Origin of the sequence: Nocardia yamanashiensis (assembly GCF_021183565.1) — a bacterium.
GTDB classification, from domain to species: Bacteria; Actinomycetota; Actinomycetes; order Mycobacteriales; family Mycobacteriaceae; genus Nocardia; species Nocardia yamanashiensis.
In genome coordinates, this window is sequence record NZ_CP089226.1 from 1,483,478 (window position 1) to 1,708,553 (window position 225,076).

General features: G+C 67.4%; 227 protein-coding genes, 5 tRNA genes, 1 pseudogene and 1 riboswitch (1 of these 234 only partly in view). Of the genes and pseudogenes, 131 read left to right on the forward strand and 102 right to left on the reverse strand.

The window, feature by feature from the left end:
• Positions 1–127, forward strand: the 3' end of a protein-coding gene (locus LTV02_RS07050) for a hypothetical protein (RefSeq protein WP_233039131.1). 635 nt of this gene lie to the left of the window's left edge; the window shows 127 of its 762 coding nt (coding positions 636–762); its start codon lies beyond the left edge, outside the window; it ends in the stop codon at positions 125–127.
• Positions 128–140: 13 nt separating this feature from the next.
• Here LTV02_RS07050 and LTV02_RS07055 read toward each other — a convergent pair whose 3' ends face one another.
• Both LTV02_RS07055 and LTV02_RS07060 read right to left on the reverse strand, forming a co-directional pair.
• The gene (locus tag LTV02_RS07055) at positions 141–689 is read right to left on the reverse strand and encodes a YdeI/OmpD-associated family protein (RefSeq protein ID WP_233039132.1); all 549 of its coding nucleotides are present in this window, start codon (positions 687–689) and stop codon (positions 141–143) included.
• Positions 690–727: 38 nt separating this feature from the next.
• Complete coding sequence (locus LTV02_RS07060; RefSeq protein ID WP_233039133.1) at positions 728–1,270, reverse strand: YaeQ family protein; 543 nt, start codon at positions 1,268–1,270, stop codon at positions 728–730.
• Positions 1,271–1,380: 110 nt separating this feature from the next.
• Between LTV02_RS07060 and LTV02_RS07065 the strand changes: the two genes are divergently transcribed.
• A complete protein-coding gene (locus tag LTV02_RS07065) occupies positions 1,381–2,313 on the forward strand; it encodes an endonuclease/exonuclease/phosphatase family protein (RefSeq protein ID WP_233039134.1) in 933 nt (310 codons plus the stop codon).
• Positions 2,314–2,315: 2 nt separating this feature from the next.
• On the opposite strand, the gene LTV02_RS07070 is transcribed toward LTV02_RS07065, so the two are convergent.
• The 3 genes from LTV02_RS07070 to LTV02_RS07080 all read right to left on the reverse strand — a co-directional run bounded on the left by LTV02_RS07070 (position 2,316) and on the right by LTV02_RS07080 (position 4,937).
• Positions 2,316–3,326, reverse strand: a complete 1,011-nt coding sequence (locus tag LTV02_RS07070) for an FAD-dependent oxidoreductase (protein WP_233039135.1) — start codon at positions 3,324–3,326, stop codon at positions 2,316–2,318.
• Between the two features lie 188 nt (positions 3,327–3,514).
• A complete protein-coding gene (locus LTV02_RS07075) occupies positions 3,515–3,913 on the reverse strand; it encodes a hypothetical protein (RefSeq protein ID WP_233039136.1) in 399 nt (132 codons plus the stop codon).
• A 196-nt stretch (positions 3,914–4,109) separates the two neighbouring features.
• Positions 4,110–4,937 carry a TIGR02452 family protein gene (locus LTV02_RS07080; protein ID WP_233039137.1) on the reverse strand — a complete coding sequence of 276 codons (828 nt, stop codon included), beginning with the start codon at positions 4,935–4,937 and terminating at the stop codon, positions 4,110–4,112.
• A 106-nt stretch (positions 4,938–5,043) separates the two neighbouring features.
• Between LTV02_RS07080 and LTV02_RS07085 the strand changes: the two genes are divergently transcribed.
• From LTV02_RS07085 to LTV02_RS07105, 5 genes are all read left to right on the forward strand, one after another.
• Entirely contained in the window at positions 5,044–5,406 is a 363-nt protein-coding gene (locus LTV02_RS07085) for an ACT domain-containing protein (RefSeq protein ID WP_233039139.1), read from the forward strand.
• Positions 5,407–5,637: 231 nt separating this feature from the next.
• Positions 5,638–6,015: a BlaI/MecI/CopY family transcriptional regulator gene (locus LTV02_RS07090; RefSeq protein WP_067713198.1), complete on the forward strand. Its 378-nt coding sequence runs from the start codon at positions 5,638–5,640 to the stop codon at positions 6,013–6,015.
• 231 nt (positions 6,016–6,246) lie between these two features.
• The gene (lpqS, locus tag LTV02_RS07095) at positions 6,247–6,711 is read left to right on the forward strand and encodes a putative copper homeostasis (lipo)protein LpqS (RefSeq protein ID WP_233039140.1); all 465 of its coding nucleotides are present in this window, start codon (positions 6,247–6,249) and stop codon (positions 6,709–6,711) included.
• 100 nt (positions 6,712–6,811) lie between these two features.
• A complete protein-coding gene (locus tag LTV02_RS07100; protein ID WP_233039141.1) occupies positions 6,812–7,936 on the forward strand; it encodes a PLP-dependent cysteine synthase family protein in 1,125 nt (374 codons plus the stop codon).
• Positions 7,933–9,306, forward strand: a complete 1,374-nt coding sequence (locus LTV02_RS07105; protein WP_233039142.1) for an MFS transporter — start codon at positions 7,933–7,935, stop codon at positions 9,304–9,306. Before LTV02_RS07100 ends, LTV02_RS07105 begins: the two co-directional genes overlap by 4 nt.
• A gap of 100 nt (positions 9,307–9,406) precedes the next feature.
• Here LTV02_RS07105 and LTV02_RS07110 read toward each other — a convergent pair whose 3' ends face one another.
• Complete coding sequence (locus LTV02_RS07110) at positions 9,407–10,408, reverse strand: M56 family metallopeptidase (RefSeq protein ID WP_233039144.1); 1,002 nt, start codon at positions 10,406–10,408, stop codon at positions 9,407–9,409.
• Between the two features lie 127 nt (positions 10,409–10,535).
• Complete coding sequence (locus LTV02_RS07115; protein ID WP_233039151.1) at positions 10,536–11,501, reverse strand: helix-turn-helix transcriptional regulator; 966 nt, start codon at positions 11,499–11,501, stop codon at positions 10,536–10,538.
• A gap of 61 nt (positions 11,502–11,562) precedes the next feature.
• Here LTV02_RS07115 and LTV02_RS07120 point away from each other — a divergent pair, with 61 nt between their 5' ends.
• Complete coding sequence (locus LTV02_RS07120) at positions 11,563–13,824, forward strand: ATP-binding cassette domain-containing protein (protein WP_233039154.1); 2,262 nt, start codon at positions 11,563–11,565, stop codon at positions 13,822–13,824.
• Here the strand turns inward: LTV02_RS07120 and LTV02_RS07125 are convergent.
• Complete coding sequence (locus LTV02_RS07125) at positions 13,821–14,483, reverse strand: molybdopterin-dependent oxidoreductase (RefSeq protein WP_233039156.1); 663 nt, start codon at positions 14,481–14,483, stop codon at positions 13,821–13,823. The genes LTV02_RS07120 and LTV02_RS07125 overlap by 4 nt on opposite strands.
• 90 nt (positions 14,484–14,573) lie before the next feature.
• Between LTV02_RS07125 and LTV02_RS07130 the strand changes: the two genes are divergently transcribed.
• Together LTV02_RS07130 and LTV02_RS07135 are read left to right on the forward strand one after the other, a co-directional pair.
• Positions 14,574–14,999, forward strand: coding sequence for a GNAT family N-acetyltransferase (locus tag LTV02_RS07130; RefSeq protein ID WP_233039158.1), 426 nt, complete (start codon positions 14,574–14,576; stop codon positions 14,997–14,999).
• A 113-nt stretch (positions 15,000–15,112) separates the two neighbouring features.
• Positions 15,113–16,963 carry a hypothetical protein gene (locus LTV02_RS07135; RefSeq protein WP_233039160.1) on the forward strand — a complete coding sequence of 617 codons (1,851 nt, stop codon included), beginning with the start codon at positions 15,113–15,115 and terminating at the stop codon, positions 16,961–16,963.
• A 15-nt stretch (positions 16,964–16,978) separates the two neighbouring features.
• On the opposite strand, the gene LTV02_RS07140 is transcribed toward LTV02_RS07135, so the two are convergent.
• Genes LTV02_RS07140 through LTV02_RS07150 form a run of 3 tightly spaced genes read right to left on the reverse strand, consistent with a single transcriptional unit; the run spans position 16,979 to position 19,605 of the window.
• Positions 16,979–18,508: a carboxylesterase/lipase family protein gene (locus LTV02_RS07140; RefSeq protein ID WP_332909562.1), complete on the reverse strand. Its 1,530-nt coding sequence runs from the start codon at positions 18,506–18,508 to the stop codon at positions 16,979–16,981.
• A 13-nt stretch (positions 18,509–18,521) separates the two neighbouring features.
• Positions 18,522–18,725, reverse strand: coding sequence for a DUF397 domain-containing protein (locus tag LTV02_RS07145; protein ID WP_233039165.1), 204 nt, complete (start codon positions 18,723–18,725; stop codon positions 18,522–18,524).
• Positions 18,715–19,605, reverse strand: a complete 891-nt coding sequence (locus LTV02_RS07150; protein ID WP_233039167.1) for a helix-turn-helix domain-containing protein — start codon at positions 19,603–19,605, stop codon at positions 18,715–18,717. The genes LTV02_RS07145 and LTV02_RS07150 overlap by 11 nt, the downstream gene beginning before the upstream one ends.
• Before the next feature lie 162 nt (positions 19,606–19,767).
• Between LTV02_RS07150 and LTV02_RS07155 the strand changes: the two genes are divergently transcribed.
• Both LTV02_RS07155 and LTV02_RS07160 read left to right on the forward strand, forming a co-directional pair.
• Positions 19,768–20,013 (forward strand): hypothetical protein, encoded by a 246-nt coding sequence (locus LTV02_RS07155; protein WP_233039169.1) that lies wholly within the window; start codon positions 19,768–19,770, stop codon positions 20,011–20,013.
• A 22-nt stretch (positions 20,014–20,035) separates the two neighbouring features.
• Entirely contained in the window at positions 20,036–20,221 is a 186-nt protein-coding gene (locus tag LTV02_RS07160) for a hypothetical protein (protein ID WP_233039171.1), read from the forward strand.
• 40 nt (positions 20,222–20,261) lie between these two features.
• On the opposite strand, the gene LTV02_RS07165 is transcribed toward LTV02_RS07160, so the two are convergent.
• The 5 genes and pseudogenes from LTV02_RS07165 to LTV02_RS07180 form a co-directional block, all read right to left on the reverse strand.
• Entirely contained in the window at positions 20,262–20,660 is a 399-nt protein-coding gene (locus LTV02_RS07165; RefSeq protein WP_233039177.1) for a hypothetical protein, read from the reverse strand.
• 18 nt (positions 20,661–20,678) lie between these two features.
• Positions 20,679–20,921: pseudogene (locus LTV02_RS39580) on the reverse strand (class I SAM-dependent methyltransferase); the annotation flags it as partial.
• A 142-nt stretch (positions 20,922–21,063) separates the two neighbouring features.
• On the reverse strand, positions 21,064–21,492 hold the full coding sequence (locus LTV02_RS07170) for a DUF6892 domain-containing protein (protein WP_233039178.1): 429 nt from the start codon (positions 21,490–21,492) through the stop codon (positions 21,064–21,066).
• A 172-nt stretch (positions 21,493–21,664) separates the two neighbouring features.
• Entirely contained in the window at positions 21,665–22,087 is a 423-nt protein-coding gene (locus tag LTV02_RS07175; RefSeq protein ID WP_233039179.1) for a hypothetical protein, read from the reverse strand.
• A gap of 254 nt (positions 22,088–22,341) precedes the next feature.
• Complete coding sequence (locus LTV02_RS07180; RefSeq protein ID WP_233039181.1) at positions 22,342–22,803, reverse strand: Imm1 family immunity protein; 462 nt, start codon at positions 22,801–22,803, stop codon at positions 22,342–22,344.
• A 398-nt stretch (positions 22,804–23,201) separates the two neighbouring features.
• Between LTV02_RS07180 and LTV02_RS07185 the strand changes: the two genes are divergently transcribed.
• The 4 genes from LTV02_RS07185 (at position 23,202) to LTV02_RS07200 (ending at position 25,955) form a co-directional block, all read left to right on the forward strand.
• Positions 23,202–23,732 (forward strand): DinB family protein, encoded by a 531-nt coding sequence (locus tag LTV02_RS07185; protein WP_233039182.1) that lies wholly within the window; start codon positions 23,202–23,204, stop codon positions 23,730–23,732.
• 887 nt (positions 23,733–24,619) lie between these two features.
• The gene (locus LTV02_RS07190) at positions 24,620–25,021 is read left to right on the forward strand and encodes a hypothetical protein (RefSeq protein ID WP_233039183.1); all 402 of its coding nucleotides are present in this window, start codon (positions 24,620–24,622) and stop codon (positions 25,019–25,021) included.
• A gap of 151 nt (positions 25,022–25,172) precedes the next feature.
• Positions 25,173–25,244: transfer RNA gene (locus LTV02_RS07195), tRNA-OTHER, on the forward strand.
• A 183-nt stretch (positions 25,245–25,427) separates the two neighbouring features.
• Entirely contained in the window at positions 25,428–25,955 is a 528-nt protein-coding gene (locus LTV02_RS07200) for a 2'-5' RNA ligase family protein (protein WP_233039184.1), read from the forward strand.
• Between the two features lie 100 nt (positions 25,956–26,055).
• Here LTV02_RS07200 and LTV02_RS07205 read toward each other — a convergent pair whose 3' ends face one another.
• The gene (locus tag LTV02_RS07205; RefSeq protein ID WP_233039186.1) at positions 26,056–26,574 is read right to left on the reverse strand and encodes a hypothetical protein; all 519 of its coding nucleotides are present in this window, start codon (positions 26,572–26,574) and stop codon (positions 26,056–26,058) included.
• Between the two features lie 159 nt (positions 26,575–26,733).
• Between LTV02_RS07205 and LTV02_RS07210 the strand changes: the two genes are divergently transcribed.
• A complete protein-coding gene (locus tag LTV02_RS07210; protein ID WP_233039188.1) occupies positions 26,734–27,339 on the forward strand; it encodes a dihydrofolate reductase family protein in 606 nt (201 codons plus the stop codon).
• A 67-nt stretch (positions 27,340–27,406) separates the two neighbouring features.
• On the opposite strand, the gene LTV02_RS07215 is transcribed toward LTV02_RS07210, so the two are convergent.
• On the reverse strand, positions 27,407–28,096 hold the full coding sequence (locus tag LTV02_RS07215; RefSeq protein WP_233039189.1) for a YczE/YyaS/YitT family protein: 690 nt from the start codon (positions 28,094–28,096) through the stop codon (positions 27,407–27,409).
• A gap of 56 nt (positions 28,097–28,152) precedes the next feature.
• Entirely contained in the window at positions 28,153–29,919 is a 1,767-nt protein-coding gene (locus tag LTV02_RS07220; protein WP_233039190.1) for an adenine deaminase C-terminal domain-containing protein, read from the reverse strand.
• Between the two features lie 163 nt (positions 29,920–30,082).
• On the opposite strand from LTV02_RS07220, the gene LTV02_RS07225 reads away from it, so the two are divergent.
• From LTV02_RS07225 to LTV02_RS07235, 3 genes are all read left to right on the forward strand, one after another.
• Complete coding sequence (locus LTV02_RS07225) at positions 30,083–30,991, forward strand: LysR family transcriptional regulator (RefSeq protein WP_067713140.1); 909 nt, start codon at positions 30,083–30,085, stop codon at positions 30,989–30,991.
• A 30-nt stretch (positions 30,992–31,021) separates the two neighbouring features.
• Complete coding sequence (aat, locus tag LTV02_RS07230) at positions 31,022–31,759, forward strand: leucyl/phenylalanyl-tRNA--protein transferase (protein WP_233039191.1); 738 nt, start codon at positions 31,022–31,024, stop codon at positions 31,757–31,759.
• Between the two features lie 690 nt (positions 31,760–32,449).
• Positions 32,450–33,787, forward strand: coding sequence for an FAD-binding oxidoreductase (locus LTV02_RS07235; protein WP_269821612.1), 1,338 nt, complete (start codon positions 32,450–32,452; stop codon positions 33,785–33,787).
• Between the two features lie 61 nt (positions 33,788–33,848).
• On the opposite strand, the gene LTV02_RS07240 is transcribed toward LTV02_RS07235, so the two are convergent.
• Positions 33,849–34,124: a DUF7336 domain-containing protein gene (locus LTV02_RS07240; RefSeq protein WP_233039192.1), complete on the reverse strand. Its 276-nt coding sequence runs from the start codon at positions 34,122–34,124 to the stop codon at positions 33,849–33,851.
• A gap of 281 nt (positions 34,125–34,405) precedes the next feature.
• Here LTV02_RS07240 and LTV02_RS39585 point away from each other — a divergent pair, with 281 nt between their 5' ends.
• Complete coding sequence (locus LTV02_RS39585) at positions 34,406–34,642, forward strand: mycothiol transferase (protein ID WP_408639341.1); 237 nt, start codon at positions 34,406–34,408, stop codon at positions 34,640–34,642.
• A gap of 7 nt (positions 34,643–34,649) precedes the next feature.
• Here LTV02_RS39585 and LTV02_RS07250 read toward each other — a convergent pair whose 3' ends face one another.
• Together LTV02_RS07250 and LTV02_RS07255 are read right to left on the reverse strand one after the other, a co-directional pair.
• Positions 34,650–34,991 carry a DUF5713 family protein gene (locus LTV02_RS07250; protein ID WP_233039193.1) on the reverse strand — a complete coding sequence of 114 codons (342 nt, stop codon included), beginning with the start codon at positions 34,989–34,991 and terminating at the stop codon, positions 34,650–34,652.
• Between the two features lie 44 nt (positions 34,992–35,035).
• Positions 35,036–35,533, reverse strand: coding sequence for a hypothetical protein (locus tag LTV02_RS07255; RefSeq protein WP_233039194.1), 498 nt, complete (start codon positions 35,531–35,533; stop codon positions 35,036–35,038).
• An 89-nt stretch (positions 35,534–35,622) separates the two neighbouring features.
• On the opposite strand from LTV02_RS07255, the gene LTV02_RS07260 reads away from it, so the two are divergent.
• Positions 35,623–35,985 carry a hypothetical protein gene (locus LTV02_RS07260; protein ID WP_233039195.1) on the forward strand — a complete coding sequence of 121 codons (363 nt, stop codon included), beginning with the start codon at positions 35,623–35,625 and terminating at the stop codon, positions 35,983–35,985.
• A gap of 19 nt (positions 35,986–36,004) precedes the next feature.
• Here the strand turns inward: LTV02_RS07260 and LTV02_RS07265 are convergent, their stop codons facing one another.
• Positions 36,005–36,418, reverse strand: a complete 414-nt coding sequence (locus LTV02_RS07265) for a hypothetical protein (protein WP_233039196.1) — start codon at positions 36,416–36,418, stop codon at positions 36,005–36,007.
• Between the two features lie 144 nt (positions 36,419–36,562).
• Between LTV02_RS07265 and LTV02_RS07270 the strand changes: the two genes are divergently transcribed.
• Positions 36,563–36,931: a VOC family protein gene (locus tag LTV02_RS07270; protein ID WP_233039197.1), complete on the forward strand. Its 369-nt coding sequence runs from the start codon at positions 36,563–36,565 to the stop codon at positions 36,929–36,931.
• Between the two features lie 98 nt (positions 36,932–37,029).
• Complete coding sequence (locus tag LTV02_RS07275) at positions 37,030–37,875, forward strand: class I SAM-dependent methyltransferase (RefSeq protein ID WP_233039199.1); 846 nt, start codon at positions 37,030–37,032, stop codon at positions 37,873–37,875.
• A gap of 9 nt (positions 37,876–37,884) precedes the next feature.
• On the opposite strand, the gene LTV02_RS07280 is transcribed toward LTV02_RS07275, so the two are convergent.
• Genes LTV02_RS07280 through LTV02_RS07290 form a run of 3 tightly spaced genes read right to left on the reverse strand, consistent with a single transcriptional unit; the run spans position 37,885 to position 40,960 of the window.
• Positions 37,885–39,432 carry an alpha/beta hydrolase gene (locus LTV02_RS07280; protein WP_233039200.1) on the reverse strand — a complete coding sequence of 516 codons (1,548 nt, stop codon included), beginning with the start codon at positions 39,430–39,432 and terminating at the stop codon, positions 37,885–37,887.
• A 10-nt stretch (positions 39,433–39,442) separates the two neighbouring features.
• The gene (locus LTV02_RS07285; RefSeq protein WP_233039202.1) at positions 39,443–40,012 is read right to left on the reverse strand and encodes a class F sortase; all 570 of its coding nucleotides are present in this window, start codon (positions 40,010–40,012) and stop codon (positions 39,443–39,445) included.
• A 57-nt stretch (positions 40,013–40,069) separates the two neighbouring features.
• A complete protein-coding gene (locus LTV02_RS07290) occupies positions 40,070–40,960 on the reverse strand; it encodes a hypothetical protein (RefSeq protein ID WP_233039203.1) in 891 nt (296 codons plus the stop codon).
• A 240-nt stretch (positions 40,961–41,200) separates the two neighbouring features.
• Here LTV02_RS07290 and LTV02_RS07295 point away from each other — a divergent pair, with 240 nt between their 5' ends.
• Together LTV02_RS07295 and LTV02_RS07300 are read left to right on the forward strand one after the other, a co-directional pair.
• On the forward strand, positions 41,201–42,298 hold the full coding sequence (locus LTV02_RS07295; RefSeq protein WP_233039205.1) for a helix-turn-helix domain-containing protein: 1,098 nt from the start codon (positions 41,201–41,203) through the stop codon (positions 42,296–42,298).
• 116 nt (positions 42,299–42,414) lie between these two features.
• Positions 42,415–42,939 carry a hypothetical protein gene (locus LTV02_RS07300; protein ID WP_233039207.1) on the forward strand — a complete coding sequence of 175 codons (525 nt, stop codon included), beginning with the start codon at positions 42,415–42,417 and terminating at the stop codon, positions 42,937–42,939.
• A 6-nt stretch (positions 42,940–42,945) separates the two neighbouring features.
• Here LTV02_RS07300 and LTV02_RS07305 read toward each other — a convergent pair whose 3' ends face one another.
• The 8 genes from LTV02_RS07305 to LTV02_RS07340 all read right to left on the reverse strand — a co-directional run bounded on the left by LTV02_RS07305 (position 42,946) and on the right by LTV02_RS07340 (position 58,539).
• Positions 42,946–43,293 carry a hypothetical protein gene (locus tag LTV02_RS07305; RefSeq protein WP_233039208.1) on the reverse strand — a complete coding sequence of 116 codons (348 nt, stop codon included), beginning with the start codon at positions 43,291–43,293 and terminating at the stop codon, positions 42,946–42,948.
• A 225-nt stretch (positions 43,294–43,518) separates the two neighbouring features.
• The gene (locus LTV02_RS07310) at positions 43,519–45,714 is read right to left on the reverse strand and encodes a thiamine pyrophosphate-dependent enzyme (protein WP_233039209.1); all 2,196 of its coding nucleotides are present in this window, start codon (positions 45,712–45,714) and stop codon (positions 43,519–43,521) included.
• Positions 45,715–45,924: 210 nt separating this feature from the next.
• Entirely contained in the window at positions 45,925–46,776 is an 852-nt protein-coding gene (locus LTV02_RS07315; RefSeq protein ID WP_233039210.1) for an alpha/beta fold hydrolase, read from the reverse strand.
• Positions 46,773–47,942 (reverse strand): FAD-dependent oxidoreductase, encoded by a 1,170-nt coding sequence (locus LTV02_RS07320; RefSeq protein ID WP_233039211.1) that lies wholly within the window; start codon positions 47,940–47,942, stop codon positions 46,773–46,775. Before LTV02_RS07320 ends, LTV02_RS07315 begins: the two co-directional genes overlap by 4 nt.
• The gene (locus LTV02_RS07325; protein WP_233039212.1) at positions 47,939–48,814 is read right to left on the reverse strand and encodes an SDR family NAD(P)-dependent oxidoreductase; all 876 of its coding nucleotides are present in this window, start codon (positions 48,812–48,814) and stop codon (positions 47,939–47,941) included. The genes LTV02_RS07320 and LTV02_RS07325 overlap by 4 nt, the downstream gene beginning before the upstream one ends.
• Positions 48,787–50,172 carry a phthiocerol/phthiodiolone dimycocerosyl transferase family protein gene (locus LTV02_RS07330; RefSeq protein WP_233039213.1) on the reverse strand — a complete coding sequence of 462 codons (1,386 nt, stop codon included), beginning with the start codon at positions 50,170–50,172 and terminating at the stop codon, positions 48,787–48,789. The genes LTV02_RS07325 and LTV02_RS07330 overlap by 28 nt, the downstream gene beginning before the upstream one ends.
• A complete protein-coding gene (locus LTV02_RS07335) occupies positions 50,172–57,446 on the reverse strand; it encodes an amino acid adenylation domain-containing protein (protein ID WP_233039215.1) in 7,275 nt (2,424 codons plus the stop codon). Before LTV02_RS07335 ends, LTV02_RS07330 begins: the two co-directional genes overlap by 1 nt.
• Positions 57,447–57,846: 400 nt before the next feature.
• A complete protein-coding gene (locus LTV02_RS07340; protein ID WP_233039216.1) occupies positions 57,847–58,539 on the reverse strand; it encodes an alpha/beta hydrolase in 693 nt (230 codons plus the stop codon).
• A 70-nt stretch (positions 58,540–58,609) separates the two neighbouring features.
• Here LTV02_RS07340 and LTV02_RS07345 point away from each other — a divergent pair, with 70 nt between their 5' ends.
• A complete protein-coding gene (locus tag LTV02_RS07345; protein WP_233039218.1) occupies positions 58,610–59,503 on the forward strand; it encodes a helix-turn-helix transcriptional regulator in 894 nt (297 codons plus the stop codon).
• On the opposite strand, the gene LTV02_RS07350 is transcribed toward LTV02_RS07345, so the two are convergent.
• From LTV02_RS07350 to LTV02_RS07360, 3 genes are read right to left on the reverse strand one after another with little or no spacing between them, the layout of a single operon-like run.
• Positions 59,493–60,053, reverse strand: coding sequence for a 3'-5' exonuclease (locus LTV02_RS07350; protein WP_233039220.1), 561 nt, complete (start codon positions 60,051–60,053; stop codon positions 59,493–59,495). The two genes, LTV02_RS07345 and LTV02_RS07350, sit on opposite strands and share 11 nt — an antisense overlap.
• A 46-nt stretch (positions 60,054–60,099) precedes the next feature.
• Positions 60,100–60,879: an META domain-containing protein gene (locus LTV02_RS07355; RefSeq protein WP_233039221.1), complete on the reverse strand. Its 780-nt coding sequence runs from the start codon at positions 60,877–60,879 to the stop codon at positions 60,100–60,102.
• 17 nt (positions 60,880–60,896) lie between these two features.
• A complete protein-coding gene (locus tag LTV02_RS07360) occupies positions 60,897–62,300 on the reverse strand; it encodes a lipase family protein (protein ID WP_233039223.1) in 1,404 nt (467 codons plus the stop codon).
• A gap of 176 nt (positions 62,301–62,476) precedes the next feature.
• On the opposite strand from LTV02_RS07360, the gene LTV02_RS07365 reads away from it, so the two are divergent.
• Positions 62,477–63,112, forward strand: coding sequence for a TetR/AcrR family transcriptional regulator (locus tag LTV02_RS07365; RefSeq protein WP_233039224.1), 636 nt, complete (start codon positions 62,477–62,479; stop codon positions 63,110–63,112).
• Here LTV02_RS07365 and LTV02_RS07370 read toward each other — a convergent pair.
• A complete protein-coding gene (locus LTV02_RS07370) occupies positions 63,092–64,273 on the reverse strand; it encodes an acyl-CoA dehydrogenase family protein (RefSeq protein ID WP_233039226.1) in 1,182 nt (393 codons plus the stop codon). The genes LTV02_RS07365 and LTV02_RS07370 overlap by 21 nt on opposite strands.
• Positions 64,274–64,450: 177 nt before the next feature.
• Between LTV02_RS07370 and LTV02_RS07375 the strand changes: the two genes are divergently transcribed.
• From LTV02_RS07375 to LTV02_RS07390, 4 genes are all read left to right on the forward strand, one after another.
• Positions 64,451–64,536: transfer RNA gene (locus LTV02_RS07375), tRNA-Ser, on the forward strand.
• A gap of 509 nt (positions 64,537–65,045) precedes the next feature.
• Positions 65,046–65,122: transfer RNA gene (locus LTV02_RS07380), tRNA-Met, on the forward strand.
• Between the two features lie 45 nt (positions 65,123–65,167).
• Positions 65,168–65,240, forward strand: a tRNA-Ile gene (locus LTV02_RS07385).
• Positions 65,241–65,265: 25 nt separating this feature from the next.
• A tRNA-Asn gene (locus LTV02_RS07390) sits at positions 65,266–65,338 on the forward strand.
• Between the two features lie 27 nt (positions 65,339–65,365).
• On the opposite strand, the gene LTV02_RS07395 is transcribed toward LTV02_RS07390, so the two are convergent.
• Both LTV02_RS07395 and LTV02_RS07400 read right to left on the reverse strand, forming a co-directional pair.
• The gene (locus LTV02_RS07395) at positions 65,366–65,911 is read right to left on the reverse strand and encodes a dihydrofolate reductase family protein (protein WP_233039234.1); all 546 of its coding nucleotides are present in this window, start codon (positions 65,909–65,911) and stop codon (positions 65,366–65,368) included.
• A gap of 235 nt (positions 65,912–66,146) precedes the next feature.
• Positions 66,147–67,046, reverse strand: a complete 900-nt coding sequence (locus LTV02_RS07400; protein ID WP_233039236.1) for an MFS transporter — start codon at positions 67,044–67,046, stop codon at positions 66,147–66,149.
• Between the two features lie 403 nt (positions 67,047–67,449).
• Between LTV02_RS07400 and secG the strand changes: the two genes are divergently transcribed.
• On the forward strand, positions 67,450–67,683 hold the full coding sequence (gene secG / locus LTV02_RS07405; protein ID WP_067713072.1) for a preprotein translocase subunit SecG: 234 nt from the start codon (positions 67,450–67,452) through the stop codon (positions 67,681–67,683).
• 87 nt (positions 67,684–67,770) lie between these two features.
• Positions 67,771–68,409 carry a LysE family translocator gene (locus LTV02_RS07410; protein WP_233039238.1) on the forward strand — a complete coding sequence of 213 codons (639 nt, stop codon included), beginning with the start codon at positions 67,771–67,773 and terminating at the stop codon, positions 68,407–68,409.
• A 33-nt stretch (positions 68,410–68,442) separates the two neighbouring features.
• Here the strand turns inward: LTV02_RS07410 and LTV02_RS07415 are convergent, their stop codons facing one another.
• The gene (locus LTV02_RS07415; protein ID WP_233039241.1) at positions 68,443–68,733 is read right to left on the reverse strand and encodes a hypothetical protein; all 291 of its coding nucleotides are present in this window, start codon (positions 68,731–68,733) and stop codon (positions 68,443–68,445) included.
• Positions 68,734–69,219: 486 nt separating this feature from the next.
• Here LTV02_RS07415 and LTV02_RS07420 point away from each other — a divergent pair, with 486 nt between their 5' ends.
• Positions 69,220–69,906 carry a DUF1361 domain-containing protein gene (locus LTV02_RS07420; RefSeq protein WP_233039242.1) on the forward strand — a complete coding sequence of 229 codons (687 nt, stop codon included), beginning with the start codon at positions 69,220–69,222 and terminating at the stop codon, positions 69,904–69,906.
• Position 69,907: 1 nt separating this feature from the next.
• On the opposite strand, the gene fadD8 is transcribed toward LTV02_RS07420, so the two are convergent.
• The 3 genes from fadD8 to LTV02_RS07435 are packed head-to-tail and all read right to left on the reverse strand — an operon-like array spanning position 69,908 to position 73,631.
• Positions 69,908–71,512 (reverse strand): fatty-acid--CoA ligase FadD8, encoded by a 1,605-nt coding sequence (gene fadD8, locus LTV02_RS07425; RefSeq protein ID WP_233039243.1) that lies wholly within the window; start codon positions 71,510–71,512, stop codon positions 69,908–69,910.
• A gap of 31 nt (positions 71,513–71,543) precedes the next feature.
• Complete coding sequence (locus tag LTV02_RS07430) at positions 71,544–72,737, reverse strand: thiolase C-terminal domain-containing protein (protein WP_067713059.1); 1,194 nt, start codon at positions 72,735–72,737, stop codon at positions 71,544–71,546.
• Positions 72,738–72,782: 45 nt separating this feature from the next.
• Positions 72,783–73,631 carry an SDR family NAD(P)-dependent oxidoreductase gene (locus LTV02_RS07435; RefSeq protein WP_233039244.1) on the reverse strand — a complete coding sequence of 283 codons (849 nt, stop codon included), beginning with the start codon at positions 73,629–73,631 and terminating at the stop codon, positions 72,783–72,785.
• Between the two features lie 54 nt (positions 73,632–73,685).
• Here LTV02_RS07435 and LTV02_RS07440 point away from each other — a divergent pair, with 54 nt between their 5' ends.
• Positions 73,686–74,669 (forward strand): alpha/beta fold hydrolase, encoded by a 984-nt coding sequence (locus LTV02_RS07440; protein WP_233039247.1) that lies wholly within the window; start codon positions 73,686–73,688, stop codon positions 74,667–74,669.
• 6 nt (positions 74,670–74,675) lie between these two features.
• Here the strand turns inward: LTV02_RS07440 and LTV02_RS07445 are convergent, their stop codons facing one another.
• Positions 74,676–75,323, reverse strand: a complete 648-nt coding sequence (locus LTV02_RS07445) for a winged helix-turn-helix transcriptional regulator (protein ID WP_233039250.1) — start codon at positions 75,321–75,323, stop codon at positions 74,676–74,678.
• Positions 75,324–75,388: 65 nt separating this feature from the next.
• On the opposite strand from LTV02_RS07445, the gene LTV02_RS07450 reads away from it, so the two are divergent.
• The 3 genes from LTV02_RS07450 to LTV02_RS07460 all read left to right on the forward strand — a co-directional run bounded on the left by LTV02_RS07450 (position 75,389) and on the right by LTV02_RS07460 (position 78,173).
• Entirely contained in the window at positions 75,389–75,838 is a 450-nt protein-coding gene (locus tag LTV02_RS07450) for a PaaI family thioesterase (RefSeq protein WP_233039252.1), read from the forward strand.
• 152 nt (positions 75,839–75,990) lie between these two features.
• Positions 75,991–76,758 carry a 2-phosphosulfolactate phosphatase gene (locus LTV02_RS07455; RefSeq protein ID WP_233039254.1) on the forward strand — a complete coding sequence of 256 codons (768 nt, stop codon included), beginning with the start codon at positions 75,991–75,993 and terminating at the stop codon, positions 76,756–76,758.
• 59 nt (positions 76,759–76,817) lie between these two features.
• Entirely contained in the window at positions 76,818–78,173 is a 1,356-nt protein-coding gene (locus LTV02_RS07460) for an NAD(P)/FAD-dependent oxidoreductase (RefSeq protein ID WP_233039256.1), read from the forward strand.
• Between the two features lies 1 nt (position 78,174).
• Here LTV02_RS07460 and LTV02_RS07465 read toward each other — a convergent pair whose 3' ends face one another.
• The 7 genes from LTV02_RS07465 to LTV02_RS07495 form a co-directional block, all read right to left on the reverse strand.
• On the reverse strand, positions 78,175–78,657 hold the full coding sequence (locus tag LTV02_RS07465; protein ID WP_233039257.1) for a nitroreductase family deazaflavin-dependent oxidoreductase: 483 nt from the start codon (positions 78,655–78,657) through the stop codon (positions 78,175–78,177).
• 36 nt (positions 78,658–78,693) lie between these two features.
• Entirely contained in the window at positions 78,694–79,338 is a 645-nt protein-coding gene (locus LTV02_RS07470) for a hypothetical protein (RefSeq protein WP_233039259.1), read from the reverse strand.
• Between the two features lie 45 nt (positions 79,339–79,383).
• The gene (locus LTV02_RS07475; protein WP_233039261.1) at positions 79,384–80,526 is read right to left on the reverse strand and encodes an FG-GAP repeat domain-containing protein; all 1,143 of its coding nucleotides are present in this window, start codon (positions 80,524–80,526) and stop codon (positions 79,384–79,386) included.
• A 145-nt stretch (positions 80,527–80,671) separates the two neighbouring features.
• Positions 80,672–81,466 (reverse strand): hypothetical protein, encoded by a 795-nt coding sequence (locus tag LTV02_RS07480; RefSeq protein WP_233039263.1) that lies wholly within the window; start codon positions 81,464–81,466, stop codon positions 80,672–80,674.
• Positions 81,467–81,585: 119 nt separating this feature from the next.
• On the reverse strand, positions 81,586–81,918 hold the full coding sequence (locus tag LTV02_RS07485; RefSeq protein ID WP_233039264.1) for an STAS domain-containing protein: 333 nt from the start codon (positions 81,916–81,918) through the stop codon (positions 81,586–81,588).
• A 187-nt stretch (positions 81,919–82,105) separates the two neighbouring features.
• A complete protein-coding gene (locus LTV02_RS07490) occupies positions 82,106–83,059 on the reverse strand; it encodes a helix-turn-helix transcriptional regulator (protein WP_233039265.1) in 954 nt (317 codons plus the stop codon).
• 37 nt (positions 83,060–83,096) lie between these two features.
• Positions 83,097–84,056: an AraC family transcriptional regulator gene (locus LTV02_RS07495; RefSeq protein ID WP_233039266.1), complete on the reverse strand. Its 960-nt coding sequence runs from the start codon at positions 84,054–84,056 to the stop codon at positions 83,097–83,099.
• 113 nt (positions 84,057–84,169) lie between these two features.
• Here LTV02_RS07495 and LTV02_RS07500 point away from each other — a divergent pair, with 113 nt between their 5' ends.
• Positions 84,170–84,907 carry an ATP-binding protein gene (locus LTV02_RS07500; protein WP_233039267.1) on the forward strand — a complete coding sequence of 246 codons (738 nt, stop codon included), beginning with the start codon at positions 84,170–84,172 and terminating at the stop codon, positions 84,905–84,907.
• A 32-nt stretch (positions 84,908–84,939) separates the two neighbouring features.
• On the opposite strand, the gene pgl is transcribed toward LTV02_RS07500, so the two are convergent.
• The 5 genes from pgl to tkt are packed head-to-tail and all read right to left on the reverse strand — an operon-like array spanning position 84,940 to position 91,420.
• Complete coding sequence (gene pgl, locus LTV02_RS07505) at positions 84,940–85,674, reverse strand: 6-phosphogluconolactonase (protein ID WP_233039268.1); 735 nt, start codon at positions 85,672–85,674, stop codon at positions 84,940–84,942.
• The gene (opcA, locus tag LTV02_RS07510) at positions 85,667–86,575 is read right to left on the reverse strand and encodes a glucose-6-phosphate dehydrogenase assembly protein OpcA (RefSeq protein WP_174567194.1); all 909 of its coding nucleotides are present in this window, start codon (positions 86,573–86,575) and stop codon (positions 85,667–85,669) included. Before opcA ends, pgl begins: the two co-directional genes overlap by 8 nt.
• Positions 86,572–88,137, reverse strand: a complete 1,566-nt coding sequence (zwf, locus tag LTV02_RS07515) for a glucose-6-phosphate dehydrogenase (RefSeq protein ID WP_332909563.1) — start codon at positions 88,135–88,137, stop codon at positions 86,572–86,574. Before zwf ends, opcA begins: the two co-directional genes overlap by 4 nt.
• Before the next feature lie 2 nt (positions 88,138–88,139).
• Complete coding sequence (gene tal, locus LTV02_RS07520) at positions 88,140–89,273, reverse strand: transaldolase (protein ID WP_233039272.1); 1,134 nt, start codon at positions 89,271–89,273, stop codon at positions 88,140–88,142.
• 5 nt (positions 89,274–89,278) lie between these two features.
• Positions 89,279–91,420, reverse strand: coding sequence for a transketolase (gene tkt, locus LTV02_RS07525; protein ID WP_233039274.1), 2,142 nt, complete (start codon positions 91,418–91,420; stop codon positions 89,279–89,281).
• A 450-nt stretch (positions 91,421–91,870) separates the two neighbouring features.
• Here tkt and LTV02_RS07530 point away from each other — a divergent pair, with 450 nt between their 5' ends.
• Positions 91,871–92,863, forward strand: a complete 993-nt coding sequence (locus tag LTV02_RS07530) for a heme o synthase (RefSeq protein ID WP_408639342.1) — start codon at positions 91,871–91,873, stop codon at positions 92,861–92,863.
• 79 nt (positions 92,864–92,942) lie between these two features.
• On the opposite strand, the gene LTV02_RS07535 is transcribed toward LTV02_RS07530, so the two are convergent.
• Both LTV02_RS07535 and LTV02_RS07540 read right to left on the reverse strand, forming a co-directional pair.
• Complete coding sequence (locus LTV02_RS07535) at positions 92,943–94,697, reverse strand: hypothetical protein (protein ID WP_233039282.1); 1,755 nt, start codon at positions 94,695–94,697, stop codon at positions 92,943–92,945.
• 270 nt (positions 94,698–94,967) lie between these two features.
• Positions 94,968–96,443, reverse strand: coding sequence for an FAD-dependent monooxygenase (locus tag LTV02_RS07540; protein ID WP_233039284.1), 1,476 nt, complete (start codon positions 96,441–96,443; stop codon positions 94,968–94,970).
• Positions 96,444–96,528: 85 nt separating this feature from the next.
• Between LTV02_RS07540 and LTV02_RS07545 the strand changes: the two genes are divergently transcribed.
• On the forward strand, positions 96,529–97,134 hold the full coding sequence (locus LTV02_RS07545; RefSeq protein WP_233039286.1) for a TetR/AcrR family transcriptional regulator: 606 nt from the start codon (positions 96,529–96,531) through the stop codon (positions 97,132–97,134).
• Positions 97,135–97,192: 58 nt separating this feature from the next.
• On the opposite strand, the gene LTV02_RS07550 is transcribed toward LTV02_RS07545, so the two are convergent.
• Complete coding sequence (locus tag LTV02_RS07550; protein ID WP_233039288.1) at positions 97,193–98,158, reverse strand: quinone oxidoreductase family protein; 966 nt, start codon at positions 98,156–98,158, stop codon at positions 97,193–97,195.
• A 79-nt stretch (positions 98,159–98,237) separates the two neighbouring features.
• Here LTV02_RS07550 and LTV02_RS07555 point away from each other — a divergent pair, with 79 nt between their 5' ends.
• Positions 98,238–98,588: a hypothetical protein gene (locus LTV02_RS07555; RefSeq protein WP_233039289.1), complete on the forward strand. Its 351-nt coding sequence runs from the start codon at positions 98,238–98,240 to the stop codon at positions 98,586–98,588.
• 43 nt (positions 98,589–98,631) lie between these two features.
• Positions 98,632–99,342 carry a GntR family transcriptional regulator gene (locus LTV02_RS07560; protein ID WP_233039291.1) on the forward strand — a complete coding sequence of 237 codons (711 nt, stop codon included), beginning with the start codon at positions 98,632–98,634 and terminating at the stop codon, positions 99,340–99,342.
• Positions 99,343–99,402: 60 nt separating this feature from the next.
• Here LTV02_RS07560 and LTV02_RS07565 read toward each other — a convergent pair whose 3' ends face one another.
• Both LTV02_RS07565 and LTV02_RS07570 read right to left on the reverse strand, forming a co-directional pair.
• Complete coding sequence (locus LTV02_RS07565) at positions 99,403–99,852, reverse strand: PTS sugar transporter subunit IIA (protein ID WP_067712998.1); 450 nt, start codon at positions 99,850–99,852, stop codon at positions 99,403–99,405.
• Between the two features lie 5 nt (positions 99,853–99,857).
• Positions 99,858–100,088, reverse strand: coding sequence for a glucose PTS transporter subunit EIIB (locus LTV02_RS07570; protein ID WP_067712995.1), 231 nt, complete (start codon positions 100,086–100,088; stop codon positions 99,858–99,860).
• A 111-nt stretch (positions 100,089–100,199) separates the two neighbouring features.
• On the opposite strand from LTV02_RS07570, the gene LTV02_RS07575 reads away from it, so the two are divergent.
• From LTV02_RS07575 to nagB, 5 genes are read left to right on the forward strand one after another with little or no spacing between them, the layout of a single operon-like run.
• On the forward strand, positions 100,200–101,423 hold the full coding sequence (locus LTV02_RS07575) for a PTS transporter subunit EIIC (RefSeq protein ID WP_233039296.1): 1,224 nt from the start codon (positions 100,200–100,202) through the stop codon (positions 101,421–101,423).
• A complete protein-coding gene (locus LTV02_RS07580; RefSeq protein ID WP_233039297.1) occupies positions 101,420–101,683 on the forward strand; it encodes an HPr family phosphocarrier protein in 264 nt (87 codons plus the stop codon). The genes LTV02_RS07575 and LTV02_RS07580 overlap by 4 nt, the downstream gene beginning before the upstream one ends.
• Positions 101,673–103,328: a phosphoenolpyruvate--protein phosphotransferase gene (gene ptsP / locus LTV02_RS07585; protein ID WP_233039299.1), complete on the forward strand. Its 1,656-nt coding sequence runs from the start codon at positions 101,673–101,675 to the stop codon at positions 103,326–103,328. The genes LTV02_RS07580 and ptsP overlap by 11 nt, the downstream gene beginning before the upstream one ends.
• Before the next feature lie 2 nt (positions 103,329–103,330).
• Positions 103,331–104,491: an N-acetylglucosamine-6-phosphate deacetylase gene (locus LTV02_RS07590; RefSeq protein ID WP_408639392.1), complete on the forward strand. Its 1,161-nt coding sequence runs from the start codon at positions 103,331–103,333 to the stop codon at positions 104,489–104,491.
• On the forward strand, positions 104,479–105,261 hold the full coding sequence (nagB, locus tag LTV02_RS07595; RefSeq protein WP_233039308.1) for a glucosamine-6-phosphate deaminase: 783 nt from the start codon (positions 104,479–104,481) through the stop codon (positions 105,259–105,261). Before LTV02_RS07590 ends, nagB begins: the two co-directional genes overlap by 13 nt.
• Here nagB and LTV02_RS07600 read toward each other — a convergent pair.
• Positions 105,255–106,130 (reverse strand): AraC family transcriptional regulator, encoded by an 876-nt coding sequence (locus tag LTV02_RS07600; protein ID WP_233039309.1) that lies wholly within the window; start codon positions 106,128–106,130, stop codon positions 105,255–105,257. The two genes, nagB and LTV02_RS07600, sit on opposite strands and share 7 nt — an antisense overlap.
• 34 nt (positions 106,131–106,164) lie before the next feature.
• On the opposite strand from LTV02_RS07600, the gene LTV02_RS07605 reads away from it, so the two are divergent.
• Positions 106,165–106,530, forward strand: coding sequence for a DUF4345 family protein (locus LTV02_RS07605; protein ID WP_233039310.1), 366 nt, complete (start codon positions 106,165–106,167; stop codon positions 106,528–106,530).
• 38 nt (positions 106,531–106,568) lie between these two features.
• The gene (locus LTV02_RS07610; RefSeq protein WP_233039311.1) at positions 106,569–107,003 is read left to right on the forward strand and encodes a DUF1851 domain-containing protein; all 435 of its coding nucleotides are present in this window, start codon (positions 106,569–106,571) and stop codon (positions 107,001–107,003) included.
• Between the two features lie 35 nt (positions 107,004–107,038).
• Here the strand turns inward: LTV02_RS07610 and LTV02_RS07615 are convergent, their stop codons facing one another.
• Positions 107,039–108,055: a helix-turn-helix domain-containing protein gene (locus LTV02_RS07615; protein ID WP_233039312.1), complete on the reverse strand. Its 1,017-nt coding sequence runs from the start codon at positions 108,053–108,055 to the stop codon at positions 107,039–107,041.
• 205 nt (positions 108,056–108,260) lie between these two features.
• Here LTV02_RS07615 and LTV02_RS07620 point away from each other — a divergent pair, with 205 nt between their 5' ends.
• Together LTV02_RS07620 and LTV02_RS07625 are read left to right on the forward strand one after the other, a co-directional pair.
• Positions 108,261–108,578: a hypothetical protein gene (locus tag LTV02_RS07620; protein WP_233039313.1), complete on the forward strand. Its 318-nt coding sequence runs from the start codon at positions 108,261–108,263 to the stop codon at positions 108,576–108,578.
• A gap of 8 nt (positions 108,579–108,586) precedes the next feature.
• Positions 108,587–109,462: a class I SAM-dependent methyltransferase gene (locus tag LTV02_RS07625; RefSeq protein ID WP_233039314.1), complete on the forward strand. Its 876-nt coding sequence runs from the start codon at positions 108,587–108,589 to the stop codon at positions 109,460–109,462.
• A gap of 56 nt (positions 109,463–109,518) precedes the next feature.
• On the opposite strand, the gene LTV02_RS07630 is transcribed toward LTV02_RS07625, so the two are convergent.
• From LTV02_RS07630 to mptB, 4 genes are read right to left on the reverse strand one after another with little or no spacing between them, the layout of a single operon-like run.
• Positions 109,519–110,517: a COX15/CtaA family protein gene (locus tag LTV02_RS07630; RefSeq protein ID WP_408639343.1), complete on the reverse strand. Its 999-nt coding sequence runs from the start codon at positions 110,515–110,517 to the stop codon at positions 109,519–109,521.
• Between the two features lie 40 nt (positions 110,518–110,557).
• Entirely contained in the window at positions 110,558–111,340 is a 783-nt protein-coding gene (locus LTV02_RS07635; protein ID WP_067712970.1) for an ABC transporter permease, read from the reverse strand.
• Positions 111,337–112,269: an ABC transporter ATP-binding protein gene (locus tag LTV02_RS07640; protein ID WP_067712967.1), complete on the reverse strand. Its 933-nt coding sequence runs from the start codon at positions 112,267–112,269 to the stop codon at positions 111,337–111,339. The genes LTV02_RS07635 and LTV02_RS07640 overlap by 4 nt, the downstream gene beginning before the upstream one ends.
• Complete coding sequence (gene mptB / locus LTV02_RS07645; RefSeq protein WP_233039315.1) at positions 112,266–113,948, reverse strand: polyprenol phosphomannose-dependent alpha 1,6 mannosyltransferase MptB; 1,683 nt, start codon at positions 113,946–113,948, stop codon at positions 112,266–112,268. The genes LTV02_RS07640 and mptB overlap by 4 nt, the downstream gene beginning before the upstream one ends.
• 249 nt (positions 113,949–114,197) lie before the next feature.
• On the opposite strand from mptB, the gene LTV02_RS07650 reads away from it, so the two are divergent.
• The 7 genes from LTV02_RS07650 (at position 114,198) to LTV02_RS07680 (ending at position 120,434) form a co-directional block, all read left to right on the forward strand.
• Entirely contained in the window at positions 114,198–116,270 is a 2,073-nt protein-coding gene (locus LTV02_RS07650) for an MMPL family transporter (RefSeq protein WP_233041521.1), read from the forward strand.
• 97 nt (positions 116,271–116,367) lie between these two features.
• Positions 116,368–116,637, forward strand: a complete 270-nt coding sequence (locus tag LTV02_RS07655) for a metal-sensitive transcriptional regulator (RefSeq protein WP_233039316.1) — start codon at positions 116,368–116,370, stop codon at positions 116,635–116,637.
• Positions 116,638–116,660: 23 nt separating this feature from the next.
• On the forward strand, positions 116,661–117,056 hold the full coding sequence (locus tag LTV02_RS07660; RefSeq protein ID WP_233039317.1) for a DUF302 domain-containing protein: 396 nt from the start codon (positions 116,661–116,663) through the stop codon (positions 117,054–117,056).
• 125 nt (positions 117,057–117,181) lie between these two features.
• Positions 117,182–117,775 (forward strand): TetR/AcrR family transcriptional regulator, encoded by a 594-nt coding sequence (locus LTV02_RS07665; RefSeq protein ID WP_233039318.1) that lies wholly within the window; start codon positions 117,182–117,184, stop codon positions 117,773–117,775.
• Positions 117,776–117,816: 41 nt separating this feature from the next.
• A complete protein-coding gene (locus LTV02_RS07670) occupies positions 117,817–118,836 on the forward strand; it encodes a zinc-dependent alcohol dehydrogenase (protein ID WP_233039319.1) in 1,020 nt (339 codons plus the stop codon).
• A gap of 80 nt (positions 118,837–118,916) precedes the next feature.
• Complete coding sequence (locus LTV02_RS07675; RefSeq protein WP_233039320.1) at positions 118,917–119,798, forward strand: alpha/beta fold hydrolase; 882 nt, start codon at positions 118,917–118,919, stop codon at positions 119,796–119,798.
• A 66-nt stretch (positions 119,799–119,864) separates the two neighbouring features.
• A complete protein-coding gene (locus LTV02_RS07680) occupies positions 119,865–120,434 on the forward strand; it encodes a peptide deformylase (RefSeq protein ID WP_233039321.1) in 570 nt (189 codons plus the stop codon).
• Positions 120,435–120,459: 25 nt separating this feature from the next.
• Here LTV02_RS07680 and LTV02_RS07685 read toward each other — a convergent pair whose 3' ends face one another.
• Positions 120,460–121,302: an NAD(P)H-binding protein gene (locus LTV02_RS07685; protein ID WP_233039322.1), complete on the reverse strand. Its 843-nt coding sequence runs from the start codon at positions 121,300–121,302 to the stop codon at positions 120,460–120,462.
• Positions 121,303–121,422: 120 nt separating this feature from the next.
• On the opposite strand from LTV02_RS07685, the gene LTV02_RS07690 reads away from it, so the two are divergent.
• The 7 genes from LTV02_RS07690 to LTV02_RS07720 are packed head-to-tail and all read left to right on the forward strand — an operon-like array spanning position 121,423 to position 127,846.
• Positions 121,423–122,277 (forward strand): helix-turn-helix transcriptional regulator, encoded by an 855-nt coding sequence (locus LTV02_RS07690; protein ID WP_084534993.1) that lies wholly within the window; start codon positions 121,423–121,425, stop codon positions 122,275–122,277.
• The gene (gene sufB / locus LTV02_RS07695; RefSeq protein WP_067712943.1) at positions 122,274–123,710 is read left to right on the forward strand and encodes a Fe-S cluster assembly protein SufB; all 1,437 of its coding nucleotides are present in this window, start codon (positions 122,274–122,276) and stop codon (positions 123,708–123,710) included. Before LTV02_RS07690 ends, sufB begins: the two co-directional genes overlap by 4 nt.
• Positions 123,710–124,888: a Fe-S cluster assembly protein SufD gene (gene sufD, locus LTV02_RS07700; RefSeq protein WP_067712940.1), complete on the forward strand. Its 1,179-nt coding sequence runs from the start codon at positions 123,710–123,712 to the stop codon at positions 124,886–124,888. Before sufB ends, sufD begins: the two co-directional genes overlap by 1 nt.
• A 37-nt stretch (positions 124,889–124,925) precedes the next feature.
• Entirely contained in the window at positions 124,926–125,699 is a 774-nt protein-coding gene (gene sufC, locus LTV02_RS07705; protein ID WP_067712937.1) for a Fe-S cluster assembly ATPase SufC, read from the forward strand.
• Between the two features lie 2 nt (positions 125,700–125,701).
• Positions 125,702–126,955 carry a cysteine desulfurase gene (locus LTV02_RS07710; protein ID WP_233039323.1) on the forward strand — a complete coding sequence of 418 codons (1,254 nt, stop codon included), beginning with the start codon at positions 125,702–125,704 and terminating at the stop codon, positions 126,953–126,955.
• A 3-nt stretch (positions 126,956–126,958) separates the two neighbouring features.
• The gene (gene sufU, locus LTV02_RS07715) at positions 126,959–127,432 is read left to right on the forward strand and encodes a Fe-S cluster assembly sulfur transfer protein SufU (RefSeq protein WP_067712931.1); all 474 of its coding nucleotides are present in this window, start codon (positions 126,959–126,961) and stop codon (positions 127,430–127,432) included.
• Between the two features lie 3 nt (positions 127,433–127,435).
• A complete protein-coding gene (locus LTV02_RS07720; RefSeq protein WP_233039324.1) occupies positions 127,436–127,846 on the forward strand; it encodes a metal-sulfur cluster assembly factor in 411 nt (136 codons plus the stop codon).
• A 33-nt stretch (positions 127,847–127,879) separates the two neighbouring features.
• Here the strand turns inward: LTV02_RS07720 and sigJ are convergent, their stop codons facing one another.
• Positions 127,880–128,809, reverse strand: coding sequence for an RNA polymerase sigma factor SigJ (gene sigJ / locus LTV02_RS07725; protein WP_233039325.1), 930 nt, complete (start codon positions 128,807–128,809; stop codon positions 127,880–127,882).
• 168 nt (positions 128,810–128,977) lie between these two features.
• On the opposite strand from sigJ, the gene LTV02_RS07730 reads away from it, so the two are divergent.
• Positions 128,978–130,420: an MFS transporter gene (locus LTV02_RS07730; protein ID WP_233039326.1), complete on the forward strand. Its 1,443-nt coding sequence runs from the start codon at positions 128,978–128,980 to the stop codon at positions 130,418–130,420.
• A gap of 304 nt (positions 130,421–130,724) precedes the next feature.
• Here the strand turns inward: LTV02_RS07730 and LTV02_RS07735 are convergent, their stop codons facing one another.
• Entirely contained in the window at positions 130,725–131,525 is an 801-nt protein-coding gene (locus tag LTV02_RS07735) for an SDR family NAD(P)-dependent oxidoreductase (RefSeq protein ID WP_233039327.1), read from the reverse strand.
• Positions 131,526–131,708: 183 nt separating this feature from the next.
• On the opposite strand from LTV02_RS07735, the gene LTV02_RS07740 reads away from it, so the two are divergent.
• From LTV02_RS07740 to LTV02_RS07760, 5 genes are all read left to right on the forward strand, one after another.
• Positions 131,709–132,683 carry a nitronate monooxygenase gene (locus LTV02_RS07740; protein WP_233039328.1) on the forward strand — a complete coding sequence of 325 codons (975 nt, stop codon included), beginning with the start codon at positions 131,709–131,711 and terminating at the stop codon, positions 132,681–132,683.
• Positions 132,684–132,725: 42 nt separating this feature from the next.
• Positions 132,726–133,160, forward strand: coding sequence for a DUF7691 family protein (locus tag LTV02_RS07745; RefSeq protein WP_233039329.1), 435 nt, complete (start codon positions 132,726–132,728; stop codon positions 133,158–133,160).
• A 63-nt stretch (positions 133,161–133,223) separates the two neighbouring features.
• Entirely contained in the window at positions 133,224–133,883 is a 660-nt protein-coding gene (lexA, locus tag LTV02_RS07750) for a transcriptional repressor LexA (RefSeq protein WP_067712911.1), read from the forward strand.
• A gap of 149 nt (positions 133,884–134,032) precedes the next feature.
• A complete protein-coding gene (locus tag LTV02_RS07755; RefSeq protein WP_067712908.1) occupies positions 134,033–134,485 on the forward strand; it encodes a DUF4189 domain-containing protein in 453 nt (150 codons plus the stop codon).
• 127 nt (positions 134,486–134,612) lie between these two features.
• Complete coding sequence (locus LTV02_RS07760; RefSeq protein WP_233039330.1) at positions 134,613–135,236, forward strand: hypothetical protein; 624 nt, start codon at positions 134,613–134,615, stop codon at positions 135,234–135,236.
• 21 nt (positions 135,237–135,257) lie between these two features.
• On the opposite strand, the gene LTV02_RS07765 is transcribed toward LTV02_RS07760, so the two are convergent.
• Both LTV02_RS07765 and ku read right to left on the reverse strand, forming a co-directional pair.
• Positions 135,258–135,836 carry a GNAT family N-acetyltransferase gene (locus LTV02_RS07765; RefSeq protein WP_233039331.1) on the reverse strand — a complete coding sequence of 193 codons (579 nt, stop codon included), beginning with the start codon at positions 135,834–135,836 and terminating at the stop codon, positions 135,258–135,260.
• A 48-nt stretch (positions 135,837–135,884) separates the two neighbouring features.
• Positions 135,885–136,796 carry a non-homologous end joining protein Ku gene (gene ku, locus LTV02_RS07770; protein WP_233039332.1) on the reverse strand — a complete coding sequence of 304 codons (912 nt, stop codon included), beginning with the start codon at positions 136,794–136,796 and terminating at the stop codon, positions 135,885–135,887.
• A gap of 186 nt (positions 136,797–136,982) precedes the next feature.
• Here ku and LTV02_RS07775 point away from each other — a divergent pair, with 186 nt between their 5' ends.
• From LTV02_RS07775 to LTV02_RS07795, 5 genes are read left to right on the forward strand one after another with little or no spacing between them, the layout of a single operon-like run.
• Positions 136,983–137,837 (forward strand): ABC transporter permease, encoded by an 855-nt coding sequence (locus LTV02_RS07775; protein WP_233039333.1) that lies wholly within the window; start codon positions 136,983–136,985, stop codon positions 137,835–137,837.
• On the forward strand, positions 137,838–138,566 hold the full coding sequence (locus LTV02_RS07780; protein WP_067712894.1) for an ABC transporter ATP-binding protein: 729 nt from the start codon (positions 137,838–137,840) through the stop codon (positions 138,564–138,566).
• Positions 138,563–140,155 (forward strand): FAD-dependent oxidoreductase, encoded by a 1,593-nt coding sequence (locus LTV02_RS07785; RefSeq protein ID WP_233039334.1) that lies wholly within the window; start codon positions 138,563–138,565, stop codon positions 140,153–140,155. The genes LTV02_RS07780 and LTV02_RS07785 overlap by 4 nt, the downstream gene beginning before the upstream one ends.
• On the forward strand, positions 140,155–140,496 hold the full coding sequence (locus LTV02_RS07790; RefSeq protein ID WP_233039335.1) for a 4Fe-4S dicluster domain-containing protein: 342 nt from the start codon (positions 140,155–140,157) through the stop codon (positions 140,494–140,496). Before LTV02_RS07785 ends, LTV02_RS07790 begins: the two co-directional genes overlap by 1 nt.
• A 19-nt stretch (positions 140,497–140,515) precedes the next feature.
• Positions 140,516–141,517, forward strand: a complete 1,002-nt coding sequence (locus LTV02_RS07795) for an ABC transporter substrate-binding protein (protein ID WP_233039336.1) — start codon at positions 140,516–140,518, stop codon at positions 141,515–141,517.
• Positions 141,518–141,525: 8 nt separating this feature from the next.
• Here LTV02_RS07795 and LTV02_RS07800 read toward each other — a convergent pair whose 3' ends face one another.
• A complete protein-coding gene (locus LTV02_RS07800; RefSeq protein ID WP_233039337.1) occupies positions 141,526–142,431 on the reverse strand; it encodes an aromatic prenyltransferase in 906 nt (301 codons plus the stop codon).
• 227 nt (positions 142,432–142,658) lie between these two features.
• On the opposite strand from LTV02_RS07800, the gene LTV02_RS07805 reads away from it, so the two are divergent.
• The 3 genes from LTV02_RS07805 to LTV02_RS07815 are packed head-to-tail and all read left to right on the forward strand — an operon-like array spanning position 142,659 to position 145,953.
• A complete protein-coding gene (locus tag LTV02_RS07805) occupies positions 142,659–143,138 on the forward strand; it encodes a helix-turn-helix transcriptional regulator (RefSeq protein WP_408639344.1) in 480 nt (159 codons plus the stop codon).
• Positions 143,139–143,143: 5 nt separating this feature from the next.
• The gene (locus LTV02_RS07810) at positions 143,144–143,554 is read left to right on the forward strand and encodes a VOC family protein (protein WP_233039339.1); all 411 of its coding nucleotides are present in this window, start codon (positions 143,144–143,146) and stop codon (positions 143,552–143,554) included.
• 17 nt (positions 143,555–143,571) lie between these two features.
• Positions 143,572–145,953, forward strand: a complete 2,382-nt coding sequence (locus LTV02_RS07815) for an ATP-binding cassette domain-containing protein (protein WP_233039340.1) — start codon at positions 143,572–143,574, stop codon at positions 145,951–145,953.
• 334 nt (positions 145,954–146,287) lie between these two features.
• Here the strand turns inward: LTV02_RS07815 and LTV02_RS07820 are convergent, their stop codons facing one another.
• Entirely contained in the window at positions 146,288–147,553 is a 1,266-nt protein-coding gene (locus LTV02_RS07820; RefSeq protein ID WP_233039341.1) for a caspase, EACC1-associated type, read from the reverse strand.
• A gap of 108 nt (positions 147,554–147,661) precedes the next feature.
• Here LTV02_RS07820 and LTV02_RS07825 point away from each other — a divergent pair, with 108 nt between their 5' ends.
• From LTV02_RS07825 to LTV02_RS07835, 3 genes are read left to right on the forward strand one after another with little or no spacing between them, the layout of a single operon-like run.
• Complete coding sequence (locus LTV02_RS07825) at positions 147,662–150,013, forward strand: ATP-binding protein (RefSeq protein ID WP_233039342.1); 2,352 nt, start codon at positions 147,662–147,664, stop codon at positions 150,011–150,013.
• A gap of 18 nt (positions 150,014–150,031) precedes the next feature.
• A complete protein-coding gene (locus LTV02_RS07830) occupies positions 150,032–150,457 on the forward strand; it encodes a hypothetical protein (protein ID WP_233039343.1) in 426 nt (141 codons plus the stop codon).
• Positions 150,454–152,991 carry an Hsp70 family protein gene (locus LTV02_RS07835; RefSeq protein ID WP_233039344.1) on the forward strand — a complete coding sequence of 846 codons (2,538 nt, stop codon included), beginning with the start codon at positions 150,454–150,456 and terminating at the stop codon, positions 152,989–152,991. Before LTV02_RS07830 ends, LTV02_RS07835 begins: the two co-directional genes overlap by 4 nt.
• 383 nt (positions 152,992–153,374) lie before the next feature.
• Here the strand turns inward: LTV02_RS07835 and LTV02_RS07840 are convergent, their stop codons facing one another.
• Together LTV02_RS07840 and LTV02_RS07845 are read right to left on the reverse strand one after the other, a co-directional pair.
• Complete coding sequence (locus LTV02_RS07840; RefSeq protein ID WP_233039345.1) at positions 153,375–153,743, reverse strand: effector-associated constant component EACC1; 369 nt, start codon at positions 153,741–153,743, stop codon at positions 153,375–153,377.
• Positions 153,744–153,964: 221 nt separating this feature from the next.
• Positions 153,965–155,473 carry a PucR family transcriptional regulator gene (locus LTV02_RS07845; protein WP_067712876.1) on the reverse strand — a complete coding sequence of 503 codons (1,509 nt, stop codon included), beginning with the start codon at positions 155,471–155,473 and terminating at the stop codon, positions 153,965–153,967.
• A gap of 161 nt (positions 155,474–155,634) precedes the next feature.
• Between LTV02_RS07845 and uraD (LTV02_RS07850) the strand changes: the two genes are divergently transcribed.
• From uraD (LTV02_RS07850) to LTV02_RS07890, 9 genes are all read left to right on the forward strand, one after another.
• A complete protein-coding gene (gene uraD / locus LTV02_RS07850; protein WP_233039346.1) occupies positions 155,635–156,171 on the forward strand; it encodes a 2-oxo-4-hydroxy-4-carboxy-5-ureidoimidazoline decarboxylase in 537 nt (178 codons plus the stop codon).
• A complete protein-coding gene (uraH, locus tag LTV02_RS07855) occupies positions 156,168–156,467 on the forward strand; it encodes a hydroxyisourate hydrolase (protein WP_233039347.1) in 300 nt (99 codons plus the stop codon). Before uraD (LTV02_RS07850) ends, uraH begins: the two co-directional genes overlap by 4 nt.
• Positions 156,468–156,470: 3 nt before the next feature.
• Positions 156,471–157,343, forward strand: coding sequence for a factor-independent urate hydroxylase (gene pucL / locus LTV02_RS07860; protein ID WP_233039348.1), 873 nt, complete (start codon positions 156,471–156,473; stop codon positions 157,341–157,343).
• A gap of 17 nt (positions 157,344–157,360) precedes the next feature.
• The gene (locus LTV02_RS07865; protein WP_067713568.1) at positions 157,361–158,233 is read left to right on the forward strand and encodes an FAD binding domain-containing protein; all 873 of its coding nucleotides are present in this window, start codon (positions 157,361–157,363) and stop codon (positions 158,231–158,233) included.
• Complete coding sequence (locus LTV02_RS07870; RefSeq protein ID WP_067712866.1) at positions 158,233–158,706, forward strand: (2Fe-2S)-binding protein; 474 nt, start codon at positions 158,233–158,235, stop codon at positions 158,704–158,706. Before LTV02_RS07865 ends, LTV02_RS07870 begins: the two co-directional genes overlap by 1 nt.
• Positions 158,703–160,055, forward strand: a complete 1,353-nt coding sequence (locus LTV02_RS07875) for an 8-oxoguanine deaminase (RefSeq protein WP_067712863.1) — start codon at positions 158,703–158,705, stop codon at positions 160,053–160,055. Before LTV02_RS07870 ends, LTV02_RS07875 begins: the two co-directional genes overlap by 4 nt.
• Complete coding sequence (locus LTV02_RS07880; protein WP_233039349.1) at positions 160,052–162,385, forward strand: xanthine dehydrogenase family protein molybdopterin-binding subunit; 2,334 nt, start codon at positions 160,052–160,054, stop codon at positions 162,383–162,385. Before LTV02_RS07875 ends, LTV02_RS07880 begins: the two co-directional genes overlap by 4 nt.
• Before the next feature lie 128 nt (positions 162,386–162,513).
• On the forward strand, positions 162,514–163,959 hold the full coding sequence (locus LTV02_RS07885; protein ID WP_233039350.1) for an NCS2 family permease: 1,446 nt from the start codon (positions 162,514–162,516) through the stop codon (positions 163,957–163,959).
• A gap of 2 nt (positions 163,960–163,961) precedes the next feature.
• Positions 163,962–165,068 carry an XdhC family protein gene (locus LTV02_RS07890; protein ID WP_233039351.1) on the forward strand — a complete coding sequence of 369 codons (1,107 nt, stop codon included), beginning with the start codon at positions 163,962–163,964 and terminating at the stop codon, positions 165,066–165,068.
• Here LTV02_RS07890 and LTV02_RS07895 read toward each other — a convergent pair.
• The gene (locus LTV02_RS07895; RefSeq protein WP_233039352.1) at positions 165,057–166,301 is read right to left on the reverse strand and encodes an MFS transporter; all 1,245 of its coding nucleotides are present in this window, start codon (positions 166,299–166,301) and stop codon (positions 165,057–165,059) included. The two genes, LTV02_RS07890 and LTV02_RS07895, sit on opposite strands and share 12 nt — an antisense overlap.
• Positions 166,302–166,551: 250 nt before the next feature.
• Between LTV02_RS07895 and LTV02_RS07900 the strand changes: the two genes are divergently transcribed.
• A complete protein-coding gene (locus LTV02_RS07900; protein WP_233039353.1) occupies positions 166,552–167,307 on the forward strand; it encodes a class I SAM-dependent methyltransferase in 756 nt (251 codons plus the stop codon).
• Between the two features lie 2 nt (positions 167,308–167,309).
• Here the strand turns inward: LTV02_RS07900 and LTV02_RS07905 are convergent, their stop codons facing one another.
• Entirely contained in the window at positions 167,310–168,119 is an 810-nt protein-coding gene (locus LTV02_RS07905) for a MerR family transcriptional regulator (protein WP_233039354.1), read from the reverse strand.
• A gap of 83 nt (positions 168,120–168,202) precedes the next feature.
• Positions 168,203–169,021, reverse strand: a complete 819-nt coding sequence (locus LTV02_RS07910; protein ID WP_233039355.1) for a hypothetical protein — start codon at positions 169,019–169,021, stop codon at positions 168,203–168,205.
• 276 nt (positions 169,022–169,297) lie between these two features.
• On the opposite strand from LTV02_RS07910, the gene LTV02_RS07915 reads away from it, so the two are divergent.
• Positions 169,298–169,681, forward strand: a complete 384-nt coding sequence (locus LTV02_RS07915; RefSeq protein WP_233039356.1) for a PLD nuclease N-terminal domain-containing protein — start codon at positions 169,298–169,300, stop codon at positions 169,679–169,681.
• A 4-nt stretch (positions 169,682–169,685) separates the two neighbouring features.
• On the opposite strand, the gene LTV02_RS07920 is transcribed toward LTV02_RS07915, so the two are convergent.
• Positions 169,686–170,411: an IclR family transcriptional regulator gene (locus LTV02_RS07920; protein ID WP_233039357.1), complete on the reverse strand. Its 726-nt coding sequence runs from the start codon at positions 170,409–170,411 to the stop codon at positions 169,686–169,688.
• A gap of 118 nt (positions 170,412–170,529) precedes the next feature.
• Between LTV02_RS07920 and LTV02_RS07925 the strand changes: the two genes are divergently transcribed.
• From LTV02_RS07925 to alc, 5 genes are all read left to right on the forward strand, one after another.
• Positions 170,530–170,772 (forward strand): thiamine-binding protein, encoded by a 243-nt coding sequence (locus LTV02_RS07925; protein WP_233039358.1) that lies wholly within the window; start codon positions 170,530–170,532, stop codon positions 170,770–170,772.
• On the forward strand, positions 170,762–171,154 hold the full coding sequence (locus LTV02_RS07930; RefSeq protein ID WP_233039359.1) for a helix-turn-helix domain-containing protein: 393 nt from the start codon (positions 170,762–170,764) through the stop codon (positions 171,152–171,154). The genes LTV02_RS07925 and LTV02_RS07930 overlap by 11 nt, the downstream gene beginning before the upstream one ends.
• 187 nt (positions 171,155–171,341) lie before the next feature.
• Entirely contained in the window at positions 171,342–171,839 is a 498-nt protein-coding gene (gene uraD, locus LTV02_RS07935; protein WP_233039360.1) for a 2-oxo-4-hydroxy-4-carboxy-5-ureidoimidazoline decarboxylase, read from the forward strand.
• A complete protein-coding gene (locus LTV02_RS07940; protein WP_233039361.1) occupies positions 171,836–172,042 on the forward strand; it encodes a hydroxyisourate hydrolase in 207 nt (68 codons plus the stop codon). The genes uraD (LTV02_RS07935) and LTV02_RS07940 overlap by 4 nt, the downstream gene beginning before the upstream one ends.
• Before the next feature lie 8 nt (positions 172,043–172,050).
• Positions 172,051–173,073, forward strand: a complete 1,023-nt coding sequence (gene alc / locus LTV02_RS07945; protein ID WP_233039362.1) for an allantoicase — start codon at positions 172,051–172,053, stop codon at positions 173,071–173,073.
• Between the two features lie 30 nt (positions 173,074–173,103).
• Here the strand turns inward: alc and LTV02_RS07950 are convergent, their stop codons facing one another.
• Positions 173,104–174,219 (reverse strand): lycopene cyclase family protein, encoded by a 1,116-nt coding sequence (locus tag LTV02_RS07950; protein WP_233039363.1) that lies wholly within the window; start codon positions 174,217–174,219, stop codon positions 173,104–173,106.
• A gap of 92 nt (positions 174,220–174,311) precedes the next feature.
• Here LTV02_RS07950 and LTV02_RS07955 point away from each other — a divergent pair, with 92 nt between their 5' ends.
• Entirely contained in the window at positions 174,312–175,292 is a 981-nt protein-coding gene (locus LTV02_RS07955) for a hypothetical protein (protein ID WP_233039364.1), read from the forward strand.
• A 7-nt stretch (positions 175,293–175,299) separates the two neighbouring features.
• Here LTV02_RS07955 and LTV02_RS07960 read toward each other — a convergent pair whose 3' ends face one another.
• Complete coding sequence (locus tag LTV02_RS07960) at positions 175,300–176,667, reverse strand: DUF2252 domain-containing protein (RefSeq protein ID WP_233039365.1); 1,368 nt, start codon at positions 176,665–176,667, stop codon at positions 175,300–175,302.
• Positions 176,668–176,773: 106 nt separating this feature from the next.
• A riboswitch (M-box (ykoK) riboswitch) is annotated at positions 176,774–176,945 on the forward strand.
• A 297-nt stretch (positions 176,946–177,242) separates the two neighbouring features.
• Here LTV02_RS07960 and LTV02_RS07965 point away from each other — a divergent pair.
• Both LTV02_RS07965 and LTV02_RS07970 read left to right on the forward strand, forming a co-directional pair.
• On the forward strand, positions 177,243–177,425 hold the full coding sequence (locus tag LTV02_RS07965; RefSeq protein ID WP_233041935.1) for a hypothetical protein: 183 nt from the start codon (positions 177,243–177,245) through the stop codon (positions 177,423–177,425).
• A 24-nt stretch (positions 177,426–177,449) separates the two neighbouring features.
• Positions 177,450–178,655, forward strand: a complete 1,206-nt coding sequence (locus LTV02_RS07970) for an FAD-dependent monooxygenase (RefSeq protein ID WP_233039366.1) — start codon at positions 177,450–177,452, stop codon at positions 178,653–178,655.
• 71 nt (positions 178,656–178,726) lie between these two features.
• On the opposite strand, the gene LTV02_RS07975 is transcribed toward LTV02_RS07970, so the two are convergent.
• The 4 genes from LTV02_RS07975 to LTV02_RS07990 all read right to left on the reverse strand — a co-directional run bounded on the left by LTV02_RS07975 (position 178,727) and on the right by LTV02_RS07990 (position 182,715).
• Positions 178,727–179,491 carry an SDR family oxidoreductase gene (locus LTV02_RS07975; RefSeq protein ID WP_233039367.1) on the reverse strand — a complete coding sequence of 255 codons (765 nt, stop codon included), beginning with the start codon at positions 179,489–179,491 and terminating at the stop codon, positions 178,727–178,729.
• Between the two features lie 564 nt (positions 179,492–180,055).
• The gene (locus LTV02_RS07980; RefSeq protein WP_233039368.1) at positions 180,056–180,412 is read right to left on the reverse strand and encodes an acyl carrier protein; all 357 of its coding nucleotides are present in this window, start codon (positions 180,410–180,412) and stop codon (positions 180,056–180,058) included.
• Between the two features lie 572 nt (positions 180,413–180,984).
• Complete coding sequence (locus LTV02_RS07985; protein ID WP_233039369.1) at positions 180,985–181,836, reverse strand: SMI1/KNR4 family protein; 852 nt, start codon at positions 181,834–181,836, stop codon at positions 180,985–180,987.
• Positions 181,837–182,010: 174 nt separating this feature from the next.
• Entirely contained in the window at positions 182,011–182,715 is a 705-nt protein-coding gene (locus tag LTV02_RS07990) for a TetR/AcrR family transcriptional regulator (RefSeq protein ID WP_233039370.1), read from the reverse strand.
• 160 nt (positions 182,716–182,875) lie between these two features.
• Here LTV02_RS07990 and LTV02_RS07995 point away from each other — a divergent pair, with 160 nt between their 5' ends.
• From LTV02_RS07995 to LTV02_RS08020, 6 genes are all read left to right on the forward strand, one after another.
• The gene (locus LTV02_RS07995; RefSeq protein ID WP_233039371.1) at positions 182,876–184,300 is read left to right on the forward strand and encodes a DUF1254 domain-containing protein; all 1,425 of its coding nucleotides are present in this window, start codon (positions 182,876–182,878) and stop codon (positions 184,298–184,300) included.
• A 226-nt stretch (positions 184,301–184,526) separates the two neighbouring features.
• Complete coding sequence (locus LTV02_RS08000) at positions 184,527–185,204, forward strand: response regulator (RefSeq protein ID WP_233039372.1); 678 nt, start codon at positions 184,527–184,529, stop codon at positions 185,202–185,204.
• Between the two features lie 89 nt (positions 185,205–185,293).
• On the forward strand, positions 185,294–185,800 hold the full coding sequence (locus LTV02_RS08005; protein WP_233039373.1) for a hypothetical protein: 507 nt from the start codon (positions 185,294–185,296) through the stop codon (positions 185,798–185,800).
• A gap of 30 nt (positions 185,801–185,830) precedes the next feature.
• Positions 185,831–187,006, forward strand: coding sequence for a sensor histidine kinase (locus LTV02_RS08010; RefSeq protein WP_233039374.1), 1,176 nt, complete (start codon positions 185,831–185,833; stop codon positions 187,004–187,006).
• Between the two features lie 318 nt (positions 187,007–187,324).
• A complete protein-coding gene (locus LTV02_RS08015; RefSeq protein WP_233039375.1) occupies positions 187,325–188,506 on the forward strand; it encodes a hypothetical protein in 1,182 nt (393 codons plus the stop codon).
• Positions 188,503–190,497: a tetratricopeptide repeat protein gene (locus tag LTV02_RS08020; protein ID WP_233039376.1), complete on the forward strand. Its 1,995-nt coding sequence runs from the start codon at positions 188,503–188,505 to the stop codon at positions 190,495–190,497. Before LTV02_RS08015 ends, LTV02_RS08020 begins: the two co-directional genes overlap by 4 nt.
• Positions 190,498–190,500: 3 nt before the next feature.
• Here LTV02_RS08020 and LTV02_RS08025 read toward each other — a convergent pair whose 3' ends face one another.
• The 3 genes from LTV02_RS08025 to LTV02_RS08035 form a co-directional block, all read right to left on the reverse strand.
• On the reverse strand, positions 190,501–191,811 hold the full coding sequence (locus tag LTV02_RS08025) for a bifunctional o-acetylhomoserine/o-acetylserine sulfhydrylase (RefSeq protein WP_233039377.1): 1,311 nt from the start codon (positions 191,809–191,811) through the stop codon (positions 190,501–190,503).
• A 29-nt stretch (positions 191,812–191,840) separates the two neighbouring features.
• Positions 191,841–192,356, reverse strand: coding sequence for an OsmC family protein (locus LTV02_RS08030; protein ID WP_233039378.1), 516 nt, complete (start codon positions 192,354–192,356; stop codon positions 191,841–191,843).
• Between the two features lie 108 nt (positions 192,357–192,464).
• Positions 192,465–192,944 carry a winged helix-turn-helix transcriptional regulator gene (locus tag LTV02_RS08035; protein ID WP_233039379.1) on the reverse strand — a complete coding sequence of 160 codons (480 nt, stop codon included), beginning with the start codon at positions 192,942–192,944 and terminating at the stop codon, positions 192,465–192,467.
• A gap of 77 nt (positions 192,945–193,021) precedes the next feature.
• Here LTV02_RS08035 and LTV02_RS08040 point away from each other — a divergent pair, with 77 nt between their 5' ends.
• Positions 193,022–193,450 carry a tautomerase family protein gene (locus LTV02_RS08040; protein WP_233039380.1) on the forward strand — a complete coding sequence of 143 codons (429 nt, stop codon included), beginning with the start codon at positions 193,022–193,024 and terminating at the stop codon, positions 193,448–193,450.
• A gap of 107 nt (positions 193,451–193,557) precedes the next feature.
• Here the strand turns inward: LTV02_RS08040 and LTV02_RS08045 are convergent, their stop codons facing one another.
• Both LTV02_RS08045 and LTV02_RS08050 read right to left on the reverse strand, forming a co-directional pair.
• Positions 193,558–194,040 (reverse strand): nitroreductase family protein, encoded by a 483-nt coding sequence (locus LTV02_RS08045; RefSeq protein ID WP_332909594.1) that lies wholly within the window; start codon positions 194,038–194,040, stop codon positions 193,558–193,560.
• Between the two features lie 12 nt (positions 194,041–194,052).
• The gene (locus tag LTV02_RS08050) at positions 194,053–194,205 is read right to left on the reverse strand and encodes a nitroreductase family protein (RefSeq protein ID WP_233039381.1); all 153 of its coding nucleotides are present in this window, start codon (positions 194,203–194,205) and stop codon (positions 194,053–194,055) included.
• 153 nt (positions 194,206–194,358) lie between these two features.
• On the opposite strand from LTV02_RS08050, the gene LTV02_RS08055 reads away from it, so the two are divergent.
• On the forward strand, positions 194,359–194,811 hold the full coding sequence (locus tag LTV02_RS08055; protein ID WP_233039382.1) for a MarR family winged helix-turn-helix transcriptional regulator: 453 nt from the start codon (positions 194,359–194,361) through the stop codon (positions 194,809–194,811).
• A gap of 13 nt (positions 194,812–194,824) precedes the next feature.
• Here the strand turns inward: LTV02_RS08055 and LTV02_RS08060 are convergent, their stop codons facing one another.
• On the reverse strand, positions 194,825–195,925 hold the full coding sequence (locus LTV02_RS08060; protein ID WP_233039383.1) for a carboxylate-amine ligase: 1,101 nt from the start codon (positions 195,923–195,925) through the stop codon (positions 194,825–194,827).
• A gap of 117 nt (positions 195,926–196,042) precedes the next feature.
• On the opposite strand from LTV02_RS08060, the gene LTV02_RS08065 reads away from it, so the two are divergent.
• Positions 196,043–196,564, forward strand: a complete 522-nt coding sequence (locus LTV02_RS08065; protein WP_233039384.1) for a hypothetical protein — start codon at positions 196,043–196,045, stop codon at positions 196,562–196,564.
• 23 nt (positions 196,565–196,587) lie between these two features.
• Here the strand turns inward: LTV02_RS08065 and LTV02_RS08070 are convergent, their stop codons facing one another.
• On the reverse strand, positions 196,588–197,592 hold the full coding sequence (locus LTV02_RS08070) for a LacI family DNA-binding transcriptional regulator (RefSeq protein ID WP_233039385.1): 1,005 nt from the start codon (positions 197,590–197,592) through the stop codon (positions 196,588–196,590).
• A 156-nt stretch (positions 197,593–197,748) separates the two neighbouring features.
• Here LTV02_RS08070 and LTV02_RS08075 point away from each other — a divergent pair, with 156 nt between their 5' ends.
• The 7 genes from LTV02_RS08075 (at position 197,749) to LTV02_RS08105 (ending at position 204,362) form a co-directional block, all read left to right on the forward strand.
• Complete coding sequence (locus LTV02_RS08075; RefSeq protein ID WP_233039386.1) at positions 197,749–198,771, forward strand: sugar ABC transporter substrate-binding protein; 1,023 nt, start codon at positions 197,749–197,751, stop codon at positions 198,769–198,771.
• The gene (locus LTV02_RS08080; RefSeq protein ID WP_233039387.1) at positions 198,768–199,745 is read left to right on the forward strand and encodes an ABC transporter permease; all 978 of its coding nucleotides are present in this window, start codon (positions 198,768–198,770) and stop codon (positions 199,743–199,745) included. The genes LTV02_RS08075 and LTV02_RS08080 overlap by 4 nt, the downstream gene beginning before the upstream one ends.
• A gap of 8 nt (positions 199,746–199,753) precedes the next feature.
• Entirely contained in the window at positions 199,754–200,521 is a 768-nt protein-coding gene (locus LTV02_RS08085; protein WP_233039388.1) for an ATP-binding cassette domain-containing protein, read from the forward strand.
• On the forward strand, positions 200,518–201,459 hold the full coding sequence (locus LTV02_RS08090) for a ribokinase (protein WP_233039389.1): 942 nt from the start codon (positions 200,518–200,520) through the stop codon (positions 201,457–201,459). Before LTV02_RS08085 ends, LTV02_RS08090 begins: the two co-directional genes overlap by 4 nt.
• A 29-nt stretch (positions 201,460–201,488) precedes the next feature.
• Complete coding sequence (gene rbsD, locus LTV02_RS08095) at positions 201,489–201,878, forward strand: D-ribose pyranase (RefSeq protein ID WP_233039390.1); 390 nt, start codon at positions 201,489–201,491, stop codon at positions 201,876–201,878.
• A gap of 106 nt (positions 201,879–201,984) precedes the next feature.
• Positions 201,985–203,178 (forward strand): xylose isomerase, encoded by a 1,194-nt coding sequence (xylA, locus tag LTV02_RS08100; protein ID WP_233039391.1) that lies wholly within the window; start codon positions 201,985–201,987, stop codon positions 203,176–203,178.
• Positions 203,175–204,362 carry an ROK family protein gene (locus tag LTV02_RS08105; RefSeq protein ID WP_233039392.1) on the forward strand — a complete coding sequence of 396 codons (1,188 nt, stop codon included), beginning with the start codon at positions 203,175–203,177 and terminating at the stop codon, positions 204,360–204,362. Before xylA ends, LTV02_RS08105 begins: the two co-directional genes overlap by 4 nt.
• A gap of 26 nt (positions 204,363–204,388) precedes the next feature.
• On the opposite strand, the gene LTV02_RS08110 is transcribed toward LTV02_RS08105, so the two are convergent.
• Complete coding sequence (locus LTV02_RS08110; RefSeq protein WP_233039393.1) at positions 204,389–205,846, reverse strand: cytosine permease; 1,458 nt, start codon at positions 205,844–205,846, stop codon at positions 204,389–204,391.
• Between the two features lie 107 nt (positions 205,847–205,953).
• Between LTV02_RS08110 and LTV02_RS08115 the strand changes: the two genes are divergently transcribed.
• Positions 205,954–207,507 (forward strand): helix-turn-helix domain-containing protein, encoded by a 1,554-nt coding sequence (locus LTV02_RS08115; RefSeq protein ID WP_233039394.1) that lies wholly within the window; start codon positions 205,954–205,956, stop codon positions 207,505–207,507.
• A 47-nt stretch (positions 207,508–207,554) separates the two neighbouring features.
• Here the strand turns inward: LTV02_RS08115 and LTV02_RS08120 are convergent, their stop codons facing one another.
• The 3 genes from LTV02_RS08120 to LTV02_RS08130 are packed head-to-tail and all read right to left on the reverse strand — an operon-like array spanning position 207,555 to position 210,171.
• Positions 207,555–208,424, reverse strand: coding sequence for a polysaccharide deacetylase family protein (locus LTV02_RS08120; protein WP_233039395.1), 870 nt, complete (start codon positions 208,422–208,424; stop codon positions 207,555–207,557).
• Positions 208,421–209,542 carry an NADH:flavin oxidoreductase gene (locus LTV02_RS08125; protein WP_233039396.1) on the reverse strand — a complete coding sequence of 374 codons (1,122 nt, stop codon included), beginning with the start codon at positions 209,540–209,542 and terminating at the stop codon, positions 208,421–208,423. Before LTV02_RS08125 ends, LTV02_RS08120 begins: the two co-directional genes overlap by 4 nt.
• Entirely contained in the window at positions 209,542–210,171 is a 630-nt protein-coding gene (locus LTV02_RS08130; protein ID WP_233039397.1) for a DUF1989 domain-containing protein, read from the reverse strand. Before LTV02_RS08130 ends, LTV02_RS08125 begins: the two co-directional genes overlap by 1 nt.
• Before the next feature lie 120 nt (positions 210,172–210,291).
• On the opposite strand from LTV02_RS08130, the gene LTV02_RS08135 reads away from it, so the two are divergent.
• A complete protein-coding gene (locus tag LTV02_RS08135; protein WP_408639345.1) occupies positions 210,292–211,626 on the forward strand; it encodes an amidase family protein in 1,335 nt (444 codons plus the stop codon).
• 276 nt (positions 211,627–211,902) lie between these two features.
• On the opposite strand, the gene LTV02_RS08145 is transcribed toward LTV02_RS08135, so the two are convergent.
• Positions 211,903–212,337: a nuclear transport factor 2 family protein gene (locus LTV02_RS08145; RefSeq protein ID WP_233039398.1), complete on the reverse strand. Its 435-nt coding sequence runs from the start codon at positions 212,335–212,337 to the stop codon at positions 211,903–211,905.
• Between the two features lie 99 nt (positions 212,338–212,436).
• Here LTV02_RS08145 and LTV02_RS08150 point away from each other — a divergent pair, with 99 nt between their 5' ends.
• From LTV02_RS08150 to LTV02_RS08180, 7 genes are all read left to right on the forward strand, one after another.
• Positions 212,437–212,961, forward strand: coding sequence for an SMI1/KNR4 family protein (locus LTV02_RS08150; protein WP_233039399.1), 525 nt, complete (start codon positions 212,437–212,439; stop codon positions 212,959–212,961).
• 488 nt (positions 212,962–213,449) lie between these two features.
• Positions 213,450–214,541 (forward strand): dimethylsulfone monooxygenase SfnG, encoded by a 1,092-nt coding sequence (gene sfnG, locus LTV02_RS08155; protein ID WP_233039400.1) that lies wholly within the window; start codon positions 213,450–213,452, stop codon positions 214,539–214,541.
• Positions 214,538–215,761 carry an acyl-CoA dehydrogenase family protein gene (locus LTV02_RS08160; protein WP_233039401.1) on the forward strand — a complete coding sequence of 408 codons (1,224 nt, stop codon included), beginning with the start codon at positions 214,538–214,540 and terminating at the stop codon, positions 215,759–215,761. The genes sfnG and LTV02_RS08160 overlap by 4 nt, the downstream gene beginning before the upstream one ends.
• On the forward strand, positions 215,758–217,242 hold the full coding sequence (locus tag LTV02_RS08165; protein WP_233039402.1) for an LLM class flavin-dependent oxidoreductase: 1,485 nt from the start codon (positions 215,758–215,760) through the stop codon (positions 217,240–217,242). The genes LTV02_RS08160 and LTV02_RS08165 overlap by 4 nt, the downstream gene beginning before the upstream one ends.
• Positions 217,239–218,615, forward strand: a complete 1,377-nt coding sequence (locus LTV02_RS08170; protein ID WP_233039403.1) for a styrene monooxygenase/indole monooxygenase family protein — start codon at positions 217,239–217,241, stop codon at positions 218,613–218,615. The genes LTV02_RS08165 and LTV02_RS08170 overlap by 4 nt, the downstream gene beginning before the upstream one ends.
• 57 nt (positions 218,616–218,672) lie before the next feature.
• On the forward strand, positions 218,673–219,881 hold the full coding sequence (locus tag LTV02_RS08175; RefSeq protein WP_233039404.1) for an SfnB family sulfur acquisition oxidoreductase: 1,209 nt from the start codon (positions 218,673–218,675) through the stop codon (positions 219,879–219,881).
• 219 nt (positions 219,882–220,100) lie between these two features.
• Positions 220,101–220,376: a GlsB/YeaQ/YmgE family stress response membrane protein gene (locus LTV02_RS08180; RefSeq protein ID WP_067712655.1), complete on the forward strand. Its 276-nt coding sequence runs from the start codon at positions 220,101–220,103 to the stop codon at positions 220,374–220,376.
• Between the two features lie 291 nt (positions 220,377–220,667).
• On the opposite strand, the gene LTV02_RS08185 is transcribed toward LTV02_RS08180, so the two are convergent.
• The 3 genes from LTV02_RS08185 to LTV02_RS08195 all read right to left on the reverse strand — a co-directional run bounded on the left by LTV02_RS08185 (position 220,668) and on the right by LTV02_RS08195 (position 222,401).
• Entirely contained in the window at positions 220,668–221,579 is a 912-nt protein-coding gene (locus tag LTV02_RS08185; protein ID WP_233039405.1) for a bile acid:sodium symporter family protein, read from the reverse strand.
• Positions 221,580–221,660: 81 nt separating this feature from the next.
• The gene (locus LTV02_RS08190) at positions 221,661–221,912 is read right to left on the reverse strand and encodes an acyl carrier protein (RefSeq protein WP_233039406.1); all 252 of its coding nucleotides are present in this window, start codon (positions 221,910–221,912) and stop codon (positions 221,661–221,663) included.
• Between the two features lie 81 nt (positions 221,913–221,993).
• Positions 221,994–222,401 (reverse strand): DUF1801 domain-containing protein, encoded by a 408-nt coding sequence (locus LTV02_RS08195; protein ID WP_233039407.1) that lies wholly within the window; start codon positions 222,399–222,401, stop codon positions 221,994–221,996.
• A 48-nt stretch (positions 222,402–222,449) separates the two neighbouring features.
• On the opposite strand from LTV02_RS08195, the gene LTV02_RS08200 reads away from it, so the two are divergent.
• From LTV02_RS08200 to LTV02_RS08210, 3 genes are all read left to right on the forward strand, one after another.
• Positions 222,450–222,842 carry a DUF1761 domain-containing protein gene (locus LTV02_RS08200; RefSeq protein WP_233039408.1) on the forward strand — a complete coding sequence of 131 codons (393 nt, stop codon included), beginning with the start codon at positions 222,450–222,452 and terminating at the stop codon, positions 222,840–222,842.
• Positions 222,843–223,037: 195 nt separating this feature from the next.
• Positions 223,038–223,778, forward strand: a complete 741-nt coding sequence (locus tag LTV02_RS08205; RefSeq protein WP_233039409.1) for a hypothetical protein — start codon at positions 223,038–223,040, stop codon at positions 223,776–223,778.
• Positions 223,775–224,950, forward strand: a complete 1,176-nt coding sequence (locus LTV02_RS08210; RefSeq protein ID WP_332909565.1) for an endolytic transglycosylase MltG — start codon at positions 223,775–223,777, stop codon at positions 224,948–224,950. The genes LTV02_RS08205 and LTV02_RS08210 overlap by 4 nt, the downstream gene beginning before the upstream one ends.
• Positions 224,951–225,076 lie beyond the last annotated feature (126 nt).

The following is a 225,076-nucleotide window of genomic DNA, read 5'->3' on the forward strand; positions in this document are numbered from 1 at the left end:
CAGCGAGATCCGGGACATCGCGCTGCGCTCGGGTGCGGCATCCTTCGACCTGCCGTCCGGGTTCCGTCCGACACCCGGCTTCTTCGCCGAGGACGAACTGGAACTGTGGTGGCTAGGCGAGTCGTGAACGGCCGTACGGTTCAGGACGTTTCGAGCGCCGCGAGCGCCTTGGCCAGCCGATTCGAGCGCGTTTTGTCGGTACGCGCGCGCAGCAGCTCCAGCACGATCGCGTACTGCCCGGTGCGGTCCAGCGCCTCGAACGCCGCTCGCGCCCGCGGCTGCCTCGATAGCGCCTCTTCCAGGTCCGGCGGCACCGTGAACGTCCGCTGCGACGGATAGGCCGCCGCCCATCGCCCATCGGCTCGGGCAGCCGCCACTTCCGCCAGTCCCGGCGCGCGCATCCGCCCGGCCGCCGTCAATTCGGCGACCTTGTCCACATTCACCTGCGACCAGTGGCTGCGCGGGCGTCGCGGCACGTACTTCTGTAGATAGAACCGTTCGTCGAAGCCCTTGCGCTGGCCCGAGATCCAGCCCCAGCACAGACCGACGTCGACGGCCTCGTCCTCGGTGAGCGACGGAATCCCCGAGCCTTTCTTGGCCATCAAAATCCAGACGCCTTCGGCCAGGCCATGATTGGACGCCAACCAGCTGTCGAAGGCCGCCGCATCGGCGAAAGGCACCGGTTCCATGCCTAGAGCATCGCAGACCCCACCGACAAGCCGGCGAATCAGGCCAGCCGGTGTTCCTCCACGGCCGCGCTCACTCCGGTCCCGTTGACATCGAGGAACAGGAGCCGTTCGGTGATCGACAAGGTGACGGTATTACGGCGGTCGATGGCCGCCACCGCGGTGTCGATGAACTCGCGGTCGAAGCTGTACACCGGAATCGACTCCGCGCGATGGATCTTCTTCCCGGTCAAGGCCGCCACCACCTTCACCGGATCCCGATGCGTGTACACCGCCACCCGATCCGCCAGCTTGCTGCCCCGATGCACCCGATCCGAATCCGGCGCGCCCACTTCGATCCAGCCGGTGACCCGCCCGGTGAGATCCCGCACCAGCACGGCGGGTTCATCGGTCGAGGACACCCCGCCGTCGCTGAAGGTGATCCCTTCCTCGTATTCGAGGCAGTACGCCAGCAGCCGGGTGAGCATGAACTCGGCCGTCTCGGAGGGATGCCGCGCGACCCGCAGTTCCAGCTCCTCGTACACGCCGCGATCGACATCGGCGAGGTGGACGGTGAAGTGGTGCAGGGTTGCGGAGAGGGCCATAAGAGCAGGAGCCTAGAGCAACCGCTCGGGCCGCCCGCACCCGGAACATCCACAAGATCTTCACGATTCCGGCGTGAATTCGCCCCGCCGGCCCCGCTACCGTGAGGCCGATGCGATGGAAGACGATGCGGTGGAAGCCGATTGCGGCCTGGTCGGCGGTCGTGCCCGGCACGGTCTGGGCCGTGATCAGGATCGCCGGCCTGGACTCCTGGTACCCGATGGTCCAGCTGATCGCCTTCACCCCGTACGTGACCGTCCTCGCCCTGCTGCCGCTCGCGCTCACCCTGTTGCTGCGGCAGCGAATCGCCGCGGTGGTCGGTCTCGCCGCCGTGATCGCCCTGGCCGCATGCGTGCTCCCGCGCTGGTTCGCCGACAGCGACCCGATCAATGGCGCGAAAGGCGCGGACCTGCGCGTCCTGTCCGCGAACGTCCTCGAGGGCACCGCCGATCCCGTGCAGCTGGCCGCCCTGGCCGCCGACGTGGATATCGTTGCGGTGCAGGAGCTCACCCCCGCCTTCGCGACCGCCTTCGCCGAGCATTTCCCGTACGCGGTGAGCTATCCCGCGGCGGGCGTCGGCGGTTCCGGCATCTTCTCCCGCCTCCCGATCCGCGACGCCGGCCTGCGCCACAACCCGTGGGGCTTCACCCAGGCCATCGCCGAACTACCGTCCGGCGTCCTGATCGAATCCGCCCACCCCGCCGCCCCGTGGGGCCGCGAAGCCGTCGAACCCTGGCGTGAGAGCTATCGCCGCCAGCCCGCCGCCACCCCGGACGGCGCACCGCGCATCCTCCTCGGCGATTTCAACGCCACCCTCGACCACTCCACCCTCCGCACCCTGCTCGACTCCGGTTACCGCGACGCCGCCAGCGTGCTCGGCAGGGGCTTCACCGGCACCTGGGGCCCCTACGACGGCGACCCGATCCCGGCGGTCACCCTCGATCACGTTCTGGCCGACCGCCGCATCGGCATCCGCGACCTGCGCGTCCTGGACCTGCCCACCTCCGACCATCGCCCGGTCCTGGTTACCCTCGTCCTCCCGTAGGCCTACCCCGCACTGCGGCGCATGGCCGCCCTCGCCTGCGCGCGATCCGCCAGGATCCGTTGCCGCCGTTCGGCCATCGCGGCGGCGGGGGAGGAGCCGGTGGTCACCGCCTGGAAGACGGCATGGGCGTCCTCCAGAGCATCCCGCGCGCCCACCCCTGCCGCGGGCGTGATCGCATGATCGGCATCCCCGATCAGCAGCACCGAATCATTCGGCGCGGCAGCATCTTCCAAGGGCACATTGCGCGCATTGCTGACATGGACCGCATCGGTCGCCCCCAAGAACGTCTCCAGCAGTGCCCGATTCGCCGGCGTAGCCGCGAGAATGTCCTCGGCCCATTCGTCTATCGGCCGCAACCCGAGATCATCACCCCCGGTGAGCGCCGGCCGGGGCAGCCGCACGAACCACAGCGCGGCCGGATCGCCGGGCCGCCAGATATGCCCCAATGTGCTCACCGGCGGTCCGGGCGCGGGCATTTCGGCGAAGAAGTGCAGCGTGGCGGGCGCGGTCGGCAGCTCCACCGGCACCGTTGTCATGCCGTACAGCACGACGTCGCCCGCGTATTCGGTGACGCGCTCGGGTTCGATGCGGGCCCGTACGGTCGAATCGATGCCGTCCGCCCCGACGAGCAGATCGTCACCGTATCCATCGACATCGGCAATGCCCGTCCCGTACTCGGCCTTCACGCCGGAGTCCGCGACGAAATCGCCCAGCATGCCGATGAGATTGCGCCGCAGCCAGAATCGATGCCCTCGCCCGGTGGTGGTACCGCGCCGCCCGAGTCCGTTCGCATACGACAACCCACCCGTGACCGGATACGACGCCGCGTCGATCGCCTCCTGCGCGACCCCGAGCTCGGTCAGCGCGTGATGCCCGCGATCGTCGATGAACAGGAACGCCCCGCCACCGGAACCATTCGATTGCCGCTCGTACAACGTCACCGGAAGGCCGCGCCGCGCCAGCCCTCCCGCGAGCGCGGATCCGGCAATGCCTCCGCCGATTACAGTCACCATGCCTCGAACCTCCTGGCTCCACACCGAGTACGGGTCAGCGAGCTGCCCGGCGCCCCGGGCGAAATCACGGCTCCCTTCAATAATGCGGAGCCGAAGCGGAATTCGGGGCCAGGTCGGGTTTCGCAGGCGTGGTCCGCCTGTTCCGCGCGGATGTCGAGCCCTCCGCGCGGGCGGGGGAGTGGGGTGAATCAGGAAGAGAGCGTGCTCGATCCGGTGCCCAGCACGCTGGAACCGTTGCTCGATCCGCTGGATCCGGTGGTGGTCGTGGTGGTGAGCGTCCACGTTCCGCAGCCGGCGGTGTAGAACGCGACGTCGGTGGCCTTCACCTCGACGGTGACCTTGCCGTTCACGGCCCCGCCGGTCTGGAGGATGGCACTCGCGTCCTCGGTGATGGCCGACAAACGTGCCCACACGCATACGCTGGCGGCCGTCGTGGTCGTGTAGGTGCCGGGCTTGATATCGACGCCGACCTTGAAGGTGGCGTCGTGATCCATCACCCCGCTGAGGGACGCCGAAGCAGTACCGGCGGTGCCGAGCACACCGGCGGCCACGAGCGCGATGCCATTGAGCCACAGGGATTTACGCATGATGTAGAACCTTCACAGCCATTTGAAACGTAAGTGTTTCACGGCAGGGTAGCGGCAGCGGCCGCGCGGCGGTGGTGTTTTCGCTGGACGTACCCATCGGCATTTGCGGATATTGCGATCTATGCATGAAAATCGCGCGTGTTCAACCGTCGGAAAGGAAAGACCGCCCGGACGAGCCGGGCGAAATGATCGTGGATCAATGGAAAGCCGCAGCGCCGAATCGGGATTCGAAGGCCGCTCGATTGGCGGAGATGGGGGAGCGATCCCACACCGCGAAAGTGACGTGGTCGAACGCCGCTCCGTTGGTGCGCAACCCCTGGTCGAATGCCGCGGCGACTTCGGCGGGATCATTACGGAACACGCCGCATCCCCAGGCTCCGAGCACGAGCGTCCGGACCTCATGACGCGCGGCCACCGCGAGCACCCTGGTGGCGCGCTCGATCAGGATCTCGGCCACGGGTACCGGCACGCCGTCGTTGCGCAGCGCCAGCTGTCCGGCGTTCGGCGCCGGCGAGGTGAGGAACGACAGCGGGAACGGCTGGGCGGCAAGCTCGCTCCGTTCGTCCCGGATGACCGGCACATCGGGGGAGTAGATCACGCGATGGCTGTAGCGCAGATCGCTCGAGGCGCGATGCGCGGCATAGTAATCGGGCGCTTCGAGCAGTGATCGATACAGCAGCGCACTGCGGCACAGGTCCTCTTCCTGGGCGCGCGCACCGCCGAGGTATCCGCCGCCGGGATTACGCGCGGAAGCGAAATTGAGCACCGCGATGGCGGTCCGTCCGTCGCGGTGCAGTCGGCGCGCCGCTTCGATGCTGCCTTCGGCGGTCACTTCCATGGTCCCGGTGAAAGCTCCGGTGCGGCCGCCGCTTACGTCGTCCTCGGGCGCGTAGGACACGGTTCCGGCGCGGGCCGCGGCCAGCTGCGCGCCGATCTCGACGAGCAGTCCCGCGGAGGTCCGATAGCTGCCCGCGTCGGCGATCCGCTCGTTCTCACTGGCGATTTGTTTTGGGCTCGTAGTCATTCCGCAGACCCTACGGCGCTCGCTCTCGACCGTCACGCGAATTTTAGTCGCGAGGACCAATTCCCGGCTGCCGGGTCGAATCCCCACCCGCGCCTACGATGACCGCATGGGCACCAGTCAGCGTTTGCGCATCGTCCCGTCGCAGTTCGCGGTCGAGCATCTGCCGAACTCCACCTTTCCCGAAGACGACGAATGGATCGCGCTGGTGCGAGCGCCCGAGGGGCTCACCGTGATTCGCGAGGCCCCGGCCTGGGCCGAGGGCGAGATCTGGAAGGGGTTCTACGGCGACGGCTCGCACGGCCTGGAGCAGCCGGGCATGCTGGCCGCGCTGGTCGGACCGCTGGCGGAGTCCGGCATTCCGGTCTTCGTCGCCTCGACCTATCACGCGGACCTGGTGCTGGTGCCCGGCCATCGGTTGCCCGAGGCGTCGGACGCGCTGCGCGACGCGGGCCATCGAATCGCTGATTGACCCGGATCGGCCCGCGGTGCGCCTCGATTCGCCGCTCCGGTTGCGGCCGCCGCGTCTCCGGGGCACGATAGTACTGTCTACGTACGTAGAGCGTATATGAGGGAACGTTCCGTGTCGTAGACGGCGGCTTGAGCCTGTCCAGACGTCCCCCTACGATCGGGTACCACTACGCACCGGAACGTGGCCCGGGAGCGGATGACGGCCGGGCCGTGAGGTGAGGAGACGTGGAACATGGCTGCTGCACGAGGCTTCGGTGACCTGGAAACGGTCGTCATCGAGCGCATCTGGGACCGAGCCGAGAAGACGACGGTGCGCGAGGTCTTCGACGAACTCGCCGCCGAACGCGATATCGCCTATACGACGGTGATGTCGACGATGGACAATCTGCATCGCAAGGGCTGGCTCGAGCGCGAGCGGGTCGGCAAGGCGTACGCCTACTGGCCGACGCTGACGCGCGAGGAGTACAGCGCCCGCCTGATGCGTGAGGCGCTGGGGAGCGGCGGTCGTTCCGAACTGGTCCTCGCGCATTTCCTGGAGCAGATGAGCGCCGAGGAATCCGAGGGCCTGCGCGCCGCCCTGCGCCGCATCTCCCGCTCCAAGCGCGGCTAGCGCTCGCTCCCCGTATACCCGCACCGGCGCGCCGGTGCGGGTAATTCGCTGTCCGGCTGCCGGTGTGCGACACGCGGACGAGATGTGGTCTGCGACACCCGGTCCGAACCCCCGCAAGTACGTACCCGGATAGTAGATTGTGTCGGGACGGTGTCGGTGGCATGGCAACGCTGTGTACTCCGCCCGCGAAAGCGACGCACGGTCGGGCGGATTCGAGGCGGGAGGTGCGAGATGGCGGCAGGCCGGGGCGCGCCGCGCCGGCACACCGTCCTGGTCTCGGGCCTGCTGATCGCCCTGCTGGTGGTGGCGGCGATCGCGGACTGTGTGCTGTTGCGCGGGGAAAGCCATCCGCACACCGCGATTCGGGTCGCGCCCAGCGTGCCGGCGGCGAGTCCGACCCCGCCCGCGGTCGTGCACGGCCACCCCGCGACCGTGCACGCGATCACCGTGGTGAAAGGTCTCTCCGGTGCTGCCGAGGACTGCGGTCCGCACCTGTGGCACTGCCTGAAGTCCGCCCTGCCCACCGAATCGACGGCTCAGATCGCCGTGCTCTCGCCGTGGGTGCTGCTCGCCTTCCTGCTCCCGGTCCTCGCCGCGGCCGCCGCGGCGGCCACCGAACGCGGCCCGCCCGGACCGTGGTCTGCCGTCGTCAGCGGCCGAATGCTGCTGACGCGCTTGTGTATCGCCCGACGCTGATCGGTCAGCGCCAGGCCGCCGCGGTATGCGCCGGCCGGTGTCCACTGCCCGCGCACGTCCGGCCGCCCGCGTGGCGGTTTCGATACAGGAAGCGACAGTCATGGACAAAGTTGTGCTCGACGAACTCACCTCGCTGCCCGGCGGCCCGGTGGTCGCCGCCCCCGGCGCGGCCCGCCGCCTCGGCGCGCTGGTCGGCAATACCCCGGTGCTGTGGGTCGGGGAACCCCTGGCCCCGGCCGGTCGCGGTTTCTGGGCCAAGCTCGAGGGCTTCAATCCCGGCGGTATGAAGGACCGGCCCGCCCTGCACATGGTGCGCCGCGCCGAGGAACGCGGTGACCTGGCGCCCGGCGCGCGCATCGTGGAATCCACCAGCGGCACTCTGGGTTTGGGTTTGGCGCTGGCCGGGCTGGTGCACCACCATCCGGTGACGGTGGTGACCGATCCCGGTCTGGAACCCATCGTGGCCCGTATGCTCGCCGCGTACGGCGCGCGGGTCGATCTGGTCGCCGAACCGCATCCGGAGGGCGGCTGGCAGCAGGCGCGCCGCGACCGGGTGGCCGAACTGCTGGCCGCCGAACCCGATGCCTGGTGCCCCGACCAGTACAGCAATCCCGACAATGTGGATGGCTACGAATCCCTTGCGCTGGAACTGATCTCGCAGCTCGGCGGCGTGGACGTGCTGGTGTGCGCGGTCGGCACCGGCGGGCATTCGGCGGGTGTGGCGCGGGTGCTGCGTGAGTTCGAGCCGGGCTTGCGGCTCATCGGCGTGGACACCGTGGCCTCCACGATCTTCGGTCAGCAGGCGGGTACGCGGCTGATGCGCGGCCTGGGCTCGAGCATCTATCCGCGCAATGTCGACTACGGCGCCTTCGCCGAGGTGCATTGGGTGGCGCCGGCCGAAGCGGTGTGGGCGTGCCGGGCGCTGGCCGCCAACTATCACGCCAGCGGCGGCTGGAGCGTCGGCGCGGTGGCGTTGGTGGCGGGCTGGGCGGCGCGCACGTTCGCGCCCGGCACCCGGATCGCGGCCGTGTTTCCCGATGGGCCGCACCGCTATTTCGACACGGTGTACAACGACGCGTACTGCGCCGAGCACGGTCTGCTCACCACCGCCGCGCCGGACGCGCCGGACACCATCGATCATCCGGGCGAGCGTCAGGTGACCCGGTGGACCCGCTGCGCCACGGTGCTCGATCCGAGCGGAGCGGCCGCGGAGCGCGCCTCGTGAGCGTGTGGGCGCGGTTCCGGGGCTTCGACACCGCCGCGCGCCTGCTCATGATCAACCAGTTCGGCATCAACCTGGGCTTCTACATGTTGATGCCGTATCTGGCCGGATATCTGGCGGGCCCACTGGGTTTGGCGGCGTGGGCGGTCGGGCTGGTGCTGGGGGTGCGGAATTTCTCGCAGCAGGGCATGTTCCTGCTCGGCGGCACGCTCGCGGACCGGCTCGGCTACAAGCCGCTGATCGTGGCCGGATGTCTGTTGCGCACCGGCGGTTTCGCGCTGCTGATCTTCGCCGAGTCCCTGCCCGGATTGCTGATCGCGTCGGCGGCAACGGGTTTCGCCGGCGCCCTGTTCAATCCGGCGGTCCGCGCCTATCTCGCGGCGGAAGCGGGTGAGCGCCGGGTGGAGGCGTTCGCGGTGTTCAACGTCTTCTATCAGGCGGGCATTCTCGCCGGTCCGCTGGTCGGGCTCGCCTTGCTGGCGGTGGATTTCCGGATCGCGGCGGGCGCGGCGGCGGTGGTGTTCGCGGTGCTCACGGTGGCGCAGCTGGGTGCGCTGCCCGCGCGTCGCGCCGCCGCGCCGGACCGTCCGGCCTCGGTGCTCGAGGATTGGCGCACGGTGGTGACCAATCGGCGGTTCATGGCGTTCGCGCTGGCCATGATCGGCTCGTATGTGCTGTCGTTCCAGGTGTATCTGGCGCTGCCCTTGCAGGCGGAATACATCGCGGGTGCCCGCGCGCAGACGCTCACCTCGGCCATTTTCGTCATCTCGGGCGTGGTCGCGGTGGCCGGGCAGTTGCGGATCACCGGGTGGTTGCGCGAGCGCTGGGGGACCGGGCGCAGTCTGGTCGCGGGCATGAGCGTACTGGCCGCCGCGTTCGTGCCGCTCGCGATCATGCCGGGTCCCACGGTTTTCGGGCCGCCGGTGGCGATCGGCGCGCTGCTGCTCGCGGCGGCGCTGCTGGCGGTGGGTACGGCGGCGGTGTTCCCGTTCGAGATGGACACCGTGGTGTCGCTGTCGGGAAATCGGCTGGTGGCAACGCATTACGGCTTCTACAACACGGTGGTCGGGGTCGGGATCCTGGTCGGCAATCTCGCCACCGGCGCTGTGGTCGGCGCGGCCCGCTCGGCCGGTGTGGAGTGGGCGGTGTGGGCGGGGCTCACCGCCATCGGCGTGCTCGCGGCCATTGCGCTGTACCGGCTGGATAAGCGGGGCCTGCCCGTTACGGCCGTTCCCGAGGGCTTCGATCCGGTGACGGACCGGCTTCCCGTGGTGGTGGCCGCCGGGCCCGGGCGGCATCGCCGGATCGACCCGGATCCGCCGACATTGCCGTTGGGGCGGCTGGTCGACTATCCGACCCGCCCGAGGCGTTGAGCGGCGGGAAATGGCGTTGAGCCGCGGGAGATGAGGAACCGGGTCCGGCTACGGCCGGACCCGGTCTCGTTCCGAACTCGTTGTCCGCGTTCCGGATTCCTCAGTCGCCCGGCAGTGGTTCGCAGATGGCCAGCCCGACCGCGATCGACAGGATCGACGCCAGGGGAATGAGCGTGGCCGCGGCCAGTGCGGCGGCCAGCGTGACCCGGGCACGCGTCCGGTGCAGCACCGCCGGCGGCGCGACGAGCCGCTCCAGGCGCGAGGCCAGCGCCGAGGGGGTGGTCCCGAACGCGGCGGTGGTATCGCCGCGGTCGGCGCTGGCCGCGTCCATGTCGGGATTGGCCGCGTCGGAGAAGGTCACGAGCGCGGCGACGACGGTGGGCCCGCCGTGGATGCGGGCCGCGGCGTCATCGGCGATCATCTCCAGCAGCCGCGCCACCTCGGTCGCCCCGGTGGTGAACAATCGCAGCCGTGGCGCGACCCCGGCCAGTCCCCGGGTGAGCGCCAGGATCAAATGGTGACGCCCGGTCAGATGCGCGCGTTCGTGCGCCAGCACCGCGTCGAGATGATCGTCGTCGAGGGCGGTGAGCGCGCCCCGGCTCACCACCACCGTGTGTGGTTTCCCCGCAACGTAATACGCGGCCGGCTCGTCGACTTCGAGCACGACCGCGTCGAGTTCGGGATGATGCCGTCCCGCCATCCGCGCCAGCCGGGCGTGCGCGTGCGTGGATCGCCGCGCGCGCACCAGCGCGTGCGCCAGCCGCACCGCCGTCACCACGGCGGCGATGGCGGCCGCGGTGGACAACAGCAGCAGGCTCCACTGGATCGGCCACCCGTAGCCGCCGACCGCGGCATCGTGCAGATGCATCAGGCAGCTGTCCATGAACCGTTGCGGCACCGAGGAGAGCTGATGGGTGAACAGGTCGATGAGCAGGATCGCGAACGCCCCCACCCACGCCAGCACCGTCGATCCGATCGCGCTCAACCAGGCCGCGACGGCGAATCGGGGAGCCGCCCCGCTCTGCCCGACCTGCAGCAGCAACCAGGGCGCGAGCACCGCGACCACGAATCCGTACAGGGCCAGACAGGCTGCCACGCTCACCGGCCCACCCCCCGTTCCCGGAGTTCACCAGCGCAGTCGTTTCCCACGATCGCCGGTACGTCCGGTCGCATCGATGCTCCTCCCGTTGGCAGTGCCCGGAGTTTACGGACCTTTCCTGAGTGGACCCTTACCGACTTGGCAAACCCGCTCGAAGAAACCGTTCGCCCAGCTCGCGGGCACGGGTGCGGAATTGGGGCGGCTCGTCGATGTGGAAGTCGGCGTGCAGGAACGCGATATTGAGCACCAGCCATTCGAAGGAATCGACGTGGGTGAGGATCCGGCAGCGGTCGCCCGCGAGGGGTTCGATCTCGCAGTCCTGGAACTTGAGGCGGTCGGCGACGAGCGCGGCGGGCGCGGCCACGGTGAGCACGGCGCGATGGCGGGGCGCGGTGAGTTCGGCGCGCAGATAGTCGGCGGCGGATCGGTCCGGGAGCTGCCGGGGCGTGAAAGGTGCTGCCGTGGTTTCGATTTCGCTGATCCGATCCAGTCGGAAGGTGCGCCAGTCCGCACGGTCGACGTCCCAGGCCAGCAGATACCAGCGCAGGTGCAGATGCACCTGGCGATAGGGCTCGACGCGGCGACGGGAGGTGTCGCCCGCGGCGGCGGTGTAGTCGAAGGTGACCAGTTCATGGTGCGCGGCGGCCAGGGCGAGGGTGGCGAGGGCCTCGGGATCCACCAGCGGCGTGGGTTCGGGGGCGGCCTCGAGGGTCTCGCGCAGCGCGGAAACCCTGGGGCGCAGACGTTTCGGCAGGAACTGGTCGAGTTTGCCGAAGGCCCGGTCGGCCGCCACGCCGATATCGCTGCGCTGGTCGCCGGTGGTGGCGCCGAGCACGGTCAGCGCGACCAGGGTCGCCACGGCTTCGTCGTCGTCGAGCACCAGCGGCGGCAGCGTGCGTCCGGCCACGAGCTGATAGAAGCCGCTGGGTCCGGGGCGGGTGGTGACCGGGTACCCGTAGTCGCGCAGCCGCTCCACATCGCGCCGGATCGTGCGCGGGCTGACCGCCAGCCGGGCCGCCAGCTCCTCGCCGGTCCAGCGGCGGCCGGTCTGCAACTGGGTGAGCAGGTCGAGCATGCGTCGGGTGACGTCGGGCATGCCTCCAGAATGGCCGAAATCGCGGTCAAAATGTGGCCGCAATCGGCTCTAGCGTCGAAGTATGAGCACTGCACGCAAGCCATCCGCCCCGCCTGAGCGGGCCATACGCATTCGAGCGGCGCGCACCAACAATCTGCGCGGGATCGATATCGAGGTGCCGCGCAATCGCCTCGTCGTATTCGTCGGGGTGTCCGGTTCGGGGAAATCGTCGCTGGTTTTCGACACCATCGCCGCCGAGGCCGGGTATCAGGTGAACGAGACCTATCCGCCGTTCGTCCGCAATCGGCTGCCGCGCTGGAGCCGGCCGGAAGTGGACACCATCGAGGGACTGTCGCCGGTGGTGGTGATCGATCAGAAGCGGCTGGGCGGCAACGCGCGCTCGACGGTCGGCACCATCACCGACACCTACAGCTATCTGCGATTGCTGTTCTCCCGGGTGAGCGAGCCGTATGTCGGTGAGTCCAGCCACTTCTCGTTCAACGATCCGGCGGGCATGTGCCCGACATGTTCGGGGCTGGGGGAGACCGTGGCCACCGATGTGGATCGGATCCTGGATCTGGATCGCTCGCTCGCGGACGGGGGAATCCTGTTGCCGGGCTTCGGGAACGGGCAGTACTGGTATCGCCAATACGCCGATATCGGCAGCTTCGACGCCCACACACCGCTGCGGGACTGGACCGCGGATGAGCGGCGGGCGCTGCTGTTCGGCGGGGAGGCCGCGGCCCGGCTGGGTACGCGCCCGCCACAGGATTACGAGGGCGTGGTGGAGCGCTTCGAACGCATCTACCTGCACACCTCCGATCAGATGTCCGAGCGCAAACAAGCTGTGCTGCACCGATTCACCCGCGCGCAACCGTGCCCGGACTGCGGCGGGGAACGGTTGAACGCGGCCGCTCGCACCGCCCGGGTGGCCGGTCACACCATCACCGAACTGACCCGGATGGAGATCGACGACCTCGCGGTGATCATCGAGCAGGTGCGCGAGCCGGCGGTCGCGCCCGTGGTTTCGGCGCTGCGAGAGCGGCTTTCGGCATTGACCGGCATCGGGCTGGGATATCTGTCGCTGGCCCGGCCCACCGCGACGCTGTCGGGCGGCGAATCGCAGCGCATCAAGACGGTGCGGCATCTGGGCAGCAGCCTCACCGAAATGCTGTACGTGTTCGACGAACCCACCGTCGGGCTGCATCCGCACGACGTGCGCGCCATGACGGCATTGCTGCATCGGTTGCGGGACAAGGGCAATACCGTGCTGGTGGTCGAACACGACCCGGATGTCATGCGCATCGCCGACCGGATCGTGGAACTCGGGCCCGGCGCCGGTGCGGCCGGGGGAGAGGTGGTGTTCGAGGGCGGATTCGAGGACCTGGTCCGCGCGGACACCCTGACCGGGCGCGCCTTGCGGCGGCGGCGTCGCGAGCACAGCCCGCGCCCGGCGCGCGGCAAGATCCGGGTCGCCAACGCCACCCGCAACAATCTCGGCGGCATCGGCGTCGATATCCCCGCCGGGGTGCTCACCGCCGTCACCGGGGTGGCCGGTGCGGGCAAATCCAGCCTGATGGCCGAACTCGTCGCCCAGCATCCGGCGACCATCGTCGATCAGCGGCCGGTCACCACCAACCGCCGCTCCACCCCGCTCACCTACACCGGGATCGCCCCGGCCGTGCGCAAACTGTTCGCCAAGCGAAACGGCGTGCGGGCCACCTTGTTCAGCGCCAACTCCGAGGGCGGCTGCCCGGCCTGCCACGGGCTGGGCGTCATCTACACCGATCTGGCGTTCATGGAGGGCCAGGAACTGGTGTGCGAGACCTGCGGCGGCAGCCGGTTCACCGACGAGGCGTTGAGCTACACCGTCGACGGGCTGACCATCGCCGATATCGACGATCTCACCATCGACGAAGCGGCCCAGCGGCTTCCGGATCCCGCGATCGCGCGCGCGTTGCGGCACGTCGCGCAGGTCGGTCTCGGCTATCTGCGCCTGGGGCAGTCGCTCACCACCCTCTCCGGCGGCGAATGCCAGCGGCTCAAGATCGCCCGCGAGCTCACCGAGACCACCGCGCCGACGCTCTACATCCTCGACGAACCGACCACGGGCCTGCACCTTTCGGATATCGACACGCTGCTCGAGGTGCTGGGCACGCTGGTGGCGCACGAGCACACGGTGATCGTCGTCGAGCACAATCCCGATGTCATCCGCCGCGCCGACTGGATCATCGACCTGGGTCCCGGGCCGGGGCGGCACGGCGGACGCATCCTGTTCGAAGGCACGCCGCAGGAGCTGGCGGCCCGGACCGAATCGAAAACCGGTCGCGCCCTGCGTGATTAGCCGCGACTGCCCAGGGCGCTGAGCCGGCGGATCGGCGCGATCAGCGCCCGGTAGACCGGCCGCACCACTCGTCCGGGCAGGAGGCGGTGGCGTTCCTCCCGCCACACCCGCGCCCGCCGGTGCCCCGCGATCGGCGACCATCGATCCGGATCCGGCGGTGCGGCGGTGAGAAATTCGATGCGGCACAGATGCTTGGTGCTGATGAACCCGTACTGGCTCGGGCTCACCAGCCGCAGCGGCGCCCCGTGATCGCTGTCGAGGGGCGCCCCGTCGAGCCGATCGGCGATCAGCACATCCGCGCCCAGCGCGTCCTCGAGCAGGACGACCGAGCGATATCCGTCCAGTCCCTGGAACACCACGTGACTGATCGGCGCGCCCGCCGCCACCAGCGGCTCGACCTGGGCGCGGTACAGCTCCCCGAACCCGTGCCCCTCCCACTTCAGTCCGACGGCCGACCAGCCTGCCACGCAATGGAAGTCGGCCGCCTGCTCCCGGCGCGGCAGCTGCGCCAGCTCGGCCATCGACAGCCGGAGAGGCTCCGTCAGCGCGCCGCCGATCTCGATCGCCGGATCCTCCGGCACGGGCGGCGGCGGATGGTGCAGATGCGTCCCGAACCGCGGAAACCCTTCGGCGGCACGCTGTCCCGGTGGAAGTGTCATCACAACCCCCTCGTCTCGCAGTGAACCTTCGATATAGAGCATACCTTCTAAATCGGGGCGTGCGCCGATCACCCGACTACCCTCGAGCCGGTGACCATCTCCGCGAGATACGAAATCGACACCGCCCCCGACCGTCTCGATGTGGACCTCGTGCACCACTGGCTCTCCACCGACGCCTACTGGGCACTGGGCCGCGAACGCGACATCGTCGAACGGGCCATCCGCGGCTCCCTGAACTTCGGCGCCTACGACACCGACGGCGCCCAGGTCGCCTACGGCCGCGTCGTCACCGACCTGACCACCTTCGCCTGGCTCTGCGACGTCTACGTCGACCCCGCCCACCGCGGCGCCGGCCTGGGCTCGCATCTGACCACCGCCATCCGGGACCACCTGGCGCCGTACAAGCTCAAACGCATCGTGCTGGCCACCCTCGACGCCCACGGCCTCTACGCCAAACTCGGCTTCGAACCGGTCGCCAACCCCGAAATGTGGATGGTGCTCAGCGCCCAGGGCTGAGATGCCTGGCATCCGCCCCGCGGGTTGGGCGGATTCGGCATGTCGGACGCATACCTTCCGGTCCTGTGGGCACGCGGTCAGTGAGACGTTGGGTTACAGAGAAAGTTCTGCCGATGAGTCCTGACATCACGATGCTCGCCGACGGTTCCGAAGGCGGCGGCGCCGCACTGGATCAGGTTGCGATACTTACCGGTTCGGCCCTGGTGATCGCGGCGGCGGTCGGCACCCTCGGCTACCTGCACCGCACCCGCCGGATCAGCTGGCTGGGCACCGCCGCCGACCGCCTCGGCGGCTGGGCCAACCGCCCCGGCTGGGTGGCGCTGCCGCTGGCGGTCTTCATCACCACCATTCTCACCGCCATGTTCGGCTTCATCTGGGACGTGAGCCTGCACATCGGACGCGGCCGCGACGAGGGCCCGCTGGCCAACCCCGCCCACTACTTCATCATGATCGGGCTGTTCTTCCTGTTCGTGGCGGGCATGCTGGCCATCCTGCTGCCCCTGGACGAGAAGCCCGGCCCGGCCGCCATCCGTATCACCCGCAATTGGTACGCCCCCGTCGGCGGCGTCCTCATGGCGGCGTGCGGGCTGTACGCGCTCACCGGCTTCCCCCTGGACGACATCTGGCATCGCCTGTTCGGTCAGGACGTAACCCTCTGGGGCCCAACCCATCTCATGCTGATCGGCGGCGCGGGCCTGTCCCTGGTCGCGGTGCTGCTGCTGGAATTCGAAGGCCGCCTGGACCGCCCCGACCCGGCCCGCACCGATGGCCGCTGGCTGTGGCTGGCCCGCAGCTTCGCCTTCGGCGGCCTGCTGATCGGCCTGTCGGTGTTCCAGGTCGAATTCGATTTCGGCGTCCCGCAATTCCGCCTGCTCTTTCACCCCTTGCTCATGACGATCGCCGGCACCATCGCCCTGGTCGCCGCCCGCTACACCCTCGGCCGCGGCGGCGCCCTCATCGCCACGGTCTTCGCCCTGCTGGTGCGCTGGATCATCGCCGTCCTGGTCGGCCCGATCCTGGGCGCCCCGCACAATGTGTTCCCGCTCTACCTCGGCATCGCGGTCGTCGTCGAACTGATGGGCCTGCTGCCGGTGCTGCGCACACCGCTCTGGTGGGGCGCGCTCACCGGGCTAGCCGCCGCCACGGTCGGCCTCTGGCTCGAAAACCTCTGGGTGACAGCGATGTTCGCCGATCCCTGGCCGACCTCGATATGGCCGGAAGCGCTGATCCTGGCCATCCCCGCGGGCGTAGCCGGCGGCCTGGTCGGCGTCCTGCTCGCCACCGTCCTGCGCGGTGACGCCCTGCCACGCCCCGCCCTGCGCCGCGGCCTCGTCCTGGCCGCCGTCCTGATCGCCGCCGCCTGCGTCGCCGACGGCCTGCACGTCACCGTCCCCGAAAACACCACGGCCACCGTGCGATTGACCGACGCCCCGCCCGTCGGCGACACCCGCATGGTTACCGCCGATATCGCCATCACCCCCGCCGACACCGTCTCCGCCGACCCCGAATGGCTCAAAATCCTCAGCTGGCAAGGCGGCACCGGCTCGGCCAGCCCCAGCCGCGGCCTCGTCATCGACCAACTCACCCGAACCGCCCCCGGCCACTACCGCACCACCACCCCCGTCCCCGCCGCCGGCACCTGGAAAACCGTCCTGCGCCTGCACGACGGCCGCACCCTCACCTCCCTGCCCCTCTACCTGCCCGACGACCCCGCCATCGACGCCCACGCCGTCCCCGCCCTCACCGACTTCACCCGCCCCTTCGTCTCGGAAGTGACAGTCCTGCAACGAGAACGCACCTTCGACCGCCCCGCCTGGCTCTACACCACCGCCTGCCTCATAGTCCTGGCCTGCTCCCTGATCCTCATCGCAGCCCTCTCCTGGGGCGCCGCCCGCCTCTCCCGAGCCCACCGGGCGCACCCACCCGTCACCGCGCAACCGCGACAGCAATCCGCCGAGGCGTGAACACCGGCGGCCCGATCAGCCCGGTCGCAGATCCAGCGTGCCGAATCGGTGCCCGGACCAGATCCGCCGCGAGGCCTCCTCGGGATAGGCCCGCGTGATCGATTCGGCGTCGTACACGCGAGTGGTCCGCGCCCGCCGGTCGAAACGCGGCCAGCCCGGCCGCGCGTCGGCGGCGAAACGCACCCAGTCACCGCGCATCCGGCGAGCGACTTCGCCGATCTCCGCGGCGGCATCCGGATACGCCCGCGGATGGGCGCGCACCTCATCCGGTCCGAGCGTGCCGAACACGAGCAGGAAATCCAGGCAATGCGAGGAACCCTGTGCGGCATTGAAACCCCAGGCCAGCTCGTACATCCACACCGGCCCACCACCGGCATGCGCGGCCTCGGCCAGATGCAGGGCGGGCATGCGAAACAGCCAGTCGGAGTGGAGAATCTCGAACCGTTCACTCACCGTGGCTGCCGGATAGGCGTCGCGATAGACCGCCCGGCCATCGCTGCCGGGGGACAGGTGATCGAATGCCGCCGCCACCCGAGCCTCGGTGAGTTCTCCCGCAGGCCGAGACATGTACAGCCGGGACTCATCCCGGGTATGCCCGATGAGCACGTCGACCCCGCGCGCCGCGCCCTCCGCTATTCCACGCCACGGCGCACACGGCAACACCTCACCATCGACCACCGGTGAGAACGGGGTGGGCGTCAACGCCATCGGCCCCCACTCCCGGAGCCGCGCCGGCATCCCGGCCAGCACCGCACCGCTCGCCTCGATCAACGCCCGCGGCGTGAGCTCCGCCAACTCCGCAACCGTGGCCCGCACGCCGAGCCGCCCCGCAATCGCATCCGACACCGCCCCCGCAAGCCGCGGCGAGAAACACGTACCCGCCATACTCTGGATGATCGCCCGCCGAAACAACCCGGCCGCCAATGGCATAACCAGCAGCGCGGCAATACACGCACCCCCGGCGGACTGCCCGAAAACCGTGACGTTCCCCGGATCCCCACCGAACCCGGCGATGTTCTCTCGCACCCACCGCAAGGCCGCGACCTGATCGAGTATCCCGCGATTATCCGGAACCCCGGCGATCCTGCCGAACCCATCCATCCCGACCCGATAGTTCATGCTCACCACAACCACCCCCGCCGCCGCGAGCCCCGCACCATCGCAATGCGGATTCCCCGAATCGTTCTCCAGATACGTCCCACCCTGAATCCACACCATCACCGGCATATTCACCGCACCGAGATCAGGCGACCACACATTCAACGTCAGGCAATCCCCAGACCCGTCCCCGACACAACCGGACACCGAGTCCATCACCGACCCCCGATTACCCGCCTGCGGAACCCGCGGCCCGAACGCCACCGCATCCCGAACCCCCTCCCACCCGACGACGGAAACCGGCGGCATGAACCGCCGCACCCCCACCGGCGGTTCGGCATACGGGATACCCCGAAACACCGCAACACCACGCTCGAACCTGCCCCGCACAATCCCTGCTGCAGTGCGGACCTCGCACCGGGTGTCACTCGAAAAGCTCTGCTCCACAGGCTTATCGAGCCTATCCGGGAAGCCGCCCGCGTTTCACCTCCGCAGTGAAGGCATCCCACTCGCTCGCGGCGAAGATCAGCGCCGGGCCGGTCGGATTCTTCGAATCGCGTACGCCTACCGCTTCGCCGGAGAGGAAGGCGACCTCCACGCATTCGCCGCCCGCGGAGCTGTGGCTGGATTTGAACCAATCGGCGTCGTACAGGTCAGCGTTCACTGTCGTGCCTCCTTGCAATCTCTCTGATCAGGTCGCGGCTCGGCCGTACATCCAGGCTGGCCTGTTGTAGCCGCTGGTACGCCACGCGGAATGTCTCGACGTCCGTTCGCTTTTCGAGGTAGGCGCTTCCCGCATAGCCCTCGCAGTACACCTGGCTCGGTTCTACCACCTGATTACCGGGCGCGTCACGTGCGAAATCCATGATGGTGAAGGGTGGTACAGCGGTACCGAGGGGGAGTCCGGCGTGGAACGGCATGATCCGCACCTCGACATTGTCGCGGGTCGACATGTCCGCGAGGTGGCGGCATTGGGCTGCCATCACGCGAGCGCTGCCCACAACTGTGCGAAGGACGTTCTCGTGCAGGACGATAACGAGCTCCGTCGGCTGGCGAGTTCGCATCAGAATGTGTTGCCGCTGCACGCGGCTCTGTACACGCCGTTCGATTTCGGGCTCGGTGTCATTGCTGAAGTAGAGACGATCCAACGATCGGGCGTAGTCGCGGGTCTGCAGGAGTCCGTGCACGATAAGAGGCTGGAATACGGCCAAATTCGTTGCGCTGGGTTCCAAGCCGACATACAGGTTGGCCCACGCGGGGATCAGATCGCTGTAGGCGTGCCACCACGACTTGGCAGGTACCTGCTCCGCGAGCCCACGCGCGACCGCTACGGCCTCGGAACCGACCCCGTAGACCTCGCACAGTGCCAAAACATCGGTCACCCTGACTTTTTCGGTCTCACCCCGCTCGAGGCGGCTCAAGGTCGGCCGACTCCACTGCACGAGCGCAGCGGCCTGTTCCAGATTCATCCCCGTGGCGTTCCGGGCGTCCCGTAGCAGCTTGCCGAGCTGCCGTCTCGGAAAAGTGGTATCGCTGTCCGCCACTGCCCCGTCCCCCATCGCCTGCCCTCTCATCAGGTCGAATAGTTTTTCTCACTCCGAGAGAAGCGTAGGACCCACATGAGAAGCAACCTGCGGATTTTCACCAATTCTCCCAGGTCGACACGCCCGCACCCTCGTCCGCCTCTTGCCCTTCATCGTTTCCGCATGACCAACTCCAGGCTCGACCAAGCCCAAATCGCAGTCCTCGATTCCCTCGCCCCCGGCGGTCTGCTCGCCATCCCCGCCCTCGCCCGATCCTCCCGGCTGACCCTGTGGCGCACCCGCAGCGCGGTCTCGAAACTCTCCGCCCGCGGTCTCATCACCGGCCGCCGCCGCGCCGGCATTGCCAGCTGGGAAATCACCGACCGCGGCCGCCGCACCCTCTCCACCCGCGCCCGCTACCACCGCTGACCACACCTCGGAGCCGACAGCGATGCTCACCGTGCTCTTCCTCGCCCTCGCGTCCTGGTCAGCGCTCACCGCCGCCACCGGCTACGCCCTCTCCGACCCCGCCCCGAAAAGCTCAGCAGCCCAGTCGGTCTTCACCACCCGCGACCGCATATTCCCCCGCATCCCCGTGTGCAACCTGCACCGCCTCCACGGACGCCACCGCGCCTGACAGCAGACTGCCGAATGGTGCGGCTCCCACACCGATCCCATCACCTGGTCGCGAAGAGAACCTCGAGACTGACAGGCTCGATCAGCGAACCGTCCGTCGCGAAACCCTCCAGAGCAACCCTCAGCTCATCCTCGAACTGCCGCCGCCGATTCCCCAACACCCGCAGCACCGGCATAGAAGTCGAATACAAATACCCGATCACCTGCTCCACCGTCCACACCCGCTCGAACTCGTGAACAACCCGATCAACTTCGGAAAACGGTGAATCCCGAAGCACTTCCACATGCGAACGCGAATCACCCCCGAACGGAAGCCCCACCCACCGCCCCCTCGACACGAACCGATCCTGAACCTCCTCCACCACCCCCTGCCACTCCGTCACCGGCCGCACCAGGCAACTGTCATTCGCAATCACCAACCCACCCTCTGCGGTGACCATCCCCTCCAACCCCCGCAACACCCCCACCCGATCCATCCAATGAAACGACCGCCCCATGGTCACCAACTCGAACCGCCCCACCCCCGAAGGCAACGCCCCCGAACTACCCACCACCCAACTAACATTCCCAACCCCCACCGCCCCCGCATACCTCGCCGCCTCCACGAGCATCCCCGCCTCCGGATCCACCCCCACAGCCTCCCGAACATACCCAGCCATCGGCACAGTCAATTGTCCAGTCCCACACCCCAAATCAAGCATCCGCCCCCCACCGTCCAACCGAAACCGCCGAACGATCTCCTCAACCAGCCAACCCGGATACCCAGGCCGAAACCGCGCATAATGCCAAGCCGCCCCCGAAAACAACTAACTCACCCACCATCAATGTGTCGTGTCGATGTGGCTAGTCAATCAGCTCGATGCCCCGGGCACGTACCTCTGCTCGGAGTTGGGGTGCAAGCAATTCCGCGCCCAGGACGCGCTCGAGATTCGGGAGACGATCGAGGTCGCCGAGGCTGACGACGTCGAACTGCTCACCCTCCCCATCCCAGTGCGGGCAGCATTCGAAATAGACCTGGCAGGCTCCGTCGAAGACGAGCTGTTCGACCCCTTCGAGGAGTTCGGCGGAAAGCTCGAGGCTCTCGAAGTACTCCTGCGCCTCCGGCACGACTTGGTCCCAATAGTTGTCGGCGGAGTACTGCCAGAGGTCACCATCGAATCCCTTGGCTTTCAACGCATCTGCGAGGGACCACGGCGCAAGCTTGGGCGACTCCCCGTACATGAGTTCTTCGATAACAGCCAGCTTGAGATTGAAGTCCACGAACCTAGTCACACGGCCAAGTTAGCGCCGGACTACGACAGCGTTGTCATGATGGTCCCTCCCGCGCCATAGCGCCTGAGACTGCCACCGTGTCCGGCGAGTTCGTGGACCGCATGACCGAGTCGGAGCCCGAAACGCCGACCCACCACCCGGATCATCCGGCACGGGCCGGCGACCGGACGCACTACTGGAAGAAAGCGAAAATTCCGCCGCACCGATAGAGCACAGGCACGCCCGCAGGCGATTCGGGCGCAAGCGCGCTGCCGGTACTCGAATTCGGGCCAGGCATCGGCCCCGCCGGGAACTCAGCACCCAAGAGACTGCCGATAATCGCCCCGGGCGCCGCACCGATACCGGACCCGGCAACCAACCCGACCGCCGATCCGGTAGCCATCCCGATCATTCCGTTAATGATCGCGGTCTTGCAGTACTGCGCCTGCTCCGCGGTCAGCGCGACCGGAGTAGCCGCCCGCACACCCTCTGCGCTCGGCGCGGCATTCGCCACCACCGACCGGCCCTCGCCCGGCGCCGCCTGCGCGGTGCCGGCGATAGCCGTGGTCGCGGCAACCGAAAACAGCGCTGTCGCCGCGAATTTGCTGATCGTCATTGATTCCCATCTCGTAAACCGGGGAAAGTGGATCTCCTCCCCGGATTCGGGAATATAGCCGCAGCTCATCCCGACAACAAAACGGCGTCCGAGACAGCCTGTGCCACGTGGCTATCTTCCCGCACTGCCCATCCAGCCCGGGACGTCCAAGGGTGTCACCAATTCGGAGCACCACATCGAAAGGTCAACGGCGACACGAATCTCAGATCCGCGTAACGCACCGAAATGTCGATGGGCGTGCCTTAGTCGGTTGGCTAGACCCACCAAGGATCCGGACATGGCCAGTCGACTTCATCGGCTTCGGTGTCCGACCATTCCTGCCACTCGATGTTGTTGGGCCGTTCACCGATGGTGTCATAGAAGTACCGCACGGCCGTTCTCAGATCATCGAGATCGATCATCGAATCTTGGGGAAAGTACCGTGGCTCGCCGAAGTCGAGGTAGAACACCGTCCTGTCGGACCGCGAGCCACCACGGCTGTGTAGATCCTCGGTTTCGCTGGCGTAGGCCAGACTGCCAACCCCCCGAACTCCTGCCACCCCAACGAACAGCACGGCGGTATGCGGTCCATTTGGCACCACCCACATGTATTGCGGGACACCGTCGTTGGACAAAGCCACCTCGTCGATCGCTGCGATCAACTCGTCCGCCGAAGCAGGGTAGAGCGGATTGTCGCAATGCTGGGGCTTGAAAACGACTTCGTACGGACGGTGCATCGATCGAGGACTCCTGCAGTTGGGCTGCGGGACAGCTTAAGTCCATTGAGCGAACGGTGCTCTACCGAATCAGCTAACCCCCGACGATCGTGCGCGCAGCGACTGAAGGTTGTTGCAGCAGAAAAGTTCCCGCGAAGAACCCCGGCCGAGATTGAGCGTCGACTGAGCCGCGTCATACTGCTGCCTGTAGTGCGCGGTCATGCCGCGGACCGCGCTGACCGCACCGGCCAGCGCAGGCAGGACGAAGGTCAACGGGCCGAGCCGATCTGGTGCCGGCCGAACGCACCAGATTGCCGATTACACGGCGTTTCGAATTCCGGACAGAGAATGTCCTACCTGATCATGGGAGCGCGAAATCAAGTTGTTGACGCACATGGTGGTCAGGCAGTGTGCGGCGTATGGACACCTCGCGCTCTGCTGTGCTGCGCCTGCAATTCGATATCGTTTGGGCACTGCTGGACTACCACCTCGAACGGCTCGAGACCGACGACTTCCTGTGGGAGCCGGCGCAGGTGGTGTGGACGCTTCGGCAGGACGAACGCGGCCGCTGGGCGCCGGATTGGGCAGATTCCGAACCGGACCCGATTCCGGTGCCGACCATCGGCTGGATCAGCTGGCATATCGGTTGGTGGTGGAGTGTCACCATCGACCATCTACGACACCGCAGTCCACGTGACCGTGATGATGTTCGGTGGCCGGGACCCGGCCCCGCCGTCGCCGAGTGGTTGCGTGAGTTGCGACTGCAATGGCTCGAGATCCTCGACGGCTGCACCGAAGCCGACCTCGATGCCCCGATCGGCTTTCCGTGGCAAGACGACCCGGCGAAGTCCGCCATCCATACGATCGCGTGGGTCAATGCTGAGCTGATGAAGAACGCCGCCGAACTCGGCCAACTGCGAATCCAGCGGGTGGCCGGTCTCCGAGCCTGACCGAAGCCCGAATCTTCGCTGGAACGCACTATTTTGCCGCTGACCGCGCGGGCCGAGCAAGCTGACAGAGAGTGATGCGGTGCTCCGAATCGACTACGGCCCAGCTGTTTTCGGTGCCGCCAATGGTCAGCGCTGCCAATGGCGAAGCGCGAAGTGTGTCGTTGGTCTGCGCTAGCGTTCGGCAGGTGAGGAATCTGGCTTGGTGTGATCACCTGGAACGTTCGGACGGGGCAACGTCGGCGCGCGTCGTCCAACCCGGCGGTAACCGCTTGACCAAGGGCCTTTTTCGAGCCGACTTTCATGTTCGGTGGCTCGACACCGGACAAGCCAATGCAGTATTGCCGGTGTTGCGGGCCTTGTTCCAACGGGAAGGGATGTCGACCGACGGGACCTTGTCGCTCCGAGAGGACGATGGGCGTTGGTGCCTGGACGGGGTGACCGTCGAGCTGGATTACGAGTCCTTCCTACAGCGGCATGGAGGGGGCTTCACAGATTGGCAGCTCGCGGTTGAGGGCGAATTGCGCGCTGAAGTTCAGCGGCTTGCACCGGGTGCCGTCACAGAAACCCAGTGGGACTACTCGGATCGATCTGGCCACTACTGCGACGGGCCCGACGATTGCCCCGGTTGTCCGGGGCTCAACCCTCCGGTGTGTAGCTGGCCCGCCTGATCGCAGGTCGGTCTTGGCTGGCATCGAAGTCACGATTCTGCCGTTGATCGCTCGGTCCAGAACGCTCGCACCACCCGCCGGCGAACGCACTGATCTGCCGAGTTGAGGGTGTCGCCCGAAGGACTGGCACGATGCTCAATCGTCTTAGGAGTGCTGGCAATTCGATCAAGGTTGCTGACGTCCGCCGCGGTCGATTCGGGGCGACGGTAGGGTCGACCGGTGACCGTCGGGAACATTTACTGGGGTGGGCAGCGCGAGGATGGGCCGACGGCAGCGGAACTCGCCTTCGCGATATCGCTGAACGCGCTCGCTCCAGGACTGGATTACTGGCTGCACGCCGACGACGACGGCACTCCGTGGCTCCTGGTATCCCTGGATCTCCTCGAGGGAGACGCCGTTCGCGGCACTCTGTGCCTGGACTTCGACGGCCGCGGCATCCTCGGCGGCTGGAGCCCGTCATGCCTCAATTGGGACGACGGAGTCAGGGCAGAAGAGGCCTTGATCGACCTGACGGGACCCGACAGTCTTGTTCTCCCAGCGGACGGATCATCGGTCGAGAACCTGGCCCGCCACGCCGCAAAGTGGTTCACCACGCCGAAGAAGGGACGATGGGCCGACTAACCCGGCTCGTGACCGGCGCCCAGTAGTGGTTACCCACGATGTCCCCTCATGCCGCCGACCGCTCGTTCGAAACTCGCCCAGCCGGTAGCCGGAAGTTGAACGGCCCGTGTTCATCTCGGCAGTGCACGCGCACTGTAGACTCGCTGACGGCCATGGAGTAGATCAGCGGTAGATCACCGACACGACACGTGGGAGGGCGCGGGTTCGAATCCCGCCTCCATGGCCCCGAAACTGCGGCGCGCTGTCATAGCGCGTGGTCCGCTGACCGAGCCGGTCAGCGAGAGCGGGCGAAGGTCGACAGGCTGAGCTGAAGTGGTGTCGACCGAACTCACCATTACCGATCCACGCGAAGTCCCTTGCCGCCGACCGGCAATCGCGACCGGCATGATCCCGGACCATGCCTGCGATGATCGAGATCGTGACATACGCACTGGAACTCTTCCTCGATTCGGCCGGCGACGCTGCCGTGCGGGAACTGTGGAACCGTCTGGAAGACGCCGGTCTGCCGAGCCTGGCCACAAGGTCACACGGGCGGCACCGCCCACACGTCACGCTCGCTGTAGCAGAGCAATTCGAGGTGGACGACCGTGCACGCAGTCTCCTCGAACAGATTCCCGGGACCGAGCTGACAATGCCGGTACTCGGCGCCTTCCCGGGCGAAGCAGCCGTCCTCTTCCTCGGGGTGACCAGCAATGCCGCACTCCTGAACGCTCACGCGGCACTGCACGCTGCCATCGCGTCGGGCAGTGCCGGATTGTGGGATCACTACCGGCCAGGGAACTGGGTCCCTCACTGCACCCTGGCAATGGACCTGAACGGGCCCACACTCATGAAAGCAATCAAATCCCTCTACCCCCACTCCGCCATCACCGCGCGAGCAACGCAGCTTCACATGGTGGAACTGGAAACCGGACAGGCGAACCCACTCTTCTGAAGCCGTCACCGAACCACACACCCGGAGACAACGCACGATAATGCCTTCGGGCCGTGCCAATAAACGCACCAACCGTGCGGTGGGCGGCCCGGCTGCCGCATCACAGATCTTCGAGCGGACGACTTCGGAACAGAGCGTCCATCCGGGCAATGTACTCCGGCGAGGGCTCCCGGTCGGGCACCGGATTATCCAAAGCATGCTGCCACCACGCGGGAACTGCGCCCGGTTCTCTCGGATAGCGCTCGAGCTCGAGCACGTAATCCCGGGCTTCCGGCTTGCCACCAGACCATGAAATCTCGGTGATGTAGTCGAAGCGTGTCGCAGCTCGACCGTCGGCCGAGATCTCCAGCTCGACTGTTATCCATGTCCCGGTATCCGGCTTAGCCATGACCGCCTTGAGTTTGATCAGCAGCTCGAAGACGTTGCCAGGGAACGACATCCGTACCGGCGTGCCGCCGTCGGTGACAGTCATCCTACCTTGGCCGATCCCGCCGAATTTGCTGAAGCGGAGGCTGAGCGGAAGCTTGGTCGAAAACTCGACCGCGAGCACGTCGACAACCTCCTGCAGCATCTCGATACCCGGCCCCGGGGAAGTCACCAATGCACCGCCTTTCACCATTCGCCCATCCGGGCAAGCATCTGACTACCGTGCAACGGCTACAGCTCAATCCAGCCGTCCTGGAGGTACGTGGATGGAAGGCTAACCGTACGGCGTGCCCGATGAGTTTGCGGCTCTCGTCCGGTCAAAGCTTGTGACACCCGAGGAAAGGACATCGCCATGTCGGAACTTCTCGTCGATTTCATCACCTCGCTCGACGGCTACGCGTCGGGTGAGGGATGGCCAGGGTTTTGGGGACTCGAGGGCCCGGAGTATCTCGCGTGGCTCGGCGAACAGCCCGAGGCCACCCATCTGATGGGAGCGAACACCTACCGGTTGATGTCGGGGTTCGCTGCCGGCGACGTCCCCGCGGGGCAGGACGAATTCAGGCCCGAGGAAGAGGCGTCCGTCGACGGGCTCACGAAAGCGGCCAAGGTGGTGTTCTCTTCCTCGCTCGAGGGCCCGCTGACGTGGGCCAACTCGACGCTGGTGCGGGAGGACGCCGTCGAAGCGGTCCGCGCCATGAAATCGACTGGCTCCGGGCTGCTCACCACGATCGGTAGCCTGAGCCTGTGCAGGTCCCTGCTCCGAGCCGGACTCGTGAACCGATTCCGGGTGGTGATGTTCCCGGTGATCACCGGTGCCACTGGGGCGGAACGCATCTACGACGGCTATCCGGATGTTGCCTTGGAGATGATCGATCACCGCACTTTCGATGACCGCATCCAGCTGGTCGAGTACCGGCCCCGGGTGCTCGAGCATCCGCCGCTCGGCACCTCGGCCTGACGCCTTACCGCCATACCGTGGGGATGGGGGCCACCCGTTCGAATGACGAGCCGGCCCCTGTCCCGGCCTATTCGGTCACGGCGGCCGGCGTCGCCTTCCGTGCCGTGAACTTCGCGTGCAGGAAGAAATACAGCTTCACATACTGCCCGACCAGCACCGCATTGATGATCGTGCCTTCACGGATGAAATGGGGTGCGCCGAGCAACGTCAGTCCGATGGTCGCCGAGAGTGCGAGCAGGGTGCAGTCGAAGACGGTTTTGATGTTTCCCCATTTCCAGCCGGTCTTGCGCTGGATGGTGTTGACGAACAGGTCGATCGGCATGAGGACCAGGTTCGCGCGGATCATCAGGAACAGGCCGAATGCCAGCATGGCGTCGGCGAAGATGAGCAGCACGACTTTCGCCGGGTATGGGCCGATGTGAATCCAGCGCGTCACCGCGAGGTTGAAGTCGAGCAGGAATGCCAGGACCAGTGCGGGGACGATCGAGAGCAGGTGGCCGGTCTTGAAGGCGCGGGGCCAGACCAGGAAGGTCAGGACCAGCATGATGAGTTCGAGGATGAGATTGAAATTGCCCTGGGTGAGGCCCGGGAAAACCAAGGTCATGGTGCGGGTGAGGCTGCTTTGCGGGGAGATGCCGATGCCCGCCCGGATGGCCAGGCTCAAACCCAGGGTGAGAACGTAGATTCCGGCGATGTAGGTGATCCAGCGGCGCACCCTGTTTCCGGTGTCGACTCCCGTGTCGTTGTCGTGCAGCATGATGGTCGCATTTCCTTTCGCGACGAATTGCTCTGGGGTGTGGGAGGTCTCGACCGCTATTTCATGAACCCGAATCGGTCCAGCGAGATGAACAGGGTGAGGAGTTTGTTGACCACCGGTTCGCCTTCGTTCCGGTTGCCGAGCTTCGCCAGCGCATCGTCGATGGCACGGGTGGCATCGACGAGCTGGGTCAGGTTCATATCGGCCATGACGCCGTAGAAGTCCAGCGGCAGTACGGCTTTCACCTCCCCGCCGGCGGTCACGACGCAGCCGCCCACCAGCGCGTCGAGCTCGGCGAGGTTATCGCGCATCTCAACGCTGTCGGTGCCGACGACCACGAAGTACGCCGAGGGCGCGGGCCAGAACGTGGAGACCGCACCGTCCTCGATCGACACGCCCTTGAACAACCCGTTGACGATGTGCCGCTCACCGTCGGCGTACCGCTGCACGACGGAGATCCGGTTCAACCGCACCCCTTCGTATTCGGGGACGACCACCCCGTCCCGCAGCGGCACCCAGATCTCCTGCGCGAATTTGAGATGGCCACGCCCGTACACATCGAAGAGCAGCACTTTCGCCTGCGCGCCGTCAGCCGAGACCTCGATCGGGGCGAGCTCGAGCTGTTCGGCGCGCAACCCCGCCAGGCCGGGCCGCGGTCGCTTCGCCAGCGCCGAATAGTCGATGCCGACCGCCTCGATCAGCTTGCGGTCCTTGGCAACCAGCTGCCCACCCTTGAACACATACCGCGGATTGATTTTCGAGAGGCTGTCGGTCAGCACGATATCGGCGAATCGCCCCGGGCTCAGCGAGCCGAGATCGCGGTCCTTGTGAAAGGAACGCGCGGTGTACAACGTCCCCATCTTGATGGCCTGAATGGGCGGCATCCCCATCTCGATCGCCAGCGAGATCACCCAGTCGATATGCCCCAGCCGCAGCACCCGATCCACCGAGATATTGTCGGCGCAGAGCTGGAAATTCTCCGCCGGCCAGCGCCGTTTCACGATGGCGCGCAACATGGTTCGAATGACTTCGGGGCTGCCGACGCCGAACTTGATCTGCGTGTTCAACCCGTAGCGGACGCTCTTCTCGATATCGTCCTCGTTCCACACATCGTGGTTGTTGTCGACGCCGATCGCGGGCATGTAGTTGAGCAGCGTGTCCGACAGCGCCGTCACACCCCAGTGGCAGTTCACGACCCCCGCATTCGCCCGTCCCAGCGCGGATTTCCGGAAGTCGTCGGCATTGCCGGTCATGTACGACAGATGCGCGAGCTCACCCAGCCCGATCACCGGATCCATGCCCAGCATCGCCTCGGTCACCTCGGTCGAGGTTTTCTTGCCCGGCGCGAACGCATACAGCCGGTAGGGGAGTCTTTCGTGGTCGGTGAACAGCGCTTTCGCCGCATCCACGGCCTCATCGCCGGCCGCGCTGGCGAAGTCGAGGGTTTCGCCGAACACCGTGGTCGTGCCACTGGGCACGATCGCCTCACCGAAGGCCGCCGGATGCGCCAGCTGGGATTCGAAATGCAGATGCGCGTCGATCAGTCCCGGAATCGCGTAAAGCCCTTCACCGTCGAAGGATTCGCGAAACCGTACGATCGACTCGTCCGGATTCAAGGCGATGATGCGCTGCCCGTGCACCAGCAGCGATCCCGGATAAACCGATTCGGTGTGCACATCGAGAATATTGAGATTGCGCAGCAGCAGATCGGCTTCCCGTTCGCCCTCGAGAATGCCGAAGATCGTCCGGACATGCTCGTCCTGGGCGGAAACCGCTGTGGCGGTCTCGAATTGAGTGTCGGTCGGCGACACGAATGCGGGCATGGCGGATCCTCACCTCGGAGCTCATGTACTTGCAGGTAGAGGCTGATTTCGGCAGCTGCTCGACCTGGCACTGATAGAACTCGATCCCGACCGTTGCTGACAAGCATTCGTTTTCGCGCAACCTGTACTCTTTTTTCGAACGGTATGTCTGGGAGGTAACACGATGCTCCACTCGCGAATGCTGCATTACATCGACGAGGTGGCGCGGCTGGGGTCGATCCGCGCCGCCGGCGCCAAACTGCACGTCGCGCCCTCGGCCATCAACCGTCAGATCCTGCTGCTGGAAGCCGAACTCGATCAACCCCTGTTCGAGCGGCTGCCCCGCGGCATGCGTCCCACGCCGGCCGGGGAAGCGCTACTGGCACACATCCGGCGAACCCTGCAGCAATACCGCGAAACGGTCGCCGATATCCGCGATCTGCATGCGCTCGGTCACGGTGAAGTCGTGATCGCCACCATGACCGGCTTGGCCAGCGGCGTCGTCGCCAATGCCGCCGCGGCCTTTCACTTCCGGCATCCGCAGGTCCGTATCTCGATCCGCACCATGACGACTCTCGAAGTCCTGCGCGCGGTGGAGAACAGCGAAGCTGATCTGGGGCTCGCGTTCAATGTCCCCTCCTCGAATCAGATCGAGGTCTGCTGGCAGATGAACACCAAGCTGGGAGTTGTTGTCTCCCAGCATCATCCGCTGGCTCACATGGACACGATCCCGCTCGCGCACTGCACCCCCTACCCGCTGATCTTCGCCGACCGGTCCATGGTGATCCACGGCATCGTCGCGGAAGCCTTCAGCAAGGCCGGTCTCGAGGTTCACCCGGCCTTCCACACCAATTCCATCGAGACGATGAAGCGCCTCGCGACTTCCGGCGACGCCATCGCCTTCCTCAGCGAATTCGACATCGCCGAGGAACTACGCGACGGCCGCCTGGTCTTCCGGCCGGTGCGAGATGCCTTCAGCAACAACATAGTTTCGCTCGTGCGCCGCGAGAAGCATGCTCACGGTTTGGCCAGCCTGCTGCTCGCCGACGAGATCGTGAGCGGGCTGCACCCCGCCGAACCGGGACCCGAGTAAGCGAGTGATCAAGTCGGTAAGGTCGTTGCGGTGACCGACGAAACCGACCTGATGCGAATGTTCCTGGTCGATCCGGATCAGCCTTTCCCGCCCGTCGAACTCGCGGACCCCACCGGACTGGTCGCCCTCGGCGGCGATCTGTCGCCGCAACGACTGCTGACGGCATACTCGGCGGGCATCTTCCCCTGGTACAACCCCGGCGAGATCATCCAATGGTTCTGCCCCGACCCGCGCAGCATCCTGCTGCCGACTGCCCTGCGGGTCACCAAGTCCCACCGCCGATCCGTCGCCGCCGCCGACTACGCCGTCACCATGGATCAGGCCTTCGCCGAAGTGATCTCGCACTGCGCCGCCCCCCGCGACGAGGAAGGCGGCACCTGGATCGGCTCCGACATGATGCAGGCCTACCTGCACCTGCACCACCTCGGCCACGCCCATTCGGTCGAAGTATGGCGCGCAGGCCACCTCGTCGGCGGCCTCTACGGCGTAGCCCGCGGCCGCTCCTTCGCCGGCGAATCCATGTTCTCCCGCGCCCGCGACACCTCGAAAATCGCCCTCTACTGGCTCTGCGCCCAACTGACCGCCTGGGACTTCCCCCTCATCGACTGCCAGGTCACCTCCTCCCACCTCGCCTCCCTCGGCGCCACCGACCTCCCCCGCACCGACTTCCTCCACCTCCACTCCCAAGCCGCCGCCCGCCCCGGCCGCATCGGCCCCTGGACTTTCGAAATCCCAGTCCCCAACTCTCCCAACCACTTACGGGCCTGAATCCTCACCGGCGAGCTTCCCGTTGCATCAAACGTCACCCCGGTACTAGCCTCACGATCACGCCCGCCGCGCGGAGGGGCCGCGCAAGCAATTCCATCTCCACCCGAGTCCCTCGAAGCCCAATGCGCAAGAGTTCGTCGGCCAAGGCCCGAGCCTGCCCCAACGGCAGCGCCCGTACCTGGCGCAGGACCCGCATCACCTTCGCCGGTGTCGTACTTCCGGCTTCGAGCTCGAGCACGGTCGGCCCATTCTCTGCCAGTATCGCTGCACGCACACTCGCCGGTGGCGGCCCGAAATCACACTCATACCACTCACTTCCACAGTTCCCGCACGTTCCGTGCAGGTCCCACTCCTGCTTCCCATCCGCCAGCACCTCGACAACGCTGGCGGCGGCCGAATGCCCGCATTCGACGCAATCCGTCCGGTACGGAGCGGACTCGACCACAGTTTCCATGGGCCGAACCTAAATCGAGAACCGATCGGCTGCCACTCTTTTGGAACCCGGATCCGGCCCGGATGGCGTGTCAACTGCCAATTCGAAGAGGTGCCCGGCGTCGGTCAGGACCTGTGGGCGACCGATCCCGATGTGTGGCTCGCATACGCGGCTACTGTAGCGAAGTGAATTTCATTCAAGGGGGATCTGTGATCGATCGACGTCGGCTTTCGGGGTGGGGACGTACCGCATCGTCTGTGGCGCAGGTACTTTCCACTCCTGACCTCGACATGGTCGCCAAAGCCGTGAGTACCGCCGGTCCGCGCGGGGTCATCGCCCGCGGACTCGGGCGCAGCTACGGTGACCCCGCGCAGAATGGTGGCGGGCTGGTCGTCGACATGACCGCGTTCGGCCGAATCCACCACATCGATCCCGATACCGGCATTGTCGATCTCGACGCCGGCGTCAGCCTCGACATGCTCATGAAAACAGTTCTGCCCCATGGCTTGTGGGTTCCGGTGCTGCCCGGTACCCGTCAGGTCACCGTGGGCGGCGCGATCGCCTCCGATATCCACGGCAAGAACCATCACTCGCACGGCAGTTTCGGCAACCACGTCGTATCGATGGACTTGCTCACCGCAGACGGCACGCTGCGCACTCTCGCACCCGAAGGCGCCGACGCGGAACTGTTCTGGGCCACCGTCGGCGGCATGGGCCTGACCGGCATCATCGTGCGCGCCCGGGTTCGGATGAAGCACACCGAAACCGCGTACTTCATCGTCGACAACGACCGCACCGACAACCTCGCCGAAACCATGGAGCTGCTCACCGGAGGCTCCGACGACGGCTACGAATACTCGATGTCGGTACCCGACACCATCAGCACCGACTCGAAACTCGGTCGCGCCGGATTCAGCCGCGGCTCCCTGGCCACCCTGGATCAGCTGCCACCCAAACTCCGGCGCAACCCGCTGAAATTCGATGCGCCCCAACTGCTCACCGTGCCCGATATCTTCCCCAACGGCATGGTCAACAACCTCACCACCCGCATCGCCGCCGAAGCCGCCCACCGGGTGTATCCGCGTCAGGCGCGCGGTAGGATCCAGAACCTGACGCAGTTCTATCATCCGCTGGATCTGCTCGGTGAATGGAACCGCGCCTACGGACGCCGCGGATTCCTGCAGTACCAGTTCTCCATGCCGTTCGGCGCCGAACAGCAGCTCGCGTCCGCGGTCCGCGCCATCGCGCATTCCGGGCATCGGTCATTCCTGAACGTGTTCAAACGCATGGGCGCCGCCAACCCGGCTCCGCTGTCATGGCCGCATCCCGGCTATATGCTCAGCCTGGATTTCCCACTCAAGCCAGGTCTGGGGGAATTCTGCGCGCGTCTCGATCAGCGGGTGCTCGATGCCGGTGGTCGCCTGTACTTCGCCAAGGACTCCCGCACCAGCCCGGAATTGATCCACACGATGTATCCGCGGCTCGAGGAATGGCGTCGAATCCGCGACGCCGTCGACCCCGAACGGATCTTCGCCTCAGACCTCGCCCGCCGCCTGCACCTCATCGACGACAACCTGGTCACCACGGGCAACTGACCATCGATAGGCGTTGCCTGCCAGTGGAATACGGTAGGCAACGCCTGTAAGTCGTCCCTGATCAGTAGTGGTATGTGAAGTAGCCCGATGTCCACTCGCCCCTGTCGACTTCGTACCTTGCGATCTGAAAACAATCGGGTTCATCGATGAAGCCGGGTCGGGTCCGCGCTTCACGGATGCGTTCCTGGGCGAGTTGCTCGGTGGAATAGACGCCCAGGAGCTTGATGTCGTCTTGTTGTTCGTCCCAGTCGAGATTTCCGTCATCATCGACGTGTCGTGCTGGTGACCCGTCCGACGGCTTGGCGTGATGGATGTGCCTTAGCAGATAGACGTCCACGCTGCGGGAGTCTATATCTGCCGAGATTGTTGCGCGCCTTAATTATCCGCTCGTCCCGCGTGGATCAGGGTCCGGCCGTGGGCCTTGGTCATCCCGGACGGTGGTGGCGAGGGTGGATCGTGGCGGTTCGAAGTCGGCGAACGCGCGGATCCGGGTGGCGGTGATGGGTGACCGGGCGAGAATGATCGAATGGAGTCGAGCGGGCGGGACCAGACGTCCCGGATTGTCGGTGAGCGGGAAACGCTGACCGGATTTCTCCCGTTCCAGCGGGATACCTTGGCGTGTCCAGGGCTTCCGCCGCCCAGTCGCGGCTACAAGCGGTCTCGCCTTCGAAGCTGTCGCTAATCAGGCTCGTTCGCCGCGGCTGTGAGTCACTCGATACGGTCAGTGAGCGCCGGCCCGGCGAGGGTGGCTACAGCGCGCGCTGGATCCTGATGCACATGATCGAGGAATACGCTCGTCACAATGGTCACGCCGACCTGCTGCGAGAGCGAATCGACGGTCGGACCGGCGAATAGGGCCGGTTCACCAGTCGCGGGTCGCGATCAACTCCTCCGAATCGGCGTCGCTGAATCCGTAGGCCGAGGCGATGAACCAGAAATCCTCGCCGATCTCATCCCGCGCCACCGTCTCGATCTCGCTCCCGGCCGCTTCGAACTCCGCCTCCAACAGGTTGAATTCCTCGGTCGCCGCCCAAGTCAGCGTGTACAGCGCAGCCAGATCCGCCGGCTTCTCGGCCTCGATCCGCTCGCACAGGCGCTGCAGGATCGCCACGCCCTTGTCGAGAACATGAGCAGGGAAGTACGAGTCGGCGTAGAGCGGTTTCAGGAACGTATGCTCCGCGACCTGCTGGTTCGTAATCGGCATGGGGCTCCGTCCGCGAGAACTGATGTCTTCGTGGACTTTCTACCTCATCCGCCGAGCGCGATGCGATGCTCGATCGCGCGCATCAGCCGTTCCTCGACCTCGCCGGGGTCGTGAATCGACAAGGCCTGGTTGACGATGAGCCAATCCGAGATGTCTTCTCCGCGGACATACTTGGAGAAACAGTTGTAAATCGCGTAGAAGGCGAACTCGACCGATTCGGGGAACCTCAGATCATCGTCCTGCAAAGCGGTGATCGGCTCGAGATACCGCCCACTGACATCCGCCAGATCCCGTCCAGCACAGACGGATCGAAGCGCATCGGCCGGAAGTTCGACATCCAGTTCGTGCCGCACCCCGGCGACCGAATCGCGATACCGAATCCGACCACGCTTGCCCCGCACGAACCCGACCCAGACCGACAGCGCCTCCTCACACAACGCCAGGTGGACCTGCCGCCGGTCATCAGCTCCCAGCTGAAGGAAGACCTGCCTCGACGTCACGAGCAATCCTAACGAGCAACCCTCCCGCTCCGCCTCTTCCACACGGCCATCCTGAACTCCGCCTATGTGACGCTGAGAGCACTTACCAGAACAGTATTGACCAGCGAAGTAGACGTCGCGATGCTCGACTTATGCGTACGGCCGATACCGATCTCACCGTCGAGAAGGTCGCCGGGCGGGCCGGTCCGTGGATCTGGCTCCGGTACTGCTGGGACGTGCTCCTCGGTGTCGTATCGGGGTTCGCACTGATCTTCGTCTCCATGCTGATGCTCGTCGGCGTCCTGTACTTCTGGGCACTACCGGTGGGATCGCTTCTCGCGCTAGCCATCTGGGCGGTGATCGCGATCGTCAGCACCGTACGCATGCACTTTCGAGGCCGGAACTCCGCCACGATTCGATTCCTGGTGGGGTTCGGGATCATCCCTTGCTACGCAGGTACGGTGACGATCATCGCCGCCTGCAACGAGGGCTGGGGCAATCCCTTCATCGGCTGACGTCACCGGCAGCGGCAATTCAGTTGCTCGGCCGGTAGTGTTCGGCTCGCCATGCGAGCAGGTCACGATAGGAGTGCGCGCTCCACTCGATGCTCGCCTCCGCTTCCGCTCCAGGCCGGGGAAGCTCTCCATCAGCGTCGTACACACCGAGCACGAACTCCCGAACCGGCCCGGAAGGAGCCACCAGCACCATCGACCGGCAGATGGTGTCGTACAGCCCTTCCCACGCGCGGATCACCCCCTCTGTGATCTCCGGGGCCGCCAGTTCCTGGAGCGACCCCTGCGCCGCGAACAATGGTGCGACGTACTGGAATTCAGGTGTCGCAACGAACTTTCCGTTCACCCGATGTTCGTCCAGACCGGTGACTTCGATTGTCGCGAGAACACTCCCGGAGCGCCTCAACTCCCAAACCGAGCCGATCTCTCTATCCACGAACGCCAATCTAGTTCGATCGGCCGCCAGCGGATCTGCACTCCTCGATCATCTGTTCCCGCCAGGCCACGCGTACGCACTTGGTGCACGACGAGAACAGTTGATCGGTTCGCCATCGGTGTGCGATCGATCGATACTGGCGAAATGACAAACCGTTGGGTGGGGGTGACCATCGATTGCGTCGATGTGCATCGGGTTGCTGCCTTTTGGAGCGCTCTGCTGGAGCGCCCGCAGGGTCCGTCCGAACCTGGTTGGGTGTACCTCGGACAGGCCGGTGATCCCCAGCCACGCTTGGTCTTTCAGCCTGTTGTGGAACCCAAGTGTGGAAAGGTTCGCCTTCACCTCGATATTGCCGTGGATGATATCGATGAAGGGGTCGCGCAGGTGGTCGCTCTCGGGGGGCGATGCACTGGCGAGCGGCACGAGTATGCCGAAGGGGTGGTCGTCGTGATGGCCGATCCTGAGGAACACGAATTCTGTCTGGTTCAGTACTTCTCCACCGCGCCGGTGTAGATCTGGCTATGGCCGTCACGGCGATTCAGGCGCATTCTGTGAAGTGCGCGGAGTGGGTTTGGCCAGGGTGGCGGGGGCTGGGCGGTAAGGAGGGACGCATGGAGGGTGCGCCGAGTAGGACGGCGATGTTCGCGGCTGTGTCGCGTGGATTGTTTCGCCTGGAGAACGCCTCGCCTTGGGTGTTGGACGATGTGCTGGCTCTGGTGCTTGTGGGCCCGGTTTGGCAGGAGTTGCGGGACCGGTTCGAGCCGTTGTTTCCCGGGCGGGTCGTTCGTGAGGCTCGTGCGGCCGTGTGTACCCGCAGCCGGTACGCCGAGGATCGGCTGGTTGCCGGTGGCTTCACGCAGTATGTGATTCTCGGTGCGGGGCTCGACTCGTTCGCGTGGCGGCGGCCGGATCTGCTCGGACCGATGACGGTGTTCGAGGTCGATCATCCTGCCTCCCAAGCTTGGAAGATCGAGCGGGTCAGTGAACTCGGGCTGCCGCTCAGCGCCTGTCAGGTGTTCGTGCCGGTCGATTTCGAGGTCGGATCGGTTCGGGAGGCACTGGGTGCGGCCGGGTTCGATTGGGCGCGGACGGCGATGTTCTGCTGGACGGGCGTCGCCCCCTATCTGACTGCGGAGGCGATCGAGTCGACGTTGCAGATGATCGCGGCGGCCGCTCCAGGGTCCGAGGTGGTGTTCTCCTATCTGGCCGACGACGCGGCGCTCGACGACCGTGGGATGGAGTACGACCGTATTTACAGACCTATCGCGGCTTCCGTCGGCGAGCCGCTTCAGCCCGGCTGGCCGGTCGCCGAAATCGAGAGCCTGGTAGCCAGGTGCGGGCTGAAGGTCGTGGACCACCCCACACGGGCAGACCTGCAGCAGCGGTACTTCGCCGACCGCACCGATGGACTACGGCCCTACACCTTCGAGACTCTGATGACTGCACGGGTCACCTGAGTTGTGCCGTCACTCGGGTTCCTCGGCGCACACGATGGCCTGTGCCGTGTCCGGGTTTTCGAAGTAGCCGACAACGCGGTCGTCGATGCAGGTGTTGACTTCGCCGAAGACGAAGGTGTGGCCGTCGCCTTCGCGGATCAGTAGCGGGCTGGCGAGGTATCGGGCCATTCGCTCGGCGTTGCTCAGCGGCGTGGTGGGGTCATGCCGGGTGCCGATGAACAGGACCGGGGGTGAATTCTGGGCCCGGGCGGGGTGAAACACCTTGGCGCTGCCTCGGTTCGGCCAGAACGCGCAGGTGTCGAGGGGAAATTCGGTGGGGCGGGGTTCGTAGTGATCGTAGGTGGTCGCGTCGTAGAGCGCCTGCTCGTCGGCTTGCCTGGAGCGGCGATCGTCGGTGGGCTGGGCGAAATCCGCGCAGGTGATCACTTCCAGTGCGTCGCTTGCTGTTTGAGCGGCGGATGAGGTCTGGCGGGGTGGTTCGCTGGTCTCCTCGGCCGTCAGATTGTGCATCGGGGTTCCGTCACCGTTGCGGATCGCGGTCAGGGCGTCGAGGAATGGCACCCAGCCGGTGGGCCACAGGTAGCTTTTGCTGAGGGCCTGCAGGATGTCGTCGGGGCCGATCGCGGCTGCGCCGGCGGGGACCGGATGGTCCTTGACGCTGCGCAAGATGGCACGGAAAACGTTCTCCGCCTGGTCCGGATCGGGTCCCAGGGGACAATCGGCGCGACCGGCGCAGAATCTCGCGACCCGATTGAAGGTGTCCTGGTAGCCCCTGCCCTGACCGATCCGCATTTGCGTGTGCGTCTCGGTGACGTCGACAACTCCGTCCAACGCGGCGGCGCGATAGCCCCGCGGATAGCGGTCGATGTACATGGCGGCGACCTGCGTGCCGTAGGACGCCGCAAGGATATTCAGCTGCTGCTTGCCGAGCACGCCGCGCAGGATATCCAGGTCGTCGGTGGCCTCATCGGAACCGATGTGCCGCAACACTTCCTTGCCGGTGCCGGCTATGCAGGAGTTCACGAACAGCCGGCGGGACTGCTCCGCGGCGGTTACCGGATCCTGCTGCTCGTCGAGCTGCTCTTCGTCCTGGCTGTTGCAGACAATGGCGGGCCGGGTCCGGCCGACGCCCCGTGGATCGTAGGACACGATGTCGAAGTTCCTGCGAATCTGTTCGGGGAACGGCATATTCAGCATGTCCAGCCCGGGCTCGCCGGGTCCGCCGCTGATCAGCACCAGGGTGCCGCGCTTGTGTTCGGTGGCGGGCAGGCGAGCAACGGCCAGGGAGACGGTTTCGACCGTGTCAGGGGTGAGTCGCCCCGGGGCGCGGTAGTCGAGCGGGGCCAGTACGCGGGCGCAGGTGCGATCATCCGTGATGTCGGGGAACCACGGCTCGGCTTCGGCCGCACAGGGTTCCCATGTCACGTGCTGGGTGTAGAACGCCTCCCGGGCGTCGGCGATCGAAATATCGGGCTTGCCCGTGGAGCAGCTTGTGGCCAGCAGTGCCGTGGCACAGACCGGGATAATCCACCACGTTATTATCGGCGAAACTCGCATGAATCAGTCCTTATCCGAGTTGTTCTCGGCCCCAGCCGGTGAACTTCGTATAGACGATGAAATTGGACAGGTACGTTCGGCCGATGGAATCGAATTCTCCACCGCAGGTGACCAACTGCAGTTCGCTGTCGCCATGGTCACCGTATACGGCCGTGTTCGGGAAATCGGTTTTGGGCACGAGTTGAGTGCGGTCGACGACGAATTCGGCCGTGGTGCCGTCTGCTCGCGTCACTTCGACGGTATCGCCGGGAGCCAAGGTATCCAGGGCGAAGAACACCGCCGGTGCTCGTGCGGAATCGACGTGTCCGAGGATTACCGCCGATCCGTGATCGCCGGGGGAGGGTCCCCACCCGTACCACGAGGGGCGATCGAAGGATGCCGGATCTTCGATCGTGCCGTCGGCCTTCATCGCGATGCGATCCAACCGGGTGGAGAGTCCGATTGCGGGGATCTCCAGCCGCATCGGCTGCGAGGCGAGGTGGGGTTCTGATTCCGGTGTCCCTCGGGAATCGCCGATGGCTGGTGGATCGAACTGGCGTGCAGTCGAATCCAGGTAGGCCGAGATCGCGAGCAAGGTCAAGATGATCGATGCGAACGAAGTGAGAATCGCCGATCGAGTCATAGGCCGCGTCCGAGGTCATTTCTGTGCGCGGGTTCGTGCTTCGCGCACCGCGAGTCCCGCGGTGAGCAGCGCCAGCAGTGCCAATACGGCGGCCGGTCCGTGATCGGTCAGGCGCGAGCCGCCCAGACCGGTCTCCGGATGACCCTGCGGTATCGAGGAATTGGGTGTCGAGCCTGTTCGGGATGTCAGTGTCGGTGCTCCCCGGCCGGTTCCGGGCGGTGGTGCCGAAGGGTTGGCGCCACGGGGCGTCGGGTTCGCGGGCTGAGGCGCAGGTTGCGCAGGCGATCCGCCCGGCGGCGCCGAGGGACCGCCCGACCCGGAGCCGAGCGCGAGCGCCCCGGCTGCCCCGGCGCTTCCCGCTGCGGCACTTCCCGCCGCTGCGCTGCCGAGCGCCGCGCTTCCCACCGCCGCGCTACCCACACCAGCGCTACCCAACGCGCTTCCGGAGACAGCGCTGCCGAGATCGGCGCTCGCCGAGGAACTTCCGCCGGCAATACCGCTACCACTGCCCAGAGCCAGCGCCCCGCCCGCCTCCTCCGCACTGCCGCCTGCCGCCGCACTGCCGGCCGCGCTCAGGCTCATCGAGCCGGTCTCGATGAGTTGACCGATCTCGACCTCGACGCCGGTATCTGCCGACCCTGTTCCGATATCGGCCGATGCTCGCGGTGCCCCGCATATCGCCAGCGCGACAACAGTGCCGGCAATCAAAAGACGTTGCTTTCGAACAGACTTCTCCCAGAAATCGCGCATGACAGATTTCCCATCTACCGGTACCTTCCCCCGGAAGCCCTGCTGCGGCAATTGATTCAACGCATCACCGATCGGCGCAGAATGCGCACGAAAAGCTGCGGCTCCGAGTAATTTCGATGCAACGTCGTTGTTGCCGTCTGGACCACTTCTTGGCATCGAACCGAATCCATGGAATGAGGATTTCGGACGGCATCGCCAATGCTATCGGCGAGAAAACCGCGGTCAATCGGTCCGAGCCGATTCGATCCACTTGACCATCCGGCGACCGGCATTCCGCGCCATTCGGCGAGCACCTGCCTCGCGTCCGACACGCGGAGTGACATGCGCGATCTTGGCCGGATCGGCGGCACCGGGGATGCTTGAGCCCGGAAACTCCCGTCGACCGAGGCGGTGGCTGTGCCGGACCGGCACCTACATCCGGATACGGCGATCTACGGCGACCTTCCCGTCGCCGAGATCGCGGCGGTGATCGGCTTCTTCGACGGCCTGGTCGAACGAGGCGCCGATCTGCGCACCGTGCTGCGCGAGGCGGCGCAGTTCTGCGGCGGCGCAGTGGGATTCGGTCCCCCGGGTGAGTCCGGGCAGGTCAGTGACGGCGGCCCGGAGATAAGCCTTGCCCCGATGCCTGACGGAGCGGTCGCTCGTTCCACCGCCACCGGGTCGCAGGCATGGATCCACCGACCGGACGGACCGCGTCCGCAGGATCCACTCATCGCCGACCGATTGGCGCGGACCTGCGTGGTCGTGCAGCGTCAGGACGCGGCCGATGCGATCGGCGCCGCGGATCCGGCATTGCTGGAAGTGGTCATCGACCGCGCCCGCTCCGCCGCCGAGCGCGCCCGCGCCATCCGCCTGCTCGGGCTGTCGCCGACGACACCTCTTACCGCGGTCGCCGTCGCAGGCCCCGGCGCAGAACAGTTCGCACGCCAGCTGGGCGAAGCCGGCACGCGACTGCTGTACACGCGCGTCGGTGCGCTCACTGCCATAGCCGTACCCGGCCCGGTTTCGATAGCTGCGGACATACCCGCCGGCACGCAGGTCGGCATCGGCAATACGTTGGAGGCGTCCGAAGCACCCGAATCCTGGGACCAGGCGCTGGCCGCCCTGCGATTCAGCTTCCCGGCCCGATATCCGCGCGCTTTTCCCAGCACCGTCCACCCGGCGTACTTCTACTACGCGAAGCTCGGAACCTTCGGGCTACTGTGCCGATTGGTCGAAAGCGCCGACATCACCGGCGCCGATATCGACGCACTCGACCGCATAGCCGCCGCGAAGAACGGCGCAACGATCATGCTGACCCTGCACACCCTGATCATGACCGGCTCCCGCCGCCGGACCGCCCGCATGTTGTTCTGCCACCACAATTCGATCGCCGCACGCGTTGCCCAAGCAGAGACAGAACTCGGCTTCCCCATCGATGGACCCTACGGACTGATGCGATTGGGCCTGGCGGTCTCACTGCACCACATCCGCGACTCCTCGATCGAACCGTGAACCATACGAAACACGCTGTGCGCCATCGATCGACGTGAATGTCACGGTGTGCGCCCGTCCGGCCCGGCGTCGTAGGCTCAGCGACCGTGGACTACCTCGGCTCGATTAGAAACCCTGTGCACGACGGACTGTTCCTGCTGCTGTGCGATTCCCGGACACGCTACGGCGGCTGGGATGTCCACGGCCCGGAATTGGCCTCCGAGGGCAGCCACTCCCTGACGCTCGACGGCCTCCGCGCATACGTCGAAGAAGCTCACGGCGACGGCCGCTACGAGGTCCATCACGACGCGGCAACCGGAACCCTCTGGATCTCACCCCCAGTGGAACCAGGCGTCCGCCCGATCCCCGCCGAAGCCCTCACTCACGAGCCCCGCCTGCGAACCTCCCCGCTGGCGCTCATCGACCTCCCGAGCGGCACGCTGGTCCTGGCCCTCGCCTACTCTCCCCTGAACATGACCACCGACGGTGACCACGCGGGCCTCACCCACGGAGACGGTGAACGCCTCGATATCGAATTCGGTACCGGCACCGTGGAAATCACCCGTGAACACACGATCACCGGCCAGGTGCTAGCCCTCCGCCCAGCGCCGAAACCCAACGGCCCGACCGTCGGTCCCGGCGAGGCACAGGGGGTGCGCTGAGAGACCTCAGGTTGGACCGTACATGGCGAGCGCGAAACCGATGCCGGCCAGAACTGCCAGCAGCGGGATGGCCAGCAGTGGCCAGATCACCAGTGGGCGCCTGAGCGACCAGTTGCGGACCATCAGCACCAGGGCGGTGGATCCGACGACGATTGTTCCGATTGCCATCAGGCCGGCTCCCGCGTCGACGAAGGTGCGGCATTGGCCGGTGCATTCGCTGGATGCTCCGCCGGGGGCGCCGAGGAAGCCGATGAGCAGTGTGGCGGTCATGCCGGCGAAGAACACCGCTGCTACCAAGGCCAGGGCGGCGATCAGGTCGATGGCGCGTAGACCCGGGCTGTTCTCGAACTCCACGTTCGCAGGGTAGTCCGGAACGATCGTTTGCCGCAGCGCACGGGGGCTGGCTGAGGCAGGTGGTGACGGGAGGCGGACTAGTATGTACGATCTACGTACGTAGACAGTAGATGAAGCTTGTGCCTCCTCGTCGGCACAGGGGCGCCGACCGGACTGGCGTCGGGCGGCGGGCGGGTGCGGTGTCCCTTGGACAGGACACCGGGCCCGCTCGTCGTCTATCCCGGGTCAAGGGGTGGCCAGGAGTTTGTCGGCGGCCGATTCTATGCGGGCTTCGTCCAGCAGGACGGTGTTGGCGGCGGGGCCGAGGGGGATGAAGCTGTCTTCGCTGGTTACCCGCGCGATGCGGCCTTCGTAGCCGGCGTCGAGGAGGGCGGCCAGGACGGCTTCGGAAACGCTTCCGCTGCGGCGGGTTTCGTCGGCGATGAGGACGCGGCCGGTGGCGCGGGCATTGTCGAGGAGGTCTTCCAGGGGGAGGGGGGAGAGCCAGCGCAGGTCGAGGACGCGGGCGTGGATGCCGCGAGCGGCCAGGCGGCGGGCGACGCGCAGGCTCATCGGGACGCCGTTGGCGAAGCTGACGATGGTGAGATGGGTTCCGGTGCCGTGGATTCGGGCGCGGCCGATCTCGGCGTGGCGGAGGGCGGCGGCGGGGGCCAGCCAGGCATTGTCGCCGGGGCGGTAGAGGTCGCGGGTGTGATAGAGGGCGATCGGCTCGAGGAAGACGCAGACCCGCCCGTCCATGCGGGCGGCGGAGACGCACGTGCGGAGCATGGCGGCGGCATCGTCGGCGCGCGACGGGGAGGCGATCACGATGCCGGGGATATCGCGCAGTGCGGCAAGGGAATTGTCGTTGTGGAAGTGGCCGCCGAAGCCCTTCTGATAGCCGTAGCCGGCGATCCGGACCACCAGCGGATTGCGGTACTTGCCGGCGGAGAAGAACGACAGCGTGGCCGCTTCCCCGCGCAACTGATCCTCGGCATTGTGCACGTAGGCCAGGTATTGGATCTCGGGAATGGGCACGAACCCGGCCAGGCCCGCGCCCAGCGCGGTACCGAGCACGCTCTGCTCGTCCAGCAGCGTGTCGAAGACCCGGCGCACGCCGAACTGCTGCTGCAGGCCTTTGGTGACGCCGTACACCCCGCCCTTGCGACCCACGTCCTCACCGAAGACCAGTACGTCGGGATCGCGGGTGAGCAGTTGCGCCAGCGTGTGATTGACGGCCTGCGCCAATGTCATCGGATCGCCCTTGTCACCGTCCGCGCCCGCCGTCCCGCGCAGCGCGTCGGTCCGCACCATCGTCGGCCGCGCGGGCGCGAGCGGCGCCATGACCGCGGCGGCGGAGGTGAGTTTCGGTTCCTCGCGCAGACTTTCGGCCGTGGCCGCGACCCGCGCGCCGAGATCGTCGTATCGGCGGATGAGTTCCCCGGGCGTGGCGACACCGGCCGCGATGAGCAGTTCCGCGGTCCGCGTCACCGGATCCCGGCGCAGATCGGCCGCCAGTTCGGCGGGACGCCGGTAGGCCGATTCCACATCCGAGCCCGCATGCCCGAGCAGCCGCACCGTCCGCAAGCGCAGGAAAGCTGGTTTGCGATGCGTGCGAACCCATTTCGCCGCCTCGGTCGCCACGCTCAGCGCTTCGGTGAGCTCGGCCCCGTCGGCGTCGAACCAGCGCAGCCCGGGCCGCGACCCGTACGCGTGCTCGATCCAGGTGCGCGGCGTCGGCACGCTGATCCCGATCCCGTTGTCCTCGCATACGAACAGAATCGGCATCGGCACGCCCAGATGCGCGGTGTGCACGGCGGTATTGATCGCCCCGGCCGCCGTTGAATGATTCGCCGACGCATCACCGAAACTGCACACCACCACCGCGTCCGCGGGCCACGGGCATGCCACCCCCAGTCCCGCCGCCCGCTCGAGGGCGAACGCCAGCCCGACCGCCCGCGGCAGATGCGAGGCGATGGTCGAGGTCTGCGGGATGACATGCGCGGCGTGACTGCCGAAAACCTTGTGCCGCCCACCGGAAATCGGATCCGCGGCCGCCGCCAGCACCCCCAGCAGCACATCCCGGATCGGGTCGATGCCGCCCGTCTGCCGGGTGCGCTGCACGAAGAACGCCGCCGAACGATAGTGCAGCAGTGCCGGATCGGTGACCCGCAAGGCCGCCGCGACCGCCGCGTTCCCTTCGTGCCCCGCCGACCCGATGCTGTAGTACCCGCGCCCGTCCCGCCCCAGCTGCCGGGCGATCAGATCCAGATGGCGCGCGGTGACCTGGGCGTCGAACAGTTCGAGGGCCTCGGCGCCGGTGCAGGGCGCGCCGGGCGCGAGTGGTTCGTGTTGTGCGCGAGCGGGACCGGGTCTCGCGGCGGTGACTTCCGCGCGAAACCATTGGTCCAGTTCCGCCTCCCGCTCGTTGATCCGACTCACCCTCTCGCCATTTGTCCGATATGTCGCTTACGCCGGGTCATCAGCGTAAATGTGGAACATCGATCTCCGCCGCAACTCCGCATTCGTCGGCCCGGCGTGCGATCCACGGTATCGAGAGTCGGGCCCGCGCGCGGCGGGTCCGCGCAACCCGTCGCGCCGTAGTGAGCGCGACCCGGTGCGCGAGATTTCTCCGCGATGTGGGTGGGTGGATCAGGTAGCGGGCCCGGTGGCGGCCAGGAACTCGGAGATGGCATCGGCCAGCGCCACCGGCTGATCGAGGGGCAGGCAGGTGGCGCTGTCGGCGATCTCCACCAGCGTGCCGTGCGGGAAGGACGCCGCCAGGCGGGGACCGTGCTCGCGCGGCATGAGCCGATCGCCGCCGGCCCACACCACCAGAGCCGGACCGGGGAAGGATTCGGTGGCCTTGGCCCAGCGCGCCAGATCCGCCGGCAGGTAGCTGTCCCGCAGCACCGTCGCCAGATCGCCGCGCACGGCGCGATCGGTGAAGCGCAGCTGCCATTCATCGGCCAGATCGCGGGGGAGCGGGCGCAGCGCGGAGACATCGGCCGCGCCCATCCGGGTGCGGAACCAGCGGGCGCGCATGGGCAGCGCCATCGCGTCCAATGCGCCGGGCACCTTGGCGGCGCGGGCGAACAGGCGGCCCGGAGGGCCCGGCGGATAGTTGTCGAAGGCCTCGCACGCGGTCAGCACCAGGCGCGACAGCCGCTCGCCCTGGCCTTCGGCGAGCATGACCTGGGCTGCGCCCCAATGGTTTTGGATGAGCGTGACCTCACGCAGGTCCAGGGCGGTGAGGAACTCGCCGGTCAACCGCGCCAGTCCGGCCACCGTGAGATCCGCGCCGGGCCGCATGGGCAGCCGGTGCGCGCCCAGCGGCATGGTCGGGCGGATGCACCGGTAGTGCGGTTCGAGCCGCGCCACCACCTCCCGCCAGACCCGCGCGTCCTTCATCGCGCCGTGCAGGAAAACCAGCGTCGGCCCCTCCCCGGAATCGAGGTATTCGATGGGCCCGCAAGCGAGTTCGACGGATTTCCAGGCGGTCATCGGGGCTCCAGGGCGGTGGTGACGGGCAGGGTGAAACGCATGGGGGCGATGTTCTGGGCGCGCATGATCGGAATAGGCGTGAAACGCAGAATCGCGTCGCGCACCCGCACCGGCACGGCCGATTCGAGCTGCTCCATCTTGCTGAGCCGCCGCGACCCCGCGACCAGCATGCGGGTGCGATCCCGGCGCGCGGCCTCGTAAGCGCGCAGCGCGCGCACCGGATCGGGGTCGGCGGCCAGGTGATGCGCGAGCACATACCCGTCCTCGATGGCCGAGCCCGCACCCTGGCTGAAGCTGGTCAGCATGGGGTGCGCGGCATCTCCGGCGAGGGTGAAACGGCCGGTGCCCCAGCGGTCCAGGAAATCCCGGTCCTGCGCCGGGACGCTCACGATGGCGGCCTCCGGGGTGACGGCGATGGCCTCGCCGATCTCGGGCGCCCAGCCCTCGAACGCGGTCACGATCCCGGCCTTGCCGCCGGTGTAGGCGCGCGCGGTCTCGACGCCGACGTTCTTGGTGCCCCACCAGTAGACGCGCCCGCCGCCGATATCCATCAACCCGAAGCGCTGGCCGCGACCCCAATAATGGCGGGCCACACCGTCTTTCACCAGCGGATGACTGAACTCGGTGGTGGCCAGCCAGCACACATAGCCGTACTCGTTGACCGGTTCCGGCCCGGCATGCTGCGCGCGGATCGCCGAGCGGATGCCGTCCGCGCCGATCAGCACATCGCCGGTGACCGTGCGGCCGTCGTCGAAGGTGACGGTGACGGCGTGCGCGTCCTGTTCGAAACCGGTCACGCGCGCCCCGAAGTGGATGGGCGTGTCGCCGATCGCGGTGCGCAGTGCGGCCATGAGATCGTCGCGGCCCACCGTGACGGCGGGGAAGCCCAGCTCGTCCTGCATGGACCGGAACGGCAAGGCGCGCAGCACCTTCCCGTCGGGGGCGTGAATGAAGAACTGCTCGGTGATGCGTCCCAGCCCCGCCACGGTGACGTCGATGCCGAGCGCGTCCAGCACGGCGGTGGCATTGCTGAGAATGCCCAGCCCCGTACCGGTCGAACGCAATTCGGTGGCCGCCTCGAAGATTTCGGCGTCGATGCCGTGCCGGCGCAGCGCGGCAGCCGTGCTCAGGCCGGCCACACCGGCTCCGATGATCAGGACTTTCATTTGATGCTCCTGGTGAGGGCGAGGTCCAGCAGGCGATCCGGCAGCAGGCGCGCGGCCAGGGTGCCGAGGGTGACATCGCGCCCCACCGGATAGCGGGTGCGCGGGCGGCGAGCGGTGAGAGCGTGCTCGAGGGCGCGCGCCACATCGACGGGCGTGGTCGCGCCGTCGGTGGCGGTGGCGGCATTGGCTGCGGAGAACGCGGTGAAACGATCCCGGTACAGGGCCGCGATGGGGGCGGGTGCGGTGTCGAGCAGCCGCGCCGCGGTCTCGGCCTGCTTGCGCCAGATCGGGGTGGCGATGGCGCCCGGTTCGACCACCGACACGGTCACCCGCTGCGGGGCCAGCTCCCGGCGCAACGCATCCGAGAGGCCCTCCTTGCCGAATTGGCTTGCGGCATACGCGCTCAGATACGGCAGCGCCACCCGGCCGACCCCGGAGGTGACATTGACGATGCGCCCGGCCGGACCGCTGCCGACGCCATCGGTGGCGCGCAGCAGCGGCAGGAACTGACGGATCATGGCGGCCACGCCGATCAGATTGACCTCCAGCTGATACCGCAGCTCCTCGATGGGCACGCATTCCAGCGGCGCGGACACGCTGATCCCCGCATTGTTGACCAGCCCGAGCAAGCCGGCGGGACCGAGCTGCTCACCGATCACCTTGTGCGCCTGGGCGATCGACTCCGCGGAGGTCACATCGATCTCCACCGGCCGCAGGTCCCCGGTCGCGGTCCGGGTCAGCCCCGCGGCGGCCTCCGGATCGCGCACGCCCGCGAACACGGTGAACCCGCGCTCGGCGAGCCACAGCGCGCCCGCCCGGCCCAGCCCGGACGAACAACCCGTGATCAGGACGGCATTACTGATGTCGGACAAGGCTTCTCGCTGTTCGATCGGTGGGGCAGCCCGAGGGCCGCATGGAGCACGGAGACCGAGGCGTCGGCCAAGCGCACGGCGCGCTCGGCGGACACGGCATCCTCGATATAGGTGAAGTTCCAGTGCAGGGTGTCGTGGCTGGTGTTCACGCTCGCCACGAAATTCCCGCTGATGGATATCCCGGCCACGAACTGCGCGCCGGACAACCGCCACCCGCCGATCCGGTCGGGGAAGTCGAAGCGGCCGATGTTCGACAGGCAGATATTGCCGTTGCCCCGCGCATCCACCAGCGCCACGGCCCGGGCACTGGTGGCGGGGGCCGCCGGGCAGATCACCGGCAACAGCGAAATCTGCGCCAGATGCTGACGGAATCGCTTGCGCCGCCGCAGCTCCCGGTTCACCGCCCGCGCCACACCCCAGAAATCGGAGCCCGGCCCGAACCGGGGCCGCGACGGCACCGTGGCGACATACGCGCCCACCTCGTCGGCGCCCACCGCCGGACGCAACTCGTCGCGGAAGTTCATCGGCGCGCCGATCGTCACCCGCGCGGCCTCGCCCGCCGCGATTACGTCCCCGTACGCCTGCGCCATGGCGGCCGTCAGCGCGCCGTGCACCGTGACTTCCTCGGCCGCACAACGCGTCACCAGCGCGGCGAGCGTATCGGCCGCGAGTTCACGGCTCAGCAGCCGGCTGTGCCGCTCCGTAGCGCCGACCGGACGCTCGGGCGGCAACCGGCGCGGCCGCAATACGAGCCCGGCGACCTGATCCACGAACCCGGACCCGAGCGCTGCCGCTACCCCCGGCGCGCGCTGGAACAATTTGGGCAGCAGGGCATCCGGTGCGGGCAGCGCCTCCCGCCGGACCACGGTCTCCGACAGCGCGGAGGCATCGATTGCCGCCGCATGCTCGACGAGTCGCCGGAGCAAGGTCAGGGCGGTGGTGGCGTCGGCGATGACGTGCGAGACCGTCAGTATCAGGTCGTGGGTTTCCGTGGTGGTTCCGGCGGCGGTCCGAATGTCGGTGAGCCGCAGCAGGGGACGGATGTCCGTCTCCAGGGCGGTGTTCAGTTCGACGCGGTCGACGTGCTCCTCCCACGGGATGTCCTGCACCGTCGTGATCGGGATGCGCGGGTCGGCTGCGGGCACGAAGGCCGGGGCGGTGCCGTCGGCGGCGCTCACGATGCTCACCCGTAGCAGGGGGTGTTCGGCGGTGAGGGCGTGGGCGGCGGCGCGCAGGGCGTCCGGGGGGAGGGCGCCGTGCACGCGGACTCGCGCCACCACATTGAGCGGCGAGAGGCGGTCGCACACGTGGTACCACCGTTCGCTCGCGCTCAACGGGCGCTGTATCTCGGTGTCCATCAATCGTTTCCAGAGCTCGATTCCAAGGCGGGGGTGCGGTTGAGCAGGTCGGCGAGCAGTCGCGCCACGGTCGCGATATTCGGTTCGGTCATCATGGAGAGGTGATCGCCGGGGATCTCCCGGATATCCAACCCGAAATTCGCCCAGCGTTCCCACCCGTTGTCGGCGTCACCGAACATGGTGCCCGCCAGACGATGTGCGGTCTCGAGGCTCGCGGGCAGGCCTTCGGTGGCCCGGAGCAGCGTGAACGGGCGCTGCACCGGGGCCATTCGATAGGCCAGGGCCGCTTGGAAATTGGCGTGGAACACCGCGTAGAGCCGGCGCACCAGCTGCGGGGAGGACTCCGGCGGCAGGATGCCGTGGTCGACCGACTGGCGCAGGATCGAGTCGAACAGTTCCTCGCGGTCGGTGGCGGAGGTGTCGAAGAGCTGCTCCAGGTCCAGGACGGCGGCCTCGCTGCCCTTGGCGTACCAGAGCAGTTCGCCGAAGAACCAGACGATGAGATCCTTCTCGTCCACGTGTTCGGGCGGCGTCTCACGCAATGCCATGGTGTCCAGCAGCACCAGTTGCTCGACGGCCGAATCACCCAGTTGCCGTGCGACTTCCAGGGCTACATAGCCGCCGAAGGACCAGCCGGCGATGTGATAGGGCCCGTGCGGGTGCGCGCGCCGGATCGCCGCCACATAGGAGGCGGCCAGCTCCTGCACGGTGGTGAGCGGCGTGGTGCCGGGGACCGCGCCCGCGGCCTGCAACCCGTACACCGGGCGATCGCCGCCCATATGCCGCGCCAGGGGCACGTAGCAGACGATATTGCCGCCGATGGGGTGGATCAGGAACAGCGGGGTCGCCCCGGAATCCGAATGCGCCAGCGGCACCAGCGGATCGAAGCTGCGTTCCGCGCCGCCCGTGCGCACCACCGCCGCCAGTCCGGCCGCCGTCGGCGTGGAGACGAAGGTCTCCAGGGGCAGTTCCACATTCCAGCGTTCGGCGACGGTCATGGCCACGCGCATCGCGCCGATGGAGGTGCCGCCCGCGGCGAAGAAGTCGGTGTCGGCGGCGAATTCGGCGGTGCCGCTGAACTCGGCCAGGATCGCGGCGATCTCCCGCTCCCATTCGTCGGCGGGCGGCCGCCCGGCCGCGACCTCGGTGGGGCGTTCCGCCAGGCGGCGCAGCGCGGCATCGTCGCGTTTGCCGCTGGGGGTCAAGGGCAGCGCGTCGATCCACTGGAATCGTGCGGGCACCATGTGGGCGGGTAGCCGCTTGCGCAGCTCACCCCGAAGCTGTTCGGCGGGGAGCGGTTCCGTGCCGGGTTCGGTGACCAGGAAGGCGTCCAGCGCCGCGTCGGTACCCGCCAGCTGCCGGGCCACCACCGCCGCCTGCTGCACGCCCGCGATCTCCGCGAGCGCGAACTCCACCTCCGCGCATTCCACCCGGAACCCGCGCACCTTCACCTGGGTATCGGTGCGGCCGAGGCAAACGATCTCCCCGCCGGGCAGCTCGATGCCCAGATCGCCGGTACGATAACGGATTCCGCCTCCGGAGTGCGCCACGAACCGCTGTGCGGTGAGCTCCGGCCGCCCCTCGTACCCGCGAGCCAATCCGGCGCCGGACAGATAGATCTCACCGGGCACCCCGGGAGCCACCGGCCGCAATCGCTCATCGAGCAACTCCACCCCGGCCGCTCCCACGACGCCTCCGACCGGCGGCAATCCCGGGAACCGCTCCGGTGAGCCGCTCATCGAATAGGCCAGCGCCACATGCGATTCGGTTGGCCCATACTGGTTCTCCAGCACCACGCCCGGGTTCGCGGCAGCCAGCGCCCGGATCTCCGGGGTGATCCGCAGCTGCTCACCCGAGGACACCAGCGCCGACAACGTGGTCGGATACGCCCCGGTCACCTTGGCCGCCTCGGCCAGCGCCTGCAATGCCACGTACGGCAGATACAGCCGCCGCGCACCGCTCTCGGCGACCACCCGCGCCAGCGCGGCCGGATCCCGCCGCTGCTCCTCGGTGATCAACCGCAATGTCCCGCCTTCGGCCAGCGTCGCGAAGATCTCCTGGAACGACACATCGAACGACAACGGCGCGAACTGCACCGTCACCCCGCCCGAGGCCGCCGTCGCCGACCGCCGCTGCCACCGAGCCAGATTCGCGAGCCCGCGATGCGGCATCGCCACCCCCTTCGGCTCACCTGTCGACCCGGACGTGAACAGCACATAGGCGATCGACTCCGGATGAATCGCGGGCAGCACGCCCCCGGCCGCGTCACGTGCAGGCCTGCTCGCGCTCGAGCCGTCTGCCGACCCGCTCGCAGCCGGGCTGTGCGCGGGCCCGGCCGCAGCTGAGCCGACCTGCGGCGCTGTGGCGTTGGACCAGTCGCCGGTTGGGGATCCGTCGAGCTGCGCCCGGCCGTGTGCGCGATCGACGTGACCGGAAAGACCAGAGGCGCGGTCGTCACGATCCGAATCCTGTTGCGGGAGCGCGCCCGCCGCGGCCGACTGGGCGGCGGCACGGACCGGCGGGAGCAGGTCCTGCACGTCGGTGAGGATGCGGAACGGGTGGGCGCGCGCGATCATCGCGGCCCGGCGGGCTTCCGGGTAGGACGGGTCCAACGGGACCACGGCGGCGCCGGCGCGCAGGATGCCGAGGACGACGGCGATCTGTGCGGGGGAGCGGTCGAGTTGTACCGCGATGCGGGCGTTCGCGGGGAGGCCGTCGGCCAGGAGACGCAGGGCGACGGTTTCGGCGGCGCGGTCCAGGTGCCCGTAGGTCCAGGTGCTCGAATCATCGACCAGTGCGGGTGCGTTCGGGCGCAGGGCCGCCATCGCTTCGATCTGGTGGACCGCGTCCTCGAGGCGGGCGTGGGCCGCGTCGATGCGGCCGTGCGGGTCACGCACGAGCGCGGCCAGGACACCGATGAAGAGGCGGCCGTATTCCTCGCATTGTGGGTGGCTCAGCGAGTCGCGGCCCGCGCTGATGCGCAAGGTGATGTCGTCGGTGCGGGGATCGACGGCGGCGGTGACCAGGAGCGCGAAGTTCGTTTCCTCGCGGATGCGGAAGTCGGCGAGCGCGAGGTCGGCCGCCGCGGTCACGCCGGTGAAGACGTGGTAGTTGACGAAATTGAAGGCGGTGTCGAAGGGGACGCCGCCGTGGTCGGCGATCATCGCACGCAGGGGGTAGCGGCGATGGGGGTGGCTCTCGCGTTCCTGGGCCGCGACGTGCCGTACCGCGTCGAGGCGGTCGATCGGGGCGCTCCCGAGCCGGACCGGGAGGGTGTTGAGGAAGAGCCCCGCCACCGAATCGCCGCCTACGCGAGCGGGTCTGGCGTGTGAGACCACGCCGGTGACGATGTCGTCCGCGCCGGTCATGGCTTGCAGGGTGAGGCAGTGGGCGGTGAGCAGGATCGATTTGAGGGGTAGTCGTTCGGTGGTCGCGGTCGCGCTGATCGCGCGCCGCAGCCAGCGGGGGAGCAGCGCGTTCACCTCGACCGGGCCGTCGGCGGCCGGCGGCTCGTAGGCGCGGGTCGAGGACAGGGCGGTGGCGGGGGCATCGGCCAGGAGACGGGACCAGTAGGCGCGTGAGCCGGTGTCGTTCCGCGCGTCCTGTTCCGCGCGGGCGTATTCGGCGAGCAGGGTCGCGGGGTACGGGGTGGCGTCCACCGGGGCGATATCGAAGCCCATCAGGTGCAGGTAGTCCTGGAGCAGTTCACGCACCAGATTGGCGACGCTCCACCCGTCGAGAATGGCGTGGTGGAAGCTGAAGGTGAGTTCGAACCCGTCGGCGTCGGGCAGCACCCGCATGCTGTGCAGTGGGGCCCGGTCCAGCACATAGGGTTCGGCGGTTTCGGAGGCGCCGATCCGCAATGTGCCAGGCACCTGGTGGTGCACGATCTGGATCGGCAGGGAACGGCCGGTGAGGTCGAACCCGGAACGCAGCGCGGGCTGCCGCGCCACCAGTCGCGCATAGGCGGCCCGGAACGGGGCCTCCTGCCAGGGCATCCGCAGCTGATAGGTGAAAACGTCCTGGTACAGCGTGGATTCGCGGCGCTCGAGACTGTGGAAGAGCATGCCCAGCTGCAGTGAGGTGGCGGGGAAGGCGTCCTCGACGTCGGCGAGCGCACCCCGGTCGATGAGCGGGATCAGTTCGAGGGCTTGCGAAACCCCGATATCGGCGACGGTCTCCCCCGCGTCGACGGCGGCGGCCAGATCGGCGATGGTCGGGCGGGCGAAGAACCGGTCGATATCGAACCGCAGCCCGCGCTGCTCGGCCGCCGTCCGCAGGCGCAGCGCGAGAATGGAATCGCCGCCGACGGTGAAGAAGTCGTCGTCCACGCTCAGTTCGCTCGCCTCGACGCCGAGGACCTCGGCCCACGCCGCGGCGATCAGATGCTCGGAATCGGTTTGCGCGGAACGGGTCTCGGATCGATGAAAGATCGGTGACGGCAGCGCCCTGCGATCGGCCTTGCCGCTGCCGGTCAGCGGAATCCGTTCCATGCGTACGAAATACGACGGCACCATGTACCCGGGCAGCCGCGTAGCCAGGTGCTCGGCGACCTCGCTGTCGGTCGCCGGGCCCGCGTAGTAGGCGACCAGCGTGGTGGCCTCGCCGTGCACTCGCGCGTCCACCACCACACCGGCCGTCACGCCCGGGCATTCGGCCAGCACATTGTCGATCTCGCCCAGCGTGATTCGATTGCCGCGCACCTTGACCTGGTCATCGAGCCTGCCCAGATATTCCAGATTCCCGTCCGCCAGCCAGCGCGCCAGATCACCGGTCCGATAACGCCGCCCGCCCGGCACTCGCTCGTCGGCGACGAACGCGGCCGCGGTCAGGTCGTCCCGCCCGTGATACCCGCGCCCGACGCCGACGCCCGCGATATTGAGTTCCCCGGCCACGCCGACCGGGCAGCGCCGCCCGGCCGGATCCAGCACCAGCAGCGCGATATTGTCGATCGGCCGCCCGATCGGCACCCGCGAAACCTGCGCGCCGACTTCGTAATACGACACATCCACGGTCGCCTCGGTCGGCCCGTACAGATTGATCAACCGCACGTGCGAGAGCCCCAGACCGGCGAACACCGCCCGGAACCGATTCGCCAGCGCGGGCGTGAGCGCCTCCCCGGAACAGAAGACCAGGCGCAGCGAAGCCAGCTCAGCGGCCGGTACTCCCTGCTCGGTCACGTGATCGAGGAACGGGCCCAGCATCGACGGCACGAAATGCATGACCGACACCCGATGCCCGGTGATGGCCGCCGCGATCACCCTCGGATCCCGCTCCCCGCCGTGCGGCAACAGCGCGACCCTGGCGCCGACCAGACCCCACCACATCAGCTCCCACACCGAGACGTCGAAGGTCGCGGGCGTCTTCTGCAAGATCACGTCATCGGCGGTGAGCGGGTAGGCGTTCTGCATCCACGTCAGCCGGTTGACGACCGAATTGTGCTCGATCATCACACCTTTCGGCTTGCCGGTGGAGCCGGAGGTGTAGATGAGATAGGCGAGATCGTCCGGCCGTGTCGAGGACGGCGTCGCCCCGGACCTGGATCGCGCTGTTCGCGGGTCGATCCGGGTGACGCCGAGCTCGCGTGCGGTGACCTCGAATTCGGGGCCGGCGATGAGGAACCGGGCACCGCAGTCGTCCACGATCGTCGCGATGCGGGCGGGCGGGTAATCGGGATCGATCGGCACATACGCGCCGCCTGCGGCGAGCACCGCGTGGACGGCGATCACCAGTTCGGGGGAGCGGCGCAGCAACAGGGGTACCGGTTCCTGGGCTCGCATTCCATCGGCTCGGAGCGCGCCCGCGAGGTCCCGCACCTCGTCGCCGAATTCCGCATAGGACAGTGTGGTTTCGATGCCGTCGATCAGTGTCGCCAAGGCCGGCGCTGCCGGGGTGCGGCGAATCTGCTCCGCCACCAGCGCATCGATCGTCGCGTGCCGATCCAGCGGACCGACTTGGGGCCCTTCGAATCCCGCGATTCGTGCGTGATCGGTGCCGAGCAGGGCGTCGAGTTCCGCCAGGGGCGTATCGGGCGCGTCCAGCGCCGCACGCGTCAGCGCGAAGACCTGCCGGATGACGTCGTCGATGGGGAAGTCGGCGTCGAACACGTCCTCGGCGTAGAACACATCGATCTCGATGGTGCCCTCCCGCCGGAACTCGCGCGCGGCGATGTTCAACGCGTCCAGGGACGACCCGGTGGACAGCACCGAGATCTCGTCGATGCCGTCGGGCAGTTTTCGGTCCGGCAGCGACATGTAGGAGTAGGTGACGTCGAACAGGCTGCCGCCGCCGTGGCCCTGTTCGCGTAGCGCTGCCTGGAGGTCGCCCAGCGGAAAACGTTGCCGCAGTGTCAGTTCGCTGACGGCCTCCGCCGTCAGCGCCGCCTGCTGCGTCAGCGTCAGCGATTCGTCGATATCGAGCGCCAAGGGCAGCATGTTGGCGGTGTGCCCGACCAGGTACAGGTCTTCCCGGCGCCGATTGAGCAGGGGCACGCCCAGCACGATGTCGCCATCGCGGTGGATGCGCCGCAGATACCAGGCCAGGGCCGTCGCCGTCACCGCGAACACCGATTGCCCGGTGGTGCGCAGCCGATCCCGGTCCGCCTTCGTCAAACGCAGCGTCCGCCGCCCGCGCGCCTGCTCCCGCACCGTTGTCCCGCGCGCGAACAAGGCGGGCGACAGGTCCGCCACCCGACCGGTCAGCGCGGCGGCATCCTGCTGGAATCGTTCCGAATTCCGGTACTCGCCTTCGGCTTTCAGGAACTCGGTATAGCTCTGCGCCGCGATCTCGGCGCCGGATTCCGCTCCCAGATAGTCCTCGCACCAATGCCGCAGCAGAATGGTCAGCCCCCAGAGGTCCACCACCGCGTGATGCGCGCAGACGTACAGCAGGAACGATCCACTGCCGTCGACCACGATCGCGGCCCGGATCAACTGCCCGTCCGGCGGCAGCACCGTCTCGGTGGTCCGCCGCACCCACTCCTGTGCCGCGGCGTCCGGATCCGCGGCCCCGCTCACATCGACCAGATCGATCGATTCGGCTTCGTCGCTGATCCACTGCGTCATGGCGTGCGCGTCGATGCGCATCCGCATCGCCTCGTGCCGCCAGCCTTCCCGGAACATGCACTCGCGCACCCGGTCCACGTCCAGCGGCGCGCTGATCCGCACATACCCGGCGATCTGCGCCAGCGGCAGCTCCGGAAACAGCGCCCCCACGGTCACGACATCGCGCTGATACCCCGTCAGCGGACGGATTTCCCTGTTCACGGCAGTCATCGCCGGCAACTCCCTCTGGGCATGCGAATGGAGGTCGGTCGCGATTGCGTGCGGCGCGACGAAATCGCCGGACGACTCGATCGGCCTCGGTTGTGCAGCGGGACAAATGAATTCCCGCGCCGATAGGCATCGGCACAAGTGGGAACCCGGACTCGACGGCGACTTTGCCTGTAGCCCTACGGGTTTCGAATGTAGACGTTCGCTGGGCGTTCGCGCGCTGTGATGATCTCCACAATCCGGTCGGTCCGGAAATCGCGCGGGCGGGAAATCCCGGAGATATGCCGGTCACGCGTCCAGTGGGTGGAATCCGCAGGGGGTCAATTGTGAATGGTCACAAACGAACCGCGGGCCGCACCGTGTCGATCGGTGCGGCCCGCGGCGGGGCTTCGTGCGAATATGGTCAGCCGATTTCGGTGGCCGCCTGATCGATCAGATCGGCGACGGCCTTGGGCTGCGAGGCCAAAGAGGCATGGCTCGCGGGCAATTCGACGATGGCGCGCGGGTTCATGCGCTGCGCCATGCGCCGTTCGTTGTCGGGATGGATCATGCGGTCCTCGGTGGAGACCTGGTACCAGCTCGGCTTGCGCTTCCAGGCCGGGGCGGTGACCGTGTCGCCGAAAGTGGAACCGACCGGGGCCTTCTGGGTGACGGCCATGACCAGCGCCTCGTCGGCGGGCAGATCCTGGGCGAAGCTCTCACCGAACTTGTCCTGCGCGATCCACACGTAGCCGTCCGAATCCGGGGCGATGGCCGCCACCGCGGCGGGCGGCTGCTGTTCGGTGATCTGGCCCAGGCTCTCCCCGGCATCGGGGGCGAAGGCGGCGATATAGACCAGGCCCGCCACATTCGGCAGGTCACCGGCTTCGGTGATGACCGCGCCGCCGTAGGAGTGACCGACCAGCAACACCGGACCGTCGAGCTGCCGCACCATCTTCCGGGTGCGTTCGGCATCATCGGCGAGCGAGGTCAGCGGGTTCTCCACCGCGTGCAGATTGTCGTATCCGCGCTGCTTCAGCTCGACGATCACCTTCGCCCAATGCGCCGCCCCACCCCAGAAACCGTGAACCAGAACGATTGCCGGCTTGTCCGCCATGACGTTGCCTTTCGGTTGTTCGAGCACTTGCGAGCAACGGCTACGCTAATCGGATGATGAGGCAAATACCATGACGAGAACGCCGGATGATTTTGCCGTTCGTCCGGAATCGGGCGTCGACTGCGATCCGGTGCCGGACGCGCTGTCGGAGCTGCTGGACACGGTGCGGCTGCGCGGGGACGGGGTGCACCGGTACGCGCTGGCGGACGGGGCACAGCTGGAGTTGCCCGCGCGGCGGGTGCTGCACATCGTGGAGTCGGGCACGGTGCGGTTGCGGGTGCCGGGTGAGAACGTCACCGTCACAGTCGATTCCGGGGACATGGTGGTGCTCGCGAGGGGCGACGCGCATCGGCTCGAAGCCGTCGGCGGGCCGGCGCGGTGGGTGACCGGGAGCTACGCCGTCGATGAAATGCTGGCCGCGCCTTTGCTTTCGGTGCTCGCGCCCGCCATTGTCATCGGCGGATCGGCGCCGGGGCGCGAGTGGCTGCCGTTGAGCATGAAACTGCTGCTGGTCGAAGTCACCGATCCGCGGCCCGGGGCGGCGGTCATGATCTCCCGGATTCTGGATCTGCTGTTCGTGCACGCGCTGCGCGCCTGGTCGGCCGATGCCGCCGCGCCCGGATGGCTCACCGCCGCACTGGATCCCGCGCTCGCACCGGTCATCACCGCCGTTCACCGGGATCCGGCGCGGGCATGGACCGTTCCGGAACTGGCCGCGCTGGCCAATATGTCGCGCACCAGTTTCGCCGAGCGGTTCACCCGCCGGCTGGGCAGCTCGCCCGGCGCGTACCTGGCCGATCGCCGATTGAGCCGCGCCGCGGAACTGCTGCGGTCGACCGGCGATCCGGTCGCGGCCATCGCCCATCGCGTCGGCTACGACTCCGAAGCCGCCTTCAGCCGCGCCTTCCGCAGGCGTTTCGAAGTGCCGCCCTTACGGTTTCGCAACAGCACGCTCACGCCGTGACCGGCCACTTGCCGTCGCGTAGCATCCCGGCGATCAGGGCGGCGATATTCCAGGCATCGTCGCCGCCGCGATGATGGGTGCCCTCCAAGGGCAATCCGGTCATCGCCAGGGCGCCGGCCATGCCGAAACGCCGGTGCGTGCCGCGTGATTCGGAGAAGGCCAGCTTGGCATTGGTGTGCACGCTGCCGAACGGATAGCGCACACCCGTTGCGGCGCACTGGCGTTCGAACTGCTTGCGGTCGTAATCGCCCCAGCTCGCCCACGGCCGCGAATCGGCGTGGAATTCACGGCGCAGCAGCTCGCACGCCGCGTCGAAGGAGATGCCGGTGGCGACCTGCGCGGCGGTGAGAGTGGTCAGCCGCGTGCAGAATTCGCTCACGGTGGAGCGCTCCGGGCGCACCAGGATGCTGTGCTTCTCCACCCGCTCCAAGGTCTCGGTATCGAGCACGCACAGCCCGATCTCGATGATCTCGCTGGGCATGCCGGGCGGGGCGGCCTTCTCCCAGCAGGTGGCCTCCACATCCACCACGTTCAGTAATCGTCGGTTCATAGCGCCGGACGGTACCGGCGCGAGACCGTCCGGCGATATCGAATAATCACTCGGCGCGCAGGCCCAGACCGGTGCCGGTGGCGGCATTGCGCAGGGTGAGCTCATCGGAATCGACGGTGGCCGTGGTCTTTCCATCGAGCACGGCCAGCACCTGGCGTTCCACCTCCATCACGTCCGGTTCGCACATCATGCGGGTGGTGCCGACCTGGAAGGTCACGTCGGTGCCGGACACCTCCGCCTTGCCGGTGAGCCGGTTGCAGCCCGCGCTGCCGGATACCGCGCCGTCGGGGGAGATGGTGATCGCCGGGCGTACCGCGTCCAGGGTGGCCGAGCGCGTGACCGCGTCCTTGCTGATCAGGGAGGTGACGATCCAGGTGGTGCCGACCAGCGGTTTGTCCGGCTTGGCGACCTTGCGATCCTGCAGGGTGACGGTGACGCCATTGCCCTTCAGGGTCAGGTCCGCGCCGTTCGGTTTCCAGTCGGGGGCCGAGCGCAGCAGGCCGTCCAGCCAGCCGTCGGCGCCTGCGCGGTCACCGGGGCAGGCCATCATGGTGGCGGCCAGATCGCCGACCTTCAGGGTATTGCCGTCGAGGGTGACCGGGCCGGTCATGGTGTTGCAGCCGGCGTTCGCGGTCAGGCGATCGTCGCGGAAGGTGAGGGTCAGCGGGCCGCCGCCGGGGATGGGCGTGCCCTCCACCCGGGTGGAGAGGTAGGTCTTGCCCATCAGATCCGAACCGGACTGCGAGCTGTCGTCATCGGACGAACAGCTCGCAGCGGCGAACGCGGTGACGGCGAACAGAGCCGCCCACATGCGAATTGCTGGCATGTAGCCGATCGTACGGGTCAGACCGGCATGCCCAGCGCAGACGCGAGGGTCTGGCCGATGGCGTTCACGAAAGCGCCCAGCGCGCCGGGGTCGAGAATGCCGCTGTACACATCGCGGTTATGGCAACCGGTCGGTACCTCGAGGCCGTTGAGCCGGTCGTTGAGCCACAGCGCCGCGCTCGCGGTATTCGAGACGGCGGCGATGCCGTGCTCGCTGAGCAGGTCCCGGGTGTAGAAGACGCGGGCCGACGGATCCTTGCAATAGGTGTCGTAGGTGTTGTTGACCGCGTTGACCGGCATCACCTCATCCATCGGAGCTTCGTAGATGTACAGCGGTGCGGTCGGCGTACCGCGATGACCCAGGCTCAGTTCGTCCAGCACCGGCTGCACCTCCGGTGAGAGCATGGGATCGCCCGGATAGTCGAACAGGCCCTTGATGTTCACGAACGGGAACGCCGCGAATTGCAGCGCTACGCACTGGTTCTCGTGCACGGCGCGGGTGGCCTTGCCGAGCGGGTTCATATAGCGGTCGATGAAGGCGTTCACCTGCGGGTACTCGCGCGCCACGCCGAACAGGCCGCCCATCACCGCGCCGCCGAACGCGGACGTGCCGTTGTTGTAGTCGATGGCCATGCGGATATCGGCCATCAGGCCGCCGGTGGCGCTGCCGACCAGATTCAGTTCCGGTGCGTAGGTCGGCTGGAGTTCGGCGGCGTGCGCGGTCGGGATCGCACCGCCGGAATAGCCCCACAGGGTGACGCGGGTGTCGGTACCGGACAGGGCGGCGGGCTCGAAGTTCTCCGCGGCGCGAATGCCGTCCAGGGTGATGCGGCCGCCCAGCGGACCCACCGCGTAGGCCGCGTTCGGGCCCTGATGGTCCGGGACCACGACCGCGTGACCGAGCTGCAGCATGGCCTGGACCTCGATGAACTCGGCCTGCATGACCGGGTTCAGGGGATTGGGCAGCGACCCCATCTGCAGGGCGTAGGAGGCGGCGCAGTTGATCGAGAGCGAGTCCTCGGCCATCTGGAACGAGACCAGTCCGCGCTGCCCGGTCGGTGCGGCGCGGTGCGGGACGATGACGGTGGTGACCGCCGCGATCGGCTCACCGCGGGTGTTCGTGCTGCGGAACGACAGTTGCCAGGCGTTCACGTTCAGCGGCAGCAACCAGAAATTGGCCAGGTTCACCTGGCGGGCGGCCAGGATCTCACCCGGCTGTGCGGAGGCCACCCGCGCCGGATCCGGTTGATAGAAGCCGGGATCCAGATACGGCGGCGCCGGCGGCACCGGGAACGGCAGGGCCGGCTGCACCGGAACCTGTTGTGCGGATGCGGTATTCGCCATCGCCGGGCAGGCGGCGACGGCGACCCCCGCCGCCACCGCCAGGCATGCCCGGGCGAATGCCGTGGACCCCGTTGTCATATCGAACTCCTCTGTGCCGCGCGCGGTGCGGCCGAGCGTCCGCCCCCATCTCAGATAGAGAGCGTTTGTTTCCTAACTTTGTGAGGCCGACCCTAGAATGCGGGCATGGAATGTGTCAACGGTCACGTCGAGCCGTATGTGAGTAGTGCGCGCCCGGCACGGCAGGATGTTCGGTCGTGAGCGAACAACCCCGCCCTCGCCGCACCCAGCAGGAGCGCAGGGCCGCGACCGTGGCCAAACTGGTCGATGCGACGACCGCCGCAATCGGCGAGGTCGGCTATCAGCGCACCACCGTGCAGGAGATCTGCGGACGCGCCGGGCTCTCGGCCGGGGCCATGTTCCGGCAGTTCGACACCCGGCTGGATCTGATCGTGCGGACCGCCGAAGAGGTGTTCACGCGGCAGCTGGCGGCGTATCAGGTGGCGATGGAACACCTTGGGGCGCAGGACAATCCCCTGGACACGGCGCTGCGGTTCCTGCGGCAGGCGCAGCAGTCCAACCTCACCCACGCGCTGCGGGAGATCTACCTGGCGGCGCGCTCGGACGCCGAGCTGCGCGAACGCATCGCGCCGATCGCCGAGACGTACTACCGCGAGATCGGGGTGACGCTCGAGCGGACCGGGGTGCTCGCCAACTTCCCCGCCTCGATCCGGGAATCGCTGTTCTTTATGTTACTGCACCTGTTCTCCGGCGAAGCCGTGGTGCGCGGGGTGTATCAGCGGCCCGATCTCGACGATTCGGTGCTGAAGCTGGTCGAGGACATGCTGGCCGTGTACGCGGCCCAGGGTGGGTCAGATCATCGCGCGGAGTAGGCCCTCCGGCTGGAAACCCAGGCCGCTCAATCCGGCGGCGTGATAGACGGTGCCCGGGCTGTGAATGGCGTGATGCAGGCCCGCGTGAGCGTCGCGCCAATAGCGTTGCAGCGGGCGGTCCATGCGTAGTGCGGCGCCGCCGCAGCGGGGATAGATGTCGTCGATGGCGCGGACGGCCTGCCAGGCGGCATTCACCTGATTGCGCCGGCCCTGCGCGCGCCTGGCGAACGAGACTTCCTTTCCGGCGTCGACGAGATCCCAGATCTGTTCGGCGTTGGTGATCAATCCTTCACGCGCGGAATTGATTTGGGCGGCGGCTTCCGACATGGCGTACATCGTGTACGGGTCGTCGCGCACCGCGGTGCCCTGGGCATTGATCCGCTCGCGCTGATAGTTGACGGCTTCGGCGAGCATGCCCTCGCAGATACCGATCGTGGCGGCGGTGATGCCCAGCGGGAACATGCACGACCAGGGCATCCGGTAAAGGGTCTGCGACAACCCCGCCTCGCGGACCTGAGTGCCGTCGATCAACCGGTCGTATTCCATGACGCGGTATTCCGGAATGAAAGTGTCCTCGATGACGAGATCCTTGGATCCGGTGCCTTTGAGCCCCACCACATCCCATGAATCCTCGATGATCGTGTACTCGCTGCGCGGAATGATCACGTGCAGCATGGTGGGCGGGCCGTTCACATTCCCGTTCGCATCACACTTCATCGCTCCCAGAAAAGCCCACTGACAATGGTCGGTGCCCGAGGAGAACCCCCACCTTCCGCTCATCCGATACCCGCCCTCGACCGGGATCGCCCGCCCGTTCGGCATATACGGCGAGGCCACCCACGTCCCGTCGTCCTCACCCCACACCTCCTCCTGCACCCGCGGATCCGCCATCGCCAACTGCCAGGGATGCACGCCCACCACCCCGTGCACCCACCCCGCCGGCGGATTCAACGCCGCCGTGGCCATCACCGTCTCCGCGAACTCCCGCACCCCCGTCTCCAGCCCGCCGTGCACCCTGGGCTGCAACATCTTGATCGACCCCGCCCCCTTCATGATGTCCACCGCCGAATCCGTGAGCCGCCCCAGCCGATCCGCCTCCGGCCCGCCCTTACGCATCTCCTCCCGCTGCGCCATGATCAGCTCCAGGACCGACTCCACCATCTCCGCCTCCGATTGCTCGCTGGAATTCGATGGTGCCGCACCGCGCCCCGCCGGAAGGCCACTTCCGCCATACCGCCTCCCGGCGGCCCGAGCCCGTCCGCGCCGTTATTCGGTTGCACCCCCACCCCCGCACCTGCGAACGTATTGGTACCGCAAGCTCGAAGAGCAAGCGAACAAGGAAAGTCCCGGCCTGCGGAGGCCAGCCGGTCTTGAAAACCGGAGGCGGGCAACAAGTCCCGGGGGTTCGACTCCTCGACTTTCCGTAACCTGTCCTGAAGGCAGCTCGATATGCTGTAGCGGTGTAGCGAAGTTCGGTAGGAAGATGGAGGAGTGGAATGGCTTTGACCGCAGACCGGCAACGCTTCTACCGCCATCGCAAAGCTATTGCTGTAAATGAGTACCTACTCGGTCACCCGTGCATTGATTGTGGCGAGAAGGATCCGGTCGTCCTCGAGTTCGACCATGTGCGCGGAACGAAGAGGGCGGGGGTGAGCCGCATGATCAGCGGCACGTACTCGCTCCAAGCGCTCTGGGAAGAGATTGCCAAGTGTGATGTGCGGTGCGCAAACTGTCACCGCAGGGTTACCGCAGCGCGCGGTGGTCATCGTGGGTATCTCGGTATGGAGCTTGAGGAGCCGATGAAAGTCGAGCGGCGTATCCCTGACGCGGATGCCTGTGGCACCTCGACGGGCTACCGCAGGGGGTGCCGTTGCGATGCGTGCCGAAAGGCTCAGCGCGACAGGGTGTCTATGTACAGGATGAATAAACGCCTAGCGGTGTAGGGGAGCTCGGAACCCCGGTGGGCTCATAACCCACAGGTCGTCGGTTCGAATCCGACCACCGCCACCAAACCCCGCAGGGGAATCGGCCAACGCCAATTCCCCTGCGGGGCCCCGATTCGTAGCTCAGCGGTAAGAGCGCCGCCCTGATAAGGCGGAGGCCGGAGGTTCAAATCCTCCCGAATCGACCGTGATCGCCCCACCGATCACCCGTGGCCCGTAGCTCAGTCGGCAGAGCGTCCGCCTGTTAAGCGGAAGAGCGCAGGTTCGAACCCTGCCGGGCCAGCACACATCCGACGGGAGTGGATCCCCGTCAGTGCGGGGCAAGCCGGTGCACGACGATTCCGGATTTGAAGGTCGTCGTCCCGAGCAACTCCAGGTGGGTGAGTTCGGCGTAGCCGTCGAAGAGGCGGTCACCGGAGCCCGCGATGGTCGGGAAAATCCAGAAGTGATACTCGTCAACAAGTTTCGCTTCGAGCAGCGTGCGGGACAGCGATCCGGTGCCGAACTTGAGAATGTCACCGCCTTCCTCCGCTTTCAGCGCCCGCACCGCGTCAGCGACATCTCCTTGCAGGACAGTCGCATTCCAGGTGGCATCGCCCTGAGCTAGCGTGCGTGAAGCCACGTACTTGGGCATGGCGTTGATCCGTGCGGTGTATGGATCCTCCTCCGGCCGAGTCGGCCACACCGCTGCGAACCCGGAATAGGTTTCCCGCCCCAGCAGCAACGCATCGGAAGCGAACAGCAAGCTCGACGCGTACTCACTATGCTCCGCATCCCAATACGGCCCACCCCACTTGTGCGGCTCGCCGACAACCCCATCGGTGGTTACGAACGTCGATTCGATGATCTTCCGCATGCCCATCCCTTTCAACTTCGAGTAGACCTCCGACCAGCCTCCCGCCCGCCGACGCCCCGAACAAGACACATCTGCTGCACGCAGCGTGAAGCATCGCTACGCCCCACCTCGAATGAAACCAAATGGCTTTCCGTGAACGAGCCTGTTAAAGTAGTCGCCGCGACGCGGGGAAGTTCCTGGATCTATAGCTGGGAACAGAGTTGAGTTCCCCGGCGTCGTCCAAAATTTCCCCAGTTCAGGGCATTCTTCTCCGCGGTTCACCGGTCATCCGAGCGGACACGATGCTGCCGGTAGCGGCGCTCAGGGTCATCGCGATTCCGCCCAGCACGAAGCCTTCGGCCGGTGCGGATGCGATCAGCGCTGGGATGACGATCATTCCGGCGGTTCCCGAGGCGCGCATGACCAGGTGGTTGATGGTGAGCAGGCGTAGGCGTAGCGGGGGTTCGAATGACGTCAGATGGGTCGCCATCGCGATACCGGTGATCGCGCTCAGAAACCCGGTCATGGTGGCGAACAACGTTATCCAGAGCACGGTTTGGGCGGAACCGATCGCGACGTACAGGACGCCGGTGGCGCCCCAGGCTGCGCAGAATCGGGCCGGGAATCGGCTGCCTGTGACGTGCAGGGCGGTGAGATTTCCTAGGACGGAGGCGATTCCGCAGGACGTGAGTAGCCAGCCGTAGGTTTCAGGGCCTGCATTCAACCGCTGGAGCAGGAGCAGGGGGAGCCCGATGGCGGACAGCGCCATGAGGAAGAAGCCGACGCTTTGAACTGCGAATGCGGTTGACAGGTGGGGATATTCACGCAGCAGTCGCCAAGTTCGGATCTGGGGTCGTAGCCCGGTACCGCCGAATTGTGTTTGTCCAGTGGGGGTTTCCCGTGCGAGAAACAGTAAGGCGACCGTGGATGCCGCGAAGGTGGCGGCGTCGGCCAGGAACAACGTGGTGATCGGTGCTATCAGCAGTAGCAGGCCGGCCAGTCCGGGGCCGACGATGCGGGCCAGGCGGCTGGTCAGATCCATCAGAGCGACGGCCTGCGGTCGTTCGCGGGGAATGACGAGATCGGGGACAAGGCTGCCGAGGCACGGGTCGAAGATGGCGCCGAGTATGCCGAGGCAGGTGACCATCGCCAGCATGGCCGGGGTTCCGCCCCCCTTCCCATGCCCAGGGGAGGCCGGCTACCAGCAGCGCACGGGTGGCATCGACGCTCGCCAGGGCGGTGAAGGACAGGCAGCGGCCGAGCAACCTGTGCCCGAAGGCGCCCATCACGATGTAAGGGATGGATTCGGCGACAGCTACCGCGCCCATCGCCGGCGGGCCTGACCGCTCCAGCGCCAGCCACATGACTGCCAGGGCGAAGAATCTGTCGCCCGTCTGGGAGAGCAGCTGTGCTGTCCATACGGTCAGCAGCGGTCCGCGGCGAAGCAGGCTGGGCGGCGGCACGGTGGGTGACCTGCTTCACGGGGTGCTTCGGGGGTGGTCGACTCACAGGCAGGGTGTATGCGATCACTGCGCTGACGACCGCATACACTGTCCGGCATGCGCATGTTCCTGGATATCCTCCTGATCATCACCAGCGTGTTGCTGGTGCTGCTGGTGCTGCTGCACCGCGCCAAGGGTGGGGGTCTGTCCAGTCTCTTCGGTGGTGGCGTGCAGTCGAGTCTGTCGGGGTCGACCGTCGTGGAGAAGAACCTGGACCGCATCACCATCTTCCTGGGTGTGATCTGGTTGATCTCGATTCTCGGTATCGGGCTCGAGATCAAGTTCGCGTAGTAGTCGCGGGGTAAGACATGAGCCCGGGCGTCGCGATTGCGGCGCCCGGGCTACTTGTGTTGGGGGAGAAGGGAATAGCGGGGGAACATGGGCTTGCCGGAGTCGCTGATCTCGTTCGCCGTGGTGGCCGCTCTGCTGACGGTCGTTCCCGGGGTTGATACCGCGCTGGTGTTGCGGGCCGCGGTGAGCCGGGGGCGTCGCTACGCTTTCGCCACTGCGATCGGTGTGGGGAGCGGGACGCTGGTGTGGGGTGCGGCTGCGGCTGCGGGGGTTTCGACGCTGGTGACGGCGTCGGAGGTGGGTTATGCGGTGTTGCGGGTCGTGGGGGCGATCTATCTGGTGTGGATGGGGGTCGGAATGATCCGGGCGGGGTTGCGGCGGCGTGGGATGGACGCGGGGGCGGTGGAGGAGGAGTCCCCGCCAGGGAGTGTGTTCGGGGCGTGGGTGCGGGGGCTGGGCACCAATCTGCTCAATCCGAAGGTGGGGGTTTTCTATGTGGCGATGCTGCCGCAGTTCCTGCCGGAGGGGGCACCGCCGTTGCTGATGGGTTGCCTGCTCGCGGTTGTGCACAATGTCGAGGGCATGGTGTGGTTCGCGATGATCATCAGCGTTGTGGGACTTGCGAAATCGTGGCTGAGCCGGGATGCGGTGCGGCGGGGGATGGATCTGGTGACCGGGACCGTCATGGTCGGGTTCGGGGTGAAGGTCGCCGCGAGCCATCGTTGACAGCGCGGCCACTTCGGCGGATCGAGGCTGGGGTCAGCCGACGCGGCACAGCCATTCGGTGCCGTAGTGGGCTGCGTTCCCGCCGTCCAGGTGGACCCAGTGGCCGCCGTTATCGCCGCAGGGCTCGCCTTCGACGTGGGCGGGGCCGGGCGGAGGAGTCGAGGGGGAGACGCCGGCGCTGCCGGTGAAGACGCCATCGGGCAGCGGGATGGAGATACCGGGGGCGGGCTGCCAGACGTCGGCCTGGGCGGTGCCCGCGGCGATCAGGGTGCCGGCACACGCGGTGGTGAGCGTGGCTGTCAGTACTGCTGCGAAGCGCTTCATGCCTGGCCTTTCTCGTGGAGCGGCTGCGGCGGTGGCAGACATCCGCTCTCCTCAATAGCTGAACGGTAACTACTCATCTTGGTGAACTGCGCGCAAATGCGGCAATGATCTGGGTCACCACCGATGGCGGCTACCGCCGGCGGAAATCTGCTCGACCCGGTTGCGCGGTGAAACGTACTCTGCGCGCATGTGCGTTTATCCGAGCCGGACCCATCTGGTGTGTCTGCCGTGCCGGGTGTCGTTCAAGGCCTCGATCGGGCGGGGGCCGGAGCGGTGTCCGCAGTGTCTGGGCGAATTCATCGATGCCGGACCGCATCTCGAAGTTCCGCGGAAGGTCGACAAGACCGGATGGCGGGTGCTGGGGGCGGTGCTCGAAGCGGGGATGGACTTCTATGGCGGGTGCTGTGGGACCGGGCCGGGCTATCGGCCTCGGACGCCGCGTGAAGTTCGGGAGCTTTTGGGCTGAGGGGCGGGCATCATAGGTTGATGGACTTGGTGAATGCGGTGGCGCCGAGCCTCGCGGGGGTGCTGCATCGCAATTTGTTGTGGATGGTGTGGAATACGGTGCTGGCTTGGATTCCGGTGATCCTGGCGTTGCTGGTGTTTCGGGCCAAGTCGGTGGATGATCGGCGGTTGCCGATCTCGCCGTTCTGGTGGGGCGGGGTGGGGTTGCTGTTGCTGTTCTTGCCTAATGCCCCGTATGTGGTGACGGATCTGGTGCATCTGCGGGATGACGTGCGGGCCGTGGGGGATGGGCCGGTGGTGAGTACCGTGCTGCCGGTGTATGCGGCGTTCATTGTCAGTGGGTTCGTCGCCTATTACCTGGTGCTGGCGGAGCTCGGCAGATTCTTGGCGCGGATGGGGCTCGAGGTTTGGCGGGTGCCGGTGTATCTGTGCATTCATTTGCTTTGTGCGGTGGGCGTTTTCCTCGGGCGGTGGGTGCGGCTCAATAGTTGGGAGCCGGTGGTGCAGCCGCGGGGGACACTCGAGCGGATGGTGCTCGCGCTCACCTGGGAATGGGCGCCGGTGTTGATCGGCGCGGTGTTCGTGGCGACCGCGGTGGGGCACTTCGTGACTCGCGCCGTGGTGGAGGCGGGTGTGGCGAGCGTCCGGCGCGGCGCCCGGCTGATCCGCACCATGCGGTACGGATCGCCGAGCACCGAGCAGGCGTGACCTACAGGCCCAGGCGTTCCTGAGCGATCACCCGCACCGCCTTCTTGTCCGGCTTGCCGAGACCGGTCAGCGGCAGTTCGTCGATGACCAGCACGTGCTTGGGCACCTGGACGGAACCCTTGCGCTGCTTGACCGCCGCCTGAATCTCGGCGGTCACGGTCTCGACGGCCGCCGGGTCCGCGGCGGTGGCGGCGTCCAGCACCAGCACGGCGGTGACGGCCTCACCCCAGTGCGCGTCGGGGACACCGACCACGGCCACATTGAGAACCTTCGGGTGTTCGGACACAACATCTTCCACTTCACGCGGGAAGACGTTGAAGCCGCCCGTGACGACCATGTCCTTGGACCGGCCGACGATGAACAGGAACCCGTCCTCGTCCTGCCGCGCCAGGTCGCCGGTCCACAGCCAGCCGTTCTTGAACGTATCCGCCGTCACCTCGGGCAGATTCAGGTAACCGGCGGCCAGCAGCGGTCCGGAGACGCAGATCTCGCCGACCTCGCCCGGCGCGACCTCGTTGCCCTCGGGATCGAGCAGCGCCACGCGCAGAATGTTGGAGGGCCGCCCGCAGGAGGTCAACCGCTCCTTGTCGTGCTCCTCCTTGCCCAGGTAGCTGATGGCCATGGGCGATTCGGACTGCCCGAAGTACTGCGCGAAGATCGGCCCGAAGCGATCGATGGCCTCCTGCAACCGATTCGGGTCGATGGCGGACGCGCCGTAGTACACGGTCTCCAGCGACGACAGGTCACGGGTCTTCGCATCGGGGTGATCCAGCAGCGCGTAGATCATGGACGGCACCAGCATGGTGGCGCTGATCTTGTGCTCCTCGATCGCCTTCAGCACCTCGCCCGCGTCGAAGCGCGGCAGCACCACGCACTGCCCGCCCAGCAGCACGGTCGGCACGAAGAACGCCGCGCCCGCATGCGAAAGCGGCGTGCAGATCAGGAATTTCGGCCGCTTCGGCCATTCCCATTCCGAGAGCTGGATCTGCGTCATGGTCGACATGGCCTGCGCCGTGCCGATCACGCCCTTCGGCTTACCGGTGGTCCCGCCGGTGTAGCTGATCGAAATGACATCGTCGGGCCGCAGCTCGGCCGCCTGCACCGGCCGCGGCTCGTACTTGTCGGCGGTGGCGAGCAGATCCACGCCCACGTCCGCGAGCGCCTCCGGCACCGGACCCAGCACCAGCACCTTGGTCAGCGACGGCACCATATCCACCAGCTCGCGCGCCCGCTGCACGAACGCCGGCAGCGGATCCAGCACCAGCGTGGTGATGCCCGCGTCGGAGAGCACATACGCGTGATCGTCGAGCCCGCCGATGGGATGCAGCGCTGTCCGCCGATGCCCCGCCACCTGCCCGGCGGCAATGGTGAACAGCACCTCGGGCCGATTCAGCGCCAGCACGCCGATCGGCGAACCGGTCACGATGCCGTGCTCGGCGAAGGCGTCGATATACCGGCCGATACCGTCCAGCACGTCACCGCCGGTGAGCACGTGGTCGCCCAGGGTCAGCACCGGCGAGTTCTTGTGCCGCCGCAGCCCCGACAGCAGGCTGTGCCCGTTGTGCACCGGCATCCGCAGCCGGACCTCGGGATCGATTGTGGTCATGGTGTTCTCATTCCGTGCGATCGAAAGGTGATCAGAGCGTGCCGGAGCGGTACAGGGTGACGGCGACCGCGCCACCCAGTCCGAGATTGTGCGCGAGTGCGGTGCGCGCGCCTTCGACCTGGCGTTCGCCCGCGAGTCCGCGCAGCTGCCAGGACAATTCGGTGGCCTGTGCGAGACCGGTCGCGCCCAGGGGATGGCCCTTGGAGATGAGCCCGCCGGAGGGGTTGACCACCCAGCGGCCGCCGTAGGTGGTGGCACCGGATTCGACCAGTGCGCCGGATTCGCCCTCGCCGCACAGGCCCAGCGCCTCGTAGGTGATGAGCTCGTTGATCGAGAAGCAGTCGTGCAGTTCGATCACGTCGACCTCGTCGATGCCGACGCCCGCGGTGGCGAACACCTTCGAGGCGGCCGCGCGGGTCATGGGCGCGCCCACCACGTCGATCATGGAGCCGGTGGAGAAGGAGGTGCCGTCGTCGGTGGCCAGCTCCTGCGCCAGGATCTCGATGGCCTGCGCCTCGAGGCCGTGCGCCTTCACGTACTCCTCGCTCACGACCACGGCCGCGGCCGCGCCGTCGGACATGGGGGAGCACTGCGAGCGGGTCAGCGGCCCGTGCACCGGCTTGTCACCGAGCACCTGCTCGAGGGTGTACGCGTCCTGGAACTGGGCGAGGGGATTCCGGGTCGAATGCTGATGGTTCTTGACCGCGACCGCCGCCAGCTGCTCGGGCGTGGTGCCGTAGCGCTTCATGTGCTCGATGGCGGCATTGCCGAAGAACTGGGTGGTGATCGGCGCGGCCGAGAACTCGAACAGTTCCCGGTTGACCTTCAGGTGCGCGTCGACGGTGGTGACCTTGGGCTTGGTGGCCGGGCCCGCCATGGCCTCCTTGGTCATCTGCTCGAAGCCGACGGCGAGGGCGATATCGGCGATGCCGGCGGCGACCCATTCGCGGGCGAACATGAGCGCGGTGGAGCCGGTGGCGCAGTTGTTGTTCACGTTCACGATCGGAATGCCGGTCAGGCCCACGTCGTAGAGGGCGCGCTGCCCGGCCGCGGACGGCTGGAAGACGTAGCCGACGGCGGCGCGCTGCACCTGGTCGTAGGTCACGCCGGCGTCTTGCAGGGCCCCGTTGACGGCTTCGGCGACCATCTGCGGGTAGGTCCACTCGCGCGAACCGATCTTGACGAACGGCGTCATGTTCACACCCACGATGAATGTGCGTCGCATTGTTCTGCTGTACTCCTGTTCTGCGGGAACGGTTTTCGTCTGCGTTCAGTCGGCGCGCGGAATGCGGCCGTCGAGGTCGGTGAAGCCGTAGTCCTCGGCGAGGTCGGCCACCTTCCAGGCTTTTCCGGTGCGCGCCTTGCGATTCGGGTCGGCCGCGAGGGCCACTACGGCGCGGCCGGGGAAGCGCGGGGATTCGGCGGTGGCGAGATCGAAGGTGCCTTCGCCGGGCAGGGTGACCAGGCGGCGGCCCTCGGCGTCGGCCGGAACCATTTGCAGCAGTTCGGTATCCACGATGCCGGGCCAGATCGACACCGCGGTGGCCTCGGTCTCGGCGAGATCGTGCGCGAAGTCGGCGGTGAGCCGGTCCAGCGCGGTCTTGCCGACCCCGTAGACGGCATTGTGCATGTGGCGCACGGCCCCTGGGGAGGACACGTTCACGATCAGCCCGCCGGATTCGATCAGCAGCGGCGCACCGAAAACGCTTGCCACGTAATGCGATCGGACCCCGATATCGAAGGTCTCGTCCCACGCCTTGGCCGGGACCTCCCAGAACTTGCGGCCCAGCCAGCGCGCGGCGCTCGGCGAGTTGTAGACATTGTTGACCAGCACGTCCAGGCGGCCCTGCTCCTCGCGCACCCGCGCGAACAGCGCCTCGACGGCGGCATCGTCCTTGTGGTCGCAGACCACCGCGATCCCGGTCCCGCCCAGTTCGTCGATCTCGGCGGCGGTGGCGTGCACGGTGCCGGGCAGCCGGCCGGGCGCGGTGGTGCGCCCGGTGACGTACACGGTCGCCCCGGCCGCGCCCAGCTCCAGGGCGATGCCCTTGCCGATGCCCCGGCTGGCCCCGGTCACGACCGCCACACGACCGGCGAGAATCTTGGGTATTTCGCTCACAACCTCCGGACACTACCGTTAAATGAGAACACGTTCTAGAAATTGGAGTCGGTAGTGGAATTGACGCATCGCTTCCTGGACGCCAACGGCATCCGGCTGCACGTCGCGGAGCAGGGGCAGGGCTATCCGGTCATCTTCTGCCACGGGTTCCCGCACACCTGGTACGTCTGGCATCACCAGATGGCCGAGGTGGCCGCGGCGGGATACCGGGCCATCGCCCCCGACCTGCGCGGGTACGGGCGGACCGAGGCGCCCGGAGAGGTCGAGGCGTACACCAACGAGGCCGTCATCGGGGATCTGCTGGCGCTGCTGGACGACATCGGCGCGCCCAAGGCGGTGTTCGTCGGGCTCGATTTCGGTGCGCAGCTGGTGTGGGAGCTGTCGCTGCGTGCGCCCGAACGGGTCGACGGGGTGGTGGTGCTGAACAATCCGTTCGCACCGCGCCCGCCCCGTGCGCCCTCGGAGTTCTGGACCAAGGCGGCGCAGCGGCACTTCCTGCACCTGTCCTACTTCCAGGAACCGGGCGTGGCCGATGCGGAACTGGCCGCCGATACGCGCGGGTTCCTGGCGCGGGTGTACTACTCGCTCTCCGGGGAGTACCACTACCTCGACACCTGGAAGAACCCGCCCGGGCTCGGCTACCTCGATGTGCTGCCGCAGGCCCCGGAACTGCCGTGGCCGTGGCTGTCGCAGGACGAATTCGACACCCTGGCACAGGATTTCGAGCGCACCGGGTTCACCGGCGGGCTGAACTGGTACCGCAATCTGGATCGCAACTGGGAGCTGACCGCCGCCTACGCCGATGCCAAGGTGGAGGTGCCGGCCTTCTTCCTGTACGGCGAGAACGACCCGGACATGGAAGGTTTCAGCGGTCGCGATCCGCTGGCCACGCTGCGTGCCAATGTGGCGGATCTGCGGTCGGTGGTCGAAGTGCCGGGTGCGGGGCATCTGGTGCAGCTCGAAAAGCCGGAGATCGTCGGCAAATTCGTGACCACCGCGCTGCGGGAACTGCACGTCGGAGCGCGCATCGCGCCCTGATCGGGGTCAGCTCGCGGCGAGCAGATAGCCGGCGAACCAGCCGGGGAAGGAGCGGCGCAGTTCGGCGGGGCCGGTCAGGGTGACGGCCTCGGTGCGCAGCAGATGACTCCAGCTGGTTTCGCCCAGCCAATAGCGGGTGAGCGCGTCGAGGTCGGCCTCGACGCGCAAAGCGATGGGATGGCCGCCGTCCTCATCGCAGAGCGTGACCTCCGGGGCGCGGGCGAGCAGGAAGTACGGCTTGGAATCCATTGCCGGGAAACGCAATTCCACCAGCGTGGGTTCGGCCGGGAGGTGCTCGGGCACCACCCGGCGGCGAATGTCCCAGAGCAGCGAATCCGGATCCAGGTGCTCGGGTAGCAGGCCGCGGTGATCCCATTCGGTCGCCCACATGCCCAATTCGCGCAGTACCGGCATCAATCCCGCGCCCGCCGCGGTCAGGTGATAGCCGTCCCCGTCGCGGCCCACCACGCCCGCGCGTTCCAGTTCCTTGAGCCGGATCGACAGCATGGATTTCGAGATGCGGGGGATGCCGCGGCGAATGTCGTTGAACCGCCGCTCACCCATGAGCAGTTCGCGCACGATGAGCAGCGACCACCGCTCCCCGAGCACCTCCAGCGCGCGTGCAATGGCACAGAACTGCCCGTATCCGCTCATACTTCGATGCTACGGGTCCGGATTTACTACCTCCGCCCGCGCGAATCCGCCCTACCTTCGAGAACGTGACTGAAGCCCCCACCGAAACCGGCCTCGAATTCCTGCGCGCCATCATCGAAGGCCGCCGCCCGCAGCCGCCCATCTCCGCCGTCCTCGACTTCGAACTCGTCGCGGCCGAACCCGGCGAGGCCACCTTCGAGGGCATGCCCGGCGAACAGTTCTACAACCCGATGAACACCGTCCACGGCGGCTACATGGCCACCCTGCTCGACTCGGCTCTGGGCTCCGCCGTCATGACCCGCATGCCCGCCGGAACCGCTTACACCACAGCCCAACTCAGCGTGAACCTGCTCCGCCCGGTACTCGCCGACACCGGCAAACTGCGCGCCGTCGGCCGGGCCATCCACGTCGGCCGCACCATCGCCACCGCCGAAGCCCACCTGATCGGCATCGCCGACGGCAAGCTCTACGCCCACGCCACCACCACCTGCGCGGTCTTCCCCGCCCGGCCATAACCGGCCGGGTGACGGACCTGCCGACCCTGGTCGTCGTCAGTGGCCCGCCCGGTGGGTTGGAATGCGATCCGGGTGATCGTTTTCGTCGCGGGCGCCGATTGCGCTGTGGCACAGTGGCGGATCGTCGTCGGTGCTCAGGTGGAGGTGGGGGAATGTCGGAATTTCCGGAGTGGTCGAAGCAGGCCGGGGCCGGGGTACGGTTCGATTGGGGGCTGACCGGAGCCCGGGCACTGGGGCCGGAGTGTGCGGCACTTGTGGTGGTGGACGTGCTGTCGTTCACGACCTCGGTGTCGGTGGCGGTGGAGGCCGGGACCCGGGTGCTGCCGTATCCGTGGCGGGACGGCAATGCCGCGGAATTCGCGGCCGCGCATGGTGCGCGGCTCGCGGTGGGGCGGCGGGCGGTGTCGGAGGAGCAGCCCTGGTCGCTGTCGCCTGCGGCGTTGCGGCGCGCGCCTGTGCCGGAGCGGTTGGTGTTGCCGTCGCCGAACGGGTCGGCGATTTCCGCTGCCGTCAGCGGGATTCCGGTCATCGCGGCGAGCCTGCGCAATGCGGCGGCCGTCGCGCGGTGGATCGCGGGGCAGGGGTGGGGGAGTGCGGAGCGACCGGTCGCGGTGATCGCGGCGGGGGAGCACTGGCCGGGGGAGTCGGTGTTGCGGCCGGCTGTCGAGGATTGGCTGGGGGCGGGGGCGGTGATCTCGGCGCTCACGGAGTTCGGGGTCGATGGCCTGTCCTCGGAAGCGCGGGCGGCGAAAGCCGGGTACGACGGGATCGGCGATATCGCGGGGCTCATTCGTGAGAGTGCGTCCGGGCGGGAGCTGGCCGCCATCGGATTCGCCGATGATGTGGCCATCGCGTTGGAGATCGGGGCCGGGAAAACCGTGCCGGTGCTGGTCGACGGAGCTTTCAGCGCGGCCGGGTGAGGCGGCTCGCACCGCGGCGATGACTCCGATCCGTCCGGGGATGAACTACCGTCGAGCAGGTGAAGCCCGCACGGATCGTGATCGTCGGCGGTGGTTTCGCCGGAGTCGAATGTGCCCGCCGGCTCGAGCGCAAGCTGCGGCCGGAAGAAGCGGAGATACACCTGGTCGGTCCCAGTGACGGCCAGCTGTACCTGCCGTTGCTGCCGCAGGTGGCGTCGGGGGTGCTGACCTCGGTCGCGGTGGTGGTGTCGCTGCGGCGGGTGCTGCATCGCACCGAGATCGTGCCGGGGCTGGCCGTCGGGGCCGATCCCAAGCGCAATCACATCGTGGTGCGGCAGCCGTCGGGTACGCATTGCGGGCTGGAGTACGACCAGCTGGTGCTCACGCCGGGGTCGATCACCCGGATCATCGATGTCCCGGGGCTGCCGCAACACGGCTTCGGCATGAAAACCCTTGCCGAGGCGGCCTATCTGCGCGATCACGTGCTGCGCCAGCTGGACCTGGCCGCCGTCAGCGATGATCCGGCCGAGCAGCGGGAACGGCTGACCTTCGTGACGGTGGGCGCGGGCTACGCGGGTACCGAGACGACCGCGATGCTGGCCCGGCTCACCAAAGCCGCCGCGCGCGAATACTATCCGCGGGTCGATCCGGCGGCGGTGAAGTGGTATCTGGTCACGCACAGCGGACGCATCATGCCCGAACTCGGCGACCGGCTGGCCGCCCGCGCGAAGCAGATGCTCGCCCGCCGCGACATCGACCTGGTGGCGGGCGCGTCCGCCGCCGAGGTGACCGAGCGTTCGGTCACGCTCACCACCGGTCAGGTCATCCCCACCCGCACCGTGCTGTGGACCGCGGGCGTCACCGCCAGCCCGCTCGCCGACCATCTCGGCGCGACCACCATCAAGGGCCGCATCGTCACCGACGCCGATCTCACCGTGCCCGGTCTCGAGGACGTGTGGGCCTGCGGTGATGCCGCGGCCGTCCCGAACCTCACCGCCCCGGGCGAATTCTGCGCCCCGACCGCCCAGCACGCGAGCCGGCAGGGCCGCCACGCCGCCGACAATATCGTCGCCACCCTGCGCGGCAACCCGCGCGCGCCCTACCGGCACAAGGACCTCGGCATGGTCGTCGACCTGGGCGGCTTCGACGCCCTGGCCCGCCCCCTCGGCGTCGGCCTACGCGGCGCACCGGCCCAATTCGTCACCCGCGGTTACCATCTCATGGCGCTGCGCACCTTCGCCGCCCGCGCTCGCACCGGATTCAACTGGCTGCTGCATTCCCTGGCCGGCGACGATTTCATCCGCATCGGCCTCGCCGACGACGCCCCGCACACCATCGGCGATTTCGAGGACACCGGCGACTACCTCACCCCCGAACAGGTGACCGCCATCCTCGACGAATGTCATCCGGGCTGATTCAGCGCGGCTCGAGCAGCACGATGGGTATGGTGCGCTGCTCGGCCTGACGCCGGTAGGAGTCGAAACCCGGGAACAGCGCCACGAACTCGGGCCACAACCGCGCCCGCTCGGCATCGTCCGCGAGGCGCGCTCGCACCGGGCGCACCTGCGAGCCGATCTGAATCGTGGTGTCCGGGTGGGCGAGGAGATTGTGGAACCACGCCGGGTGCACCGGCTGCCCGCCCTTGGACGCCGCGACGGCCACCGCGTCGCCGTCCGGATGGAACATGACCGGCGAGGTCCGCCGGACGCCGGACTTCGCGCCGAGGTGATCCAGCAGCAGGATGCGCGCCCGCGGCCAGCCCGGCAGCCGCGCCCCCAACCGGCCGCGTGACCAGCGATACAGCGCCACATGGACTTTCGTCGACCGGCGGCCGAGGAACACCCCGCGCCGGGTCGCCTGGTTGGAGCTGGACAGTACGAAGTTCCCGAGAATCCCCACGATCTCCATTGAACCCGATATCCGGGCGGGGCGGGTTCAGCCGAAGTGGATCAGCGTGTTGTTGCCGAGGGACACCCGCGCGGATTCGTATAGCAGGAACCAGGTTTCGCGTTCCCGATAGAACGGATGGGTGTCGGTGTGGTCCGCCCGCAGTACCGCCAGATCGGTCTCGGCCAGCTCCGCGCCGATCATCGTGATGCCGATATACGGGGCCACATAGATGAGTTCGCGCAGCAGGCCCTGCGTCGACCCGACCATGCCGCCGGGAATGATGTCGTCGTCGGGGTACAGCACCATGTCGAAATCGACCGGCACGTAATAGCCCTCGCAGTCCGAGTGACAGATCAGATGCGACTCGAACATGTAGGTCAGCGCTTCGACCGCGGGATCGCCGGTGGGGTCCTCGCCGTCCGCGACGGGCGCGAGCGTCTCCCCGGGATTCTCCACGGCGCGGGCGTACGCGCGGCGCAGATAGTGCACGAAACTGTATGGCAGGCTGCCGATCTCCTCGCGGCTGGTCACGGGACCGTAGGTCTCCGGCTCCTGGTGCGCCGGTAGTCCTTCCGAGGCCAGCAGCGCGTTCAGCGCCTCGAGCTCGTTGCGCAGATCCGCCAGATACTCGGGATCGTCATTGCTCATCAAGCTGTACGCGTACGCGTGCGTGCCCACCGCCAGTCCCATGCGCACGAGGCTAGCGGTGGGGTACGACATTCCGCGATCGCCCGGCTACGAGGCGTTCTTCAGGAAGGACACCGCATTGGCGGCCCCGGCCACCACGATGTCGATCTTGCCGTCGCGATCGAAGTCGGCCAGGACCGGCGTCTGCGGCTGGTTGGTGACGGCGTAATCGGCGGTGCGGGCGACAGTGCCGTCCCCGTTGCCGGTGAAGATCACCATCTTCGAGTCCAATACCGCCGACATGGCGGCGTCGAGCTTGCCGTCCCGGTCGAAATCGGCCACCGCGATACTGGTCGGTCCCAGCCCTGAGAAGGTGATCCGGTTGGTCTTCTTGAAGCCGCCGTTGCCGTCCGAGACCAGCACGGTGGTGGAGAAGGAGAACGAGTCGGCGGTGATCACATCGTCGATGCCGTCGCCGTCGAAGTCCCCGGCCCGCACATCCTCGGTGATGAGACCGCTGGTGCTGGAACCCTTCTTGGTGAAGCTGCCGTCCCCGTCGCCGAGGAAGACCTGCACCTGCTGCAGCAGATCGTTGTTGATCGCGATGTCGATCTTGTTGTCGGCGTTGAACTTCCCGACCGTGAACGAGGCCGCCGGACCGGGAATGATGGCCGAATCACCGGATTTGAAGGTGCCGTCCCCATTGCCCAGCCAGGTCTTGACGCCGGCGGGAATGAGGCTGAGCATATCGGCCTTGCCGTCGCCATTGGCGTCGGCGACGATCACCTCCTGCTGCGCGCCTTCGAGCGTGGTGTACTTCTGGCCCACCTTGAAGGTGCCGTCGCCATTGTTGAGGAAGACCGCGATGCTGGTCCAGGCCTGCGCCACCACGTCGATCTTGCCGTCGCCGTTCAGATCGCCCGCGCCGACCGCGCCGTAACCGTTGCCGACCGAGCCGACCCGCGCACCGGGACCGAAGGTGCCGTTGCCCTTGCCCGCCATCATGATCGGGCCGTCGCCGCCGAAGTCGGCGGCCACGATATCGGTGATGCCGTCGCCGGTGAAGTCCGCGCCGACGGTGCCGATGGGCGAGGGGCCGGGACCCCACGACGGGAACGATCCGCCGGAGGGCGAATCGACCTTGGGGGAGAACGCGATATGGCCCGCGGCCTGCGCCGTGCCCGGCAGGGCGAGCACGACGGCGGCGGCCGCGGCGAAGACGAGACGGGGACCGGAAATGCGACTGTGCATAGGTGTTCCTCAGTCGGGGTGACAACCACCGTGCGGTGGTGGCCACGGACTCTAAGGCACCTGTGATCAGGAATTATTCGGGTTCAACGCAATTCGGCCGATTGTCGGTACATGATCGTTCCGCTCGTGCAGAGTGCCCGAAACGTCAGTAGTTCGCATTCAGGTACTCGGCGGCGTGGGTGGTCCACAGCAGATCCGAGCCCGGCATGGGATGCCCGGAGTAGCGCACGTGCTCACCGTCCGGCCACGGGGTGAGGTAGCCGAGCACCCCGCGCACCGCCGCGGCGTAGCGGTCGATGTTCGCCACCGGATCCCGCATCAGGAATTGCAGCAGCTGGTCGAACAGCAGCCCGGTGAAATCGCCGATGCGCGCGCCCTCCAGCAACGCGAACGGCGAAATGCCGGCGTCGATGACGCGCAGCGGCGAATCGGCGGGGGAGGCGGTGATGATGTCGTTCGGATTCGCGTATTCCCGCACATCCAGCCCGATCGGCCAATTCCCGCGCTGCCCGTGCAGACCGTAAAAGCCGGGCCCGCAGAGATTTCCGGCCGATTGCCCGGCGCGGCGCATCGGATTGGCGATATTCACCACGAACGCGATCTCCAGCGGCGAGCCGTCGGTATTGCGGAACTCCCCGGTCCGCACCCCTTCGAGAATCCGCGACGCCACGATGCCGCCGAGCGAATAACTCAGCAGCCCACACACATTCGGCGAATCCTGAATAGCGCGCACCCCTGCCGCGACGCCCTTCTTGACCGAGGTGATCAGCGAGGGTCCCCACAATTCCGGCACCGGTCCGATCGAGGCCGGCCAATCCGGCTCGAAACAGCTGAATTTGTCGGTGTCGAACAGTTTGGCGACGTCGTGCAACATCCCCGCCGGGGTGCCGTCGGTATTGCGCTGCTCCCCGGTGCCGCGCAGCGTGATGATATCGATCATGTCGTTCCCCTCCGCACCGAGACCTTCGGCGCCGAGGCTCACGCTAGGTGCGCACGGCACCGCGCTCGCGAGTAGTTCACTACCCGAATACGCGCCGGGTTCGTACGCGAAAGCGAAGGTCAGCGTCGCAACGGGGTGCGGCGCAGATGTTCGAGCCCGGTGAGGTCCAGGACCCGCCGCACCGTAGGCGAGATGCGGTCCACGCGCACCGTCTTGGCATGCGTGCGCGCCGCGTCCTGGAGGCGGGCCAGCACGCGCAGCCCGGCCGCGCCGAAGAACGTCACCCCGCTCAGATCGATCTCCACGATTTCGGTGGTGTGATCGGTGAGCAAGCCGATCACCGCGATGTAGAGCTGATCGGCGGTAGCGCAGTCGATCTCGCCCGTGCACACGGCGTTCGCGCGCATGTCCGCGCGGTGGACGAGCACCGACAGCGGCTCAATCGGGCGCACGGGACGACCGTCTCGGCGGTGCGGAACGCTCGCGGAAAGGAATCACGGCACCACCTCGTCGGCCGTCCGGAAGCGTATGGAGAACGGGGCACACGGATGCCTCACGCCCCTCCATCCCATCGCATCGCGGGCGGCGGAGCTAGCGGTGCGAACGAACGATACCGGCACGAAAAGCGAAGTCCCGGGCTCAGCTGCCGCGCAGGGTCTGCGCCGGATACTCACCGTAGATCGCGAAGTAGTGGGCGGCGAACCGGCTGGGGCGCAGATACCCCCAGCGCGCTGCCACGGCCGTCACGGTGATCCGGTCGCCGGGCGCCGCCGCTCGCAGTTCCTCCCGCGCCCGCTCCAGGCGCACCCGGCGCAGATAGTGCATGGGTGTGGTGTCCAGATGCCGCCGGAAGGCCAGCTGGACCGCGCGCGGGCTGACATTGCTGGCGCGGGCGATATCGGCGACGCCCAGATCCAGATCCGGATTGGTCTCGATGAACGCGGTGGCCCGCCGCACGGTGGTGCGGGTGGCGTCGGCGCGATCACCGGTGCCGTCGGCGGGGCCGCCACCGGAGGCGGTGAGCAGCACGGCGGCCAGCAGCTGTCCGGCATTGCCGACGAGCAGCGATCCGACATCCGAATCATCGACCAGGGCAAGGGATTCGGTCAGATAGTCCACCGAGTGCTGCCAGAATCGGGCGGCCGCGGGCGGCAGTCGGCCGTACCGCAACCGGTCCAGCAGCCCCTCCGGGCTGCCGGTGTCCCCGGCCGCCTGCTGGAGCAGCGCCACGTCCAGGCCCACCGCCTGCACATGGGTGCCGTACAGGGTCGAGCGGTGCGCGCGGTGGGGATGCGCGGCCAGGAACACCTCGCCCGGACCGTATTGCTCGCAGCTCGCGCCGGTGTCGAATGCCATGGTGTGGCGCAGGATTCGGCACACCATCAGTGATCCGATGGGTTCCTTCTCGTATCCGGTGGTGAGGGAATTGCGCACGGTGTCGAAGCGCACCGGCCCGATATCGCAGCGTTCGAGTTCGAAGCGGAAGGCCGCCGGATCGCCCGATACGCGAATCCTGGTGTCGCCGAACAAAGTCGTGATGTACTCGCGAGCGCGCTCCGGGTCGGTGGTGCTGAACTCGCTCCGTACCGGCATGCCGGACATCCCTCTCGGTCGGTGGCCCCGCAGCCGATCAGTCCCCGTGCAAGGTCTGCTCCGGGCTTTCCCCGAATCGCCGCCGATACCACGCCTCGAACTGGCCGGAATGCGGGAATCCCCACCGCCCGGCCAGTTCGGAGATGTCGATCCCACTCGACGGATCGGCCCGGCGGAGTTCGCGATGGACCGCGGCCAAGCGTATCGAACGCAGGTAGGCCGTGGGGGTGGTGTCGAACCGGCGGCGGAAGTTCTGCTGCACGGCGCGCGGGCTCGTCCCGGCCGCCGCCGCGATATCGGCGACGGTGATCGGTTGCGCCGCATGGGATTCGATGAACGCCAGCGCGCGCCGCAGGGCCGCCGGGGCCATCCAGCCCGCGCCGGGGCGATAGGAGGCGGTCATGGCGGAGTTCGGGAAGACGGCCAGGGCGGCCCGAGCGACCATCTCCTCGACCTGGGCTTGGACCAGCGCGTGGCCGAGCGGGGAGTCGGCCAGCAGTAGTTGCCGGTGCACGAACCGGGTGAGATCGCGCCACTGGCGCGCCATGACGGCCGAAACCGGGGACATGCCGTCGAACCGGAGCGGGTCGGTGGCGCCGATGGTTTCGGCGACCCGCGCCACGGTCAGAAAAGGGATATTGACAAGGAGGGCGCCGACATCGTCCCAATCCGCCCGCATGCCGGACTCGCAGTCGAAGCGCGCGACATCACCGTGCCGTAACCGCAGTTCGCCGCCGGCGGCGGCCAATTCGACGTGGCCGTCGAGGGTGGTAAGGGCCATGAACCAGTCGTTCGGCGGCAGGTGGCCGCGGGTGGGCATGGTGTACCAGATCTCGGACAAGCCGACCGGTCCGGCGGTCCGGGCGCTCAGTCGAAAGTGGCAGGCAGCGCCGTCGCTTAGGAAAACGATCGGTCGGTCCGTTGCGTACAGCTGATTGAGCACCCGATGCGCGAGCTCGGGCTCGCGCGTGGTGAGCTCCAGCGCCTCGACGGGCATTGCCGCACCGCGATTCGGTCGTACGTTGTATGGGTACCGATACTTTCGAGACCCAGGGTGACACATCGACGTCGCACCCGGCACCGAGAACCGGAGAGTGGAGGTCGGGTGCGATGCGAATCGACGGCAACTGGATCGAGGGGACAACGGTCATCGTCGCGTCCGCGGCCGGCCCGGGTCTCGGCTGGGAGCAGGCGATCCGCTATCTGCCCAGTATCGACACCCCCGACATGCGCGACTGGCTGGATCATCAAGCGGTCGGCCGTGAGGGTGCGGTGGTGATGCCGGTGGCGGGCGAAGGCGCCAGCCTGCTGTCCGCACCGCATCGCGAAGTCTGTGTTCCCCCACACGAATTCGCCGTGTTCGCCATCGCGCTGAGCGATCGGGCGATGGCCGCGTCGGCGCTCGGCGATCCGCAATTACGTCCCGACGCCGACGGCGAAACCCCGCTGCGGCGCGCCGGGCTGGATCTCGCGCCCACCGCCGACTGCGCTCGCCGCGCTCGCCGTTTCGTGGATCAGGTGTGCGACGACTGGGGGCTGCCGTGGATGATCGGCCCCGCCCGCCTGGTGGCCACCGAACTGGTCGAGAACGCCTACCTGCACGCCCGTTCCGACGACGACATCGGTCTGCGGCTGGAACTGCGCGATCGTGACCTCACCATCGCGGTGACCGACGCCGATCCCTATCCGGCCACGCTGCACGCCGCCGACCCGCGCCGCACCGGCGCGTACGGATTGCATCTGGTCGATCGCGTGACCGCCGTCTGGGGCTGCACCCGGCAGTGGCAGGGCGGCAAGGTGGTCTGGGCCGGGCTGCCGACCGCGCGGCGATACCCGGAAAACCCCTGAGCCCGGCGGGAATCCGGGCCCAGGGGAAATGCTCAGCGGGGCAGGTCGGCCGCCGCGCCCTCGTCGAGCAGCCAGGTGGTGGATTCGCTGCCGATGGCCCCGGCCGCCGGAATGTCCAGCGGCGAAGCGCCATTGAGCGCCGCCGCCACCGCGGCCGCCTTCGCCTCACCGGCCACGATCAGCATCACGTGCCGCGCTTTGCGAATCGCGGGCAGCGTCAAGGTGATCCGCACGGCCGGCGGTTTGGGCGAATGGGTCTCCGCGACGACCAGCTCGTGCTCCTCGCGGGTGGCGTCGGTGTGCGGGAACAGCGAATTGATATGCCCCTCACCGCCCATGCCGAGCAGATGCACATCGAAGGCGCCGTGCTCGGCGAGATGCGCGTGCACGGTCGCCAGGTACTCCCCGGCGGCTTCCAGCGGATCCGGGTAGTCGCCGCTGGAGGTTTCGGTGGGATGCACCCGCGCCGGATCGACCGGCACGTGATCCAGCAGCGCCTGGCGGGCCTGCAGCTCGTTGCGTTCGGGATCGCCGGTCGGCACGAAACGCTCGTCGCCCCAGAAGATGTCGAGCTTGCCCCAGTCGATGTCGCCCGGGGCCTTGCGCACCCATTCCAGCAGCCCGATGCCGGTGCCGCCGCCGGTGAGCACCACCGAGGCCGAGCCGCGCAGACGCTGCGCCTCCACCACCGCGGCGACGAACCGGGCGGCCGCGGCCTGCACCAGTTCGTCCTGGGTGGCGAAGGTTTCGACGGCGGGCTTACTCATAGGTCACCCTTTCGAGTCCGGTGAGCGCCTCGGCGTAGATATCGTCGGCGTCCAGGTGGCGCAGTTCCTCGGCCAGGCAGTCGCGAGTCTCGCGGCGCGCCAGGGCGAATCGCTGATCGGGTTCGCCGGTGCGGGTGAGCGTGGCGGTGCGGCCGTGCTGCGGGCGGGCGATGGAGATGGACACCGACGGCCGCGACATCTCCACCTTCAGCTCGCCGGTGCGCCGCACCACCGGGCAGTCCAGGCGTGCGGCCAGCCAGCCCGCCAGCATGTCCAGCGCCGGTTCGTCGCGCAGACCCGAGATCGTCACCGACTGAACGGGTTCGAAGGGCGCTTCGTCCAGCGCCGCCGCCAGCAGCGCCCGCCAATAGGTGATCCGGCTCCAGGCCAGATCGGTATCGCCGGGCGCGTAGGAGCCGCGCCGCTTCTTGATGGTCGATTGCGGATCCGGCGCGAAGGTGGCGTCGGTGATGCGGCGGGTGGCCAGCCGTCCCACCGAATCCTTGGACGGGAAGTCCGGGGCCCCGCGCGGCCACCACGCCACCACGGGGGTGTCGGGCAGCAGGAACGGAATCACCACGCTGGATTCGTGGGCAACCAGATCGCCTTGCAGCCGCAGCACGATGACCTCGGCCGCGCCGGCGTCGCCGCCGACCCGGATCTGGGCATCGAGGCGGGTGGCCGCGGTCCGGTCCCCGCGCGCGAGCACTATCACCCGGCAAGGGTGTTCGCGGCTGGCGTCATTGGCCGCGTCGATGGCGTCCTCGGCCTCGGAGCTGTCCAGCGTGCACACCACCAGGGTGAGCACCCGGCCCATGGTCACCACGCCATTGGCCTCGCGCAGCTGCACCAGGCGCTTGGACACCTCGCGGGTGTCGGTATCGGGCATGTCGATGATCACGGCCGCCGCCATTCCCGCCCGCTGCGCGCGAGCATCTCATCGGCCGATTCCGGTCCCCACGTACCCGCTTCGTACGGGTCCGGTCGTCCGTTCTCGGCCCAGTGGTCGAGCGCGGGATCGAGGATCTGCCAGGACAATTCGACTTCCTCGTTGACCGGGAACAGCGACGGCACGCCCAGCAGCACGTCCAGGATGAGCCGTTCGTACGCCTCGGGAGAGTCCTCGGTGAACGCTTCGCCGTAGCTGAAGTCCATGTTCACATCGCGCACCTCCATGGAGGACCCGGGCACCTTGGACCCGAATCGCATGGTGATGCCCTCGTCCGGCTGCACCCGGATGACCAGCGCGTTCTGCCCGAGTTCCTCGGTCATGGTCTGGTCGAACGGCAGGTGCGGGGCGCGCTTGAACACCACCGCGATCTCGGTGACGCGGCGGCCCAGGCGTTTTCCGGTGCGCAGATAGAACGGCACGCCCGCCCAGCGCCGCGTTTCCACCGCGAGGGTGATGGCGGCGTAGGTCTCGGTCTTGGAGTTGGGGTCGAAACCCTCCTCCTGCAACAGGCCCACCACGGGCTCGCTGCCCTGCCAGCCCGCCGTGTACTGACCGCGCGCGGTGGTCTGGTCGATGGGTTCGACGAGCTTGGTCGCCGAGAGCACCTTGATCTTCTCGAGCTGAAGTTGCTTGGGCTGGAAGCTGACCGGCTCTTCCATGGCCGTGAGCGCCAGCAGCTGCAACAGGTGGTTCTGGATGACGTCGCGCGCCGCGCCGATGCCGTCGTAGTACCCCGCGCGACCGCCCAGGCCGATGTCCTCGGCCATGGTGATCTGCACGTGGTCCACGTAATTGGCGTTCCAGATGGGATCCCACAGCTGGTTCGCGAAGCGCAGCGCCAGCAGGTTCTGCACCGTCTCCTTGCCCAGGTAGTGGTCGATGCGGAACACCGACCGCTCCGGGAACACCCCGTTGACCAGGGCGTTGAGCTCGCGTGCGCTCTGCAGGTCGTGCCCGAACGGCTTCTCGATCACCACCCGCCGCCACGGCCGGGGCTGCCCGGTGGGCACCTCCGCCGATTGCGCCAGGCCGTTCTTGGAGAGCTGTTCGAGCACCACCGGGAACTCGTCCGGCGGAATCGAGAGGTAGAAGGCGTGATTGCCGCCCGTCCCGCGATCCCGGTCCAGATCCTTGAGGGTGGTGGCGAGCTTGTGGAAAGCCTCGTCGTCCTCGAAAGTGCCGCGCACGAAACGCAATCCCTCGCGCAGCTGCTGCCACACCTCGTCCCGGAAGGGGGTGCGGGCGGAACTGCTGATGGATTCGTGCACGAGGGCCGCGAAGTCCTCCTCGGACATATCGCGGCGGGCGAACCCGACCAGGGCGAACCCGGGCGGCATCAGCCCGCGGTTCGCCAGGTCGTAGATGGCCGGCAGCAGTTTGCGCCGCGACAGGTCACCGGTCACCCCGAATATCACCATGCTGCACGGTCCCGCGATGTGAGGAACCCGGCTGTCCCGCCCATCGCGGAGCGGGTTCACCGTCGTGACCGTTGTCGCCGCGCCGGAAGCCACCGTCAGTTGCCCCCCGCCGCCTGGAGCTGTTCGGTGGTGGCGACCAGCAGTTCGTCCCAGGACTTGACGAACTTGTCGACGCCTTCGGTCTCGAGCACGCCGAACACGTCGGCCAGATCGATGCCCACCGCGGCCAGCTGATCGAAGACGGCCTGCGCCTCGGCGGCCTTGCCGACGGCCGCGTTCGGCACGATCTCGGCGTGGTCGGCGACGGCCTCGAGGGTCTTCTCCGGCAGCGTGTTCACCGTGTTCGGCGCGACCAGCTCGGTCACGTACATGACATCGGAGTACTCGGGGTTCTTCACACCGGTGGAGGCCCACAGCGCGCGCTGGGCGTTGGCGCCGCCGGAGGCGCGCAGGCCCGCGTAGGTGGAAGTGTGTGCGCCGCCGTCGAATACGTCCTGGTAGGCCGCATAGGCCAACTGCGCGTTGGCGATTCCGGCCTTGCCGCGCAGCGCGAGCGCCGCCTCGGTGCCGATGGCCTCCAGGCGCTTGTCGATCTCGGTGTCCACGCGGGAGACGAAGAACGAAGCGACGGAATGGATCAGGGCCAGATCGTGCCCGGCGACCTGGGCATTGCGCAGGCCGTCGAGGTAGGCGCCCATGACCGAGACGTAGCGCTCGACCGAGAAGATCAGCGTCACGTTCACGCTGATGCCCTCCGCGATCACCCGCGTGATGGCCGGCAGGCCGGCCTCGGTGGCGGGAATCTTGATGAGCAGGTTCGGGCGGTCCACGATCTTCCACAGCTCGATGGCCTGCGCCACCGTGCCGTCGGTGTCGAACGCCAGGCGCGGGTCGACCTCGATGGAGACGCGGCCGTCCACGCCCTTGGACGCGGCGAACACGTCGGCGAACAGGTCGCAGGCGTCGCGCACGTCATCGGTGGTGATGGTCTTGACGGCGGCGTCGGCGTCCGCGCCCTGCGCGGCCAGCTCGCGCACCTGCGCGTCGTAGTCGTGGCCCTGCGCGAGAGCCCCCTGGAAAATGGTCGGGTTGGTGGTGACGCCGACGACATTGCGGGTGTCGATCAGGCCCTGGAGGTTTCCGGACTTGATGCGACCGCGCGAGAGATCGTCCAGCCACACCGAAACCCCGGCGGCGCTGAGCGCCGCGGTGTTCGTGTTCTGGGTCATGGAAGTTATCCCTTCACCTTGGCAAGCGAGCGGGTGGCGGCGGCGACGACGGCGTCGGCGGTGATGCCGAACTCGCGGAACAGGGTCTTGAAGTCCGCCGAGGCGCCGAAGTGCTCGATGGACACGTTCTCACCGTTGTCTCCGGTGAACCGGTGCCACGGCATGGCGATTCCGGCCTCGACCGTGACGCGGGCCTTGACCGAGGGCGGCAGCACCTGGTCGCGGTAGGACTGTTCCTGCGCGTCGAACCACTCCACACACGGCATGGACACCACGCGGGTGCCGATGCCCTGCGCCTCGAGCGTAGCGCGCGCGTCCACGGCCAGCTGCAGCTCCGAACCGGTGGCGATCAGGATCACCTGCGGTGTGGCGGTGGAGGATTCGGCCAGGATGTAGCCGCCCTTGGCGACGCCCTCGTAGCTGGTGCCCTCCTGGATCGGCAGGTCCTGGCGGGTCAGCGCGAGCGCGGACGGGCCGTCCTGGTGCGGCGGCTCGGAGACCAGGAAGTGCGAATGCCGTTCGGCGCTATCGCGTTCCAGGATGACGCGCCAGGCGTAGGTGGTCTCGTTGGCGTCGCCGGGGCGGACCACGTTCAGGCCCGGGATGGCGCGCAGGGCCGCCAGGTGCTCGATCGGCTGATGGGTCGGGCCGTCCTCGCCCAGGCCGATGGAGTCGTGGGTCCACACGTAGGTGACCGGGGTGCGCATGAGCGCGCCCAGGCGCACGGCGGGACGCATGTAGTCGGAGAACACCAGGAAGGTGCCGCCGTACGGACGGGTCGGCCCGTGCAGCGCGATGCCGTTCAGGATCGAGCCCATGGCGTGCTCGCGCACACCGAAGTGCAGGGTGCGGCCGTAGGGCTGAGCCTTCCAGTGGCCGGTGGAGATGTCCTCCGGGCCGAAGGACGGCTGGTTCGGCATGGTGGTGTTGTTGGATTCGGCGAGGTCGGCCGAACCGCCCCACAGCTCCGGCAGCACCGGGGCGAGCGCCGCCAGGACCGCGCCGGACGCCTTGCGGGTGGCCATCGCCTTGCCCGGCTCGTGCACCGGCAGCGCGTCCGCCCAGCCCGCGGGCAGGCGGCGCTCCTGGAGGCGATCGAACAGGGCCTTGTTCTCCGGGTTGGCGGCGGCCCACGCGTCGAACCGGTCCTGCCAGGCGGCACGCGCGGCCTTACCTCGATCGGCGGCCTGGTTGCGGGTGTGGCCGATAACCGCGTCGCTGACCTCGAAGGTCTGCTCGGGATCGAAGCCCAGGATCTTCTTGGTGGCGGCCACCTCGTCCGCGCCCAGCGCCGCACCGTGCGAGGCGCCGGTGTTCATCTTGTTCGGGGCCGGGTAGCCGATGATGGTGCGCAGCAGGATGATCGACGGCTTGTCGGTCACGGCCTTGGCCTCGGCGATGGCGGCCTCGATGCCGGTGACGTTCTCGCCGCCCTCGACCACCTGCACGTGCCAGTCGTAGGCGCGGTAGCGCGCGGCCACGTCCTCGGTGAAGGCGATGCGGGTGTCGTCCTCGATGGAGATCCGGTTGTCGTCGTAGAACAGGATCAGATTGCCCAGCTGCTGGGTGCCCGCCAGCGACGACGCCTCCGCGGTGACGCCCTCTTCCATATCGCCGTCGGAGGCGATCACATAGATGAAGTGGTCGAACGCGCTCTCGCCCTGCGCCGCTTCGGGATCGAACAGACCGCGCTCCCGCCGCGCGGCCATCGCCATGCCGACCGCCGAGGCCAGGCCCTGGCCGAGCGGGCCGGTGGTGATCTCGACGCCGTCGGTGTGCCGGTACTCCGGGTGGCCCGGGGTGAGCGCGCCCCAGGTGCGCAGCGCCTTCAGATCGTCGAGCTCGAGGCCGATACCCGCCAGGTACAGCTGCACGTACTGGGTGAGGCTGGAGTGTCCACAGGACAGCACGAACCGGTCGCGGCCCACCCACGACGGGTCGCTCGGGTCGAAACGCATCACGCGCTGAAAGAGGGTGTAGGCCAAGGGCGCCAGGCTCATGGCGGTGCCGGGATGGCCGTTGCCGACCTTCTGCACCGCATCGGCCGCGAGCAGCCGGGCCGTGTCGACGGCTCTGGTGTCCAGTTCGGTCCAGTCGGTGGGGTGGTTCGGCTGAGTGAGCGCGCGGATGTCGTCTGTGACTGACACGACCGAGGTTCTCCTGACCTTCTCGTCAACGATGCGGTTGTGGGCGGCGGGGTGATTCGCTGCGGGCGATACGGCGCGACACGCGCACCGATCTACCCCACCACCCTAAGGGTGTGTGATTCCCGACCATGCGGGAACCCGTGTTCACCGGCCGTCGTGTCTCGTTTCCGTGTCCTTCCGTGTCCAGTCGACTACCCGTTCGTGACCGTTCATAGCTGCTGGGCGCTACCCGAATCGGGTGTAGCCCGGGTCACCCGCGGGCCCGGCGCGATGGCCGCCGCGAATCATGGCGCGGGCGAATCGAACCCGGGCCTGGTCGGGAGCACACCTGCCGGGGGTCTACCATGCTTTGTAGTAGTGGCCGCGCCGCAGCGTTTCTCATCGAGGAACCGGCAGAGCGCGCCGCTGTTCCAGACCGGATCAGACCTGCGTGGCGTGCGAGGAGAAACAGTGCGAGTTGGGCAACAGCCGGGTGGCGCTCACGGCTCCTCCGGGACGGTGCTGGCCGACCGCGTCACGGGTAGCGGACCGCTGTCGGTCGCGACCCGCCGCGTTCTCGCCTACATCGCGCTGACCAAGCCCCGCGTCATCGAACTGCTGCTGGTCGCGACCATTCCGACCATGCTGCTGGCCGATCGCGGCAATGTCGACATCCGCCTCATCCTGGTCACCCTCTTCGGCGGCTGGATGGGCGCGGCCTCGGCCAACACCCTCAACTGCGTGGCCGACGCGGATATCGACAAGGTCATGAAGCGCACCTCCAAGCGCCCGCTGGCCCGGGAAGCCGTTCCCACCCGCAACGCCTTCGTCTTCGGAGTCACCCTCGGCGTGGTGTCCTTCGCGTGGCTCTGGTGGCAGGCCAACCTGCTCTCCGGCGCGCTGGTCGTGGCGACCATCCTGTTCTACGTCTTCGTCTACACCCTCGGCCTCAAGCGCCGCACCTCCCAGAACGTCATCTGGGGCGGCGCGGCCGGCTGTATGCCCGCCCTGGTCGGTTGGTCCGCCGTCACCGGCAATATCGGCTGGCCCGCCATCGTGCTGTTCCTGGTCATCTTCTTCTGGACGCCGCCCCACACCTGGGCCCTCGCCATGCGCTACAAAGAGGACTACAAGGCCGCGGGCGTCCCCATGCTCCCGGTGGTAGCCACCGAGCAGGTGGTCACCAAGCAAATCGTCATCTACACCTGGCTCACGGTCCTGGCCACCCTCGCCCTGGTCCCCGCCGCGGGCGTCATCTACGCCGCCACCGCCCTGGTGGCCGGTGCCTGGTTCCTTTTGATGGCTCACCAGCTCTACGCCGGCGTGCGCAAGGGCGAATCCGTCAAGCCCCTGCGCCTGTTCCTCCAGTCCAACAACTACCTCGCCGTGGTCTTCTGCGGCTTGGCCGTCGACTCGGTCCTGGGCTGGAACACCATCGGCCACACCGTCTTCGGCTGGAGCTGATCGCACCGGCGTAGTCGCCGAACCTGAGCAACGAAAAACCGCCGCCCCGTCTTCGAGACGGGGCGGCGGTTTTTCGTGGCTATCCGAACGGCGGCCGATTGCCGGGCGGTGGGCAGTTGGGGTCGAGGGGGTAGCAGGCCGGGGCGATGGTGGTTCGCGGGATGGTCGGGTCGGCGGTTTTGGAGGGGGTGGCCTTTTGGACTGTGGTGGGGGCCGGGTGGTGCTGTTCGTCTTCGTTGCTGGTGCCGCTGCGGCCGGTGCACATGACGGCTACCAGGAGGACGACGAAGATCAGGACTATCGCGCCGATGATGGGGAAGTCGCGGCGGCGGCGGGTGCGGCGCATGTCGCGGGCTGCCGCGCGTTGGTCGCCTTGGTCGCGCCAGACGGGGAAGCCGGGGGCGGCGGGCTGGGGTTGGCCGCCGGAATAGGCTGCGCGCGGGTCGGATTGGGTGACCTGGGGTTGTTTGCGGCGGCCGAAGAGGCCACCGAGGGCGGCGAGACCGCCGGTTCGGGCGGGGCGGGGGGTGGATCCGGAGCCGGGTGGGGCGACGGACCAGCCGCTGGGGCCCGGGCCGGTCGGCTGGGGGCCTTGGTTGGACCAGGAGGGGGATGGGGTGGGCTGGGGGCTGCCCGGCGGGATGTAGGTGCCTGCCGGCTGGGTGCCGGGCGTGCCTGCGCCGCTGGGGGAGCCTGAGCCTGGGCCGCCGTAGGCGGGAGCGCCTTGCGAGCCGGGACCGCCCTGGAACCCGGGGCCGCTCGGAGCGCCTTGGCCGCCTTGGGAACCGGGACCGCTCGGAGACCCTTGGCCGCTTTGGGAACCCGGACCACCTTGGTTGCCGGGGCCACCGGGGTGTGAGGGGCCGGAAGTGCCGGGGTTGTCGGAGGAGCCGGTGACCGCGCGGTAGGCCGCTGCTGCGGCGGCGGCCGTGGCTGCGCCGGCTACCGCAGCGGCCGCCGTGCGGCCCTTGCCGCCGGATCGACCACTGGATTGCTGGGCCGAGTCGGGACGGTTCGGGTCCGCATCCGTGCCGCCGGGCCGACCGGGGCCACCCTGGGCCGATGCGCTCCGGGGGTCCGCGGAGCCCGGATCACCCACGCCCGCAGGCGGAGTCGGCGGAGCGAGGGGCTGAACGGGGACCGAGGGGACCACCACGGTGGGAGCGGCGGACATGGGGGGCGGCGCGGAGCGGGCGGACTCGGGGACCGGGAAGCCCTCGGAGACCAGGTCGGAATAGGTTGCGGCGGCGGCGAATCCGAGGGCGCCGAGAGCCTGCCCGACCTGGCCGGCATCCCATGATGGGTCGGCGCCTTCGGCGATCTTGGTGAAATAGGCGCGGAGAGAGGAGGGGCCGTCGCCGATGAGGACGTCGATACCCGGCGGCAGCGCGCCCTTCTCGAGTTTGACGCGGCTGCCGAGCTGGGGGAGGAGCAGCACCAAGCCGCTGACGGGGACGTGTTCGCGGCCGGGCGCGGAACGCAATTGGCGGGCCAGCTCGACGGTTTGGCGCCGCACGCGCTCGAGCGGATTGTCCGCGGCGTCGACCGGCGCGGGTTTGCCGTCCACACCGTCGATGGGCGCGGGCTTGCCGTCGACGGTCCAGGCTTCGTCCTCGGCGCAGGTGAGCGTGCCGGTCACGCGTTCGGCGAAACCGCGGACGCCGATCACCACGCAGGTCTGCGGCGTCCACACCACCACGTCCGCGTCCTGCACCTGCAATACCGCGATGCCGGGGACCGCGTGCGGCCCGCTCCAGGACTTGAGCCAATTCATCACGGTCTGCTCGGTGCCCGACAGCCGCGACGGATCGTCGTTGCGGACCTTCACCAACATTCCGAACCACCCTCTGACCAGATGCCTCTACCTGCCGGCCGCCCGGAACGGTCGCCGCAAACACCTTACGGCGTCGCTATCCCAGGTTACGGCGAATCGTCTTGCGCGGCAGCAAGATCATTCTGCATACCCTAGGGCAAAGTCGGACCGCGGGAGCACTACAGTCCGGTCCCATCCGGGAAGCAGGGCGACCGACCAGAATGGTTCGAGGTGGCCGGCCGGGTTGCGGCTCCTCCCGCCGCGGGCCCGGCGCGATCGGATCGGGGTGCGTCAGCGGGTCAGCGCACCGACATAGCCGTCCGGCCGGATGAGCACCCGCGTCCCCTCGGTAGCCCCGTAGCTCTCGAAAGCGTGGCCGCCGGCGTCGATCACCGTCTCCGTGCCGGTGCGATCGGCCGGCCCGGCGTCCGTCCGCAGCACCGAGACGACCCGGGTCCGCTCGCTGCGTTCCTCGGCATCGACCGGGATATCGCCGAAGACGAGCAGCGTGGCGTGCGGGCCGCGCAGCAGATCGAAGAGGAACACCGCTTCGCCCGAGGCCGAGACCAGCGGTGCGTCGGGCGCGCGATCACCCGCGTGCAGCGCGCCCGGATCGGCGGCAGCGCTGGGCGGCACAAGGTTTCGATAGGTGAGATCGAGCTGCAGCGCATGATCGCGGTTCATGGCGTCCGCATCGCCATTGACCGTCTTGTCCAGGAGCTCGGAACTCAACCCCAGCACCTGCGCCGCGATGGCCCGCCGCTCGGTCTCGTAGCTGTCCAGCAGCGCCTCGGTCGCCGGACTCGGATCGCGCAGCGCCGCTTCGAGTTTCCAGCCCAGGTTGTAGGCGTCCTGAATGCCGGTATTGAGCCCTTGACCCCCGGTCGGCGGATGCACGTGCGCCGCATCGCCCGCGAGGAACACCCGCCCGTCCCGGAACCGCTGCGCCAGGCGGATATTCGGCCGCCACACCGTCGACCAGCTCAGCTCGCTCAGCACGATATCGGTGCGGTGAGACAGCCGGTTGACGAGCTCCTGCAGGTCGCTCAGCTCGGCCCCCGAGTCGTCGGCCAGCGGCGCCGCGAACTGGAACTTCCGTCCGCCCGGCAGCGGCGACATGGCGAAACCGTCCATCGGGGAATCGGGTCCGGCGAACCAGTACCCGAACTCGTGATCGAGCGCATCGGCCCGAACATCGCCCAGCAGCATGCGAATCGACTCGTCGGTGGTGCCCTCGAAGGCGATGCCGAGGGCCTTGCGCACCGTGCTGCGCCCGCCGTCCGCCCCGATGAGATAGTCCACCCGCACGGTCTCGCTCCCGCCCGCCCGCTCCAGCGTCGCGGTGACCCCGTCCGCGTCGGCGCTGAATTCGCCCAGCGCAGTGCCCGATTCGACGCGCACCCCGAACTCGCCGAGCCGCTCCCGCAGAATCCCCTCGGTATCGGACTGCCCGAGCACCCACGGATTCGGGAACGGCACGTCCGGGGTCGGCTGCCGCCATTCGGTCATCCGCCGCTCCATCACGAATTCGCCGCCGAGGTGCACCCGCATGGTCGCCTGCGGGCAGCCGGCCGCGAGCACCCGATCCAGCACGCCCAGATCGTGGAACACCTCGAGCGTGCGCGGCTGGATGCCGTCCCCGCGCGACCCGTCGAAGAACGTCTCCGCTTTGTCGACGATGCGCACGGCGATGCCGCGGCGCGCCAGATCGATGCCGAGGGTGAGTCCGGTGGGACCGGCGCCCACGATCAGTACCTGCGTGTTCATGCCTACTCCCAATAGTGAATCAGTATTCAGTGAATGTGAATTCAGTATTCAGAGTGGTAGCGTCCGCTGTCAAGAGGAGGTGCGGATGGCCGGCAAGCGGCAGGAGAAATCGGCGGAGACCGAGCAGGCGCTCAAGGACGCCGCGCGCAAACTCTTCGCCGATCGCGGCTATCTGAACACCAAGATCACCGACATCACCGCGGCGGCCGGAAGGGCCGCGGGCTCGTTCTACAACCACTTCGCGAGCAAGGAAGAACTGCTCCAGTCGCTCCTGAAAGACCTTGCGGTGGAAGGGGATGCGGCCTCGGAGCAGGACGAGCACAATCCGGACTTCACCGATCCGGACGCCGTCCGCTACCACGTCGCCAGCTACTGGACCTTCGCCCGCAAGAATTGGGCGGTGCTGCGCGCCATGAACCAGGCGGCTCTGGTCAACGAGGAATTCGCGCGCATAGTCAGCGGATACGCCCACGATCAGCGCCAAGATGTCGCCGACCACCTGGACCGCTTCCCCGCCGCCGGCCTGACCCTGCCCAGTACCGCCGACGCCAGCCTGGCCATGATGTTCCTGGCCGCCACCGGCCTGCTGCAAACCGTCGAGGACGGCGCGGTCGAACTCACCGACGAGCAGGCCATCGACGGCCTCACCCGCTTCATCTACCGCGGCCTCACCGGCCGCGACATCCCCTGAAGCGGAATCGATCCGCGCGGTCAGCCGTCACCGGGAGGCTGACCGCGTCACCCCGGGATCAGGGCAGCAGGACGATCGAGCCGGTTGTCTTGCGGCCCTCCAGATCCCGATGCGCCCGCTCGGCCTCGGCCAGGGGATAGGTGGCCCCGATCCGGATGCTCAGGCTGCCGTCCGCGATGGCGTGGAGGATATCGCCTGCGCGCCACAGCAATTCGGCCCGATCGCGGGTGTAGTGCACCAGCGTCGGCCGCGTCACGAACAGCGACCCCGCCCCGGCGAGCCGCTGCAGATCGAATTCCGGCACCGGCCCACTGGCCCCGCCGAACAACGCGAGCATGCCCCGCACCCGCAATGACGCGAGACTGGCCTCGAAGGTCGACGCGCCGACCCCGTCGTACACCGCCGCGACACCCACGCCGCCGGTCAATTCCCGCACCCGAGCGGCGATATCGTCCTCGTACCGCAGCACTTCGGCCGCGCCCGCCTCCCGCGACAGCTTCTCCTTGTCATCGGTCGACACCGTGGTGATCACCCGAATCCCGCGCCCCGCCAGCAACTGGGTCAGGATCAGCCCGACCCCGCCCGCCCCCGCGTGCACCAGCACCGCTTCGCCCGGCGCGGGCTTGTAGATCGACTCGATCAGGTAGTGCGCCGTCATACCCTGCAACAGCGCCGACGCCGCGACCTCCGGCGAAACCCCTTCCGGCACCGGAATAGCCACCGCCGCGGGCACGATCACCTGCTCGGCATACGACCCCGGCCCCGCGGCCCAAGCCACCCGGTCGCCCACGGCGAAATCGGTGACGTCCGCCCCCACGGCCAGAATCACGCCCGTACCTTCGGACCCCGGCACATACGGCACCGCCTGCGGATACCGCCCCGTCCGGATGTAGGTGTCGATGAAGTTGATCCCGATCGCCTCGGTCCGCACCAGCAACTGACCGGGCCCCACTTGCGGGTCCGCGACCTCCACATACCGCAGGACTTCGGGACCACCGTGCTCGGAAACCTGAATGGCGCGCATACCTTGTTGTACACCCGTGCCGATGTGACATATCCGGCGGCTCATCGACCGCCTGCGACGCATGGGTAAACTCCTGGGCATGAGCGCTACCGCCGCCCCGGCACCCGAGAAGTTGTCGCCGTCCATCGTCGATTCCGTGAAGGGATTCATCGCGGATCACGGCGGTTCGGCCACCGCGGTATTGCAGCCCATCGGCCGGATCGGCGTCCGGGTCACCCTGGTCGGCGCCGATGGCGTGCTCGGCGATCGGGTCGTCGGCGATCTGGCCTCGGCCAAGCTGCTGTGCGAAACCGTGGACGGGCTGACCGAGGCCGAGGAGTGGAACCGGGAGCTGGTCTCGGTGGTGACCCCGGCCAAGGGGCATTGGGCCAAGATGGCCGGCTGGGTCGCCAAGCAGAAGCGATTCCCGAAGGCGCGCAACGAGAAGTGAGACTTCCCGCCACTCGCGGGGGCGAAGCGCGGTCGGAGGTGACGTGGCCGGCCGCGTGACCAAACAGGCGCAGCTGCGCTCCGCGTTGACCGCCCTGTGCGCGACGCTGCGCCCCGGGGAGATGCTGCCCAGCGAACGCCAGTTGTGCGACGACTACCGGGTCAGTCGCATGACGGTGCGAGAAGTGCTGGGGCAGTTGGAATCCGAGGGCGTCATCACCCGGATCCCGGGCAAGGGCACCTTCGTGGCCGAACGGGTCGCGCGGTCGCGGCTGCACATGGCCTCGTTCTCCGACGATATGCGGCGGCTGGGCCGGGTGCCGAGCACCGTGGTGCTGCACACCGATCACGCCGTGCCGCCGCCCGCCTCGCAGACCGCGCTGGGGTTGGGGGCCAATGAGAAGGCCTTCCACCTGGTGCGCCTGCGGCTGGCCGACGGGTTGCCGATGTCCATCGACGACGGCTGGTATCGCGCGGATCTGCTGCCGGGACTGCTGGATCACGAACTGACGCAGTCGCTCTACGCGCTGTTCGCCGACCGCTACGGCTGCCCGATCGATCGCGCCGAGCAGAGCGTGCGCGCGGTCGCCGCCGACGAGCGCGGCGCGGGCTGGCTGGGCACCGAAACCGGTTCTCCGCTACTGGCTTTCGACCGTATCTCGTATTCCCGCGACCGGGCGGTGGAGCACGCGCAGTCGTGGTATCGCGCCGACCGCTACCAGGTGTACATGACCGTGCTGGCCGATCAGGACTGATCCCGCGAGATTCGAGCCGCTGCCTGGATCGGGCAGCGGCTCGCTCGTTTCCGGGACCGCTCAGATCGAATACAGCACGTCGCCGGTGGCGACCGGTCCGGTCAGCGCGTTCTGCGCCGAACCCGGGGCGGTGTCCATCACCACGACCGGTACCGCGGCGCTGAGCCCCAGCCGGCGAACGGCATTGGGGGAGAAGGTGATCAGCGGATCGCCCGCGTTCACCCGTGCGCCCTCGGCGGCCTTCAGCTCGAACAGGTCCGGCTTGCCGACGGTGTCGATGCCCACGTGCAGCAGCACACCGGTGCCGGCCTCGGAGACGATGACCGCGGCGTGCGGGTGCAGCTTCACGATGCTGCCGGTGATCGGCGCGACCACCGTGGTTTGCTCATCGGTGTCCAGTGGTTCGATGGCCACCCCCGCGCCCACCATTTCGGCGGAGAAGACGGGGTCGGGCACCTCGGACAGCGGCATGGCGCGCCCGTCCAGGGGCGCGAGGATCTCGGTGCTCATCGGTCTCAGAGCAGATCGTTGATGTCGTCGGCCAGGGCGTCGGCGGTCGGCCCGACCACGACCTGAACGGCATTGCCCGCCTTGACGACTCCGTGCGCGCCCGCTGCCTTGAGACCTTTCTCGTCGATCTTGGCCGAATCCTTCACCTCGACGCGCAGCCGGGTGATGCACCCTTCGACCTCGACAATGTTGTCCGTGCCACCCAGGCCCGCGACGATCTGATCAACTTTCGACATCTTTCCTCCATGCGTGTCGAGTGGACAAAGCTGGTTATAACCAGTATATGTCTGGTTATAACCAGTCACCATACCGGTGCGTGACGCCATTCACAGACTGAGGGACCCGCTATGGCCGACGCCGCCCAGAGCGTACGTAAGAAGATCGACCTGTCCGGACTGCAGAAACTCGGCCGCAGCCTCATGCTGCCGATTGCCACGCTACCGGCTGCCGGGCTGTTGCTGCGACTAGGTCAGGACGACATGCTGGGCCGCTGGTCGGCCCTGGAAACCGTTGCGGCCGTACTGGCGGGGGCCGGCGGCGCACTGCTGGACAATTTGCCGCTGCTGTTCGCGGTCGGCATCGCCATCGGCTGGGCCAAGAAGGCCGACGGCTCCACCGCTCTGGCCGCCGTCGTCGGATACCTGGCCTTCAACGGCGTCTGCAAGGCCATGGCCCCGGTCGTGCTGGCGGGCAAGACCGACGCCAAAGGCGCTCAGCTGCTGGTGAATTTCGGTGTCCTGGGCGGCATCGTGATGGGCCTGACCGCGGCGATCCTGTGGCAGAAGTTCCACCGCACCCAGCTGCCGGACTATCTGGGCTTCTTCTCCGGCCGCCGCCTGGTCCCGATCCTGACCGCCTGCGCGGCCGTGGTGATCGGCGTGGCCATGTCGTTCGTCTTCCCGGCCTTCAATGCCGGGCTCACCTGGCTCGGCAATACGGTCGCCGACAACACGGTGATCGGCGGCGGCATCTTCGGATTCGCCAACCGGATGCTGATCCCGCTCGGGCTGCACCATATCCTGAACTCCGTGGTCTGGTTCATCATCGGTGACTACGACGGCAAGCACGGCGATATCGCGCGCTTCCTGGCCGGTGATCCGACCGCCGGCACCTTCATGACCGGCTTCTTCCCGATCATGATGTTCGGTTTGCCGGCCGCCGCGCTGGCCATCTGGCGCAATGCCAAGCCCTCGCAGCAGAAGGTCGTCGGCGGCATCATGCTCTCCACCGGCCTGACCGCGTTCGTCACCGGCATCACCGAACCCCTGGAATTCGCCTTCATCTTCGTGGCCTGGCCGCTGCTGCTCATCCACGCGCTGTTCACCGGTTCGGCGCTGGCCCTGACCAATGCGCTCGGCATCCACGACGGCTTCACCTTCTCCGCGGGCGCCATCGACTACCTGCTCAACTTCGGCAAGGCCCAGCATCCGCTCTGGCTGATCCCGATCGGGCTCGGTTACGCCGCCCTGTACTACTTCACCTTCAGTTTCATCATCAAGCGCTGGAATCTGCCGACGCCCGGTCGTGAACCGGAAGCCGACGAGCTGGACAAGGAGAACACCGCCCTATGATCACCCGCACCGCCGTCGTGGCTTCCAAGACCGGACTGCACGCCCGCCCCGCCGCCCTGTTCGCCAAGGCCGCCGCCGAATCGCCTGTACCCGTGACCATTTCGGTCGACGGCAAGCCGGGCGTGGCCGCCGGTAGCCTGTTGCAGGTGATGACTCTGGGTGTCGAACAGGGCGATACCGTCACCCTCTCGGCCGACGACGGGGCCGACGCGGCCCTGGACAAGCTGGTCGAGTTGCTGGAGACCGATCTTGACGGCTGAGATCCGCGGCGTCGCCGCCGCACCGGGCGTCGCGATCGGGCCGGTGAAGTGGCTGGCGGCAGCGCCGGTCACCAGCCCGGACGACGCGCCCGGCGCGGACGCCGAAGCCGAGATCGCCCGGGCCGAAAAGGCTTTCGAGACGGTCGCCGCGCGCTACTCCGCGCAGGCCCTCGACGCCACCGGCCCGGCCGCCGACATCCTGTTCATGACCTCGGCCCTGGCGGCCGATCCGGCGCTGCTGGATCAGGTGCGCGCGGGCATCCGGGCCGGCGGGCCCACCGCGCACGCGGTCACCGAGGCGGTAGCGCATTTCGCCGAACAGCTGGCGGCGCTGGGCGGTTTGATGGCCGAACGCGCCACCGACTTGCGCGACGTCGGCCAGCGGGTGGTCGCCGAACTGCTCGGGGTGGCCCCGCCCGGAATCCCGGACAGCGACACGCCTTTCGTGCTCGCCGCCCAGGATCTCGCGCCCGCCGACACCGCGACGCTGGACCCGGAGAAGGTGGTCGGGCTGCTGACCATCGCGGGCGGGCCGACCTCGCACACCGCGATTCTGGCCAAGGCGCTGGGCATTCCGGCCGTGGTGGCCTGCCCGGACGCCGCCACCATCGCCGAAGGCGCCGAAGTGGTGCTGGACGGGACGAGCGGCACCGTAGAAATCGCGCCCGACCAGGCGCGCAAGGCCGCCGTGCGAGCCGAGCGGGAACGCCGGGCCGACGCGCCCACCGGTCCGGGCCGCACCGCCGACGGGCACGCGGTGCCGCTGCTGGCCAATGTCGGCAGCGCCGCGGACGCGCAACTGGCGGTGGAACTCGGCGCCGAGGGCGTGGGCCTGTTCCGCACCGAATTCCTGTTCCTGGACCGGCAATCCGCGCCCACCGTCGAAGAACAGACGGCGCAGTACGGCGAGATCTTCCGGATCATGGGGGAGCGGCCGGTCACGGTGCGCACCCTGGACGCGGGCTCGGACAAGCCGCTGCCGTTCCTGAATCTCCCCGAGGAAGAGAATCCCGCGCTCGGTGTGCGCGGATTGCGGTTGAGCAGCGTCGATGAGGGGACGCTGCTCGACCAGCTCACCGCGATCGAGCTGGCCCGCCAGGCCACCGGCGCCGCCGTGCAGGTGATGGCGCCCATGGTCGGCACCGTCGAGGAGGCGAGCTACTTCGTCGCCAAGGCGCGCGCGGCCGGGCTCGGCGGCTGCGGCATCATGGTCGAAATCCCCGCCGCCGCAATCCGTTCCGAGCATCTCGGTGCGGAGGTGGACTTCTTCTCCATCGGCACCAACGACCTGTCGCAATACCTGTTCGGCGCGGACCGCATGTCCTCGTCGCTGGCGGCGCTGCACAATCCGTGGCAGCCCGCGCTCGCCGCGACCATCGCCGCGGTGGTGGCGGGGGCGCGCAAGAACGGCGTCAAGGTCGGGGTGTGCGGCGAATCGGCATCCAATCCCGAATTTGCCTGTGTACTGGTCGGACTCGGTGTCGAGACGCTGTCCATGGCGCCCAGGTCGCTGGCCGGCGTGCGCGCGCAACTGGCCGGGGTGAGCCTCGAACAGTGCCGGGCCGCGGCCGATGCGGTGCTGGCCGCCGGGACCGCGGACGCGGCCGTGACGGCGGCCCGGAAAGCGCTGGGGCGAGATAGTTGACGATCACCCTGCGCGGCCGGGTCGTCACCCTCACCGAGGCGGGCGAACTCGCCGACGGTGTGGTGGCGTTCGACGGACCTCGAATCGACTACGTCGGGCCCGCAACGGGATTCGGCGGTGAACTGCCGGAGCCGGCGGACGAAGCGCCCATCATCCTGCCCGGGCTGATCGATGTGCACTGCCACGGCGGCGGAGGCTACGGCTTCCCCGAGACCGATGCCGCCGGGGTGGAGGCGGCCGCGAAATTCCATCGCGGGCGCGGCACCACCACCCTGGTCGCCTCGCTCGTCTCGGCCACCGAGGACGAATTGCGCGAGCGCATCGACGTATTGAGCGAATCCGTCGACGCCGGGCTGCTGGCGGGCATCCATCTGGAAGGGCCGTTCATCAGCGAACACCGGCGCGGGGCGCACGATCCCGACCGGATCGTGCCCGGTGATCCGGACATGCTGGAACGGCTCCTCGACTACGCGGGCGGGCGCATCGTCGCGGTGACCGTGGCGCCCGAGACCGCACGCTTCGACGCCATCGCCGATGTGCTGGCCGATGCGAATGTGGTGCTGTCGCTGGGGCATACGGTCGCCGACTACGAACGGTCCGTGCACGCCATGCGCCGCGGGTGGCGGGTGTCGATCACCCATCTTTTCAATGCCATGCCCGAGCTCGCGCACCGCGACGCCAACTTCCTGACCGCCGCCATGGCCGCCGCCGGGCGCGGGGACGTGGTGGCCGAGGTCATCGGCGACGGAGTGCATCTCGCCGACGGGACCGTGCGCATGGTGTTCGACACCCTCGGCGCGGACAATCTCGCCCTCATCACCGACGCCATGGCCGCCGCCGGATGCCCCGACGGGCGATATCACCTGGGCAGTCTGGATGTGGTGGTGCGGGACGGGGTTTCGCGCGTGTACGACCCGGACGGCGAAGGCGCCATCGCCGGAGGTACCGCGACCGCCGCGGATGTGCTGCGGCGCACCGTGTTCCACGCCGGCGTGGATCTCACCTCGGCCGCCACCGCCGCCTGCGCCACCCCGGCGCGGCTGCTCGGCATGGCCGACAGCATCGGCGCGTTGCACCCGGGCATGCGGGCCGACGTGCTCGTCACCGACCATCGATTGAAACCGCTGACCGTGTACAAGGACGGATCCCCATGGAACTCGTGATCACCGACAATGCCGCCGAAGCCGGGGTGCTGGCCGGCCGGATCATGGCCGACCATGTGCGCCGGGGCGCCCGCGCCATCGGCCTCGCGACCGGATCGTCCCCGCTCGGGGCGTACCGGGAGCTCATTCGCCAGCATCGTGAGGACGGGTTGAGTTTTCACACTGTGAAGGCGTTCCTGCTCGACGAATACATCGGGCTGCCGCCGGGGCATCCGCAGTCCTACCGGCAGTTCATTCGTGACGAGTTCACCTCGCACGTGGACTTCCAGGACTGGAACGTGCACAGCCCGGACGGCGAGGCGGCCGAGATTCCCGCCGCCGCGGCGCTGTACGAGACGATGATCGACGAGAACGGGCCGATCTCGGTGCAGATCCTCGGCATCGGGGCCAACGGGCATCTGGGGTTCAACGAGCCGGGCTCGTCGCTGGCCTCCCGCACCCGGGTCAAGACGCTCACCCCGAAGACCCGCGAGGACAATGCGCGCTTCTTCGACGACGATCTGAGCCAGGTGCCAACCCACGTCCTGACCCAGGGCCTCGGAACCATCAGCGACGCCGGCCATCTCGTCATGATCGCGACCGGGGCCGGTAAGGCCGAAGCGGTGGCGGCCGCGGTGGAAGGGCCGGTGTCGGCCTTCTGCCCGGCGTCGATGCTGCAGCTGCATCCGCACGTCACCGTGATCGTCGACCCGGACGCGGCGGCGAATCTCAAAGCCGTGGACTACTACCGGTTCGCGGTGGCCAACAAGCCGGACTGGCAGAGTTACTGATCCGGCGAAATCCGCAGCCGCACACCGGTTCCGAGGAACTGCCCGGCGGGCAGGCCGAAGGTCGCCCGGAACCGGTGGGCGAGATGCGAGGGGGTCGCGAACCCGGATTCGGCGGCCGCGGTGGTCAGGTTCGCGCCGGCGTCGAGCAGGGTCGCGGCATGCAACAGCCGCACCCACACGCGGTAGCGTCGCAGGCTGGTACCCAGCTCCTGCCGGAACAGGTGCAGGAAGCGCGATTCCGACAGATGCACCCGCGCGGCGATGTCGGCCGCGGACATGGTTGCCGCCGGATCGGACCGGATCCATTGTGCGGCAGTCGAAATCCGGTCGTCGATCCGTCGGGCCGAACTGGGGGCCGCGAGGTCCAGCCACTGTGCCGCCAAGGCGTCGGGAGCGAGCGTGGGCAGATCGTTGCGCTGGTCTGCGGTTTGGCCGGTATCTCGCACGGCCGCAACGGTTTCTGGTGCGTCCCGTGCGACCGAGCCTGCCTCGAGCAATTGCTCGCCCAGTGCTGCCAGTGTCGTCTGCTCGTCGTGTGCGATCGCGATAACGCCCGGCTCCCGCATCCGATCCAGGCAGGCGGCCGCCCGATCCGAGGCGGGATCCAGGTAGCAGAAGATCATCCGTCCACCGGCCGCGACCAGGTGATGAACCGTGCGCGGCGGAATCAGCGCGCTGCGCGCGGTCACCGGCTCACCCTTCCCGGCGCGCACCGTGAAATCCCCGTCCACGCCGACCGCCAGGCACCAGACCGACCCCGAATGCGGCGCGAGATCGAGGGCCGCGCCCGCGTACAACGCCTGCCCCGTCCAGAACCACACCGTGGGACAGCAGGTTCGTGACAGCGCCCGGGACGTCCGGACCGTCATGCTGACCTCCTCACCGTCTCTCAGGAGGTTACCCATGGCGACCGCCACCGCCGCCGTCCTCGCCGCGTTCTTTCTGCTGATGGGCTGCGCCGCCCTGGCCGTCCCCGCGAAAATCCTGCAACCCTTCGGTATTCGCGTCGACTCCGCGCCCGCGCGCTCGGAGGTACGGGCGGTGTACGGCGGTTTCGGCGTGGCCATGGCCGCCGTGCTCGTGGTGGCGGCCGTGAACGAGGGCCCGCGCACCGGCATCATGCTGGCCGTCGGCGCCGCGCTCGCCGGCATGGCGGCCGGTCGCCTGCTCTCCGCGGCCGTCGACCGGCGCACCGCCTTCTACCCGGTCTGGTTCTATTTCCTGATCGAATCCGTCGCGGCCGCGGCCCTGTTCACCTGGCACGGCTGAGCGCGGCGGCCACCCACCGATCTGGTTGGATGAACCCGGTGACCAGCGTCCCCTTCCACCTGATTCCCCCGCAGCGCCTCGACCGCGTCATGCCCGCCTGGGCCGAGCACTACCCGCAATACGACACCGTCGTCGGCTACACCGACCTGGGTCACGCCTTCCTGATGAGTACCCGCACCGGCGAATACGCCCTCCTCGACCCCTACTCACCCGGCGTCAAGCCCTACGGCCCCTTCCCGGACCTCCACGCCTTCGTGGACCGCGTCCTGTTCGACCCCAACGTAATCACCTACGTCCTGCAACCCACCCACGTCGCGGCCATCCGAGCCCTGCTCGGCCCACTGGCCGACGGCGAGATCTACATCGCCACCCCCTACCCCTTCCACGGCGGCTCCGAATCCCCGGGCGCCTACACCAAGGGCGGCGTCTGGTCCTTCTTCGATCTGGTGGCGCAAGCCCAAGACTTCGAATAGCCCACCGCCGAACGCGCTACGACCGCGCGGCAGGGTCACGACAGGCGGTTCCAGGCGGATTCGAGGGTGGCGCGGAAGTGGGTGCGGCAGTCGGCGTCGTCGAGGTCGGTGTAGTGGGAGAGCGGGGGGTCGGCGATGAGGGGGTCGGCTACGAAGCCTGAGCGGGTGTGTTTGAGGCGGTCGAGTTGCTGGAAGCGGCGTTCGGCGAAGACTACGTCGTGTGGGAGAGCGGAAATGCGGCTGGCTACGCGGGTTTCGGGTTCGGCGTCGTATTCGCCTACCACCACGAAGCGGCGGTCTACCAGGAGGAGGCCGGTGGCGTTGGGGGCGTGGTCGCGTTTGACTATGACGTTCTCGATGCCGGCGCGGGAGAGGCGCCAGAGGCGGTCCTCGTAGGGCCACATGTCCGAGATGTGGTCCACCACATAGATTCTGCGGATGTCCATGCGGTCGGGGGTGGGGCGGGCGGCGAGGCGCAGGAGGGCTTCGTGGTAGTCGTCGCCGGCGTCGCCGCTGATGGAGCCGAGGGAGGCGGTGTGGATCATGCGGACGGTGCGGGTGGCGTGTTCCACCACGGTGCTCATATCGCGGACGGTGCTCCATTCCCAGACCGTCGCGGTGCGTGAAGGCACTTGGGCGAGTACGTCTTCGGCGCGATCGAGCTGGCGCAGGGCGATTTCGCGCAGGGGCTGTGCGTCTTCGCCGGCGCGGGCGGCTTCCAAGAGGCGTTCCACCAGGCGCAGGCCGCGCTCGACGGCGGCGGCGTCCGCGCCGAGCAGGACATTGAAACGCATGCGCAGCTGATCGTGCCGGTGTTCGATGGCGCGGGCGGCGCCGGTGCTGCCATTGGACGGCAAGGCGGTACCCAGTGCGAGACTGAGCTTTTCGCGCAGCGACAGCTGCGGGACCCGGGTGCCGTTCTCGATCTGCTGAATGAGGCTGCGGGAGCATCCCGCTTTGGCGGCCAGTACCGCCTGGGTGAATCCGCGCTCTTTGCGCAGGCGCCGGACCAGTGCACCGACCGGTTCGTCCAGTCGGTCCGCTCGCGTCATGCAACCCTCCCGCCGTGCCCAGGGTGTGCCATTCGAGCCTAGTTCGTATCACGTTATGCCACCAGACATCCCATGATCTCTGACGATGTGAGCGGCCGATCGAAACGCGCAGGCAAATAGCCGGGGAACGCAGGCAATTCGATTGATCATCGCCCGTCGCGCTCGTACGGTCGAATTACGTCACCAATGGTGGAGGGGGAAGACAATGACGCTCCAATCGACCGACGATCTCATAACCAGCGATCGCACTCCCGAATTCGCGATCCGAATTCCCGGCGGCGAGCACTGGCTGGTCACCTGGCTGGAGGATCGGGAACTCAGCCGCGAACAGGCGATCGGCGCAATGATTCTCGACGAGACGCTCAGCGATCCGGCCACGGCGGCCGCGGAGCTGGGGCTGGAACTGGCCGCCGTGCACGCCGAGCAACTCGGCCTGGACCTGCGCGAAGCCGTGCTGCGGCTGTCGCTGCGCATGCTCGAGCGCGCGCCGGATCCGTCGGGTCATCCGGTGCACGTCGCATAATGATCGACATGACCGAGTACCGGGCGAGTCGCACGGCAGTACTGGTGTGTCAGGGTCGAGCCGTCGCGGACGGGCGGCTGGCGGTGGGCCGGTTCGCCGATCCCATCGCCAACGAATTGCTGGATGCGGCCGAGCGAACCCCCGTCGAACGCGTGCGTAACGGTGAACGCGCGCACGGGTTCGGCGAAAGCATGGAATGGGAACTGCTCGCCTCCACCGCCGATGTGATGACCACGCGCACCGTGTTCATCGACGACGCGATTCGGGAAGCCGCGAATCCGCAATTGGTGATTCTCGGCGCCGGTCTGGACGCGCGCGCCTGGCGGATGCCGGAATTGGCGCGCACCGAGGTATTCGAGGTCGATCAGCCCGCCTCGCAACAGGACAAACGGAAGCGATTGGGCGAACTGAAACCGGAAGCGGCGACCGTGCGTTTCGTGGCGGTGGACTTCGTGCGTGATTCGCTCTCGGATCTGCTGGAGGCTTCCGGTCACGACGCGAACCGGCCGACCACCTGGGTGTGGGAAGGCGTGGTGCCGTACCTGACCCCCGAACAGGTGGCCGCCACCGTGGATCTGGTGGCTCGCCGGTGTGCGCCGGGCAGCCGGTTCGTCATCACCTATTCGACCCCGTCGCGCACCGCCTCGTTCGGCCGGAAAGCCTTGCAGGCCATGCTGACTCTGGCGCGGCGCGGCAATCCGCTGCAGCACGAGCCGCAACGCTCGACCTGGCGTCCCGAGCAATGGCGGGACCTGCTGGGCGATCGCGGCTTCGTGATCACCGACGATCAGGATCTGCTGTCGATCGCCGAATTGCTCGGCATGACCATCCGCCGCCGGGAATTCCTGGCCCTGGGCCACTGCGTCGTCGCCGATCGCAATTGACCTTCAGTGCACACCGGCCGGCTTGTCCTAGTTGGTGATCGAGAAAGACCGGTCGGTCAGGCGGACTGGCCGACCGGCTCCGCCACCTGCGCGGGCAGCGGTTCACGGGTGCGCAGGGCCGCCCACAGGTAGGCGGTCGCCGCGACACAGGCCGCCGCGCCACCCACGTGAATCGCCACCAGCGCGGCCGGGACGTCGGTGAAGTACTGGATGATGCCGACCATCGCCTGCGAGCACACCAGGGCGATGACCACGATGAGGCGGGTGCGGATGGTCTTCGACATGCCCACCGCCGCAAGCCCGAACGCGAGGCCGACGAGCAGCGACAGGTAGGCGACGAGCAGTTCCGCGTGCAGATGCACCAGTGGGACGATCTCGACTTCGAGGCGCTGCACCGGACGCTCGAGGCTCTTGTCGCCGGCGTGCGGGCCCGCGCCCGTGACCAAGGTGCCCGCGACCAAAGTGGCGGACATGGCGACGGCGCTCAGGGCGGTCAGGATGCGCAACGGCTTGGGAGCCTGCGTGGTCTGCACGCCGTCATCGGGTTCGGCGGTCTTGCTCCACAGCACCGCGGCGAGCCAGACCATCAACATCGATGCCAGCAGATGGATGGCGACCGTCCACCACAGCAGACCCGACAGCACGGTGATGCCGCCGATGCCGGCTTGCAGGACGGTGCCGCCCGGCATCAGCCAGGCGTAGATCTGCACCTCGCGCCGGCGCCGCGCTCGGGTCACCGCGATCACCACCGCGGCGGCCGCGAGGGTGACCAGGAAGGTGAGCATGCGATTGCTGAACTCGACCGCCTGATGGATCGCGGGCACCTCGGCCACCGCGGTCGGCGTGAAGCTGCCCGGGAAGCACTGCGGCCAGGTCGGGCAGCCGAGTCCGGAGGCGGTGACGCGAACGATGGCTCCGGTCACCGAGATTCCGGCCTGGGTGATCAGGACCAGCAGGGCGAGGAGTCGCTGAACCCGGAGCGAGGGCATCGGGAACAGATCCGCGAATCGCTGAAAGGCGCGAGTTGGCACCCGACGATGGTAGCGGGACGGCATATCGCCCCGTCACCCGGCCTACTACCGAATGTCGTGGATCTCAGTCGAAGCGGAAGAAGCGGGTGGCGAGCCAGCCGCTGATGCCGCCCCAGGCGGCGAGGACCGCGAGGCCGTACCAGTCCACGCTGTTGCGCATGGCCTGCTCGAGGCATTCCGACAGCGCGCCGGAGGGGATGATCCGCGCGACCAGGCTGACCGCGGAGGGGATGTCGTCGGACATGAGGACGAGGCTGGCGGTGCCGAGCATGACGAACCAGAGGATGTTCGCCAGCGCGAGGACGATCTCGGCCTTGAGGGTGCCGCCGAGCAGCAGGCCCAGCGCGCCGAAGGTGGCGGTGCCGAGCGCGATCACGACCGCGCCCAGCAGCAGGCCGGTGAGGGACGGCCGCCAGCCGAGCGCGACGCCGATGCCGCCGAGCAGGATCGATTGCAGGACCACGACGATGAGGACGGCGAAGCATTTACCGGCCACGATGCCCCAGCGCGGAAGCGGTGTCGCGCCAAGGCGTTTCAGCGCCCCGTAACGCCGATCGAACCCGACCGCGATGGCCTGCCCGGTGAACGCCGTGGACATGATGGCCACCATCATGACCGCCGGCACCACCCGGTCCACGCGGTGATCCCCGAGCCCGTTCAGCGGCAGCAGCGTCAGCCCCACCAGCAGTGTGATCGGAATGAACATGGTCAGCAGCAACTGTTCCCCGTTGCGCAGCAACAGGATCAGTTCCATGCGGGTCTGCGCCGCCAGCATGCGGGCGCGGGTGGTCGGCCGCGGCGCGGGGGTGAAGGTCCCGGGCGCGAATCGATCGGCGGTGGCGGTCATCCCCGCAGCTCCTTGCCGGTGAGTTCGAGGAAGACGTCTTCCAGGCGGCGCTGGTCGATGCGAATGTCGGTGGGCAGCACGTCGATTCGCGCGCACCACGCGGTCATGGTGGCCAGCACCTGCGGGGTGATGTCGCCCTGCAGCAGGTAGGAGCCGGGCGCGGTCTCGCGCGGCGTGAACCCCTCCGGCAGTGCGGCTTCCAGTAAGGCCAGGTCCAGTTTCGGGGGCGCGGTGAACGCCAGCCGCCCCTCCGCACCGTGCGAGGTCACCTCACTGGGCGTGCCCTGCGCGACGACCTGCCCGTGGTCGATGATGACCAGCTGGTCGGCGAGCTGCTCGGCCTCGTCCATGAGGTGGGTGGTGAGCAGCACGCTGACCCCGTCGCGGCGCAGCGAGTCGATCAGCTCCCACACCAGATGCCGTGCCTGCGCGTCCAATCCGGCGGTCGGCTCGTCCAGGAACACGATCTCGGGCCGCCCGACCAGCGCGCAGGCCAGCGCGAGCCGCTGCTGCTGCCCACCGGACAAGCGCCGGTAGGGGGTCTTGCGGGCGTCCTTGAGGCCGAGGATGTCGAGCAGCCACGCCGGATCGAGCGGGTCGGCCGAGTAGGAGGCGACCAGGTCCAGCATCTCCCCGGCCTTGGATCCGGGGTACGCGCCGCCGCCCTGCAGCATGACGCCGATGCGCGGGCGCAGCCGATCGGAATCGGCGATCGGGTCCAGGCCGAGCACCCGCACGGTTCCGGCATCGGGGCGCACGAAGCCCTCGCACATTTCGGTGGTGGTGGTCTTGCCCGCGCCATTGGGCCCGAGCAGTGCCAGCACCTGTGCGCGTTCGAGCTCGAAGCTGATGCCGTCGACCGCGGTGGTCTCGCCGTAGCGTTTCACGACGCCGTCGACGACAACGGCGGGTCCGGAGGCTGCGGTCACGAAGAGACACCGTAAGGCGTGGGCCGCTGTGACGGAGCCGACACCCCCGGCTGATTGCGCCACGGCAGCACATTCCGGGTGAGGAAGATCAGCAGCAGGCTCACGATCACCACCGCGACCGCCGATTCGACGATCTGGAAAACGTAGAAGTCGGCGCCGCGCGGCATCAGGATCACGCTCACCACCGCCGAGAAGGCCACGGCGGGAACACGGAACGCCGGCCGGTTGGCCCAGGCCGCCAGCGGCACGATGGCCCACAGCAGATACCAGGGCTGCACCACCGGGAACAGCAGCACGATCGCGCCCAGCGATACGCCCAGTGCGCCAACGGGATGCAGGCGCCCGGTCCAGGTGGCCACCAGCATGCGGACGGTGATGAAGCCCGCGATGGTGCCCGCGATGGGGCGGGTGATGGACAGCAGCGCGGTGGTGTGATCGCCCAAACCGAGTAGCACGCCGCCGAATCCGGTGACCACGCCGATCGCGGTCGGCAGCGACATCCAGCTGCGCACCGCCCCGGCGACGCCGAGGGTGTGGATCCAGCCGAAGCCGAGCCCGCTGGCGTAGCTGATGAACAGTGTGGTGGCCAGCGCTATCGCCCCGAGCAGGGAGCCGGCCACGAGCACCTGTTTGAACCCGCCGCCCCAGCGCCGCGCCAGCGCCATGGTCACGAAGCCGAGCGCGATCAAGGAGGTGACCTTGATGGAGGACGACATGGTGATCACCACGGTCCCGAAGATCAACAGCGCCCAGGCATTCCGATCGAACGGATGGGTGTCCTCCACGGCGCGCAGGCAGAACTCCAGGCCCGCCAGCATGAGCCCGAGCATGAGCGCGTCATTGTGCACGCCGCCGACCAGGTGGAACAGCACGAGCGGGTTGGCCGCGCCCAGCCACAGCGCGCTCACCGGCGCGACGCCGCAGCGCCGGGACAGCCGCGGCAGCGCCCACACGATCAGGGCGACACCGGCCAATGCCAGCAGCCGGTGCAGCCATACCCCGGCGATGATGTTGTCCCCGGTGACGATGGCGATGCCCTTGCCCATCCACAGGAACAGCGGCCCGTAGGGGGCGGGGGTCTCGCGCCAGATGTTCGGCACGTTGTTGGTCAGCACATTGTTGAGCCCGAGCCCGTCCGCCGGACCCACCTCGTACGGGTCGAGCCCGCGCGCCGCGATCTCGCTCTGCGCCAGGTACGAGTACACGTCGTTGGAGAACATGGGCGGCGCGATGCTGAGCGGAATGATCCACAGCAGCAGCGTGCGATCCAGCTGCGACCTGGTCAGCCGGTGGACCGGATTGCCGCCCCAGCCGCCGACCGCGAAGCGGCCCAGCAGCAGCCAGGCCATCACCACCAGGACGGTGCCGATCATGCACATGGCCAGCGTCGAGGTGTGCGCCCGGGCGAAGAATCCGAGCACCCGCAGCCCGGACGTCGGATTCTGATGCACCGGCTGCGCGCCCACGCCCAGCGCCGCCACCGCCATGATGACCGCGCCGGTGGCCCCGAGCAGCCGGATCCGGGTCAGCTGCAGGGTTTCCCGCCGGTCGAGGCCCGGCACCTCGCCGTCGACGCTGTGCAGCACTTCGACGGTGTGGTCGGACGGCCGCACGTCCAGGCCGAGGGCCCGGCGTCCGATCTCGATCACTGTGCGCCGCGCGCCGTCCACTACCGCCACATTCGCGAAGCCTAGTCGGGCGCGGGCGCGGAATCGGCGTTCGGCCGGGCGTGGGGGAGCGGCATTGCGGTCTTGATACCCCTGGGGGTATCTTCCCAAATACCCCCGGGGGTATTTCTGTCGTATACCCCGGGGGGTATGAAAGGAACTCGGATGCGAAGTACAGCAACGGGCATCGCCGATGCCTCCCCGCCTGTTTCGGAAACCAGGCAGCTACCCGGCGGTGCGCTGGGCCGTCTCGGTGCGCTCATGGTCGACCGCTCCCGCTGGGTGTTCGGCTTGTGGCTGGTCCTCACCGTCGCGCTCGGTCTGGCCGCGCCCGCCGCCATGACCTCGCTGGCCGGGGCCGGCTGGCAGGCCGACGGGTCGGAATCGGTCCGGGCCCGGGAGCTCGCGCAACAGCATTTCGGCGGCAACTCCGCCGCCGCGGTGCAGATCGTCGTGCATTCCGGTAGCGAGGGCATCGACAGCGCACCGGTGCGCGCGGTAATCGGGGAGATCACCGGAATCCTCGGGGGCGACGCGCGATTCGGGGCGGTGGTGCTGCCGCAACCGGGGATGACCATCAGTCCGGACGGGCACACCGGCATTCTCATCGCGGGCGCGAACGGCACCACCGATGAGATGGTGGCCGCCGTCGACGCCGTGAAATCGCGGCTGACCGGGTTGTCCGGGGACGGCGTCGAGGTCTATCCGACCGGCGCGTCCGCGCTGTGGAGCGACTTCAACGAGGCCAATCACGACGCCATGCTGAAGGCGGAGATGTTCTCCTGGCCGGTGACGCTGGCCATCATGGTGCTGGCGTTCGGTTCGCTGGTGGCGGCGGGGCTGCCGCTGCTGCTCACCCTGACCGGGCTGATCGCTTCGGCGGGCGGGCTGGCCCTGCTGAACCAGGTCACGCCGATCTCGCTGTGGGCCATGAACTTCGCCATGATGTTCGCGCTCGCCCTGGGCATCGACTACGCGCTGTTCATCGTCTCGCGATTCCGGGATGCGGTGCGGGACGGAAACGTCACGCCGCGCACCGCCGTGGCGCTGACCATGGGCACGGCGGGCAAAGCGGTCGTGCTGTCGGGCCTGACAGTGCTGGTCAGTCTGTCGGCGGTGCTGGTGGTGCCCGCGCCGGCGGTCCGGACCACCGCGATCGGCATCATGTTCGCGGTCGCGTTCGTGCTGGCGGCCACGCTCACCCTGCTGCCCGCGGCACTGGGCCGACTGGGACGGCGGGTCAATGCCGGATCGCTGCCGTATACCGCTCGGCAGCAGCATCGTTCGCCGCTGTTCGCCCGCTGGGGTGAACTGCTGCACCGGCATCCGTGGCCGTTCGCGCTCGGCGCGCTGCTCGTGCTGATCGGACTGGCCGTCCCCGCGCTGGGGTTGAAGGTCGCCATGCCCTCGATCCAGGTGGTGTCCGAGGACGCGCCCGTGCGTCAGGGATACGCCTTGGTGCAGCAGGCATTCGGGCCCGGCGCGCCGGGAACCCTGCAACTCGTCGCACCGGGCGGGCAAGCCGCCGAGACCGTGCGGATCGCCGCCGCGCAACCCGGCATCGCCGCGGTCCTGCCGCCGCAGCCGGCTGTCGACGGCGCCGATTTCGTACTGGTGCAAGCCATCCCGGCAGCCGATCCCTCCGATCCCGGCATGGGTGCGCTCGTCGACGGCCTGCGCGCGGCCCTGCCCGCCGATGCCCTGGTGGGCGGCGCGGTGGCCGAGAACCTCGACCTGCAACAGGCATTGAACGATTACCTGCCGCTGGTCGTCGGCATCATCCTGGTGCTCGGCTTCCTGCTGTTGCTGATCGCGCTGCGCGCCCCGCTGATCGCACTGCTGGGCGCGGGCGTGAGCCTGCTGTCCACCGCCGCCGCGTTCGGCGTCGCGAAGCTGATCTTCCAGGACGGGCACGGGGCGAGCCTGCTCGGCTTCACCCCGCAGGGCTTCCTGGACGGCTGGGGGCCGGTCTTCTTCTTTGCCATGATCTTCGCCATCGCCATGGATTACACGGTGTTCCTGCTGGCCACGGCAAAGGAACACTACGAGCGCTCCGGTGATCCGGCCGTCGCGCACGTGGACGGGCTGGCCCATTCCGGCCGGGTGATCGCGGCCGCCGCAGCGGTCATGGTGGCGGTGTTCTTCACCTTCGCCTTCGTGGAACCGTTGCCGCCCAAGGAAATGGGCATCGTGCTCGGTGTGGCGGTGCTGCTGGACGCCGTGCTGGTCCGGCTGGTGCTGCTGCCGGTGCTGCTGCGCCTGACCGGACACGCCGCCTGGTGGTCGCCGCGCTGGCTGGCGAAAGTGCTGCCGGACATCAGCTTCTCGCACTGAGGGGCGGGGGTGTGCCGGAGATCTCGGGCCCGGCACACCCCTTCATATACCCCCGGGGGTATATTGGTGTTAACAGTTCCCCGGGAAAGGAAAACTCATGGCCGGCGACGCGGAAGCCAAGGCGCTCGTACTGAACCGTTTGCGCCGTGCGCACGGTCAGCTCGCGGGTGTGATCTCCATGATCGAACAGGACCGCGACTGCAAGGACGTGGTCACCCAGCTCGCCGCGGTCTCCAAGGCCCTGGACCGCGCCGGCTTCAAGATCGTCGCCACCAATCTGCGCGAATGCGTGTCCGGTGGCCAGGGCGACGGTGCCGAGCCGCTCTCGGTCGAAGAACTCGAAAAACTCTTCCTCGCGCTCGCCTGAGCGCCGGATCGAAGGATGTATCCATGACCCTCGCGCTCTCCACCACCCTGCCCACCGATTTCGCAGATGCCGTCGACCGCACCCGGAAAGCCCTGTCCGAACAGGGTTTCGGCGTGCTCACCGAGATCGACGTGACCGCCACCATGCGGGTCAAACTCGGGGTGGAGCTCGAGGAGTACCTGATTCTCGGAGCCTGCAATCCGCCGCTGGCGCACGCGGCATTGGAGGCGAACCGGCAGATCGGGCTGCTGCTACCGTGCAATGTGGTTGTGCGCGCGGATCGTTCGGGCGGCGGCGTGCTGGTCGAAGCCATGAACCCGGAACTGATGGTGCAGGTGGCGGGGGAGGATCCGGCCTTGCGCGCCATCGCCGACGATGCCACCGCGCGGCTGCGCGCCGCCATCTCGGCGCTGGGCTGAGTCCGGCATCCGGCACGGCACGCACTGCGGAATTGTATAGCGTGCAATCACTTTGAAACCCACTCCCGCCCAGGTCACAGCTCATTCGCCCTGCCGGTGTCGGACCTCGCCCATACGCTGGATGGATGGTTTCGGAGTCAAAGCGTCGAATTGAGGTGGCCGCCGCCGGGTTGCTGGCTCGGCACGGTTATCACGGCTTCGGCTTGAAGAAGCTCAGCGAGGCAGCGGGTTTGCCGTACGGGTCGATCTACCACCACTTTCCCGGCGGCAAGGAGGAGATCGCGGTATCGGCGGTGGCCGGGACCGGAGTCCTGGTGGGACGCATGATCAGTCAGGCGCCGGGGGATGTGTTCGGCACCACCGCAACGCTGTTCGATTTCATGGCCGCCAAGCTGGCCGGATCGGACTGGAGCGAAGGGTGTCCGGTGGGAACGCCCGCCCTGGACGGCGGCAGCGATGTGGACCGGGTGCGCGCGGCCTGCGTGTCGGCGTTCGAGGCCATGTCGGAGGGGTTCACGAAGCTGCTGGGGGAGATGGGATTACCGGAGGGGCAGGCCCGCGAACTGGCGACCACGGTGGTCGCCGCCTACGAAGGGGCGACCATTCTGGCCCGGGTGCGGCGCTCGGACGAGCCATTGCAGATAGTCGCGGCCGCCATGGCCCGGCTGATCCGCATGAGTTTCGCGGAAGCCGGTGCCGCCGAAGTGAATTCACCCTAGGGTGGGTTGCCTGGAAAGAACGTTCTAGCGATGCTCGAAGCATGAAGCGACTCATCCTCGACGGACCCGGCGCCCTGCATTGGGAAGACGGTCCCGAACCGGTCCTCGACGCGCCCGGCCAGGCCCTGGTCCGCCCGATCGCCGTCGCCACCTGCGACCTCGATCCCGCTGTCCTGCAAGGCCGGTTCCCCCTGCAAGGCCCGTACCCGTTCGGTCACGAGGGGGTGGGCGAAGTGGTCGCGGTCGGCGCGGACGTCCGCACGGTGGTCCCGGGCGATCGCGTGGTCGTTCCCTTCCAGATCTCCTGCGGCGACTGCCCCGCCTGCCTGCGCGGCCGCACCGGAAACTGCACCTCGCACCCGTTCATGTCCACCTACGGCCTCGGTGCGATGGGCGGGCTCGAATGGGGCGGTCTCTGGGCCGACCTGGTGCGCGTCCCGCATGCCGACGCCATGCTGGTCCCGGTGCCCGCGGGCGTGGATCCGGTGGCGGTCGCCAGCGCGAGCGACAATATCCCCGACGCCTATCGCGCCGTAGCGCCCCAACTGGCCGACGATCCCGGCGCGGAAGTCCTGATTCTCGGCGGCCCCGCCGCCTCGTCCATCGGCCTCTACGCCGCCGGCCTGGCCGTCGCCCTGGGCGCGTCCCGCACCGTCTACCTCGACACCGACCCGGACCGCCTGAAACTCGCCGCACAACTCGGCGCCGAAGCGCTGGAAGGCCCCGCCGACACCCGAGCCGGCCGATTCCCCATCGTCGTAGAAGCCGCAGGCGGCCGAAAAGCACTGGTGGCAGCCATCAATGCCACCGCCAACGACGGCTGGTGCACCAGCGTCAGCGTCCAAGCCCAGGACGTCTCCCTCCCCCTGCTCGGAATGTATTCGCGCTGCTGCACTTTCCACACCGGCCGCGCCCACGTCCGCCCCGTCATCCCCGAAGTCCTCGCCCTTGTCGCCGCCGGCCGCTTCGACCCCACCCCCGTCACCACCCGCATCGTCCCCTGGGCCGATTCCCTCGACGCCCTCCTGGACGCCCCACTGAAACTCATCGCCGTCCGCTGACGTATCGCGTGGCGCCCGATCTCGCGGGTACTCGGCCCGAGTAACCCACCCGGGCCGACGACGGGATCGCGAGGCGCACCATGCTCGACGACTTCACCGAATTCGACATCCAGCTCCCCGACACGGTGATCCACGGCCGCCGCGGCGGATCGGGCCCGCCGCTGCTCCTGCTGCACGGCATCCCCGAAACCCACCTCATGTGGCACCGCGTCGCCCCCGCCCTGGCCGCCACCCACACCGTGATCGCCACCGACCTGCGCGGTTTCGGCGCCAGCGGCAAACCCCCGAGCGCCCCCGACCACGCCCCCTACGCCATGCGCACCCTGGCGCTCGACCAGGTGAAAGTCATGGAACACCTGGGCTTTCCGGCCTTCGCCGTAGCCGGTCACGACCGCGGGGCCCGCTGCGCCTACCGCATGGCCCTGGACCACCCCGACCGCGTCACCGCCCTGGCCGTCCTCGACATCGTCCCCACCGGTGACTCCTTCGACCAGGCCGGCCGCGAATTCTCCCTCGCCTACTGGCTGTGGTCCTTCCTGGCCGCCCCCTTCCCGCTGCCCGAAACCCTCATCGCCGGCGCTCCCTCCGCCCTCGTCAACCACATGCTCGACGCCTGGTCCGCCGATCCCGCGGCCATTCCCGCGGAATTGCGCGCCGAATACATCGCCGCCTTCGCCTCCCCGCACACCGTCCACGCCATCTGCGAGCAATACCGGGCCGCCGCCACCCTCGACTACGCCCACGACCACGAGGACAAGGGCAAACGCCATATCGAATGCCCCGTCTTGGTCATGTGGGACCGCTACGGCGGCACCGGCCAATGGTTCGACCCCCTGCTGACCTGGCGCGAATGGGCCGGCAACGTCACCGGAAAACCCTTGCCCGGCGGCCACTTCCTTCCCGAGGAGAACCCCGACGAGGTGATCCGCGAACTACGCGCCTTCCTCGCCGCTCGTCCCTAGTTCCGCGCCCGCCACCCGCCCGACCACCCGCACTGAACGGCGCGATGGTTCTCTATTCTGTGTCGAATGGCTGTCCGTCCGATTCTGATCGCAGGTGATCCCCGACTGTCCACTCCGGCGGTTCCGGTCACCGAATTCGACGCCGAGCTCGCGGCTTTCGTCGAGGATTTGTTCGAAACCAATACCGCCGCGCGGGGTGCGGGGCTGGCGGCGAATCAGGTCGGTGATCCGCGGGCGGTGTTCGTGTACGACCTGGTGCAGGACCAGGAGCGGCGGCGCGGATATGTCGTCAATCCGGTGCTCGAGACGTCGGAGATCCCGGAGACCATGCCGGATCCCGACAAGAACGACGAAGGCTGCCTGTCGGTGCCGGGGGAGTGGTTTCCGACCGGTCGGGCCGACTGGGCGAAGGTGACCGGTGTGGACGTCCACGGCGAGCCGGTCTCGGTCGAAGGGACCGGGTATCTGGCGCGCTGCCTGCAGCACGAGACCGATCATCTGCTCGGGCATCTGTATCTGGACCGGCTGATCGGACGCAATCAGCGGGCGGCCAAGAAGATGATCAAGGCCAATGGGTGGACCGAGCCGGGCCGATCGTGGCTGCCGGGGCAGGACGCCGATCCGTTCCACGGCTGATCGGCGTCCCGGCGCAACTGCGGGGTTACCGGAAGCGGGCGGCGTGTTCGACCGCCCAGTCCCGGATATCGCGGGCGGGGGTGCCGGTGAGGTCCTCGACCGTGGTGGTGATCAGGTCCGAGCGGGGGCGGAATTCGGCCATCGCCAGCAAGGATTCGATGAGGTCCGCAGGTAGTCCGGCGGCGGTCATATTCGCTCGGGCGATGTCGAGCGGTAGTGGCTCGAAGCGCAGCGGCCGGTCGATCGCCGCCGCGATGGCCTGCACCTGATCGTCGCGACCGACGACTCGGGGGCCGGTCAGGACGTATTTCCGGCCCGTGTGCGCGTCGTCGGCGAGCACCCGGGCCGCCACGGCGGCGATATCGTCCTCGTGGATCACCGCGGTCGGTGCAACGTCCGTCGTGCGCACCACCCCGGTCTCGCGGATCTGCCCGGCCCAGGCCAGCGCATTGGATGCGATGGTGTCCGCGCGCAGCACCGTCCACGCCAGTCCCGAGGCTTCCAGCAGGCCCTCCAGTTCGGCATGCCGTTCCGGAATCGGATCCGATTGCGGCCCCGCGTCATTCACCGTCGAGGACGACAGATAGACCACCCGCCGCACGGCTCCGGCCAGGACCTCGAGCAGCCGCTTCGCACCGTCGGAGGAGTGGAACGGCCAGATCAGGAACACGGTGTCGACATCGGCCAGCGCGGTCGTCAGGGATTCGGGCGCCGCCAGATCTCCGGCCACGACCTCCACCGCGGCCGGCAACCCCGCCCGGCCGGGATCGCGGACCACCGCGCGCACGACGCTGTCTCCGGCGGCGAGCCGCTCCGCTACTCGACGGCCGACGTTCCCGGTCGCACCGGTCACCAGAATTCTGCTCACCAACCGCGCAACCTCGCGGTGAGCAGCGGAAATTCCGGATCGAGAGTGTGACAGGTCACATCCGTGTCCATCGCCGCTGGTCGCGCGAGATAGGTCAGGGAACCCTTACTGGAACGCGGAATGGAATTCCGTCACACTTGTGTTGTGAAAACCGTGGGTTTGCGGAATGCGGAAGCAGGCACCGGGCGCCGGAAGGGCGCCCGGGCTGTTGTCGTGCCCGCGCCGGCGGGCGAAGGGCACACCCGCGAGGCCGTCATCAAACTACTGCTGGAGGAAGGACCGATCACCGCGACCGCCATCGGCGAGCGGCTCGGCCTGAGTCCGGCGGGCGTGCGACGGCATCTGGACGCGCTGCTGGAGTCGGGGGAGGCGCGTGCCGCCCGCTCGGCCCCGTGGCAGCAGAAGGGCCGCGGCCGACCGGCCAAGCAGTTCCAGCTGACGGCTACCGGCCGGGGCAAATTGAGCCACGCCTACGATGACCTCGCCGGTGCCGCCATGCGACAGCTCCGCGAGATCGGCGGCGACAAGGCCATCGTCGAATTCGCCCGCAAGCGGGTCGGCGCGATCGTGGCCGGAGTGGACCGGCTGGGCCGGCACACCCCGGAGGCGACCGAGGCCAAGGCGGAGGAGCTCGCGGAAGCGTTCACCGATGCCGGGTTCGCCGCTTCCACCCGGAAAGTCGGTGCGGGCGTACAGATCTGCCAGCATCACTGCCCGGTGTCGCATGTGGCCGAGGAATTTCCGGAGCTGTGCGCGGCCGAGCTGGAAGCGTTCCGCGAGATTCTCGGGACGCACGTCCAGCGCCTGGCCACCATCGCCAATGGCGACTGCGCGTGCACCACGCACGTGCCGCTGCTGTTGCCCATGCCCACCGTGGCATCGGAATCGAATACCGCCGAACCGAATACCGCAGAAAACCCCGTTGCCCAGCCCGCAACGACTTCTACACACGACTCCGGAAGGAGTGCCGAATGACGACGACCACCGACCAGGCGCAGCCGCTGACCCAGGAAGAGACCATCGCTTCCCTGGGTAATTACGGGTACGGCTGGGCCGACAAGGATGTCGCCGGTGCCAGTGCCAAGCGCGGTCTGTCCGAGGAGGTCGTCCGCGACATCTCGGCCAAGAAGAGCGAGCCCGAATGGATGCTCGACTTCCGGCTCAAGGCCCTGCGCATCTTCGACAAGAAGCCCATGCCGAACTGGGGTTCCAACCTCGAGGGCATCGACTTCGACAACATCAAGTACTTCGTGCGCTCCTCGGAGAAGCAGGCCGCTTCCTGGGAAGAGCTGCCCGAGGACATCAAGAACACCTACGACAAGCTCGGCATCCCGGAGGCGGAGAAGCAGCGCCTGGTCGCCGGTGTCGCCGCGCAGTACGAGTCCGAGGTCGTCTACCACTCCATCCGCGAGGACCTGGAGAAGCAGGGCGTCATCTTCCTCGACACCGACACCGGTCTCAAGGAGCACCCCGAGCTGTTCCAGCAGTACTTCGGCTCGGTCATCCCCTCGGGTGACAACAAGTTCTCCGCGCTGAATTCCGCTGTGTGGTCGGGCGGTTCGTTCATCTACGTGCCGCCGGGCGTGCACGTGGACATCCCGCTGCAGGCGTACTTCCGCATCAACACCGAGAACATGGGTCAGTTCGAGCGGACGCTGATCATCGTCGACGAGGACGCCTACGTGCACTACGTCGAGGGTTGTACCGCGCCGATCTACAGCTCGGACTCGCTGCACTCCGCGGTCGTGGAGATCATCGTGAAGAAGGGTGGCCGCTGCCGGTACACCACCATTCAGAACTGGTCGAACAACGTCTACAACCTGGTCACCAAGCGGGCCAAGGCCGAGGCGGGCGCGACCATGGAATGGGTCGACGGCAATATCGGCTCCAAGGTCACCATGAAGTACCCGGCCGTGTGGATGACCGGTGAGCACGCCAAGGGCGAGGTGCTCTCGATCGCGTTCGCCGGCGCGGGCCAGCACCAGGACACCGGTGCGAAGATGCTGCACCTGGCGCCGAACACCTCCTCGAACATCATCTCCAAGTCGGTGGCGCGCGGCGGCGGCCGGGCCTCCTACCGCGGCCTGGTGCAGGTGAACAAGGGCGCCTACGGCTCGAAGTCGACCGTGAAGTGCGATGCGCTGCTGGTGGACAACATCTCCCGCTCCGACACCTACCCCTATGTCGACATCCGCGAGGACGACGTGACCATGGGTCACGAGGCCACCGTGTCGAAGGTGTCCGAGGACCAGCTGTTCTACCTCATGTCCCGCGGCCTGACCGAGGACGAGGCCATGGCGATGGTGGTGCGCGGCTTCGTGGAGCCGATCGCCAAGGAGCTCCCGATGGAGTACGCCCTGGAACTGAACCGCCTGATCGAACTGCAGATGGAAGGAGCCGTCGGCTGATGGCCGTGGAGAACGTTGCCGAGGCCGCCGAGGCTCGCACCCCGGCGTTGAACAAGGGCGAAGTTTTCGCTTCGTTCGACGTCAACGCCTTCGAAATCCCGTCGGGTCGGGATGAAGCCTGGCGCTTCACCCCGATGCGGCGGCTCAACGGCCTGCACGACGGCACCGCCGTGCGTGACGGCCAGGCCACCGTCGACGCCGTCGCGCCGGCCGGTGTGACCGTCGAGACCGTCGACCGCACCGATGCCCGCCTGGGCGAGGGCGGCACCCCGACCGATCGCGTTGCGGCGCAGGCCTACTCGGGCTTCGAGCAGGCGACCATCGTGACCGTCGGCGCGGAAACCGAAGTGGCCGAGCCGGTTACCGTGACCATCACCGGTCCGGGCGAGGGCAAGACCGCCTACGGGCACCTGCAGATCCGCCTGGGCAACTTCGCCCGCGCCACCGTGGTCGTCGACCAGCGCGGCAGCGGCACCTACGGCGAGAACGTCGAATTCATCCTCGGCGACAGCGCCGCGCTCAATGTCATCGCCGTCCAGGACTGGGCCGACGACGCCGTGCACGTCACGGCGCACCACGCCAAGCTGGGCCGCGACGCCACCCTGCGCCACACCAACGTCACCCTCGGCGGCGACCTGGTGCGCCTGGTCGGCAACGTCCGCTACGCGGGTCCGGGCGGCGACGCCGAACTGCTCGGCGTGTACTTCGCCGACGACGGCCAGTTCTTCGAACAGCGCCTGCTGGTCGATCACTCGCAGCCCAACTGCAAGTCCAACGTGCAGTACAAGGGTGCGCTGCAGGGCGATCCGACCTCCGACAAGCCGGACGCGCACACCGTGTGGGTCGGCGACGTGCTCATCCGCGCCGCGGCCGAAGGCACCGACACCTACGAGGTGAACCGCAACCTGGTGCTCACCGACGGCGCCCGCGCCGACTCGGTGCCCAACCTGGAGATCGAGACCGGCGAGATCGTCGGCGCCGGACACGCTTCCGCGACCGGTCGTTTCGACGACGAGCAGCTGTTCTACCTGCGCTCGCGCGGCATCCCGGAGGAGGTGGCGCGGCGTCTGGTCGTGCGCGGCTTCTTCTTCGAGATCCTGCAGAAGATCACCGTCCCGGAGGTCCGGGAGCGGCTCGAGGCGGCCATCGAAGCCGAACTCGCCGCTGTCGGCGTCTGACATCAACTTCCCCTCCCCGCAAAGGAATTCGAATTCGATGACCACCCTGGAAATCAAGGACCTGCACGTCGAGGTCGCCAACCCGGACGAGACCGGCGAGCCCATCAAGATCCTCAAGGGCGTGAACCTGACCATCAAGTCGGGTGAGACCCACGCGATCATGGGCCCCAACGGTTCCGGCAAGTCGACCCTGTCCTACGCCATCGCCGGGCACCCCAAGTACACCGTCACCCAGGGCTCCATCACCCTCGACGGTGAGGACGTGCTGGAGATGTCGGTCGACGAGCGCGCCCGCGCCGGCCTGTTCCTGGCCATGCAGTACCCGGTCGAGGTCCCCGGCGTCTCGGTCTCGAACTTCCTGCGCACCGCCGCCACCGCCATCCGCGGCGAAGCCCCCAAGCTGCGCACCTGGGTGAAGGAAGTCAAGGAGAACATGGCCGAGCTGGAGATCGATCCGGCCTTCGGCGACCGCTCCGTCAACGAGGGCTTCTCCGGCGGCGAGAAGAAGCGCCAGGAGATCCTGCAGCTCAGCCTGCTCAAGCCGAAGATCGCCATCCTCGACGAGACCGACTCCGGCCTCGACGTCGACGCGCTGCGGATTGTTTCCGAGGGCGTGAATCGTTACAAGGAGCGGGAGACCGGCGGCATCCTGCTGATCACCCATTACACCCGCATCCTGCGTTACATCCAGCCGGACTTCGTCCACGTCTTCGTGGGCGGCCGGATCGTGGCCGAGGGCGGCGCCGAACTCGCCGAAGAACTCGACTCGAACGGATACGTGCGCTTCACTTCTGCAGCTGTAGGAGCCTAGATATGACCACCACGGTGCCCGCTCTGGACGTCGCCCGCATCCGCGCCGACTTCCCGATCCTCAGCCGCACGGTGCGCGACGGAAAACCCTTGGTCTACTTGGATTCCGGCGCCACCGCACAGCGGCCCATGGAGGTGCTGGATGCTGAACGCAACTTCCTGATCCAGCGCAATGCGGCGGTGCACCGTGGTGCTCACCAGCTGGCCGAAGAGGCCACCGACGCCTACGAGGGCGCCCGCGCCGATATCGCCCGCTTCGTGGGCGTGAGCGCGGACGAGATCGTGTTCACCAAGAACGCGACCGAATCGCTGAACCTGGTCACCTACGCCTTCGCCGACGACCGGTTCCCGTTCCATGTCGGCCCCGGCGACGAGATCGTCATCACCGAGCTCGAGCACCACGCGAACCTGGTGCCGTGGCAGGAGCTGGCGCGGCGCACCGGCGCGACCCTCAAGTGGTACGGCATCACCGACGACGGCCGCATCGACCTGGACTCGCTCGAACTGTCGCCCGCGACGAAGGTGGTGGCGTTCACCCACCAGTCCAACGTGACCGGCGCCATCGCGCCCGTGACCGAATTGGTCCGGCGCGCAAAGGAAGTCGGTGCGCTGGTGGTGCTCGACGCCTGCCAGTCGGTGCCGCACATGCCGGTGAACTTCCGGGAGCTGGGCGTCGACTTCGCCGCCTTCTCCGGCCACAAGATGCTCGGCCCCTCCGGCGTCGGCGTGCTGTACGGCCGCTACGCGCTGCTCGAGCAGACCCCGCCGTTCATCACCGGCGGCTCCATGATCGAGACCGTGTTCATGGACCACTCCACCTTCGCGGCCCCGCCGCAGCGGTTCGAGGCCGGCGTGCCGATGACCTCGCAGGTGGTCGGACTCGGCGCGGCCGTGCGGTATCTCGAAGAGATCGGCATGGAAGCCGTTGCGGCGCACGAGCACACGCTCGTCAGCGCGGCCCTCGACGGGTTGAGCAAGCTGAACGGCGTGCGCATCGTCGGCCCTGCCGACAATGTGAACCGCGGCGGCGCGGTCGCTTTCGTGGTGGACGGCATCCACGCCCACGACGTCGGCCAGATCCTGGACGACGAGGGCGTCGCCATCCGCGTCGGCCACCACTGCGCCTGGCCATTGCATCGCAAGTTCGGCGTGGCCGCCACCGCCCGCGCCTCCTTCGCCGTCTACAACACCCTCGACGAGGTGGACGCGCTGATCGCCGCGGTGCGGAAGGCCCAGAGCTTCTTCGGAGTTGCATAGACCATGCGCATGGAGCAGATGTACCAGGAAGTCATCCTGGACCACTACAAGCACCCGCACCACCGCGGCCTCCGCGAGCCGTTCGGTGCGGAGGTGCACCACGTCAACCCCACCTGCGGTGACGAGGTGACGCTGCGCGTACAGCTGGACGACAATGGCGACGTGACCGACGTGTCCTACGACGGGCAGGGCTGCTCGATCAGCCAGGCGTCCACCTCGGTGCTCACCGACCAGGTCATCGGCCTGCCGCTGCAGCAGGCCATGAAGGTGGTCGAGGCGTTCGACGAGATGATCACCAGCCGCGGCACCGTCGAAGGCGACGAAGACCTGATCGGCGACGGCATCGCCTTCGCCGGCGTCTCGAAGTATCCGGCACGCGTGAAATGCGCCCTGCTGGGCTGGATGGCGTTCAAGGACGCCGTCGTGCGGATCACCGCCGAAGAAGAGGCCAAGAAGACCATGGGCAACGGGGAGTAGAGAATGAGCGACACCGAACAGCAGGCCACCGAGCCGCAGACCGAAGCCGTTGTGCCGCAGGCGGACACGGCCGACCCGGAAGCCGACCTGAGCCCCGAGGAGATCGCCTTCCTGGCCGATCTCGAAGAGGCCATGCGCGACGTCGTCGACCCCGAACTCGGCATCAATGTCGTCGACCTCGGGCTCGTCTACGGCCTCAAGGTCGAGGACAATATCGCCAAGCTCGACATGACCCTCACCTCCCCGGCCTGCCCCCTGACCGACGTCATCGAAGACCAGTCGCGCAACGCCCTGGTCCGCAGCGGCCTGGTCGAGGACCTGCAGATCAACTGGGTCTGGATGCCGCCGTGGGGCCCGGACAAGATCACCGAAGACGGCCGCGAACAGCTGCGCGCCCTCGGCTTCACCGTTTAGCCGATCACCGTGTGATCCGGTGCGGGGCAGCGGCTACCGCTGCCCCGCACCGAGATCGATATGCGTCAGCTTGTCCGGATTGCGGACCGCGTAGATACCCCGGATCCGCGCGGTGTCCGGATCGATATCCAGGACGACCACCACGTACGGCGAACCGCCGGACATGATGACCGCCGACGGATCGCCGTTGACCCAGCGGTAATGGACCCCCATATCCGGCACACCGGCGGAGATGCCCGGGCTGGTGACCAGTCGAATGATCTTGTCCGCCCCGTGGATCGGACGCAGCGCCGCCCGGGACTTGCCGCCGCCGTCCGACCAGAAGGTGGCATCGGGTGCGAGCAGCTCCAGCAGTGCGTTGACGTCTCCGCCGAGCTGCGCCGCGAGGAACTTCTCGGTAATGGCCCGCTGCACACGCGGATCGGCCTGATAGCGCGGGCGGCGCGCGTGCACATGCGAACGGGCGCGGTGCGCCACCTGGCGCACGGCCGCGGCGTCGCGCGAGAGGATCTCGCCGATCTCGGCGTGCGGGTAGCCGAATACATCGTGCAGCACGAACACCACGCGCTCGAGCGGCGTCAGCGTCTCCATGACCACCAGCATGGCCATCGAGACCGATTCCGCGCGCAAGGTGGGTTCCACGGCGTCGGCACTGTCACGGACCTCGGGCAGATCGGTGACCAGCGGCTCGGGAAGCCAAGGGCCGACGTAGGTTTCGCGGCGGCGAGATTCCTGAGCCCGCCGCGCGAGCGCGTTGTTCACCGCGATCCGCACCAGATAGGCGCGGGCATTGGCGATCTCCTCGGCGCCGGCCCGGTTGCGGCCCACCCAGGCCAGCCAGGTGTCCTGCAGCACGTCCTCGGTGTCGGCGACGCCGCCGAGCATGTTGTAGACGATGGAGAACAACAGCTCGCGATGCGCGGCGAAGATCTCGGTCGCTGCGGGGACGGTGCTCTCGGTCATCGGTTCTCCTTGTTCCGGTCTCGCTCCTGAGAGCGAACCGGGCGGCGAAACGTGACATCGCCGTCCCGGATGTGATCTGGATCGCTCGATGTCACACCGCGCGGCCGGATGCGCTCTCGGTTGGCGAAGGGATGAACCCCTCCTGTCACCGAGTGAAGGACATCGCCCGTGCTCCGAGAAACCGCATCATCCTCATTCCTCGCCACGCGCCGCGGCAAATCGACGCTGGCGCTGTTGTGCACCATCGCCTTCCTGGATTTCGTCGACGGCTCGATCGTCAATGTCGCCTTACCGGCCATCCAGCGTGACCTGGGCATGCCCGTCTCGACGCTGCAATGGATCACCAGCGGCTACATGCTCACCTACGGCGGCTTGCTGCTGCTCGGCGGCCGCTTGGCCGATCTGCTCGGCCGCCGCCGCGTTCTGGTTTCCGGCACCGTGCTCATCGCGCTCGCGTCGGCGATGGGCGGGCTGGCCCAGTCCGGCGGTCTGCTGATCGGTGCGCGGCTGGCCCAGGGGATCGGCGCGGCGCTCATGCTGCCCGCCGCGCTGTCGATTCTGACGACCAGTTTCCGGGAGGGCTCGGATCGCAATACCGCGCTGGGCGTGTGGGGCGGCGCGGCCGGACTGGCCTCCGCCTCCGGCGTGCTGCTCGGCGGGCTGCTCACCCAGGGACCGGGCTGGCGCTGGGTGTTCTACGTCAACACCCCCGTGTGCGTGCTGGTGCTGGCCGCGATCCCGCTGCTGATCGCCGACGATCGCCGCAATGAAATCCGGGGCGGCTTCGACGTTCTCGGCACCGCGCTCGCCACCGGTGGTGTGATGCTGCTCGTCTACGGCCTGGTGAAAGCACCCGAGCACGGCTGGGCCGATGTACGGACGCTCATCATGCTCGCGGTGGCGGTCGCCCTGCTGATCGGTTTCGTGATCAACGAATCTCGCGCCGCCGCACCGCTGGTCCCGCTGTCGATCTTCCGCATCAAGGGGCTGGCCGCCGCGAATCTGTCCTACGCGAGCATCGCCGCCGGCATGCTGGCCATGTTCTTCTTCCTCACCCTGTACCTGCAGTCCGTCCTCGATTACAGCGAACTCCAGGCCGGTCTGGCCTACCTGCCCTTCAGCCTGGCGCTCGCCGTCGTCGCCGGTCTCGTCACGAAGCTGTTCCCGCGCATCGGAACTCGTCCGTTCATCGTGGCCGGCGCCCTCGTCACCGGCCTCGGCCTGTTCTGGCTGTCGCGCATCCCCACCGACGGCACCTATGCGGCCGACGTGCTGCCCGGCATGCTCGTCATGGCGGTCGGCGCGGGCGCGGTCTTCGTGGCCGCCAATACCGCCGCCAATGCCGGGGTGCCGGCCGAACAGGCGGGATTGGCGGCGGCCCTGCTGAATACGGCCCAGCAGATCGGCGGGGCACTGGGCATCGCGGTGCTCACCGCCATCGCGACCTCCCGCACCACGAACGAGCTGACCGCCGGACACGCTCCCGCGGACGCGATGACCTCCGGCTTCCGGCTCGCCCTGCTGGTCGGTGGCTTCCTGGTGCTGGCCGCCGCGGTCATCGGGCTGCGCACCGCCGATTCGCGCGGCGACTCGACGGCCGGGCCGCTGTAGGCAACCGTCCAGTCTCGGGTGGGTGGATACGTTGGTGCGCATGGCATTGCGCACCGCGTTCACCGATCTCGTCGGCATCCGCCATCTCATCGTCTCGGCGGGGTGAGTTCTCGAGTTCGCAGCGATTCGTGATCTGCGGCGGAGGCGAAAGGGAACGTGTGGGGCTCTTCCGAAAGACCATGAGTCTGTCCACCATGGGACTGGTGTCCTGGCGTACTGCAGACGAGCGATCCGCGAAGTACGCGCGGCAGACACGTAATGCCATCCAGGCGGCGCCTTCGCTTCCGCAACCGCCGCGGCCGCCTCACGGGTACTGAATCGCTGGGATGACGGCCGCAGGACTTACTCGACGGGCTTCGGGGTCCAAGGCCAGGATCGAACGACCGCCGTCGACCGGAATGGTTGCACCGTTGATGAATCCGCCGTCCGGGGTCAGCAGGAATTCGGTGGTGGCGGCGACTTCGTCGGTCGTTGCGATGCGGCCCAGGGGATGGAGCTCAGCCATTTCGCGTTCGACGGCCGCTGCGGATTCCGGTGTCAGTGCGGCAAGGTAGTCGGTGTAGCGCTCGGTTGCGACCGAGCCCGGTGCCACCGCGTTCACCCGGATCCCGTATCGGCCGTATTCCACGGCGAGTGCTCTGGTGAGACCTTCGAGTGCGGCCTTGGCGGTGCTGTAGGGCAGCGCGCCGGGGACGGCTCGTCGGGCCTGATGCGAGCTGATATTGACGATCTCGCCCGGGGTGCGGGCGGCCAGGAAGCGCCGCACTGCGGTGCCGCATCCGACTACCGCCGGGCGCAGGTTGGCATCGATGAGCTCCAGGACTCGGTCCGGACCCGAGTCGTGCAGCGACGCGTCTCGGAAGACGGCGGCGTTGTTGACCCAGCCGGTGAGGGTGCCGATCTGTTGTGCGCGTTCGGCTGCTTGTTCGGTGATCTCTTCATTGCCGGCGTCTCCCGTCACTGCTGAGGCCAGATCCGTAGTCCAGGAGAGGTTTTCGGTGTCGCGGTCGACGATCACGACCGCGTGCCCGCGCCCCAGCAGTCGTTCCACGATCGCGCGTCCGATTCCGCGTCCGCCGCCGGTTACTACGTAGGACTGCGTCATATATCCGATGCTAGACAAACTGGCCGCTTCCATATGGCCGCGAATGATTGCCTGGGTCGAGGGTGCGGTATTTCGCAGGAGCTGGCGGGATGTTCGGTACCCGCGGTAGTGGTAGAAGCCATCGCTCGCCGACCGGCGCGCGGCGCGCCTCCACAGTGCTGCTCGCGGGTTACGTTGGTGGGTATGGGGCTGCGCACCGTCTTCACCGAACTGGTCGGCATTCGGCATCCGATCGTCTCCGCTCCCATGGGCGGGGCAGCGGGCGGGGAGTTGGCGGCGGCGGTGTCGAACGGCGGGGGATTGGGGCTGGTCGGGGCGAGTCGCGCCGATGCCGCGTGGGTGGCGGATGAATTGGCGATTGTCGCCGCGCGTACCGAGAAGCCTTGGGGCGTAGGTTTTTTGAGCTGGGGTGCGGAGGTGTCCGCGGTCGAGCGGGCATTGGAGTTCGAGCCGGCCGCGCTCATGCTGGGGTTCGGGGACCCGCGTCCCTTCCTGCCCGCGGTGCGGGCTTCGGGGGCCGTATTGCTGCTGCAGGTCACCGATATGGCCGAGGTCGAGGACGCGCTCGCGGTGGGGGCGGATGTGCTGGTGGTACAGGGCTCCGAGAGCGGCGGGCACGGCGCTCGGCAGGGCCGTTCGACGCTCACCTTCGTGCCCGCCGTGCTGGATCGGGCCGGCGCGGTGCCGGTGCTGGCCGCCGGCGGAATCGCGGACGGCCGGGGGCTGGCCGCGGTGCTGGCGCTGGGCGCGGCGGGCGCCATGCTGGGCACGCGGTTCCAGGCCACCCCGGAAGCCACGGTGAACGCCGCCGTCCATGCCGCCGTTGCCGCTGCGACGGGCGCGGACACCGAGCGCAGCAGCGTGCTCGACATCATTCGGGGCGCGCAGTGGCCGCGGCGCTGGACCGCTCGCACCCTGCATCACCCGGCGCTGGATCGCTGGCGTGATCGCGAGACCGAACTCGCACAGGATGATTCGGCCAAACGGGACTATTCGGATGCGGTGCGCCGGGGTGAGTACCCGCCCGAGCCGATCTGGGCGGGGGAGGCCATCGACAATATCGACGCGGTCGTCCCGGCCCGTGAACTGGTGGAAACCCTTGCCGCTGAGGCGGAAGCGGCGCTGCGCCGGGCGAGCGGCGCGGACGAGCTGTCGTAGGGGCGCGGTAGGGTATCCGCGAATCGAGCTGGAGGGGAACCGATGTCATACGCAGTCATGCCCTACGCCGTGGACGTGGACCGCATTCGCGCGGCGGTGGACGCGGGGACGAGCTTCCCGGATGGGTACGCGTTCAAGGATTTCTGCGCAGCCGAGGGCGCCATGCTGGCCAACGAGGGCTGGTGGGGTATGCGGTCCGCGTACTTCGATGTGGTCGATGCCGCGTTGAGTGAGCTGGGCGCGGGGTTCAAGGTGTCGCACCTGGTGTTCAGCGGTGCGCCGGTCTCTGTTCCGGTCGAGGACTTCCCGGTCATCGGTTATGTCGGAAATGATCGGGTCGGTGAATATGCCGACGCCCTGGCCGCATTGGATCTCGGCGGCGTGGACGCCGGCGTGCGGGAATCGATCACTCAGCTACGCGAGTGGTTCGAGGACTGCCGGGCGCGGGGGACCGGCTGGGTGAGTTTCTATCACTGAATCCGCGGCGCTGCCGCGCAGGTCGTCCCCGGAATCGCGGGCCCGGCACCGTAAGATGCGCGGGTGACCGGTTACGACGACTTCGACGGGTTCGAGCATTTCGACACCTCGACCCTGCCGCCGCGGCAGCAGCAGATCCTGTGCACCATTCGCGATTGGGTGCAGCGGCACGGGTATTCGCCCAGTACGCGCGAGATCGGCGACGCGGTGGGGTTGCGGTCCGGTTCGTCGGTTTCCAAGCATCTGAAGGCGCTGGAGGATCAGGGCTTGCTGCGGCGCAGCGAATCGGTGACGCGGCCGATGGATGTGCGGCTGTTCCTCAAGCCGGTCGCGGCGCCACAGACGGGGGACTCGGTGCCGGTTCCGGTGGTGGGCGATATCGCCGCCGGCGTACCGATTCTCGCCGAGGAGCACACCGACGACGTGTTGTCGCTGCCGCGCGAGCTGGTCGGTCGCGGCACCGTCTTCGGGCTGCGGGTGCGCGGTGATTCCATGATCGACGCGGCCATCTGCGACGGGGACATCGTGGTGGTGCGCAAGGAGAGCGAAGCGCACTCCGGTGAGATCGTGGCCGCCATGCTGGACGGCGAGGCCACCGTGAAGGTCTATCGCCGTCGCAACGGTCACATCTACCTCGAACCTCGCAATCCGGCCTACGAGGTCATCGACGGTGACGAAGCGGTGGTGCTGGGCAAGGTAGTCTCGGTCATGCGCCGCGTCTGAGCCGGACGGGAGTCCGAATCGAGGTCGTCCGTTCCGGCCCCGGGGTTCGGGGGCTTGCCCCCGAGAGTCCGAGCGGTTCTGGACTGGACATTGCGTGTGAGGTCGATCATGATTCGACCCGTCATCATCATCCATCATCGGGAGTACGAATGTCGTTGTTGCGCAAGGCCGGGATGGGCCTCGCCGTTACATCGATGGCCGCGATCGGCACCGTGGCAGCCGGGCCCGCCAAGGCCGCGGAGGCCGACGGTCCGGTCTTCACGGCAGCCTCCGGCGATCTGAACGGATCGCTGGCGCTGTCTCGCAGCACCAGGAACGTCGCGTACGCGGTGAACTACACCAAGAGCGGCGACGCCGATGCCGACGCGCTGCGGCAGTGCGGTGGCGGTGACTGCGAAGTGGTCGTGCGGTTCACCAATGCCTGCGGGGCCGTTACGGCGGATTCGAACGGTGCCTTCGGCTATGCCTGGGCGCCGACCAAGGTGGAGGCCGAGAAGGCCGCCACCGATGTGCTGGGCAACAAGTCCTTCCCGGACGTGGGCTCGGCTTCGGGACGCAATACCAAGGTCATCGTGTCTGTTTGCACGGACAACGCCCGCTGAGCGGGTTGTTTCGGCCTGACTGATGCGCCGCACCGGATTCCGGTGCGGCGCATTCGTTTCGAAACTGTCGTGTTTGCCGGGCCCGATTCGCCCGCAACGAACCCGCCGTGCCCGCGATGATGCAAGGGTGGACGAGCTCACCTATGAAGGCACTCGGTTCGGATTGCACGCGGCGGCGGAGCTGCTCATCGCGGGGCCGCAGTACAAACGGTTCGGCAGTATCCGCATGCGGATCGTGCTGGGCGGTTTCGCGGGGGTGAAATGGCCGGTGTCGATAACCGGGGCGGACCTGGTGTGGCCGCAGGGCCGCATCGCGCTGCACGGCACCTATCGGGAACTGGCCATGCACGCCGGCTTCGATGCCGAGGCCCCGCCGGAGGGACTCTATCGCGACGGCACCCATATGGATCCGGACGAGCCGTTCACCGTCGACGCCGACGCGGCGGCCATCGTGCACGACTGGTTCGCGGTGGGCGATACCGCGCTGCGCCGCTTCGCGCTCGAGCAGCCGGTGCTCTGGCCCGAGCACTTCGACCTATCGGTGGCCGTGGACGAAGTGAATTACGGTGTGTCGCCGGGGGATTCGCAGATTCCGCAGCCATACGCCTATGTGGGCCCGTGGCAGCCGCGGCAGGGTGATTTCTGGAACGCGTCCTTCGGCGCGGTGCGCACCCGCGCCGAGACCGGCACGGTGGAGAGTCTGCTGGACTTCTTCCGCGAGGGACGCCGGCGCGCCGCCGCCGCGAGCTGACCGGGGGCGCACCGCGCCGAATCAGGGCTTGGGCCGCCCGTGCCGGCCGTCGCCGGTGATCCGGCCGCGCCGGATCAGGTCGCGTTTGGTGCCGGGCCCGAGCGCGATCTGATCGGCGCCCGCTTCGGTCGATTCGTTCGGGTTCGGGCGCACGAACAGCGTGACCGTGGTGCCCTCGGTGAACCCGTTCTTGCGCATCATGCCCGCCGAGGCGGTGTTGTGCAGTTCCACATCGGTGACGATGCGCCGCGCCCCGTGCCGGAAGAGCGTGTCGCAGCAGACCGTCATGAGCCGTCCGGCGATCCCGCGCCCCTGCATTTCCGGATCGACCGCGATCCATTCCAGATATGCCCAGTCGTCGCGCAGTTCGAATTCCATGGAGGCGAGCACGAATCCGACCACCCGATCCGAATCCACCGCCACCCAGCAGGACTTGCCGGCACTGTCGAGGTGCTCGGCCACCGAGGTCAGCGACCACGAGGTGTAGGGCTTGGCGGAGGTGTCGAACACCTGGTAACCGAGGTCGATGACCTGACGCAGATGGCCGAGACCCATCGGGACGATAGCGATGTCCGGTTCGATGGCTATGTCGGATTCCATGCGGAACAGTTTGCCAGGTGAATGCTGTTTCGCGGCGAATCGTGCAGCTCAGGCGCCCTTGCGGGTCGCCGATTTGGTCGCCGTCTTCTTGGCGGCCTTCTTGGCCGGAGCCTTCGCCGCGGCCTTGGCGGCCTTGGCGGCCTTCGCCGGTTTCGCTGGTTCGGAACTCTTGGTCTTGCGCCCGGACGCTTCCAGACTGCGCTGCAACGCCGCGACCAGGTCCACCACCTCGGCGTCCATCTCCGGCGCGGCGGCCTCCGGGGCCCGGGTGACCTTGCTGCTCCCGCTGGCAATCGCCTCGTCCAGCATCTTCTTCAGCTCGATCTGGTACTCGTCCACGTACAGGCTCGGATCGAAGTCGTCCGACAGCGTGTCCACCAGCGTCTCGGCCATCTTCAATTCCTGCGCCTTGGGCGCCCCCACCCCGTCGAGCTTGTCGAACGCCACCGCCCGCACCTCATCGGGCCACAGCAGTGTCTGCAACACCAGCACCCCGTCGCGCACCCGCAGCGCCCCCAGCCGCGTCTTCTGCCGCAACGTGAAATGCACCAGCGCGACCCGATCCACCTCTTCGAGCGTCTTGGCCAGCAGCACATACGCTTTCGGTGTAGTGGAATCCGGTTCCAGGTAATAACTCTTGTCGTAGAGAATCGGATCGATCTGTTCCGACGGCACGAATTGCAGCACCGGAATCTCGTGTTTCTCCGCCGCCGGCAGTTTCGCGAAATCCTCGTCCGTGAGAATCACTCGATCGCCCTCCGGCGACTCGTACGCCTTGTCGATATCGGCGTACTGCACCGGCTGCCCATCGATGGTGCACAGCCGCTCATACCGGATCCGCCCCCCGTCGGCGGCATGCACCTGGTGGAACTTGATGTCGTGGTCCTCCGTGGCGGTGTACACCTTCACGGGGACGTTGACCAGCCCGAACGCGATGGAGCCCTTCCAGATGGACCTCATACCACCCCACTCTACGGATGACCATACGGGTCGGTCGACCGAATCGCCGTTGACGCGGGAATTGCAAGGGGCTTTCCACGGTGTGGAAAATCCGGGCGGTTCAGGATCGGGCTGAGTCGAATCGTTCTGCCGAAGAGGTTGTGCGCCTTACCGTTCCGGGCACCGACTTCCCGGAAGGATCCTGCCATGACGCTGCAATTGGACCCGCCGGTGTCCGTGCTGCCGGCCGTGCCGGAAGTTTCCGCGACACGTGGCGTGTCTCCGAAGGTGGCCGCGGTCGCGCGGCGCGTGGGCGGGGTGATCCGGAAATCGTCCGGATTGGTGCTGGTCCTGGTGTTGTGGCAGCTGGGGGCGCGGGGCTGGCTGGGGCCGACCACACCGGCGCCCACCGAGGTGCTCGAGGCGGGGCGGGAGCTGGTGGCCTCGGGGGAGCTGTGGCGGCATCTGGCTGCCTCCTCGCGCCGGGTGGGGGTCGGGCTGGCCATCGGGATCGCGATCGGGCTGGTGCTCGGGGCGGCGGCGGGGTTGTTCCGGCTGGCGGAAGATCTGGTGAACGGGCCGTTGCAGGCGTTGCGGATGCTGCCGACGCTGGCGCTGGTGCCGGTGTTCATCATCTGGTTCGGGATCGGCGATCCGTTCAAGATCGCGTTGATCATCGTCGCGCCGATCTTCCCGATCTACCTGAACGTGCTGGCCGGGATTCGCGGCGTGGACCGGCGTCTGGTCGAGGCGGCGGAATCGCTGGGCCTGAACCGGTGGCAGCTGACCACGCGGATCATTCTGCCGGGCGCGTTGCCGCAGATCCTGGTCGGTTTGCGGCAATCGCTCGGGCTGGGCTGGCTGACGCTGGTGGTCGCGGAGATGCAGACCACGCCGGTCGGGCTCGGCTTCCTGATGAACGATGCCAAGGAGTTCCTGCGCACCGACCAGATCTTCCTGGTGCTGGTGATCTACGCACTGCTGGGGCTGTTGACCGATCTGTTCGTGCGGGCGCTGGAACGCCGATTCCTGGCCTGGCGCACCGGATTCGAAGGAGAGTAGATGACCACGGCAGTCTCCGCCGCCGTCCGCATTCGGAACGCGACCCGGGTATTCGCCGGACGCACCGTCCTGAACGGCGTCGATCTCGATATCGCACCGGGTGAGTTCGTGGCCCTGCTGGGCGCGAGCGGTTCGGGCAAGAGCACGCTGCTGCGCGGGCTCGGCGGCCTGGATCGCGGCTTCACCGGCGTGTTCGACGCCCCGCGAACCAAGGCGATCGTCTTCCAGGAGCATCGGCTGATCCCGTGGATGACGGTGTGGCGCAATGTGATTCTGGGCGTGGACGGCGCGCGTAAACCCCGTGCGCTGGAAGCCCTGACCGAGGTCGGGCTCGCGCCCAAGGCCGATGTCTGGCCCGCCACCCTCTCCGGCGGCGAGGCGCAACGCGTGGCCTTGGCGCGCGCCCTGGTCCGCAATCCCGAACTGCTGCTGCTGGACGAGCCGTTCGGCGCCCTGGACGCCCTGACCCGGCTCAAGGCCCAGGCCCTGGTGGCCCGGCTGTGGTCCCAGCACCGGCAGGCGGTCCTGCTGGTCACCCACGATGTGGAAGAGGCGCTGCTGCTGGCCGATCGCGCCCTCGTCCTGCGCGACGGCCGCATCGCCGAATCCTTCGACATCACCGTGCCGCGCCCGCGCTCGGTGGTCGACCCCGCCTTCTCCGACCTGCGTCGCCGGCTGCTGCTCGCGCTCGGCGTCGATCCCGAAGCACCGACAGGAGCCGAGCAATGAGTGAACCGTGGCAGATCAGCACCGACGTCCTGGTGATCGGCGGCGGACCGGCCGCCTGCTGGGCCGCCGTGCATGCCCGCGAGACCGGCGCGGAGGTGGTGCTGGTGGACAAGGGCTATTGCGGAACCTCCGGCGCCACCGCGCCTTCCGGCACCGGCGTCTGGTACGTCGCACCGGAGGCGACGGCGCGCGCCAATGCCAAGGCCAGCCGCGAGGCGCTGGGCGGGCACCTGGCCGACCACTATTGGATGGATCGGGTACTGGATCAGACGTACTCGAACATGAACCGGCTCGCCGTCGAAGGCCGCTACCCCTTCCCTGTCGATCCCGCGACCGGCGAGCAGCTGCGCACCGGGGTGCAGGGGCCGGAGTACATGCGGCGCATGCGGGCCTGGATCAAGCGCCTCGGGGTGCAGATCCTGGATCATTCCCCCGCGCTGGAACTGCTGGTCGATGCCGATGGCGTGGTCCGCGGCGCGGCCGGATACCAGCGCCAAGCCGATCGCGACTATCGCGTGGCGGCGGGTGCGGTGGTGCTGGCCAGCGGTGGCTGCGCGTTCCTGTCCCGGGCGCTGGGCACCAATGTCGACACCGGTGACGGCGCGCTCATGGCCGCCGAGGTGGGCGCGCGATTCTCCGGCATGGAGTTCTCCAACGCTTACGCCATCGTGCCCAAGGGCTCGACCATCACCAAGACCGCCTACTACGGGTACGCCACCTTCTTCCACGAGGACGGCCGGGTGCTGGAGGGCGCGGGCTCGACCAAGGGACGTTCGGTGATCGCGCGAACCCTGTTGTCGGAGAAGGTGTTCGCGCAGCTCGACCGGGCGGATGCGACGGTGCAGGAGCAGATGCGCCTGGGTCAGCCGAACTTCTTCCTCCAGTTCGATCGGCGCGGCATCAACCCGTTCACCGACCGGTTCGAGGTGGATCTGCTGGCCGAGGGCACGGTGCGCGGCACCGGCGGCATCGATATCGTCGACGACGATTGCGCCACCACGGTTCCCGGCCTGTACGCGGCCGGCGACGCGGCGACCCGGGAGCGGATCTGCGGCGGCTTCACCGGCGGCGGCAGCCACAATTCGGCGTGGGCCATGTCCTCGGGCAGCTGGGCGGGACGCGGCGCGGCCGAATTCGCGCTGCGTGAGCGGCCCGCAGATCACGCCGCCCTGCGCGGTACGGGCGGGGCCGGATTGCGCCCGGCGGCAACCGAATCCGTGACCGCAGACGAGGTCGTGGCGGCCGCCCAGGCCGAGCTGATCCCGTTCGAGAAGAACTACCTGCGCCACGGCGACCGCATCGAACCGGCATTGACCGCGCTCGACGACCTCTGGGACCGCGCCGTGCAGGGCCTGGGCGGCGGCACGGGGGAGGGACGCGTGCGGGCCCGCCAGGCCGCCGCCATCACCGCCGTCGGGCGGCTCATGTACCGATCCACCTTGGCGCGCACCGAAACTCGCGGCATGAGCAAGCGTGCCGACCACCCCGGTCTCGACCCGGCCCAGCATCACCACATCCTCTCGGGCGGGCTCGACACGGTATGGACCGGCACGGCCGAAGCCGCCAACACCACGGCGGCGGTGGTCTGATGATCGAACTGGTACTCGCCGCCGACTGCATCGGCTGCGACAAATGCGTGGACGTCTGCCCCACCAACGTCTTCGACCGCACCGAATCCGGCATCCCGGTCATCGCCCGCCAATCCGATTGCCAGACCTGCTTCATGTGCGAGGCCTACTGCCCGACCGACGCCCTCTACGTGGCGCCCGACGCGACCCCGCTGCCCGATCCCGGGCTGATTCCCGAGGATCACATCGGCCGCTACCGCAAGGAGATCGGCTGGGGCAAGGGCCGCAGCCCGGGCAGCCTGGTCGCCGTCGGTCCCCGTCTGCCGCACGGCGCACCGCCGCCGCGGCTCTCCGAACTCTGAACTCCCCGAAAGCTTTTCCATGCGCTCCCTGAAACTCCTCGTCCCCGCCGTCCTGGCCGCTGTGCTGGTGCTGGTCACCGGCTGCGGCTCCGGCGGTGACGATTCGGCCACCCGCGCCGAGATCAAGACCCTCCGCATCGGCGTCATCGGCACCGGCAATGTCCTCACTGGCCCCTTGGGGTTCGCGCACCAGCGCGGAGTGCTGTTGCCGGCGTTGAAACCGCTCGGCGTCGACACCGTCGAGGTGTACAGCTTCCCGAACGGGCCGGACCTGAACCAGGCGCTGGTCGGCGGCCGGCTCGACGTGGCGACCTACGGCGATACGCCCGCTCTGGTGGCGCGCGGCAGCGGCTTGCAGACGCGGCTGCTGGGTATCGCCGCCGTCGGCTACAACGCGGGCGTGGTCGTCAAGAACCCGGCGTTCCAGTCATTGAAGGACTTGGCCGGCAAGAAGATCGGCGTGCAGTCCGGGTCCTATATCGACCGGTACCTCCAGGGCGCGCTGAAGGCCGAAGGCATTCAGGCCCAGCTGATCCACCTGCTGGCCACCGATGCCGAAGCCCCGCTCACCAACGGTGACGTGGACGCGGTCGCGTTGCCCGACGTCAACCCGTCCGCGTCCTTCCGGGCCTTCCTGGCCAAGGGATTCCGCCAGATCGACTCGGTCAAGGACAATCACCCGGAGCTGGCGGGCACGAGTTCCTCGGTGAGCAGCCAGGCGTTCCTGGCCAGCCATTCCGATTTCGGCGGGACCTGGCAAACCGCCCTCAACGAGGCCAACAAGTACGCCAAGGAGCACTGGGACGACTACGTGAACTACGAAGTCTCCCAATCCAAGGCGCCCGAAGCGGTGGTCCGGGCCACCGCCCAGCGCGACTACCTGCCCGAGGACCTGTTCTCGGCCCAGGGCATCAAGCTGCTGACCGGCACCAAGCAATTCCTGGTGGAGCAGAAGAAGATCCGCGAGGACTTCTCCCTCGAGGACTGGTTCTACCGTCCGGACCGGCCCAAGCAGGGCTGATCGGCGACTCAGCGCACCGCCGGCGCGACACCTCCCGGGAATGTCGCGTGGGCGGTGTTGGAGTATTCGGCCTGGACCTTGAAATAGCGGTCGGCCGGGCCGTAAGCGGCGTAGAAGGTGAACCGCCGGGCCGCGCCGGGACTCGAGTCGGCGAACGGGGCGTCCTCGACGAACCGCGCCAGCAACGGATCTATCCCGGCCGGAAAGGTCTCGGCCGTATGGCGCATCGGGAAGCAGATGCGCCGCATCCCGGACGAGGTCCAGGAGAAGGTGCGATACACGTTGAACGGGCTCGGGAGCGCGGCGAGTTCTTCCGGTGCCGCGGGATGCAGTTCCAGCTCGGCGAGCATCTTCGCGACGTCCTCGGAGCTCAGGGTGCCCGGTGGCAGGACCTGCGAGTAGAGGTTCATGGTGCGGTTGGCGAAATCGAATGCCATGATGCCGATTTCACCGCCGTAGCGTTTCAGATGACCGGTGTAGGCCGGAACCGCCTCGGGCAGCCCGGGCAGCGCGAGCACCTGATCGACGCCGAGGACCTGCGGGAAGATCAGCCAGAGCTTCTGCAAGCCCGTGCCCACCGCGAGATCGACGCCCGCCCGGCAGGGCCCGGCCGCGATCGTCGCGGTCAGCAGCGACTCGATCGGATGCCCCACGAAGTCCAGCAGCCCATCCGCCCGCAAGGTGTCGATCAGCTCCGATGGTTCCCCCGGAAACTGCACGCGCGCATTGACTTCCCGCTCCGGCACCGGATGCGTGGTGGTGCGGACACCCACGATCGAACTCGCCCACGCGTCGGCTAGCGATTCCAGGACCGGATCGACGACTTCGGGACGATAGTCCGCCTCCGCCAGCTCCGCATAGGTGCGGAGGTCGCGGCGAAGCTGATCGAGCGTGGTGGTGACCGCACTGTTCATGAGTGCCCCTACCTGGACGCGATGTTCCGCTCAGGATAGTCGGCGGCCGAGGCGGCTGCTGGAAGATAGCGGAATCCTTTCGCGATCAACGGAATTGCCAGGACCAGCTCGTTCAGCGGCAACGGGCCGAGTGCCGCAGGCGGCAGCAGGATCGACCCGGCGGTAGCGCCGCGACGCGGATGCCTGTGCCATGGACCCCGCGACCCGCGCCCCGGGGTGTGTCCCCGATGTCGGTATCGCGTGGCACGATTTCACACGTGACCAGCAGACCCTCTCCGGAGCAGCATCTGCGTGATCTCGCCCGATTGCGCCGCGTGCGCGACCGTATGGACCGTGAATACGCGCAGCCTCTCGACGTGGAGGCCCTGGCGCGCGACGTGCACATGTCGGCCGGGCATCTCAGCCGCCAGTTCAAGGCCGCCTACGGGGAATCGCCGTATGCGTATCTGATGACCCGCCGCATCGAACGCGCCATGGCCCTGCTGCGACGTGGCGATGTGAGCGTCACCGAGGCCTGTTTCCAGGTGGGCTGTTCCTCGCTCGGCACCTTCAGCACCCGCTTCACCGAACTCGTCGGCATGTCGCCCAGCGCCTACAGGAAGGAGATGGAGGACGCCCCGGAGGGCATGCCGTCCCTGGTGGAGAAGCTGGTGACCAGACCGATCAGGAATCGAGAAGCACCGGGCCCCCTCGGACCCATAGCGTGAATGCCATGGACATCAACATTCAATCGAGCTTCCTTCCGCAGGACGACCCCGAGGCGGCCCTGGCCTTCTATCGCGATGCCCTGGGCTTCGAGCTCCGCAAGGACGTCGGCTACAACGGCATGCGCTGGCTGACCGTCGGCCCGGCCGATCAGCCCGATACCGCGATCGTGCTGCATCCGCCGGCCATCGATCCGGGCATCACCGAGGACGAGCGCAAGGTCATCACCGAGATGATGGCCAAGGGCACCTATGCCGGCATCGTGCTCGGCACCAAGGACGTGGACTCCACCTTCGAGAAGGTGCAGGCCAGCGGCGCCGAAGTGGTGCAGGAACCCATCGACCAGCCCTACGGCGTGCGCGACTGCGCCTTCCGTGACCCCGCGGGCAATATGGTCCGTATTCAGCAAGTCAACTGATTCAGGAGACAGACAGCATGGCCGTGAGGAAGAAGACGCACTCCGATCTGCACGAGGCCGACAGCCACGATCTGATCCGCGTGCACGGGGCGCGCGTCAACAACCTCAAGGACATCAGCGTCGAGATCCCGAAGCGCCGGTTGACGGTGTTCACCGGCGTTTCGGGGTCCGGTAAGAGTTCGCTGGTGTTCGGCACCATCGCCGCCGAATCGCAGCGGCTGATCAACGAGACCTACAGCAGTTTCGTGCAGGGCTTCATGCCGTCGATGTCACGCCCGGACGTGGACGTGCTCGACGGCCTGACCACCGCCATCCTGGTCGATCAGCAGCGCATGGGCGCCGACCCGCGCTCCACGGTCGGCACCGCCACCGACGCTAATGCCATGCTGCGCATCCTGTTCAGCCGCCTCGGCAAGCCGTATATCGGTTCCCCGCAGGCGTTCTCGTTCAATGTGGCTTCGATCAGCGGCGCCGGCGCGGTGACGGTGGAGAAGCACGGGCAGCAGGTGCGCGAGCGCCGCAGCTTCTCCATCACCGGCGGCATGTGCCCGCGCTGCGAGGGCCGCGGCGCGGTCAACGACTTCGATCTGACCGCGCTCTACGACGAGAACAAGTCGCTCAACGACGGCGCGCTGACCATTCCCGGCTACAGCGTGGACGGCTGGTTCGGCCGGATCTTCAGCGGCGCCGGCTTTTTCGACCCGGACAAGCCGATCAAGAAGTTCACCAAGCGCGAGCTGAACGATCTGCTCTACAAGGAACCCACCAAGATCAAGGTCGATGGCATCAACCTCACCTACGAGGGCCTGATCCCAAAGATCCAGAAGTCCATGCTGTCCAAGGACGTCGAGGCCATGCAGCCGCACATCCGGGCCTTCGTGGAGCGGGCGATCACCTTCACCGCCTGCCCGGAATGCGACGGCACCCGGCTGAGCGAACTGGCCCGCTCGTCGAAGATCAAAAAGATCAGCATCGCCGACGCCTGCGCCATGCAGATCAGCGATCTGGCCGAATGGGTGCGGGCGCTGAAGGAACCGTCGGTCGCGCCCCTGCTCGAGAACCTCCAGCAGACCCTCGATTCCTTCGTGGAAATCGGCCTGGGCTATCTGAGCCTGGCACGCTCCTCGGGCACCCTGTCCGGCGGTGAAGCCCAGCGCACCAAGATGATCCGGCACCTGGGCTCCTCGCTCACCGACGTCACCTACGTCTTCGACGAGCCCACCGCGGGCCTGCACCCGCACGATATCCAGCGCATGAACGACCTGCTGCTGCGCCTGCGCGACAAGGGCAACACGGTGCTGGTGGTGGAGCACAAGCCCGAGGTCATCGCGATCGCCGACCACATCGTGGACCTGGGTCCCGGCGCGGGTTCCGGCGGCGGCACCATCTGTTTCGAGGGCGATGTCGACGGCCTGCGCGAGAGCGACACCATCACCGGCCGGCACTTCGACGACCGTACCAAGGTGAAGGACAAGGTCCGCAAACCCAATGGCAAGCTGGGAATTCGCGGCGCGACGGCCAACAACCTGCGCAAGGTCGACGTGGACATCCCGCTGGGCGTGCTGGTGGCCATCACCGGCGTCGCGGGTTCGGGCAAGAGTTCCCTCGTCCACGGTTCGATCCCCGCCTCCGAGGACGTGGTGTCGATCGATCAGGGCGCGATCAAGGGTTCCCGGCGCAGCAACCCGGCCACCTACACCGGCCTGCTCGATCACATCCGCAAAGCCTTCGCCAAAGCCAACGGCGTCAAACCCGCTCTGTTCAGCCCGAATTCGGAGGGCGCCTGCCCGAACTGCAAGGGCGCGGGCGTCATCTACACCGACCTCGCGGTAATGGCGGGCGTCGCCACCGTCTGTGACGTGTGCGAGGGCAAACGCTTCGACGCTTCGGTGCTCGACTACCACTTCGGCGGCAAGGACATCAGCGAAGTACTGGCCATGCCCGCCGCCGAAGCCGAACAGTTCTTCAGCGCGGGCGAGGCGAAACTCCCTGCGGCGCACAAGATCCTGGACCGCCTGGTCGACGTGGGCCTGGGCTACATCACCATCGGCCAGCCCCTGACCACCCTCTCCGGCGGCGAACGCCAGCGCCTGAAACTGGCCACCCACATGTCCGAGAAGGGCGGCATCTACATCCTCGACGAGCCCACCACCGGCCTGCACCTCGCCGACGTCGAGAACCTGCTCGGCCTGCTGGACCGCCTGGTCGACAGCGGCAAATCGGTGATCGTGGTCGAACACCACCAGGCCGTCATGGCCCACGCCGACTGGATCATCGACCTGGGCCCGGGCGCGGGCCACGACGGCGGCCAGATCGTCTTCGAGGGCACCCCCGCCGATCTGGTGGCTAAGCCTTCCACACTGACCGGTGAGCACCTCGCCGATTACGTAGGGGCGTGATCTGCGTCGTACGACATTGCCCGCGAAGCCACATCGATCGATCGGTGTGGCTTCGCGGTCCATCGGATTCGCCGTGGCAGCTCCCGGCCAAGTAGCCAGCACGTCAGAAAGGTGAATCCGAGCGGTCGGCAGGCGAGGAACATGCGGCAAGAGACCCGAGCCGAGTTGGACCAGCCCGCCGAGTGCCCGACGAGCGCGTCACGAAGGCGGTGAACGTGGGGAACGGTGTCAAGTAGGTGATTCCGCGCATTACGGCGGTTGCCATCTCTTCGGTGGGAAGGCTTGCGACGGCCGTTGAACCCGCCAGCGGGTATTTGGTACCCGGTACGCTCTGTCACCCCAGAGGCGGGCAGCGTAGCCGTTCATCGTTTCGCTGCTGTTCTTCGTGACCGGCTTTGTGCCACCATCTTTCGGCTTCGGAACGCCGGCCGCGGGCGCGAAGCAGAATCGCGAGGTTGTGCATGGCGTCGGAGTTGCCCACCTTCGTGGCTTTGCGCCACCAGTGCTCGGCCTCGTCGAACTGGTTGACCTTGTACGATGCACATGCCAGGCACAACATGGCCTGAATATCGCCCTGGTCGGCGGCCTTTCGATACCATGCGCGTGATTCGGTAGCACGTCCGCGCCGCGAGAGCAGGTTGGCAAGGGTGCACATCGCAATGACATGTCCACGCGATGCGGCCTGGCGCCACAAGCGCTCGGCTTCGGACAACTGTCCGCGCTCGGCGCATTGTCGGCCTTGCATGTACAGCACCTCGCCGTGGCGGTGGTCCTTATCGGGGATCGCGGGTGGCGTGATGACGACAGAGCCATCGGGGTTGTGGCGGATGCCGGGCACGGTGAACAGGCGTAAGCCGCCGGCGGCATTGACACTGCGACGCTGTGGACGTGGATGGCCACCACGCTGCAGGATCTCGTCGATTCGCGTGTAGAGCTCATCGAGCGTGAGGTCGGCGGTGGTGGCGGCTTCGAGGAGCGCTGCGGTGAAAGCGGTATGGGGGGCGCCTTTCGGTGCTATCGACGGTTCGTTGGCGGCAGAGGACGCGATGGTATAGGTGCCGCGGATGTCGATCTGGCCGTTGACGAGAGCGGCCTGGTCGCTCATGGCCTCGAACGCCCGTCCGGAGAAACAGCAATCGAGGATCAGAATGCGTGACTTGGCGCGGCTTGCGATCAGCTCGTTGCGCAGTAACGCAAACGACACCGAGCTCCAGTCCGGTTGGCTGGGATTGCTGCCGCGCAACGCCAGATACAGCTGGCCGCGCTGATCCAGTAAGCCGTGCCCGGTGTAGTACACCAGCAGCACGTCTTCCGCGCTCCGGACGGCGGCCACCGCGGCACCGACTTGCGTGCTCTGTTCGGGATCCACGAGGGCTGTGCAGTGCTGGTCAGCCAATCCGCCACCGGTGGGGGAGGTCAGGAGCCGAGCCATGGCCGCAACGTTGTTGCTCGCGGCCGGGATAGCCGGGAGATGGGTGTAGCTGCTCACGCCGATCAGAGCCGCGCGCCAGCCGCTTCTACCCGCTGCGGAGGTCACCGCTGCTGTCCCACGTCGGCTCGGATTGTGAACGGGCTCTTCAACTCCGGCATCCTCATCCATCCTGCCTCCGGGAACAGCACCACATGGATGGTTCCGGCGTCGTCGCGCCACCGAATCCCCCGAGTGACACCTGTTGGTGGTGGCGCAACGCTATTCTTGCAATCGGGGGTGGCGTTCACAGTCATTCTGCGACTGGGGGATCCGGTGAGATGGCGATTACACAATCTCGACCTACCGCAGCCGGGTTCTGTCGATGAGCTGGACGAGTTCCTGCGCGAAGCCGATGATGGTGCGCTCGACACCAACCGGAAGCAGGTGCTGGCAGGTATCCGGAGCATCGCCCGGAACTCACCGGAAGCTGCACTTCGCCTGCTCAGCAAGTTGAGTCGGCGTCGGATGGTGCCTCGCGAAGTGATCCGGGATGTAGTGGGGTCGTGGTTACGCTCACCGGAACACGAAGAATTCGAATCCGCATGGTCCATCGCGGACGAGTTGTTGCGCGACAGTACTTTACAGGTCTGGATGCGCGAACAGATCCGGGCCGGCCCCCCGGTCGTGTCGCCGACGTTCGGGCAGCTGGTCCGACGTCATCTGGCTGCTCAGGTGGACCAGCGCTTCGATTGGTACATGCAAAACGGTGCATCGGTGTGGCAAGTGCTGTTCGCATCCGGGCCGACATCTCGGCCCGAATGGTATTGTGCGCTAGGCGATTACGCCCTCTTGCGCGGCGATTCTGTGGGCGCTCGGCGACGTTATTCGCTTGCCCGGCAGTACGGTTCGTCCGGGGCGCGAGACCGTCTGGCGCGGTGGACCGATCTCATGTCCTATCTGAGGCTGCTCCGGGACGAGTTCGACCCCGAGGCAGCCGGTTCCGGCAATTACCAGCGGTTGTTGCAGTACGCCGACTGCGTCACCCGCGACCTCCCGGCCCGGAATCTGGAGGTGGTCACCTCCGAAAATGCCGACTACTGGCGCGCAGCCACTTTCGTTGTTGCTTTGCGACATCTGCGTGCGGACAATCCTTTCAGTGCATGTGTGGAGCTCCGTCGGATTACCGGTAAAAGCACCCGCTCCACCGGCGACCGTGTCATCGACGCCAGCGCCCGAATCCTTTTCGGTGCACTCGAGTCGGACGATCGGCTGATCACCTCGGGAGCACGAGTGCTGTTCTTCCGCTATGGAGATCGGTGGCCTGCCTACTCGATCGTCGATCCGCGCGTGGTGTTGGTTGCGGTGGCCCGCAGCGCACCGGCCATGCTGGAAGGTAGTACCGCCGCCGCACTCCGTGTGGCCACCGCACACCGGTCGCTCGCCCGAGCGATGGCAGTGCTGTCGCAGGAAAAGCAGGTGCGAGCCCGGTTGCTGGAAGCGCAGCGGCTGCTCGATGGCCTATCCGGAGAGTCCGCGGATAGGCTCCGCCGTATCGGCGATCGGATCACCGAGGTGATCGCCCACCGTGACCGGCAGCACCTGGATCGAACCCCGGACATCCTCGCATACGCCGCGCTGGAAAGCGTTGGTGTGCGGCATCCTTGGTCCGCCGCCGCAGAACTGATGTGGCACTCCCAGAACAGCTTCGGCTCAGGCGAACGATGGAGCCTGCACCATCTGGCCATCACCCTGCACGCGCGGGCCTACCAGCTCGAATCCGATAGCGACGACCGGGCTTTCGAATACTGGCGTTACGCCTTGGCAGGCTGGTCCCGACTGCTTGGCGACGAAGAGTTCTGGAAGGGGCTGCGAGTTCACCTGACTCGGGTCCTCGCAGCGGATGCTGTTGGGGACGTCGATGACGCAATTGCCGCAGCGCGAGCTGAACTCCCGGCCCAGGTACTAGAGCCGCATGCGACCAGGATTCACCAACTGCGCGGCAAACACCCGCAGCGGGCGCACGCACACTGTGAGATCATCCTTCAGGCCCCATTGCCCGCAGAGGCGCGGCGCCAAGTGATCGACTCCCTTATCGGTGTCGCGGTGGTGCAGGTCGGACAATTGGCGCACGACAAGAACTGGGACCGTGCGCTCATCGAAGCCCAGCAGTGGATGAGCGTCGATCCAACCAGCTTCCGGCTCGCCGAACTGCTGCTGGAAACATCCAACGACTATCTGCGAGCGCTCCCCAACGGTCCCGGTTGGGTTGCACTGGCACGCCCGGTGCTCGACGGTGTCGGTCTCCAGAGTCGTTCCGCCGTGCGCCGTCTCGATCTCGTCGACGAGCCGCCACCCGAGGTGGACACCGATGACCGCCGGGCCTGTGTGGCAGCGCTGGCGAAGCATGAATTCTGGCTCGGATGGCTGTGCTGGCAAGTGGCCGGCGAGTTGCTTGCGGAGCAGGCAAACGGTACCCCGGGGCGGCTGGCCGAATGCCTCGGCGGGTTCCTCGCTGCTGAAGCACATTTCTCGCGGGCCTTGTCCCTGGGGCTGCCCGCGACATCACCGTACGACAGGACCTTGACCTTGCGTCAAGGCATCGGGAAGACGGCTGTGGGGCTGCGCGAGGTAGTCACCCGCCCCGCCTGATAAGACAGGAGTGCAGTAATGAATCCCTGGGCGTGGAGCGACCGAAATCCGTACTACGGCACAGCATTTCATGAACTGGATCTGGCGCCGGACACCCAACGGGCAACAGTCCGAAAACGTATCGAAGCCCGTCGCACCCGAATACGCCGCAGCGCGGCGCGTTTCCCCGTGTTCGGCCGGGTTCTAACCGTCGCGGAAATCAATTCGGCGGCGCAGAGACTCGATTCCGCCTCCGAGCGACTATCGGACGAACTACGGACGCACCGGCCCGAACCACCGGTGGACGCTCCGGAGGAGTTGTCGATCCTCCGTGAACTCTCCGAGTTCTCCTCCACCGCACTGGAATACGGCACCGAACTGGTCGACTATCGGGTCTTGCCCAAGTTACTGCCTCCGATGGATTCCTTCCCGATGCTCGACGAAAACGACGAGGAGTTGTCATGAGCGTGATCGTGGGAATTGATCTCGGCACCACCAATTGTTGCGTCGCCGTCCCCGCAGACGCCGACATCCCGAACAAGGAAGTGCTGATCGAGCAGGGACGGCTGAAGCCGCTCGGCGGGGCTCTGATAGTCGCTGATTCCTACCATGCACTGACTACTCCATCGGCAGTCTGGGTCGGGCCCGACGGCACCACTCTGGTCGGTGCGGATGCCAAGCGAAAGGCTCGGGTGCCAGGCGCGCCACCCGCCATGTTCTTCAAACGCATTATGGGCACCGACCAGACGGTTCGTGCCGGCCATTCCGAACTCACCGCAGTACAGGCATCGGCGATGCTGCTGCGCCACCTGAAACAGTCCGCCGAGGAGACCCTCGGCGTCACGATCGATCGCGCTGTCGTCACCGTGCCGGCCTATTTCGAGGCCAGCGCCAAAACCAGTACGGCAGAGGCGGGTTCGCACGCTGGACTGGAGGTAGCGGAGACGCTCATAGAACCGGTCGCCGCCGCGCTGGCACACCGCCTTCTCGACGAGCAACATATCGACCGCCCACATCGATCGCTGGTCTATGACCTCGGTGGTGGAACCTTCGACACCTCGGTGGTGTTGTGGCATCCCGAGGAAGGGTTCACCAGCAAATCCTTCGACGGCGACAGGTATCTCGGTGGGTACGACTTCGACCAGGCCATCGTCGATTGGATGATCGAAATGCTGCCCTTTTACGATTTTGCTTCGAAGCCGGGCGATCCGAGCGACAACGAGCGGCAAGCCAGGCTGCTGGTGATTGCCGAGATCGCGAAGCACGAGCTGTCGAAACATTCCGCAACCGATATCGTCGACAACACCCTCGAAGATCGGTCAGGCAAATCGATGAACATCAATCTGACTATCCGCCGCAGCGACTTCGAGCAGCGAATCGGTTCCTACCTGCGGGATACGATCCAACGGTGCGACTCTGCGCTTCGTAAGGGCCGGGTCGAGTCCAGCCAGCTCGACGCGGTGGTGCTGGTCGGCGGTTCCTCACGTATTCCACTCGTATCCACGCTGCTGGAACAGCATTTCGGCAAAGTACCCAGCCATTACCATCCCGAACTGGTGGTCGCCATCGGCGCCGCGCTGAAGGCTGGCAGTCTCCCCGTGCGTGGGACGGTACTGGAACTCGACCGTCCGATACCGATGGGTACGAGCGTCGATATCAGCGGGCGAGTGCTGGGCGACGCACACAAGTTCGGCGACACTGTCGTTTCCCTGCGGCCCGGCGGTTGGCGGGAGCCCATCAGCGGCGACGACGGAACATTTCAGTTCCTTGACGTTCCTTTGGACGACACCGATACCTGCACCGTTCAGGTGCTGCGAGGAGAACAGGAGGTCGCCAATCAGACCGTCACGGTTTCGCGTGAAGACACCGGAGCAGCCAGCGTCGGCGACGCGCTCGCGCATGACTTTGCCATCGAACGGCTCGACCACCGGTTGCTGCCGATCGCGAAGGCAGGCACCACGATTCCGTATCGCGCGCTGCACCGACTACAGACGGCGACCACTGGTTCGACCCTGACAGTTAGGCTATTCGAAGGCTGGGTGCCGATCGGATTCGTGCGGATCCGGGACCTCCCCGATGATCTCCCACCGGGCACCGACGTGGAGATAGCCTTCGAATTCGCCGCGGACTGGACTATTCACGTCGATGTCGAGCTGCCAGGCCTGGACAGATCCGCTACCGGAATCATTGAGATACCCACCCGACAGGTGCCCGGGTGGGCCGACTTGCGCCAGCATGCCGCTAAGCTCGCCGACGATTGGAAACAGGCGCGCCGGGACGGACGCACAGAAGACGTGGCCAAAGCCGAATCGGACGTCACCAAGCGTCTGAACGCGATTCCCCAACTGCTGGAACAACAACGGGATCCAGCGAAGGCGCATCATCTGCTGCTGGAAGCTGAGACCATAGTGTGTCGTCTCCTCGAATCGGAGAGCATCGAGCGAATTCTCGAACCGCCACCCAACCGGTTTCACGGCAATCTGCGATCGCTACGACGGCGTATCGAGGAGCTGTCCGGCCATGACGAGGACACCGCCGAGGCATTCCTGATCCGCATGGCCAGCCTCGAGTCGGAAGGCCAGGCCGCTAGGGCAAGTGTCGATCTGGTCCGCTGGCGGCGGGTGAACCGGAGCTTGGAGGACGCTTTGGATGAGATCTGGCTGATTCCATTCATCCGGGACGCCGTTCGGAGACCGCCCGACTCGATCAAACGGGTGCTGCTCGAAATATGTGGCGACGTCGATACGGAGATTACCAATAGATTCCTCGAGCTTGAAGCAGACGCGGGCATGGAACAGCAGGTCCGCGATCTTCTCCCACATCAGCGGGATGCGTTCCGTGACGAACTGGCCCGGGTACGCGGAGCGATCGTGCTGGTGCAACCCGCTCGATCGACTGCGCGCACCGAATTACTCAACGAGTACGACAAATTGGCACCGTTGCAGCGGCGTGTGCGAGCCTGGGAACGCGAGGCCGGTGTCTGGGACTTGCAGCAGTAGCCGAAGCCCGTCCGTTGATGTCACTTTTGTACAGGGCGATCTGCACCGTGTCTGCCGCTTTCACGACGCCTAGCTGCCAATGATTCGAGGATTTCGGTCAGTCGCGCGAACAACGGCTGATACGTATCAGCAGTGTGAGGCGGTGAGCGGAATGGCGAATTAGAACGGTGGCGGCAGGTTCGGGTGATCGCCGGTAGCGTCGGCGCTCGGCCATCGAGGCATCGATGGCCGAGCGCTTCCACCGTTTGACCCCGTAGGAACAATCGTCGGGTTCGTGCTGGATTCGGAACCGCGCAAATATCTGCTCGGATCGTGCCGCCGGAGAAGTCGGGACACCGCACTGATCCTTCGCGAGCGAGCTGCCCGACGCGTCATCGCTGAGGTCACTGCGGGTCGCCGGGGCGTTCGAGCATGCTCTGCAACGCTTGTGTTACCTCTGGTGTATTGATCCGCTTGGCGTCCACGGTGATCTCGGTGCGGTCGTCGAGCTTGAGGGTGATCGCGATGTCGGATCGGCGCACGGTGAACCAGGCTGTCAATGAGCGGGCTAGAGCGGGAGCGATGCCGCCCGCGCCGACCGCAACGACGAGAACATCGTACAGATCGCCCATCTGGCCGGGGCGAAACTTGTTCGGGGGCAGTGTTACTCGCCCTCTCAGCTCGTCCTCGTTGTTGAACCACTCGAGGAGCTGGAACAGGTCATCGGCGCTGCCATTGGTACGGATAGTCAACTGGCCCTTAGCTTCCGGCATGGCATCCATCCTGCCGCGCCGCGCGTCGTCCGACACGGAATCGGGTGAGAAGACCATACGCTGTCCGGTCTTCCGTGGTTCGGGAACGTTTTGACGGCTATACCGCCCGCCGCTTTGACCCGTACGAGCGCATCCGCCTCGCGATTTTGGGCAGCCATGGCGCCCTTCCGACCTTTACAGGAAGCAGTGGTTCCTGACCATCCGGCAATTGCTCGGCGGGGTCAGCGGAGGGCTAGGGCCAAGAAGAAGTCGACGCGGTCCTCGAGTCGGGACAGGTCGCGGTTGGTGAGTTCCTCGATGCGCTGAATCCGGTAGCGCAGCGTATTCACGTGCAGGTGTAGCAGGTCCGCGCATTTGGTCCACGAACCGGAGACCTCGAGGAAGGTTTCGAGGGTGTGGACCAGATCGCTGCGATTGTCCTTGTCGTAGGTGGCCAGGGGATCGAGCAGCCGCACCCGGAACATCCGCCGCACCTCGTCGGGCACGCTGGCCAGCAGCAGCATGTGGGTGGCCAGTTCGTCGTGGCGGACCACACTGGTGGGGTTGGGGCGTTCGGCGGCCATCCGGCGCGCGTAGCGGGCTTCCTCGACCGCGCCGCGCAGTCCTTCGCCGTCGGCCTCGCCGCTGATGCCGACCGCGAGCCGGCTGCCCTGCAATCCCGGTTGCAGCGCTTCGATGGCGCGATGGATCCGGTCGTCGAGGTCGGTGGTGTCGCCCAGGGCCACCAGCACGATCGCCTCGCCGTCCACCACGCCCGCGGCCGGGCTTGCGCCGTAAAGGATTTCGCGCAGCACGGCCCGCAATTCACCCGGCCGCACCTGCCCGGAATCCGCGGTCGCCGCCACCGCCAGATACCGGTCCGAGAGCCCGAGCCCGGTCAGCTCCAGCCGCGAGATGATCTCGGCGGGCTTGGCGTCGGACACGATGAGCTCGATCAGTTCCTGTGCCAGCCGCCCCTCGGCGCTCTGCCGATCGTCCTGCCGCGCCCGTTCGAGGGAGACGACCGCCGCGAGTTCGCTGGTGAGCGCCCGGCGCTCCTCGGCCCAATCTTTGTGATCGCTTTCGAACACCACGAACCAGTCCGCGATCCGCGAGGTGCGGTCCGGATCCACCGCGAACAGTGAGTACCGGGTGTTCTCGTGCGAAACCACATGCGGTAGCCGCCGCGCGGTCAGCAATGCGGCCCGCACCTGGTCGGGGAGGGTTTTGCTGGCGCCCGCGACGACCCGGCCGGTCGAGGTCACCACCCAGCAGGGCGTGCCGAGCGTGCGATGGATCAGATCGAGCACCGAATCCAGGCCGCCGCCGGACACCAGCTGCCGGTGCCGGTCCAGAATCGCGGTCAGATCGGCCGCGCGACCGGTGGACAGGTTCCGGTTGACGGTCTCGGTGACGGTGGCGAAAGCGATGTGCTCGGGCACCCGGAACAGCGGGATTCGGTGTTTCTTACAGGCGTCGACGATATCGGCGGGCACTTCGCCGTAGAGCGCGTCACCCGCGGCCAGGCCCGCGACCTTGGCTTTAGCCAGGGCCGCCACGAACGTTTCACTGTCGGCGGGATCGCGCCGCCACTGCATACCGGTGAGCACCAGCTCCCCGCCGGACAGGTACCGGCCGGGGTCGGCCATATCGGTGGTGACGACCCATCTGACGAATCGATCGAGCTCGTCCTCCCCGGTAACGAGCGTCAGGCCCAGATCCGTCATGGCGAGCAGGGAATGCAACCGCATGATTGCTGAGGCTAACAGTGCATGACGCGATGGTTACCGAGCTTGGAGGTTAGTACGAACACGGGGGTGTGAAGCAGGCCACAGGTTCGGAGGTCTCGTCCCTGCCGCCGGATGCCGCTGACGGGTGTACTTACCGGCAGCAAGCAACGGATGGAGGTCGGATGTCGGGTCGCCTGGAATGGCTCGGGTCGCTGCCGCTGGAGGAGGCCGAGACGCAGCTGCTGACGTGCTGCGCGTCGCGGGTCTGGGCTCGGAAAATGGTGGCGAACAGGCCGTACGCGGACGAGTCGAGTCTGGTGGAGGCCGCCAGGTCGGGGGTCGGGGAACTGGCCTGGATGGATGTGGAGGAAGCGCTGGCGGCGCATCCGCGCATCGGTGAGCGAGCGGAAGCGGCTCGGGCGGAAGCGGATTCGGCCGGTCTGAGCGAGCGTGAGGCGCAGTGGTCGCAGCAGGAGCAGTCCGGTGCCGCCACCGCCGATCCCGAGGTGCTCGCCGAGATCGCGGCCCGGAATCTGGCCTACGAGCAACATTTCGGCCACGTCTTCCTGATCCGGGCGACCGGTCGCAGCGCCGCCGAGATGCTCGACGCCCTGCACCGCCGCCTGCACAACTCGATCGAGGACGAAAGAGCCGTGGTGCGAAGCGAACTCGCCGAGATCACCGTGCTGCGCATCCGGAAACTGCTGGGGCTCTTATGAGTTTGTCCACGCACGTGCTGAACGCGGCGACCGGGCGGCCCGCCGAGGGGCTCGCGGTGCGACTCGAGGCCGCCGGCGGGGAAGTGCTCGTCGAGGCTCGCACCGATGCCGACGGCCGGATCAAGGATCTGCCCGCCCCCGAGGCCGGAGTGCACCGGCTGATCTTCGACACCGGCGAGATCAGCCCCTTCTACCCCACGGTGACCATCGAATTCCGGGTCACCGATCCGGCGGAGCACTATCACGTCCCGCTGCTGCTGAGTCCCTATTCCTTCTCCACCTATCGAGGTAGCTGAACCATGTCGATCAAGCTAGGTCCCAACCGTTACGGCAAGGCGGAGACCCGCGTCGTGCGGGTCACCAAAAGCGGTGGCAAGCATCAGATCCGGGATCTGAACGTGGGCGTGGCGCTGTCCGGTGACATGGCGGACGTGCACCTGACCGGCGACAATGCCGCCGTGCTGCCGACCGACACCCAGAAGAACACGGTGTTCGCCTTCGCCAAGCAGCACGGCATCGCCTCGCCCGAGGATTTCGGCCTGCGCCTGGCCCGGCATTTCGTGGACTCGCAGCCGACCATCGACCACGCGCGCATCGAACTCGAGGAATACGAGTGGGAGCGCAATGTGGTGGGGCTCAACAGCCACCCGCACTCGTTCGTGCGGTCCGGCCGCGAAACCCGTACGGCGCTGGTGCATTACGACGGCAAGCAGGCCTGGGTGGTCAGTGGTCTGAAGGACATGACCGTCCTGAACTCGACCGGTTCGGAATTCCACGGCTTCATCAAGGACAAGTACACCACCCTGCGCGAGACCCGCGACCGGGTGCTGGCCACCGAGGTCAACGCCCAGTGGCGGCACGCGGGCACCGACGCCGAATGGGACAAGTCCTACGAGGTCGTGAAGCGTTGCCTGCTACAGGCTTTCGCCGACACCCACAGCCTGTCGCTGCAGCAGACCCTGTACGCGATGGGGGAGCGGGTGCTCGAGGCGGTGCCGGGCATCGTCGAGGTCAAGCTGCAACTGCCGAACAAGCACCACTTCGAGGTGGATCTGACCCCGTTCGGGCTGATCAACGACAACGAGGTGTTCTGGGCGGCCGACCGTCCCTACGGGCTCATCGAAGGCACGGTGGTGCGCGATGTCCCGTCCGCCGGACCGGCGTGGGACTGACTACGGGAGTTATGGCGATGGATTTCCTGCAACCTGCGAGCTGGGCCGATGCGCTCGCGCTGAAAGCCGAACGGCCGGAAGCGGTGCCGATCCAAGGCGGCACCGATGTGATGGTGGAGCTGAACTTCGACCGGCACCGGCCGGGCGCGCTGCTCGACCTGAACCCGTGCCGGGAACTGTTCACCGTCCAGGAGCAGAGCGACGGACGCATCCGGCTCGGTTCCGGCGTGCCCTACGTGAAGATCATCAACCGGTACGCGGACCGGCTGCCGGGCCTGGCTCAGGCCTCGCGCACGGTCGGCTCGCCGCAGATCCGCAATCGCGGCACGGTGGGCGGCAATCTCGGCGGCTGTTCGCCCGCCGGTGACGCGCATCCGGCGCTGCTGGCCACCAATGCGGTGGTCGAGGTGGAATCGGCGGCGCGCGGCACCCGCATGATCGATATCGACGACTACTACGTGTGGGTCAAGAAGAGCTCGCTCGAACCCGACGAGCTGATCCGCGCCATCTGGCTGCGGCCGGCCACCGGGCCGCAGTACTTCTCCAAGGTCGGCACCCGCAATGCCATGGTCATCGCGGTCTGCTCCTTCGGTATCGCGCTGCACACGGACACCAAAACCGTTGGGGCAGGGATCGGTTCGGCCGGCCCCACCCCGCTGCGCCCCGTCGCGGCCCAGGACTTCCTGGCCGAGAACCTGCCCTGGGACAACCCGGCCCCGCTGAGCGAGGAGCTCGCTCGCGAATTCGGCGTGCTGGTCGCCGCCGCGGCCAAGCCCATCGACGATGTGCGCGGTACCGCCGACTACCGCAAGCACGCGCTGTCGGTGATGGCGCGCCGCACGCTGGGCTGGGCCTGGAACGACTACATCGCTGAGAGGAGGGCGGCCTGATGCGGGTCGAATTCACCGTCAATGGCGCCCAGCAGATCGCCGACGACGTCTGGGAAGGGGAGAGCCTGCTGTACCTGCTGCGTGAGCGCGCGGGCCTGCCCGGTTCCAAGAACGCGTGCGAGCAGGGCGAATGTGGTTCCTGCACCGTCTATCTGGACGGCACCCCGGTCTGTTCCTGTCTGGTCGCGGCCGGTCAGGTGCAGGGGCGCTCGGTCCGTACCGTGGAGGGCCTGGCGAACGGAGAACGCCTGGACCCCATGCAGCAGGCCTTCGTCGAAGCCGGCGCGGTCCAGTGCGGTTTCTGCACCCCGGGTCTCATCGTGCAGGCGCACGACCTGATCGAACGCGTACCCGACCCGTCCGATGCCGAGATCCGCGAGGCGCTCGCCGGAAACCTCTGCCGCTGCACCGGATACGAGAAAGTATTGGACGCCGTACGGCTCGCGGCTGAGCGGAAGGCGGCAGGACAATGACCAAGCTTGTAATCGAGAACGCTTACATCGCACCGGTAGTCGGGGACGAAATCCCGAACGGCTACCTGATCGTCGGCGACGACGGTCGCATCGAAGCCCTCGGCGCGGGACCCGCGCCGACGGTGGTGGGAGCCGAACGCCTCTCCGGGACCGGATGCCTGGTGACCCCAGGTCTGGTCAACACCCACCACCACCTCTACCAATGGGCCACCCAGGGCCTGTACCAGGACGCCACCCTCTTCGAATGGCTGACCGGGCTGTACCGCCTGTGGGCCAGCATGGACGCCGAAGTGGTCTATGGCGCCGCGTCGGCGGGTCTGGGCTGGCTGGCGCTGACCGGCACCACCACCTCCACCGATCACCACTACGTGTTCCCCAAGGGCCGCGGTGATCTGTTCGAGGCCGAGGTGCGGGCCGCCCGCGAGATCGGCGTCCGGTTCCACCCGTGCCGCGGGTCCATGGATCGCGGCCAGTCCCAGGGCGGGTTGCCGCCGGACGAGGTCGTCGAGAACCGGGAAGAGATCCTCCTCAATACCGAGGAGATCATCCGCAAGTACCACGACCCGTCCTTCGATTCCATGCTGCGCGTGGCCGTCGCGCCCTGCTCGCCGTTCTCGGTGAGCGAGCGGCTCATGGTCGAATCGGCGCAGCTGGCCCGGCAGCACGGCGTGCGCCTGCACACCCATCTCGCCGAAACCCTCGACGAGGAAGAGCACTGCCTCGAGCAGATGGGCTGCACCCCGGTCGAATACATGGAGAAGATCGGCTGGCTCGGCGACGACGTGTGGTTCGCGCACGCGGTGCACCTGCACGACAAGGATATTCGCCGTTTCGCCGACACCGGCACCGGCTCGGCGCACTGCCCCAGCTCCAATGCCCGGCTCGGCGCCGGCATCGCCCGGGTGATGGATCTGCTCGCCGCCGGCGCGCCCGTCGGCCTCGGCGTGGACGGCGCGGCCTCCAGTGAGCTCACCTCCATGGCGGGGGAGATGCGCCAGGCCCTGCTGTTCCAGCGCGCCGTGCACGGCCCCAAGGCGCTCACCGCGCGCCAGGCCCTCGAGATCGGCACCCTCGGCGGTGCGCGAAACCTGGGGCGGCAGAACGAGATCGGCTCCCTGGAACCCGGCAAGCTGGCCGATATCGCCATCTGGCGGGTCGACGGCTTCCGCGCCGCCCTCGAGGATCCGGTGTGCTCGCTGGTCTTCGGCCCGCAGCCGCCGCTGGCGCGCCTGCTCGTCGGCGGCAACACCGTCGTGGCGAACGACGAACTCAAGACGGTCGCGCACGATCAGGTCGGGCGCAACGGCGTCGCGGCACGCGAGCGCATCATGCGTCAGGAGGCACGATGACCACCTTTCGTACCACCAACTTCCCGCACGAGGTCGCGGTGCCCGGCAAGGGCGGGGTCGGCGAGAGCCCGCTGCGGCCGGACGGGAACCTGAAGGTCAAGGGCGAATTCGCCTACACCTCGGATCTGTGGATCGACGGCATGCTCTGGGGCGCGACCCTGCGCAGCCCGCACGTGCGCGCCAAGATCCTCAGCATCGACACCACCAAGGCGCTGGCCCTGCCGGGCGTGCACGCCGTCCTCACCCACGAGGATGTGCCGGGCCGCAAGGTGTACGGGCTCGACCACACCTGGGATCAGCCGGTGCTGGCCTTCGGCGAGGTCCGCCATCACGGCGAACCCATCGCCCTGGTCGCCGCCGATCACCCCGAGATCGCCCGGCGGGCAACGCAACTCATCGAGATCGAATGGGAGCTGCTCGAACCGATCGTCGATCCGATGGCGGTCATCGAGAATCCGGACGAGCTCAAGGTGCAGGAGCGCGGCGGCATCACCCGCTACCAGCCGGTGCGCCTGGGCGATATCAATGTCGGCCGGGAACTGGCCAGCGTCGTGGTCAGCGAGGAGTACGAGGTCGGCATCCAGGACCAGGCGTTCCTGGGACCCGAATCGGGCCTGGTCATTCCGGCCGAGGACGGGTCGCTCGAGTTCTACGTCGCCACCCAGTGGCTGCACTGGGACCTGTCGCAGATCCTGCCCTGCCTGGGTCTGCGCGAGGACCAGGTCCGCATGACCATGGCCGGAATCGGCGGCGCTTTCGGTGGGCGCGAGGACATCTCGATGCAGATCCACGCCGGCATGCTCGCCATGCGCACCCGCAAGCCCATCAAGATGATGTACAACCGCGAGGAATCCTTCTTCGGGCACGTGCATCGCCATCCGGCCAAGATGCGGTACGAGTACGGGGTCACCGCCACCGGCAAGATCACCTACGCCAAGGTGCTCATCGTGCTGGACGGCGGCGCGTACACCTCGGCCACCCAGAACGTGGTCGGCAATGCCGCTTCACTGGCCGTCGGGCCGTACGAGATCCCGCATCTCGAGATCGACACCTACGGCGTCTACACCAACAACCCGCCGTGCGGGGCCATGCGCGGATTCGGTGCGGTGCAAGCGTGTTTCGCGCACGAATCCATGATGGACAAGGTCGCCGAGACGCTCGAACTGGATCCGGTGCTGGTGCGCCAGATCAATGCCGTCTCCGAGGGATCCAAGCTCGCCACCGGTCAGGTGCTGCACGCGCCGACGCCGCTCGCGGACATGCTGGACACTCTCAAGGACATGGAACTGCCTGCGGCCGTGGACAGTTCGGATATCCGCAATCTGCCGGGCGGGGCGTCGCAGACCACCCACGGCGAGGGTGTGTACCGGGGCATCGGTTACGGCGTCGGCATCAAGAACATCTGCTTCTCCGAGGGGTTCGACGATTACTCCACCGCGCGGGTGCGCCTCGAGGTCATCGGCGGTGAACCGGTCGCGCTGGTGCACACCGCGGCCGCGGAGGTCGGCCAGGGCCTGATCACCATTGAGGCGCAGATCGCGCGCACCGAGCTCGGCATCGAACGGGTGGTCATCCATCCGGCCGACAATGCGGTGGGCAGTTCCGGCTCGTCCTCGGCGTCCCGGCAGTCCTATATGACCGGCGGCGCGGTGATGACTGCCTGCCAGGCCGTGCGCGACGAACTCCTCGTCCTGGCCCGGAACCAGCTGGGCAGCCACGGTTTCCTGCAACTGGTCGGCGGCAAGATCGTCACCGACAGCGGGGAAGTGCTGGCCGCCATCGCCGACGTGCTCGGCGATCAGGTCATCGAGCAGACCCGCGAATACCACCATCAGCCGACCACCCGGATGGATCCGGTCACCGGCCAGGGCGACAGCCACACCCAGCTCGCGGTCTGCGTGCACCGGGCCGTGGTGGACGTCGACACCGAACTGGGACTGGTGAAAGTCGTTGCGCTGGACGCGGTCCAGGACGTCGGCAAGATCATGAACCGGCTCGCGCTGGAAGGTCAGATCCACGGCGGCTCCATTCAGGGCCTCGGGCTGGCAGTTATGGAGGAAATTCAGGTAACCAACGGCAAGGTGCGGAACCCGTCCTTCACGGACTATCTGATTCCCACCATTCTCGACACGCCCCCGCAGCAGCTGGAGATCCTCGAACTGCCCGATCCGCGCGCACCGTACGGTCTGCGCGGCGCGGGTGAACCGCCGACGCTCTCCTCCACGCCGGCCATCGCCGCGGCCATTCGCGACGCCTGCCGCAAGCGGGGCGGCACCGGGAACATCACCCGGGTGCCGGTACGACCGGAAGACATCATCCGGAACAGTTGATCAACAGGGGCAGACCGTGATTCGCGAGAGGGCGGATCACGGTAGGGACCCCACAACAGAACACCGAGTCCGCGCTCGGAAGGTGCAACTTCCGAGCGTAGGTCGGCTACGCCCTTAGGAGGGCAGCCATGACCCAAGTTCAGTCCCCGAAGACCGCCACAGCTACCACGGCTCCCAGCCGGTCGGCACTGGATCGCTTCTTTCACATCAGCGAGCGCAAATCCACTGTATCGCGTGAAGTGCGCGGCGGCATAACCACATTCGTCGCTATGGCGTATGTCATATTGCTGGTCCCGCTGATATTGGGCGGCGTCACCGATGTGGACGGCAGCAAGCTCAGCATCGCCCAGCTAACTACAGCAACCGCTTTCTCGGCCGGATTGTCCACCGTCCTGATGGGATTGGTCGGCAACGTTCCCCTCGCCCTGGCCGCCGGTCTCGGCGTGGTCCCGGTGGTCGCGTATCAGGCGGCCCCGCACATGACCTGGGCGCAGACCATGGGCCTGGTGGTGCTGATGGGCATCGTCATCGTGATCATGGCGGCCACCGGGCTGCGGACCATGATCATCAATGCGATTCCGCTGTCTTTGAAGAACGCCATCGGCGTCGGGATCGGCATGTTCATCGCCATGATCGGCCTCGTCTCCTCGGGCGTGGTCGGGCACGGCGCTGCGGGCGGGCCGCCGGTCACGCTCGGCGTGGACGGGCATCTACAGGGTTGGCCCGTGGTGGTTTTCGCGGTCGGGCTGCTGGTGATGCTGGCGCTGTTCATCCGCAAGATCCCGGGCGCGATCCTGATCAGCATCCTGATCTCGACGGTGCTGGCCATCGCCATCAACGCCTGGGCGACCATCGATCCCAAGGCGTGGGGGACCGTGGTGCCCGAAGCGCCGTCGAAGTTCTTCGCGGCACCGGATTTCGGGCTCATGCTGAATATCGACCTGTTCGGCGGGTTCGCCCGGGCCGGCGGGCTGATCGCCAGCGTGGTGCTGTTCACCCTGGTGCTGACCGGCTTCTTCGATGCCATGGGAACGGTTTTCGGCGTCTGTGACGAGGCCGGGCTGACCGACGAGAAGGGCACCGTGCCCGGCATGGGCAAGATCCTGACCGTGGACGGCGTCGCGCAGATCATCGGCGGCGCGAGCGGCGGCGCGGGGTCCACGGTGTACGTGGAATCGGCTACGGGTGTCGGTGAGGGCGCTCGTACCGGACTCACCTCGGTGGTCACCGGCGGATTGTTCTGCGCGGCGATCTTCTTCACCCCGCTGGCGGCCGTGGTGCCGATCCAGGCCGCGGCGCCGGCCCTGGTGCTGGTGGGCGCGCTGATGATGACCCAGGCCCGCAAGATCGACTGGTCGGATCTGGAGGTGGCGGTCCCGGCGTTCATCACCATCGCGCTGATGCCGTTCACCTACTCGATCACCAACGGTGTGGGCGCGGGCCTCATCGCCTACGTGGTGATCAAGGCCGCGCGGGGCAAGTTCCGCGAAATCCATTGGCTGGTAGGCGTGGTGAGCGTGGTCTTCGCCGCCTACTTCGGTATTTCGGCCATCGAACTGGTGCTCGGAGGGTAATCATGCGCGACATCGCGGCACAACTCCTGGAATGGCATGCGGCACAGAAGTATTACGCCGTGGCCTCGATCGTCTCCATCGGCGGCAGCGCACCCCGGCCGGTCGGCGCGGCCCTCGCGGTCGACACCGACGGCACCGTGGTGGGCAGCATCTCCGGCGGGTGCGTCGAGGGCGCCGTCTACGAGCTGTGCCGCGAGGCGCTGCGCACCGGGGAGACCCTGCGCGAAACCTTCGGCTACAGCGATGCCGACGCCTTCGCGGTCGGCTTGACCTGCGGGGGCACCATCGAAGTGCTGGTGCAGCCGGTGACCGCGCTCAACCGGGCCGCCATCGGGGCGATGCTGCGGGCCGAAGGGGCCGCGACCCTGGTCCGCGACGTGCACACCGGAAAGGCTGTGGCCCTGGGTGATTGGTGGACCGAAGGTGAAGCCTTCCACCCCACCGTCCTCGCCGAAGCCCGCGCCATGCTCGACGCCGGCGCCACCGGCCTGCGCACCATCGGCTGCGACGATGCCGAAGTCACCGTCTTCATCGAATCCTCGGTTCCCCTACCGCGGATGATCGTCTTCGGCGCCATCGACTTCGCCGCCGCCGTGGCCCGCATCGGCAAGTTCCTCGGCTACCACGTCACCGTCTGCGATGCCCGCCCCATCTTCGCCACCCGGGCCCGCTTCCCCGAAGCCGACGAAGTGGTCGTCCAATGGCCCGACCGCTACCTGTCCCGAACCCACGTAGACGCCAGAACGGTCCTGTGCGTACTCACCCACGACGCCAAATTCGATGTCCCCCTCCTGGAAGTGGCCCTCCGCCTCCCGGTGGCCTTCGTCGGCGCCATGGGTTCCCGCCGCACCCACGAAGACCGCCTGTCCCGTCTCCGCGAAGCCGGGGTGACCGAGGCCGAACTGGCGCGGCTCCGCTCACCCATCGGGCTCGATCTCGGCGGCCGTACACCCGAGGAGACAGCCGTCTCCATCGCCGCCGAGATCGTGGCCACCCGCCGCGGCGGCACCGGCCACCCCCTCACCACCAACCCCGGCCCCATCCACCGAGACACCATCCCCACCCCCACCATCCAAATCCCCGACACCGTGGAAATGTCAGCCGCATAACCACTTCCGGGGACCCGAAGAGTCCTCTCGGCCATGAGGGGGCCGAGAGGACTTTCGCGTGCCCGGAACTGCGAGGGCGCGGGAGCCGAGGGCGGCTAGGAGGGCGATTGCGACGGGGATGGTGAGGGCGGTGGTCAAGCTCCAGTGGTGGGCTATGAAGCCGATGAGGACTGGGCCGGTGAAGAAGCCGCAGTAGCCGAGGATGGAGATGTTGGCTATTGCGCGGGCTGTGGGGATGCCCGGTAGGTCGCCGCCGGCGGAGAAGGTGAGGGGGAGGGTGAAGGAGATGCCGAAGCCTAGTAGGGCCAGGCCGATCAGGGCTGGGATGGTGCCGCCGATGAGGAGGGCTGTTCCGAAGCCGATGCCGGCGGTGAGAGTGCCGGCGAGGAAGGGGCGGACGCGGCCGAAGGTTGCTACCAGGTGGTCGCCCAGTAGTCTGCCGAAGGTCATGCCGATCGCGAAGATGGCGAATCCGATGGCGGCGGTTGTTCCGCTGGAACGGGTTTCGTCGCGGAGGTAGACGGCTGACCAGTCGTTCGCGGCGCCCTCGATGAGGGCGACGGCGAATGCGAGTAGGCCGAGGATGAGCAAGCGGGTGGGCCACTGGCGGTTGTTGCTCGGTTCGGTGGCTTCCTGCCCGACACGGTCGACGGCTGACGGTAGTAGTTTGCGGGTGCGTATGGCCGCGATGGCGATCGCGAGTAGTGCGATGATCCAAAAGTGCAGCGTTAGTGAGAGATTCGCTCGTTCGGCGGCCGCACCGAGTAGGGAACCGCCGACCAGTCCGAGACTGAAGTAGGCGTGGATGCCGGACAGCAGCGAACGGCCGCTCAGCTTCTCGACCGCGACGCCGTGGGCGTTCATCGCCACGTCCACGACGCTGTTCGTCATCGCGAAAATGACTGCGGCAATGGTCAATCCGATCCGGTTGGGCACCAACAGCAGACCCGGTAGGCACACCGCGAACACGGGCACCGCGACCCGAAGTGTCGCCCTGCTTCCGAACCCCAACGTGACGTACTTGCCCAGCTGCAATCCGGCGATCGCCCCGATGTTCAACCCGGCGAACACGATGGCCAGCCCGGCGTCATCGAGTCCGGCGCTGTCTTTGACCGTCGGTATTCGCGCTGCCCAGCTGGCGAAGAGCAAACCGGAGAGCAGGAACATCAACCGCACCGACCACAACGCCGGCCGATAGCCCACCTGCAAGGCGGTACCGCTCTGGATGGACACGAGAACTCCTCTCGAAACCCCCGACGCCTGCGCCACACACGGACCCGTCCGAGGCAATCACGATATCGGCTTGGCTCGCAAGGGTTTTGCGCCTCATAGTGAACGCATGGGGATAGTCGATGAGCTGTGGGAGTCCGGAGAGCTGTCGCTGGTCGACGGGCTGTACCGACCAGGTGACGTCCCCTCGATCCGATGAAATTCTCCCTCCGTTGAAGGCGGCGCACCGGCGAGCCACGGCAGGATGAGTTGTATGACTTCACTTCCTGAAGGTTCTGCGCGTGCTGTCGATGGGGTTCGGGCGAGTGCCTACGACAGCATTGCCGAGGGGTATGACGCTGAGAACGAGAGTGGGTTGCTGCACTTGTATTACAACCGGCCTGCAATTTTGGAGCTGGCCGGGGAGGTGGCTGGGCGGCGGATTCTCGATGTGGGGTGCGGGTCCGGGGTTGTGCTGGGGGAGTTGCGGGATCGTGGGGCGGTGATGACGGGGATGGATTCGAGTGGGGGGATGTTGGAGCTGGCTCGGCGGCGGCTCGGACCCGAGGTGGATTTGCGGTTCGGGGATTTGGGTGAGCCGCTGCCGTTTTCGGATAAGGCGTTCGATGATGTTGTGGCGTCGTTGGTGTTGCACTATCTGGAGGATTGGGGGCCGGCGTTGGGGGAGTTGCGGCGGGTTCTGGTGCCTGGCGGCAGGTTGATCGTGTCGGTGGAGCATCCGTTCGCGAATTTTCTGGGGCAGCGGCTGGAGGGGAAAGAGACCAACTACTTCGAGACTCGGAACCGGGTGGACGAGTGGACCATGGGTGGGCAGACGGCTCGGTTGAGTTTCTGGGATCGGCCGTTGCATGCGATGACGGACGCGTTCGCCGAGGCGGGGTTTCGGATCGGGGTGATCAGTGAGCCGGCGGCGTTGCCCGGTGCGCGGGAGGTGTTTCCGGAGTTGTTCGATGAGCGCACCGGGACGCGGTTCCTGTGTTTTCTGTTCTTCGTTCTGTATGCGGAGTAGGGCTACTTCGTCAGGGGTTCTTGCAGTTCGGTCACCCATTCGCCGTGGTTGGCGGGGCATTCGAGGCTGATTTCGCGGGGGTAGCCGGCGGAGCGGTAACCGTTGGCGTCGATCCAGCGGCCCAGGGTTTGCAGGGTGGGGAGGACGGCTTCCATTGCGCCGCGGTGCAATATCGTCGCGGCCTGTTCGATCGGCGGCAGGTCGTGGATGCGGAGGCCGTCTTCGTCGCGCAGGGGCGCGGACACCTCTACGCCGGCGTGGACGAGGACGCCGCCGTCGGGTGCGTCTTCGTAATAGGCGATGCCGAGGCCGGAGGGAGCGATACCGGCGGCTTGCAGCCGCTGGAACAGCTCGTCGTAGAGGGGCTGAATGACGGGGGCGATGGCGTCGAAACCTGTTGCTATGCCGCTGAGTTCGGCGACGCGGATTGACGGCACGGATTTGAGGACGACGTCGTCGGTGGGCATCTGGCCCTCGCTTTCTATGGAGCGGAGCCGCGCCTCGACCTGGGTCAGCCGGGCCGCCGCCGCCGTCATCGCCGATTCCAGTTCGGCGCGCCGCAGCCGCAGCATGGCGCGCAGTTCCTCGGTGGTGACCTTCTCGTCCAGGATGGTCTGGACCTGCTGGAGGGTGAAGCCGAGATCCTTGAGCGCGATGACACGGTTGAGGCGGGCCAATTGGGCGGCGGTGTAGTAGCGGTAGCCGGTGGCCGGGTCGACGTGGGCGGGCCGCAACAGTCCGGTCGCGTCGTAGTGACGCAGCATCCGGACCGATACGCGGCCGTGCCTGGCGAAGTCTCCGATGGTGAACATGATGGATAGGAGTCAACCGCCTGACACGGTGTCAGGGTCAAGCGCCGCGCGGAACTATCCGGCGAACCGATACCGCCGAGCGGTCACAGCGCTGCTTGCACCGCCGCGAACAGATCGTTGGCGGGTTGGGTGAGCGGCCCGAGGGCATCGGGGGTGAGCGGCGGCAGTTCGCGGATCGCCGTGCGTAGGGAGGTGACCGCGACATTGGCGTCGACGTTGATCGTGGCGACGGTATCGGCGACCGCGGTGACGGCATTCGCCGCTGATGGATCCCCTTGCGCGGCTCGGGCATTCACGACGGGAAGCGTTGCGGCAGCGGCACTTTCACCGCCCGCGGCACTCCCACCGCCTTCGGTCGCGGTCGCCCCACCCAGCGCCCCGCCCGCGAATCCGCCGATCGCTGCACCCCCGACCAACCCCGCGATATCCACCGGAATGGCCACCGCCAGCCCGCCGAGCAGACACCCCGCCACCCCACCGACCGCCGCCCCGACCGGCGTGCCCGCGCCCACCGTCGGCAGCGCGCCGATGATTCCGCCCGCGACCGCCCCGACCGTCGCCCCCACCCCGCATCCCACGATTTCGAGGGGAAAGACCGCGACCTTCCCCACCACCGCACCGATGACCTGCCCCGCGGTGGTGGCGGCATTGCGGCGCGCGACTTCGTCCCGCGGAAACCCGACGCTGTCGAAGGTCGCCGCGATCTGCCCCTGCGCACCGTCCAGGTAACTCTGCGCCTGATCCCGGAGCCGAGGATCGATCCCCGCGGGCAGTCGAACCGTCTCGGAGCCCACCTGCAAGGTATCGGGCACGGCATCCTGCGCGGCAGCCGCCGTACCGGGGGCGAAGCTGAGCAGCGCGGGCACTGCCGTCAAGGCCGCGTATACGCGCAGAACAGTCATCGGCGCATCCCTCGATCCGGCGACCACCGTCGAGCCTCTCGGGAGCGGACCCGAACCAGCGACGGTCACACTGAGCGCTGATCTTACCTCGAACCGGTTGCACAGCAAGGCGATTCGCGAGCCCGGTCGATCTTCACCGGCGACTGGCCGAAGCCGGCGCGCCCGCCCGGTTTCCGCTCCCCGCGAGAGTTCGGTAAAGTCCGTGACCAGGGCCGTTCCGGCCGAGGTGGGGATTTCAGCGGGCGCCTGTTCCGCCCGGATACGAGGAGAATTGCGATGCCGTACGCGGCCGTCGGTCTGATCACGCTGGCACTGTGGATCTTTGCCCTGGTCGACATCATCACCTGCCCCGAGGACGGTGTCCGCCACCTGCCGAAGGGCGCCTGGCTACTCATCGTGATCCTGGTCCCGACCATCGGCGCCCTGCTGTGGCTGATTCTCGGCCGCCCGCTCTACGAGTCACGCGGCCCCCGCTCGACCACCCGCTTCTCCGAGTACGACCGCCCCGGCCGCTACGTACCCCAGGACCCGGAAGCCGACGAGGCATTCCTGCGCGGCCTGCGCGAGCGCGCCGAACAACAGCGCGCGGAAGCCCGGCGCCAGGAAGCGGCACGCCGGCAGGAAGCCGACCGCCGCCGCGAGCAGGGCGAACAGGTCTGACGCGTCAGCGCAGATCGTCGGACAGCGCCCGGCCGACCTGACCCAGTAGCGGAACGGCCCGCTCCAGCAGATCCTCGGTCATCCGCCCGACCGGCCCGGAAATGGAGATGGCGAGCCGCGCCGGCGCCTCGGGCACAGCCACGGCGATACACCGGACCCCCAGTTCCTGCTCGCCCTCATCGATCGCATACCCGGTATCGGCGGCGGTTTCGAGCTGGCGCGCGAATTCGGCCGGATCGGTGATGGTGTGATCGGTGTAGCGCGGCATCCCGGTGCGCTGCAACAGATCTCGCACTTTGTCGGCGGGCATCCCCGCGAGAATGGCCTTGCCGACCGCCGTGCCGTGGGGGAGCGCCCGCCGCCCCACCTCGGTGAACATCCGCATCGAATGCCGGGACGGCACCTGCGCGACATACACGATCCGATCACCGTCGAGCATCGCCATATTCGCGGATTCACCCAGTTCGTCCACGAGCCGGGTCAGATGCGGCCGCGCGGTCACGCTCAACATGTGAGCCGAACTCTCCCCGAGCCTGATCAACCGCGCCCCCAGCGCGTACTGCCGCGACGGTTCCTGATGCAGATACCCGAGTTCGACCAGCGTCCGAACCAGCCGGTGAATGGTCGGCAGCGGTAACCCCGATAGCTCCGAGAGCTGCGAAAGCCCCAGCATGCCGCCATGATCGGCGAGAATTTCCAGGAGCGCGAACGCCCGCTCGATCGATTGCACGCTGCCTGATCGCCCGCTGGAGGCACTCGCCGCAGTCACTGGCCCGCTTTCTCGAAGTTTCCGGATGGCGGAAGTTTACCGGGGTGTCGCCGCCCGGTCGGGTTGTAGCCTGATGCGCATGCGGCTACGCGCGGAATTCACCACCGAACCCTTCCACGGCGAGGGCGATCCGCCACCGCACGCCACCGAAACCTTACGGGCGCTGGAAAAGTCCGGCCTGGCTTGCGAATTCGGTCCGCTGGGCACCGCCGTCGAGGGCGAGGAAGCGGTTCTGCTCCCGGCGCTGGGCGAGGTACTGGCGCTGGCCTTCGCGCACGGCGCGTCCCGGGTGACATTGCAGGTCGAGCGCGATGACCAGTGACAGCGCCACGGTCGATCCGGCCCACCCGGCGCTGGCCATGCTCGCGCCCCTGCTGGAACGCGTCGGCGGCCGGCTGATTCCGGCCGCCGAATGTTTGCCCGACGATGTGCCCCTGGTGTGGGAGGGGCAACCGCTGGCGGCCGTCCGCTTCGCGAGCTCCGATTCCGAGTCCGAGGGCGGGATCCGCCGCCTGCTCAACGAGGTGGCCGCCGAATTCGGTACGCCCCTGGCCGATCTCCCGCGGGCGGAGAAGCAGCGGGCGGTGCGCCTGCTCGAGGAGCGCGGCGCGTTCAGCTATCGCAAATCCGCGGAAACGGTGGCCGAGGCGCTCGGCGTCACCCGGTTCACGGTCTACAACTACCTCAACCGCACCCGTTCCTGAATCGGCCTGCGCAAACCCGGTGAATCCCACTGCCATGCAGTGGGATTCGTCGTTTCCGTGCACGTCACACCCCCTGCGTGCGCTACTTGACCACAGAACTTCAACAAACTGTTGACGCGCCTTCGTGACCTGTGCCACTATTTCGTTATTCGGAAACTAACTTCCGCGATGCGAAAAGGTGCAGCTCATGGTCACTCTCGACGAGTTCAATGGGATGGCGGGTGATCGCCTGCGGCCGGCCCTGCTGGAATGCTGCGACGTGCCCGACTGGGTCGACGCCCTGCTGGATGCCCGCCCCTTCCCGGACTTCGCCGAACTGCTGGCCACCGCCGATCGCATCGCCGAGAAGTTCACCCCCGGCGACGTCGACCGCGCCATCGCCGCGCACCCCCGCATCGGCGAACGCCGCGAAGGCGACGGCAACGGCGCGGCCTGGTCCCGGCAGGAACAGTCCGGCGTCGCCGCCGACGTCGAGACCGCCGCGGCCCTGTACTCCGCGAATCGCCTGTACGAGAAGCGTTTCGGCCGTGTCTTCCTGATCTGCGCCACCGGCCTCACCAGCGCCGAGATCCTGGGCGCGGTCCTGCTGCGCCTGGGCAACGACGAACCCACCGAGGCCGCCGTGGTCGCCACCGAACTCCGCAAGATCGCCCTGCTGCGCCTGGGCAAGGTGATCCACGCATGAGCGCCCTCACCACCCACGTCCTCGACACCGCCCTGGGCCGCCCGGCCGCCGGCGTCGCGGTCCGCCTGCAGCGCGCCGCGGACGGCCGAATCGAACCCGATCCCGAAGTGTGCATGGCGCAGGCCGCCCCGCTGCTCGAACAACTCGGCGCGCGACTGGCGGGCAGCCGCCATTTCGCCGAGCTATCCCGTAACTCGAAGTGAGAGAGGCTATGTCGGACTTCACCAACCTTCCGGACCTGGCGCTGCGCAGCTACCGCTCCAGCGTGATCGCCGCCAGCGACGAATCCTTCGAGGAACGCGAGAACCTCATCCAGCCGTGGCAGCCGCGGTTCACCCCGGAGAGCTTCGGGCCCAAGGGACAGGAGTACGACGGCTGGGAGACACGCCGGCGGCGCACACCCGGAAACGATTGGGCGCTCATCCGCCTCGGCCTGCCGGGCATCGTGCGCGGCGTCGTGATCGACACCGCCTGGTTCAAGGGCAACTACCCGCCCTTCGCCTCGGTGGAAGCCACCCGCGTCGAGGGCTATCCGTCGGTCGCGGAACTGGAGGCGGCCGACTGGGTCGAGATCGTGCCCCGCAGCGCCCTGGAAGGCGATGCGCGCCACGAGTTCCCGGTCGCCGCCGACGGCGTATTCACCCACGTGCGGCTGCACATGTACCCCGACGGCGGCATCGCGCGGCTGCGGGTACACGGCGAAGTGGTGCCCGATCCGGCGTTGCTCACCGGCCTGACCGTGGACCTGGCGGCGCTCGAGAACGGCGGGCGAGTCACCGCCTGCTCCAACGAGTTCTACTCGGTGCCGGACAATATGCTCGCCCCCGGCCTGGCCCGCAATCAGGCCGAAGGCTGGGAGACCGCCCGCCGCCGCGACGACGGCAACGACTGGGCGGTGATCGAACTGGCCGCCCAGGGCGTACCGCAGCTCATCGAAATCGACACCACCAACCTGGTTTTCAACTCCCCGGGCCGGGTGCGGGTGCTCGGCATCGATCACAGCGGACCCGAACCGCTCCCGGCCGCCGACGACGCGGCGTGGGTGGAACTGCTCCCGGCCGTGCCGGTGCAGCCCGACACCCCGCACCGCTTCCGGCTGGCCGACGCCACGCGACCGGTCACCCATGTGCGCGTGGACATCTACCCCGACGGCGGGATCGCGCGGCTGCGCGTGCTCGGATCGCTCACCGCTGCGGGTGAGAACGAACTGGCGGCCCGCTGGTCGGTGCGCTGAGGTCCGGAAGACAGCCCGCGCGCGGCCCGCTCACGGCCGCGCGCGCTTCCGCGGCCTCACCACCGCCGCCGCCATGACCCGCCGCGTTCGCCAGGGCAGGGCAGCGAAGAGCGAGGTCATGGCGGCGGCGGTACCCGGGAGATCCTCGCGCCCGGACAGATAGGCGCGCTGCGAAGCCACCGGCAGCGCGAAGAAAGCGTCGAAGAAGGCCGGGAGGTCCTGCGGGGGCAGGGCCAGCAGCGCCCGCAACCCGGCCGCGCGCAGGGCGTGCACGGCTCGCGCGGGGGCGGGCCACAGCGAGTCACCGCGCACCACGGCATCGGCCGTTGCGAGCGCGGTGGCCACGCTGTATCCGGTGGCGGGGTGCATGAGCGCACCGGCCGCGCCGAAGCTGGTGGCTGTGCGGCGGCCGCCCTCGACCGGGAAACGCACCCGCTCGATCGCCTCGTCGCCGGTGAGTTCTATTCCGCGCGAACGCAATCGGTGCCGGAGCCGGTCGTGCAGTTCGCGCGGGTCCAGGGCCGGGCGGCCCGCGAGGCAGGTTTCCTCGAGGAGCACGTGCTCGTCGTCCAGGGGCACCGCGTACAGGAACGACGGCGGCGCACCGACTTCCGCGCCATTGTCGGCGCGCCAGTCCATGAACAGCATGTCCTCCTTCCAGCGATCCCGCTCCACGATCACCCCGAACGCCGTCTGCTCGGCACGGGCGGGGGAGCGGCCCACACCCCGCGCATCGATGACACGCCCGGCCGCCATGACGTTTCCCGAGGCGAGCCGCACCGACGGCAGGTCCAGTCCCCGCGTGCCCCAGCGGGTCGGCGGCACGATCTCGGCCACCCGGTCCGCGACGATATGCGCCCCTGTCAGGTCCAGCGAATCCTGCAGCCGCCCGGTATCGAATACGACGTACGGGCGGTCCACCACCGCCCGCCGGGTCCCCCACGCGACCGGCCGGTTCACGGTCGCGGCCACCGCCTCGGACGCCAGCCAGCCGGGCAGCTCGTCCGCCCAGGCCGCATACGTTGCGGTCCAGCGCCGTTGCGGTTGCGGTTCGATCACGGCCACCGATAAACCGTGGGAGAGCGCACGATGAGCAAGAGCCCGACCGGCGGGTCCCGCACCGCAGACGAGGAGATCGGAGGTCATCGGGTGATTGGATCATGAAGCGTGACCGTCATACGCTTCGGTAACGACTGTCGGCTCGGGAGCGGCCCGGCACGGCGCGAAAGGTTGTGCACATGACGTATCCACCAGGACCGCCGTCGGGTCCCGGCTACGGCGGCGATCCGCAAGGCGGCTACGGACAACAGCAGCCGGATCCCCAATGGTGGGGCCAGCCGGCGGCGCCGGGGGATCAGAGCAATCAGCCCACCTGGACCGGTCAGCCCATCGACCCGAACTGGCAGCAGCCCAATGCCGGTCAGCCGCAGGGGAATTGGGGCACCGATCCCGGATATCAGCAGCAACAGCCGGGGTACGGGCAGCAGCCGGGATTCCCGCCGCCGGGGTATCCGCAACAGCCCGGGTACCCGCAGCAGCCGGGCTATCCGCCGCCGAAGAAGTCCAATACCGGGCTGATCGTCGGCATCGTGCTCGGGCTGGTGGTGATCCTGGCGGTGGGCGTCGGGGCGATCGTGTTCGTCAATCGCGGCGACGACTCCGATCAGGCCGGGGGAGCCTCCAGCAGCCTGGTCAGCGCCACCAGCCCGCCCACCACCTCGAAGTCCGGGCCGACCGCGACCACCACCAGCAAACCGCAGACCGCGGGCAAGAAGTTCACCTACACCGAGTACGGGCAGAACTGGAACTTCAAGTTCGGTGACGTGACATTGCAGGCGGACTGGGTGACGGGGCAGGACTTCAACAACTGCCAGTCCATCGCCGATGGGCCGAAGCTGATCGAGCTGGGCTGCCAGTACGGTTCCTCGCTGAGCTGGAAGGCCGAGAACGGCGCGCTCATGATGAGCCAGCTCGTGCTCACCATGGGGGATGCGGCGAAAGCCACTGCGGCGGAAGACAATTTCGACGACAAGGACTTCCAGGTTCCGCCCGGCACGTACATCAAGGACTGGGAGTACGGGAAGTGGCGCGACGGGAGCTCCAAGGAGTTCCTGGTGATCACGCTGGTGACCGCGACGGCCGCCATCGACGCGGCGACCGCCGACAAGTACCTGCGCTATCGCAGCAGCGACACCATCGCCGCCCTCGAGTTTCGCTGACCCGCACCTACTCCGCATTCGGCTCGCCGGTAGCGGCGATCACTCGGCCCGAGTCGATCGCCGCGAGCAGCCGATCGTGGTCTGCCGCAGTCTGATCCGCGTACGCGAGCGCGAATTCGCCCATGGCGCGGTCGAATCCGTCGCTGGTGCCGAGATAGGCGGTGATGGCCACCCGGTCGCCGGATCGGGCATGACCGCGCGCGAGAGTGTGACCGCACAGGGCTGCGTACTGGTGCAGCTGCTCTGCGGACATGTCCTCGATCGTCAACGAGCCCTTCATATCTCGTAGTTGCCGCCAGTAATAGAACCGGCCGTCGGGGCCGGTCGCCCAGCCCAGGAAGATATCGCCGGCGGCTTGGGTGAGGCGCTGACCGTGCACGACGCGATGGCCCTGATGTTTCTGCGCGCTGCTGCGCAGATGCGGGGCCAGCACCGAGTTCTCGGCCTGTTTGACCTGTAAGAACAGTGGATCGCCGGTGGTGCGGCCGGTCAGCAGCGCTATGAAACAGCGGGTTCCGACACTGCCCACGCCGACCACCTTCATGGCGACATCGCGCAGCACATACCTGTCCAGCAGTACCCGCCGCTCCTCGGGTAGGGTGGCGCGATAGTCGGAAAGCACCGAATCCAGCGCGGTGCGGACTTCCAGTGGAATCGGTTGCACCAGAGGCGGATCCGGTTTGATGCGCAGTTCACCATCGGGCCCGGTCTCGGTGAGCTTGTCCAGGGCCTGCAAGCTGGTGCGGGAACGCGCCTTGTCGATCACCTTCGTGGCCAGTTTGCGGTTCTGGGGACTGAGCAGCGCCTGCACCTTCTCGGCATCCACCATCTCGTACCAGACATCGGTCTCGCCCAGCGCGGCCAACCGCGTCATGGCCTCCCGATACGCGGTCGCCGCGGCCGTCGCGGCAGATCCGGCGGCGGTGTCATCGCATCCATTGGCGCGCGCCGCGACCGCGACACTGGCGGCCAATCGCTTCACATCCCATTCGAACGGGCCCGGCAGCGTTTCGTCGAAGTCGTTGAGGTCGAAGACAAGTGCGCGCTCCGGTGAGGCGAACAAGCCGAAATTCGACAGGTGCGCGTCACCGCACAGCTGCACGAGCAATCCCGTGTGGGGGCCCGCCGCGAGATCTGCCGCCATGATCGCCGGTGCACCGCGATAGAATGGGAATCGCCCCGCCGCCATCCGTGCGTACCTGATCCGCACCAGATCCGGCACCCGCGTCAGCGCCTGCCGCTCCAGCACCGCGACCGGATCCTCCCGGCCTTTGCTCGCGCTCCATGCGCCGAGCGCGGACCGCGCCACCCGCTTGCGCGCTGCCTTCCCGAGCTCGCTCGACGCCATACCCGCAGTCCCGCCAGCAGTCGCCATGATCGGACTCTAATACCGGGACCGGGCGGATTGCGGCAGGTGCGCGGCGACTCCGCAACGCGGTCGCGGCTTGACAATTCCCGGATACCGGGACAGCATGGCCAGGTCAGCACCTCGCTAGGCGAGGCTCCTGTACGAACACAGGCCACTGATCCGACGACGTCGAGAGACGCCCAGGGTTAGGACAGGTCTTCCCGGATTAAGGGATGATCCAAAGTGGCTTCCCCGGCAGCGGGATACGTCGTGCAGTGCCGAAGCTCTGACGAGAGGGGTGCTTCCCGGACATCCGGTCCGGGTTCCTCCCCGCGGTTCTGGCGCATCGACACAGGTGACGTGCGCGTCCTGGCGGCAAGGAGGTGAGGGACGAATGAAGTCCGGCGATAGTCCGTATCCGAGTCCGGTTCGACAACCATCGTTCCCGGCCCGCCGCGACCGCGTAACCGCCTGACGCTTCGAGCCAGGCGCCGACTCAACGACGATCCATCGTCGAATGAGGGGGTCGGCGCATGCCCTCGACCAGGCGGCGGTGCGCGGAACGCATTGCGGCGGGCTGCCTTTCGCAGAGGAGTGCCATCATGGCAGTAGTCACCTTTCCCCGCGCCACCACCATCTCGCCCATCGCGTCGCTCGCCGAGGCCATCCGCCGCCGCCTCGCCCGGTGGCAGCTGACCGACCAGGAACGCCGCAACCTGCAACTGGCCCGCAGCCGGACCGCGGTCTACACCGCCTCCCTCGGCGGCCACCCCTTCCACGTGTAGCCGCTCTCGAACAAGGAGTCCGACATGCGGATTCTCATCTCCGGCGCCAGCATCGCCGGCCCCGTCCTGGCCTACTGGCTCACCCGCCGCGGCTACACCGTCACCGTCGTCGAGAAGGCCGCCACCCTGCGCAAGACCGGCGGCCACGCCGTCGACCTGTTTCGCCCATCCATGCGCATCTCCGAAATGATGGGCGTGCTCCCGCGAATCATGGAGCGCGCCACCGGAACCGACCGCCTCACCGTGCGCACCCGAGGACGTACGGTCACCCTCGACCAGGGCAAACTCTTCCAAGCCGCCACCGACCGGCACGTGGAGATCATGCGGGACGATCTCAGTGAAATCTATTACGACGCAACCCGAAACGACGTCGAATACCTCTTCGGTGACTCCATCGCATCGATAGCTCCGGAAGGTCGTGTCACCTTCGAACACTCCGCCCCAAGGGAATTCGACCTGATCGTCGGCGCCGACGGCCTCCGCTCGAACGTCCGCCGCCTGGTCTTCGGCGAAGTCCCCGAACACTTCCTCGGCGGCTACCTCGCCGTGGCATCCGTCCCGCGCGACCTGGCCGGTCCGGGCGTCTTGGACTTCCACCTCGAAGTCGGCCGCGCCGCCGGCATCTACACCGCCGACTGCCTCACCGACGCCCGCGTCATCTTCCTCTTCCGCCAAGACCGCATCGACTACGACCACCACGACACCACCGCCCAAAAACGCCTGGTAACCAGCACCTTCACCGGCCTGTCCCCGCGAGTCGACCAATGGCTCGCCGAACTCCCCGACACCCCCGCCTTCTACTTCGACTCCATCACCCAACTCCGCCTCGATCACTGGTCCCGCGACCGCGTCACCCTCGTCGGCGACGCCGCCTACTGCCCCGGCCCCGCGGTCGGCGGCAGCACCAGCCTCGCCATCGTCGGCGCTTACACCCTCGCGGGCGAACTGGCCAAGGCCGCAGGCGATCTCACCACCGCCCTGCCCGCCTACGAACAAGTCATGACCGATCCGGTCCGCGCCAGCCGCGCCTTCGCCACCCGAGCCGCCAAAACCCTCGTCCCCACCTCGGAACTGGGCATACGAACCCTCATCGGCGCAGCCCGCATAGTCACCGCCCTCCCCACCGGCCTGAGCCGCACCATCGCCAAACTCGGCACCCGCGGCCTACGCGTACACGACACCCTCCCCGTCAACGACTACCCCCTACCCCCGATCCCCACCCCTTCCTGATCACCCCCGGCGCTTCCGAAGCGAGCTCGGCACCGAACCCCGGTGCCGAGCAAGCCGTTTCGCCCGTCGCCTCAGATCCCACCGGTCGCGAGCAGCCCACCGTCCACCCGCACCGTGGTCCCCGTGATCCACGAAGACTCCGCCGAAGCAAGGAACCCGATAAGCCCCGCCACATCCTCCGGAGCCCCCAGCCGCTTCATCGGATAAACCCCCGCCGCAGCCTCCTCATCCGCCGAATACAACGCATCCGCGAACTTGGTCTTCACAACCCCCGGCGCCACCGCATTAACCCGAATCTTCGGCCCCAACTGCCAAGCCAACTCCTCGGTCAACCGAATCAACGCCGCCTTAGAAGCGCCATAGGCCCCGATGACTCCCGTGGACCGCAACCCAGCCACACTGGCCACATTCACCACGGCCCCACCATGCTCACCCATCCAAGCCTTATACGCCTCCTGCACATACCCCAGCGCCGCAACCACATTCACATCGAAGATCTTCCGCACCGCATCCAGATCCGCCTCCATCAGCGACCCGTACACCGGATTGATCCCCGTGTTATTGATCAGCACGTCAATCGACCCGAACTGCTGAACAACAGCCGCAACCTGCTCCGCCCGAGACCCCGCATCCCCGGCATTCCCCGCCACCGCAACAACCTTCCCGGCAAACCCCAGCCCCCGCAGCTCCTCTGCGGCAGCCTCGAGCGGCTCAGGCTTCCGAGCCGAAATCACCACATTCGCCCCCCGCCGCAGCAACTCACCCGCCACCGCAAGCCCGATACCCCGGCTAGCTCCGGTAACCAGCGCACTCTTACCGATCAGATCATCGCTCATGTGAGGGCACGTTACGTCAGACGGCCGGTCCATGCGATCCCGCCCCAGCTGTGGCTCGTACGGTCGTATCAGCCCGCTACTCCGGCCACAGTGAAGATCGATCTGGACGCTCTCGGATACGGATGAAATGCGGTCACATCACCCATCAAGGGGACTGCGGATATCGCCCGTCGTTCGGCGGGCGGGCATGCCGGTGAACTGCCGGCTGTTGGGTGGCGTGTCCGGTGTGGTGTTGGGTGGCGTGTTAGGTGGCGTGCTTAAGCACGCCACCCCAGCGCTTTGAAATTTGCTGATCAGAAAACTGTTTTGTGGCGGTCGGGCGTCAAAGGTCTTACCGTCCGGAAGGAACAATGGCACACGCGGCGGGCGGCGATCCCGCCCGAGCGCTTCCTGATGTGTCAGAGGCGCTGCTGGGCGATGATGCCGCCACAACCTCTTCGGGCGCGGTGGCACCGCCAGTGTCCGGGGACCGGTTGGCCCTGGCGTTTAATCGGATTTGGTCGAGAGATTCACAGGACCGAGTCCGGGGTGCTCCGGAACCCGTTGCAGCGGTGTGTAAGTCAGCTACGTTGGCGATCCCGCATTCGTCAGCGGGCTCGCAGCCCATGAGATGCTGAGATCTCGGAACCACCTCTGATGTGGTTCGCCTGGTTCGGTCGCAAGCCTTGGTTTCTGGTTCTCCAACCGGTGCATGTAGGCGACCGCCTCCCCGACCGTCCGTAGTGCAGCGAATTGCTGGTCTGGGATCTCGAGGTGATACCTGCGCTCGAGCTGTACTGCGATCTCGACGAGAGACAGGGAGTCGATGTCGAGGTCCTGGCTGAAGGACTTCTCGATCGTCACCTCCCCGGGGTCGATACCGATCACTTCTTCGATGACCGCGGCAATCCCGGTGATGATCGATTCTTGTGAGGTAGTCATGAAAGCTCCATCCCGAGGCGAGCCCGAAAGGCCCGGTATGGGGACCGAAGCCCGTTTCGCGTTGCTCTGGAGCTACAAGCTATCCATGACCCAGTGATCACTTGGTGGCGTCGGTGTACGAATCTGGAGTCACCGATTTGTGGTGGATCTCCAAATCCCGGCCGGGTAAACCCCTACCGTAGGGGCAGCCAGTGGGCCAAGAGCGTTCTCGGCAAGCCGCAATCGCCCGCCGGGGTCGGCCTCGTCGGTGCGAGACCGGTTGCAGCCCAGCTGTGCGGCGAGTAGGCGCGGTTACGCGGCGTTGGCGACGTTTCCGGATCCCGAAAATCCAGCGAGTTCGCTACCGATTTGCTCTCGAACGTTACTTCAGTCCCTTCGGGTGGGTCATCTTGCATCAGGTTCGAGATAGTCAGTGCTCGAATACTTCTCCGAACGTGTCGGCGGTGAGTATGCGGGCTGTCCACTGCTGAAGTTGGTCGATGGATGCGTTGTGGACTCGGTCTGCGATCAGGCTGGGGACGGGGCCGAATCGTATTCCTACGAGGTCCGGATCATGATGCTCTCGGTTCCTCTCACGCCGCCCACTCCCAGGAGTCGATGCGCCAGATCGAGTGCTCGCTGACCACTCCGACGCGCACCTCGTGCGGAGCCTGTCCAGTGGCCGGGTGGAAGAGTGCGGTGGCGGTCAGGGATTGGTCCCGGCTGTTCTGAAGATCGAACTCGATACCGCAGTAGTCGAGGACAGGTGCGGCGCCGCGGTACCAAATGCCTTGCCGTAGCTGGTTTATCGCCTGTTGCGGGAAATGGTCGAATTCGGTGCGCCACCTGTGTGAGAGGGTGTGGCGGATGAGAGAGCTGCTGCCGGTGTCGATCCCGCGGAGCAGGCGGCCGACTTGGGAATGCACCTGGGCGTGCTCGTCTCGGTGGTTGTCCTCGGATCGCTGTTCGTTCCGCTGGGTGAGTAGACGCAGGACGTGGAGCAGATCGCCGGAGAATTCCGTATCCCAGTGGTGGTAGGCGATTTCGGTGGTGGCGGCGAGCCCGGTGATCGGGAAGCCGGCGATCAGTGCGCCCGGCCTGGTTTCGTGCTCGCCGATCACCACGTGTGCCCGGCCCGGTGGCGCCAGTGGAAAGACTGGATCGATCACCACACCGTCGCTGAATTCGTATCTCGGCAGAAATGAGCGCAAATCGATTCGGCGGCTTTCGAATTGGCTGGTACGTTCCAGCCAGCGTGCCGATGCGCCGAGTTCCTCGAGTGGGTAGAGCACCCAGTTGTGCAACCCCTCGAATCCGTTGCAGTGCGACATGAAATTCTTGTAGAGGGTGTCGAAGTGAATGCCGAGCCGCAGCTCGGCGGCGTCGATCTGATTCGAGGACGCCGGGCGTCCCGGTGTCGCTCCCGTTGCCACAATCCGAGTCATGATGTCGCGGAATGCCACAAACTCCGACGGTATCAGCGCCAACCGCGACCTGCCTCGGGGAGACGGGGCACGGTATCGAATCGAACGAGCCGCGAACACGCGTTGACCGGGAATTTTGATCGGTATCGGCGGGCATCGCGTTTTTCGCGGGTGCTGGGCGTGTTGCGCGGGGATCTATTCGCCGCCGGCGGGACCGATGAGTGTCGGCCAGGTCCAGGATGGGTCGGGCGTGTCAGCGGGCAGACTGTCGAGCAGGTCGATGGCGGTTCGGGAGACCGGCCCGGTGAGCATGCCGACGGTGGCGTCGACGATATTGGCGATGAACAAGGCGCTGCGGGCCGGGTCGGCTGCTGCGGCGGGGTCGAAACCGGCGAGGGCGCGGACCGCGAGGGTCATGCTCAGTGACAACCGGGTGCGTACGACCGGAAGCGGCAAGTGATCGAGCTGGTCGGCCAGTGCCGTGAGCACCGCGCGCACGCTGCTGGTGACGGCCGGGTCGGCGATGGCGAGGGCTTGCACCCACGGGGGCGTGGAGGCCGCGTTCAGGAAGCGGGGATAGTGGCCGCCGGCCACGGTGGCGGTTTCGGCCAGTGGACGGATCAGCGCATCGACGAGTTCGCCGAGGCCGAGGCTGCGGGTGTCGTGCCCGAGGTCGGTGAGCAGTGCCCAGCGGCGCTGGTTCACCTGGCCGGTGTACTGCTCGAAGATCGCCTGGACCAGGCGTTCCTTGGTGCCGAAATGGTATTGCGCGGCCACTTTGTTGCGTTGCCCGGCCGCGGCGGACAGTTCGCGCAGCGAGACCGCGTCGATGCCGCGTTCGGCGAACATACGCATCGCCGTCGCGGCCAGGAGCTGCCGGGTGGAGGGGCTGTCGGACACCTCGACATCGTAGTGAGCTGTTCGGTATGCCCGCGAAGGCGTGGGGATCGCGGTGTCAATGGCTTGCCCCGCCGTGCGGATCGGCGTTTGACAGTAACGATTCTTAAGGCGTACGCCTTAACGAGTCTTCGATTTCGCCGACGTTGAGGAGATTTTCGGCATGAGATCCATTCGAACTCGCAGGACCACGATCGCGGCTATACGCGGCTTGGCCGGCGTCGTCGCGGTTGCCGCGCTGGCCGCTTTCGCGCCCACCGCTGCCGGGGACGAACCCGACGCCGACACCCCGTCGCATCGGGAGAGCACGGTCCGCGCGGGCTACGACTACGCGTTCCCGCTGTATTTCCTGTCGAAACTGCGGTGGGAGGCCTTGGAAACGACCGGCGGGCGCACCAGCACCACGCTCAACCATTTCGCGCACTCCCGCTCGGTGGCCGGACCCGAGGACAAATGGGCCAACGCACCCCTGGTCGACGGGCTGTATTCGACGGCGTGGATCGATCTGGCACAGGGGCCGGTCTACCTCGACACCCCCGACACCGGAAGCCGCTACTACGTCCTGACATTGATCGACTTCTATTCGAACACCTTCTCCTACACCGGAACACGGACCACCGGTAACCGGGCCCAGCATCAACTGCTGGTCGGACCAAATTGGAATGGTCAAGCCCCGGCCGGGATTTCGGTCATCCGCGCCACCACCAACGACGTCTACGTCAACCTGCGCGTGCAGACCAGCGGGCCCGCCGACCAGGCCGCCGCCAATGCCGTGCAGGACGGGTTCACCATCACCCCCGCCCCCGGTGCCACGGCCGGTGCGGCGGTGGCCCGGGTTCAGCCCGGCACCGGGCCGGAGAACTACCTCGCCGTGGTGAACCAGATGCTTACCGTGAATCCGCCACCGGCCCAAGACGATTCGCTGATCAAGCAGTACCGCAAAGCCGGGATCTGCGGCGAGAAGTGCGATTTCGGCAAACTCCCGAAACCGACGCGGCAGACCTGGGAACAGGTGTACCCCAGCCTGGGCCAATACATGGCGCAGTACGCCGCCGCGACCGCCCAGGCCAAGGGTTGGCTCGACTACAGCCCGCCCGGATCGCTGCTGGGCACCACCGAACAGCGCGATTACGCCCGCCGCGCCCTGTCGATCGGCAGCGGCACCGGCATGCTCGGCCTGCGCCGCGAAGAAGCCAACTACTGGATCACCTTCACCGACGGCATCGGCCGATACATGACAGGCGACAAGTCCTACACCTTGCGCCTGCCGCAGGGCGGCATCCCCGCGCAGGCATTCTGGTCGATCACGCTCTACGAGGTCAGCCAAGCCGGACAGTTCCTGACTCCCAACCCGATAAGCCGCTACGCCATCTCCGGTGATACCCCGGGCCTGGCAACGAATCCCGACGGCAGCGTCGACCTCGCGATCCAGTCGCAGGAACCCCAGGACGCTACAAGGAACGCCAATTGGCTGCCCGCTCCCGCGAATGGCAAGGCGTTCATACTGTTCGCCCGCGCCTATATCCCCGCGGCTTCAGTGATCGCCGGTGACTTCAAGATGCCGCAGGTCACATCGGCGGTTAGCTGACCAGCGGTTCGGTACTGCGCCAAATCGCTGATCGCCGGCGCCGATGGTCAGCGTCAACACAACTGTCAGTGGCCGGTGCGGCCGCCCATCGCCCTTCGGCACCGTGCCGGAAGGGAAATCAGGCGGCCGCGGCCTTCTCCGTCGGCCGGCGCCATTCTGGCGTGGTATGCCCTGATACCACGCCAGTGCGATGACGGGCGCGACCCGCGTCGGTCACACTCGCGAGATGAGCATCTCTGTGGTCGTCGCCGACGACCAGCCACTGATCCGTGCGGGAATCGTCATGTTGCTCACCGCCGAACCGGACATTGTTGTGGTCGGGGAGGCTTCCGACGGGCGCGATGCTGTCGAGCTCGCTGCCGCGCGGCGTCCCGATGTGGTGCTGATGGATATCCAGATGCCCGGCACCGATGGTATCGCCGCTACTCGTGCACTGACCGCCGATGACGCATCCCGCGAGGCCGATCACTTGACGAAGGTGTTGGTCCTGACCACTTTCGACGACGATGACGCGGTCTATGGCGCCCTGCGCAGTGGGGCCAGTGGCTTCCTGCTCAAGCATGCGGCGCCCGGCGATCTGGTCGTCGCGGTGCGCAAGGTCGCCGCTGGTGAGGCGTGGATAGACCCCGCTGTGGCTCGCAAGGTCATTGCCGCGCTCGGTGGCGGCAACGCGTCGGGGCGGCGATCGCCCGAACTGATCGAGCGGCTCACCCCGCGTGAACGTGAGGTTCTGGTGCTCATGGCGCTCGGCCTGTCCAACGCCGAGATCCGGGATCGCCTGGTCGTGAGTGAGGCGACCGTCAAAACGCATGTGGCGCGGATCGTCATGAAGACCGGGTCGCGGGATCGGACCCAGGCGGTCGTGCTGGCGTATCAGAGTGGCCTCGTCGTCCCCGGCCGTTGAGGAGGCTCGTTTCCACGTACGCGGGTGCCCGCGCGAGCGCACAATCTCTGGTGGAGATGCTTGGCCCCGACGTGGAACGTGAGGAACAAATGACGTCTGCTTCCACCGGTGTATTCGCCGCGCTGCAGGTGCCGGAGAACCGGAATCGCCTCGCTACAGGCACTTTGGTCGCACCGGATGTGGTGGTGTTCCCCGCGATCGCACGCGCGGCCTTCGAACAGGTGCACACCGGCCACGTGCTGGTGGTTCCCGCGGCCACCGGTGCCGCCGAACGTGTTGAGGTCGAACGGATCTCGGCGTACGGACCGGAAGATGCCGAGGAACTGTGCGCGGTGGTCCGGCTGGCCGCGCCCGCCGCGGTGGCACCGGATCAGCCGGTGACCGCCGCCGAGCTGCGCGAGGCGGTGCTGTCCAACAACGGTGACCTCGGCCAGGCGATGCGGCAGTTGAACTGCCTCCCGGTCGTCGAACCTGCCGAACAGACCGATCCGTCCGACTGCGATGACCCCGACTCCGCACCGGCCGCGCTCGTGCAGGTCCACCACGATCCGGAGCGGTTCGCGTTCTCGCTCTGCAACTTTCTGCGCTTCTGCTGACCGAAGTCCTGGCGCGCGAGTCGAGGAGCAATGGGTGCCGGGGTGAGACCGTCGCGGCGCGATGCGGTGGTCGCCGGTGTCGCGGCGATCCTGGATGTCGTCGTCTTCTCCGATCTGCTCTTGCCGTTGCCGCCCGGCTTGCACACCGGCGCGTGGCTGGTCGTGCTGTGGGCCGCCGTCGGTTGCGGTGTGCTGCTGTGGCGGCGGACGGCGCCGCTGACCGTCGTCATCGTGCTGTGCGCGCATGCCGTCGTTGCCGCGCCGCTGCTGTCGTACCGGCCGGTTCTGCTGGTGTGTGTGGCGCTGGAAGCCGTTGCCGCGCTGCGCTCACGGCGCGATGTCCTGCTCGGGTTGTCGGTGTGCACGGTGGCGGTCGCGGCATGGGTGGACGCCGAGATGCGCACGAGTCCGCTGGTGGTGAGCCATGCGAAAGCGGCAGGAGTCGGCGCGGTCTACTTCGGGCTGCTGCTCGCCGCGATCGGGCTGGGCCTGTGGCAGCGCAGCGGGGTGCGCAGGCATCGCGAGGTGGCCCGGCGCGGTGTGGAGGAAGCCCGCCTGGCGGTGCTGGCCGAGCGCCGCAGAATGGCGCGGGAGCTGCACGACATCGTCGGGTCGACCGTGACGGTGATGATGCTGCAGGCCGCGGGCGCGCGCCGGATCATGGCGACCGACCCGGTGCGCGCGGACGGCGCGCTGGCGGCGGTGGACGAGCTGGGGGTGCAGGCGATGGGGGAGCTGCACCGGCTGCTCGGCATCCTGCGGGCCGCCGAACCATCGAATGACGAACTGCAGCACGAGATTACGGATCTGCCCGGCTTGGCCGACGCGGGCCAGCTCTTCGACTCGTTGCGTGCCGCGGGATTACGGCTCGGCGTCACCGAGGACGGGCGCCGCGAAAGACTCGACCCCAGTGTCGATCTCACCTGCTTCCGCATATTGCAGGAAGCGCTGACGAATGTGGCCAAGCACGCGGGCGCGGGCGCACGCGCCGAGGTTCGGCTGAGGTGGGAGAAGCACACGGTCACGATCACCGTCGACGACGACGGCGGCGGGGCCGGTAACGCCGCCGGGAGGGTCGGCGGGAACGGGTTGATCGGGCTGTCGGAGCGAGTTTCGATCGCCGGCGGACAGTTCGAGGCGGGCCGCCGTGCCGGTGGCGGATTCCAGGTCTCGGCGACCTTGCCGTGCGGGCGCGCACGCGGCTGAGCGGCGACTCGGCGTACCGCGAGAAGTGGACGCCCCCATCGGCCTCCGGCGGCACGGCGTAATACCTGCGCAGACTGACGATTCGGGCTTCTTTTCTCGGCATTCTCGATTCGTGCCGATGAAGGGAGGTGATGTCGTGAAGAAGATCAAGGTGCGCAAGCCGGGAACGGTTCGCCTGACCGCTCCGCCGTATTGCTACTGCAACTGCTGCTGTGCGGCCGACGAAGCACAGTAGTCCACCCATTCTGGTTATCGCTAAGACGCAAGGCCGGAGACATCGGGTCTCTGGCCTTGTCCACCCCTTTCTCAGGACCGATCATGACTCTTCGCGCCGGCGAACACCGTATTCACTTCCACCCGTTGACTTTATTGCCCGAGGGCGCGGACGTGGTCGTCGGCCGGACCGATATCGATTCCTACGCGGTATTTCCCGCCGACGGCGCCGCGCTGCTCGCGGAATTGCGATCCGGACGCGGACCGGTGGACGCCGCGGAGTGGTATTTCCGGACCTACGGGGAATCGGTGGACATCGACGAATTCCTCGACACACTGCGGGAATTGGACTTTCTGGCCGACGCGGACGCCGCCGATGACGACCGCGAGCCGGTCCGTTGGCAGCGGCTCGGGCTCGCGTTGTTCTCGACGCCCGCCTGGTTCTGCTACGCCGTGCTGATCGCCGTCGGCATCGCCGCGGTGTGCGCCGACCCACGGCTGCTGCCGCACCGGCACCACGTGTTCTTCTCGCACTACCTGCTGGTCGTCGAAGCGGTACTGTTCTTCGGCCAGTTGCCGCTGACATTGCTGCACGAGTCGTTCCACGTCCTGGCGGGCCGGCGGCTCGGCCTGCGTTCCCACGTCAAGATCGGGCGCAGGCTGTATTTCCTGGTCTTCGAAACCGTCATCGACGGACTCGTCGTCGTCCCCAAACGCCGTCGCTATCTGCCGATGCTGGCCGGCATGCTCGCCGATGTACTCGCCATGGCGGCACTGACGACGGTCGCGTGGCTGACCACGACGCCCGACGGAGCGTTCACGCTCGTCGGCAGAATCTGTCTCGCCCTGGTGTTCACGTCGGTGCTGCGCCTGGTCTGGCAGTTCTATTTCTTCCTGCGCACCGATATCTACTACCTGGTCACCAGTGTGCTCGGCTGCGTGGATCTGCACACGGTCAGTGGCCAATTGCTGCGCAATGCCGTTCACCGGTGGATGGGCCGCACCGATCGGCTCGTCGACGAAAGCCAGTGGCACCCACGCGATCGGCAAGTCGCTCGATGGTACGCACCGCTGCACGCCATCGGCTATACCGCGATGCTGACCATATTCACGCTGGTGATGATTCCGCTGGGCTGGCGGTTCCTCTCCGGTGCGTTCCACACCATTTTCTCCGGCACCGCGAACGTCGCCTCTTTCGTCGATGCCAGTGTCCTGCTCACTCTCAATCTCGGCCAGCTGGCGACGGCGCTGGTCATGTTCGTCAAGGAACGGAAGCAAAACCGATGACAACACACGCCCCGACCGACACACGCGTTCTCGCGGTCGTCGATGCCGACCACCGCCTGCGCGGTCCGTACAGCGCGACAGGCAGCCTGCTCCGCGCCATCGCCCCGGACCTGCTCGACCATCATCCCGACCTGATTCAGCGGCACGACGTCGAATTGATCGCGGCCGCACCGGAATTGGCCGACCTGATCCGATGCCGCCGAGCGACCCTGATGGCCACCGCGGCACCCGAGGAACGCACCCGCTACTACCCGGCGGCCTATACCCAGCGTCTGGCCAACGGTATCGTCGACCTGCTCTCGGAGTACTGCCGCAGGCGAGCGGGCGGACCGTGGCAGGTAGTGATCCACAATGCGGCGCTGGCCGACCCGACCGATGAAGAGTTGCTGGCGATCCTCGTCCGCCGGGCCGATCCGTCCGTGCTGCAGGTCGTGATCCACCCTGGAGGCGACGTGGCCGAACACCTGGCGACGTCCGCGACGATGTCCGCTGTACAGCACAACCAGTGTGCGGCGGAACTGATTGCGCGCAAAGAATTCTCACTCCACCTGGGCGCGATCCCGTTCCACCTCGAACGCGGCTCCGATCCCGGCGGCGCGGGCGCGGAGGCCAACGAACGCGCCTTACAGCACTGCGTGATGCAGGGCTACTACGACGCCACCATCCGGTTCGGGCAGCGGGTGCTCGAACTCCTGGACTGGGAACGCGATCCGCAGCGATGCTGGCTGGCCACCGTGAAGATGTGCACCGCGCTGGCGGCACTGAATCGGCCGGCGGAGGCCGAGGAACTCTACGACGAAGCCTGCCGGCGCAGCACACTGCCGAGCGTCCACCTGCACGCCGCCTACGGCCGCGCGATGCTCTACACCCGCTTCTACGCCGGTAACCGTGACCATGCGCGCGCGAAGGCCTGGATCAACACCGCCATCGCCATCGCCTCGCTCGGCAGTGAAAAACAGCGCCGCGCTTACAATCTCACCTTCCAGGAGAACGGCCGCGCACTGATCGAAATGCATCTGGGTAATCTCGCGGAGTCCCTGCGGCTGGTCGAGAACGGGCTCGCCAGGCTCGACGCCGAGGTCGATCCTGGCCGGTTCGATCCGCACCGATCGGTGCTCAGCTACAACCGCGCCCAATTGCTGGCCCGGATCGGTTCGCCGCAGCAGGCCCTCGACGCGTACGCCACCGTTATCGCCATGGACCCCAACCACTCCGAGTACTACGGCGAACGCGCGGGGCTCTACCGCAAGCTCGGGCAGATCGACAGCTCGCTCGCCGACTACGCGCACGCCATCGCGCTGAGCCCGCCATACCCGCAGGTGCACTTCAATCGTGGCGATCTGCTGATGGAGCTGGCGGACTACGCCGGTGCGATAGCCGATTTCGAGCGCGCGCTCGAGCTGGACGACACCCTGGTGGACGCCTACGTGAACCGCGCCGCCTGCCACCTCGAACTCGGTGATCTCGATGCCGCGTCCCGCGATGTCGAGTCCGGCCTCGCCCTCGATCCGGACCAGGCCGAATTGCATTGTGTGCGAGGAATGATCGAGCAGCAGCACGGCCGGAGCGCGGCGGCCCGGCATGCGTTCGACCGGGCAAGACGGTTGGATCCCACACTGGTCGCCGCGTGGGCCAACGCCGGCGTCCTGGCCTTCGACGACGGCGACACCACCGAATCGATCGCCTGTTTCGACCGTGCGCTGGCGATCGACGACGATCCGGTGGTGCGGGCCAATCGCGGTATCGCACACGCGAGTCGCGGCGATCACGCGCAAGCCGTCGCCGATTTCGGCGCCGCCCTGGCGGCCGGCGATCCGGACAGCGCGCCCGAACTGCTGTATCGCCGCGGCCTCATCGAGCTGCGGTCCGGCGACCCGCAGGCCGGTCTGCGTGACCTGCGGGCCAGTGCGGCGGCCACGGATGACGAGTTCGCGCAGCGGGCCCGTGCGGAACTCGCGCGCATCGCCACTGCCGCGGCGCCGTCCGACTGAGACTCAGGAAGCCGCCGCCGCGAAGCCGTTGCGCAGGTCGGCGAGAATGTCCTCGATCCCTTCGATGCCGACCGCGAGGCGGACCAGGCCGGGGGTGACGCCGGCGGCGAGCTGCTGCTCGGGGGTGAGCTGGGAGTGGGTGGTGGAGGCGGGGTGGATGACCAGCGAGCGCACGTCGCCGATATTGGCGACATGGCTGTGCAGGGTCAGGGCATCGACGAAACGCTTGCCCGCGTCCACGCCGCCCGCCAGCTCGAATCCGACGATCGCGCCGACACCCTTGGGCGCCAGCTGCTTTCCGCGTTCGTGCCACGGCGAGGTGGGCAGTCCCGCGTAGAAGACCGTGGAGACTTCCGGTCGCCCGATCAGGAATTCGGCCACCGCCTGCGCGTTCTGCACATGGCGTTCGATGCGCAGGCTCAAGGTTTCCAGGCCCTGGCTGATGAGGAAGGCATTGAACGGGGAGATGGCCGCGCCGAGATCGCGCAGCAGTTGCACGCGGGCCTTGAGCGCGTAGGCGGGCGCGCCGAGGTCGGCGTAGACGACGCCGTGGTAGCTGGGGTCGGGTTCGGTGAAGCCGGGGAATCGTCCACCGCGCCAATCGAAGGTGCCGCCGTCGACGATCACACCCGCGATGGCCGCGCCGTGACCGCCCAGGTATTTGGTCGCCGAATGCACGACGATGTCGGCGCCGTGGGCCAGCGGCTGGATCAAATACGGTGTCGCGACGGTGTTGTCGACGATCAGCGGAATCCCCGACCCGTGCGCGACCTCGGCGATTCCGGGGATGTCGAGGATGTGGTTCTGGGGATTGGACACGGTTTCGCCATAGAACGCCTTGGTATTCGGGCGGATGGCGGCGCGCCACTGCTCGAGGTCGTCGGGGTCGTCGACGAAGCTCACCTCGATACCCAGTCGGGGCAGGGTGTACCGGAACAGGTTGTAGGTGCCGCCGTACAGCCGCGGGCTGGACACGATGTGATCGCCCGCCCCGGCGATATTGAGAATCGCGAAGGTCTCCGCGGCCTGCCCCGAGGCCAGCAGCAGCGCCGCCACGCCATTTTCCAGGGCGGCGATGCGCTGCTCGACCGCGTCCTGGGTGGGGTTCATGATGCGGGTGTAGATATTGCCCGGCTCGGCGAGACCGAAAAGCGCCGCGGCATGGGCGGTGTCGCGGAAGGCGTAGGAGGTGGTCTGGTAGATCGGCAGCGCGCGAGCGTTGGTGGTGCCGTCGGGGCTCTGCCCGACATGGATTTGCTTGGTCTCGAAACTCCAAGTGGCGGTGGGGTCTTCGGGCAGAGCTGCTTCGGTCATCGGGGCCTCCGGATGGTCGGGAAGTGGGACTACTGGGTGACGAGGGTGGTGTGGACCGGCGTATGGCCGGTGCTGAGATCCAGGACCGGGCAGTGCGCGTCCACCGCACGCTGCAATTCGGCATAGCGTTCGGCGGTCTCGGGCCCGCTGATGCGGACATTGACCCGGACCGCCTGGAATCCGGCGCGGACGTTGTCGTCGAGGCCGAAGAACCCGCGCACATCCAGATCGCCCTCGGCGTCGATGGCCAGCTCCTCGACCGCGATTCCCAGCCGCTGCGCCCAGAAGCGGTAGGTGACCACCTGGCAGGCGATCAACGAGGCGAGATACACCTCGACCGGGTTCGGTGCGGTGCCGTCACCGCCGAGCGCGGGCGGCTCGTCGACCCGAACCGTGTACTTGCCCAGCGTGATCGCGCTGCCCACGGTGCCCTCGGGTGTTCCCGAGGCCCGGAACACGACCTGGGCCTTGCCGGGATCCTCGGCGACGGCATGCGCGGTGGCGTCGACGATCGCATTCAACGACGTGTTCAGCTCGGTGGTCATGCCCCGTGACGGTAGGTCGTTCGCGCTGGGACGGCGAGGTTTACAGTCGCCTCGAGCTCAAACGAGCAACCGCTCAGCGCAATCTGCGCGGCCGGTCGTCGACGCTGCTCAGGCGGTAGCGGTGAGTGGTTTAGCACCCGGTCCCGGCGTGACCGTCACATCCTCACCCGTGGTCGCGAGGGTGTGGCCTTCGGTGCAGGTCAACGTCAATCGCACGGTTCCGCCGCAATCACGATGGTGGTAGTTCGTGGCGGGCCCGGCCTCGTCCGCGAGATGGGCATCGCCCCACTCGTGCAGCGCGGCCAGGATCGGGAACAGCTCACGTCCGGCCGCGGTGAGGTGATACTCGTGGCGTTCTCGCTGACCGGGCGCCTGATAGGGCTGCCGCACAAGCAATCCGGCCGCTACCAGGGAGTCGAGCCGCCGCGACAGTACGGCCGCGGAGACGTCGAGGTGCCGTTGCATCTGATCGAACCGGCGCAGACCGCGAAACACCTCGCGCAGCACGACGAGAACCCAAGGGCGACCGACGATTTCGGCCGTCCGCCCGACACTGCAATTGGAGGGATCCTGTTCGCTCCAGTCCATCCTCACACCGTACCTGACTTCCAATGAGAAAGTCAGGTACGCTCATCTGACTTCACAATCGAAAGTCAGGACGAGCAATGCCACTGGTTCGAATCTCCCTGCGCGACAACCTCGACCCCGCACACCAACGCGCCATCGCCGACGGCGTCCACAACGCCCTGGTCACCACCATCGGCATTCCACCCGGCGACCGCTTCCAGGTCATCGAACCGCGCCGCCCCGCCGACCTCGTCTTCGACCCCGACTACCTCGGCATCGAACGCCGCGACGTCATATTCCTCCAGATCACCCTGGTGCGCGGCCGCCCGCCCGAGCTCAAACAGCAGCTCTACCGAACGATCGCCGCCGAACTCTCGGCCATCGGCGTCCGCCCCGAGGACATCGTGATCACCCTGACCGAGAACGACCGCGCTGACTGGTCGATCGGCAACGGCCACGCCCAGCTACTGGACACGGAACTGCTTGCACGCCACGGAATCTCCCCGACCACCCCCGGTACGGACTGACTTCTCGACGCGCTGCCCGTCCAGCGTCGCCGGCGGGAACGATGACACACGTGGCGGACGGCGATGCTGTCCCTGGTCACTGACAATTTTTGCGCTGCGGAACCAGGTCACCAGTGCTGCCAATGCAGCATTTGCTCGCGCGGAACGCGGACCGCCGGTTTGAAGTCGGTGCCGATCGTGAAGGCGAGCGGCAGGAATGCGGCCAGCATGATGTCGTCATAGGGGACGCCGAGGATCGCGGACAGTTCGCGTTCCAAGGGTGCTTGGGCGGTGGTCCATACCGTGCCCAGGCCGCGTGCGCGGGCGGCGAGCATGAAGCTCCAGACGGCCGGGAGGATGGAACCCCAGGTGCCGGACTGGATTTCGACGGAGGAGCGATCGGTGCGGCCTTCTACCGCGGGGATGACGAAGGCCGGTACCCGGTGGATGTTGTCGGCCAGATAGCGCAGGCCGTCGAAGACGCGAGCGGTGCTGCCGGAATCGAAATGCATGCGGCGCAGGTCGTTTGCGGTGAGCGGCGCGGATTCGCCGATCGTGAGCGCGCGGCGGAAGATGTCGGCGACCTCGCGGCGCTGCGCGGCCTCGGTGATGGCGAGGAAGTGTCAGCGTTGCCGGTTGCGCCCGGTAGGAGCCTGCGTCGCGAGGTCGACGCATTCCTCGATGAGCCCGCGCGGGACCGGTCGGCTGAAGTCGAGGCGGCGGCGGACGGCGCGTGTGGTGGACAGCAACTCGTCCGGAGTGAGGTCGAGGGTCATGGCAGCTCCTGAAGCCCAGCGGTTTTCCCGTGATCGTCTGCCCGAAAATCATCTGTGCGCAGACGATTTGACCGTAGATCGCAATATCGTCTGCCGTCAAACAATCTGCCCACAGACGATTTGATAGAGTGGCCGGCAAGAACGAGGAGGACCATGCCGCCCGCCGAACCCAACTATTTCCCCGCACTCGCCGCCGAACGACCAGATATCGCCCTCTGCCGGGCATCCACCCTGGTGGCGCGCGCCGCGGAAACACACGCAGCCGCAACAGAATTGGGCGTCGGCCAGCATCTCGTCCTGAAGATGCTCGCCGAGGTAGGCGCCTGCTCACAACAAACCCTGAGCGCCGAACTACGGATCGACCGCAGCGTAATGGTCAACCTCTGCGACGACCTGGAGCGCTCGGGTTATGTACAACGCGAAAGGAATCCGCGCGACCGCCGCTCATACGCGGTGACCGTCACCGCGGCAGGGAAGCGCCGCTTGCGCACGGCCGAAGCCGCAGTCCCGTCCTTCCTGGACGAGACCTTCGCCGCACTCACCACCGACGAGCGGGCACAACTCACCACCCTCTTGGGCAAACTACTGTCGCCCGGATCGCGCTGATCGGTGAACCCGTTCAACAGGCTTGCACGGTCGCTTCGCGCAGCAGTGTGACGACGTCAGCGATATGGCCGTTGGTGTGCAGAGCGGTGAGCTGTCGGTGGGCACCGTTGCCGTCGCGCAGCACTTGGGCCAGGGAGTCGGTGACCAGTTCGGTCTCGCCGAGGTCGTCCAGGGCGGGCTGGAGGTGTGTGAGGAGGCGGGTGAGCATTTCCGGTGCTGCGATTACGCGTCGTTCGATGGGGTCGAGGGCGTTGCCGTCGAGGCCGAAGCGGGCGGCGTTCCAGTAGGCCGCGCGGAGTACCTCGTCTGGGATTGCGGGTGCGGGTTGGTTGTGTGCGAGGGATTCGAGGGCGGTGATGGCGGTGGCTCGGATCAGGGTGGTGAGCAGGGCCGTCTCGGCAACGGTGGCGGGTATGTCGCTGACGCGGATCTCCAGGGTCGGGAATGATTCGGAGGGGCGGATGTCCCAATACACCATTTTGCGGTCCAGGATGCAGCCGCTGGCGACCATCATCTCGACCATCGCGTCGTAGTCGGCCTCGGATTCGAAGTACGGGGGTGGTCCGGCGCTCGGCCAGCGGCGCCACAGTACGCTGCGCCAGCTGGCGTATCCGGTTTCGGTGCCGCGGTAGATCGGTGAGTTGGCGGTGAGGGCCAGGTAGGCCGGTAGCCAGGCGCGTACGTAGTTGCTGACCTGGAGGGCGGTTTCGCGGTCCGGCATGCCGACGTGGACGTGACATCCGCACAGGCCTTGTTCGTGGGCCAGCATGCCGAAGGTGTCGCTGATGCGGCGGTATCGAGGCGTGTTGGTGACTGGGAAATCCTGTGGCACCGTGGGTGGTATCGCCACGGCGAGCAGTTGGGCGTCGTTTTGCCGCGCGCATTCGGCGACGTCGCGGCGTAAGGAGCGCAACTCATCGAGCAGCTTCTCGATTTCCGTGTGGACGCTCGTGCTTGTTTCGACCTGGCATCGGGTCAATTCCAGCTGTAGCTCCACACCGGCGTCCGCGGCCGTTCGAGCTACCGCGGTGTTCTTGGCCACGGGCATTCCGGTACCCGGGTCGGTGAGCAGGAACTCCTCTTCGACACCCACCGTGACAGCGTGCGCATCCATACCGGGCGAAATGCCCTCAGCGGACCGTGGCAAACATCTGGTCACAAGATGTGGCGGACGACGACACGGGTGTCGGGGAAGAACGAAATGGCTGGGTTTGCTGGCTAGGCTTTCCGGATGAGCAGCTGGATCGTCGAGGGTAGCGCGGTCGACGATCAGGATGTGGTCCACCTGATCGTGGACATCCACAACAGTGGTGATTGGCGGCTGCGCTGCACCGGGATGCCGGCAATGCAGGAGCCGGCGCCCGGGCGGGCACGTTGCCTGCGGTGCGCGCTCAAGGCCGCCGAAGCGTTCCGGCTCGGGGAACAGCCGCTGCATGTGGTGAAAGAGTGGATGCGGGTGGACCATACGGCGTTTCCCCGGGCGGCGATGGCGCCTATGCCTGTGCCGCAACGTCGTTCGAGGTCGGCGGTAGCCGATGAACCGGACGGTAGCCCGAACGCCGAGCTGGTGCTCGATCTGACGGATCCGGACTTGCGCTACGTCATGACCGACGCATTGTCGAGGTGGGCGGCGTTGCAGCGCCGCAAGGCCCGCGCCGAACCGGACGAAGACCTGACCGATACTCGCAACCGTTGGGCGGATCTCGCCGACGCGGTCCGTATCCGTGCCGAAATCGTCGCCGACGGCGACTGATACGGGCACTGGGCCTTCGACCGTCAGAAATCGTCGGCGCAGCCGCAGGAACCCCCGGTTCGCAATTCAGCCGGGAGGCGGATGACCCCCGGCTGTGGTGTATCGCCTTCTATCTGTGCGAGAAGCAGATTCACTGCCAGCTCGCCCATCCGGCGGGTCGGTTGCACCATGGTGGTCAGTCCGGGCCGGGTGTACCGGGAGTATTCGATGCCGTCGAAAGCGATGACGGCCAGGTCGTCGGGGACACGCAGACCGGCGTCGTAGGCGGCGCGCAGCATGCCCATCGCTTGCAGATCGCTGGTGACGAATACAGCGGTCGGAGGCTGTGGCGTGTCGATCAATTCGGTGAGCGCGCGATATCCGGCAGCGCCGCCGAAGTCGGTGCGGACTATCGGCCCTTCGGGTAATCCGGCCGCCGCCAAAGCATTTCGATAACCCTGCACGCGTTCTTCGGCGGTGGAGACATGCGGCCCGCTCAGGCATGCGATACGCCGGTGACCGTGGCCGATCAGATGCCCCACGGCTTCCTCCGCACCGGCGACCGAATCGCAGAGCACATGGGCGCACCGTGCCGGGTCGATGATGCGGTCCAAGGCGACCAGCGTCATGCCCGCCTGCTCACAGGCATCGGCGATGCCGGTCTCCCAGGCCGAGGAAATAGCCAGCAGCCCTTCGACACGCCGGTCGATGAACGAGCGCACATACGCCTGTTCCCGATCCGGGTCCCCGGCGGCATTGCCCACGAACAGCGGATATCCCCGGGCGAACGCGGCCGCTTCGATCACCGCGGCGAGTTCGGCGAAGAACGGGTTCGCGCCGTCGGGTATGACCAGCCCGAGCGCGTGCCCCCGATTGGTGCGCAGGCTGCGCGCGGACACATTGGGCCGGTAGCCGAGTTCGGCGATGGCGGCTTCGATGCGCGCCCTGGTCGCGGGGGCGACCTGGCGTGGCCCGCCATTGAGCACGTAGCTGACCAGCGCGGGCGATGTGCCCGCCAGCCGGGCCACGTCGGCCCGTGTGACTGCCATCGAGTTGTCTCCTTGTCGCGCAACGTTTATCCAAGCATCGATCCCGCCGATGGACCGAATGGGCCTTGACAGAGCATGACCCACGTCACACACTACTGGTCAACTCGTGTTGATCAACACGAGTTGATACTACGGAACAGATGAGGTCGTTCACCGATGCACGCACGATTTCGCCGAGCGCTCATACCTTTTGCCCTGATCACTACGGTCGCTGCCCTGGCTACCGGTTGCGGCCGGGGCGCGGACTCCGAGGCCGGGGGCTTCAAGATCGCGATCGTCACCCGCAACTTCACCAATCCCTATTGGGCGGCCCTGCGCGACGGCGCGCTGGCCGAGGGCGACAAGCGCGGCGTGAAGGTCGTCGTGCAGGCCGGGCAGTCCGAGACCGATGCCGACGGCGAGAACGCCCAGATCTCCACCATGGCCGCACAGGGTTACGACTGCTTCGGCGTGGTGCCGGTGAACGGCACGAATGTCATCACGCCCTTGAGTGCGGTCGCGCGCAAGAACATTCCGATTCTCAACCTGGACACCCAGATCGATCCGAAAGCCTCCGCGGCGGCGGGCGTCTCGTACGCCAGCTTCATCGGCTCGGACAATCTCGATGCCGGCCGGATCGCCGGTCAGAAGATGCTGGAAGGTCTGGGCGGCAGTGGGAAAGTCGCGATCCTGCAAGGTATCGCCGGTGAACAGAACGGTATCAACCGCGATCAGGGCTTCACCGAGACCGTGGCCGGCAAGCTCGAGATCGTCCAGAAGGCACCCGCCGACTACGAGCAGGACAAGGGCCTGCAGGTGACCGAGGCGATCCTGCGCGCGCATCCCGACATCACCGGCATCTTCGCCGCCAACGACACCATGGGACTCGGTGCGGCACAGGCGATCAAGAACGCCGGCAAGTCGGGTCAGATCAAGGTGATCTCGGTCGACGGCATCCAGGCCGCGCTCGAAGCGGTCAAATCCGGCAGCCTTTACGGCACGGTGACCCAGTACCCGTACGCCGAAGGCCAGCTGGCCGTCCAGAGCTGCCTGGCGCGGCAGCAGGGCAAAGAGCTGCCCGCCCGCGTGGTCGCGCCGATCGCCTTCATCGGCAAAGACAATGTCGAACAGCAGATTTCGGCGTTCCCGCGCCCGATCGTCACCTTCGACAATCCGATCGAAGGGCTGCTGACGAAGTGATCGCCACCGCAGGCGGCGTCCCGGCCGCTCCCCGGGAACGCGCGGGTCGCACGGAGATCCTGTCCAGGATCGCGGAATACGCGGCGCCGCTGGCGTTGGTGGTGCTGTGGGTGGCGTTCTTCATCGCCACCCCGTACTTCCTGACGCTGGACAATATCGGCGATCTGCTGGTCGCTTCGACCATTCTGACCGTGCTGGCGCTGGGGCAGCAGTTCGCCATCACCGCCGGCGGGATCGACCTGTCGGTCGGGGCGAATCTGCCGTGGGCCGCAGCGCTTCTCGGGTACCTCACCACCCACGGGTATTCGCTGCCGGTCGGGATCGCCGCCGCGATTCTCGGCGGCCTGGCCGTCGGCGTGATCAACGGGGTGCTCGTCGGACGGTTCGGGATGACCGATTTCGTGGCGACCCTCGGCATGTTGAGCGTGCTCAGCGGCATCACCCTGCTGCTGACCCACGGCAATACCGCGGCCGTGAACTCGCGCTTCCTGCAACGACTCGCCCTCGACGGCGTCGGGCCGGTGCGCTGGTTCTGGCTGCTCGCGCTGCTGGCGGCCTTGGCAGCGGCGGGCATCATCTTCCGCACCCGGATCGGCACCCACCTGCTCGCGACCGGCGGCCGGCTGGAAGCCGCGCGCGATACCGGCATCGCGGTCAACCGGATTCGCTTGTTCGCCTATGCCATGTCCGGCCTGCTGTGCGGCATCGCGGGCGTGATGCTGGTGGCCCGCAACGGCGGCGCGGATCCCTCGCTGCAGACCACCTATCTGCTCAGCTCCATCGCGGCCGTGGTGCTCGGTGGCTCCTCGCTGGCGGGCGGTAAGGCATCGGTGCTCGGAACCGTGTGCGGCGCGGTACTTTTCACCTCGCTCGTCAACGGATTCACCATTCTCGGCATCTCGCAGTACTACCAGCCGGTCGCGGTCGGCGCGGTGCTGCTGCTCGCCGCAGGCATCTCCCGATTCCGAAAGTAGGTCAGGCCATGACGATTCCACTACTGGAGGCCCGGGATCTCACCAAGTCCTTCGATTCGGTGCGGGCCCTGTCCGGGGTGAGCCTGAGCATTCCGGAAGGCGAGGTCACGGCGCTGGTCGGCGACAACGGTGCGGGCAAGTCGACCCTGGTGCGGTGCCTCACCGGCGTGCAGTCACCCGATACCGGCCAGATTCTCTTCCGCGGCGAGCCGGTGCAGCTGCGCTCGCCGGAGCACGCCCGGCGCATGGGCATCGAGACCGTCTATCAGGATCTGGCGCTCATCGATGATCTGACGGTGTGGCAGAACCTGTTTCTCAACCGGGAGCTGGTCTATCCACTCGGTATCGTGCGCCGCCGGGCGATGATCGAGCGCAGCGGTGAGATCCTGCGCGATCTGGATGTGGATGTGCCGTCGGTGCGCACCACCGTGCGCAGGATGAGCGGTGGGCAGCGGCAGAGCATCGCCATCGCGCGCGCGGTGGCCTGGGGCAAGTCCATGGTGATCATGGACGAGCCGACCGCCGCGCTGGGTGTGCGGGAAACCGCCGCGGTGGAGCGGCTGGTGCGCGGGCTGCGGGAGCGGGGCGTCACCGTGCTCATCATCAGTCACGACCTCGGCCAGGTCATGCGGATCTGCGACAACGTGGTGGTGTTGCGGCGTGGCCGGACGGTGGCCGCGCAGCGTATCGACGAAGTGGATGGCGACCGGTTGGTCGCGCTGATCACCGGCGCCGCGCCCGGCAATCTCGACGCCGGTGTCGAGGCGGCCTCGTGAGTGTGGTCGTGCTCGGGTCGGTCAACCACGACGTGGTGTGCGAGGTGCCGCGGCTGCCCGGCCCGGGGGAGACGATCCTCGCGGCCGCGACGCGAACCAACCTGGGCGGCAAAGGGTCCAATCAGGCGGTGGCCGCGGCGAAGGCCGGCGCGTCGGTCGAGTTCGTGGCCAGGATCGGCGAGGATCCGGATCCATCGCTGCGGAAATCGCTGTGTGAGTACAGCGTCGGGCTCGAAGCGGTCGTGGAAGTCCCCGGCACTCGCACCGGGACCGCGTACATCACCGTCGCCGCCGGAGAGAACCAGATCGTCGTCGATCCCGGCGCGAACTTCCGGTGGGAGAGCGATGCCGAGCTCGACCGCTCCGTGGCCGCCGAGCAGATCGCGGCGGCCGAGGTCGTCGTGGCGCAACTGGAAGTGCCGATACGGGTGGTGCGGTGGGCCGCACGGCACGCGCGCCGGTTCATTCTCAATGCCGCGCCCGCCGTCGACCTGCCCGCCGATCTGCTGCGTCGATGTGATCCGTTGATAGTCAACGAATCAGAGCTGGCCGCGGTGACCGGCCACCCGATCACGACACCACAGGAAGCCTGCGTTCAAGCCCGCAACCTGTGCTTGAACGGTGTGCCCTCGGTGGTCGCCACCCTCGGTGCCGCCGGAGCCGTTTGGGTGCGTCGCGACGGCTCGTCGACCGTGTTCGCGGGATATCAGCCCGCGCCCCGCATCGAATCGGCCGATTCCACCGGCGCCGGAGACGCCTTCGCGGGCGCACTCGCCACCGTGCTCGCCGAAGGCGCCGACCTCCCCTCCGGGGTGGCTTTCGCGACCGCCGCTGCCGCGCTCGCGGTGCAGTCGCCCGGCACCCACGCCGCCTACCCCTCCCGCGACCAGATCATCGCCATGCTCCCAGCCGTTCCACCGGCTCGCGGCCTGGACTGATCTGCCCTACTCGCAAAGGATTTCGACAATTGCGTACCTCCGGAATCATTCACGCCGGACTCCTGTCCGCTCTCACCGCCCTGCGGCACACCGACCTCTTCGCGGTCAGCGATTCCGGTCTCCCGGTGCCTGTCGGCGTACCGGTCATCGATCTCGGAATCAGCTACGGATTGCCGCGATTCGAGCCGGTACTCGACGCCATACTGAGCGAGGTCACCGTAGAGGCGGCATGGGGCAGTCGCGAGGTGACCGATCACAACCCCGAGACCGCGACGCTGCTGAGTGAACGCCTGCCGATGGAGTTGCTCGATCACTCCGACTTCAAGGCTCGAATCGCCGACTGCCGCTTCGTGGTCCGTACCGGCGAGGCGCTGCCGTATGCGAACGTCCTTTTGCGCGCGGGAGTGCCCTGGCTGTGAGGCTTGGGACTGAATTGGTTTAGCGTGCAGCGTCTTTCGTGTGATCCGGGCAGCCTCAGTGCCTGTCCCGCGTAGCCTGATATGACTTAGTTCAGTGTCTGAACAAATGGAGATGCAGATGTTGACGCCGACCCCTGCGGACAAGTTCTCGTTCGGTTTGTGGACCGTGGGCTGGCGGGGGAGGGACCCGTTCGGTGAGGTCACCCGGCCCGAGCTGGACGCTGTGGAGGCAGTGCATCGGCTCGCTGAACTCGGGGCCTACGGCCTCAGCTTCCACGACGATGATCTGTTCCCGTTCGGGGCGTCCGCCGGTGAACGGCAGGGGCGTATCGACCGATTGCGTAAGGCGCTGGCCGACACCGGGATGGTGGTGCCGATGGTCACCACGAACCTGTTCACCCACCCGGTGTTCAAGGACGGCGGATTCACCAGCAACGACCGGGATGTGCGCCGGTTCGCACTGCGCAAGGTGCTGCGCAATGTCGAGCTGGCCGCCGAACTCGGTGCGCGAACCTACGTGCTGTGGGGCGGGCGCGAAGGCGCGGAATACGACAGCGCCAAGGATGTGCGCGCGGCACTGGACCGCTACCGCGAAAGCGTCGATCTGCTCACCGAATTCGTGGTCGATCGCGGCTACGACCTGCGGTTCGCGATCGAGCCCAAACCCAACGAGCCGCGCGGCGACATCCTGCTGCCGACCGTGGGCCATGCGCTCGCGTTCATCACCACCCTGGCCCATCCGGAGCTGGTGGGCGTCAATCCCGAAGTGGGACACGAGCAGATGGCGGGTTTGAACTTCGCCCACGGGATCGCGCAGGCGCTGTGGCAGGGCAAACTGTTCCACATCGACCTGAACGGCCAGCGCGGCATCAAATACGATCAGGACCTGGTGTTCGGGCACGGCGATCTGATGAATGCCTTCAGCCTGGTCGACCTGCTGGAGAACGGCGGCCCGGACGGCACGCCCGCCTACGACGGGCCCCGCCATTTCGACTACAAACCATCCCGGACCGAAGACCTTGCGGGCGTGTGGGATTCGGCCGCCGCGAACATGCGCACCTACCTGTTGTTGAAGGAGCGCGCCCACGCTTTTCGCGCGGACCCCGAAGTGCGACGGGCGCTGTCGCAGGCCGGAGTCGATGACCTGCGCACCCCGACACTCGCCGTGGGCGAGGGGTACGCGGAGTTGCTGGCCGATCCGGAAGCGGCCGATTTCGATCCGGACCGCGCCGGAGAACGTGGATACGGTTTCGTCCGGTTGAACCAGCTGGCACTGGAACATCTGCTGGGCGCACGGTGAGCCTGCCGACCGGGCCCGCACACCTGAGGCAGGTGCGCAGCGGAAACATGCAGGCGCTGCTGCTCGCCGTGCTCGACGGCCCGGCCTCGCGCGCCGAACTCGCCCAGCGCACGGGCCTGACCAAGGCCACGGTGGCCAGTCTGGTGGAACCACTACTGCGGCAACGGATCCTGACCGAGGATCCCGTGGTGAACACCGGTCGCGGGCGGCCGTCACGGCCCGTGCGATTCTCCGACACGGCTCCGGTGGCGATCGGCGCGGAGATCAACGTGCGCCATCTCGCTGTCAGCGTCCAGCGACTGGACGGGTCCACCGTGGCCGAGCGGCGCATCGAAATGGACAACCGCCATCGTGACGCCGACGACCTGATCGAACCACTGACCGCGCTGGTCCGTGCCGCCATCGCCGAATCGGGTGGGACATTGCTGGGTGTCGGGCTGGCCGTGCCCGGCATCGTGCAGGACGAGACAGTTGTGCACGCACCGAACATCCCCGGCCTCACCGGGGTTCGGCTGGGTGAGCACCTGGCCGCCGCGCTCGGCCTGCCCACCGTGCCGATGGACAACGAGGCCAATCTCGCCGCACTCGCGCACGTGTGGCCGCACCGCTCGGCCGGTGACGATTTCGTCTACGTTTCCGGCGATATCGGCATCGGCGCGGGAATCGTACTGGGCGGCAACCTGTTTCGCGGCCGCAGCGGCTTCGCCGGCGAACTCGGCCACGTCGTCATCGAACGCGGTGGCCGCCCCTGCCCCTGCGGCGGACACGGCTGCGTCGAGCAATACGCCGGCCTGCAAGCGATCTTCGCCGCCGCCGGCGCCCCCGGACTCCAAGCCCTGCACACCGCCTTGCGCCAGGGCGACAGCCGCACCCGATCCGCCGTCAACTGTGCCGGCTCGGCCCTGGGCACCGCCCTCACCTCCCTGATCAATATCTGCGATGTCGCCACCGTCGTACTCGGCGGCAGCTACGCAACCTTCTTCGACGACCTAGCCCCCGGCGTACGCGCCGAACTCGGCACCGGCGTCCTCGCCGCCGCCCGCCGCCCGGTCACACTCACCGCGTCCCCGCTCGGCCCCAGCGCGGCCGCGCGCGGCGCGGCGGCCCTCATCACCCGCCGCGCCTGCCACGAACCCGAACTCCTGCTGGCCACCGACATCGCTGGCCGATCCCGATTCCCCTGAGTCGCGGCACTACTCGTTCGATTCGATCATTCGGTCCGCCGCGGTCGCTGACCGGCGTGGTCGGCGCGGTCGCGGGTGGTGGCCATCAGCAGGGCGTAGAGGCCGCCGGCGACGAGGCTGCCTGAGAGCCAGGAGAAGTCGGTGTTGCCGAGGATTCGGGCGAGGGGGCCTTGCATGGCGGGGACCAGGCCGTATTGCCAACTCCAGCTGGCGATCAGCCCGGCGGCCAGGCTGAGCAGGCCGGGGATGTTGAAGCGGGCGTAGGCGGATGCGGTGGGGTCGCGGTAGAGGTCGGGGATGGACAGGGTGCGGCGGCGGATCAGGAAGTAGTCGACCAGCAGGATGGCCATCCAGGGGCTGATCCACATGAGGATGGAGACCATCCAATTGTCGAAGGCGTGGGCGAAGCTGTCGGAGTTGATGAAGATGGCGAGCACCAGGGCGGCGATCACGCCGGCGAAGAGGGTGATCTTCCAGCGTGCCACCCGGATTCCGATGGTCAGGGCCGCGAGCGAGCACGAGTAGAGGTTGAGGATATTGGTGGCGATCGGGCCGTGCATGATCAGCAGCAGCACCGGGATCGCCAGCGCGCCGAAGGTTCCGACGACCAGCGCGGAGGGGTCCGCGCTGCCGCCCGCACTGGCCAGGCAGGCGCCCAGCGCGGCCAGCCACACCGTGGGCACGTACATGCCGGCCGCGGAGGCCCAGAACACGGTGCGGGAGCGCAGTTGCGGGCGGGCGAAGCGGCTGTAGTCCGCGGCGTACGGGATCCAGGTCAGGCCCCAGCCGACGCCGATGGCGGTGATGAGTTGAGTAGCGGCGGTGAGCTTTTCGGCGGGGGTGTCGGCGGTGGCGGTCGACCAGTCCAGGTGGGTGCGCGCCAGGGCCACCACCGTCATCACCAGCATGACGGCGATGGTCAGCGGCACGGAGTACTTCTCGAACGCGCGGATCGCGTAGAAGCCGTACAGTGCCAGACCCAGCTGCACCCCCATGATGACCACCGCCACCAGGATTTTCAGGCCCAGTCCGCCGTGGATGCCGAGTTGGTCGAGGACGGCCAGTACGAGGTCGAGCACAACCCAGGTGTTCACGCCCACCCAGGCCATGGTGAGCAGTCCTTGGACCAGGGCGGGTAGTGCCGCGCCTCTGATGCCGAAGGCCGAGCGGCCCAGCACCATCTGATTGACGGCGGTGCGGTGGCCGATCACGTTGAACAGGCCGAAGACGGCGCAGCCGAACAGGTTTCCGATCACGACGACGAGCAGGGTCTCGAGCAGGCTGAGCCCGAGGGTGATGCCGAGCGCGCCCAGTACCCAGTTGAGCGGGGCGATATTGGCGCCGCACCAGATCCAGAACAGCTCCCAGGGCGAGCAGTCACGTTCCTGGTCGGGGATGGGCAGCACGCCGTGTTCGTCGAAGCGGACACCGGTCTCGGCCGGGGTGGTGACTTCGGCGGTGCCGGGCGGGTGGGAAGTGGACATAGCCGCGCTCCATTCGTAGTGAGGTACCTCATAAAAGCAGCGGAAATGCAGGGAGTGGGATGGTCATTCATCCACCAATGGCGGACTGTCGCTGTACATTCAGCTAGATGTTGACCATCTGCCGATTGGTGGCGGATCCCGCTCTCGGGCTGCGCGTGGTGACCCCGGAACTCGTCGAGGCGCTGGACGCGGAGATCCATTGGCTGCACACCACGGAGCTCGCCGATCCGTCACCGTATGTGCGCACGGGAGAACTGGTGCTGACCAACGGCCTGTGGCAATCGCAGGTCTCGTCGGATCGCTTCGTGGCCGCGGTGGCCCGGGCGGGTGCGGCCGGGCTGGTCTTCGGGCTCACGGCGCAAACTCCCGCCCTGCCCGAAGAGCTGGTGGCACTGTGTCTTTCGCACGGTCTGCCGCTGGTCGAATTGTGTATCGGCGTGCCGTTCGCGGCGCTCACCCGGGCTGCCGCACGGATCCAGAACGAGGTGCTGCAGGCCGAGCTGACCGCGACGGTACAGCGTGGGGACGCGCTGGCCACCGCGCTCTCGCGAGGCAGCGGCGCGGCGGGTGTGCTCGAAATCCTGCGTGGTGAAACGGAACTGCCGCTACTGGTGGTCGACCGCAAGGGCCGTCGGCTGGCCTCGATCGGCTGTGAGCCGACCGACGAGCAGGTGCGTTTGGCCGCGGCCGCGCTCAATCGCACCCCGCCGCCCCTGGAAGTGGATCTCCTCGGCAATGGCCCGGCGGCGCTGTACCTGGTGGAGGGCGCGATGGGGGAGATCGACGCCGGTCTGTACTGTCTCGAGCCCGCCGCGACGCTGGCCGTCGCCGACCGGGAAGCGCTCGCGCAGGCGGCGCGATTCCTGAGCCTGGAAGTCACGAAACAGCAGGCGGTGCATGCGATCGAAGCGCGTTTCGCCGCCGAATTGCTGGAGATGATCCTGTCCGGTCCGCGCAGCAGCGGGGAAGTGGTGCGGCGTTTGCGTGCCTACGGGGTACCGCCGGATCGGCCCTTGGGGGTGCTGGTGTCGGCGCCGGTGGCGGGATCGGGCGCGGATGCGCAGCCCGACGATATCGCGCACGCCGTCGGCGCGTTCTTCGCCGCGCACGGCATTCCGGCGTTCACCGCCGCGGGCAGCCGGGACGTGGTGTCGGTCTGCCTGTGGGAACGCTCGGCCGAGGAACTGACCCGCTTCGCTCGCGACCTGTCGGCCGAAACCGGCAGGCGCACGGCCACCGAACGGGTGGTGGTCGGTATCGGTGACATCGCCTCGGCGGCGGGACTACGTGATTCGCTGGTCCGTGCCCGCGAGGTCTGCCAGGTGCTACGTGCGCAACGGTCGCCCGACGTGGCGACCTTCGCCGACATCGCCACCTTCCGCATGCTGCTGGGCCTGCTCGACGACCAAGTGCGGCAACGCTTCTCGGACCAGGTGCTGGGCGCGGTCCGCGAGCACGACGCGCGGGCCCACACCGATCTGGAACACACCCTGCGGACCTTCCTGGCCCACGACGGCCAATGGGCGGTCACCGCGGCGGCCCTGCACGTTCACGTCAATACGCTGCGTAATCGCATGTCCCGCATCGCCGAACTGACCGGCCGCAATGTCGGCCGCCTCGAGGACACCATCGACCTGTATCTGGCGCTGGTGGCGGATTGACCGAGAGCTCCGCACCGTCGCCGGTGCGGAGCTCTCGTCATATTTTCTCAGTGCGGATAGACCGAGGCATCCACGTCGTAGGTCGGCAGGGGACGGTTGGGGGTGCCCTGGTCCTCGCGAGCCCACTGCGCCACCTCGCGGCAGCGCGCGAAGGTGACATCACCGCGATCCTGTGCGAACTCGATCAGGTTGCGCAGGGCCATCATTCGGCCGGGGCGGCCGGTGAGGAACGGGTGCATGCACACGTTGAACAGGCACCCGTAGTGGCGCATGCCGTCGAGTTCGGCGCGCCACATCTGCTCGACCTTGACCGGGGATTCGATGACCGAGCCGATCCGGGGTTCGGGCAGGTAGGCGTACTGCTCCCAGTCGTCGAGCGACCAGTGCACGGGCAGTTCCACGACCGGGCCGTGCGGGGTGTCGACGTGGTAGGGCCGGTCGTCGCCCATCAGCGAGGAATCGTAGACCAGGCCGAATTCGGTGAGCAGGGACAGGGTTTGGTGGCTGGCGCTCCACATGGCCGCGCGGTATCCGCTGATCTCGATGTCTTGTTTGGTGAAGACGTCGAGGGCGCGTTCGAAGTCGGCGCGTTCCTCCGCGGCCGAGAGCGTGGTGGGCGGGCGGTGGCTGTAGGAGTGGTGCGCCACCTCGTGCCCGCGTTCCACGATCGACGCGGCCAGGCCCGGGCGCTGTTCGGCGACCCAGCCGGGCACGAAGAACGTTGCGGGGACGCGCATTTCGTCGAGCAGGTCGAGAATGCGCGGCACCCCTACCTCCGGTCCGTACGCCTGATGCGACATCACCATCGGCTGGTCGGCGTAATGCCGTCCTTCGGCGAGGATGGGCGTCTCGGCGTCGACGTCGAAGGTCAGCGTCGCCACCGCCGCCGCGCCGCGAGTCCAGGTCGGTGCGCTCATTTGCCGCTGCGTTCGCGCCAGGCGGCGGCGCAGTCCAGGTTTGCCATGGGGTGCAGCATCTCATGATCGAATGCCGCCAGTTCGGTCCCGGCCGCGACCTTGCGGGGCAGGTCCGGGTTGGCGAGCGCGCCGGTGCCCAGCGACAGGATGTCGGCGTGCTCCCCGGTCAGCACGTCGGCGGCCTGCGACAGCTGGTGCATGCCGCCATTGGCGATGACCGGGCGGCCGGAGACCTCGCGGGCCAGCTTGGTGATGGTCGTACCGCTGGGCAAAGCGGCGGTCTCGAGGAAATTGCGGCCTTCGCTGGCGATGTGCAGGTAGGTCGCCTCGGTCAAGGCCGCGAAGATGATTCGCGCGTCCGCCTCGCCGCCGGGCCAGCGGTAGACGAAGTCGTTGACCTTGGTCTGCGACAGCCGGACGCCGACGGGATAGTCGCCGACGGCCTCGCGGATGGCGTGCAGCACCCGCGCGGTGAGCCGGATACGGTTCTCCACCGATCCGCCGTACTCGTCGGTGCGCTGATTGGTGTAGTCGGTGAGGAACTGATCGAGCAGATAACCGTTGGCGCCGTGGATCTCGACGCCGTCGAATCCGGCCGCGCGGGCGTTCCGGGCCGCGGCGACGAATCCAGCGATTACATCGTCGATATCGCGGGCGGTCATTTCGCGGGGCGCGTTCCAGGCGCCGCCGACGCCGCCGTAGTCGACCATCATTTCCCCGCGCGGGCGCACGGCGGACGGGCCGATGGTCTCGAATCCGCGCGCGTTGCCCTGGGAGATGGCTCCGGCGTGCATGAGCTGGGCGATGATCGGGGTGTCGGCCGCATGGACGGCGTCGACGATCGTGCGCCATCCGGCGATGTGCTCGTCGGTGACCAGACCGGGCTGGTTGAAATAGCCCTGACTGTGGGTGGCGTCGGGATGAATGCCCTCGCTGATGATCAGGCCGAATCCGCCGGTGGCATAGCCGCGGTAGTACTCGGCCATCTGCGCGGTCGGGGTGCCGTCGGGGGTGGCCGAGACCCGGGTCATGGGCGCGACCGCGAAACGGTTGCGCAGCGCCAGCGCGCCGAGGCCGGCCGGGGCGAGCGCGGGGTGGGTGAGTTCGGTGGTGGTCATCAGCGGTTCTCCTCGGGGGACTCTGGCAGGACGGTGAGTTGCAATGGCGTGGGCTTGGCCCCGTTGATGGGGTTGTGGTCTTGCGGGCAGGCCGAAACCACGATCAGGCAATCCATTTCGGCGCGGAAGGTGATGGCGTCGCCGGGCGCGGTGGGGGCTTCGAGCCAGGTCAGGGTCCCGTCGGCCGCGACCGGAATGCGCATGAAGACGTTGATCGGCTGCGGGATGAACGCGGGCGGAGCGTATCCGCGCTCGATCATGATCCGGTGCAGGTTGTCGGCGCAGCTGGCGTGGTGCGGATCGCCGTAGGCGGCATAGCGTTCCGGATCGCAGGCCGCGATCAGCATGTCGTGCAGGCCCGGAGAAGTGTCGGCGGCGTAGGTCAGGATCGGCCGGCGCCGGTTGGTCACGAACGCTTCGCCGAGTGCGGGAAACAGCCGCGCGGTGTGCGTGCGGGTGTGTGCGGCGCTGTGGTACTCGGTGAGATCGTGTGCGTTGTAGGCGAATACATCGCCCACCTGGCCGCCCTCGACGTCGGTGATCCGTAAATACTCCCCGGCCCGCACGGCCGTCAATCGGGCTCGCCCGGCCGGTACGGTGACCGGCTCCGAGTAGCTCAACGTTGTCATGGCTACCAGTCAACCGAATGTCCCGCACGTCAGGGAATGGATGAACACACAGCATTCGGCGATTGCGGTGGATGTTCCGACATGTCGGAGCGGGAATAGCCCTCGGTAGCGTCCTGTTCCATGACTACCGCTTCCGCTATGGCCTCGGCGCTTGCGGCGGGCGAGACGACCGCGACCGAGCTGGCCGGCCGCGCCATCGAGCGGGCGCGGCAACCGGATTCGGCCGCGGTGCTGATCACCGTCACCGCCGAGCGCGCCCGCTGGCAGGCCGATGCCGCCGACCGCCGACGTCTGCGCGGTGCCCGGCGCGGGCTGCTCGATGGTGTGCCGATCGTGTGGAAAGACCTCTTCGATCTACAGGGCACGGTGACGACCAAGGGTTCGGCCAGCCATCTGCACGACCAGCCTGCCGCCGTGGACAGCCGCTTGGTTCGGCGCGCCCACGACAGCGGTCTGGTCACCCTCGGCAAGACCAATTTGAGCGAATTCGCTTTCTCCGGGCTCGGAATCAACCTGTGCTTCGGCACTCCAACCAATCCCATCGACCCCGAACTGGTTCCCGGCGGCTCCTCCTCCGGCTCGGCGGTCGCGGTGGCCCGCGGCATCGTCCCGCTGGCAGTAGGCACCGACACCTCGGGATCGGTGCGCGTGCCCGCCGCCTTCTGCGGGATCATCGGATTCCGCGCCAGCCCAGGCAGATACGGTGTACACGACTTCGCACCGCTCTCACCGACACTCGACAGCATCGGCATCTTCGCCACCACCGTGCACGACATCCGCGAGCTCGACCGCGTCCTCGCGTCCCCTCGGGCCGTCGCCGCCACCCATTCCAGTCGATTCGTGATACCCGGCGGCGAATGGTCCGAAGACCTCGATTCCGTGGTAGCCGCCGACTTCAACGCCGCAGTCATCGCAATGCGTTGCGCCGGAGCCGATATCGAAGTCCGCGACCTCGACTCACTCCGAACCGCGCAGAAGCTCATGGACGACCACGGCACCATCGTCGGCGCCGAAGCCTACGCCCTGCATCGCCACCGCCTCGACTCCAGCCTGCCGATCGAACCGGCAACCCGCCGCCGACTCGAAAGCAACACGCACACAGCCGATTCCATCCCCGCCCTCTACACCGCGATGCCCACCCTGAGAGACGCATTCACCGCCGAACTCGATGGCGCGACCCTCCTGTGTCCCACCGTCCGCCACTCACCACCACGCCTGTCCCACCTATCCGACCCGGCCGCCTACGACAGCGCGAACGCCTCGACACTGCGCACCACCATGGCGCTCAGCTATCTGGGCACCTGCGGAATCACACTCCCCATCAGAACCTCGAACTCCGGCCCGGCATCGGGATTACTGCTGTCGCTGCCACTCGGATGCGACACCGACATACTCGCGCAGGCCAATTGGGTCGGCGACATCCTCGAGGCTTTGAACCCGTGTCGAACGCGGTGAGCCGGTCGACGCCGACGGTGTCGTTGACCTTCCGTGCCACCGCGCTCGGCAGCAGCGACGACGACCGCTGTGCCAGAGCGGCCAGCGGGGATCCGTGCGCTTCCATGCCGACCGCGTCGATCACCGAATCGGTGCCCCCCGCCCGGTGACATCCCGGATGATCGCGCCGAGGGGCCGGTCGAGTGTCGTGAGGTCGATGCACTCGATTCGACCGAGACCTTGCGATGGCCCTGCCATTCACGGCTTCCCGTCCAACCATGGCGCCAGCGCCTCGCCTCAGGAGTTCAGCGGACGATCCTCGGTCCAGTCCAGGAGCAGCCGGCGCTCCCGGAACAACCAGTCGCCACCGTCGCGCACGAAGATGTCCTGGTAGCGGATCTGCATGACGAATACCCGGGAACCGTCGTCGGTGTCGTAGACGTGCGAAGCGGTGCAGTAGGTTTCGCCCTGCACCACGTCGCCGTCGAACGTCAGCAGTTGATTGTCGACGACGTGGCGGGTCGCCCGGTAACGATCCAACGGCCGCATGGCCGCGGCGATGTTCGCACGGCCACGGACATCGGTGCGGGGCTTCTCCGGCCCCCACTCGACCACGAGCGCACCGTCCTCGGTGAACAGCCCGGCGAGATCGGTATCGCGCCGGCGGTCGGCGTAGGCGGCGTAGCGTTCCACCAGCTCGCGCAGCGCGAGGCGAGTGGGGACGTCGTTCATGGGTCAGCCTCCTCGATCGGGAACCGAGAGAATACGCCGAATCCGTTCGCGGACAACACCGTCGGTCCCGCCTGCCGGGCGAGCCGATACGGTGGATGCGTGCTGAACCCGCCGGATCGAACCTTCCCACCCGCACTCACCGCACTGTCCACGGTCGAGTTCCCCTACGACGAATCCTCCGGATCGATCGACTACGAACCCTACGGCGACTTCGACTCGGCCGCGGACACCACCGAGTGGCTGCGGGCCTGGACCGGCAACCAAGACCTCGACGGCGATGAGTTCCGGGTGTTCGCGCAAGACGGAACCGGCGGCCTGGTCACCCTCTGGCTGACCCGGGCCGGCCGCCCATTGACCGAACAGCCGGTGGTGTTCTTCGGGTCCGAGGGCCAGGTCGGCCCGGTCGCGAGCACCCTCGCCGATTTTCTCTGGCTGCTCGCCGGCGGCGTCGGCCCGATGGAGGCGGTCGAGTACGGTTCCGACACCGGCGTACCCCAGAAAGAATTGCGCGCCATCGCCGAAGCCCATTCAGGCATCCCCGCCCGGACGCCCGCCGAGATCCTGTCCGCCGCCCGTGCGGAGTTCCCCGATTTCGCCACGACCGTCGAATCCTGGTGCCGTTGACCGGATGGCTCAGCGGGCTTTCCGCGTGGGTTTTCAATCCGGCGGACCGGACGACGAGTCGAGTGCCCGGATTGTGTTCATCGCGAACGTAACTGTCGTTTCGGCGAGGCAGGAGCTCTATTTTTTAGCGGGAATGGTCCGTTGAGCGTGGAGTTTCGAGACCGACAGGTGCACGTGGGGCAGGACGGCGGAATCAGAAACTGATTCGTGTGCTGTGGCCCGGCGGGGCCGTCGAGGACGATGGAGCGGCGACATGTCGATCGAGCGTTTCGAGAGTTGCGAGTGGGAGTTCACGCGGCGGCGGTATCTGGATCTGATGCGGATCGCCGGGCCGGGTTGTCGGGATTGACGATTCCCCGCCCGCGCTGTGCGCGCGGATGGGGTTTCGTGCGGAGTAGTTCACGATCTTCCCTTCTTCCCGAGGAGTATCTGTGTCCGCAGCCCATGAAAACGATGCTGTCTCAGCGCCTTTGAAATTCGCTTACTGGGTGCCGAATGTCAGCGGCGGTCTGGTCGTCAGCAATATCGAGCAGCGCACCGACTGGAGTTACGACTACAACAAGAAGCTGGCTGTGCTGGCCGAGAACAATGGCTTCGAATACGCGCTGACCCAGGTGCGATACATGGCCAGCTATGGGGCGGCCTATCAGCACGAATCGACCAGTTTCAGTCTGGCGTTGCTGCTGGCCACCGAACGCCTGAAGGTCATCGCCGCGGTTCATCCCGGTCTCTGGCAGCCCGCGGTGCTGGCCAAACTGCTGGCCACCGCCGACCATCTCTCCGGTGGGCGGGCCGCGGTGAACGTGGTGAGCGGCTGGTTCAAGGGGGAGTTCACCGCTCTCGGCGAGCCGTGGCTCGAACACGATGAACGCTACCGGCGTTCGGAGGAATTCATCCGGGTGCTGCGCAAGAGCTGGACCGAGGACGCGGCCGAGTTCGCGGGCGACTTCTACCGCCTGCGCGGCTTCGACCTCAAGCCCAAACCGATTGCGGCCCAAGGGCGTCCGCATCCGGAGATCTTCCAGGGTGGCAATTCCACCGCGGCCCGGGCCATGGCGGGGCGGGTCTCGGACTGGTATTTCAGCAATGGCAAGGACTTCGACGGCATCACCGAGCAGATCACCGAGGTCCGTGCTTCGGCCGCCGAGCACGGCCGCACGGTTCGGTTCGGGCTCAATGGATTCCTCATCGCCCGCGACACCGAGGCCGAGGCGAAGGACACCCTGCGCGAGATCGTCGCCAAGGCCGACCCGGAGGCGGTCGAGGGATTCCGGGGCGCGGTGCAGCAGGCGGGCAGTTCCACCGGCGACAAGCGCGGTATGTGGGCCGATTCCACATTCGAGGATCTGGTCCAGTACAACGACGGATTCCGGTCCAAGCTCATCGGCACCCCCGAGCAGGTCGCGCGGCGGATCATCGAGTACAAGAAGCGCGGGGTGAACCTGCTGCTGCTCGGATTCCTGCACTACCACGAGGAAGTCGAGTATTTCGGCAAACATGTGCTGCCGATCGTGCGCGAGCTGGAGGCCGAATCGGCGGTAGGCGCGGGCACTCCCGAACCGGTGGGGGTGGCGCGATGACCACCGTCGAGCACAAGACCACCACCGACGCCGAACTGGACGCGATCTTCGGGCCGATCTTCGAGCGGATCGCCGCGGGCGCGGTCGAGCGCGAGACCGATCGGCGGCTGCCGTTCGAGGAAGTCGGCTGGTTGCGCGCGGCGAAGTTCGGGGCGCTGCGGGTGCCGGTCGAACTCGGCGGCTACGGGGTCACGGTGCGGCAACTGTTCCGGCAGCTGATCGCCCTGGCCGCCGCGGAATCGAATCTGCCGCAAGCGTTGCGGGTGCATTGGTCGTTCGTCGAGGACCAACTGCTGGCCGAAGACGGGCCGGAGCGGGAGCGCTGGTTGCGCGCGGTGGCGGAGGGCACGCTGGTCGGCAATGCGATCACCGAGCCGGGCGTCGGCGCGGTCGACCGCTACCGCACGCGCCTGACCCGCGACGGCGAGCACTGGCGGCTCGACGGGACGAAGTACTACAGCACCGGGTCGCTGTACGCGGATTACATTCTGGCGGCGGCGGATCGCGAGGGTGAGCGGGTCGGTGTGCTGGTGGACGCCAACGCCGAGGGGGTGCGCCAGCACGACGATTGGGACGGATTCGGGCAGCGGCTCACCGCCAGCGGCACCACCGAATTCACCGCGGTGCTCGTCACCGACGAGCGCATCCTCGGCCCCGGATACGGGACGCCGGGGCCCACCTACGCGACGGCCTACCTGCAACTGGTGCAGCTGGCGGTGCTGGCCGGGATCGCCCGGCGCGCCGAACACGACGCCCGTGACTGGGTGGCGGCGCGCACCCGCGGCTACACCCACTCCGCCGCGGACCTGCCGCGTCAGGATCCGTTGGTACAGCAGGTGATCGGACGGCTGTCGGCCGCCGCCTTCGCCGCCGAGGCCACGGTGTTTGCCGTCGCCGACGTGCTCGACGCGGTGCTGGCCGACGGGGCGCGCGACGAAAAGCAGCTGGTGGCAGCCGAACTCGCCGCCGCGCAAGCCCAACTCGCGGTCATCGACCTGGTACTGCCCGCGACCACGCTGCTGTTCGAAATCGGTGGCGCATCGGCGGTTTCGGAGCGGCTGCGGCTCGATCGGCACTGGCGCAACGCACGCACCATCTCGGTGCACAATCCGGCCATCCAGAAGGCGCGCGCCCTCGGCGATCACCTGCTCAACGACGCCGACCTGCCATTCGCGTGGAGTGCCGGTGAGCGCGTACCGGCGGCGGGAGCCGGGCAATGACCCGCCGCATCCGCTTCAACGCGTTCGACATGAACTGCGTGGCCCACCAGTCGCCGGGCCTGTGGCGGCATCCGGCAGATCAGTCGCATCGATACAAGGAACTCGGCTACTGGACCGAGCTGGCGAAACTGCTGGAGCGCGGGCGCTTCGACGGCATCTTCATCGCCGACGTGCTGGGCACCTACGACGTGTACGGCGGCAACGACATCGCCGCCCTGCGTCAGGGAGCGCAGATCCCGGTGGCCGATCCGCTGCTGCTGGTCTCCGCCATGGCCGCGGTCACCGAGCACCTCGGCTTCGGGATCACCACCGGCACCGGGTTCGAGCACCCGTATCCCTTCGCGCGCCGGCTGTCCACCCTCGACCATCTCACCGGCGGGCGGCTGGGCTGGAATGTGGTCACCGGGTATCTGCCTTCGGCCGCACGGAATTTCGGCGCCGACGACCAGCTCGACCACGACGATCGCTACGACCAGGCCGACGAGTACCTCGAGGTGCTCTACAAGCTGTGGGAGGGCTCGTGGGAGGACGACGCGGTGGTGCGCGACACCGCGCGCGGCGTCTACGTGGACCCGGCGAAGGTGCACCACATCGGGCATCGCGGCAAGCACTACACGGTGCCGGGCATCCATCTGTCCGAACCGTCGCCGCAGCGGACGCCGGTGATCTACCAGGCCGGGGCCTCGGCACGCGGGGTTCGCTTCGCCGCCGAGAACGCCGAGGCCATCTTCGTGGCCGGACCGTCCAAACGGGTGCTGGCGCACACGGTTTCCCGGATCCGGGACGCTCTGGAAGCCGCGGGCCGTGACCGCTACGCCGCCCGGATCTACGCCCTGGCCACCATTGTCACCGATGCCACCGACGACGCCGCGCACGACAAACACCGGGAGTACCTGTCCTACGCCAGTGTCGAGGGCGGGCTGGTGTTCATGTCCGGCTGGATGGGCATCGACCTGTCACGCTACGACCTGGACGACCCGATCGGCGAAGTGGAGAGCAATGCCATCCAGTCCGCGGTGGCCGCCTTCCAGGAGTTCGACGACGACGGCCGGGAATGGACCGTCCGCGATATCGGCCGCTGGGCGGGGATCGGCGGAATGGGGCCGGTCTTCGTCGGTTCCGGGGACACCGTCGCCGACCAGCTCCAGGACTGGGTGGCCGACACCGATCTCGACGGGTTCAACCTGGCCTACGCCATCACGCCGGGAAGTTTCGAAGACATTGTGCGCCATGTCGTTCCGGTGTTGACCGCCCGCGGCGCATATGCCACCGAGTACGTGCCCGGCACCCTGCGCAATGCCTTGTTCGGTGCGGGCGACCGGCTACCGCCGGAGCATCGGGGCGCACGCTATCGCCTCGGGGGCGCGGGCTCGACCGCCCTGCCCGACGCGGTGGCCCGGCCGGGAGCCGCCGCAACCGAAACAGCCGACCACGAGTCGCTCTCCTCAGCTTCCGATCTCGAAAGGGTGATCCCCGCATGACTTCTCAGCTCGATTCCACCCGTACCGCCGCCGTCATCGGCGCCGGGCAGACCGGCGTCACCGCGGCCCTGGGGCTGCTCGACGCCGGGTTCGACGTCACCCTCTACAGCGACCGCGACCAGCGTGCGCTGCGCGACGACGTCCCGGCCACCGGCACCGCGCTCGAATTCGGTGAAACCCAGCAGGCCGAAGCCGCACTCGGGCTCGACGCCTACACCGCCCGCGCACCACGGCACACCGGTCTGAGCGTGCGCATCGCCGGACCCGAGCGGGCGGAACTCATCGCCTTCGACGGACATTTCGACGGGTATGTGGGTGTCGCTGTCGATACGCGGCTCAAGGCCGACGAACGGCTGACCGCGTTCATCCAACGGGGCGGGCGTTTCGTCGTCGAACAAGTGACGCCTGAGCAGCTGGACCGTATCGCCGCCGATGTCGACCTCACACTGGTCGCCACCGGACGCGGCGGGCTGTCGGAGTTGTTCGCGATCGACGAGTCCCGTAGCCCCTACGCGGCGCCGCAACGTTCGTTACTCACCGTCACCGTCACCGGGCTCGGTTACGACGAGAGCGTGTTCGCGCACCGCAGCCGGGCGGGCGGGTCGCACAGTCTGTTCTCCATCCTCGCCGATCAGGGCGAAGCCTGGTGGGGACCGTACCTGCACAAGGACGTGGGCCCCAGCTGGGCATTCCTGGGCTGGGCCAGGCCCGGCAGTGACTGGGAGAAGCGTTTCGCCGCAGCCGATTCCGCGGACTCCGCGCTGCGGATCGTGCAGCAGCTCTACCGCGACTACCTCGACTGGGACCTGCCCGAGGTGCTGGCCGCACAGACCATCGCCGCGGATCCGCACTCCTGGCTGAAAGGCGCTGTCCGCCCGGTGGTGCGCGCGGGTGCCGGGCGCACCGCGGGCGGTCACGTGGTGGCCTCGCTCGGCGACACCTCCGCCGCGTACGACCCGATCGCGGGGCAGGGCGCGCAGAGCGGGCTGATCCAGGCTCAGCGCCTGGTCGCGGCAGCCGCCGTGCACGACGGGCCCTTCGACGAGGAGTGGATCACCGGTCAATACCGGGCGTTCCTGGCCGCGCGCGGTGACGCGGCGAACCGGGTGACGCGGTTGTTCCTCGGCGATCCCGAGTTCGCCGAGATCGGCGGCCAGCTGTTCGCCGCCGCCGCGGTCGAGCCGCGCTTCGCCGCCGCGCTCGTCGGCCTGCTGCATCGCCCGCAACCGTTCCTCGGCGTCGATTCCCTCGCTGCGGCAGGGCGATTCATCACCGAGGTCACCGGCCAGGACGCGGCCGAGCTGCTGGCTCGTTTCGAACCCGCCGGGCGCTTCGCTCGTTCCGCTTACGCCGGTGGCCTCGCCACCGCGTAACCGACTCGCCGATACAGGAGACGCCGTGACCACGACCGAGAATGCCCGAGGCACCCGATGACCGAGATCACCGACCGGCCGGTGACCGCACACGTGATCGCCGACGCCGACGAGGCATTGGCGGTCGCGGCACGGCTCGCCGCCCACTTCGCCACCGATGCCGCCGGCCGCGACGCACGCCGCGAGCTGCCACGCGCCGAGCTGGACGCGCTGTCCGCCAGCGGGCTGCTGGGCATCACCGTGCCGCGCGCCTACGGCGGCGCGGACGTGCTGACTTCGGTTGTGGTGGAAGTGTTCCGGCTGCTGGCGGCAGCCGACCCGAACATCGCCCAGATTCCGCACAGCCACTTCGTTTACGTGAACGCGTTGCGGCAGAACGGCGCCGCGGAATTGCAGCGCTATCTGTTCTCGGAAGTGCTGGCGGGCAAGCGATTCGGGAACGCGCAATCCGAGGTGGGCACCAAACACGTGCAGGACTACCGCACCCGCCTGCGGGCGCACCCCGACGTCGGCCACGTTCTCGACGGTGTCAAACACTATTCGACCGGTGCGCTGTTCGCGCATTGGATTCCGGTGCTGGCCAAGAACGATGACGACCGGATCGTGGTGGCTTATGTCCCCGCCGACGCCGACGGCCTCACCGTCGTCGACGACTGGGACGGCATGGGGCAGCGAACCACCGCCAGTGGATCGGTGCGCCTCGAGGGGGTGCGGGTTCCGTCGAATCACGTGGTCCCGCACCATCTCACCTTCACCGGACCGCAGCTCTACGGCGCTCGGGCGCAGATCCTGCACACCGCGATCGATGCGGGTATCGCGCGCGGCGCACTGTCGGAGGCCGTCGAGTTCGTTCGCACCCGCAGCCGGCCGTGGTTCGAAGCCGGTGTCGAACAGGCCGCCGATGATCCGCTCACCATCCAGCGTTTCGGTGAATTGGAGGTCACGGTGCGCGCGGCCGAGGCACTGCTGTCGGTGGCGGCCGACACCATCGACCGGGCCGCCGGCGATCTCGACGACGACAGCGCCGCCGCCGCGTCCATCGCCGTCGCCACCGCGAAAGCCGCCGCCGACCGCGCCGCTCTGGACGTGACCAACGCGCTGTTCGAGGTCTCCGGGACCCGTTCGGCGCTGGATTCACTGAACCTGCACCGGCATTGGCGCAATGCCCGCACCCACACCCTGCACGACCCGGTGCGCTGGAAACTCCAGCACATCGGCCGCTATCTGCTCTCCGGCACGCCGCCCCCGCGGCACGGCGTCCTCTGAGGGGCCTGGACAAGGGTCTCGCCTCGGCGCTCGATGGGTCCTACCGAGGCGCGACCCTCGTATCGGCTCGGACGGTTCCACCTGCTGGGCCGACATCACCGCCGTACCCATGACAACCGTTCTCACACCAGCGTGATTGACCCCGATCTTGGCGGGTATGTCGGAGACGCATGCGGCTTCCCTTTTCGGAGGCCCGAGAGTGAGACAAGGAGCGAGCCGATGCTCGGACTGGGAATTCTGGGTTGGATCATTATCGGTGGCCTGGCGGGATGGATCGCCAGCAAGATCATGAAAACTGATGCCCAGCAGGGGATTCTGCTCAACATCGTCGTCGGCATCGTAGGCGGTCTGCTGGGCGGTTTCCTGCTGAAGCTGCTGGGCGTGGACGTCGAAGGCGGCGGCTTGTGGTTCAGCTTCTTCACCTGCCTGGGCGGTGCGGTAATTCTGCTGTTCCTGGTCAACCTGGTCACCGGCCGCCGAAACGCATTGCGCTGAGATCCCCATGAGTTCGGATCCACGCGCCGAAAGACCCGCCCGTTCAGCCAGAAAACAAACACACATCGCCCGGACCGAATCAAACGATTCCGAGGACGCCGAGGTGCGCTGGCCGGAACCCAGCCGCCTCGAAGCGTGGTGGGACGAGGTCATGTACCCGACCCGACCTCCCGCCTCAGCGTGAATCCGCCTGACCCACCCGGCCATCCGCATAACTGCGACATTGCCGGGTAGGCGGGGACTACCCGCAACCAGGGTCAGGAGGTGATGGTGATGTCACCGATGTGCTGGTCACCCCAACGCAGTCGCGTTGGGGTGACCAGCTTTTCGCGAGCCGCGTTGTTCGCTACGGGTTTTGCGGCTGATGATGGCGCCTACGAGGGCGGCGAGGGGTGTCATGAGGACGGCGTAGACGGCGGCGGGTATGGCGATTCGGGGGGTTTCGAGGACGCTGAGGGCGAGGGTGATGGCTATGGCGCTGTTGTGGACGCCGATTTCCATTGATGAGGCGATGGCTTGTTGGGCGGGGATGCCGAATGCGCGGGGGACGAGGTAGCCGGTGGTGAGGCTGATCAGGCAGAAGAGGGCGGTGATGGCGCCTACGTCGAGGACGTATCCGCCGATGGCGGAGCGGTCGTTGAGCATGGCCGCGAGGACGAGGGTGGCCAGGATGGCGATGGAGGCGATGCGGACGGGGCGGTCCATGGTGGCGGCGAATCCGGGGGCGCGGTGGCGGACCGCCATGCCGATCACGACGGGGACGAGGACGATCACCACGACCTGAACGGTTTTGCCGAATTGCAGGCCGAGTTCGCCGGTCTGGTCGTGGGCGAAGCGGTTGATCGCGAGGTTGGTGACCAGGGGGACGGTGACCACGCACAGGATCGAATTGATCGCGGTCAGGGTGACATTGAGGGCTACGTCGCCGCGGAAGAGGTGGCTGAAGAGGTTGGCGGTGGCGCCGCCGGGGGAGGCGGCCAGCAGCATCATGCCGACCGCGAGCAAGGGGGAGAGGTCGAACAGTTCGACCAGGGCGAAGGCGACCAGGGGGAGCACGATGACCTGGCAGGTCAGGGCGATCGCGACCGCTTTCGGGGCGCGGGTGACGCGGGTGAAGTCGGCGGTGGTGAGCGAGAGGCCGAGCCCGAACATGATCACGGCGAGGGCCGGGGGCAGGGCCGTGGTGAGGAAGGAAGAGTTCATAGACCATCGAGTATGGAGAAGTGGCGGGAGACGGGCAGTGCCTTTCGATCCGAGCGAACGGCAGTTGACCCGGCTCGAGGATCAGATGGTCTGTAACCGCTGAACGTAGGCCACCGCGTCGCCCACTGTTTTCAGGGCGGCGAAGGTTTGGTCCGGGATCTCGAGGTGATACCTGCCCTCGAGCTGCACCGCGATCTCGACCAGCGACAGCGAGTCGATGTCGAGGTCCGCGCCGAACGACTTCTCGGGCGTCACGTCGGCGGCGTCGACGCCGGTGACTTCCTCGATGACCGTGGCGATCCCGGTGATGATCGATTCCTCGGTGGTGGTCATGGCATCCCCCTTCTCTACCTCGGTATCGCCAAAGGCTCTGAACTCGTTGCAGCCAAGTTCTTCCGCATTGCTGCCGAGGAGCTAGGGGGATTCGGGTGAACTCTTCTTGAGCTTTCGCCAGCCACCCGCACGGTTGTTCGCGATGTTGTGCCGGAACATGGCCAGAAGCGCTGGGGCGTTGAGCTGCTGCCCCTCCCAGACCGCGACGGTGCGCGCCGTGGTGTTGTCGTGACCACCGGTGATGATGTGCTCGGGATCGGGGACGATAGCGCCGTCGTAGAGGAAAACGTTGACGTGATCCTTGGTCGCCAGCAGCGCGCAGATATTGCCCTGGAGGACGAAGTACGGCCGCACGGTCCGTTTGATCGTCTCCTCGACCTCCGGGTCGGCGGCGTGCACGAGATCGCGAACTTCCCGGCAGATCGCCTGCTGCCATTCGGGCAGGGCATCGATATAGGCGTCCACCCGCGGATCGACTCGATAGACCATGATCGAGACGCTAGATGAATTCCGCACCGAACACCCGTCTATACCGCTATGCAGCATATGAACATCTGGGCCGTCGTCACGGCCGTGATCGCGGGATTCGTCGTGGCCAACGTCTATTACATGGTCACCGCCAAGCCCCTCGCCGCCGCGGGCAGCAATGTCGATACCGAGGGCCGGCCACCGGCGTGGAAGGTCGGCATCGAATTGCTACGCCTGGTGGTGCTGACGGTGGTCGTCGCGAAGCTGACGGTGGCGACGGGAACCGACGGCTGGTGGGCCGGGGTGAAACTGGCGTTGGGCCTGTGGATCGGATTCCCGGCAATCCTGTTGTCGGGCTCGATGATCTGGGAGAACGTGCCCTGGCGCGTCGCACTCATCCACGCCGGTGACTGGCTGCTCAAACTCCTGTTGATCACCGTCGTGGTGGCTTCCTGGAGATAGCCCGGTAGAACTGCTCGCGGTGGCGCCTATAACCCTGTGTCCGGACAGACGGCGCCGGGGATTCGGGGAGGACGACTGTCATGACCACCGACAGAAGCAGTGAGACCCATGGCTGCCGCCCGCAGTGAGCCGCGGCCACGCGGGGCGATGCTGCGGGTCGTCCCAGCTCCGGACGCGGCACCCGCGCGTTCGGCGATGCTGGAAACCGTGCGGGGACAAGAAGTTACGGCGGAATCGAGGCATCGGCTGGAGGCCGATGCCGAATTGATCGCCGCGCTGCAGGCGGTGCAGTTCGCCGGGCCGGTGTGGGAGACCTTCGCCTGCGAGCTGGCGAGGTATGCGCTCGGCGTGCTCACCGCGTGGATGAGTACCGGCCACATTTTCGCGGTCGTGCGCAGCAAACGGATCCCGTGCACGCCCGGCCAGGGGGAGCTCGAACGATTCATATCCGACACCGACTTCCGCGACGAGGTCGCCGATGCCGCGGTGAGCGAAGCCTTGCGGAGCTTCCGGGCGAAGTGCCTGGCTGGGGACGGGTGGAGTCGTGAGGGCGGTGCGAGCGTGGCGTCCTTCTTCATCGGAGGCTGCGTGATCGCGTTCGTCAACGAACTCAATCGGCACCGGAGGGCACAGAATCGTGAAGCCAAGGCCGTCGCCGCGGTAATGCGCCACGAGGCAGGGCTGCCCACCGAAGACCGATGGGCGCCACACGATCCGAGCCGGCAGGTCATAGACCAGGACGTACTGCGCGAGTACATGTACCGGCTGTCGCCGAGGGATCGAAACATAGTGTGGGGCAAAGCATCCGGCCTCACCAGCAAACAGATCGCACAGGTTTACGGCGAACGATCCACCCGCGGAGTCGATCGCCGGTGGTCGGCCCTGATGGCCCAACACGACTGGATCCGACGCCTGGGGGACAGGGAGTCGCAATGAACAACTACGACAAACACAACGACCAGGTACCGGGCGCCGGCGACATCGCGCGGATACGGGAACTGATCGGCAAGTCCTCCCTCGGGGACGCTGTCGCGCAAGCGATGCGCGCGCAGATACCCGCTGAACGCGGGCAGAACCTCGTGTCGGAGGCAGCCGGGCTCGACCCCGCGCCGACCCTGGTCGAGTTCCCCGATAACACTGCGGGAGAGCAGGTCTCGTCACCACGGGAGCCCCTCGATAGACCCCGCCGCTCACCTCGCCTCGACCGGCGCCACCGAAATCTCGTCCTCGCGACCGCCGCGGCTGTCGTCCTCGTACTCACCCTCGGCGTCGGGATCCTCACCGGGGTCAACATGCGCCAACAACCTGTCGCCGCCGATCTCGCCACGGTGGTGATCTCCGAGGGCCGGGAATTGCACGACCAGGTCGACACGGCCACCGGCGCACGGAAAGACGGCATCTACCGCCGGATCGTCGAAGCGAGCTGCGCGAGCGTCGTCCCCGCGGCGAAATGCCTGACCTACGAACAGTTGGACGCGGCGGGCACCAACACCGATCCCGTTGCTTTGGGCGTACCGGACTGGGCATTGGGCTGGGTCCGCTCGGCGCCCGACCGCACCCGGCAGCTCGAAGGACTCATCGGCGCGGGTTCCTGGACCTTCGACCCCACCGAAAGCCCGGACCAGATCCTCAACCAGTTGGTCACCGAAAGCACCGCGAGCTACGAAAGCGCCGGAATCCTGGGCAACACGACCGGCCTCACCCCCTACGACACCCTGATCGCCGCGTCCGTGCTCGAGCGTGAGGCGCTATCGCAGGACATGCCCAAGGTCGCGCGGGTGATCCTGAACCGGCTCCGGGCCAACCGCCCCCTGGAATTCGACTCCACCGTCATCTACGGGCGCCGCAACACCGAAACCGCCACCACCGACGCCGACCGCGCCCGCAAGACACCCTGGAACACCTACGCCATGACGGGCCTCCCGGCGACCCCGATCTCCGCACCGTCACCGGAGGCATTGCGTGCCATGGTGAATCCGGCAACCGGCCCGTGGCTGTACTTCGTGACCATCGACAAGCAGGGCACCACCTTGTTCACCGACGACTACGACCAGCACCTGCGCAATATCGAAAAAGCCCGGCAAAGCGGTATTTCACCCGGGAACTGATCGGGGGAAGCTGGCTCGGGCATCAGCGCGCCGCGGGACGTTTGCCGCCGATCATGCCGGGTACACGAGCCAGATGTAGTACCGATCGGTTGGTATTTCGAGCGTTCGGAAACGACAGGGGTGAGC

Coding starts and splice junctions, on each gene's coding strand:
- LTV02_RS07055 (WP_233039132.1), bottom strand. CDS start 689: ATGGAACCGGTGCCTTTCGCCGATGCGGCGGCCTTCGACAGCTGGTTG.
- LTV02_RS07060 (WP_233039133.1), bottom strand. CDS start 1,270: ATGGCCCTCTCCGCAACCCTGCACCACTTCACCGTCCACCTCGCCGAT.
- LTV02_RS07065 (WP_233039134.1), top strand. CDS start 1,381: ATGCGATGGAAGACGATGCGGTGGAAGCCGATTGCGGCCTGGTCGGCG.
- LTV02_RS07070 (WP_233039135.1), bottom strand. CDS start 3,326: ATGGTGACTGTAATCGGCGGAGGCATTGCCGGATCCGCGCTCGCGGGA.
- LTV02_RS07075 (WP_233039136.1), bottom strand. CDS start 3,913: ATGCGTAAATCCCTGTGGCTCAATGGCATCGCGCTCGTGGCCGCCGGT.
- LTV02_RS07080 (WP_233039137.1), bottom strand. CDS start 4,937: ATGACTACGAGCCCAAAACAAATCGCCAGTGAGAACGAGCGGATCGCC.
- LTV02_RS07085 (WP_233039139.1), top strand. CDS start 5,044: ATGGGCACCAGTCAGCGTTTGCGCATCGTCCCGTCGCAGTTCGCGGTC.
- LTV02_RS07090 (WP_067713198.1), top strand. CDS start 5,638: ATGGCTGCTGCACGAGGCTTCGGTGACCTGGAAACGGTCGTCATCGAG.
- lpqS (WP_233039140.1), top strand. CDS start 6,247: ATGGCGGCAGGCCGGGGCGCGCCGCGCCGGCACACCGTCCTGGTCTCG.
- LTV02_RS07100 (WP_233039141.1), top strand. CDS start 6,812: ATGGACAAAGTTGTGCTCGACGAACTCACCTCGCTGCCCGGCGGCCCG.
- LTV02_RS07115 (WP_233039151.1), bottom strand. CDS start 11,501: ATGCCCGACGTCACCCGACGCATGCTCGACCTGCTCACCCAGTTGCAG.
- LTV02_RS07120 (WP_233039154.1), top strand. CDS start 11,563: ATGAGCACTGCACGCAAGCCATCCGCCCCGCCTGAGCGGGCCATACGC.
- LTV02_RS07125 (WP_233039156.1), bottom strand. CDS start 14,483: ATGACACTTCCACCGGGACAGCGTGCCGCCGAAGGGTTTCCGCGGTTC.
- LTV02_RS07135 (WP_233039160.1), top strand. CDS start 15,113: ATGAGTCCTGACATCACGATGCTCGCCGACGGTTCCGAAGGCGGCGGC.
- LTV02_RS07155 (WP_233039169.1), top strand. CDS start 19,768: ATGACCAACTCCAGGCTCGACCAAGCCCAAATCGCAGTCCTCGATTCC.
- LTV02_RS07160 (WP_233039171.1), top strand. CDS start 20,036: ATGCTCACCGTGCTCTTCCTCGCCCTCGCGTCCTGGTCAGCGCTCACC.
- LTV02_RS07165 (WP_233039177.1), bottom strand. CDS start 20,660: ATGGTCACCGCAGAGGGTGGGTTGGTGATTGCGAATGACAGTTGCCTG.
- LTV02_RS07175 (WP_233039179.1), bottom strand. CDS start 22,087: ATGACGATCAGCAAATTCGCGGCGACAGCGCTGTTTTCGGTTGCCGCG.
- LTV02_RS07180 (WP_233039181.1), bottom strand. CDS start 22,803: ATGCACCGTCCGTACGAAGTCGTTTTCAAGCCCCAGCATTGCGACAAT.
- LTV02_RS07185 (WP_233039182.1), top strand. CDS start 23,202: ATGGACACCTCGCGCTCTGCTGTGCTGCGCCTGCAATTCGATATCGTT.
- LTV02_RS07200 (WP_233039184.1), top strand. CDS start 25,428: ATGATCGAGATCGTGACATACGCACTGGAACTCTTCCTCGATTCGGCC.
- LTV02_RS07205 (WP_233039186.1), bottom strand. CDS start 26,574: ATGGTGAAAGGCGGTGCATTGGTGACTTCCCCGGGGCCGGGTATCGAG.
- LTV02_RS07210 (WP_233039188.1), top strand. CDS start 26,734: ATGTCGGAACTTCTCGTCGATTTCATCACCTCGCTCGACGGCTACGCG.
- LTV02_RS07215 (WP_233039189.1), bottom strand. CDS start 28,096: ATGCTGCACGACAACGACACGGGAGTCGACACCGGAAACAGGGTGCGC.
- LTV02_RS07220 (WP_233039190.1), bottom strand. CDS start 29,919: ATGCCCGCATTCGTGTCGCCGACCGACACTCAATTCGAGACCGCCACA.
- LTV02_RS07225 (WP_067713140.1), top strand. CDS start 30,083: ATGCTCCACTCGCGAATGCTGCATTACATCGACGAGGTGGCGCGGCTG.
- LTV02_RS07250 (WP_233039193.1), bottom strand. CDS start 34,991: ATGCCGATTACGAACCAGCAGGTCGCGGAGCATACGTTCCTGAAACCG.
- LTV02_RS07260 (WP_233039195.1), top strand. CDS start 35,623: ATGCGTACGGCCGATACCGATCTCACCGTCGAGAAGGTCGCCGGGCGG.
- LTV02_RS07270 (WP_233039197.1), top strand. CDS start 36,563: ATGACAAACCGTTGGGTGGGGGTGACCATCGATTGCGTCGATGTGCAT.
- LTV02_RS07275 (WP_233039199.1), top strand. CDS start 37,030: ATGGAGGGTGCGCCGAGTAGGACGGCGATGTTCGCGGCTGTGTCGCGT.
- LTV02_RS07280 (WP_233039200.1), bottom strand. CDS start 39,432: ATGCGAGTTTCGCCGATAATAACGTGGTGGATTATCCCGGTCTGTGCC.
- LTV02_RS07290 (WP_233039203.1), bottom strand. CDS start 40,960: ATGCCAAGAAGTGGTCCAGACGGCAACAACGACGTTGCATCGAAATTA.
- LTV02_RS07315 (WP_233039210.1), bottom strand. CDS start 46,776: ATGACCGCCTGGAAATCCGTCGAACTCGCTTGCGGGCCCATCGAATAC.
- LTV02_RS07320 (WP_233039211.1), bottom strand. CDS start 47,942: ATGAAAGTCCTGATCATCGGAGCCGGTGTGGCCGGCCTGAGCACGGCT.
- LTV02_RS07330 (WP_233039213.1), bottom strand. CDS start 50,172: ATGGACACCGAGATACAGCGCCCGTTGAGCGCGAGCGAACGGTGGTAC.
- LTV02_RS07335 (WP_233039215.1), bottom strand. CDS start 57,446: ATGACTGCCGTGAACAGGGAAATCCGTCCGCTGACGGGGTATCAGCGC.
- LTV02_RS07340 (WP_233039216.1), bottom strand. CDS start 58,539: ATGGCGGACAAGCCGGCAATCGTTCTGGTTCACGGTTTCTGGGGTGGG.
- LTV02_RS07345 (WP_233039218.1), top strand. CDS start 58,610: ATGACGAGAACGCCGGATGATTTTGCCGTTCGTCCGGAATCGGGCGTC.
- LTV02_RS07350 (WP_233039220.1), bottom strand. CDS start 60,053: ATGAACCGACGATTACTGAACGTGGTGGATGTGGAGGCCACCTGCTGG.
- LTV02_RS07355 (WP_233039221.1), bottom strand. CDS start 60,879: ATGCCAGCAATTCGCATGTGGGCGGCTCTGTTCGCCGTCACCGCGTTC.
- LTV02_RS07360 (WP_233039223.1), bottom strand. CDS start 62,300: ATGACAACGGGGTCCACGGCATTCGCCCGGGCATGCCTGGCGGTGGCG.
- LTV02_RS07370 (WP_233039226.1), bottom strand. CDS start 64,273: ATGGTGGAGTCGGTCCTGGAGCTGATCATGGCGCAGCGGGAGGAGATG.
- LTV02_RS07395 (WP_233039234.1), bottom strand. CDS start 65,911: ATGCGGAAGATCATCGAATCGACGTTCGTAACCACCGATGGGGTTGTC.
- LTV02_RS07400 (WP_233039236.1), bottom strand. CDS start 67,046: ATGCTGGCGATGGTCACCTGCCTCGGCATACTCGGCGCCATCTTCGAC.
- secG (WP_067713072.1), top strand. CDS start 67,450: ATGCGCATGTTCCTGGATATCCTCCTGATCATCACCAGCGTGTTGCTG.
- LTV02_RS07410 (WP_233039238.1), top strand. CDS start 67,771: ATGGGCTTGCCGGAGTCGCTGATCTCGTTCGCCGTGGTGGCCGCTCTG.
- LTV02_RS07415 (WP_233039241.1), bottom strand. CDS start 68,733: ATGAAGCGCTTCGCAGCAGTACTGACAGCCACGCTCACCACCGCGTGT.
- LTV02_RS07420 (WP_233039242.1), top strand. CDS start 69,220: ATGGACTTGGTGAATGCGGTGGCGCCGAGCCTCGCGGGGGTGCTGCAT.
- fadD8 (WP_233039243.1), bottom strand. CDS start 71,512: ATGACCACAATCGATCCCGAGGTCCGGCTGCGGATGCCGGTGCACAAC.
- LTV02_RS07430 (WP_067713059.1), bottom strand. CDS start 72,737: ATGCGACGCACATTCATCGTGGGTGTGAACATGACGCCGTTCGTCAAG.
- LTV02_RS07445 (WP_233039250.1), bottom strand. CDS start 75,323: ATGAGCGGATACGGGCAGTTCTGTGCCATTGCACGCGCGCTGGAGGTG.
- LTV02_RS07455 (WP_233039254.1), top strand. CDS start 75,991: ATGTCGGAATTTCCGGAGTGGTCGAAGCAGGCCGGGGCCGGGGTACGG.
- LTV02_RS07470 (WP_233039259.1), bottom strand. CDS start 79,338: ATGGGACTGGCGGTGGGCACGCACGCGTACGCGTACAGCTTGATGAGC.
- LTV02_RS07475 (WP_233039261.1), bottom strand. CDS start 80,526: ATGCACAGTCGCATTTCCGGTCCCCGTCTCGTCTTCGCCGCGGCCGCC.
- LTV02_RS07480 (WP_233039263.1), bottom strand. CDS start 81,466: ATGATCGATATCATCACGCTGCGCGGCACCGGGGAGCAGCGCAATACC.
- LTV02_RS07490 (WP_233039265.1), bottom strand. CDS start 83,059: ATGCCGGTACGGAGCGAGTTCAGCACCACCGACCCGGAGCGCGCTCGC.
- LTV02_RS07495 (WP_233039266.1), bottom strand. CDS start 84,056: ATGCCCGTCGAGGCGCTGGAGCTCACCACGCGCGAGCCCGAGCTCGCG.
- LTV02_RS07500 (WP_233039267.1), top strand. CDS start 84,170: ATGCGAATCGACGGCAACTGGATCGAGGGGACAACGGTCATCGTCGCG.
- pgl (WP_233039268.1), bottom strand. CDS start 85,674: ATGAGTAAGCCCGCCGTCGAAACCTTCGCCACCCAGGACGAACTGGTG.
- tal (WP_233039272.1), bottom strand. CDS start 89,273: ATGACCCAGAACACGAACACCGCGGCGCTCAGCGCCGCCGGGGTTTCG.
- LTV02_RS07535 (WP_233039282.1), bottom strand. CDS start 94,697: ATGTTGGTGAAGGTCCGCAACGACGATCCGTCGCGGCTGTCGGGCACC.
- LTV02_RS07540 (WP_233039284.1), bottom strand. CDS start 96,443: ATGAACACGCAGGTACTGATCGTGGGCGCCGGTCCCACCGGACTCACC.
- LTV02_RS07545 (WP_233039286.1), top strand. CDS start 96,529: ATGGCCGGCAAGCGGCAGGAGAAATCGGCGGAGACCGAGCAGGCGCTC.
- LTV02_RS07550 (WP_233039288.1), bottom strand. CDS start 98,158: ATGCGCGCCATTCAGGTTTCCGAGCACGGTGGTCCCGAAGTCCTGCGG.
- LTV02_RS07555 (WP_233039289.1), top strand. CDS start 98,238: ATGAGCGCTACCGCCGCCCCGGCACCCGAGAAGTTGTCGCCGTCCATC.
- LTV02_RS07565 (WP_067712998.1), bottom strand. CDS start 99,852: ATGAGCACCGAGATCCTCGCGCCCCTGGACGGGCGCGCCATGCCGCTG.
- LTV02_RS07570 (WP_067712995.1), bottom strand. CDS start 100,088: ATGTCGAAAGTTGATCAGATCGTCGCGGGCCTGGGTGGCACGGACAAC.
- LTV02_RS07575 (WP_233039296.1), top strand. CDS start 100,200: ATGGCCGACGCCGCCCAGAGCGTACGTAAGAAGATCGACCTGTCCGGA.
- LTV02_RS07580 (WP_233039297.1), top strand. CDS start 101,420: ATGATCACCCGCACCGCCGTCGTGGCTTCCAAGACCGGACTGCACGCC.
- nagB (WP_233039308.1), top strand. CDS start 104,479: ATGGAACTCGTGATCACCGACAATGCCGCCGAAGCCGGGGTGCTGGCC.
- LTV02_RS07600 (WP_233039309.1), bottom strand. CDS start 106,130: ATGACGGTCCGGACGTCCCGGGCGCTGTCACGAACCTGCTGTCCCACG.
- LTV02_RS07605 (WP_233039310.1), top strand. CDS start 106,165: ATGGCGACCGCCACCGCCGCCGTCCTCGCCGCGTTCTTTCTGCTGATG.
- LTV02_RS07615 (WP_233039312.1), bottom strand. CDS start 108,055: ATGACGCGAGCGGACCGACTGGACGAACCGGTCGGTGCACTGGTCCGG.
- LTV02_RS07620 (WP_233039313.1), top strand. CDS start 108,261: ATGACGCTCCAATCGACCGACGATCTCATAACCAGCGATCGCACTCCC.
- LTV02_RS07625 (WP_233039314.1), top strand. CDS start 108,587: ATGACCGAGTACCGGGCGAGTCGCACGGCAGTACTGGTGTGTCAGGGT.
- LTV02_RS07630 (WP_408639343.1), bottom strand. CDS start 110,517: ATGCCGTCCCGCTACCATCGTCGGGTGCCAACTCGCGCCTTTCAGCGA.
- LTV02_RS07635 (WP_067712970.1), bottom strand. CDS start 111,340: ATGACCGCCACCGCCGATCGATTCGCGCCCGGGACCTTCACCCCCGCG.
- LTV02_RS07650 (WP_233041521.1), top strand. CDS start 114,198: ATGGTCGACCGCTCCCGCTGGGTGTTCGGCTTGTGGCTGGTCCTCACC.
- LTV02_RS07655 (WP_233039316.1), top strand. CDS start 116,368: ATGGCCGGCGACGCGGAAGCCAAGGCGCTCGTACTGAACCGTTTGCGC.
- LTV02_RS07660 (WP_233039317.1), top strand. CDS start 116,661: ATGACCCTCGCGCTCTCCACCACCCTGCCCACCGATTTCGCAGATGCC.
- LTV02_RS07665 (WP_233039318.1), top strand. CDS start 117,182: ATGGTTTCGGAGTCAAAGCGTCGAATTGAGGTGGCCGCCGCCGGGTTG.
- LTV02_RS07670 (WP_233039319.1), top strand. CDS start 117,817: ATGAAGCGACTCATCCTCGACGGACCCGGCGCCCTGCATTGGGAAGAC.
- LTV02_RS07675 (WP_233039320.1), top strand. CDS start 118,917: ATGCTCGACGACTTCACCGAATTCGACATCCAGCTCCCCGACACGGTG.
- LTV02_RS07680 (WP_233039321.1), top strand. CDS start 119,865: ATGGCTGTCCGTCCGATTCTGATCGCAGGTGATCCCCGACTGTCCACT.
- LTV02_RS07690 (WP_084534993.1), top strand. CDS start 121,423: ATGGAATTCCGTCACACTTGTGTTGTGAAAACCGTGGGTTTGCGGAAT.
- sufB (WP_067712943.1), top strand. CDS start 122,274: ATGACGACGACCACCGACCAGGCGCAGCCGCTGACCCAGGAAGAGACC.
- sufD (WP_067712940.1), top strand. CDS start 123,710: ATGGCCGTGGAGAACGTTGCCGAGGCCGCCGAGGCTCGCACCCCGGCG.
- sufC (WP_067712937.1), top strand. CDS start 124,926: ATGACCACCCTGGAAATCAAGGACCTGCACGTCGAGGTCGCCAACCCG.
- LTV02_RS07710 (WP_233039323.1), top strand. CDS start 125,702: ATGACCACCACGGTGCCCGCTCTGGACGTCGCCCGCATCCGCGCCGAC.
- sufU (WP_067712931.1), top strand. CDS start 126,959: ATGCGCATGGAGCAGATGTACCAGGAAGTCATCCTGGACCACTACAAG.
- LTV02_RS07720 (WP_233039324.1), top strand. CDS start 127,436: ATGAGCGACACCGAACAGCAGGCCACCGAGCCGCAGACCGAAGCCGTT.
- sigJ (WP_233039325.1), bottom strand. CDS start 128,809: ATGACCGAGAGCACCGTCCCCGCAGCGACCGAGATCTTCGCCGCGCAT.
- LTV02_RS07735 (WP_233039327.1), bottom strand. CDS start 131,525: ATGACGCAGTCCTACGTAGTAACCGGCGGCGGACGCGGAATCGGACGC.
- LTV02_RS07740 (WP_233039328.1), top strand. CDS start 131,709: ATGGGGCTGCGCACCGTCTTCACCGAACTGGTCGGCATTCGGCATCCG.
- LTV02_RS07745 (WP_233039329.1), top strand. CDS start 132,726: ATGTCATACGCAGTCATGCCCTACGCCGTGGACGTGGACCGCATTCGC.
- LTV02_RS07755 (WP_067712908.1), top strand. CDS start 134,033: ATGTCGTTGTTGCGCAAGGCCGGGATGGGCCTCGCCGTTACATCGATG.
- LTV02_RS07765 (WP_233039331.1), bottom strand. CDS start 135,836: ATGGAATCCGACATAGCCATCGAACCGGACATCGCTATCGTCCCGATG.
- ku (WP_233039332.1), bottom strand. CDS start 136,796: ATGAGGTCCATCTGGAAGGGCTCCATCGCGTTCGGGCTGGTCAACGTC.
- LTV02_RS07775 (WP_233039333.1), top strand. CDS start 136,983: ATGACGCTGCAATTGGACCCGCCGGTGTCCGTGCTGCCGGCCGTGCCG.
- LTV02_RS07780 (WP_067712894.1), top strand. CDS start 137,838: ATGACCACGGCAGTCTCCGCCGCCGTCCGCATTCGGAACGCGACCCGG.
- LTV02_RS07785 (WP_233039334.1), top strand. CDS start 138,563: ATGAGTGAACCGTGGCAGATCAGCACCGACGTCCTGGTGATCGGCGGC.
- LTV02_RS07790 (WP_233039335.1), top strand. CDS start 140,155: ATGATCGAACTGGTACTCGCCGCCGACTGCATCGGCTGCGACAAATGC.
- LTV02_RS07795 (WP_233039336.1), top strand. CDS start 140,516: ATGCGCTCCCTGAAACTCCTCGTCCCCGCCGTCCTGGCCGCTGTGCTG.
- LTV02_RS07800 (WP_233039337.1), bottom strand. CDS start 142,431: ATGAACAGTGCGGTCACCACCACGCTCGATCAGCTTCGCCGCGACCTC.
- LTV02_RS07805 (WP_408639344.1), top strand. CDS start 142,659: ATGTCGGTATCGCGTGGCACGATTTCACACGTGACCAGCAGACCCTCT.
- LTV02_RS07810 (WP_233039339.1), top strand. CDS start 143,144: ATGGACATCAACATTCAATCGAGCTTCCTTCCGCAGGACGACCCCGAG.
- LTV02_RS07815 (WP_233039340.1), top strand. CDS start 143,572: ATGGCCGTGAGGAAGAAGACGCACTCCGATCTGCACGAGGCCGACAGC.
- LTV02_RS07820 (WP_233039341.1), bottom strand. CDS start 147,553: ATGGATGAGGATGCCGGAGTTGAAGAGCCCGTTCACAATCCGAGCCGA.
- LTV02_RS07830 (WP_233039343.1), top strand. CDS start 150,032: ATGAATCCCTGGGCGTGGAGCGACCGAAATCCGTACTACGGCACAGCA.
- LTV02_RS07835 (WP_233039344.1), top strand. CDS start 150,454: ATGAGCGTGATCGTGGGAATTGATCTCGGCACCACCAATTGTTGCGTC.
- LTV02_RS07840 (WP_233039345.1), bottom strand. CDS start 153,743: ATGCCGGAAGCTAAGGGCCAGTTGACTATCCGTACCAATGGCAGCGCC.
- LTV02_RS07845 (WP_067712876.1), bottom strand. CDS start 155,473: ATGCGGTTGCATTCCCTGCTCGCCATGACGGATCTGGGCCTGACGCTC.
- uraD (WP_233039346.1), top strand. CDS start 155,635: ATGTCGGGTCGCCTGGAATGGCTCGGGTCGCTGCCGCTGGAGGAGGCC.
- uraH (WP_233039347.1), top strand. CDS start 156,168: ATGAGTTTGTCCACGCACGTGCTGAACGCGGCGACCGGGCGGCCCGCC.
- pucL (WP_233039348.1), top strand. CDS start 156,471: ATGTCGATCAAGCTAGGTCCCAACCGTTACGGCAAGGCGGAGACCCGC.
- LTV02_RS07865 (WP_067713568.1), top strand. CDS start 157,361: ATGGATTTCCTGCAACCTGCGAGCTGGGCCGATGCGCTCGCGCTGAAA.
- LTV02_RS07870 (WP_067712866.1), top strand. CDS start 158,233: ATGCGGGTCGAATTCACCGTCAATGGCGCCCAGCAGATCGCCGACGAC.
- LTV02_RS07875 (WP_067712863.1), top strand. CDS start 158,703: ATGACCAAGCTTGTAATCGAGAACGCTTACATCGCACCGGTAGTCGGG.
- LTV02_RS07880 (WP_233039349.1), top strand. CDS start 160,052: ATGACCACCTTTCGTACCACCAACTTCCCGCACGAGGTCGCGGTGCCC.
- LTV02_RS07885 (WP_233039350.1), top strand. CDS start 162,514: ATGACCCAAGTTCAGTCCCCGAAGACCGCCACAGCTACCACGGCTCCC.
- LTV02_RS07890 (WP_233039351.1), top strand. CDS start 163,962: ATGCGCGACATCGCGGCACAACTCCTGGAATGGCATGCGGCACAGAAG.
- LTV02_RS07900 (WP_233039353.1), top strand. CDS start 166,552: ATGACTTCACTTCCTGAAGGTTCTGCGCGTGCTGTCGATGGGGTTCGG.
- LTV02_RS07905 (WP_233039354.1), bottom strand. CDS start 168,119: ATGTTCACCATCGGAGACTTCGCCAGGCACGGCCGCGTATCGGTCCGG.
- LTV02_RS07910 (WP_233039355.1), bottom strand. CDS start 169,021: ATGACTGTTCTGCGCGTATACGCGGCCTTGACGGCAGTGCCCGCGCTG.
- LTV02_RS07915 (WP_233039356.1), top strand. CDS start 169,298: ATGCCGTACGCGGCCGTCGGTCTGATCACGCTGGCACTGTGGATCTTT.
- LTV02_RS07925 (WP_233039358.1), top strand. CDS start 170,530: ATGCGGCTACGCGCGGAATTCACCACCGAACCCTTCCACGGCGAGGGC.
- LTV02_RS07930 (WP_233039359.1), top strand. CDS start 170,762: ATGACCAGTGACAGCGCCACGGTCGATCCGGCCCACCCGGCGCTGGCC.
- uraD (WP_233039360.1), top strand. CDS start 171,342: ATGGTCACTCTCGACGAGTTCAATGGGATGGCGGGTGATCGCCTGCGG.
- LTV02_RS07940 (WP_233039361.1), top strand. CDS start 171,836: ATGAGCGCCCTCACCACCCACGTCCTCGACACCGCCCTGGGCCGCCCG.
- alc (WP_233039362.1), top strand. CDS start 172,051: ATGTCGGACTTCACCAACCTTCCGGACCTGGCGCTGCGCAGCTACCGC.
- LTV02_RS07950 (WP_233039363.1), bottom strand. CDS start 174,219: ATGACCTCCGATCTCCTCGTCTGCGGTGCGGGACCCGCCGGTCGGGCT.
- LTV02_RS07955 (WP_233039364.1), top strand. CDS start 174,312: ATGACGTATCCACCAGGACCGCCGTCGGGTCCCGGCTACGGCGGCGAT.
- LTV02_RS07960 (WP_233039365.1), bottom strand. CDS start 176,667: ATGGCGACTGCTGGCGGGACTGCGGGTATGGCGTCGAGCGAGCTCGGG.
- LTV02_RS07965 (WP_233041935.1), top strand. CDS start 177,243: ATGGCAGTAGTCACCTTTCCCCGCGCCACCACCATCTCGCCCATCGCG.
- LTV02_RS07970 (WP_233039366.1), top strand. CDS start 177,450: ATGCGGATTCTCATCTCCGGCGCCAGCATCGCCGGCCCCGTCCTGGCC.
- LTV02_RS07975 (WP_233039367.1), bottom strand. CDS start 179,491: ATGAGCGATGATCTGATCGGTAAGAGTGCGCTGGTTACCGGAGCTAGC.
- LTV02_RS07980 (WP_233039368.1), bottom strand. CDS start 180,412: ATGACTACCTCACAAGAATCGATCATCACCGGGATTGCCGCGGTCATC.
- LTV02_RS07985 (WP_233039369.1), bottom strand. CDS start 181,836: ATGACTCGGATTGTGGCAACGGGAGCGACACCGGGACGCCCGGCGTCC.
- LTV02_RS07995 (WP_233039371.1), top strand. CDS start 182,876: ATGAGATCCATTCGAACTCGCAGGACCACGATCGCGGCTATACGCGGC.
- LTV02_RS08000 (WP_233039372.1), top strand. CDS start 184,527: ATGAGCATCTCTGTGGTCGTCGCCGACGACCAGCCACTGATCCGTGCG.
- LTV02_RS08005 (WP_233039373.1), top strand. CDS start 185,294: ATGACGTCTGCTTCCACCGGTGTATTCGCCGCGCTGCAGGTGCCGGAG.
- LTV02_RS08010 (WP_233039374.1), top strand. CDS start 185,831: ATGGGTGCCGGGGTGAGACCGTCGCGGCGCGATGCGGTGGTCGCCGGT.
- LTV02_RS08015 (WP_233039375.1), top strand. CDS start 187,325: ATGACTCTTCGCGCCGGCGAACACCGTATTCACTTCCACCCGTTGACT.
- LTV02_RS08020 (WP_233039376.1), top strand. CDS start 188,503: ATGACAACACACGCCCCGACCGACACACGCGTTCTCGCGGTCGTCGAT.
- LTV02_RS08025 (WP_233039377.1), bottom strand. CDS start 191,811: ATGACCGAAGCAGCTCTGCCCGAAGACCCCACCGCCACTTGGAGTTTC.
- LTV02_RS08030 (WP_233039378.1), bottom strand. CDS start 192,356: ATGACCACCGAGCTGAACACGTCGTTGAATGCGATCGTCGACGCCACC.
- LTV02_RS08035 (WP_233039379.1), bottom strand. CDS start 192,944: ATGGACTGGAGCGAACAGGATCCCTCCAATTGCAGTGTCGGGCGGACG.
- LTV02_RS08040 (WP_233039380.1), top strand. CDS start 193,022: ATGCCACTGGTTCGAATCTCCCTGCGCGACAACCTCGACCCCGCACAC.
- LTV02_RS08050 (WP_233039381.1), bottom strand. CDS start 194,205: ATGACCCTCGACCTCACTCCGGACGAGTTGCTGTCCACCACACGCGCC.
- LTV02_RS08055 (WP_233039382.1), top strand. CDS start 194,359: ATGCCGCCCGCCGAACCCAACTATTTCCCCGCACTCGCCGCCGAACGA.
- LTV02_RS08060 (WP_233039383.1), bottom strand. CDS start 195,925: ATGGATGCGCACGCTGTCACGGTGGGTGTCGAAGAGGAGTTCCTGCTC.
- LTV02_RS08065 (WP_233039384.1), top strand. CDS start 196,043: ATGAGCAGCTGGATCGTCGAGGGTAGCGCGGTCGACGATCAGGATGTG.
- LTV02_RS08070 (WP_233039385.1), bottom strand. CDS start 197,592: ATGGCAGTCACACGGGCCGACGTGGCCCGGCTGGCGGGCACATCGCCC.
- LTV02_RS08075 (WP_233039386.1), top strand. CDS start 197,749: ATGCACGCACGATTTCGCCGAGCGCTCATACCTTTTGCCCTGATCACT.
- LTV02_RS08085 (WP_233039388.1), top strand. CDS start 199,754: ATGACGATTCCACTACTGGAGGCCCGGGATCTCACCAAGTCCTTCGAT.
- xylA (WP_233039391.1), top strand. CDS start 201,985: ATGGAGATGCAGATGTTGACGCCGACCCCTGCGGACAAGTTCTCGTTC.
- LTV02_RS08110 (WP_233039393.1), bottom strand. CDS start 205,846: ATGTCCACTTCCCACCCGCCCGGCACCGCCGAAGTCACCACCCCGGCC.
- LTV02_RS08115 (WP_233039394.1), top strand. CDS start 205,954: ATGTTGACCATCTGCCGATTGGTGGCGGATCCCGCTCTCGGGCTGCGC.
- LTV02_RS08120 (WP_233039395.1), bottom strand. CDS start 208,424: ATGAGCGCACCGACCTGGACTCGCGGCGCGGCGGCGGTGGCGACGCTG.
- LTV02_RS08125 (WP_233039396.1), bottom strand. CDS start 209,542: ATGACCACCACCGAACTCACCCACCCCGCGCTCGCCCCGGCCGGCCTC.
- LTV02_RS08130 (WP_233039397.1), bottom strand. CDS start 210,171: ATGACAACGTTGAGCTACTCGGAGCCGGTCACCGTACCGGCCGGGCGA.
- LTV02_RS08135 (WP_408639345.1), top strand. CDS start 210,292: ATGACTACCGCTTCCGCTATGGCCTCGGCGCTTGCGGCGGGCGAGACG.
- LTV02_RS08145 (WP_233039398.1), bottom strand. CDS start 212,337: ATGAACGACGTCCCCACTCGCCTCGCGCTGCGCGAGCTGGTGGAACGC.
- LTV02_RS08160 (WP_233039401.1), top strand. CDS start 214,538: ATGACCACCGTCGAGCACAAGACCACCACCGACGCCGAACTGGACGCG.
- LTV02_RS08165 (WP_233039402.1), top strand. CDS start 215,758: ATGACCCGCCGCATCCGCTTCAACGCGTTCGACATGAACTGCGTGGCC.
- LTV02_RS08170 (WP_233039403.1), top strand. CDS start 217,239: ATGACTTCTCAGCTCGATTCCACCCGTACCGCCGCCGTCATCGGCGCC.
- LTV02_RS08175 (WP_233039404.1), top strand. CDS start 218,673: ATGACCGAGATCACCGACCGGCCGGTGACCGCACACGTGATCGCCGAC.
- LTV02_RS08180 (WP_067712655.1), top strand. CDS start 220,101: ATGCTCGGACTGGGAATTCTGGGTTGGATCATTATCGGTGGCCTGGCG.
- LTV02_RS08185 (WP_233039405.1), bottom strand. CDS start 221,579: ATGAACTCTTCCTTCCTCACCACGGCCCTGCCCCCGGCCCTCGCCGTG.
- LTV02_RS08190 (WP_233039406.1), bottom strand. CDS start 221,912: ATGACCACCACCGAGGAATCGATCATCACCGGGATCGCCACGGTCATC.
- LTV02_RS08195 (WP_233039407.1), bottom strand. CDS start 222,401: ATGGTCTATCGAGTCGATCCGCGGGTGGACGCCTATATCGATGCCCTG.
- LTV02_RS08200 (WP_233039408.1), top strand. CDS start 222,450: ATGCAGCATATGAACATCTGGGCCGTCGTCACGGCCGTGATCGCGGGA.
- LTV02_RS08205 (WP_233039409.1), top strand. CDS start 223,038: ATGCTGGAAACCGTGCGGGGACAAGAAGTTACGGCGGAATCGAGGCAT.
- LTV02_RS08210 (WP_332909565.1), top strand. CDS start 223,775: ATGAACAACTACGACAAACACAACGACCAGGTACCGGGCGCCGGCGAC.